Source organism: Achromobacter sp. EG18 (assembly GCF_059759395.1).
Genome location: NZ_CM186213.1, coordinates 1,455,423 through 1,680,839, shown reverse-complemented (window position 1 = coordinate 1,680,839; position 225,417 = coordinate 1,455,423). Strand labels below are relative to the sequence as shown.

Here is a 225,417-nt window from a genome sequence, read left to right as displayed (position 1 = left end):
GGTTCATCACCGGCGCCGCGCGCGGCATCGGGCTTTCCCTGGCGCGCCAATTGCTGGCGCGCGGCGACAACGTGGCGGCCACGTCGCGCACGCTGGCCAGCCTGCGCCAGGCGCTGGGCCAGGACAATCCGCGCCTGCTGGCGCTGGAGGTCGACCTGGTGTCCGAGGCCAGTGTCCAGGCCGCGATCGAGCGCGCCATCGCCACGTTCGGCCGCATCGACTGCGTGGTCAACAACGCCGGCTATGGCCAGCAGGGCACGCTCGAGGCGCTGGACGACGACGAGGTGCGGCGCAATGTCGAAGTGAATCTGTTCGCGCCCTTGCACGTGCTGCGCCACGCGCTGCCGCAACTGCGCAAACAGCGCGGCGGGCATGTCTTCAACGTCGCGTCCATCGCCGGATTCCAGGGCGGCTATGCGGGCTGGGGCAGCTACGTGGCGACCAAGTTCGCGCTGGCCGGCCTGACCGAAACCCTGGCCGCCGAGGGCGCGGAGGTGGGTATCAAGGCCACCGTGGTGTACCCGGGACCGGTGCGCACGGACTTCCTGAACGACAACAGCCTGGTCATCGCCCGGCGCAGCATCGCCGACTACACCGCGGCCCAGGCATCGCTGGACCTGCATCGGGACGGCATGAACGGCAAGCAGGCGGGCGACCCGGAACGGCTGGCCGCGCTGATCTTGCGGGTGGCCGGCATGGCCGAGCCGCCGTTGCATCTGTTTGTGGGCAGGATCGCCCACGATTTCGCGCAGCAGAAGCTGGCGCAGGTGCGCAGGGATATCGAGGCGTGGCGCGAGGCGGGCGAGGCGACGGACTTCGCGTGACCCCGCGTCAAGGGCGCGGCGGCGTCATCGCCGGCTTCATTTGGGGCGCGCGCCCGACGCCAGGACTTCGTCGGCAATCTCCGACAGCGGCATTTCCCTGAACGCCTGCAGCAAGGCCAGCTCCGCGGACGCCAGCGCGGCGCGAAGACGCCGGTTCACCGCCGCTTCCACGGGGCACGCCGCATTGTCCTGCGCCGGCCCCACGGCGAACAGCGTGGCGTGCGCGATGGCGTCGCATACATCGCCGACGGTCAGACGATCCAGTTCGCAGGCCAGCGTCCAGCCGCCGCCCGGACCGCCGGTGGAGGTGACGAAGCCGGCATCGCGCAACACACTCATCGTGCGGCGCGCGAAGACGGGGTTGGTGTGCAGCATCTGGCCGATGGTCTGCGACGTGGTGGCGCCGCCGCGCAAATGCATGTGGACCAGGACGTGCAGCAGGCGCGCCAGGCGGGTGTCTCGTTGCATGGAACCCCAGTTTGAAAATGTGAAACTTTTGATGTTACTCTTTTGGCCAGAGATTGTGTAATCCCTTGCCATCGAGAGCCCGCATGCTTGAACCCCGCCAACGTTTTATCGAGACCAATGGCATCCGCCTTCACGTGGTGGAGCAGGGCGCCGGCCCCTTGGTGATCCTGTGCCACGGTTTTCCCGAGACCGCGCATGCGTGGCGGCACCAGCTCGAAGCGCTGGCGCAGGCGGGCTATCGCGCCGTTGCGCCGGATTTGCGCGGCTATGGCGCCAGCGACTGCCCGGCTGACGCGGGGCAGTACGCGGCGCTGGACGTGATCGGCGATCTGGTCGGGTTGCTCGACGCCCTGGGGGAGCGGCAGGCCGTGCTGGTCGGCAACGACTGGGGCGCGTCGATCGCATGGCAGGCGGCGCAGGTCCGGCCCGACCGGTTCCGCGCGGTGGCGGCGCTGGGGGTGCCGATGATGGGACGCGCGCCCATGGCGCCCAGCCGGCTGTTTCCTCAGAACGAACAGGCGTGGTTCTACACGCACTATTTCTCGGCGCCGGGCGTGGCCGAAGCGGAGTTCGAGCGCGATATCCCGGCCACGTTGCGCAAGATCTACTTCTGCGCCTCCGGGGCGATGGGGCCGCGCGATGGTGGCACGCCCAATCCGTTCGGCATGGTGCCGCGGGGAGGCGGGCTGCTGGACTCGCTGACAGACCCGACGGCCTTGCCGCCCTGGCTCGGCGCGGCGGATCTGGAGCGATTTGTCCAGGCCTACACGCGGTCGGGGTTTCGGGGCGGCCTGAATTACTACCGCAACCTGGATGGCAACTGGCAAGCGCAAGCGGCCTTCGCGGGGTTGCGCATCGAGGTGCCGGCGCTGTATCTCGTCGGTGAATACGACACGGGTCTGGCGATTCCGGGAATGCGGCAGATCATCGACGCCATGCCCCTGCTGGCGCCGGACCTGCGTGGTTCGCAGGTGATTGCGCAGGCGGGGCACTGGCTGCAGCAGGAGGCGCCCGACGCCGTCAATGCGGCCCTGGTGGCATTCCTGCGGGCATTGTGACCTGACGGCCCCGGGGCGCGGGAACGCATTGCATCGCTTTTCGCTTCAGCCGGCCGGCCGCCGCTGCGCCATATACCTGCCCGGCGAGGTGCCCAGGGCCTTGCGGAACATCGTCACGAAGCCGCCAGCGCTTTCATAGCCAAGGTCGTCGGCCACCTGTTGCACCGACATGCCGGTGCTGAGCCATTTCACGGCCAGCATCAGGTGCAACTGCTGGCGCCAGCGGCCGAAGCTCATGCCGGTCTGCTGCATCAGCAGCCGTGCCAGCGTGCGTTCGCTCAGGCCGACGCGCCGCGCCCAGCCCTGCATGGTGCCGCGTTCGCGCGGCTCGGCCATGAGGGCGTCGACGATCTTGCGCAGGCGCCGGTCGGTGGGCATGGGCAGTTGCAGCGTGCCCAGGGGCGCGGCCGCCAGTTCGTCCAGCAGCAGGGTCACCAGATGCGCGGCGGGGCCGTCGTCCGGATACAGCAGGGGCAGGCTGGCCGAGCGGACCACCAGTTCGCGCAGCAGGGCCGTGGTGGTGACGGCGCAGCAGGCAGCGGGCAGCGCCGAGGCGGCGGCCGGTTCGATGAAGGCGACGTAGACCTCGATCGTGCCGGCCGCGGTGATCTTGTGCAGCAGGTCGCCCGGCACCCACAGGGCGCTCTGCGGCGGCACGATCCACAGGCTGCCGGCGATCTCGCAGGTCAGCACGCCGCGCAGCAACAGCAGCAGCTGGCCCTTGCGGTGGCGGTGGAAGTCCTTTTCGATCCGGTCCAGGCCGTGCTCGTCGAGGTCGGCCAGATCGATGCCGGCCGCGCCGACGGTCACGACCGGGCGCGGCACGAGGTCGGGGTCGAACCATTGGACGGGATCGACCAGGTTGGTCAGCACGGGCATGGCGGGGCGCCGGAGCCGAGGGCGCCGGCAGGTTGGCAGGATTATGGAATTTGATGGCGTAGTTTACCAATGCTGCCAGGTAAGAGGCTTCCTACCATGACGGTACGGTTGGCGCTGGGCCGCCGCACCCCAACAGGACGACTCATGAATGCACTCGATAGCGACCGCGTCGCGCAGACCCTGCGGCGCCTTTTCCAGGAGGCGGCCGAGGCCGACCGGGGCCTGATGGATCAGTTCGGCGCGAATCCGGACGAGGACGCCGGGCAGATGTACGCGCAAGCCATCGCCAGTACGCTGGCCGATGAGCGGCGCGACCTGCGCGCCGTGTATCGCGGCTATGCCGGCAATTTCCTCAACGTTTCGGCGGCCTATGGTCGCTTTCTCTACCAATGCGCGCGCAGTCGCCGCGCCACGCGCATCGTCGAGTTCGGCACCTCGATGGGCGTGTCGACGATCCATCTGGCCGCGGCGCTGCGCGACATGGGCGGCGGACAATTGATCGGCACCGAACTGGAGCCGGCCAAGGCGGAGCGGGCGCGGGCCAACCTGCTGGCGGCGGGGCTGACGGAAGGGGTCGAGATCCGCGTCGGCGATGCCCGCGAGACGCTGGCCGATGTCGGCGGCCCGATCGACCTGGTGTTGCTGGACGGCGCGATCAGCCTCTATCTGCCGGTGCTCAGGCTGCTCGAGCCGCGCTTGAAGCCGGGTACGCCGATCCTGGCCGAGAATGCGTGGGACCACGACAACGAGTACCTCGACTACGTGCGCGATCCGGCCAATGGATACGTGTCGCAACCGCTGGAGATCGACCCGGGCCGTGGCAACGAATTCACGGTGTATGCAGGATGACCGCCATGACCGATCCGAGGCCGGAGCCAGGCCGGGTCAGCCGCCTGCTGACCCGGCTATTCATGACGCGCGCGCGGGTGGCGCGGGCCGAGACGCCGGCGCTGGGCTTTCGCTTGATCACGCTGGAAAGCCCGGCGTTTCGTGAAGCGTCGTGGCGGCCGGGGCAGAAGGTGCAGATCGCGATGGGTTCGGCGTTCGTGGCCCGCACCTATTCGCCGATCGAATGGGATGCGGTGGCCGGGCGCACGCGGCTGCTGGTGTGCTGCCACGGCGGCGGACCGGGCAGCGCATGGGCGCGGCAGGTGACGCCGGGCGACGAATGCGACGTCTTCGGTCCGCGCGCCTCGCTCGATCCGGGCCGCGTGCAGGGACGTTGCGTGCTGCTTGGCGACGAGACTTCGCTTGGCCTGGCATACGCGATCAGCCGCCACTTTGCCGCCGACGCGCCGCATTGCCTGCTCGAAGTGGCGGCGCTGGCCGAGGCGCGGGCGGTGTCGAGACGGCTCGGGCTGGAGGCGGTCGAACTGTTCGAACGTTGCGGCGACGACGGGCAATTGGACGCGATCGCGCGCCGCCTGCCCGTGCTTGCCGGCGCCGACCGCGGCTACATCCTGACAGGCAGGGCGCCGTCGATCCAGCGGCTGCGCCGGACCTTGGCCGCGCAGGGCGTGCCGGGCGCGCGCATCATGGCCAAGGCCTATTGGGCGCCCGGCAAGCGCGGCCTGGACTGACTGGCGCGGCATGCCGGGCCCGCTCCGGGCGGGGGAAGGCGGCTGGCTGACACGGCGCCGGCGCGGGCCGGCACGTGGACGGTGTCGATGTCACTAGCGTTCAAGACGCCCGCGGACGCATGGCCAATACTCGATCTCCCATCAGGATCGAAGAGGCTTTTTCCATGATCGAGGTCATCCACGCCCATCCGGCGTCGCTTTCGCACGGGCGCCCGGCGCCGGCCGAGGCGCAGCCGGCCTTGCATCCGGACCGGATGCGGCTGCTTGCCCGGCAGTTCGCCGACGAGCCGGCCTATCGCCACGTCGGCCTGTGCCTGGAGGACCTGGCGCGCGGGCGCTGCCAGGCGTCGGCCAGGATCGTGCCCGCCCTGCTGCATCACCGCGGCGCGGTGCAGGGCGGCATCGTCGCCATGGTGGCGGATGCCACGGCGGGCTATGCGGCGCTGACGCTGATCGACGGCGGCGCCGGCCAGGAGGGCGACGATATGGCGACGCTGGAATTCAAGACTTCGTTCCTGCTGCCCGCCGCGGGCGATACGATCCGTTGCGTGGCGCAGGTGGTGTCGCACAGCAAGAGCATCGCGTTTTTCGACGCCCAGGTATACGTGGTGGAGCGCGGCGAAACCCGCCTGTGCGCCCAGGCCTCGCTGACCTTCAAGCGACTGCGCCCGCGCCGCTGAAGCGCGATGCAGGGCGGGCGGGGGCGCCGTCGGCCCCGGCGCTTTTTCACTTGTTTTCACATATCTCGTACAAAGCGCGGCGGAATGCCGCCGGTTTTGTGCGTAAGCTGCCGGTGCCCGCTCCCCGTCCAACGCCATGCTCAAATTCATCCTGCGTCTCTTTGTCGTGGCCGTCATCAGCCTGACGGCGGCTTTCCAGGTCGTCGACAAGGGACTCGTCACGCTGGTTTCGCCCAGGCTGGACGATCTGGCGGAACGCTCGATACGCGGCCAGGTGCATGCCCTGCACAAAGAGCTGGATCCAGTGGCGCCGCAGGCGCGCGAAGCCTTCCTGCGCGAGGAATTGCTGCCGCACTATGGCGCCGACCTGCGCCTGTTGCCCTGGGAGGCGGTGCGCCCGGACGAGCGCGAACGCCAGCAGATGGAGCAGGCCGGCTTCATCATGCGCGATGAATACAACACCTACCTGATCCCGCTGCCGGGCGCGCCGCGGCAATGGCTGGAACTGCGCCTGCCGGGCGACGGCATGCTGGACAAGCTGATGACGTGGGGCGCCTGGACCATGCTGACCCTGATCATGGCGACGGCGTTCCTGTTGCTGTGGGCGCTGCCGGTCTGGCGCGACCTGGACACCTTGCGCAATGCCGCGCTCGGCATGGGCCAGGGCGATCTCGGCAGGCGGGTGCGCCTGTCGCGGGTCTCGGGCATCCGCCACGTCGGCGAGAGTTTCAACCACATGGCCGAGCGCATTTCGGCGCTGATCGACAACCAGCGCAGCCTGACCAACGCGGTCTCGCACGAGTTGCGCACGCCGCTGGCGCGGCTGTCGTTCGAGCTCGACATCGTCGACCGCGGCAAGCTGCGTTCCCGCCACCGCCAGACTTTCCAGGACATGCGCGCCGACATCGCCGAGCTGGAAAGCATGGTGGGCGAACTGCTGATCTATGCGCGCCTGGAGCGGCCCAACGAAGAGGCCACCCAGCTGGACACGGTGGATGCGCGCGATTGGCTGGGCGAAGCGCTGGCCCAGATCGAGCACCAGGCCGAGGCGCGGCAGGTGCGTTGCAGCGTGCGCGATGGCCATCCGCCGCACGTGAGCCTGCACCCGCGCAACATGACGCGGGCGTTGTCGAACCTGGTGCAGAACGCCGTGCGCTATGCGCGCGAGCGGGTCGAGGTGGCGCTGTTGCCCACCTGTGACGGCGGATTCGAGTTGATCGTCGACGACGACGGCCCCGGCATCCCGCCCACGGACCGGGAGCGGGTATTCGAACCGTTCATCCGGCTGGACGAAAGCCGCGACCGGGGCACCGGCGGCGCCGGCCTGGGCCTGGCGATCGTGCAGCGCGTGGCGGCCAGCCACGGGGGCAGCATCCGTGTGTGCGACAGCCCGCTGGGCGGCGCCCGTTTCGTCCTGAGGTGGCCGGACACGGCGGGGGCGGGCGACACGGTGCGGACGCTGGCCTGCCACGCGTGAGCGAAGCCGGCTGCGGCGAACGAGGCGCCAGGCCTTCAAGCGCGGGCTGGCGCGGCCTGATGACGGTCGTGGACCGCTGACGCGCAGTCCGATTTTGCGACGCGCTTCCAGGGCGTCCCGCGCGGGTCAGGCGCGCCCCGCGCGCAGCCATCGTCCCAATGAAAACCGCGTGTCGTGGCCGCCCGCGCGAGCGGATCGGCGGTCGTTGCCCGTCCCCCGCGTGTTCTTGACATCGCCGGGTCGTTCCACATAATCAGGGCGATTCTCGTTGTTATTTGTGGATAGCCTTCGAATGCCAGAATTCATGGCCGCACGGGCGCGGACGTCTGCGGTGCAAGCGTCTTCGGCGCAGACATCTTCGGCGCAAACATCTTCGGCGCAAACATCTTCGGTGCCAACATCTTCGATCGTCCCGACGCCTCGGGCCAATTTGCGGGCAAGCCGCGGGCAGGCGGGAGGGGGGAGCTGTTCAACCCCGTTCCTCACTTTCCGGAGCTTTCCATGAAGAAGACCCTATCCCTGGCGATCGCGGCCCTGTGCCTGACCGCCACCGCGCAAGCCCATCAAGTCTGGATCGAGCAGCCCGGCGGCAAGTCCGCCATTGCGCGTTTCGGCGAGTTCGCCGAGAACCTGCGCGAGGCCTCGCCCGGCTACCTGGATGGCTTCGGCAAGATGTCGGCGAACCTGGTCTCGGCCAAGGGCGAATCGCCGTTGACGGTCACCAAGACCGCCGATGGCTTCGCGCTGTCGGGCAAGGCCAGCGGCAACGAGAGCCTGGTGCTGGAAAGCCCCATGGACACGCTGCGCAAGTTCAAGCATGGCGGTGAATCGATCAATGCCTGGTTCCACATGGGCGCGCGCTATGTCGCCAACCCGTCCGCCGCGGTGGCGCCCAAGCTGACGCTGGACATCGTGCCCACCGGCCAGGCCGGCGAATTCCAGGTGGTGCTGAAAGGCCAGCCCCTGCCCAAGGCCAAGCTGGTCGCGATGGTGGATTCCGGTTGGGAAAAGGCGGCCTACACCGATGCGCAAGGCAAGGCGCGCTTCGACCTGCCGTGGAAGGCGCAATACGTCCTGCGCGCCATGCATATCGACAAGACGCCGGGAGAACGGCAGGGCGCCAGCGGGCCCGAGCCTTACGATGCCATCGGCTACGTGGCGACCCTGACCTTCGTCAAGCCTGATGGCGTCACGCCGCTGCCGGCCGGCCCGGTCAGGCCACCCAACAAGTTGCCCGCGGCTGCCCCGGCATCCGCGGCCGCCAAGTAGGAGCGGCCGTCGGTCCGGCGCCGCCAGGCGCGGCCCGGACCGTATCGCGGCGGTCGCCCGCCGCGATCCCATTGATCGTTATCGAGAAGGACAAGGACATGAATATCGGGGAACTGGCCAAGCGTACCGGACTGACCCCGTCGCGTATCCGCTTCTATGAAAGCGCGGGCCTGCTGCAGACGGTGGCCCGCCGGCCCAATGGCTACCGCACGTTTTCTCCCGAGGCGATGCTGGCGCTGGAACTGATCACCACCGCGCAGCAGGTCGGTTTCAGCCTGGACGAGATCCGCGTGCTGCTGCCTGCGACGGGCGACGACTGGAATCATGACGCGCTGCTGGCCGCCCTGCGGCGCAAGGTGGGCGAGATCGAATCGCTGGAGGCGCGGCTGGCCCGTAGCAAGGCCCAACTGATGGGCTTGATGCGGGATGTCGAATCCAGGCCCGGAGATGCCGACAACCTGTCCGACGCCCGGCGCGTGCTGTCGCGCGTGCTGAGCAAGCTGGACTAGTGCGCTGTGCGAGGCGCTTTCAGCGCGCGCAGGCCTAGGCCACGGGACCGGCGACGTCCGGCGGCTGGCGCGGCCGGCCCGCCTCGATATCGAAATCGCGCGTCAACGCCGCGCCGGCATCGGCGAAGCGCGCCACCAGGAAGTCCAGCAACCGCCGCACCCGCGGCGCCATGTAGCGGGTGCCGTGGAATACGGCATGCACGCCATCCTCGCTTACCCGATAGTCGGGCAGCAGCACCTTCAGGCGCCCGGCGCGCAGGTCGTCGGCGGCATCCCAGATGGTCTTGCGCGCAATGCCATGGCCGGCGATGGCCCATTGGCGCGCCAGCGCGCCGTCGTTGGTTTCCCACGCGCGCTCCAGCGGCACGGTGAAGCTGGCCGCGGTTTCGTTCTTGATGAAATGGAACTGGTTGAGCGGACCGGCGGCGGTGACCAGCACGATGAAATCGTGCCGCGCCAGGTCTTCGGGCGTGCGCGGCGCGCCACGCCGGGCGATGTAGTCGGGCGAGGCGCACAGCACTCGCCAGTTGGGGGCGAGATGGCGCGCGACCAGGGCGCCATCCTGCGGCCGTCCGAAGCGGATCGCCAGGTCGATGTCGTCGTGCAGCAGGTTCGACAGCGAGTCCGACAGCGTCAGCGCGATCTTCAGGTCAGGGTGCGCCGCGCTGAATTCTTCCAGCCAGTCTTTCAGCAGGTTGCGGCCGAAGTCGGCCGACGCCGAAATCCGCAGCTTGCCGCGCACGGCCTGCTGGCCCGCCTGCAGCGCGGCCTCGGCATCGTCGATGGCGCGTAGCGCGATCTCGCAATGCGCCAGGTAGACACGGCCTTCCTCGGTCAGGCGCAACTGCCGGGTGCTGCGGTGAAACAGCCTGGCGCGCAGCGCGGATTCCAGCTTGATCAGCCGCGCGCTGGCCGCCGCGGCCGACAGCCCCAGCTTGCGGCCGGCCGCCGACAGGCTGCCTGCCGCCGCCGTTTCCACGAAAAGTCGCATGTCACCCAACCTGTCGGTCGCCATTTGAAATCCAGATTTGAAGATCATTCAAATTCTAGGCTAATTATCAAATTTTATGGTTAGCTCCAGACTGTCGCGTCTTTCATATGCAAGGAGCGCGACTCATGAGCGAGATGTCCGGATCGGCGGCGTTGGAAGGCAGCACCGCCAACCCCGCCACAGCCACCCCCACTACCGCGCGGTTGCCGCTGGCGGGCCTGTTGGCCCTGACGATGTGCAGCTTCATCGCGACCGCCAACGAAAGCGTGCCCGCCGGCCTGTTGCCGCAGATGGCGCGCGACTTCGGCGTGTCGCAGGGCTGGGCGGGGCAGTTGGCGACCCTGTGCGCGCTGGGTTCGGGCCTGGCGGCGATTCCGCTGACCATCGCCATGCGCGGCTGGCGGCGGCGCGCCGCCTTGCTGCTGGCGGTGGGCGGGTTCCTGCTGTGCAACGCCATTACCGCGTGGTCGCCGTACTACGCGCTGACACTGGGCGCGCGCTTCATGGCGGGCATTGCGACGGGGCTGGCGTGGAGCCTGCTGGCGGGCTATGCGCGGCGCATGGTGGCGCCGGCCTTGCAGGGGCGCGCGATGGCGGTGGCGATGGTGGGGATTCCATTGGCGCTGGCGCTGGGCGTGCCATTGAGCGCCTGGCTCGGCGCCCTGGCGGGATGGCGCGCGGTCTTTGGCGTGTTGTCGGGGATGAGCCTGGCGCTGATGTTGTGGGTGGCGCGGCGCGTGCCCGACTATCCCGGCCAGGCGGCGGCGCGGCGGATGCCGATGCGCCAGGTGTGGCGCACGCCGGGCGTGCGGCCGGTGCTGGCCGTGATCCTGGCGTGGATCCTGGCGCACTACACGCTGTACACCTATATCGCGCCGCTGATGGCCGCGTTCGGACTGGCGGCGCGGGTCGATGCGGTCTTGCTGGTGTTCGGGGTGGCGTCATTGGGCGGCATCTGGATGACCGGCATGCTGGTCGATCGCGGACTGCGTCCGCTGGTGCTGGCCAGCCTGGCGCTGTTTGCGCTGGTGGCGCTGGCCCTGGGGCACGGCGCAACGTCGACGGGCGCGGTGTTTGCCGCCATTGCATTGTGGGGGCTGAGCTTCGGCGGCGCGCCGACGCTGCTGCAGACTGCCCTGGCGGACGCCGCGGGCGACGGGGCCGACGTGGCGCAATCGATGTTGGTGACGGTGTTCAACCTGGCGTTCGCCGCCGGCGGCGCGATCGGCGGCGTGGTGCTGGAGACGGCCGGGGCGCCAGCCTTGCCGCGCACCATCGTGGTGTTGCTGGTGGTCGCGCTGGCCGTGGCCTGGCGAGCGCGCCACCATGGATTCGTGGCGGGCCGGCGGCGCGCGGCCTGACGCCGCCGGCCGTGTCAGGCCGCCGTGGCCGGCCGACCCAGCGCGGCGAAGGTGTCGCGCACGCAGTCGGCCATGCGCCGCGCCAGCGTGTTGACGGGGAAATGGTCGGAGGTGACGGCGTAGCTGTGGAATTCGACCTTTTCCGAAAAGCGGATTTCGCGCAGGTTGGCGATGCCCAGCGCGCGCGGCACCACCGGGTTGACGATGGAAACGCCCAGGCCCTTGGCGACCATGCCGCAGATGGTCGTGGCGTAGGGCGTTTCGATAGACAGCACGCGGGTGTCGTCGGGAAAGTGGCGGTCGATGGCGGCGCGGTTGAAGCTGCCGGCGGGCAGCGAGATGAAGTTCTCGTCGCGAAAGTCCGCGGGCGCCAATCGCCTCTTGCCTGCCAGCCTGTGGCCGCGCGGCACGATACCCACGCCATGGGCGGTGTTGATGCGCTCGTAGCGCAGGCCGGGCAGGTCGGTATGCAGCGAGCAGAAGCCGATGTCGCAGACGCCGGTGGCCAGCCATTTGGCGACCACGTCGGAGCCCCCGGTGTTGACCACCACGGGGATGTCCGAGAACTTCTGGCGGAACAGCACGATGGCGTCCGGCAGCACGCACTGCGTGATGGAGCCCACCGCGCCAACCCGCAACAGGCCGGTGCCGCGGCGGCGGATGGAGCTGGCGCTGTCGTTGAGCGATTCCAGGCCGATGAAGGCGCGTTCGACGTCGGCGTAGAAAGCCTCGGCCTCGGGCGTGGGAATGATGCGGGTGCCGACCCGTTGGAACAACACGAAGCCCAGCGCTTTTTCCAGTAGCGCGATCCAGCGGCTGACGTTCGGCTGCGAGGTGTGCAGCAGTCCGGCCGCGGTGGTCATGGAGCGCGTCATCATGACCGCGCGGAAGGCTTCGACTTGCTTGAAATTCATGATTCAAATCATATCAGTTTTGTATGATAAGTCGTAAATATCTGATTTGACGTATGAATTGGCCCGGCGGGAGACTACGGTTTTCAGCCCTTGCATCCCCCGGACCGATATGGAATCCAAAGTCAGCGCCCGCCTCAAGCAACCCCTGGCCAAAGAGGTGCTCCAGCATATTTTCCTGCCGCGATTGAACCGCGAGTTCTTCGCCAACTTCGAGATGCTCACCCAGGTCAACCTGGCGCACCTGTTGATGCTGCGCGAGCAGGGCATCCTCGATCACGACGCCGCGCAGCGCCTGGCGCGGGCGCTGCTCAAGATGCAGGCCGACGGTCCGCACGCGGTGGAACTGGACCCGGCGCGCGAGGAAGCGTATTTCAACTACGAGGCGCACCTGATCAAGGCCGTTGGCCAGGAACTGGGCGGCCGCCTGCACACCGCGCGCAGCCGCAATGACATCGGCGCCACCATCGACCGCATGCGGGCGCGCGATTTCGCCGCCCGCATCGGCGCGGCGCTGATCGGCGTGGCGCGCGCCGCGCTGGCCCGGGCCGAACGCTATGCCGACTGGGTCATGCCGGGCTACACCCACATGCAGGCGGCGCAGCCCATCACCTACGGCTATTACCTGTCGGCGCTGGTCGATGCCTGGTCGCGCGATATCGGCCGGCTGGCGCATGCGCTGGAAACGGCGGACGCCTCGCCGCTGGGGGCCTGCGCGCTGGCGGGCACGTCGTTTCCGATCGACCGCGCCGCCACCAGCGCCATGCTCGGTTTCAGCGCGCCGCTGGCCAATGCGCTGGACGGGGTGGCGTCGCGCGACTTCGCGCTGGAGCTGAGCGCGACGCTGTCGATCATGATGGTCACCTGCAGCCGCATGGTGCAGGATTTCTATATCTGGTCCACGCCCGAGTTCGGCTACCTGTCGTTTCCGGACAGCATCGCCAGCACCTCCAGCATCATGCCGCAGAAGAAGAACCCGGCGGTGCTGGAATACCTGCGCGGCAAGACCGGGCACCTGATCGGCCTGACCGGCGCGGCGCTGTCCACGGTCAAGTCCACGCATTTCACCCACTCCGGCGACAGCAGCCGCGAAAGCACCCGTACCTGCTGGGAAGCGTGCGAGGAGGCGCTCAAGGCGCTGGAACTGATGCAGCTGCTGGTGGAGCAGGTCGAGCCGGACCGCGCGCGCATGGCGGCGCGCGCGGCGGACGATTTCTCGACCGTGACTGATCTGGCGGACCTGCTGGTGCGCAAGGCCGGCATGTCGTTCCGCGACGCGCACCACGTCATCGGCGCGGTGGTGCGGCAGGCCCTGGAGCAGGGGCTGCCGGCGCGCGCCATCACGCCGCCGATGATCTCGGCCGCGGCGCGGGAACAACTGGGCCGGCCGGTGGCGCTGGCGGCCGACGACGTCGCCGCCTGCCTCGATCCGGTGCGCAACGTGGCCGCGCGCCTGTCGCTCGGCGGGCCGGCGCCGCAATCGGTGCGCACGCATCTGCGGGAGCAGCAGACCCTGCTGGACCTGCGCCAGGCCGCCATCGACGCCGCGCGCCAGCGTAGCGCCGCGGCGCACGCCGCGCTGCAGCGCCGCGTGGCGGCCCTGGTCGATACCGAAACCGGCGCGGCAGCCTGAGACGCCGCGCCCATCACGCCGTATAAATCAAACCAAGGGGAATACCGATATGTTCGAGGCAATGCCGAAATTCGCCGTGGCGCTGGCCGCGGCCCTGTTTGCCAGCCCGGGCGCGCAGGCCGCGCAGGACTATCCAGGCAAGCCGATCACGATGGTGGTGCCGTTCGCGCCGGGCGGCACCGTCAACCTGATGGGGCGCCTGCTGGCCAACCGCATGTCCGAGGCGCTGGGGCAGACGGTGATCGTCGAGAACAAGCCCGGGGGCGGTGGCAGCATCGGCGCCAACTTCGTGGCCAAGGCGGCGCCGGACGGCTACACGCTGCTGCTGGCGACGATGGGGCAGCAGTCGATCCTGCCGCTGATATCGAAGAACCTGCCGTACAACGCCGACAAGGACTTCGCGCCGGTGGCGCTGTTCTCGACGGTGCCCAATGTGCTGGCGGTGTCCAGGGACGCGCCGGCCAGGACCGTGGCCGAGCTGGTGGCCTATGGCAAGGCCAATCCCGGCAAGCTGAACATGGCGTCCGCCGGCATCGGTTCGGTCAACCACCTGACCGGCGAGCTGTTCATGTTCCGCTCGGGCGCGCGCTTCGAGCACGTGCCGTATCGCGGCGCCGGGCCGGCCACGTCGGACCTGCTGTCGGCACAGGTGCAGGTGCTGTTCGCCAACCTGCCCAATGTGCTGCCGTACGTGAAGTCGGGGCAGGTGCGGGTGCTGGCGGTGGCCAGCGACAAGCGCAGCGATGCCATCGCCGATATCCCGACCCTGGCCGAGGCCGGGGTCAAGGACGCGGTGGTGGAATCCTGGTACGGGGTGATGGCGCCGGCAGGCACCGATCCGCAGGTGCTGCGCAAGTTGCAGGACACGATACTGGCCATCGCCAACGACAAAACGCTGGTGGGGCAGCTGGCCGAGCAGGGCGCGGTGCCGTATCCGGGCACCAGCGAAGACCTGGCCAGGTTGTCGGCCGAGGAAACCCGGCGCTGGAAGCAGATCGTCGACAGCGCCAGGATCCAGCTGGATTGAGGCTTGGGCGGCCAAGGGAGCGGGCGCCGCCCCGGCCGCTACAGCGTCATCACCATTTCGTGCCAGGCCATGCCGCCATGGTCGGACGGCGACGGCCGCACGTAGCGGTAGCCGAGCTTGCGGTACAGCTCGACGTGGCGTTCCTTGCACATCAGGTGGATGGTCTGCTTGCCCTGGCGGCGGCAGTCGTCGATGAAGCGGTGCATCAAGCGCGCGGCATGGCCCTTGCCCTGGTGCGCCGGATCGACCACCACCGACATGATCACCACGTTGGGCGCGGCCGGGTCATGGCCGACCAATTCCTTGAAGGCCTCGTCCGACATGACCACGTCGTGGGCGCAGCCGCTGTTGATGAAGCCGACGATGGCGCCATCCTCCTCCAGCAGCAGGAAGCCCTGCGGATACTCGGCGATGCGGGTGGCGATCTTGGCGTGGGTGGCGGCCTCGTCGCCTTCGTAGGCGGTGCTTTCGATCGCGAAGCAGCGATCGGTGTCGGCCAGGGTGGGGGAACGGAAAGTCAGGGAAGGCATGGCGGAACGACAGCGGGGGATGACAGCGAAGCCGGTATGGTAGCTGTTCCGCGCGCGCCACACGGGTATTCCCGGAGACCGCGCCGGACCGGCCAGGCATCCCGGGAACCCCGGCGTGAAAAAAATGCGCATTCCCCGCGAAGGGGAATGCGCCAAGTCGCTGTGCGGCGCCGTGCCGGCCGGGCCGGCGCGGCGCCCCGCTTGCTTGCGGTACTTCGGCCCGAGTCCGCGTACGTCTTGCGGAATCTCCTGGCAAGCTTAGATACTGTTAGTCTCGTGGCTATACCGCGCGTCTCAGTTTTGCCGGAGTCTGCCGGTTATTTACTTTTTGTCATACTTGACGCGTCCTCGTCCGGGCCACTCGCGCGGCAACCTGCAAGCATGAACCCAAGTGCTTATCCGGCCGGCCAACCGCCGCGCATGCCTCCCGCCATCGCCCACCATCATTTCGATGTGGCGGCGCAGGCCCCCGAACGCCGCCTGCTGGCATGGCGCGACCAGGTCGGGCACGTGGTCGACGTGCTGCCCGACCGCGACGCGCTGCGCCAGCCTTTCAACGCGTCCATCGATCGCTATCGCATCGGCCGGCTGATGTTCACCGATTGCCGTTCCGACGCCCTGCGGCTGGAACGTTCGCTGGTGCGCATTTCACGCGACAACATCCGCGACTTCGCCTTCCATGTGTTCCTGGAAGGCGGGGTGGGCGATGTGACGCTGCGCAACGCGCCGCGCCCGCCGGATGCGCGTGGCGCGGCGCGGGTGCTGGCGGTGGACCTGGGCCAGCCGGTGCGGCTGTGGCGCCACGCCTGTCGCATGTTGACCTTTTTTGTGCCGGCGGAATTGGTGCAGGAGGTGTTTCCCGATCCGCAGGCGATCCACGGCCGCACGCTGCACGATGGCATGCCGCTGCTGTCGCTGGCGATCGGCCAGGTGGCGGCGCTGGGCCAAACGATGCGCGGCCTGGACGCGCGGCAAGCGCAGGCCGACATCATCACCTGCGTGCGGCTGCTGTTGGCCGCCTTCGGCAAGGACGCGCGCCTGGCTGGCAATGCGCGCGCGGCGGGGCGGGCGGCCATGGTCGCGGAGGTCCGGCGCTACGTGCAGGCCCATCTGCACCAGGCCGGGCTGACGCCGGAATCGGTGATCCAGGCGCTGCGCCTGCCGCGTCCCACGGTGTACCGCCTGTTCCAGCACGAAGGCGGGCTGGGGACTTACATCCGCCAGCTGCGCCTGCGCCTGGCCGCCGAGGAACTGGCGCGTTATCCGCACCTGACGGTGATGGAAATCGCCTATGGGCTCGGGTTCGGCAGCGCATCGGACTTTGCCCGCGCGTTCCGCCGCGCCTACGACATGCCGCCGCAGGAATTCCGCGAACAGTCATGGCGCTGGCCCGGGCGGGCCGTCCCGCGCGCCTAGCCGCGGCGCGGCGTCAGGCCGCGCACACCTGCCGCACGCACTCGCGCAGCCCGGCTTTTTTTGGGGTTCCTGAGCGTGTCATGCTGACAACCACCTGGTTGCGTGCCCTCGGTGCGATCTCAGTCCTCATTCGCGGACAAGTTGAAGCCTTCGTCCAGCCATCCTGTAATCCCTCCGATCATGATCTTCACCGGTCGCCCCAGTTGAGCGAGGCGCAAGGCCGCACGTGTCGCGCCGTTACAGTGCGGGCCGGCGCAATACGTGACGAAGAGGGCGTCGGCCGGATAGTCCACCAGCTTCGATTCGACAATCTTGCCGTGAGGCAGATTGATCGCGCCCGGCACATGGCCCTGCGAGAACAGGGCTGGACCCCGCACGTCGAGCAGGATAAAGCCGGGCGTGCCACTTGCGAGCGCGCTGGCGACGTCGGAGCAATCAGTTTCGAACTGAAGCGCAGCGCGGAAGTGGGAGAGTGCGGCGGCGGGGGCGGCGGCGGGGATGGCGGTGACAGCGTTGGTAGTCGACATTTTGATTAAGCCTGAGTGGATCGTCGGATGAAAATCGCCTGGGAAAAGGAATCCAGGAGACGCATTCTGGCGTCCACGGACCGTCCCGATAAGTGGCGCGATAGACAATATTCGGTAATATTGCGCCATGAAAAACCATCTCGTCGTTGCCCTCGCTTACGATCGGCTGTGCACTTTCGAGTTCGGGTGCGTGACTGAGCTGTTCGCGCTAGAACGCCCTGAGCTCGGTGTGGATTGGTACCGTTTTGCCGTTTGCGCGATCGAGCCTGGCCCGCTGCGGGCCGCGGGTGGAATCATGGTCGCCGCACCCTATTCGCTCAAAATGCTCGACATTGCGGACACGATCGTGGTGCCCGGGTGGCGCGATGCTGACGAATTGCCGCCCGAGCCGCTGCTGAAACGGCTTCGAAAGGCTCATCGGAGCGGGGCGCGGCTTTGCTCAATCTGTTCCGGCGTGTTCGTGCTGGCTGCCGCGGGTGTGCTGGACGGGAAGACGGTGACTACCCACTGGCGATATGCCGATATGCTGCGGCAGCGTTACCCGCAAGTGCGCGTCGAGCCAGATGCGCTATATGTCGACGAAGGCCAGGTCATTACCTCGGCCGGTTCCGCGGCCGGGCTGGATATGTTGCTTTATCTGGTGCGCAGGGATTATGGCGCGGCCGTGGCTAATCGGGTCGCGCAGCGACTTGTGGTGGCGCCGCATCGGGAGGGCGGACAGGCGCAGTTCGTGCCTCGCCCCGTGCCGCACGACGAGAGCGGGCGCCTGACAAAGTTGATGGACTGGATGCGTCAGCATTCCGCCTTGCCGCACACGTTGCGCTCGCTCGCGGAACGCGCGGCGATGAGTCCGCGCACACTGCAACGGCAATTCCACGACGCCACCGGCATGGCACCCTACGAATGGCTCGTGCGCGAGCGCGTGGCGGCAGCCCGTGAAATGCTGGAAGCGCAGACTCCCTTGCCAATCGGCCGCATTGCCGAATTGGCAGGTTTCGGCTCGGAAGAGTCGCTGCGCAGGCACTTCCGGCGTATCGCATTGACGAGTCCTACCGCCTACCGGGCAAAGTTCGGTCAGAGCGCGAGGTGATGCGCGCTCGTTCGTCTGGGGCCGTCTGCTGCTCAGCGTCCGACGAACACCGCATGCGCGTCGTGGCGCGTGGCGAGGGTGGGTAGATTGAGGGCGGCGATCCGCGAGCGCAGGGCCGCGGCGCGGCGTCAGGCCGCGCACACCTGCCGCACGCACTCGCGCAGCCAGCGGTGAGCGGGGTCGGCATCCATGCGCGGATGCCACAGCATCGAGACGGTGAGGGCCGGCACCTCGACCGGCAGCGCGAAGCTGTGCATCCCGGCCCGCAGGTTGCCGGTATGGCGCTCGGGCACGCTGGCGATCAGGTCGGAACCGCGCGCCAGCGACAGGGCGTCGGAAAACCCGGCCACGATCACGGCGATCTCGCGCGCCAGGCCGAGCGCGCGCAGCCCCTCGTCGATCGGGCCTTTGTCGAGCCCGCGGCGCGAGACCAGCACGTGTTGGCCGGCGGCGTAGCGCGCCGCCGTGACCTTGCCACGGGCCAGCGGATGGCCGGCGCGCACCACGCCGATGAAGCGGTCGCGAAACAGCGCCCGGGTGCGGATCTCGGGACTGCTGGCGGCGCCGATCACGCCCGTCTCCAGGTCCACGCTGCCATCGCGCAGCGGCGCGCTGTCCTTGTCGGATTTCTGCACGAAGCGCAGCCGCACGCCGGGCGCTTCGCGCTGCGCGAGCGCGATCAGCGCCGGGCCGAAATACTCCACGAAGCCATCGCTGGTGCGCAGCGTGAAGTGGCGCGACAGCCGCGACGGGTCGAGCAGTTCGGCCGGACGCAGCACGCCTTGCGCCTCCTGCACCAGCCGGCTCACCTGTTCGCGCAGTTCCTGGGCGCGCGGCGTCGGCACCAGGCCGCGGCCGGCGCGCACCAGCAGCGGGTCGCCGGTGGTGTCGCGCAGGCGCGCCAGCGCCCGGCTCATTGCCGACGGGCTCAGGTGCAGGCGGCGCGCGGCGCGGGCGACGTTGCACTCGGTCAGCAGGACGTCGAGCGTGAGCAGCAGGTTCAGGTCGGGACGGGACATGGCGCGAACATAGCACGGCGTTGCCGTGAGATGGCGTCTGGTGCATGGATAAAGTGCAAATGCTGCGCCTTCCGCCATGGTCGATGCCGGCATACGCTGGCGGCAATCGGAGCAGGATCGGGCCGCCGCTGCGCCCTGGGGCGCAGCGCGCCGACCGCGTCGCCCCGCATTTTTCTTTCACGGATCTCCATGTCTCAAGTTCTTTCGAATTCCGCGCCGGCCGCGGCCACCGGCCGGCGCGCCGCCTGGGGCCTGGCCGGCCTGGCGCTGTCGATGCTGCTGTCCTCGCTGGGTACCAGCAGTGCCAATGTCGCCCTGCCGACGCTGGCTCGCGCGTGGGACGCTCCGTTCGCGCAGGTGCAATGGATTGTGCTGGCCTATCTCCTGTCGATCACTTCCTGCGTGGTGGGCGCGGGCCGCCTGGGCGACATTGCGGGCCGGCGACGGCTGCTGCTGGGCGGGATCGTGGTGTTCGTGCTGGCATCGGCTGGCTGCGGCCTGGCCACCACGCTGGGCCAACTGGTGGCGGCGCGCGCAGCGCAGGGCGTGGGCGCGGCGCTCATGATGGCGTTGACCATGGCGTTCGTGAGCGACCTGACGCCCCGGAATCGAACAGGCAGCGCCATGGGACTGCTGGGCACGATGTCGGCGGTGGGCACGGCGCTGGGGCCGACGTTGGGCGGCGCCTTGATCGCCGGGCCCGGCTGGCGCGCGATTTTCCTGGTGAACGCGCCGCTCGGTCTGGCGGCGCTGGCGCTGGCCTATCGCTGCCTGCCGGCCGATCCGCCGCGCGGGGGCCGCGCCGCGCGCTTCGACGTCACCGGCACGGTGCTGCTGGCGATGGCGCTGGCTGCCTATGCGTTGGCCATGACGCCGGGACGGGGTCACTTCGGCGCGTTCAATGCCGGCCTGCTGCTGGCCGCCGCGCTGGGCGCATGGCTGTTCCTGCGGGTCGAGGCGCGCGCGGCGGCGCCGCTGCTGCGTCCGGCGTTGTTGCGCCAGCCTGGCCTGGCGGCGGGATTGGCGACGAACGCGCTGGTCTCCACGGTGATGATGGCCACCCTGGTGGTGGGGCCGTTCTACCTGGCGCGAGCGCTGGGACTGGATGCGGCCGCAACCGGGCTGGCGATGTCGGCCGGACCGCTGGTGAGCGCACTGAGCGGCGTGCCGGCGGGACGCCTGGTCGACCGTCGTGGCGCGGGACGCGTGGCGCGCGCGGGCCTGGCGGCGCTTGCGTTGGGCGCGGCGCTGCTGGCGGCGGCGCCCACCTCGTTGGGACTGGCGGGGTATATCGCGCCCATCGTCCTGCTGACCGCTGGCTATGCGCTGTTCCAGGCGGCCAACAATACCGCCATCATGGGCGCCATCGACGCCGGCCAACGCGGGTTGGTGGCGGGCATGCTGAACCTGTCGCGCAACCTGGGGCTGGTCACGGGGGCCTCGCTCATGGGAGCGGTGTTTGCCCTGGGCACGGGCGCGCCGGACCTGTCGACCGCCGCGCCGGCCGCGGTCGCACGGGGAATGGCGGTGGCGTTCGGCGTGGCGGCGCTGTTGGGGGCAGGCGCGTGGCTGATCGCCCAACGCCACCGCGCCCACTGAAGCGCGGGCGGCGTCAGGGGCTGTCGGCGCGTTCCGGCCTGGCAGATATCGCGGGCGCGCGTGGCGTCGACGCGGTCGTGGACGTGGCCATCAGTGCCTCTGGCAAGCGCCGCGCTAGGCCGCGCCCGTCACGCGCAGTATCCACCACGCCAGTCCCACCGCCAGGGCGACCAACACGATGCGGCGCAGCCCGCCAGCGCCGCGCGGCACCGCGCCGGGAGCGGGCGCATCCAAGGCGTGCGGGGCGGGCCCGTCGGCGGGCGCCGCGCTGCGCACATCCGGGATATCCGTTTCCATGATGAATGCCGGCTTGTCGGCCGGTCTTGGCGCCCCCGTTCCCGCCAAGCCGCCGATGTCCACGCCGGCATCCCGTAGCGCGTCCCACAGGCCGCTGTCGTTCAGCCCGGTGCGCAGGGCTTCGATGCGTTCCCGGTCGGCCTGTGGCACCGCGTCCAGACTGTCGTAGCGACGGCCGTTCAGCGTGACCACGCCGTCCTTGATTTCGACCCGGTAGGGGCCGTCGGCATCATCGCCGACGTAACTCCATTGCTCGCTGACTCGCGTCCGGGCGCCGTTGCCAGCGTGGCGCAATGCGTCCATGGCGTCGCCCGCGTCGGCCGACGTGCCGCCCGATATCGACCAGCTGTGGGTGGTGGTCGAGCTGCGCCAGGTTTTGCTCTTTTCCGTCATCGAATCGTTTCCATGAGTAACGTTTGTTATTGGACCGGGCGGGGCCCCCGTGGCCGCAGGTTGACTGCGCACTATACAGATGCAGGGCAGTCCTGAATTCGTCTGACAGTGTCCTTAATGCAAAAGTAAATCCCAAGTCAAGAAAATCGATCTGATACGGTCTTTGGAGCAGATCAGATGGGCTGAAAAGCGCATAATGAGGGCCCGTCCCTTTGTAGGACGGGTCTGCTTTTCTGTCACCAAGAAGAGCGCGTTGTCACCAGGGCGCGGCCCGGCAGTTCGTGTTTCCAGGGGTTCATGTTCGGCTGTGCCAGGACAACTTGGAATTCTCACGGAGATGTCTATGACACAAGACGCAAAGCCGCGCAGGCGGTTTCTGCAGGCGTTGGCCATCGTGCCGGCCTCGACACTGGCGGTGGGCGTGGCCGCCACGGGCTGTACCAACGCCGCCGACGGCGGCGCGGCGCGCGCGGCCAAGGCCTACGAGCCCACCTACTTCACCAAGCCCGAATGGGACTTCATCGTGGCCGCGGTCGATCACCTGATCCCCGCGGACCAGTACGGCCCCGGCGCGATCGAGGCCGGCGTGCCCGAGTTCATCGACCGCCAGATGGAGACGCCTTACGGCCACGGCAAGCTCTGGTACATGCAGGGGCCGTTCCATCCCGACGTGGCGCCGGAACTGGGCTACCAGCTGAACCAGAACCCGCGCGAGGTCTACCGCCACGGCATCGAGGCCTGTGACGCCTGGTGCACGAAGACCCACGGCAAGCGCTACGCCGAACTGGACAAGCCGGTGCAGGAACAGATCCTGAAGGACCTGCAGGCCGGCAAGATCGAGTTCGATACCGTTCCCGCCAGGACCTTCTTCAGCTTCCTGCTGGCCAACACCAAGGAAGGCTTCTTCGCCGACCCGATGTACGGCGGCAACAAGAACATGGTGGGCTGGAAGATGGTGGGTTTCCCGGGCGCGCGCGGCGACTACATGGACTGGGCCGACCAGCCCAACGTCAAGTATCCCTACGGGCCCGTGTCGATCTCCGGGGAAAAGGGGTAAGCGATGGCGATCAAGAAAGACAAAGTGGATGCGGTGCTGGTGGGCTTTGGCTGGACCGGCGCCATCATGGGCCAGGAACTGACCGAGGCCGGCCTGCACGTGCTGGCGCTGGAACGCGGCGCCATGCAGGACACGCCCAAGGAGGCGGAATATCCCAAGGTGCTCGACGAGCTGGCGTACTCCGTGCGCGGCAAGCTGTTCCAGGACCTGTCCAAGGAGACCGTGACGATACGGCATGGCGTCGACGACGTGGCCGTGCCGTACCGCCAGAATGGCTCGTTCCTCCTGGGCACCGGCGTGGGCGGCGCGGGCTTTCACTGGAACGGCATGCACTACCGCGTGCTGCCCGAGGAACTGGAACTGCGCACCCGCTACGAAACGCGCTACGGCAAGAGCTTCATCCCCGAGGGCATGACCATCCAGGACTTCGGCGTTACCTACGACGAGCTGGAACCGTACTTCACCAAGTTCGAATACGTCTGCGGCACCTCGGGCAAGGCCGGCAACCTCAACGGCCAGATCGTCGAGGGCGGCAACCCGCTGGAAGGCAAGCGCAGCAAGGAATTCCCGCTGCCGCCCTTGGCCACCACCTACGGCGCCCAGCTGTTCGACAAGGCCGCGCGCGAAGTGGGCTTCCATCCGTATCCGGCGCCCGCGGCCAACGCGTCGGGGCCCTACACCAACCCGTACGGCGTGCGCCTGGGCCCCTGTAATTTCTGCGGGTTCTGCGAGAACTACGGCTGCTACATGTATTCGAAGGCCTCGCCGCAGACGACCATCCTGCCGGTGCTGCTGAAAAAGCCCAATTTCGAACTGCGCACCCATTCGCACGTCATCAAGGTCAACCTCGATTCGACCGGCAAGAAGGCGGTCGGCGTGACCTACATCGACGCCCAGGGCCGCGAGGTCGAACAGCCCGCCGACCTGGTGATCCTGTCGGCCTACCAGATGCACAACGTGCGCCTGCTGCTGCTGTCCGGCATCGGCAAGCCCTACGATCCCAAGACCAACGAAGGCGTGGTCGGCAAGAACTACGCCTACCAGATGAACGGCGCGGTCAACGTGCTGCTGCCCAAGGGCACCCAGCTCAACCCGTTCGTGGGCACCGGCGCCGGCGGCGTCGGCATGGACGATCTGAACGGCGACCAGTTCGACCACGGCCCGCTCGGCTTTCTTGGCGGGGCCAGCATCCGCCACGTGCGCTACGGTGGCCGTCCCATCAAGATGACGCCCACCACGCCGGGCACGCCCACCTGGGGCACGGCCTGGAAGGCCGGCGTGCAGGACGCCTACCAGCGCTTCATGACCATCGGCATTTCCGGCTCGGTGATGTCGTACCGCGACGCCTACCTGTCGCTGGACCCGACCTACAAGGACAGCTTCGGCCAGCCGCTGCTGCGCATGACGTTCGACTGGCACGACAACGAATTCGACATGCTCGGCCACATGGGCAACAAGATGGAGGAAGTGGCCAAGGCCATGAAACCCGAGAAGCACTTCGTCGCCGTGCGCAAGAAGGGCGCGCGCTACGACACCCGCGTCTACCAGAGCACGCACAACACGGGCGGCGCCATCATGGGCTCCAACCCCAAGGAAAGCGTGGTCAACAAGTACCTGCAAAGCTGGGACGTGCCCAACGTGTTCGTGATGGGGGCCTGCGCCTTTCCGCAGAACATGGGCTACAACCCGACCGGCCTGGTGGGCGCCCTGGCGTTCTGGTCCGCGCAAGCGATCCGCGACCAGTACCTGAAGAATCCCGGTCCGCTGGTCCAGGCGTAAGGAGTCGACAATGATGAAGAAAGCCATTGTTGCCGCGCTCTCCGTCCTGGCCGCGGGCAGCGCCTGGGCCGCCGACGGCACCCCGGCCGCGGCCGATGCCCAGTTGATCAAGCAGGGCGAGTACCTGTCGCGCGCCGGCGACTGTATCGCCTGCCATACCGCCAAGGACGGCAAGCCCTTCGCCGGCGGCCTGGGCATCGAGTCGCCGCTGGGCACGATCTATTCCACCAACATCACGCCCGACAAGGACACGGGCATCGGCAACTACACGCTGGAGGACTTCGACCGCGCCGTGCGCCATGGCGTGGCCAAGGACGGCCACTCGCTGTATCCAGCGATGCCGTACACCGCCTACGCCAAGGTCACGCCGGATGACGTCAAGGCCCTGTACGCCTACTTCATGCACGGCGTCGAGCCGGTCAAGCAGGCCAACAAGGACACCGACATCACCTGGCCGCTGTCGATGCGCTGGCCGCTGGGCGTGTGGCGCTGGATGTTCGCGCCGGACGTCGCCACGGCCCCGGTCAGCGCCACGCCCGCCAACGACGCCGACAAGCAGGCGCTGCTGCGCGGCCAGTACCTGGTCGAAGGCCTGGGCCATTGCAGCACCTGCCACACGCCGCGCGGCTTCGCCCTGCAGGAAAAGGCCTTGACCGACGCCGACGGCTCGGCCTTCCTTTCCGGCGGCGTGGTCGAGGGCTGGCTCGCCAAGAGCCTGCGCGGCGACATGGCCGACGGGCTGGGCAGCTGGAGCAAGGAAGACATCGCCGCCTTCCTGAAATCCGGCCGCAACGGCCATTCGGCCGCGTTCGGCGGCATGGCGCAGGTGGTGCAGGACAGCACCCAGCACCTGAGCGACGCCGACGTCAACGCCATCGCGGTGTATCTCAAGAGCCTGCCGCCGGTGAACAAGGACGCCACCAGGCCGCTCGCGTACAACGACACCGTGGCGCAGGCCCTGCGCACCGGCAAGGACACCAGCGATGGCGCCATGACGTTCCTGAACAACTGCGCGGCCTGCCACCGCAGCACAGGCAAGGGCTACGCGGAGACCTTCCCGCAGCTGGCCCTGAGTTCGACCGTGAATTCGGCCGATCCCGCCTCGCTGATCCACATCGTGCTCAAGGGCGCGCAGATGCCGGGCACGACGGCGGCGCCGACCGCGTACGCGATGCCGGGCTTCGACTGGCGCCTGACGGACAAGGAAGTCGCCGACGTGGTGACCTTCGTGCGTGCCAGCTGGGGCAACCAGGGCGCGGTGGTCAGCGCGTCCGACGTGGCAAAGGTGCGCAAGGACGTGGGGGCGGCGAAGGCGCCGGTGAGGTAGCCGCTTTACCGGCAGGCGCATGCCTGCGCGGTTTCTGGATCCGCCCGCCTTGTCGGGCGGATTTTTTTTGCGGGCAGGGCGGCAAGGGGCGGAAAAAGCGGCGCGCGGCGGTTTGTTGCTTTGCAGCATCGTTCGCGGGGAAACCCTTGGGGGAAATAGGCCCGCAAAACGGGTTTGTCGGCGTGATCGGCATCGGCGGGGATGACCGTAGAATCTGACCAGTTCCAAAGGGCCAATATGACAACAGGACACCTATCGAGCCGGTACGGACTGCTTTTGATCCTTGCGCCGACAGTCGCCTTTGCCGTGTTTTTTGGGGCGATCGGCTATTCGTTCAAGGCGTCGCAAGTGGCTGATCTCATCAAGCACCACAATGTCCATGTGCTTGAGCGTTCGCTGGATATCGCAAATGAGCAGGCCGCCATCATCGGCGAACTCAGCGCCCCGGTCGCGGCCTGCTCGGCGGCTGATCTGGTTCAGATGCGGGAGCGGGTATTCCGGTCGAAATACGTCGGAGATATCGCCCGGATAACCGATGGGGTCTTGCAGTGTTCGGCGATATGGGGACGATGGGAGGAGCCCTATGCCCTGCCGGCGCAGCGGAAGGCCTTGCGCCAGGACATATATCTGTGGCGGCAGCTGAAGAACCCCATCCACCCGTCGTTCAGTGGCGACGTGGCTGCAAATGACCACGTGGCGGTGTTCAGCGGACCCAGCGCGTTCGTCGATGTGGAGGCCCACTCGGGCCACTTGTGGGGACGCACGTTTTCAAGGGATGGCGGCCTTATCCAGGAATTCGGCGCCCATCCGCCGACCGAGGCCGGGCCAGGCATGGCGGCCAGGCTCGCGAGCGCGTTCACGATCACGCGCACGGGCTCGGCCTGCTCGCCGCCCGGCGAGCCTGACGTCTGCGTCGCCTCGGTCGCGCAAGCGGACGCGCGCCTTCCGGTCCTGGTTACCGGCCTGTTGGGCGCTGGCGTGGGCGCGGCCTGTGGCGTGGCGCTGTTCCTCTGGTGGCGGGGAGCGAACGGTCTGCGGGTGAGCCTGGGCAAGGCCATACGGCGCGAGAAGATCCAGGTCCGGTATCAACCACTGTGCTCGCTCGCGACCGGCGAAATGGTGGGTGTCGAGGCGCTCGCCCGATGGACGCACGACGAGGTCGGCCCCATTCCTCCGGACACATTCATCCCCTGGATCGAGTCGATGGGACTGCGTCGTGTCTTCACGCGATACATCATCCGGCATGCGATAGAGGGAGTAAAGGACAGACTGGCGGGGGTAAAGCCCTTCTATCTCAGTGTCAACGTCTTTGCGGCGGATCTGGAAGACGAAACGTTTCTTGATTTTCTGGCGGGTTGTGTCAAAGACGGCGGGGTCCCGCCAGAGCGGATCGCGATTGAAGTGACCGAGTCGGCAAAGTTCTCGTCCGCGACCCCGGCAGAGCTGATCAGCCGCTTTCGCCGGGCGGGCTTCAAAGTCCTCCTGGACGATTTCGGCGTGGGGTATTCCAGCCTTGGAAGCGTCCTCCAATGGGACGTGAGCGGCATCAAGTTGGACCGCATCTTCGTCCAGTCGATCGTAGACGATTCGAACACCAACCCGGTGCTGGATCACGTCATCGAAATGGCGAAAAAACTCGATGTGCAGTTGATCGTGGAGGGCTTGGAAACGCGCGCGCAGGTCGAGTACGTCAGCGCGCGGGCGCCGCGCGCCGTGGGCCAGGGATGGTTTTTCGGACGTCCCATGTCCGTTGACGAATTGGATCGCGCGGCCATCGGGGGGGAGGCCGCCGCGCGCGGCGGCCCCGCGCGGATGACGAGTTCCGACGAAGTCAGTTGCGGTTGATCCAGTCCTGCGTATCCTGGATGAACCAGGGCAGATTCAACTTTTCCCCCTCGCCGGACTGGATGCTCAAGCGCTGGTCCGGCGAGCTGGTCGCGCCCCGCATGGAGGGGGAGGGGCGGCTGCGGTAGTCCAGATCGGTGGCCTGGCGCGGCGGGTTGTCGGCGCAGGCGGTGATCGACGCGCAAGCGAGCATGGCCAGGAGAGGGCGCAGCACTGATCGAGAAGTCTTCATGGTGTTCGGATTCCTGCTGGCGGCACACGGTGGCATGCCGGGGCAATCGGGATTTCTACCCTGTACCTTACTCCCGATCGCGGGCTTTCCGCGCTAGAGCGGCCGGACATAGCGCCGCGCCCGCGCCTCGATGCCGCCGATGCGGTCGATCTCGCTGCCGGTGTATTGCCAGCCCTGGCGTTCATAGAAGGCGATGGCGCGGGTATTGCCTTCCAGCGCGTAAAGGTACAGGCGCGCGGCGCCACGGGCGCGGGCCCAGGCCTCGGCGCGCGCCACCATCAGCTTGCCGGCGCCGGCGCCCTGGTAGGGCGGCAGGACGTGCAGATTGTCGAGCAGGACTTCGCCGGGATGGTCGTGTTCCTGCTGCACGCAGACGAAGCCGATCGGCTGCCCGTCCTGTTCGGCGATGAATACGGCCCGGGCGTCGAGGTTGGATTCCCGCATCCTGTCCTGCCAGTGCACCATGCGGTCGTCGGCCAGTCCGGCGTCGAGGAATCCGTCGGGCAGCAGGCCGCGGTAGGTGGCGGCCCAGCTGGCCGCATGCATGGCGGCGATGGCGTCGGCGTCCCGGGCGGTTGCCTGGCGCAGGGTGACGGGGTGGTCGGACATCGGGATTCCTTGGCGCGCCCGGCCGCGACGGCGCTGGCGCGGCAGCGGTCGGGGCGCGATCGGTTTGACAGGTCGGGCGGGCTCGCGCATGATCGACGCATGAACCGCCCGTCGCTTTCGTTCGCCCTGATTATTACCACCATTCGGAACATGGTGGGTTAGCGCGCGTCGGATCATCGCTGCATCAACCCGCCAAAGGCGGGTTTTTTGTTGGCTCGCCGCTGGTTTTCTCATAGGCAAGCCATGCAATCGAACCCGTCTTCCCTGTCGCCTTCCTCCACGCCGATGCTGCATTTTCTGTGCGGCAAGATCGGCGCCGGCAAATCCACCCTGGCGGCCCGCCTGGCGTCGCGGCCGGACACCCTGCTGATCAGCGAGGACGCGTGGTTGGCGGCCCTGTATCCGGGCGAAATCCTCAGCGTGGCCGACTATGGCCGCTGCGCCGGCCGCCTGCGCGACGCGATGGGCGGGCATATCGCCGCCGTGGTCGCGGCGGGGCTGTCGGTGGTGCTGGATTTCCCGGCCAATACGCGCGCAAGCCGCGCATGGCTGCGGCAGGTCGCGCAGGCCGCGGGCTGTCGCCATCAACTGCATTTTCTCGACCTTCCCGATGAGGTCTGCAAGGCACGGCTGCGCGCGCGCAACGCGGCGGGCACGCATCCATTCACCACCAGCGAAGCCCAGTACGACGCCATCACCGCGTATTTCGTGGCGCCGCAGGACGACGAGGGCTTCCATATCGTGCGCCACGGACAGGAATAAGGCCCGGCGGCGGGGCGGGCGGCCTGCTATGATTACTGGATAAATAGCCAGTTGTCTTTCCGGCCGATGCTGCCCCCGCACCGCTACTACTACCTGCACAATTTCCAGCGCGCGCTCGCGTGGGTCGGCGAGCGCTATGCGGATCTGCTGGACGAACGCGAACGCCTTTTCATGGCCGATTTCGCGGCCTTGCCACGGGCGTCGCAGGCCTTGCTGACGCGCATGCTGATGCGGCGCGGGCCCTGGTTCCGCGCCAGCCGCCTGGTGTACGAGGAAATCCCGAACACCCTGGACGCCGCCGCGCCGTTGCTGGCGCTGGGCTGGCTGGACGCGGACGCGCCGATGACGCTCGATGAGCTGTTCGGCCTGCATACGCGGCCCGAACTGGATCGTCTCTTTGCGGGTGTCGTGGGCCGGGGAGCGGCGCGCAAGGCGGACCTGCTGGAAGCGCTGCGCGCCTGCCAGCCCGACGCCCAGCCCTATGCCCGCTGGCGCGCCGGGACGCGCGCGCAGCCCGACCCGGCGGGCGCCGATGCGGCCTGGCGGGTCGCCATCGCCGATCTGTGCGAACGGTTCCGGCTGATGTTCTTCGGCAACCTGCACCAGGACTGGTCGGAGTTCGTGCTGGCCGACCTGGGCGTGTTCCAGTACGAGGTGGTGCCGTTCGAACCGTCATCGCGCGCGTTCCAGGCGCGCCAGGACGTCGACCGCTACCTGGCTTTGCAGGCGTGCCGACAGGCCTTGGACGAAGGCCTGGATGTGGACGCGCAGCTGCGCGCGGTGGCCGGCTGCGCCAGCGACAACCCCTGGCTGGAAAAGCGCCGCGCCAAGGTGTTGCTGCGATTGGGACAAGCGTGCGAACGCGCGCAGGACTGGGCGGCGGCCGAGCGGGTGTATGCCTTGTGCGCCTACCCCGGCGCGCGTCATCGCCGTATCCGCGTGTACGAGCGCATGGCGCGTTTCCAGGATGCCCTGGCGCTGGCCCTGCGCGCCGAGGCCGCGCCGGAAAGCGAGGAAGAATCGCAACGGCTGGCGCGCATGCTGCCGAGGCTGCGCCGCAAGCTGGGACAGCACGCGGCGCGGCGCGCGGCGGCGCCGGTGGCGCGGCTGGACCTCGAACTGGACCGGCCCGCGGCGCCGATGCCGGTGGAGTTCGCCGCGCGCGACCACCTGCACCGGGACGACGCGCCGGTGCACTACGTGGAAAACACGTTGATCAATTCCCTGTTCGGCCTGTTGTGCTGGCCGGCGGTGTTCGCGCCCTTGCCGGGGGCTTTTTTCCATCCCTTCCAGCGCGGGCCCGCCGACCTCGACGCGCCGGATTTCCACGCGCGGCGACAGGCCCTGTTCGCCGCCTGCCTGGCGCAGTTGGATACGGGCGAATATCGCGACACGATCCGCCGGCGCTATGCCGACAAGCAGGGCGTGCAGTCCCCCTTCGTGTTCTGGGGCGCGCTTGACGAATCGCTGTTGCAGCGGGCGCTGGATCACTTTCCGCCGGCCCACCTGAAGCTGTTCTTCACGCGGCTGCTGCGCGACGTCAAGGCCAACCGCTCGGGCCTGCCGGACCTGATCCGCTTCCAGGCCCAGGCGCCCGGCTACGAACTCATCGAGATCAAGGGGCCAGGCGACAAGCTGCAGGACAACCAGATCCGCTGGCTGGCGTATTGCGCCGAGCACGGCATGCCGGTGCGGGTCTGCCACGTCAGCTGGCGGGAGCCGCGGCCATGACCTACGCCGTGGCGGTGCGCGCGTTGTGCGAATTCACGGCTCGCGCGGGCGACCTGGACCTGCGTTTCACGCCGGCGCCCAGCGGCCTGGAAGGCATGGCGGGCCACACGGCGGTGACGAGCCGGCGCGGCCCCGGCTACGAGACCGAAGTGGCGCTGGCCGGCCAATACGAGAACCTGCTGGTGCGCGGACGCGCCGACGGCTATGACCCGGTGGCCAACCAGGTCGAAGAGATCAAGACCTACCGGGGGCGGCTCGACAGCGTGCGCGACAACCATCGCGCCGCGCATTGGGCCCAGGCCCGGGTCTACGCCCACCTGTTGTGCGTGGCGCGCGGCCTGGCGCAGGTCCGCGTGGCGCTGGTGTATTTCAACGTGGCGACCGAAGAAGAGACGGTGCTGTCCGAGAGCCGCGACGCGGCGTGGCTGGCGGCGTTTTTCCATGAGCAATGCGATCGCTTCCTGGCCTGGTCGCGTACCGAACTGGCCCATCGCCAGGCGCGCGACGCGGCGCTGGAACGGCTGGCGTTTCCCCATGGCGATTTCCGCAGTGGCCAGCGCGAGCTGGCGGTGTCGGTGTACCGCAGCGCGCGCGACGGCCGCTGCCTGATGGCGCAGGCGCCCACCGGTATCGGCAAGACGCTGGGCACGCTGTTTCCGTTGCTCAAGGCCGCGCCGGGCAGCGGGCTGGACAAGGTCTTCTTCCTGGCGGCCAAGGGCTCGGGGCGCGGGCTGGCGCTGGCGGCGCTGGACACCCTGAACGCCCAGCCCGCGCAACCGGCGCTGCGGGTGCTGGACCTGCAGGCGCGCGACAAGACCTGCGAGCATCCGGACAAGGCCTGCCATGGCGAATCCTGCCCGCTGGCGCAGGGCTTCTACGATCGCCTGCCGGCGGCGCGCGAGGCGGCGCTGGCGCAGGGGCGGCTGGACGCGCCGGCGGTGCGCACCGCCGCCCGCGCCCATCAGGTATGCCCGTACTACCTGTCGCAGGAACTGATCCGCTGGAGCGACGTGGTGGTGGGCGACTACAACTACTACTACGACGCCACCGCCATGCTGTACGCCTTGACGCAGGCCCACCAATGGAAGGTGGCGGTGCTGGTGGACGAGGCCCACAACCTGGTCGATCGCGCGCGCCGGATGTACACCGGGGAATTGAACCAGCTGGGACTGGCGGCGGCGCGGCAGGCCGCGCCCAAGGCGCTGAAAAAGCCGCTGGACGGGCTGCAGCGCTCCTGGACGGCGTTCAACAAGAAGCAGGCCGAGGCCTACCAGGCCTACGACGAGGCGCCGGCCGGCGTGCTGGCGGCGGTGCAGAAGGCGGTGGCGGCCATCACCGACTACCTCGGCGAGGCGCCGCTGGCCCAGGACGACCCGGTGCTGGCCTTTTACTTCGAGGCCTTGCATTTCATGCGCCTGGCCGAGCAGTTCGGGCCGCACGCGCTGTTCGACGTGACGCGGGCCGAAGGCGGCGCATGGGGCGCCAGGACGCCGCCGTCGACGCTGTGCGTGCGCAACGTGGTGCCCGCGCCGTACCTGGCCGCGCGGCATGCGGCGGCGCATGCCACGGTGCTGTTTTCGGGCACCCTGAGCCCACAGCAGTTCTACCGCGACACGCTGGGCCTGCCGCCCGAGGCGGCCTGGATCGACGTGGCCGCGCCGTTCCAGGCCGAGCAACTGGCGGTGAAGGTGGTGGGCAACGTATCCACCCGATATCGCGACCGCGAGCGTTCGCTGGCGCCGATCGCGGACCTGATCGCGGACCAGTATGCGCGCCGGCCCGGCAACTACCTGGGGTTCCTGAGCAGCTTCGACTACCTGCGGCAGGTGGCCGAGCTGATGCGGGTACGCCATCCGCAAGTGCCGATCTGGCTGCAGACGCCGGGCATGGACGAAAGCGGCCGCGCCGCCTTCCTGGCGCGATTCACCGAAAGCGGGCAGGGCGTGGGGTTCGCGGTGCTGGGCGGCGCCTTCTCCGAGGGCGTGGACCTGCCGGGCAAGCGCCTGATCGGCGCTTTCATCGCCACCCTCGGGCTGCCCCAGGTGAACGCCATCAACGAGAACATCAAGCGCGCCATGGAGCGCCGCTACGGCGAGGCGCAGGGCTACGACTACACCTATCTCTATCCGGGCATGCAGAAGGTGGTGCAGGCGGCCGGGCGCGTGATCCGCACCGAGCACGACGTGGGCACGGTGCACCTGATCGACGACCGCTATCGCCGCGCCAAGGTGCGCAACCTGCTGCCCAGCTGGTGGCGGGTGGACTGAGCGCGCGCCGATTTCCACCTGGACGCGGCGCGGGAGACGCCCCGCTGGCGGCGCCGTGGGGCCGTGGCTTCAGGCCGAACGCAATTCCGTCAGCGGCTGGTTCGGATCGCGGCTGAGCTGGTAGCCGTACCACAGGCTGCGCGCCATGCGCTTGGCCATTTCACCGGCGGCGTCGGCCAGCGCGCGGTTGGGCAGCGCCGCCAGGGTTTCGCCCCACAGCGCCAGCCAGCGCTCGAACAGTTCGGCGCTCAGGTGCGGCATTGCCACGTGCTTGGGCATGGGCATGCCGGTGAAGCGGCGCGTGCCCAGCAGCACCGCGGACCAGAAGTCCGACAGCGTCGCCAGGTGCTCGTCCCAATCGTGCACCTGGGATTCGAACACCGGCCCGAGCGCGGCGTCGGCGCGCGCCTTGGCGTAGAACGTATGCACCAGATCGCGGATCTCGGCTTCGGTGCAGATGTCGGGTTCGGACAAATGGGTCTCCTGGCGGCGTGAATCGGCAGCGCGAATAGTAGGGCGCGGCGGCGCAGGGGCGGATTGATCTGGCGCAAACCGCTGCCGGTCCGCGCGCGCCGGCATCCGGATCACGCGGCCGGCGTTCAATGCGGCTGGGGCCGCGCGGGCGCCATGGGCGCCACCTCGGGCCGGGCGAGCAAGGCGTAGACCAGCACGGCCAGCAACAGCGCGAATCCGGACAGGGCGTACAGCACCTGCCCGAAAGCCACGTCATAGGCCTGGTGCAGCAGGCCGCCCGCGCCGGGCAGCAACGCGCCGGCGACGTCCAGCTGGCCCAGCGCCGCGCGGTTGGCGGCCTGCAACAGCACCTGGGCGCCCGCGTCCGGCTGGTCGATGGCGACGCGGGCGTGGATCAGCGTGGCCAGCAAGGCGCTGATGACCGCGATGGCCACGCCGTCCGCCGATACCCGCACGGTGTTGAAGATGCCGGTCGCCATGCCGACGCGCTCGGGCGGCGCCACGCTGACCGCCATCGCGTCCATCAATCCCCAGGGCAGGCCGATGCCGATGCCGATCAGGCTCATCGGCAGCCATAGCTGGCCGGCGTCGCCGCCCAGGTCGCGGGCCAGCCAGGCCAGGCCGGCGGCGGCCAGCGCCAGGCCGATGCTGGACAAGATGGCGGGGCTGAAGCGGCGCGTCAGCAGCGCGGCCAGGCACGGCACCACCAGCAGCGGCGTGGCCAGGCCCATCATCAGCTGGCCGGCGCGCAACGCGCTGTGGCCGTCGATGCCGATGAAGCGACCGGGCAGGATGGCGATCAGGGCGATGAACAGAAACGCCGGCGAGGCGGCCAGGGCCTGCACGCCGACAAAGCGCGCGCCGCGAAACAGCGACAGGTCCAGCATCGGATGCGATGCGCGCATCTCGGTGGCGATGAAAGCGATGGCCAGCAGCGCGCTGGCCAGCAGCGAGCCGGCCACGGCCGCGTCGCGCCAGCCGTTCTCGGGCGCCAGCAGCATGCCGTAGGTGAACAACCCCAGCGCGCCGGTGAAGCTGAGCGCGCCGCGCCAGTCGAAACGTCCGCTGGCCGCGCCCGCCGTGGCGCGCACGCTGGCGGCCACCAGCGCCAGCCCGAGCAGGCCGACCAGGCCGGTGCCGTGGAAGACCCAGCGCCAGCCGGCCGTCTGCACCAGCCAGCCCGACACCAGGGGCCCGAACGACAGGCCGATGCCGAAGGTGGTGCCCAGCAGGCTGAAGGCGCGGGCCCGGGCCGCGCCGTGGAACAGCGGCGCCAGCGACGACATGGCGGCGGCGAAGGCCGCCGCGCCGCCCACGCCCTGCATCAGCCGCAGGAAATCGATCCAGCCGGCCGAAGGCGCCCAGGCGATCGGAAAGGTGAAGGCGCAGAACCACGCCAATCCGCCCAGCCAGACGCGGCGCGGCCCGTACAGGTCGGTCAGGCTGCCGGACACCATGATGACGCTGCCATAGGCCAGGATGTAGCCGTTGAGGATCCAGTTCAATTGCACCGGCGTGCCGCCGAGCGCATGGCTGATGGCGGGCAGCACCACGGCGGGGCCGGTGAAGCACAGGGGAATGAGCACCGCGGTGAGGCAGGCGGCCAGCAATTGCAGCCAGCGGTTGGTCATGCGGGAAGGAGGCAGGCGAGTCATGTCGATCACGTCAAACGAGGAGGGCGGCCGGGTCGGCCGGCAAACAGGGGGAAACGGCGTCGGCTCCCGACGGGCATGGCGCCGGGGAACACGATGCCGGCAGGATAGGCAGCCATGGATAAAAGAAAAATAGGCTAGGATTCCGGATATTCCGGACATTGAAGTCCGTACTGAAGGAATCCGGCCATGGACAGCCTGAGCGGTATCGGTGTTTTCGTGCTGGTGGCGGACACCCGCAGCTTCGCGGAGGCGGGGCGCACCCTGGGCGTGTCGCCGTCGGCGGTGGGCAAGAGCGTGGCGCGGATGGAGGCGCACCTGAAAGTGCGCCTGTTCCACCGCAGCACGCGCCACATCACCCTGACGCCCGAAGGCGAGAAGTTCCTGGAGCGGTGCCGCCGCATCCTGTGCGAAGTGGAGGCCGCCGAACTGGAGCTGTCCGAGGCCGCCGGCACGCCCAGCGGCCGCCTGCGCGTCAGCCTGCCGCGCTACAGCCGCCTGTTCGAGCCGGCCATCGCCACGTTCATGAAGCAGTATCCGCAGGTGCGGCTGGACCTGGATTTCACCGACCGGATGGTCGACGTGATCGGCGAGGGCTACGACGCCGTGGTGCGTTCCGGCGAGATGCAGGACTCGGGCCTGAAGCGCCGGCGCCTGGGGCAGTTCCGCCGCATCCTGGCGGCCTCGCCCGACTACCTGGCGCGCCACGGCACCCCGCGGCGCGCCAGCGACCTGCAGCGCCATTGCTGCCTGCATTACCGCTATCCCAGCACGGGCAAGCTGGAGCAATGGCCCTTGAAGACGGCGGCCGGCGCGCCTGCGCCCGAACTGCCGCTGACGCTGGTCTGCAACAGCGTGGAGACCCGCATCTTCCTGGCGCTGGGCGACCTGGGCATCGTCTGCCTGCCGGATTTCACCATCAGGCAAGAGCTGGCTTCGGGCCGGCTGGTGACCGTGATGGATGAACGCACGCGCGGCAACGCCACCATGTGGGCGCTGTGGCCGGCCAGCCGCCATCCCTCGCCCAAGCTGCGCGTGTTCGTCGACCATCTGGCGCGGCACCTGTTCGATTGAGACCCCGGCGGCGCGGCAATTCCCGCGCCCGGCGCGGGGCCGTTCAATGGCGCGGCCCGCTTTCGGGCAATAATGATACGTATTTCGTTTTCGACAACCTCAAACCGGGCGCAGGCCGCGCAGCGGCGCCAGCGCGCCGCGGGCGGCCTGCGCCCGGGGAACAACAAGATGCATTCCAGAAAAAACAATCTGTGGCGCGCCGGTTGGCTCGCGCTGGCGCTGGCGGCGGGGCCGGGCGCCGCGTCGGCCCAAAGCGCGCAAGGAGTGGTGGCTTCCGGCACGCCGGCGGATACGCCGCTGGCCCTGGCCAAGGGCGAATTCGTGGCCGGCCAGTGGGAGGCCGCGCCTGGCGTGACGCTGGACCTGCTGGACGCCGACGGTCGCCACCTGCGGCGCCTGAGCGATGCCGAGCGGCCCGCCGGCGGCCTGATGCTGGTGGCGCCCGCCGACGGCCGCTATACCGTGCGGGCCAGCGGGCAGGGCGCTTATCGCTGGACGTTGAACGAACGCGTGCCGCTGGCGGCGCAGCGCGCGCCGGCGCCCGCCATCGACAGCCCGCGCCTGGCGGCGCTGGCGCGCGAACTGGCGCGGGGCGGCAATACCGACGCGTTCTGGCGCGAGATCGCGGGGCAGGGCACGCCGCTGGTGGAGTCGGTCGACGCCGGGCGCGACCGGGTGACTTTCCTGTGGCGCGGCGCCGAGCGCAACGTGCGGCTGTTCGGCGGTCCCGGGCAGGACCACACCATGCTGACCCGCCTGGGCGCGTCCGATGTCTGGTACGCAAGCTTCGTGCTGCCGCGCTCGACGCGGCTTTCGTACAAGCTGGCGCCCGACGTGCCGGAACTGCCCGCATCGGACACGGCGCGGCGGCGCGCCATCCTGGCGACGGCGCAGGCCGACCCGCTCAATCCCAAGGCCTATCCGGCGCGCGGCATCGACGCCTTCCAGTACGCCTCGGTGCTGGAGCTGGCCGACGCCGCGCCCGAACCCTGGGTGGCGCCGCGCGCCGGCGTGGCGCCGGGCGAGGTGCAGACGCGGTCGATCACCAGCGCCATCCTCGGCAATACCCGCGATATCCAGCTGTATCGCCCGGCCGGCTGGCGTCCCGGCGCGGCGGACAATCACGTGCTGGTGCTGTTCGACGCCGGTCCGTACCTGAACCGCGTGCCCACGCCGACCATCCTCGACAACATGATCGCGGCCGGCGTGATCCCGCCGACGGCGGCGCTGCTGATCTCCAACCCCACCGCCGAATCCCGTGGCGTCGAACTGCCGCCGAATCCGGACTTCGCCGAGTTCCTGGCGCGCGAACTGATGCCCTGGGCCGCGCGCCAGGGCATCGCCGCGCCGGCCGCGCGCACGGTGATCGGCGGCTCCAGCTATGGCGGCCTGGCGTCCTCGTACGCCGCGCTGCGCCACCCGGAAGTGTTCGGCAACGTGCTGAGCCAGTCGGGCTCTTACTGGTGGGGCCAGCCTGGCGGCGAAGACCAGTGGCTGACGCGCCAATACGCGGCGGTGCGCAAGCTGCCGATCCGCTTCTACCTCGTGGCGGGCCGGTTCGAGACGGGCCGCGCCGGCCAGCCGGGCATCTTCGAGACCAATCGCCACCTGCGCGATGTGCTGCGGGCCAAGGGCTATGTCGTCACGCACCAGGAGGTGGCCGGCGGCCATGACTACCTGAGTTGGCGCGGCACGCTGTCGGACGGCCTGATCGACCTGATCGGCAAGGACGCGCCGGCGCGGTGAAGCGGCGGGCGGGGAAGGATGCTATATGATGATTGTCATATAAATACCCCCGCCCGCGGGTTTCCCATTCCCGGGCTTTCCCATTCCCTTTGCCGGAGCATTGCGCATGACCTCCGATTCGACCCGTGCGGACGCCACCGCCCGCGACGCGACCGCCTTTTCCCCGTCCACCGATGCCAACCGCGCCGCGCGGCGCGAACCCAGCCTGGTCGACCAGACCGGCGCCGGCCTGGACGGCCTGGCGCAATTGCGCGCGCTGCTGGCATCGGGGCGCAAGCCGGGCATCCTGGTGTCGCTGGATTTCGATTTCGTCGAAGCCGAGGAAGGGCTGGCGGTGTTCGCCGGCACGCCCGGCCCGCATGCCTACAACCCCATCGGCACGGTGCACGGCGGCTATGCCGCAACCTTGCTGGATTCGGCCTGCGGCTGCGCGGTGCATTCGCGCCTGTCGGCCGAGCAGGCCTACACCACCCTGGAACTGAAGGTGGCCTATCACAAGGCCATCACGCGCCACAGCGGCCGGTTGCGGGCCGAGGGCCGGGTGCTGTCGTTCGGCCAGCGCGTGGCCTACGCCGAAGCCAAGCTGACCGACGCCGAAGGCCGCCTGCTGGCTTCGGCCACGTCAACGCTGCTGGTGTTCGCCCGCCCGCCGGCCTGAAGGCGGCGAACACGGCGGGCACGAGGCCGGGACGGGGGCCTGGCCCGGCAGGCATCGGCCGCCCCGCGCGGCGACCACGGCATTGGCGTAGTATCGTCGGCCTGCCAAGAAAAAAAAGCGGAGACAACACCATGAATGCAGCCACGCCTGCGGCCGCCGGCCGCCTGAACGATATCGTCGCCATGCCCGCGCATGCGCTGTCGGACGCGATCCGGCAGCGCCGGGTATCCTGCCGCGAGGTCATGGCGGCCTACCTGGACCATATCGATGCGGTCAACCCCGCGCTCAATGCGCTGGTGGCGCGGCGCGAGCGCGCTGAACTGCTGCGCGAAGCCGACGAGCGCGACGCGCAACTGGCCGCGGGGCAGTGGCTGGGCTGGCTGCACGGCATGCCGCAGGCGCCCAAGGACCTGACCGCCGTGCGCGGCATGGTCACGTCGATGGGGTCGCTGGTCTACAAGGATCAGGTGAGCCAGCAGGATTCCATCCTGGTCGAACGGATGCGGGCGGCCGGCGCGATTTTCATCGGCCGCAGCAACGTGCCCGAGTTCGGCCTGGGTTCGCACACTTACAACCCCGTCTACGGCACCACCGTCAATCCCTACGATGCCAGCAAGAGCGCCGGCGGCAGCAGCGGCGGCGCGGCGGCGGCCCTGGCGGCGCGCATGCTGCCGGTGGCCGATGGCAGCGACTTCGGCGGCTCGCTGCGCAATCCGGCGGCATTCTGCAACGTCTACGGCATGCGGCCGTCGGCCGGCCGCGTGCCCAACGGGCCGTCCACTGAAGTGTTCCTCAAGCAACTGTCGTACGAGGGCCCGATGGGCCGCACGCCGCGCGACGTGGCCCGCATGCTGTCGGTGATCGCCGGCCACGACGCCCGCGCGCCGCTGTCGCTGGGCGACGATCCCGCCGTTTTCGCGCAGCCGCTGGACGCCGACCTGCGCGGCAAGCGCATCGGCTGGCTGGGCGACTGGGACGGCTATCTGCCCATGGAGCCGGGTATCCTGGACCTGTGCGCGCAGGCGCTGGCCGACCTGCAGGCGGCCGGCTGCCGGGTCGACGACTACCGCGTGCCGTTCGCCGGCGAGCGGCTGTGGCGCATCTGGCTGGCGCACCGACACCTGATGGTGGGCGGCCAGTACCACGACCTGGTGCGCAACCCCGAAACCCGCAAGCTGGTCAAGCCGGCGCTGATCTGGGAAGTCGAGGGGCTGGACGGCATGACGGCGCGGCAGGTCTACCAGGCCACCGAGGAGCGCAGCGCGTGGTACCAGACCGTGCTGCGGATGTTCGAGGACGTCGATTACCTGGCGGTGCCGTCGGCGCAGGTGTTCCCGTTCGACGCCAAGCTCGACTGGCCCAGGCAGATCGCGGGGCGGCCGATGGATACCTACCACCGCTGGATGGAAACCGTCACGCCCTGGACGCTGGCCGGCTGCCCGGTGATCAGCGTGCCGGTGGGATTCGGCGCGGCCGGCCTGCCGATGGGCATGCAGTTGATCGGGCCGCCGCGCGGCGACCTGGCGGTGCTGCAACTGGCCCACGCCCACGATCAACTGCGCGACTGGGTCGGGTCCCGTCCGCCGCAAGGCCTGTGGGGGTAGGAGAAAGGCCGCAGGCTTGCGCCATTTCGTACGCCCTGTCACACCAAAAGACAAGTCCCTTGTAAGCAGGCTTTGCTTTTTCCCGACGGAGCGCGGCGGGAATACGGGGTTTCCCCTGTTTTTCCGTAGCTGAGAGGCCGCGCCTTTGCAATAATTGCTGACTATTCCCACACTCCGTCAGAAACGGGTGGAAGGCGGGCCGAAACGGCCGCCGGAAAAACGTCGACGGCGCTGGCGCGGATGCTGGCGCCGACATTGCACAAGGGTCCCCGGTATGAAGAATCTGACACTCCGCGAGCGCATCATCGCCAGTTTCCTGGTGATCCTGGCCATCATGGCGCTGATGGTCGTGGTCGATTACCAGCGGCTGTTGCAGGTCGAGGCCGAGGCCAAGTCGATCAATACCGACGCGGTGCCTGGCATCTACTACAGCACGTCGATACGGGCGTCGTGGTTTGCCGGCTTCGTGGCGGTGCAGGACGCCTTCAACAGTGATACCGAACAGGAGCGCCAGGCCGGCCTGGCGGCGCTGCCCAAGAACGACCAGCACCTGAAGGACGACATCGAGCAATACCGCCGCACCGTGGTTCGCGGCGAGGACCAGCGCATGTTCGCCGATTTCGAGAAGGCGCTGCAGACGTACATGCGCATCCGCGCCGAAATCCTGGAGCCGGCCATGCTGGCCGATCCGGCGCGGGCCCAGGCCAAGATCAAGAGCGACCTGCGCCCCGCGTTCTACGCCGGCCGCGATGTGCTGGCCACGATGGTGGCGGCCAACAAGGAGCAGGCCGACGAGTCGGCGATCGACATCCAGAAGGCGGTCGAAAAGGCCGAAGTCGGCATGCTGGTGTCGTTCGGGCTGGCCATCGTGGCCGCCATCATCTGCGGCGTGTTGCTGCTGCGCGCCATCGTCAACCCCATGAGCGCCATCGTCAAGACGCTCGAGGCGACCGGCGGCGGCGACCTGACACGCCGCCTGACGTTGGCCCGCAAGGACGAGTTCAATGCCATCGAGAGCGGCTTCAATGGCATGGTGGACGAGCTGACCGGCCTGGTCGGCAAGACCCAGCGCTCGGCGGTGCAGGTGGCCACGTCGGTGACCGAAATCGCGGCCACGTCCAAGCAGCAGCAGGCCACCGCATCGGAAGTGGCGGCCACCACCACCGAGATCGGCGCGACCTCGCGCGAGATTTCCGCGACCTCGCGCGAACTGGTCCGCACCATGACTGAGGTCTCCAGCGCGGCGGAGCAGACGGCATCGCTGGCCGGCAGCGGCCAGGTGGGCCTGGCGCGCATGGAGGACACCATGCGCAACGTGGTCGGGGCGGCGGGCTCGGTCAACGCCAAGCTGGCCATCCTGAACGAAAAAGCGGGAAATATCACGCAAGTGGTCACCACCATCACCAAGGTGGCCGACCAGACCAACCTGCTGTCGCTGAACGCGGCCATCGAGGCCGAGAAGGCCGGCGAGTACGGCCGCGGCTTTGTCGTGGTGGCCACCGAGATCCGCCGGTTGGCGGACCAGACCGCCGTCGCCACCTACGACATCGAGCAGATGGTGCGCGAGATCCAGTCGTCGGTGTCGGCCGGCGTCATGGGCATGGACAAGTTCTCGGAGGAGGTGCGCCGCGGCATGGCCGACATGCAGCAGGTCGGCGACCAGTTGTCGCAGATCATCCAGCAGGTGCAGACGCTGGCGCCGCGCGTGCAGATGGTCAACGAAGGCATGCAGGCGCAGGCCACCGGCGCCGAGCAGATCAACCAGGCATTGCAGCAACTGAGCGATGCGGCCCAGCAGACGGTGGAATCGCTGCGCCAGTCGAGCCTGGCGATCGAGGAACTGACGCTGGTGGCCAACGACCTGCGCAGCGGCGTGTCGCGCTTCAAGGTCTGATTCCATGCCCGACCTCGCCCCGATCCCGTCCGCGGGGGCCGGCGCCGGCCGCCGGCTGTACCTGCTGTTCCGCATCGGCGCCGACCGCTATGCGCTGGACGCGGCCGACGTGGTCGAGGTGCTGGGCATGCGCCCGTTCAAGCAGGTGCCGGGCACGCCGGCCTGGGTGGCGGGCATGTTCGATTGCCACGGTGCGGCGGTGCCGGCCATCGATCTGAGCGCGCTGGCCGGAGCGGGCGCGGCGGCCAAGGTGACCAGCACGCGGCTGGCGCTGGTGCGCTATCGGCCCGCCGGCGAGCGCGACGCGCGCCTGCTGGGGCTGATCCTGGAGCGCGCCACGGAAACGGTCCACTATGACCCCGCCGCCTTCCAGCCGGTGGGCCTGGATATGCCGCAGGCCCGTTACCTGGGCCCGGTGCTGAGCGACGGCCATGGCATGGTGCAGGCGCTGCGGGTCGTCGACCTGTTGCCGGAGCCGGTGCGGGCGATGCTGTTCCCGGCCGGGGGAGCGCAGCCATGATGCTGGTGGACGACTTCAGCGCGGTGCTCAAGCGCAAGATGGGGCTGGACAGCGGTTCCATCGGCGCGGCCGCGGTCGAGCGCGCGGTGCGTCATCGGATGCAGTCGGTGGGTAGTGACGACGAGCACGACTACCTGATGCGCCTGCAGACTTCGCCGGCCGAAATGCAGCAGCTGATCGAAGCGGTGATCGTGCCGGAGACATGGTTCTTCCGGTATCCGGAATCCCAGGCGGCGATGGCGGCGCTGGCGCGCGAGCGCCTCTTCGCGCCGGGCGCCGAGACGCGCCAGTTGCGCGTGCTGAGCGTTCCCTGTTCCAGCGGCGAAGAACCGTACTCCATCGCCATGGCGTTGCTGGACGCGGGCGTGCCGGCGGAGCGCTTCCAGGTGGACGCCGTGGACATCAGCGAACGCATGGTGGCGTTTGCCCGACGCGCCTGCTACGGCCGCAATTCATTCCGCGGCGAATCGCTGTCGTACCGTGACCGCTATTTCACCGAAACCGCCGATGGCCATCAACTGACGGAGCATGTCACGGCGCGCGTGCGCTTGCTGGCCGGCAACCTGTTCGACCCGGCCCTGCTGCCGAACGCGGCGCCGTACGATTTCGTGTTCTGCCGCAATCTGTTGATCTATTTCGACGCGCCCACGCAGGAGCGCGCGGTGACGGTGCTCAGGCGTTTTGCCCGCCACGACGGCATCCTGTTCGTGGGGCCGGCCGAGACCAGCCTGATGACCGGCCGGCGCCTGCCGGCCGTGCCGCTGGCGCGGGCGTTCGCCTTTCGCGCCGAGCCCGCGCCGCCGACCGAGGCCGCGCCGGCCCGGACGGCGGGCGCGGCGAGCGGCCGTGCCACGCCGCCGCCCGTTGTGGCGCCGCGCGCGGCCCGGCCCTGGATGCCGGCCGTGCGTTCACCACAGTCCTACACGCCGGCCGCTCCGGCGCGGCCGCATGCGGCATCCCCGGCGCCGCACGGAACGCCCGCGCAAGCGGGCCAGGACACCGCGGCAGCCCTGCGCGAGATCGCGGCGCTGGCCGACCAGGGGCGGGTGCGGGACGCCCTGGCGCAATGCCGCGCCCATCTCGAACGGCACGGCGCCAGCGCCGAGGCTTTGTACCTGCTGGGCCTGCTGCAGGACGCCGACGGTGACACGCGCGCGGCCCAGGCTGCCTACCGCAAGGCGCTGTACCTGGACCCCGCGCACCGGGAGGCGTTGCTGCACCTGGCGGCGCTGATCGCGGCCGAAGGCGACCACGAAGGCGCCCGCCGCTTGCAGGCGCGCGCCGCGCGCCAGGAGGCCCGCCGTGAGTGATTTTCCGGATTCGCTGGATTCGCTGGCCAGGCTGGCGGAGGTGGACGACTGCTGGAACCGCATCGGCATCCGCGGCGACAAGCGCTGCGAGCGCCTGGCCGGCTACGTGCATTGCCGCAACTGCCCGGTGTACGCCGACGCCGCCAAGCGCATCCTCGACCGCCTGCCGCCGCAGGCCGAAGGCGCGGACGACGGCGCCGGCGCGGCCCAGGCCGGCCGGGGGCGGCTGTCATCGCTGCTGGTGTTCCGCCTGCAGGGGGAATGGCTGGGCCTGCCGACCAAGGCGCTGGACGAAGTGGCGGGCACGCGCCCGATCCTGACCCTGCCGCACCGGCGCGACCCTGCGGTGCTGGGGGTTACCAACATGCGCGGCACGCTGACGGTCTGTGTCTCGCTCGGCCGCCTGCTGGGCCTGGAGGGGGCGGCGGTCGACAGCGGCCGCGAGCGGCCGGCCGCGGCGCGCATGCTGATTTTCGGCGGCGCGGGCCGCGCCGTGGTGTTGCCGGTCGACGAGGTGGAGGGCATTCATGGCGTGGACCTGGAGGCGCTGGAAGCCTTGCCGGCGACCATCGAAGGCGCCAGCCTGAAGTACTCGCGCGGCGTGGTTCGCTGTGGCGCCCGCAGCGTCGGCGTGCTGGACGAGACCCTGTTGATGCAAGCCTTGGAACGGAGCCTGGCGTGAACCCGGACCAGATGCGCGATGCCTCGCTGCTGGAGCTGTTCCAGCTGGAAACCCGCAATCAGGTGCAGGTGCTGAACAACGGCCTGCTGGCGCTCGAGCACGACCCGACCTCGGCGCCGCAGCTGGAAGCCTGCATGCGCGCGGCGCATTCGCTCAAGGGCGCGGCGCGTATCGTCGACCTGTACCCGGCGGTGCGCATCGCGCACGCCATGGAGGACTGCCTGGTGGCCGCGCAGGAAGGCCGGCTGCGCCTGCAGGCCGCCGACATCGATGCGCTGCTGCTGGGCGCGGACCTGCTGCAGCGGGTTGCCACCCCGGGCGTCGAACTGGGCGAAGAGATCGACACGCTGGTGACGCGCCTGTCGAATGCGCCCAATGCGCCGCCGGCCGCGCCGGTGGTCGAGCGGCCGCCCAAGCCTTCGGATTTCCTGCCGCCCATCCACCAGCCCGATGATCCGCCGCCCGCGCCGCCGCCGGCGCGCCGCAGTTCGGACCAGACGCTGGGCGAGGGTGAGCGGGTGCTGCGGGTCACCGCCGATACGCTCAACAAACTGCTCGGCCTGTCCAGCGAAACCCTGGTCGAATCGCATTGGATCGCGCCGTTCAGCGCCTCCATGCTGCGGCTGCGGCGGCTGCAGTCCGGCGCCGGCCAGGCGCTGGACAGCCTGCGCGCCTCGCTGGCCGGCGTGCACATCGACGCCCGCAGCCAGGCGGCGCTGGATGACGCCCAGCGCATCGTCGAGGCCTGCCAGCAGGAACTGGCGCAGCGCGCCAGCGAGGTCGATGAGTTCGGCTGGCGCATGGGCCACCTGGCGCAGCGCCTGTACGACACCGCGCTGGCCTGCCGCATGCGGCCGTTCGGCGACGGCCTGGGCGGCATGGCGCGCATGGTGCGCGACCTGGGACGCTCGCTGGGCAAGCAGGTGCGGCTGGAGGTCGAGGGCGATTCGACCCAGGTCGACCGCGACATCCTGGACAAACTCGACGCCCCGTTGATGCACCTGCTGCGCAACGCGGTCGACCACGGTATCGAGATGCCGATGGATCGCCTGGAGGCCGGCAAGCCGGCCGAAGGGCTGATACGGCTGTCGGCGCGTCACGCGGCCGGCATGCTGCTGATTGAACTGAGCGATGACGGCGCCGGCATTTCGCTCGATCGCCTGCGGGTCGAAGTGGTGCAGCGCAAGCTGACCAATGCCGAGACCGCGGCCCGCCTGAGCGAGGCCGAGCTGCTGGAATTCCTGTTCCTGTCCGGCTTCAGCACGCGCGGGGAGGTCACCGAGATCTCGGGCCGCGGCGTCGGGCTGGACGTGGTGCAGACCATGGTGCGGCAACTGCGCGGCGCCGTGCGCATCCACCAGCAGACCGGGCAGGGCACGCGCTTCGTGCTGGAGATGCCGCTGTCGCTGTCGGTGGTGCGCAGCCTGCTGGTCGAAGTGCAGGGCGAGATCTACGCGTTTCCGCTGGCCTACGTCAGCCACGCGCTGCAGGTGCGGGCGCAGGACATCGAGCAGCTCGAAGGGCACCAGCATTTCCGCTTCATGGACCGCCAGATCGGCCTGGTGTCGGCGCGCCAGATCCTGCGCTCCGGCGCGCCGGCGCCGGCCGCCGAGACATTGCCGGTGGTGGTGGTCGGCGACCACGACAGGCTCTACGGCATCGCCGTCGACCGCTACGTCGGCGAGCGCACCCTGGTGGTGCAGCCGCTGGATCCGCGCCTGGGCAAGGTGCAGGACGTGATGGCCGGCTCACTGATGGACGACGGCACGCCGCTGCTGATCCTGGATGTCGAGGACATGCTGCTGTCGGTGCAGAAGCTGGTCGAAGGCGGCCGCCTGGCGCGGGTGGATGGCGGCGGTCCGGTGGCGCAGACGCGCCGCCGCAAGCGCGTGCTGGTGGTGGACGATTCCCTGACGGTGCGCGAACTGGAACGCAAGCTGCTGCTGAACCGCGGTTTCGATGTGGCGGTAGCGGTGGACGGCATGGACGGCTGGAACATGCTGCGCAGCGAGGCCTTCGACCTGGTGGTGACCGACGTGGACATGCCGCGCATGGACGGCATCGAACTGGTGTCGCGCATCAAGGCCGATCCCAAGTTGCAAAGCCTGCCGGTAATGGTAGTGTCCTACAAGGATCGAGAAGAGGATCGGCGGCGCGGGCTGGACGCGGGCGCCGACTATTACCTGGCCAAGGGCAGTTTCCACGACGACGCCTTGCTGGACGCCGTGGAAGACCTGATCGGAAAGGCGCGGACGTGAGAGTCGGAATCGTCAACGATATGCAGATGGCGGTGGAAACCCTCAGGCGCGTGATCGCGCTGGAACCAGGGCTGGAGGTCGCCTGGGTCGCGTCCAACGGCCTGGAGGCGGTGCAGCAATGCGCCCAGGACCGGCCCGACGTGGTGCTGATGGACCTCGTCATGCCCGTCATGGATGGCGTCGAGGCCACCCGCCGCATCATGGCCGAAACGCCTTGCGCCATCGTGGTGGTCACGGTGGACGTGGCACGCCATACCGCGCGCGTGTTCGACGCCATGGGCTACGGCGCGCTGGACGCCGCCGACACGCCGGTGGTGGGCGGCGGCGACCTGCGCAGCGCGGCCGCGCCGCTGCTGCGCAAGATCCGCAATATCGGCTGGCTGATCGGACGCTATGGCAATAACCGCACCGCGCTCACGCCGGTGGTCCGCGACGCGGCGCAAGCGGGGCCGTCGCAGGGCCTGCTGGTGATTGGCGCCTCCGCCGGCGGTCCGGCGACCCTGGCACAGTTGTTACGCGATATTCCGGTCACGTTCCCGGCCGGCATCGTGCTGGTGCAGCATGTGGACGCCTCGTTCGCCGCCGGCATGGCCGACTGGCTCAACGATCAGGTCGAATTGCCCGTGCGGCTGGTGCGCGAAGGCGAGCGGCCGACGCCAGGGCAGGTGCTGCTGGCCGGCACCGACGACCATCTGCACCTGGTGGCCGATGGTACGCTGCGTTACACCGAGAATCCGAAGGAAAGCCTGTACCGTCCCTCCATCGATGTATTTTTCCATAGCGTCGCGCAGCACTGGCGCGGGCTGGCCGTCGGCGTGCTGCTGACCGGCATGGGGCAGGACGGCGCCCGTGGCCTGAAGGCGCTGCGCGACCGCGGCTGCCTGACCATCGCCCAGGACCAGGCCACCAGCGCGGTCTATGGCATGCCCAAGGCGGCCGCCGCGATACAGGCCGCGGTCGAAATCCGGCCGCTGGACAGGATCGCACCCCGCTTGATCCAGGCTTTTGCCTGAGACGGCGGACATTGCTAGCAATCAAGGAAAGACACTATGCACCCTCCCATTGACAGCCCGGCTTCGGCCGACCTGAACTCGCACGCGGCCATGGTGCTGCTGGTCGATGATCAGGTCATGGTCGGCGAGGCGATCCGCAGAGCCCTGGCCACGGAGGGCAATATCGACTTCCATTACTGCTCCGATCCGTACAAGGCGCTGACGGTGGCGGTGCAGACCCGGCCCACCGTGATCCTGCAGGACCTGGTGCTGCCCGGGGTGGACGGCCTGAGCCTGGTGCAGGAGTACCGCAGCCATCCGGTCACGCGCGATATTCCCATCATCGTCCTGTCGACCAAGGAAGACCCCGCCATCAAGAGCGCCGCCTTCGCGGCCGGCGCCAACGACTACCTGGTGAAGCTGCCCGATTCGATCGAGCTGGTGGCGCGCATCCGCTACCATTCGCGCTCGTACTTGGCGCTGGTGCAGCGCGACGAGGCCTACCAGGCGCTGCGCCAGAGCCAGCAGCAATTGCTGGAAAGCAATATGGAACTGCGCCGCCTGACCAATTCCGATGGCCTGACCGGGCTGGGCAATCGCCGCTATTTCGACGAATACCTCAACGCCGAATGGCTGCGCGCGCGCCGCGACGGCCGCGAAATCAGCATGCTGATGATCGACGTGGACCATTTCAAGTCCTACAACGATACCTACGGCCATATCGCCGGCGACGAGGCGCTCAAGCGCGTGGCCAACACCATCTTCGCCAGCTGCGACCGTTCCACCGACTTGGCCGCGCGCTTTGGCGGCGAGGAATTCGCGCTGGTGCTGCCGGGCACACCGGCGGGCAGCGCGCGCCTGGCCGCCGAGAAACTGCGGCGCGCGGTCGAGGCCATGCAGATTCCGCAGAAGGACAACGGCGGTGGCCCCTGGCTGACGGTCAGTATCGGCACCGCCACCGCCGTGCCCGTGGTCGACCAGCCCTGCACGGATCTGATCCAGATCGCCGATCGCGGTCTTTACCAGGCCAAGCGCCAGGGCCGCAACCGCGTGGTGCAGGGGCCGCTGCCGTCGGCCGGGGACGCGCCGGATCCGGTCTGATGCGATGCCGGCGGGCGCCGGCCGCCGGACCCGCGCGATCGCTCAGGCGCGCCCGCCGCGCCGCAGCGACGTCGCCGCCAGCATCAGCGCCAGGCTGACGCCGACCGCCACCGCGGCCATCGCCATGCCTTCGCCCACCGAGCCCTGCTCGAACTGGCGCCACACGAACACCGACACCGTCTGCACGCCGGCGGGCGCCAGCAGCAACGACGTGACCAGTTCGCGCGAGGCCACGGCGAACACCATCAGCATGGCTGCCGCCAGGCCCGGCAGCACCAGCGGCAGCACGATGCGGCGCAGCGCCGTTGCCGCGCTGGCGCCATGCACCCGCGCCGCGGCTTCCAGGTTCGCGCCCAGCTGCGCCAGCGCGGCGCTGACGTAGCGCACCGGATACGGCAGCAGCAGGCAGGTGTAGGACAGCAGCAGGATGCCCCAGCCGCCGTACGGCGAAGCCGGCCAGAACGGCTGGTTCCAGGCCAGGATCAGGCCCACCCCCACCACCACGCCGGGTAGCGCCGCCGGCAGCAGCGCCAGCGCGTCGATGACGGCCGCGCCCGGCACGTGGCGGCCGGCCACGCACCAGGCCGCCAGCAGGCCCACCGCGCCCGCCGCCAGCGCGGTTCCGGTCGCCAGCAGCAGGCTGGTCGACAGCGCCTGCCAGGCCTCGCCGCGAGCCCGGAACAGCGCGGTGAAATTGGCCAGTGTCAGGTTGTCCGGCGCCAGGCCGGCCGAGACGTGGCGCGTCAGGGCCGCGGCCAGCATCGATGCCAGCGGCGCCGCCACCGCAATCAGCGCCACCGCCGCGAACAGGCCCAGCACCGGCCAGCGCCAGGCGCCGAGCCGGCCGCGCGCCAGCGGCGCGGGCTTGCCGGTGGTGGTCTCGAAGCCGCGTCCGGCGACCAGCGCGCGCTGCACCGCGTAAGCCGTCAGCGCCAGCGCCACCAGCACCAGCGACAGCAGCGCGGCGCCCGGCAGGTCGATGGGCCAGTCCGCCAGGCGCCGCTCGATGGCGGTGGTCATGACGGCCACGCCGGCCTGCGCGCCCAGCGCGGCGGGCACGCCGTATTCCTCGATCGCCAGCGTGAAGGCCAGCAGCAGGCTGGCGCCGATGGCCGGCAGGGCCAGCGGCAGGGTCACGCGCAGGAAGGCGCGCCAGGGGCCGGCGCCGAACACTCGCGCCACCTCGGCCAGCCGCGCGCCGCTGGCCGCCATGCTGCGCGAGACGGCGAAGTACACCACCGGGAAGATCGCCAGGCCCATCGCCAGCGTCACGCCAGCGGGCGAGAACAGCAGCGGCCCAAGGTTGAAGCCGGCCAGTTGTTCCAGGTAGCCGCGCGGCTGCAGCGCCATGGTCCACGACAGCGCCGCGATGTAGGGCGGCAGCAGGAACGGCACCAGGAACAACAGGTCCCACAGCCGCGCCAGCGGCACCTGGAACAGGCCGCGCAGGGCGCCCAGCGGAATGCCGATGAGCGCGCTGACGGCGGCCACGCCCAGCCCCAGCTTGAGCGTGCCGCCCAGCAGTGTCAGCGCGGCCGGCGTGGCCAGCGTGGCGGCCCAGGCGCCGAAAGGATCGCGCAGCGAACCTTCGGCCAGATGCGGGAAGACGGCCTGCAACGCGACGAAGGCCATCGGCAGGGCGACGAGCACGCCCAGGGCGGCCACGGTGATGGCCGCCAGGATGAAAGCACTTTTCATGGTCGGAGTGGGGATGTCGGGCGGGCCGGCATCCCGGCCTGTCAGTGTTGGCCGAACAGGCGCGCGAAACGCGCCAGCACCTCGGCGCGCGAGGCGCCGGGCGCGGTCTCGGGCAGCAGCGCTAGGTCCTTGAACAGCGGCCGCTTGCCGGCCACGTCCTGGCGCGCCGGCATCAGCCAGGCGTCGGCGACGGCGCGCTGGCCGTCCTCGGACAGCACATAGTCGATGAACTGGCGCGCCTGGTCGGGCGCCTTGGTGGTCTTCAGGATCATCATCGGGCGCGGCGCGATGGCGGTGCCGCTGGACGGAAAGATCACCTTGATCGATTCGCCTTTCTCGACGCTGGCGTACGACACGTAGTCGACGGCGCCGAACACCGCCGCCTTGGCGCCCTGCAGCACCGGCGTCAGCGCCTGGGCGTTGGGGCCGGAGATGGTCATGCCGTTGTCGCGCAGCGTCTCGAACAGCTTCCAGGCCGATTCGCCCTGGGCGCTCTGCAGGCCCAGCAGCAGGTCGAGCGAGGCGCCCGACAGGGCCGGGTCGGGGGTGGTGACCTTCTGCTTGAACTGCGGGCCGGTCAGGTCTGACCAGTCGCGCGGTTCGGGCGTGCCGCTGCGCGAATTCCAGACGATGCCCAGCGCCGAGATGCCCTGCGCCACGTAGGTCGGGGCCTTGAAGCGCGCCGGCACCTGGGCCGCGTTGGGGCTTTCATAGGCCAGCAGCCAGCCGCGCTGGTCCAGGTCCTGCGCGGTGTCCCAGGAGGCCGAGATCAGCACGTCGGCGCGCGGGTTGGCGGACTCGGCCTCGAGCCGGGCCATGACCTTGCCGGTGGTGGCCTGGAACACGTCGACCTTGATGCCGGTCTTCTCCTGGAAGCCGGCGGCCAGTTGCTTGATGAGGCCGCCTGGGCCCGCGGTGTAAACGGTCAGCGCCTTGGCCTGGCCGGCGGCCAATCCGAACGAAAGCGTCATAAAGAACGTGGCAAGTAGTTTGGAAAGGGGTGCGTGGGGCATTTTAGGCAGAGTCCTGGGGTTTGGACACGGCGAGGTCGGCGATGCGGCCGTGTTCCATGCGGGCGATGGTGTGCGCCAGGGCATGGGCTTCCTCGTGGTCGTGGGTGACGTAGACGGCGGTGGTGCCGAGCCGGCGCAGCAGGGCGCCGATCTCGACGCAGAGCGATTCGCGCAGGGCCCGGTCCAGGTTGGACAGCGGCTCGTCGAACAGCAGCACGCGCGGCCGCGCCACGATGGCGCGGGCCAGCGCGACGCGCTGCTGCTGGCCGCCCGATAGTTCCGACGGGCGGCGCGCGGCGTGCTCGTCCAGGCCGACCAGGGCCAGGGCTTCCCGCACCCGCGCCGGCCGCTCGCGCCGGGCGACGCCGCGCATTTCCAGCGGAAAGGCGACGTTGCCGGCCACGCTCATGTGCGGCCACAGCGCGTAGTCCTGGAACACCATGCCGAGGTCGCGGCGTTCGGGCGGTTCATGGCGCTGCGCGTCGCAGACGACGGCATCGCCGAAGGCGATGCTGCCGCCCTGCGGCCGCAGCAGGCCGGCCAGCGACTTGAGCAGGGTGCTCTTGCCGCAGCCCGACGGGCCCAGCAGCGCCAGGACGGCGCCCGCGGGCACGTCCAGGTCGACGCCGTCCAGCACGGTGTGGCCGTTGAAGGCGTGGCGCAGGCCGCGCACGGCGATCGCCGTGCCGCCCGCGGAGGGTCCGAGCGCGTTCAAAACCGGTGCCGCAGGCCGAGGTTCAGGCCGAACTGGTTCTTGCCCGGCTCGACGTTGGCGCCGTACTTGCCGCCGACCACGCTCTGCGCCGACTTGTCGTCGTTGACCGCGTAGGCCGCGACGGCGTAGACGGTGGTGCGCTTGGACAGGTCGTATTCGTTGCCCAGGACGAACATGGTGGACTTCTGGCCGGTGCCGGCGGCCTGCGCGGCCGGGCAGACGGCATTGTTCATGTCGTCGCAGACCGAGTCGTTCAGGTGGTACACGGCCAACGACAGGCGGTTGTTCTGCACCGGCAGGTAGGTCACGCCCAGCCAGGTCAGGTTGTTCTTGTAGGTGCGCTGCGTCAGCTTCTGTTCCAGCCAGCGGTAGCCGGCGTAGACCTTCACTCCCTCGAAGTCATACGACAGCCCGGCGACGATGCGGTCTTCGCGGTTGTCGCTGTTGGCGCCCTTGGCCGGCTTGTCGGCATGCTTGGAGTGGTACAGCAGGCCGGCGTCCAGGCCGCCCGACTGATAGCGCACGCCGCCGCCGAGCATGCGGCCCAGCGTCTTGTCGTCGAACGACTGCTCGTTGTTCCAGCCGAAGCTGTAGTAGCCGCCGACGGACACGGGGCCGAACTTGCCGACGTACATCACCGCGTTGTCGGTGCGGTCCGAGAAGGCCGCGTCGGGGCGCTTGATCGAGAAATTGGCGTTGTCGAACGGGTTGTACTTGCTCATCCAGTCGATCATGAGCGTGTTGTGGCGGCCCAGCGTCAGGCGGCCCAGGCTCTTGCTCGACAGCCCGACGTAGGCCTGGCGGCCGAACAGGCGGCCGCCCTGCATGGTGGTGCCGTTGCCGGAGTCGAAGCCGTTTTCCAGCACGAACACGGTCGACAGGCCGTCGCCCAGGTCTTCGGTGCCGCGCAGGCCCCAGCGCGAGCCGCTCAGGTTGCCCGTGCTCATGCCCGTCTTGCTGTTGCCGCTGGGGCCGTTGCTGAGGTATTGCAGGCCGGTGTCGATCAGGCCGTAGAGCTGGACCGAACTGGAGGTTGAGGTCGCCGCGAGGGCGGGGGAGAAGCTGAAGACGGACAGGCAGGCGCCAGCCGCCGCGATGCGGAGAGTCGATTTCATGACAGGAAGTCCTCTTTGGGATTCAATCGGAATCGACACTCTAGGCACGGGTCGCTACAGCTTCGTGACACTCCCTGGCATTTGGCGGGCAGGCGCCGGGCCGCGCTGGAACGGTCCGGGCGCCGGTCATTGCGGGTTCAAAGATGCAGCTTGGTCGACGACTTCACTTCGTGCATCGACAGCGTGCTGAGCAGTTCCTTGACGCCGGGCAGGGTGCGCAGCCGGTTGCGCACGAATTCGGAATAGGCGTCGAAGTCGCGCGCCACGATGTGCAGCAGGTAGTCGTGCTGGCCCGTGGTGTTGTGGCAGGCCAGCACTTCGGGCATGGCGGCCACCGCCGCCTCGAACGCGCGGCAGGTTTTTTCGGTGTGGTTTTCCAGCGAGATGCTGACGAACGCCACCACCCCCATGCCGAGCGCGCGGCGGTCCAGGATGGCCTGGTAGCCGCGGATGACGCCCGAGGTCTCCAGGCGCTTGAGGCGCTTCCAGCAGGGCGAGGCCGACAGCGACACGCGCTCGGCCAGTTCGGCGTTGGAGAGCCGGCCATCTTCTTGAAGGATTTTCATGATTTTCCAATCGATCGCGTCAAGTTGATGTAACAAGGCAGTCTCTTTCATGGTTTCGAAGGTATGAGAAACGATATTTCCCATTATCCGATCCAAAGAGTAGAAATGGAAAGAATATTGTGGCCGGACGCGCCCATACTCGCTGCATCCCCCGGCCGGCGGCGCTATCGTGTCCGAATCCGTGATATCGCCGTCAGGTAGGCCGCACTTCCCCCATTGAGAGGCACGCCATGAGTTATTCCAGCTATCACAAGAAAGACATTTCCGGCCGTCCGCTGCACGCCGAAACGCAGATGATGTCGTACGGCTTCGATCCCTTCCTGTCCGAAGGCGCGGTCAAGCCGCCGGTATTCCTCACGTCCACCTTCGCCTTCCGCTCGGCCGAGGACGGCGCCGAGTTCTTCGACCTGGTGTCGGGCCGCAAGCCGCTGCCGCAGGGCGAGTCGGCCGGGCTGGTGTACAGCCGCTTCAACCATCCCAACCTGGAGATCGTCGAGGATCGCCTGTCGCTGCTGGATGGCTCGGAGGACGCGGCGGTGACCTCCAGCGGCATGTCGGCCATCAGCGCTGTGTTCCTGGCGTTCCTGCGCCCGGGCGACCAGCTGGTGCAGTCGGTGCCGCTGTACGGCGGCACCGAGACCCTGATCGCCAAGATCTTCCCGGAATGGGGCATCGGCTCGCACCCGATCCACGACGGCCTGTCGGCGCAGAGCATGCGCGATGCGCTGGAAGCGGCCGCCGCCAAGGGGCCGGTCAAGCTGTTCTACGTGGAAACGCCGGCCAATCCCACCAACGCGCTGATCGACTTCCAGGCCATGAAGGCCGAGCTGGACGCGTTTGCCGCGCGCCACGGCTACCGCCCGATATCGGTGTGCGACAACACGCTGCTGGGCCCGATCTTCCAGAAGCCGGCCGAGCATGGCGTGGACCTGTGCGTGTATTCGCTGACCAAATACGTGGGCGGCCACAGCGACCTGGTGGCCGGCGCGGTCACCGGCTCGAAAGACCTGATCAAGAAGGTGCGCGCCATCCGCAGCGCCTTCGGCTCGCAGCTCGATCCGCACTCGTGCTGGATGATCACGCGCTCGATGGAGACCGTGGTGCTGCGCATGAAGCAGGCCGCCCGCAGCGCCACCCGCGTGGCGCAATGGCTGGCCGGCAATCCGCACGAGAAAGTGCGCATCTACCATCCCGAGACCATTGCCGACGAGGCCTACCAGGCGGTCTACAAGCGCCAGTGCACGGGGCCGGGCTCGACCTTCGCGTTCGTGCTGGACGGCGGCCGCGCCAAGGCGTTCCGCTTCATCAACGCGCTGCGCCTGTTCAAGTCGGCGGTGAGCCTGGGCGGCACCGAATCGCTGGTCTGCCATCCGGCCTCGACCACGCATTCCGGCGTGCCGGCGGCCGAACGCGACGCGGCCGGCGTGTCCGAAGGCCTGATCCGCATTTCCATCGGTCTGGAGCACGAGGAAGACCTGATCGCCGACATGGACCAGGCCATGCGCAGCGTGCTCTGAGCGACGGGCGCAATGCCGGTTTGGCGGCCTGCGCTACGCCGCGGACGGTGTTGCGCAGGCCGCGGCAGCGCGGTTCGCGAGGGCGGCGCGCACCGCTTCAGGCGTGAAGGGCGCCTGGTGGAAGCGGCATCCGGTGGCGTCGAACAGCGCATTGGCGATGGCCGCCGGCCCGGGAATCGACGCGGACTCGCCGGCGCCCATGGGCGCTTCGTCCTGGCGCGGCATCAGCAGCACGTCGATGGGCGGCAGGTCCTTGAAACCGATGATGGGATAGCCGCCCCATTCGCGGCTGGCCACGCCGGCCGCATCGAACCGCACGCGTTCCAGCAGGCAGCGGCTGAGGGTCTGGTTGACGTTGCCGTGGATCTGGTGGCGCACGCCGTCGGGGTTGACGACCATGCCGGTGTCCTGGCCGACCACCACCCGCGTGATGGCGATGCGTCCGCTGGCCGGGTCCACGCCCAGGTCGATGACCCACGCGGCCCAGGCGGCGCCAAAGCCCGGGAACTTGCTGTGCACATAGCGCGCGTAGGCCACGCCGCGTCCGCGCAGGATACCGTCGGCGCCGGGCGTGCCGCGGCTGCCGGGCGGCCGCTCGTGCCAGCCGGCGCGCGCCGCGGTCGCCTCCAGCAGCGCGGTGGCACGCGCATCGTCCAGGTGCGCCAGCCGGAACGCGACCGGGTCGGCGCCGGCCGCCTCGGCCAGTTCATCCACCATGCAGTCGTGCGCGAACGAGCTGGGCAGGGCCGAGACCCCGCGCAGCCACGAGGCGCGCACCAGCGGCGCGGTGTCGTGGCAGACGATGCGGCGGCTGGGATAGCGGTACGGCGGCACCGAGGTGCGGTCGCCCATTTCCAGCACGCGCGGCTCGCCGGACACGCCGCCGGTCAGCAGCAGCGCCAGCAGCGGCGCGTCGTTGGACGGATAGCGCACCTGGAAGTCGTAGGCCAGCAGCTTGCCCTCGGCGTCCAGCGCCGCGCCCACGTCCATCAGCTGGCCCGTGCCCTTGGGCTCCCACTGGTGTTCCTGGTCGCGCATCAGTTGCACCCGCACCGGCGCGCCGACGGCGGCCGACAGCAGCGCGGCGTCGGCGCAGACGTCGTCGGCGCAGTTGCGGCCATAACAGCCGGCGGCTTCCATGCGGATGATGTCGATGCGGTCCTCGCCCAGCTTGAGTAGGCGGTCCAGGTCTGCGCGCAGCATGTGCGGGTTTTGGGTGCCGGCCCAGACCGTGAGGCGGCCATCGCGATGATCCGCCACCGCGCACGAAGGCCCGATCGACGCGTGCATCTGGTAGGGCCAGACGTAGGTGCGGCGCAGGTGCACCGCTGCGCCGGCACAGGCGGCGTCGACGTCGCCTTCCTCCAGCAGCAGGCGGCGGCGCGCCGGGTTGGCGCGGATGGCGCTGGCCAGGTCGTCGAGCGCCGGCGCCGGCGGCACCGGCTTCCAGCGGACCTTGAGCGCGCGCATGGCGGCTTCGGCCTGTTCCTCGCGGTCCGCCACCACGCCGATGAAATCGCCTTGCACCACGACCTGGACGCGCCCGGGCAGGTGCGCGACCGAATCGGTGTCGACATCGAGCAGGCAGCGGCCGATGAAGTCGCCGGCATCGCGGCCGGGATGCGGCGGGCGCACCACGCGGCCGTGGCGCATGCCGGGCACGCGCACGTCGTGCACGAAGCTCAGTTCGCCGGTGGCCTTGGCGGGAATGTCGACGCGCGCGACGGCGCTGCCGACCAGGGTGTACTCGCCCGCCGGCTTGAGCCGCACCTGGGAATCATCGGCGGCCAGTTCCAGCCGGGTGTGCTGGCCCTGGACCAGTTGACCGTAGCGCAGGGCGCGTTCGTCGCGCTCATCGGCGGGGCGCACGATGCCGTCGCGCAAGCGCAGCGTGTCCGCCGCCACGCCCCATTGCCGCGCGGCCCGCGCCAGCAGCTGCTCGCGCGCCTGGGCCGCGGCGCGGCGCAAGGGCGCGGCCGAGATCTGGATGCTGGCGCTGGCGATGGTGGGGCCCTGGTTGGGGGTGGCGTTGGTGTGGCCCAGCACCATTTCGAGCCGCGCCATCGGCACATGCAATTCCTCGGCCACGATCTGCGCCAGCGCGGTGCGGATGCCGGTGCCCAGGTCGACGTGGCCATTGAAGGCCAGCGCGCGCCAGCCATCAGGCGCGGCATCATCGGCCAGCACCGCCACGAAGATCTCGGGCGTGTCCTGGACGTAATCCGAGACCACGCCCGGCTGCCCGGGCGCCGGGCGCGGCGGGGCGGTCGGCGCGCGCACGACCAGCAGCGCGCCGGGGTGGCTCAGCAGCGCGTCGTGCTGCGCGCGGGGATGGGGCAGGTTCATGGGCGAAGGCGATCCGGGCGGATTGGCTGATTATGCCGCTATCGCGCCGCGCCGGGCAGCGCGGCGATGTCGGCCAGCGCCTGCTCCAGCGGCATGACGGCCGCGTACTTCTGCGCCATGTCGAACAGGTTGGCCTCGTGCGGCCCCAGCGCGCGGTCGCCGCAGCAGTCGGACACCACCAGTGGCCGCAAGCCGGCCTGCATGGCGTCGACCACGCTGGCGCGCACGCAGCCGCTGGTGACGCAGCCGGCCACCACCAGCGTCTGCACGCCGCGCTGCGCCAGCCACGGCGCCAGCATGGTGCCGTAGAACGCCGACGGTGTGCTCTTGCGCACCACGTATTCACCCCGCGCGGGCGCCAGCTGCGGCACGATGGCGCTGTTGTGGCTGTCTTCCTTCAGGGTCAGCATGCCCGGCACCTTGAGGCAGAAGATGTTGCTGTCGGCATCGTCGTCCGAGAACACGATGCGGCTGTGCGCCACCGGCCACCCTTGTTCGCGCGCATGCGCCAGCAACGTCCGGGTGCGTTCGATGGCCGGCGGGATGTTGCCGCCGCCGAACACGGCGGGGTCGGCGAAGCCGTTGACGAAATCGATGATCAGCAGGCCGAACGGCGCCTTCAGCGGCAGCGGCGTGCCGAAGCCCTGGCGGGCATAGGCCGAGATATCCCCGGCGGGAACGGTGGTGGTCATGCCAGCTCCTTGCGGCGGGCGGCGCGCGCCAGCCCGGGTTCGTCCTGCACCACGCCGTCGATGACGACGGCGCGATCATCCAGCATCACCGTGCAATGGCGCATCGGGATGTCGATATGGCAGGCGGTGGTGCGTTGGCCGCCGGCCTCGTTGTTCGGTCCCATGGACCAGAGGAAGTTGCCCTCGAAGGCGCGGGCGTCCATGCCGATGTGGGTCTCCTTGCCGTAATGGCCCAGCATCGACCAGTGGGCGCGCGGTTGCAGGCCCCAGCCGATGTGCGAGACGGCGTAGGCCTCGGGGTCTTCATACGAGGCCATGTAGTCGCGCAGCACCTCGGCCTGCAGGCCGCCCTGGATGCGGGTGACGTAGCCGCGTTCCACGGTGAGGGTGATCGGGTCGGTGACGTAGTCCTTCATCGGCAGCAGGATGTCGCCGCGGTCCAGCACCACCTGGCCGTTGCTGTGGCCTTCGTCGGGCCAGGTCAGCACGAAGCCGCTGGGCCAGTGATCCCAGCGGCCGGGTTCGTCGACGAAGCCGTATTCCGAGATCGCCGGGAAGCTGCCCAGGCGGCATCGCAGGTCGGTGCCGGCCCGGGAAGTGATGCGCATCTGGCTTGCCTCGGCGATTTGCGCGGCGGCCGCGCGCACGCGGGCGCGGTCGGCCTCGGTGGGCACCAGGCGGCAGAGAATCTCGGGCGGCTCGACCGCCAGCAGGATCTTGGTGCCGCCCTGCAGGATCTCGTGCTGCTCGGGCGAGAACAGCAGCGTCATCAGGTCCAGCACCAGGTCGCTGGCCTTGAGCGCGGCGATGGCGGCGGGGTTGCCGGTCAGCGGCGTGGTGCCCAGGTAGGCCAGCGAGTCGCGGCTGAGGGATTTTTCGCCGTTGACGGGCGGCAGATCCAGGCGGTTGACCCGCGCGCCCATGTCACTGGCGGCGGCAATGGCGCAGCGCAGCGTCTGCGGATGGGTGTCGGCGCCGGTGAGCACGGTCACGGTCTGGCCGGCTTCGAGGCGGGAAAGCGTGAGCACCTGTTTCCAGGCGCGGATCAGGTCGATGTCGCTGACGGGCATGGCGGACTCCTGTCCGGTAAAGGGGGAAAAGGGGATTCAGCCGCGCGGTTCGAGAAAGTCGCCCAGCGCCTCGTGGAAGCCGGCCTCGTTGTCCCATGGAATCATGTGGCCGGCGGCGGGCACGCGCCGGTGCAGGGTGTCGGGCGCCAGGCCCTGCCATTCGGCCACGTCCTCGTCGCCGACCACGCCGCCGTTCTCGGCGGTCATCAGCAACTGCGGCACGCGCACCCGCGGCAGGTCGGCATGGATGTCGTCGCGGCCGAAGTCCTCGAAGCTGCGCACGATGGCGGGCTCGTGGCAGGTGTGCAGCCATTGCGCGCGCAGGCGCCGCTGTTCCTCGGTCCAGGTGGGGCAGAAGGCGCGCATGGCCTCGGCATCCATGCCGTGCGTGGCCTGGCGGATCGAGTCGACGTACCAGGCCAGCTTGGCTGGGTAGGGGCGGCGGCCCGGGCCGGAGACGGGCGGGTCGACGATGACCAGCCGCGTCAGGCCGGCCGGGTGGCTGCGGGCCGCGCGCACCGCGATGCGCCCGCCCATGGAATGGCCCATCAGCGCATAGCGCTTCAGGCCCAGCGCCTGCGCCAGCGCCAGCACGTCGGCGGCCTGCGCGTCCAGGCTGTAGTCCAGGCCGGGGTCGGCGCTGGACAGGCCGCGGCCGCGCACGTCCAGCACGTAGGTGTCGTAGCGCTGGCCCAGGCGCTCGGCCACGAACCCCCAGGTCACGGCCGGGCTGGTGATGCCGGGGATCAGGATGAGCGCGTCGCGTTCGGCGCGCGCGCCGTCCGCGCCGCCGTAGCGCAGGTAGTGCTGGCGGATGCCGTTGGCGTGGACGTTGGCGCCGTACAGGAAGGTGCTGGATGGTTGGCTCATGCCGTGCTCCGGGTGGGTCGATGCCAGGACGGGATCCGGCGGTCATTGCTTGCGCCGCGCAGGGCGCGGATCGAGCGTGATGACGTGAAGCGCGGATCCATCTTAGGGTTTTCGATAAATTAAAAAAACAGTGTAGACGCTCTATTCTTGCAAACAGCGAGGTGAATCGCAAAGCCGATGTTCATAGTGGTTTTTACCTATATGTGCATAAAAATGCACTGTTTTGGACGCAGGCGAACAGTTTCGGATCCACGATGGTGCGGTTTTCCATCTGGAAAAAATAGAGTGTATGCATAGAAAAGTAGGAGAGCCTCTTGTCTAAATCCCCCCGCATCGCCGTGATCGGCGCTGGCCTCGGTGGCGCCGCCACCGCCTCGCTCCTGCTGCAGGAAGGCTTCGACGTGCGCGTGTACGAACAGGCGCCGAGTTTTTCGCGGCTGGGCGCCGGTATCCACGTCGGCCCCAACGTCATGAAGATCCTGCGCCGCATCGGCATCGAGGACGCGCTCAACGCCCAAGGGTCGCACCCCGACTACTGGTACAGCCGCCACGGCCTGACCGGCGACGTGCTGGCGCAGATTCCGCTGGGCGACTACGCCGTCAAGACCTACGGCGCGTCGTACCTGACGGTGCACCGCGGCGACTTCCACGCCCTGCTGATCGAGGCGCTGCCCGAGCGTGTGATGGCGTATTCCAAGCACCTGGTCGGCGTCACCGACCGCGGCAACGACGTCGAGATGCGCTTTGCCGACGGCAGCGTCGAGCATGCCGACATCGTGATCGGCGCCGACGGCGTCAATTCCTGCATCCGCGAGGAACTGCTGGGGCCCGAGCCTCCCAAGTACGCCGGCTACCTGGCCCACCGCGCGGTGTTCCCCACGCCCGAAGTCAAGGCCGGCATGCTGCCGTTCGACGCCTGCGTGAAGTGGTGGACCGATGACCGCCACATGATGACGTACTTCGTCACCAGCAAGGCCGACGAGCTCTACTACGTGACCGGCGTGCCGGTCGAGCAATGGGACCTGAACGACCGCTGGCTGCCCAGCAGCAAGGACGAGATGCGCGAGGCGTTCCAGGGCTGGCATCCGACGGTGCAGGCGCTGATCGACGCCACCGTCGAGGTCACCAAGTGGTCGCTGCTGGAGCGCGACCCGCTGCCGCTGTGGAGCCGCGGCCGCCTGGTGCTGCTGGGCGACGCCTGCCACCCCATGAAACCGCACATGGCGCAGGGCGCGGCCATGGCCATCGAGGACGGCGCGATGCTGGTGCGTTGCTTCAAGGAAGTGGGGGCGCATAATCACGAACTGGCTTTCGCGCTGTACGAAGCCAACCGCGCCGAGCGCGCCAGCAAGGTGCAGCGCATTTCGCACGACAACACCTGGCTGCGGACCAATGAGGACCCCAGCTGGTGTTTCGGCTACGACGTGTTCAGCGAGCCGCTGGTCGAACCGAAGGCCAAGGCGGCGGCCTGACGCGCCTGCCGTCCCTCATCCACCAGACCTTCGCCACGCACACCATGGGACATCCCGCCAACACCCCGCCCGCCGCCGAGCCGATCGGCCTGAAGGTCAACGGCAGCGTCGCGCGCGTGGCGGCGCCGCCGGCGACCTCGCTGCTGCTGGTGTTGCGCAACGACCTGACCCTGAACGGACCGAAGTACGGCTGCGGCCTGGGCGAGTGCGGCGCCTGCACGGTGCTGATCGACGGCGTGGCGGCGCGGTCCTGTGTGATTCCGGTGAGGGCGGCGCAAGGGCGCGAGGTCACCACCCTCGAAGGCCTGGGTTCGCGCGAGCGGCCCGGGCCGACGCAGCGCGCCTTCATCGAATGCCAGGCGGCCCAGTGCGGCTATTGCCTGAACGGCATGATCATGACGGTCGAGGCATTGCTGCGCCGCGACCCGGCGCCGTCCGAGCAGGCGCTGCGCAGCGAGCTGCATCACAACCTGTGCCGCTGCGGCACGCATGTCGAGATCATGCAGGCGGCGCTGCGCGCGGTGCAATTGCGGGCCGAGGCGGCGCCGCGCGGGCCCGAAGGGGCTGGCGCATGAGCGCGTTGCTGCCCGAGGCCTCGGCGGGCGCCATCGCGCCGCCGTCCGATCTGCTGCATGGACTGGCCCTGTGCCCGCCCGCGGCCCGCTGGGACGGCACGCGCTATCGCGGCAGCGCGCTCGACAGCGTGAACCTGGAGCAAGCGCGGGCCCAGGCGGGCGTGGTGGCCGTGGTGCGGCGGGAGCACTTTGTCGGCGTGGTGGCGGTGACGCCGGCGCATGCGCGGCAGGCGCTGGCCTGCATGGCGCCCGTGTGGCGCGGCGATGGCCCGCCTGCGCGCGAGGCAACCGTGATCCGTTCGGAAGCCGATCCGGACGACCAGCGTGAGTATCTATGGCGATCCACTGAAACGGCGTCCGGCGCGCGTGTCGCGGCATGGTGCCTGGACGGCCGCCTGACGCTGTGGCTGCCGCCGCGGGCGGCCGCCTCGCAGGCCTGGCTGCGGCGCGAGCTGGCGGCGCTGATGGACTGTCCCGGGCACGCGGTGCGCCTGGCCGACTGGCCGCAGGGCGCGGCCGAGGCCGGCCTGCCGCCGCACGCGCTCGATCTGCTGGACGCCGCCGCCGACGCCGCGCTGCTGTCCGAGGCGGTGGGGCGGCCCGTGTGCGTGGCCTGCCGGCCGGCGGCCGCGACCACCCTGGCGTTGCGCGAAGCGGACCTGGCGGCGGGGCCGGCGCTGCGTTCGCGCCACCCCTGGGCCGTGCGTCCCAGCCTGGCGCGCCTGCTGGCGCGGCCCGGTCACGCCCAGGCCTGCGGCCAGGCCACGGTGCAGGGCGACAGCCCGGTGCTGGCGCCGGCGGCATCGCGGGATCTGCCGCACGCCAGCGTCGACGAATTGAACGCGGCCCAGGTGTTCGCCGGCGAAAGCCTGTGGCACGAGCGGGCGCTGGCGGCGGGCGAGGATCCGGTGGGCTGGCGGCTGCGGCACATGGCCGATGATCGCGGCCGCGAACTGGCGCGCCAGGTGGTGGAACAGGCGCGGGCGGCCACGGCGCAGGACGCCACGTCGGCCGCCGACGGCCTGCTGCGCGGCACCGGCCTGGCCACGGCGCAGGTCCGCTGCGAGGCCGAGGATGGTTCGGCGCAAATGGTCTGGAGCGCCTGGGTGGCCGACGTGGCGATCCAGCCCGCCACCGGGCGGATCGAGGTGACGCGCGTCGTCGCCGGCCACGACAGCCAGGACCTGCGCGCGGCGCAAGGCGCGACCACGCGGCTGGCCATCACGCGCCAGCAACCCGAGCGGCTGGCCGATGCCCGCCGTCTCATTGCCGGCCCGGCGGCGTTCGACGATTGGCGCGGCGCCGAACCGATGCCGTCGACCGCGGGCCTGGATGCGGTCGCCATCGCGGCGCCGGACGTGCCCGGCCCGTTGCGCGAAGGACGGCTGGACGTGGATGGCGTGCTGACGCTGCCCGCCGCCGCCGCCATCGCCAACGCCATCCAGGACGCCACCGGCGTGCGCCTGCGGCAGGCGCCGTTCGACGCCGGCCAACTGCGGCTGGCGCTGGCGGACCGGCGCGCGGCCGGCGCGAAAGGCGCATTGCGCCGGGGCTGGGGCTGGCTGGCGGCCGGCGCGGCCGGACTGGCGGCCATGGCCACCGCGTTGTGGCCACTGAAGCCGGCGCTGCCGCTGACGGCCGGGCCCGACGCTTCTTTGTATTCGGCGCAGGCAATCGAGCGCGGCCGGCTGGTGGCGGCGGCCGGCGACTGCGTGGCCTGCCACACCGCGCCGGGCGGCGCGCGCAACGCCGGCGGCCTGGCGCTGGAGACGCCGTTCGGCGTGATCTATTCCACCAACATCACTCCCGATGCGCAGACCGGCATCGGCCGCTGGTCATACGCGGCCTTCGAACGCGCCATGCGCCAGGGCATCCACCAGGACGGCCGCCAGTTGTATCCGGCGTTTCCGTACACGGCCTATGCCAAGCTCAGCGACGCCGACCTGCAGGCGCTGTACGGCTACCTGATGTCGCAGCCCGCGGTGGCCGCGACGCCGCCGCGCACCGAGCTGGGCTTTCCGTTCAACCTGCGGCCGCTGCTGGCCGGCTGGAACCTGCTGTTCCACGATCCCAAGCCATTCACGCCGGATCCCTCGCAGGACGCCGAATGGAATCGCGGCGCGTATCTGGTGGAAGGCGTGGGTCATTGCGCCGCCTGCCATTCGCCGCGCAACGCGCTGGGCGCGGAGAAGGGCGGCCTGGCCTACCTGGCCGGTGGCCAGGCCGAGGGCTGGAACGCGCCGGCGCTGAATCGCCTGGCTACGGGCGAGCGGGCCTGGTCGGGCGAGGAACTGTTCCAGTACCTGCGCACCGGCTATTCGCCGCGCCATGGCGTGGCTGCGGGCCCCATGGCGCCCGTGATCCATGGGCTGGCCGAACTGCCGGCCAGCGACCTGAAGGCCATCGTCACCTACCTGATGGCGGTGCCGGGGCGGACGCCGTCGGCGGCGCGCGCGACGGCCACGGCCACGGCTACGGCCACGGCTACGGCCACGGCTACGACCACGGCCACGGCAAGCGCCGCCACGTCGGCCAGCGTCGTTGCCGCCCCGGCGGCCACAACCGCAACCGCCGCCGCCGCCACCATCAACGCGGTCCCCGCGCCCGCGGCCGTCAGCGAGGCCATCACGCTGCGCCGCGCCAGCGGCGAACGCATCTACCAGAACGCCTGCGCCGTCTGCCATGAAGCCGGCAGCGGGCCGACCCTGTTCGGGGTCAAGCCCCTGCTGGGCCAGAACACCAATCTGCACGCCGCATCGCCGGACAACCTGATCCAGGTGATCCTCCACGGCATCCAGGCCCCGGCCGACGATGCCCTGGGCTACATGCCGGCGTTCGGCAACAGCCTGGACGACAGGCAGATCGGCGATTTGATCGACTATTTGCGCGCGCGGTTCGCGCCGGAGGAAGAGGCTTGGCCAGTTGACACGACGACCATAGGCAGGCTGCGCCAGCACGCGCAGCAGCAGTAAGGGGAAGACGGGGCAGCGGATCGGCCCATGGCGGGTCCGGCCGCGCCTCGCGACACAACATCGCGCGCATCGGTTTTCCATCGACGCTTGTCCGGCGCCGAGGGGCGTGGTCGACCTTCGCATCCGCGAAGCCGGCCATGCGCCGAACCGGGGCCCGACGCCTTTCCAGGCGCGGATCCCGCGCGCGGCACACAAAGGGAATCACGCATATGTCAGCTTCATTCATCACGGTGGAACAAGGCATCAAGACCGCCGGCGTCGGCAAGTTCCAGTACCGGCTGTTCATGATCTTCGGCCTGGTCTGGCTGGCCGACGCCATGCAGGTGCTGTCGATCGGCTTCAGCGCGCCTTCGATCGCCCGCACCTTCGGCATTCCGGTGCCCGAGGCCTTGCAGACCGGCACCGCGTTCTTCGTCGGCATGCTGATCGGCGCCTTCGCGTTTGGCCGGCTGGCCGACCGCATCGGCCGCCGCCCGGTGCTGATGATGGCCGTGGTCATCGACGCCTGCGCCGGCGTGGCCTCGGCCTTCGCGCCGGATTTCGCCTGGCTGCTGTTGCTGCGCTTTGTCACCGGCATCGGTGTCGGCGGCACGCTGCCGGTGGACTACACCATGATGGCCGAGTTCCTGCCCAGCGAGCGCCGCGGCCGCTGGCTGGTGCTGCTGGAATCGTTCTGGGCCCTGGGCACCATCTGCCTGGCGCTGCTGGCCCTGGCCGCGCTGTCGTGGGGCGACGATGCCTGGCGCGTGATCTTCTTCGTCACCGGCCTGCCGGCGCTGATCGGCGTGGTGCTGCGCTTCTACATCCCCGAGTCGCCGATGTACCTGAACCGCAACGGCAAGTCGGGGCAGGCGCGCAAGGTGCTCGAACGCGTGGCCCGCGTCAATGGCCGTCCGACCGACATCCCCGAGCTAAAGCCGGAACTGCATGAACGCAAGCCGCTGTCGGCGCTGTTCTCGAACGCGCTGCGCCGCCGCAGCATCGCGCTGTGCCTGGCCTGGGCGCTGATCTCCATCGCCTACTACGGCGTGTTCGTCTACCTGCCGATCAAGCTCAGCAGCCAGGGCTTCGCCTTCATGCGCGGCCAGGAATTCCTGGTGCTGCTGGCGCTGGTGCAGTTGCCCGGCTTCGCGCTGTCGGCCTACGGGGTGGAACGCTGGGGCCGCAAGCCCACGCTGGTCGGCTTCCTGATCCTGAGCGCGGTGGGTTGCATGCTGTACAGCCTGGGCACCTCCAGCTTCCTGGTGGTCGGCTCGACGCTGCTCATGAGCTTCGCGCTGCTGGGCACCTGGGGCGCGCTGTATGCGTTCACGCCCGAGGTCTATCCGACCGACCTGCGCGCCAGCGGCATGGGGCTGGCGGGCGCGGTGGCGCGTTTCGGCGGGCTGTTCGCGCCGGCCATCATCGCACCCATCATGGCCACCCACTTCACGCTGGCGCTGGCGGTGCTGGCGGCCATGCTGCTGGCCGCGGCGCTGTCGATCCGGGCGGTCGACGTCGAGTCGCGCAACCGCGCGCTGGACTGATCCGTCAGAAGGGCGGCGCGCATCCGGGAGGACGCGTGCCGCTCGCACGCCTGAAGCCCGGACGCCTGAAGCCCGGACGCCTGAAGCCCGGACGCCGGACGCCCGGACGCCTCATTCCCCGGCGTCGCCCTCGATCATCTTGCGCAGCAGGAATTCCAGCGCCACGCGCTCGGCGGGATTGAGCGTGCCATAGGTGCTTTCGGTGATCTGCAGGGCGAAGGGTTCCATTTTTCGCACCAGCTCCTGGCCCACCGGGGTCAGGTTGATCACCACCTTGCGGCGGTCGTGCGGGTCGTGGTCGACCCGCACCAGCTCGCGCTGCTTGAGCCGGTCCACCACGCCGCGCACCGTGGCCTGGTCGATGACCGTGGCCTTGACGATATCCGCCAGCGAACTGCCCTGGTTGTCACGCACCGAGCACAGCACGACGAACTGCGCCGCGGTCAACTGCGAGTCGGGGATGTACTGCTGGAACAGGGCGGTATGCCGTTGGTACACGCGCCGCAGCAGGTGTCCAATCTGGTCGGAGAACAAATAGCTGTCCTTGTCGGGGGCGGACTTGTTTTTCACATTTCGCATAAGCCTATCCGAAGCCATACCCTGGGTACGATGATCTATCTCAATGGGATGTCCGGAAGTTTACGGGGCTTGCCGCCTTTTTGCCGACAGGGATCAGGTTTTTCGCAGCGTCAGGGCGGTCGTCCGATCAACGTGCCGCGGCCTCGCGGGTGTTGCCGCGCCGGCGGTTCACCAGCACCAGCAACGCGGTGCCAAGCAGCAGCAAGGTGGCGGTGGCGATGACCGCCGCGTAGCCCGCGTCGAACGCATCGCGGGCCAGCTGCGAGAGCGAGGCGCCTAGGTCGCTGGACAGGCCCTCGGCCACCATCAGCGCTTCATCCAGGCTGTCGCGGGCCGCGCCGGCGCCGGCCGCGGGCAGGCCCGCCGGCACCTCCAGCGTGTGCGCGTACACGCCCGACAGGATCGAGCCCATCAGCGTCACGCCCAGCGCGCCGCCCAGTTCGTACGACACTTCCTCGATCGAGGCGGCCATGCCGGCGCGTTCCGGCGTGGCGCTCTGCATGATGGTGCTGGACGCGGCCGTCATGGTGGCGCCGATGCCCACGCCCAGCACGCACAGGCTGGCCATCTGCGCCGCCAGCGCGCCGTCGTAGCTGAACAGGTAGCCGCCCATGCCCAGGCCGGACGTCAGCAGCGCCACGAACAGCAGACGCGCGCTGCCCACCTTCGGCAGCAGCCAGCCGGCCAGCGGCCCGGCGATGAACGCGGCCAGCGGCAAAGGCAGGATGTAGAGCGCCGCCTGGATCGGCGACATGCCCAGCACCAGCTGCAGGCGCTGGCTGAACACCAGCTCCATGCCCAGCAGCGCCGCCGCCGCGAACAGCGCCGCGGCCACGGCCGAGCTGAAGCTGCGGTTGCGGAAGATGGCGAAGTCGATCAGCGGATGGGGCCGCGCGCGCTGGCGCCGGGCGAAGATGAACAGCATCGCGGCGCCGCCGGCGCAGGCCAGCGCGGCGTCCAGCCACGACGGCTGGGCGCGGCCCAGCTCCTTGAGCGCATAGGCGGTCAGGATCAGGCCGACCATCACCTGCAACGAACCGATCAGGTCCCAGGGGCGCTGGCGATCCGGCTGGCCGGCCGGGATGTAGCGGCGCGCCAGCGGCAGGGCCAGCAGCACGATGGGCAGGTTGATCAGGAACACCGACCCCCACCAGAAATGCTCCAGCAGGAACCCGCCGATGACCGGTCCGAGCGCCGCGCCGCCCGAGGCCACCGAGGCCCAGACGCCGATGGCGATGGCGCGCTCGCGCTCGTCGGCGAAGGTCAGGCGCAGGATCGACAGGGTCGCCGGCATCATCATGGCCGCGCCCACGGCCAGCACCGCGCGCGCCGCGATCAGCGCCGCGGGGTTGGGCGAATAGGCCGCCGCCAGCGAGGCCGCGCCGAACACGGCCAGGCCCATCATGAACAGGCGCTTGTGGCCCAGGCGGTCGCCCAGCGTGCCCATGCCCAGGAGCAGGCCCGACACCACCAGGGCGTAGATGTTGACGATCCAGAGCTTGGACGCGGCGGTCACGCCCAGGTCGTGCGTGAGCCGGGGCAGGGCGGTGTACAGCACGGTCATGTCGACCACGATCAGCAACAGGGCGCTGGAAACGATGGCCAGCACCAGCCAGCGACCCGGCGCGGGCGCGGCGACAGCGGGGAAGGGATTGCGCTGCGTCATGCATTTACTCCTGTAACGCCGGACATTTTCAATCTATGAAGCATGGATAAGAAGTTGGAATCCATCTATAAAATAGATTTATCACTGACGGCTCCGCCGCCCCGCGCGGCGACGGCCTTTTGAAGGCTTGCTTGGCCACGACTGGAGACAACCATGCACTGGACCCTGGAACAACTGCGGCATTTCGTGGCGGCGGCGGACGCCGGCTCGTTTTCGGCGGCGGCGCGCCACGTGGGCCGGGCGCAATCGGCCGTCAGCACCTCGCTGGGATTGCTGGAAGCGGACCTGGGGGTGGAATTGTTCGACCGCTCGCGCCGCAATGCCACGCTGACCCGGGCCGGTGAAGTGCTGTTGCAGGAGGCGCGCGAGCTGTTGCGCCAGGCGGCGGGACTGGAGCAGCGCGCGCTGTCATTCGCGGCCGGGCAGGACGCGCACCTCAGCCTGGCGCTGGACGAGGCCTTGCCCGATCGGATGCTGGGCGCGCTGGTGAAGGAGGTCTCGGCGCGCTTTCCCGCGCTGGAGCTGACCCAGTTGAACGGCACGGCCACCGAAGTGGCGGACTACGTCTCGCAGGGGCGCGCCAGCGTGGCGTTCCATTACGATCGCGGCGATCCGGGCGCGGCCTTCGCCCATCGCTACCTGGGCGACGTGGGGCAGGGCATCTTCGTGGCGCGCGACCATCCGCTGGCCGCGTTGCCCGAAGTCACGCGCAACGATCTGGCGCGCCATCGTCAACTGGTGATGCGGATGGAAGGGGTGGAGGATGTGGTGATGAGTCCGTCGGCCTGGCGTTCAGACAGTTTCTACAGCATTGCCGCCATGGCCGTGGATGGCTTGGGCTGGGCCATTCTGCCGCTGAACATCGCCGAGTACGAGGGCTACCGCGAGGACCTGGCCAATGTGCCGTGCGTCGGCCTGTCGCTGCCGCCGCTGTCGGTGCGCACGCTCTGGCTGCAGGGCCGGACGCCGACCGCCACCGAGCGCTGGATCCAGGATCGCATGGAGCAACTGCTGCATCCGGCGGCCTGAGCGGGCCGGGGCGGCCGGGCGGCCGGCGCTGGCCGCCTACGGGAGGCGACCGCGGCGGTTCGGGCCCGTGCGTGTCAGGCCTTCTTGCGGTACACCAGCACCGGCGTGGTGGAATGCGCCAGCACCTTCTGCGTCTGGCTGCCCAGCACCACGGCGGCCATGCCGCGGCGGCCGTGCGAGGCCATGGCGATCAGGTCGCAGTGGCGCTCGCGGGCCGCGTCGATGATGGCCTGGTACGGATCTTCGTGGGTGGCGCGCAGCGTTTCGCAAGGCACGCCGGCTTCGCGCGCCTGGGTGGCGGCCGCGCTCAGCAGGCGTTCGGCCTGGGCGCGGATCTGGTCCTGGTACTCGCCCAGGCTGTGGGCCACCTGCGCCGCGCCCATGGCGAAGACGTGGAAGGGTTCCTCGACCGTGAGGATGGTGGCCTTGGCGCCCAGCGACCTGGCCAGCTCGAGGCTTTCGACCAGGGCTTCCGAGGACAATTGCGAGCCGTCCGTGGGAATGAGAATGTGCTTGTACATGGTGTCTCCCGTGTTTGTGCAGCGGCCGCCGCGACTTGCGGCGGTTACGTAACACTGTATTGGTTGGGAGAGGGGCGCCTATTGCGCGGAATCAAACTTTGCGCGCGGTCAAACCGCCACGCGCGGTACCGCGTCAGCTCAACAGCGCCGCGACCAGGTCGCCGCCGGCGCGGTCGCCCTCGCTGAAGTCGAGCGCGGTCTGCACGTGTTCCAGGTGCTCGTCCATCAGCGCGCAGGCGCGGTCGACGTCGCCGGCGCGAGCGGCTTCGATGAAGGCGTGATGCTCGCGCGATGAGCAACTGGCGTCGTGCGAGCTCTGGTACAGCACGGTGATCACGGCGCTGCGCGCCGACAGCTCGCGCAGCATGCCGGTCAGCACCGAGTTGCCGACGGCCTCGGCCAGCAGGATGTGGAAGTCGCCCAGCAGGCGGTTGCGGGCCTGCACGTCGCCGCTTTCGACGGCCGCGCGTTCCTCGGCCAGGTGGGCGTCGATGCGGCGGTAGTCGGCCGCCGTGGCGCGGGTGACGAACTCGCGCGCCAGCGCGGCTTCGAGGATGCGGCGCACCGCGTAGACCTCGCGCGCCTCGTTGGCGTCGGGCTTGCTGACGAAGGCGCCCTTGTCGGGCACGATGTTGATCAGCTTGTCCTTGGACAGCATCAGCAGGGCGGCGCGGATCTTGGTGCGGCTGACCTTGTAGACGCGCGCCAGGGCCTCTTCGCGCAAGCGGGTGCCGGGCGGCAGGCGGTGCGCCACGATGGCGGCGGCGATGGCCTTGGCGATATCGTCGGCGCTGGGATCGGCGGGAACTTCCTGGGTCATGAAGCGCGGGGCGGAAAGACTGTATGGGCAGCCAGTCTATCAAAATCCCGGGCTGGCAACATTTATTGCATACGAAAATTGTTGGCGAACTTGTTGGCGAACCGGCCTTCTGCGCCCCTCGCGGGCGCGCCGGTCTGAGGCGATTCATGCCGGATTCCGCACAATCGCCCCGCCAAGAGTGATGAATCCCGCGGCGGTCCTGGCGTATCCTGCTGGCCATCCCCGCGTCACGCCCGGACCGGCAGCGGCATCCGGTTGCCGGCCGGCTTTCAACGTATCCAGGAATCCGCCCATGTCCATAGATTTGTCGTCCGCCCTGCAACGCTTTCCCCGTTACGCCCTGCTCGATGGCCCGACGCCGATCCAGCGCCTGGCCCGGCTGGAGGCGGCGCTGGGCGCGGCGGCCAACGGCGTGCGCCTGTACGCCAAGCGTGATGACCACATGGCGCTGGGCGGGGGCGGCAACAAGCTGCGCAAGCTGGAGTTCCTGCTGGGCGAGGCGCGCGGGCAGGGGGCCGACACGGTGGTGACCGTGGGCGGCCTGCAATCGAACCATGCGCGCCTGACCGCCGCGGCCGCGGCCCGCGCCGGCATGGCCTGCGAGCTGGTGCTGGGGCGGGTGGTGCCGCGCGCCGACGCCGATTACGAAGAAAACGGCAACATGCTGCTCAACCGGCTGCTCGGCGCCACCGTGCACGCCTTGCCGGTCGGCGCCGACGCCATGGCGGCGGCCCTGGAACGGGTGCGCGCGCTGGAACTGGTGGGACGCCGCGTCTACCTGGCGCCGCTGGGTGGCTCCACGCCGGTCGGCGCGCTGGGCTATGCGGCCTGCGCGCAGGAGATCCTGGAGCAGGAGCGCGCCCTGGGCGTGACGTTCGCGCGGGTGGTGGTGGCCAATGGCAGCGCCGGCACCCACGCCGGCCTGGCCGCCGGCATGGTCGCGGCGGGCCTGCCGGCAACCCGCGTGCAGTCGTTCACCACCCTGGCCGACACCGAGGTCGCGCAGGCGAAGACGCGCGACCTGACGGCCGCCACCCTGGCGCTGCTGGGCCGGGCGGATGGCGAACACGGCGCCGCCACGGGCGATGCGGCCGCGCCGGCGCCCAACGACATCCTGGTGGACGGCAGCCAGCGTGGTCCGGCCTACGGCGTGCCCACGCCCGCCATGCTCGAGGCCGTCAGCCTGCTGGCGCGCAGCGAAGGGTTGCTGCTCGACCCGGTGTATTCGGGCAAGGCCTTCGCGGGCCTCTTGGCCGACGTGCGCGCCGGCCGCCATGCACCCGGCAGCGACGTGCTGTTCGTGATGACGGGCGGCGCGCCGGGGCTGTACGCCTACAAGCCGGCGTTCCAATGAAAAGCGGGCCGGTCGCCGCAAGGCGTCCGGCCCGCCCGGGGCGAAGCAGGGGGCGTCAATCCTTGGCCATCAGCCCCAGGTATTCGATCAGGCCTTTTTCCTTGACGTAGGTGGCCTGGGCCCAGGCCTTGTAGTCGGTGCTGTCGCGGTAGGCCGGCTCCTGGTTCAGCTGCTTCATGACCTCCATGCTGGCCGGGTCGAACAAAGCCTTCTTGAAGGCGTCGTGCAGCGTCTTGACCACCGCCGGGTCCATGCCCTTGGGGCCGGCCAGGCCATAGGGCGAGGTCGATACGACCTTGTAGCCCAGCTCCTGCGCGGTCGGCACCTCGGGCCAGCGGGTGGTGCGCTTTTCGCCGAACGTCACCAGCAGCCGCATCTTGCCCGAGTCCACGAACTGGTCCCAGCCCGTGGCGTCGCTCTGCGCCATGACGTGGCCGCCGAGCAGCGCCTGCTGCATGTCGGCATTGCCCTTGTAGGGCACGTGGTTCAGCTTGACCTTGGCGTTGATGGCGATTTCCTCGATCAGCAGGTGCGGCGACGAGCCCACGCCGGTCGAGCCGTAGTCGACGCTGCCGGGGTTCTTGCGCGCCGCTTCGATGTACTCGTTGAAGGTCTTGTAGGGCGAGTCGGCGCGCACCGTGAAGCCGAAGGTGTAGCCCGACAGGCCAATGATGAAGGTGAAATCGTTGATCGGATCCCACGAGGTCTTCTGCATGTACGGCATGCGCAGCATGGCCAGCGTGTACAGCGCGACGGTGTAACCGTCGGGCTTGGCGGTGCGCGACATGGTGGCGGTGCCGAGGGTGCCGCCGGCGCCCGGACGGTTCTCGACGATGACGGGCTGGCCCAGGTACTTGGATGCGTCCTGCGCCACGATGCGCATGTGGCGATCGGTCGAGCCCCCCGCCGGGAACGGCACGATCAGGGTGATGGGTTTGTTGGGAAAGGCGTTTTGCGCCGACGCCGCGGGCGCCAGCGCGCCGCCGGCCAGCGCCAGCAGCAGGGCGCCCAGGCAGGCGCGGCGCAGGGGTTGGTGGGCCATGGGGCTTGTCTCCAATGTGATTATGGTTTTGTAGTCTTGTCGCTTCGGGGGCTGCTTTACGGCTGTGTTGCTTTGCAATGACGCCGGTCAGTCGCGTAGCGCGACCTTGACCGGCAATCGTTGCAACGCCTCGCGCAACTGCTCCTTCAGCGGCGCGGGGGCGGTGGCGTCGACCTCGACGGCGACGTCGGGCTGCGCGTCGGACAGCACGCGCAGCAGGGAACTGTCAGGCGGCAGGCCGGCCTGTGCGAGCACGCGCTCCACCACGGCGCGCGCGGACACCGCCGTGGCCAGGCGCCGCAGATCGGGCTTGTAGATCTTGCCGACATTGGTCATGGGCATCTGCTCGAGCACGATCACGCGCTTGGGCCGCGCCGGCGCTTCGTCGACGCGGGCAGCCGCATACGCGACCAGCTCGGCCTCGGAGACCTCGGCATCGTCGGCCAGGGTCACGAAGGCGATCGGCAGTTCGCCCGCGTACGGATCGGGCGCGCCCACCGCGGCGCAGATGCGCACCGCCGGGTGCGAGGCCAGCGCATCCTCGATGGTCTTGGGATCGATGTTGTGGCCGCCGCGGATGATCAGGTCCTTGGCGCGGCCCTGCAGATGCAGGCGGCCCTCGGTGTCCAGGTAGCCGACGTCGCCGCTGATGAGCCAGCCGTCCGCGGTGAAGGCACGGGCCGTATCTTCGGGGTCGAGAAAGCCGGGGATGACGTTGGGTGACTTGAACAGCAGCATGCCGGCCTGGCCGGGCGGCAGGTCGCGCGCCGGCTGCCCGGCGGGCGCGTCCAGGCCGACCACGCGCACCTGCACATAGGGCAGGGGAAAGCCCACGCAGTTGACCGGAAAGCGCGAGCCGGGCGGCGTGATCGAGGTGATGCCGGCCATTTCCGTCATGCCCAGACTTTCGTTCACGTGCAGGCCGAACAGGCGCTCAAAGCGCGCCGCCAGCTCCGCCGGCAACGGCGCGGCGCCGGTGCGGCAGTAGCGCAGCGACGAGATGTCGGCGCCGTCCAGCGGGATCTCGGCCAGCGCCGCCAGGATGGTCGGCACGCCCTGCAGCGAGGTGGCGCGGTGGCGCTCCACCAGCCGCCAATAATTGCGCAGCACCTCGCGGTTGCGCAGCAGCTGCGTGGTCGGGATCACGGTCTGCACGCCGGCCGACAGCGCCGCCAGCGAGGCCGGCAGCACGCCGGCCACGTGGAACAGCGGATAGCCGTTGATGACCACGTCGCCGGGCCCGGCGCCCTGCAACTGCACCGCCGCCCAGGCCGTGAAGACCTGGTTGGCGTGGGTATGGATGGCCAGCTTGGGCGCGCCGGTGGTGCCGCCGGTATGGAAGTAGGCGGCCACGTCGTCGGCGCGGATCACGCGGCCGCTGACCAGCCGGTCCGAGGGCTGGGCGGCGCGCGCGCTGTTGAAGTCGAGCGCGAAGCCGGGCAGCGCTGGGCGTTGCGACGGCGGCTCGTCGTGCGGCGCGACGCGCAGCAGCGTGCGCAGCGTCGGCACCCGCTCGCGCAGGCGCAGGGCCTTGGACCAGGATTCGCATTCGGTGTCCGAGCCGTAGGCGATCAGCACCTTGGCGCCAGCGGTGGTCAGCAGCGAGGCCAGCTTGTCCTCGGTCAGCAGCGGATTGAGCGGCTGCACGATGCCGGCGGCCTCGCCGCCCCACAGCGCCAGGTGGTATTCGAGGCAGCCCGGCAGCAGCACGCCGACGGCGTCCGTCGGGCCGAGCCCCAGGCTGTGCAGCAGGTTGGCCGTCTGGTGAATGCCGGCCAGCAGCTCGTCGTAGCGCCAACTGATGGCCGGCTCGTCGGGATCGGCGTTGCGCAGGAAGGTCAGCGCGGTGCGGTCGCCGAAGGCGGCGGCCGAGTTGCGGAAGATCTCGTAGGTGCTTTGCACCGTCAGCGTCTCGGCCAGCGGCCGGGCCGCCAGTCGGTGCACGTCGTCGATGGAACGCACCGGGAATGGCGCGGCGAAGGGCGGGGCGGTGGGGGAGGCTATGGGGGCCTGCGTCATGATGCCGTCCTCGCCGCTCACGCCCGCCCCAGCGCGATGTAGCGCCGCAGGTGGTGGTCCTCGTCGCCGAGCTGGTGGTCGATCATGACCAGCCGCTTGGCGTAGTGCGCCAGGGGCAGTTCCCAGGTCATGCCGATGCCGCCGTGCAGCTGGATGCTTTCTTCGGCCACCAGCGTGCCGATGCGGCCGATGGTGTACTTGGCGGCCGACAGCGCCCGTTCGCGCGTGGCGCGGTCGGGATGGTCGAGCGCGGCGGCGGCGTTGATGACCGCCGAGCGCGCCTGCTCGATCTCCAGCAGCACGTCGGCCATGCGGTGCTGCAGCGCCTGGAAGCTGCCGATCGGCACGCCGAACTGGCGCCGCGTGCGCAGGTATTCCAGCGTGGCGTCGCGGGCGCAGTCCATCGCGCCCACGGCCTCGGCGCACAGCGCCAGGATGCCGCGGCCGGTGGCGTGTTCCAGCAGCGCATGGCCGGCGCCGGCCTCGCCCAGCAGGCTGTCGGCGCCCAGCGCCACGTTCTCGAACGCGAGTTCCGCGGCGCGGCCGCCGTCGATCAGGTCGTAGCCGCGCGCCGTCACGCCCGGCGTGCCGGCGCTGACCAGGAACAGGCTGATGCCGGACTCGTCGTCGTCGGCGCCGGCGGTGCGCGCCGACACCAGGAACAGGTCGGCGTGCTCGCCGCCCGTCACGACCGCCTTGGCGCCGTTCAGCACCCAGCCGTCGCCGCTGCGCTCGGCGCGGGTGCGCAGGTCGTTAAGGGCGTAGCCCGACGTGGGTTCGGCCGCGGCCAGCGCGGCGGTGATGCCGCCCGCGATCAGGCCGTCCAGCGCCTCGCGTTGCGCCGGGCTGCCGGCGCGCGCGATGGCGCTGCCGACCATCAGCGCATCCAAAAAGGGTTCCAGCACCAGGCCGCGGCCCAGCGCCTCGAACACCACGCTGATGTCAAAGCCCGCGCCGCCCAGCCCGCCGTGTTCCTCGGCGAACAGCGCGCCGATGGCGCCCAGTTCGGCATAGCGACGCCAGAATTCGGGGTTGTAGCCCTGCGCCATCCTGGCGTGGCGTTCGCGCGTGGCGAAGTCGTATTGTTCGGCGACAAAGCGGCGCAGCATGTCGGACAGCATGCGCCGGTCTTCGGTGTGTTCAAAGTTCATGGCCGGCCTTTACAGTCCCAGGATCATCTTGGAGATGATGTTCTTCTGGATTTCGTTGGAGCCGCCGAAGATCGACAGCTTGCGGTTGTTGAAGTACTGCGCCGCGGCGCTGTCGGCGCCTTCCGGGCCGATGGGCGCGGCGCTGTAGCCGTCGTGCAGGGCCTCGGCCACGAACGGGCGGGCGTAGGGCCCCATGGCGCGGCGGTTCAGCGCGGTGATCTCCTGGCGGATCTGGGTGCCGCGGATCTTCAGCATCGAGCTTTCGGCGCCGGGCGCGCCGCCGCCGGCCACCGCCGCCACCACGCGCAGGTTGGTGGTGCGCATGTTGGCCAGCTCGATTTCGACCCGCGCCAGGCGCGCGGCGAAGTCGGGATCGTCGGCCAGCGGGCGGCCGTTCTTCTTCTGGCTGGCGGCCACTGCCTTCAGGCGTTCCAGCGCGGCGGTCGACTGGCCGACGCCGGCGATGTTGGTGCGCTCGTAGGTCAGCAGGTATTTTGCGCAGGTCCAGCCGCGGTTTTCCTCGCCCACCAGGTTCTCGACCGGCACCCGCACGTCCGAGAAGAACACCTCGTTGACTTCATGCTCGCCGTCCAGCGTGATGATGGGGCGCACCTGCACGCCCGGGCTGGCCATGTCGATCAGCAGGAAGCTGATGCCTTCCTGGCGGCGGCCCTCGTTCGAGGTGCGCACCAGGCAGAAGATCATGTTGGCGTACTGGCCCAGCGTGGTCCAGGTCTTCTGGCCGTTGACGACGTAGTGGTCGCCGTCGCGCACCGCGGTGGTCTTGACCGAGGCCAGGTCCGAGCCGGCGCCGGGTTCGGAATAGCCCTGGCACCACCAGTCCGAGCCGTCCAGGATGCGCGGCAGCCAGTGGCGCTTCTGCGCCTCGTTGCCGTACTTGATCAGTACCGGGCCCAGCATGCTCAGGCCGAACGGCACGATGCGCGGCGCGCCGGCCAGCGCGCATTCGTTGTCGAAGATGTACTTCTGCGTAGTGCTCCAGCCGGTGCCGCCGTACTCCACCGGCCAGTGGCTGGCCAGCCAGCCCTGGCGGTTGAGGATGGCGTGCCACTCGACCATGTCGGCGCGCGCCAGCAGTTTGCCCTGCGTGACCTTGGCCGACAGGCGCGCCGGCAGGTTGGCGGCCAGGAAGGCGCGGACCTCGTCGCGGAAGGCGTTTTCTTCGGGGGTGAATTCCAGATCCATCGGGCGATTCCTCAGTAGATTTCGAACAGGCCGGCCGCGCCCATGCCGCCGCCCACGCACATGGTGACGACGGCGTAGCGCGCGCCGCGGCGGCGGCCTTCCAGCAGCACGTGGCCGGCCAGGCGGGCGCCGGTGACGCCGAACGGGTGGCCCAGCGCGATCGAGCCGCCATTCACGTTCAGCCGCTCCATCGGGATGCCCAGGCGTTCCTGGCAGTACAGCGCCTGCGAGGCGAACGCCTCGTTCAGTTCCCACAGGTCGATGTCCTCGACCTTCAGGCCGTGGCGCGCCAGCAGCTTGGGCACGGCGTAGACCGGGCCGATGCCCATCTCGTCGGGCTCGCAGCCGGCGATCGCCAGGCCGCGGAACGCGCCCAGCGGGCGGATGCCGGCGCGCTGCGCCTCGGCCGCTTCCATCAGCACGCAGGCGGCGGCGCCGTCCGACAACTGCGAGGCGTTGCCGGCGGTCACGAACTGGTCCGGGCCGCGCACCGGCGCCAGCTTGGCCAGCGCCTCGTAGGTGGTGCCGGGCCGGTTGCAGGTGTCCTTGTCGACCGTGACCTCGCGTTCCGACACGGCACCGGTGGCGCGGTCGGTGACGGCCATGGTGGTGGTGACGGGGATGATCTCCTCGCGATAGCGGCCGGCGGCCTGGGCGGCCTCGGTGCGCGCCTGGCTCTGCGCGGCAAAGCGGTCCTGCGCCTCGCGGCTGATGCCGTAGCGCGCGGCGACGATGTCGGCGGTCTCGATCATGGGCAGGTACAGCTCGGGCTTGTTGGCCACGATCCACGGGTCCATGCCGCTGACGCCGTCGTCGCGGGTGCGGATCTGCGACACCAGCTCGACGCCGCCGGCGATGACGGCGGGCGCGCCGTCCATGACGATGCGCGCCGCGGCCGAGGCGATGGCCTGCAGGCCCGAGGCGCAATAGCGGTTGACGGTGGCGCCGCCGACGCTGACCGGCAGGCCGGCGCGGATCACCGCCTGGCGGCCGATGTTGCGGCCGGTGGCGCCCTCGGGGTAGCCGCAGCCGATGAAGGCGTCCTCGATCAGGGCGGGGTCGATGCCGCTGCGCTCGACCGCGGCGCGCACCGCGTGGGCGGCCAGGGTCGGCCCGGCGATCAGGTTGAATTCGCCGCGCTGCGCCTTGGTGATGGGCGTGCGGGCGGTGGAGACGATGACGGCTTCGCGCATGTCGGTTTCCGTTGGGTGAATGGGGTCAGGCGGCCTGGTTCAGGCTGGCGAAATCGCGGCCGGATTCGGCCAGTTCCACCAGCAGTGGCGACGGCTTCCAGAACGCGGGGTCTTCCTTGGCAAAGGCGCGGATGTCGGCCAGCACGTTGGCCAGCCCGACGCGGTCGGCGTAATGCATCGGCCCGCCGCGATACCGCGGAAAGCCATAGCCCGACAGGAAAACCATGTCGATGTCCGAGGGCCGCAGCGCGATGCCCTGGTGCAGCACGTTGGCGGCCTCGTTGATCATGGCCGCCAGGTAGCGGCGCTGGATGTCCTCGGCGCTGAACGGGCGCGGCGTGACGCCGGCGCGCTGGCGCTCGGCGTCGATGATCGCCAGCACTTCCGGATCGGGCGTGCCCTGGCGGGCGCCATCCGGATACAGGTAGAAGCCGCGGCCGGTCTTCTGGCCGAACCAGCCGCGCTCGCACAGGCGGTCGGGAATCTGCACGTAGCGCAGCGCCGGGTCGCGGGTGGCGGCGCGGCGCTTGCGCGTGGCCCAGCCGATGTCGCCGCCGGCCAGGTCCACCATCTGGTACGGACCCATGGGATAGCCGAAGTCGCGCACCGCCGCGTCGATCTCGTAGGGCGAGGCGCCGTCCTCCATCATCATGTCGGCCGCCTGGCGGTGCACCGCCAGGATGCGGTTGCCGATGAAGCCGTCGCAGACGCCGGCGCGCACCGGGATCTTGCGCAGGCGGCGCGCCAGCTCGAAGCCGGTGGCGACGGTGTCGGCGGCGGTCTGGCGGCCCACCACCACCTCCAGCAGCTTCATGATGTTGGCCGGCGAAAAGAAATGCAGCCCCAGCACGTCGGCGGGGCCGCGCGTGGCCTGGGCGATGCGGTCCACGTCCAGGTACGAGGTGTTGGTGGCCAGCACCGCGCCAGGCTTGGCGACGCGGTCAAGCTGCGCGAACACCGCCCGCTTGACGTCCATGTCCTCGAACACGGCCTCGATGATCAGGTCGGCCTCGCCCAGCGCGGCATAGTCGGTGGCGCCGATGAAGCGCGCCAGCCGGGCGGCGCGCTCGTCGGCCGTCATGCGGCCCTTGCCGACCAGCAGGTCGTAGACGTGTTCGACCCGCTGGCGGCCACGCGCCAGCGCGGCGTCGTCCTGTTCCACCATGACCACCGGCAGGCCAGCGTCCAGCACCGCCACGGCAATGCCCGCGCCCATGGTGCCGCCGCCGATCACGCCGACGCTGTCGAGCCGGCGCGGCTTGGCCTGCTTCAATTCAGGGATCTTGGCGGTCTCGCGTTCGGCGAAAAAGGCGTGGATCAGGCCGGCGCGCTGCGGGCTGTCCAGGCATTGCAGGAACAGCGCGCGCTCGGTGCGCAGGCCCTCGTCGAAAGGCTGTTCGACGGCGGCGCGCACCGCCTCCAGGATTTTCGCGGGCGAGAACAGGCCGCGCGTGCTGGCGGCGATGCGCTGGCCGGCGGCGTCGATCGCGGCCAGGGACGCGGCCTTGTCGGCCAGCGCCTGGCCGTCGCGGCTGCGGCGCGGCGGGGCGTTTTGCGCCAGCAGGCGGCGGGCGTAGTCCAGGCCGGCGGCCAGCGGATCCGTGCCGGCCGCCAGTTCATCGGCCAGTCCGGCCGCGACGGCGGCCTGCGCCGTCATCGGCTTGGCCGACAGCATCAGGTCCAGTGCCGCGGCGGCGCCGATCAGGCGCGGCGTGCGCTGCGTGCCGCCGGCGCCGGGCAGCAGGCCCAGCGTCACTTCGGGCAGGCCCAGCTTGGCGTTCGGCAAGGCCACGCGGTAATGCGCCGCCAGCGCCACTTCCAGGCCGCCGCCCAGCGCGGCGCCATGCAGCGCGGCCACTACCGGCTTGGCGCAGGCCTCGATCTGGTTGCAGACGTCGGGCAGGGCGGGCGGACGCGGCGGCTTGCCGAATTCGCGGATGTCGGCGCCGGCGATGAAGTTGTTGCCGGCGCCAGTGAGCAGCACGGCCCGCACCTGCGGGTCGCCGCCGGCCTGGTCGATGGCGCGCGCCAGGCCCGCGCGCACCTCGGCGCTCAGGGCATTGACGGGGGGATGATCGATGGTGACGACGAGTACGTCGCCGTCGCGGCGCGCGTGGACGGCGCCGGCGGGTGCGCTGGCTGTCATGGGACAGTGTCTCCGGTAGGGTCGCCGCCCGCGCCGGCCCTGGCCGGCACGGCGGCATCGCAGAGCGGGGCTCTGGCGAGGCCGGCGCGCCCGGGGCGGACGCGGCGCAGTCGCGGCGCCTGGCGGGCCAGGAACGGCCCGTCTTATAGCCGTCTATTCTTTCCCAGCAAAGAAGTCTTGACAATGCCATCAAGAATTGACATTGACGATAAAAAAAATTGACAATCGGCTGCGGGCGCCGCGTTGCAATGAAGGAATGCCGGCCGCCCCTGGAGACTCGACATGGACACGAAAGCGCTGACCCTGCTGGTGGAGATCCTGGACGCCGGCAACCTGAGCGAAGCCGCGCGCCGCCTGAAGATGACGCGGGCCAACGTCAGCTATCACCTGACCCAGCTGGAGCGCGCCGTCGGCATGCAGTTGCTGCGGCGCACCACGCGCCACGTCGAGCCCACCGAAATCGGACTCAAGCTGTACCAGCATGGCCGCAGCATCCAGGACGAGCTGGCGGCCGCGCGCGAAGCGGTCGAGACCCTGGGCAAGACGCCGCAGGGCAAGGTGCGGCTCAGCGTGCCCAGCGGCTATGGCCAGTTCGTGATGACGCCGTGGCTGCTGGAATTCAAGCGCGCCTATCCCGACATCGTGCTGGACGTGCTGTTCGAGAACAGCGTCGACGACCTGCTTCGCGACGAGGTCGACATCGCCGTGCGCATCATGTCCGAGCCGCCGCACAATCTGGTGGCGCGCGAACTGGGCCAGGTGCGTTACGTGGCCTGCGCCTCGCCCGCCTTCGTGCGCGAACGCGGCCTGCCTGACAAGCCGGCCGAGCTGGCGCGACTGCCCGTCATCAGCGCCGCCGTCATCGGCCGGCCGCTGCGGTTGTCGGCGTACTACGGCGGCCAGCCGCGCCAGCACGTGGTGCTGGAACCCACCATCATCTCGCGCAACTACGCCTTCCTGCGCGACGCCATGCTGGCCGGGCTGGGCATCGGCGTGGTGCCGGACTACGTGGTGCACGACGACATCGCGCGCGGCGATTTGATCGCCGCCTTGCCGCATTGGCGACTCAGCATCTTTGGCCGTGCGATGTACATGCTGTATATGCCCAACCGCCACCATCCCCGCGCCATCGCGATGATGATCGAGTTCATCCAGCAGCGTGCCCAGGCCGCGCATGAAGGGCGGCCCGGACTGCTGGGCGCGGCATAGGTCCGGCCCGCTGGCTATCATCGGCGTCCCCGTCCCAGGATGCCGCCATGTCGGACGCCGATTGGAGTTTTCTCGCGTCCGCCCGGCGCCATGGGGGGCATCACCCTCCGCGCGAAAGTTTGACAAAAAGAAACATAATGATAAAAATGCCGACCATTCCCGCGCGCCGTCCTGGCGGGAAGCCTCGGACCAGGGACGGGCGGCGTTGACCGCCGCCTGATCGCCACGCCGGGGCAGGCGTTGTTCCGATCCATTGCGGGCCTTTTCTTGCGGAGCAAGTATGGCTTTCGTGTTCATGCGCCGGCGTGGGGCCGGCCTGCGGCGGCGGCAACGCGCCGCCTTGCGGTGGGGCATGTTGGGACTGGCGGGCCTGTTGGCGGGATGCGCAGGGGGCGAGCCGCGCATCGGCGATGCCTACACCGTGCATACCCCGATCTACGCGGACAACCGCATCTTCTATCTCAAGCCCGGCAGCAACGAGCGCGCCCGCGTGCTGGAGCAGACCGGCGCGCCGGCCACCACGCAGGACGAGCGCCAGCTGGCGGTGCCGGCCAACGCACCGCTGTCGATCATGATGCGCTCGGTCGAGATCCCGGCGCTCAAGGACGCCGCCGGCAGGAAGACCGCCGGCGTCGACGGCCCGGCCGACTACGTGGTGATCCTGGACGTCGCGGCCCGCGACGACGGCAGCAACCAGTCCATCGTGGTCTGGTACCAGCGCGGCGTGCAGCCGGACCAGTCCCTGAACTTCTCGAACCTGCTGGTCTACTACGTGCAGCGCTGGGACGAGCGCGTGGCGCCGTCGTTCCGCCTGCGCGTGATGGACGTCACCACCGAGCGCAACGCCGAGACGCTGCGTGCCCTGCAACGCGCGCAGGGCGTGGCCAACGGCGCCGCCAGCCTGGCCAACAATCCGCTGGTGTCACCGTTGGTGGGCGTGGCCTTCACCGCCGCCGAACTGGTGCTGGCGAACCAGCGCAACCGCATGGTGCTGGACTACAGCGTGCAGCTCTATTCGCAGTCGGCGGTGAGCCAGGCGGCCGGATCCAACCTGGGGCTGCTCAAGCAGGGCACCTACGTGGTGGTGGGACGGCCCGAGGGCGACTCCCGCGCATTCTGGGACAAATCGCTGGTCTACAACACGCGCACCAACCAGGTGTTCGATGGGGCGACGCCGCTGAACGTGCCGACGGCGCTGGTGTCGGTCGGCACCTTCGAAAGCATCGTGCCCAAATCGGTGCTGGAGAAGTCGGTGGCCCTGACCTCGCTACTGGGCAAGGTCGGCACCAGCGCTTCGATCGAGCAGGTCAGCGACGCGCAAGAGCGGCTGCAGGCGGCGTTGACGGCGTACACGCTGGGCGAGCGGCTGGCGCGCTATCGGGATGAACAGACGCTGACCGAGATTTCCGAGAAACTGAATGACGAGGAGTTTCCCAAGGCGCTTGGCAGCGAGGAAGCGTTTCTGTTGCTGCGCGGCCTGAATGCCTGCTACCGGCTGCAACCGCCGCTGGCGGACCTGGACGCGTTCCTGACTCACTACGCCACCCCGGGGGGCAAGAAATGCGCCGCGCGATCCTAGCATTGCGACACACGGAGGGCGCCGGCATGCTGCGCTTGCTGCCTCGCTGGCTGTTGCCGGCGCTGGCCGCGGTGCTGTTCGGGGGCTGTGCGTCCTCTCCCGGTCCGGCCCGCAACCCGGCGGCGGCGCCCGCCGGCGGCTATGATGCCATGTCGATGCCGGCCCCGCCCCCCGCCGATCTGGCGGCGCCGTGGTCCTTTCCCGTCGCGTCCCTGCCGAGGCTGTTTTCGCACCGCGTGATGGTGCCGCCGCTGCAATTGACGCAGATCGACCTGGGCGCGAAGACGCCGACACTGCAGGCGGCCATGCGCCGCTTCGCCGAAGCCGCGCCGGCCGCGCTGGCGCAACGCGGCCTGTTCGATGCGCACAGCTACCTGGAACCGAACGAAGGCTGGCTGACCTTGATCGCCAGTTCGCAGGGCGTCGACTGGGTGTTCGGGGTGCAGTTCACGGTGGACGGCGGCGGCCGCACCCTGACGCTGCGTCTGCGCACCGCGGGCGCCGCCAATATCGGCAATCCCCAGGCGAAGAAAATGGACCAACACATCGGCACACTGGTGACCCTGGTGCCGGCCCTGTTCGCCGATTGACAGGCGCCACGCCGGGGCCTCTGGTATAAGGTCGAGGGTCCCGCCATCATGGCGGGACCCTCGACCCATCGAAAGGGAATCGCCCGTGCCGCATCCGCTGACCGCCCGACGCCTGCTAGCCCTGGCCGCGACGCAATTCACCCGGCAGGTTCCCGGCCTGTTCGCCGCCGCGCCGCTGGCTTTCGTGCTGTTCGCGCTGTCGCTGCCGGGGGCGCTGCTGCTGGGCCAGCTCGACGGCCGTCTCGATGGCTGGTTCATGCTGGCCGGCGCCATCAACCTGCTGGCGCTGGCCCGCCTGGCGCTGGCCTGGCAGCGCCGGCTGGCCCGGGCCTCCGACATCAAGCCGGCCGCCGCGTTGGGGCGCATCGATGGCGCGTATGTGCGGGTGCTGGCGCTGCTGGTGCTGGCCTGCTGCGCCATCGCGGCCCTGAAAGCGGTGAGCCTGACGCTGGGGCTGGCCCTTTACTTCAAGCTGCCGGGCGTCTCCAGCACCGTGTTCCTTGCCATCGCGCTGCTGGCATGGCTGGCGCTGTGGCTGCCGGTGATGTATTGGCTGGGGGCCTGGTCCCTGAGCCTGCCGCGGGCCGCGCTGACCGATCGGTATGGCCTGGCCCGCTCGCGCCAGGCGCTGCGTGGCCGGGTCTGGCCGTTCGCGGGGCTCCTGCTGTTGCTGACCGGCATCACCGAGGTGACGGGCGTGGCGCTGCGCAAATCGGTGCTGCTGCGTTGGCCGCAGGCGATTGCGACGGCGGGCGGCGGCCTGGTGATCACGCTGGTTCTGGTCCTGTTCTTCGCCATCCTGTGCGGCACGGCGTACCGCGAGCGCGCCGAGGCCTGAGCGGGCGCCAGGGCGCCGCCCGACAAGATCAACGCAACATCGGCAGGCTGCCCGTCAGGGCATTGACCCAGCGCCGCGGGCCGGCCAGGCCCACGCCCAGCAGGGGCTGGTCGCGATGCGAAGTCTGGCGATGCCGGGCCCAGTATTCGGCGGCCTCGTGGATCTCGCGCGCATAGGCCGGAAACAGCGTCATGCCGGCGTCGCCCGGCATGGGCAGGGACAGCCGCTCGCGCAGTTGCGCCATGCGCGCTTCGTCGGCCGTCAGCACGATGATGGGCAGGTGCGAGATCGCCGACGACAGCATGCCATCGGCATCGCGCAGGGCTTGGCCGGCCCAGTTGGGCTGCCGCGCCACCAGTCCGGCCGCCAGGCAGGCCGCGGCGTTGGCGGCCTGGCCGGCGCCCAGGCCCGCCGCCAGCACGATCACGACTTTTTCCGGCGCGGCGGCGGCAAGAGGGGCGGACGGTTCGGGCATGGCGGACTCCTGGACAAAAGGCGTTATCTTCCACCGTGCCGCGGACGCCGTCTTGAACGCCTGTGAACGCGGGCGACGACTCGCGCTACCGTTGCCGCGCCAGGGCGCTGGCGCCGGCGTACACCGCCGCCGCGCCCAGTTCGCGCTCGATGCGCAGCAGGCGGTTGTACTTGGCGGTGCGGTCGGCGCGCGACAGCGAGCCGGTCTTGATCATGCCGCAATTGGCCGCCACCGCCAGGTCGGCGATGCTGGTGTCCTCGGTTTCGCCGGAACGGTGCGACATGACCACGCCGTAGCCGGCGCGCCGCGCCAGCGCCAGCACCCGCCAGGTTTCGCTGAGCGTGCCGATCTGGTTGATCTTGACCAGGATGGCGTTGCCGATGCCCTGTTCGATGCCGGCCTGGAACAACCGCGGATTGGTGCAGAACACGTCGTCGCCCACCAACTGGCAGGCGCCGCCCAGCGTCGCGCCCAGCACCTTCCAGCCGACCGCGTCGTCTTCGGCCATGCCGTCCTCGATCGACACGATGGGGTAGTCGCGCGCCAGGCCGGCCAGGTATTGCACCTGCTGCTCGGCCGTGCGCAGCAGGTTCTCGCCCTGATAGCGGTAGCCGTCGGCGCCGTGGAATTCGCTGGCGGCCGGATCCAGCGCCAGCGCGACGTCGACGCCCGGACGCAGTCCGGCGCGTTCGATCGCCGCCATGATGAAGTCCAGCGCCTCGGGCGCGTTGCGCAGCGTCGGCGCGAAGCCGCCTTCGTCGCCGACGTTGACGCTGTGGCCCGCGGCCTTGAGCGCGTGGCGCAGGGTGTGGAACACCTCCGCGCCCATGCGCAGCGCTTCGCGGAAGCTGTCCGCGCCCACCGGCAGGATCATGAACTCCTGGAAGTCGAGCGGATTATCGGCATGCGCGCCGCCGTTGATGATGTTGATCATCGGCACCGGCAGTGTCTGGGCCTGCACCCCGCCCACATGGCGCCACAACGGCAGGCCCTGGCTGGCGGCCGCGGCGTGCGCCACCGCGAGCGATACGCCGAGTAGCGCGTTGGCGCCCAGCCGGCTTTTGTCGGGCGTGCCGTCCAGCTCGATCATGGCCTGGTCGATGCGGGCCTGCTGGTCGGCCGGCAGGCCCAGCAGCGCCGCGCGCAGTTCGCCGTTGACCGCGCCGACGGCTCCGAGCACGCCCTTGCCGAGGTAGCGGGCGCCGTCGCCGTCGCGCCGTTCCAGCGCCTCGCGCTTGCCGGTGGAGGCGCCCGAGGGCACCAGCGCCAGGCCGCGGGCGCCATCGTCCAGGCGGACCTCGACTTCGACGGTGGGATTGCCGCGGCTGTCCAGCGCTTCGTGGGCGGCGAGATGGGTGATGTGCATGGGAGGCTCCGGAATGTCAGGAAAATGGTCAGATGATTCAAGCAAGGGCCCGGCCAGGAGAGGCGCTGGGTCGCATCCGTCCGCCGTCTCATCGCGGACGACCAGGCCCGGAAAGCTACGGTGAATGTTCGATGACGACGCCGCCATGCTAAAAACGGAGCCACGATCCGACAATGCAGTTTTTCTGCGGATAGGTCAGTTTTCCTGACGAATGAATCTGATGCGCCAATTGCCACCCTTGTCCGCCGTCCGCGCCTTCGAAGCCGTCGCCCGCAGCGGCTCGGTCACGCGCGCCGCCGAGGAACTCTGCCGCAGCCACGGCGCCGTCAGCCGCCACTTGCGCCTGTTGCAGGAACACGCCGGCGCGGCGTTGTTCGAGAAGGACGGCACCGGCCTGCGCCTGACGCCCGCCGGCGCCACCTTCTACACGTCGGTGCGCGCCGCCTTCGACCAGCTGGAAAACGCCTACGAGCGGCTGGCGCGCGAAGCGCAGGCGCCGGGGCTGCACGTGGCCTGCAGCGCCACCTTCGCCATGCGTTGGCTGGTGCCGCAACTGGCCGTGTTCTACCGCAGGCATCCCGAGATCCGCATCCGCCTGTCGATGACCTCGGCGCGCGAGATGCGCAACGAGGGCGCCGACCTGATCCTGGCCTGGGACCTGTCCGGCTATGCCGAGGCCGACCGGGCCCGGGCGCTGGCGTTGGCGCCCGTGCATTTCGGCGCGGTCTGCACGCCGGCCTATGCGCGCCGCAAGCCCGCCACGCGCGCCCGCATCGCGCATGAATACACCGCCAGCGCCTGGAACCAATGGGAGGCCATCACCGGGCAACCGGCGGCGCGGGGCGACACGCTGGCGTTCCCGCACACCCACCTGTGCATCGAGGCGGCCTTGTCGGGCCTGGGCGTGGCGCTGGTCGAGCGGCGCCTGATCGCGCGTGAACTGCACGACGGCCTGCTGGTGGCGCCCCATGGCTTCGTGCCTTTCGAAGGCGGCCTGCGCGCGGTGCCGGCCGCCGGCCGCGCGCGCACCGCCCACGCCGATGCCTTCATCGCCTGGCTGCGCGGCGCGCTGGCCGAGGCCGGCGACTGAGGCAGCGACGCAACGGGCTTGGTATGCTGGACGCGCATTCCCGCCGGAGACCCCATGACCGATACGCCGCAGTCCGCCAGTCCGTCCGCCAAGGCGTTCGTCACGCGCTCGGCGCTGGCCTCGCAGGCGCGCCGCACGCAGCTGCGGCGCATGAAGATCGCCGCGCTGGCCCTGCTGGTGGCCATGATCAGCGGTTTCATCACCAGCCATCTGATGGGCGGGCAGGGCGCCTGGGCCTGGGTACGGGCTTTCTGCGAGGCCGCCACGGTTGGGGCGCTGGCGGACTGGTTCGCGGTGGTGGCGCTGTTTCGCCGGCCGATGGGGCTGCCCATTCCGCATACCGCCATCATCCCCAGCAACAAGGATCGCATCGGCGACAACCTGGCGGTGTTCGTGCGCGACCACTTCCTCGATCCGGACACCTTGATGGACAAGCTGCGCGGCTTCGACCCGGCCGCGCGCCTGTCGCGCTGGCTGGCGCGGCCGAAGCAGGCGCATGCGCTCAGCGACGGCGCGCGGCGGGTGGCGTTGCAGACACTGGACCTGTTGGACGACCACGCCGTGCGCGGCGTGATCCAGGAATTCGTGGTGAAGAACCTGCGGCGCTGGGACGCGGCCGGCACCGCTGGCGAGGTGCTGGGCCTGCTGACCCGCGACGGCCGCCACCAGGAATTGCTGGACGCCGCCATGGAGCGGCTGGGCGGCTACCTGGGCGACGAGGACGTCAAAGAGCGCGCTTCGGCGCTGCTGGTCAAGTTCGCGCGCAAGGAATGGCCGCGCATCATCAAGGCGGTGGACGTCATCGCCTCGGTCGAGGGCATCGCCGACAACCTGGCCGACCGGCTGGCGCGCGCGCTGGTGCAGGAACTGCGCGACGTGCTGTCGGAGCCCGACCATCCGGTGCGGCGCGACTACGAGGCCTGGGTGCTGGACTACATCGCGCGCCTGCGCACCGACCCGGCGCTGGCCGCCCAGGTGGAAGCCATGAAGCAGCGCGCCATCGACCACCCCAAGGTGCAGGAATACGTGCAGGGCCTGTGGGACGACATCCACGCCGCGCTGCGGCGCGACCTGAGCGACGAGCATTCGGCGCTGGCCGCGCACCTGGAAAGCGCCTTGCTGGCGCTGGCGCGCAAGCTGGGCGAAGACGCGGACCTGCGCGAGGCCGTCAACAGCCATGTGCTGGGCGCGGCGCGGCGCCTGACCGGACGGCTGCGCATCGGTGTCACCGAGCACATTTCGCGCACCGTCAAGCTGTGGGACGAGCGCCATCTGGTCGACGAACTGGAGCTGAGCGTGGGGCGCGACCTGCAATACATCCGCTTCAACGGCACGCTGGTGGGCGGCCTGATCGGCGTGCTGCTGCACGCGGCGGTGCTGCTGGCGACGGGCTAGTCATGCCGAGGCGGTCAAGCATCGCGGATTTGCGGACGTATCCGATGTATCAGGAACCAAGATTGCTGGCGAAGCGCCGTGGCGCGATGCTATTGTCTTTGGCAGTCTCCGGCCTGCCCTCGGGTTCCGGGGACGCCCGCCGCCCTTTCGGGCGGCCCGTATCACGCGCATCACTCCCAGGAGGCAAGTCCATGAAGAAATTCTCGATTCTCGTTGCAACGCTGGCGCTGGCCGGCGGCTCGGCTGTTGCCCAGGCCGAGAGCGTCACGATGTCATTCCTGAACGACGACGGCTCCGTGGGCAAGAGCGCCGGTACCGTCGCGCTGGAGCAGACCAAGGAAGGCCTGAAGTTCACGCCCGACCTCAAAGGGCTGCCGCCCGGCGAGCACGGCTTCCACGTGCATGAAAAAGGCTCGTGCGAATCGACCACCGTCGACGGCAAGGTGATGCCGGGCGGCGCCGCGGGCGGCCACCTCGATCCGCAAAACACCAAGGCCCACAAGGGCCCGCTGGCCACCGATGGCCATCTGGGCGACCTGCCGTTCATCACCGTGGCGGCCGACGGCTCCGCCAAGACCGCCGTGGTGGCGCCGCGCCTGAAGCTGGCCGACGTCAAGCAGCGCGCCCTGATGATCCACGTGGGCGCCGACAACTACAGCGATACCCCCAAGCCGCTGGGCGGCGGAGGCGGCCGCATGATCTGCGGCGTGATCAAGTAAGCGGCACGCCCCAGGCAAGGCGCGCGGCGGGCCGGGCAGGCCGGACCGCGCTACACGGTGCCGTTGCGGCCGTGCTCGCGGTAGCCCGGCCGCTCGGCCAACCGGTCGTAATAGGCGGCCACCGCCGGCAGGTCGGGTCGCAGCGCATCGTCCAGCGGCGTCTGGAACCACCGGTTCACCGACAGGCCGACGGCGACGTCGGCCAGCGTGAACGCCTCGCCGGCCACATAGGCGCCGGTTTCGCGCAGGCGCCGTTCCAGTATCCCCATGAAACGCCCCCACTCGCGGCTGGATGCCGCGATGGCGGCCGCGTCCTGGTGCGCGGGCGACTGCCGCGCCAGCGCCATGAAGGCATAGCTCCACGAACGGTTCAGGTCGCTCGCCTGCCAGTCCAGCCATTGGTCGACTCCGGCGCGGCGGCGCGCCTCGGCCGGATACAGGTCCGGATTGCGCGCGCCACCGTACTGGTTGGCCAGGTAGCGGATGATGCTGTTGGACTCCCACAGCACGAAATCGCCGTCTCGCAGCACCGGCACCATGGCGTTCGGATTCAACGCCAGGAAGGCGGGTTCGCTGGTGGCGCGAAAGCCCGAGCCCCAGTCCTCGCGCGCGAATGGCAGATCCAGTTCGACGCAGGTCCACAGCACTTTGCGGACGTTGATGGAAGTAGCTTTTCCGAGAATGTTCAGCATGGCGGAAGCGACGCGGACGTGGGCGTGGGGAAGCCGGGGCGGGCCCTCAGGCCCGCGCTTGGCGGCCCCCCAGTCTATCGGCCATCGCAGGCCGGCAACAGATACAGATCGGTCCTTGCGCGTGCGCAACAGATTGGTCGGACCGTCACGCGAGCCGCCACCGTCCCGCGTCAGCCCGTCACCGGCTCCGGCTGGCTTCGCAGCCGCGGCACCGGCGAGGCCGCCAGCACCACGAACTGCGCCGCGAAGCCGGCGCTCGACACCCACAGCCAGGCCTCCAGCCCCAGGCGCGAAGCCAAGGCCGCGCCGATCAGCGCGCCCACCGGCCGCGCGCCGAAGGTGGCGGTGAGGATCACGGCGGACACCCGCCCCAGCAACGCATTGGGCGTGATGGCCTGGCGCAGCGTGGTGGTGGCGATGGTCCACAATATCGGCCCGGCGCCGAACAGGAAGAAGCCCGCCGCGGCCCACAGGCCAGACGGCAGGGCCAGCGTCGACAGCAGGATCAGGCTGGCCGCCAGCGCGCACAGCGGGCCGGCCGCGATCAGGGCGCCGAACGACAGCCGTCCGGCCAGCCAGGGCGCCGCCAGCGCGCCGGCCAGCATGCCCGCGCCGTACACCCCCAGCGTGATGCCGACCCCGGCCGCGCCCAGTCCCAGCCGTTCCACCGCGTACACCACATAGACCGCCTGCAGCACGAACCAGGCGAGGTTGAAGAACACCGCCGTGACCAGCACCGGCCGCAGCAGCGGGTGGCCCGTCACGAAGGCCGCGCCATCGCGCAATTCATGCCACAGGTGGCGCCGCGCGGCGGCGCGCGGCGCTTGCGGCGGCAGGCCGGCCAGCAGGCCCGCGGCCAGCAGCGACAGCAGCGTCGCCAGGCCGTAGGCCGCGGCCGCGCCGATGCCGCCGACCAGCGCGCCGCCCAGCGCCGGCCCGGCGGAAAAGGCCGCACTGCGCGCCAGTTCCAGCCAGCGGTTGGCCTGGCCCAGGGCAGGGGCGGGCACCAGCGTCGGCACCAGCGCTGGCGCGGCGACGTTGTAGGCCACGGTGCCTACCGCGCCCAGGAAGCCCAGCGCCGCCAGCCAGCCCAGGTTCAGGCCGCCCAGCGCCAGCAACGCCAGCAGGGCCAGCAGGCTGGCGGCGCGCACGCATTCGGCGCTGGTCATCAGGGTGCGGCGCGGCAGGCGGTCGGCCAGCACGCCGGCGGGCAGCGACAGCAGCAGGAACGGCAGGGTCTGCGCCGTCTGCAGGTAGCCGGTCTGGGCGGCCGTGGCGCCCAGCGCCAGCACGGCCACCAGCGGCGCGGCGGCCAGGGCGATCTGTTCGGAGAATTGGGCGGCCAGGTTGGAACTGGCGAGCCGGCGGAAGGCCGGGGGCAGGGCGGACATGGGGCGACGGGCGGCGGGGCCGCAAGAACGGCAAGGGCCCGATCATGACCGGGCCCCGCGCGTGTCGCACTCCGTTAATTGCCGTCGCCGGCCTGGTGCGTCAGGGGATCGGCGGATAGTCGCCGAAGCCGTCCGGCCAGGACGTCAGGACCTCGTAGCCGGTGTCGGTGACGACCACCATGTGTTCCCACTGCGCCGACAGCGAACGGTCCTTGGTGACCACGGTCCAGCCATCGGGCAACTGCTTGGTCTGCGGCTTGCCGGCGTTGATCATGGGTTCGATGGTGAACATCATGCCCGGCTGCAGCACCAGGCCTTCGCCGGGACGGCCATAGTGCAGCACCTGCGGTTCGTCGTGGTAGATCTGGCCAATGCCGTGGCCACAGTATTCGCGCACGATGCTGAAGTGCTCGCGGTGCGCCACCGTCTGGATGGCATGGCCGATGTCGCCCAGCGTGGCGCCGGGCTTGACCGCCATGATGCCGGCGCGCATCGCTTCGTAGGTGGTGTTCACCAGGCGCCGCGCCAGCGGGCTGGGCTGGCCGACGTAGTACATGCGGCTGGTGTCGCCGTACCAGCCGTCCTTGATGACGGCCACGTCGATGTTGAGGATGTCGCCGTTCTTGAGCACCTTGGCCGACGGGATGCCGTGGCAGATGACATGATTGACCGAGGCGCAGACGGTCTTGGGAAAGCCGTGGTAGCCGACGTTGGCCGGAATCGCCTTCTGCACATTGACGATGTAGTCGTGGCAGATGCGGTCGAGTTCGTCGGTGGTGACGCCGGGGCGCACGTGCTCGGCGATCATGTGCAGTACCTCCGCCGCCAGGGCGCCGGCCTGGCGGGCCATGGCGATGTCGGCGGCGGACTTGATGGAGACCTTGCGCGCCATTTACGCGGCCTCCTGCTGGCCGGTGGACGCCTGTCCCTGGGACAGGGCGGCGATGCTGAACCCTTCCGCCTGCTCGATGCGGATCAGCAGCTGGCAGATGTCGGCGTGGCGCAGCTCGGGGTAGAGCTCGGACAGCATGCCGATGCGCATCCAGTGTTCGGCCTGCGAGTTGATCGAGCGGCTCAGCGCGCTGCTGGCCACGCGCAGGTTCTCGTGCATCTGCTCGGAAATCTTGACGATACCCATAGGGAGCGTTCCATATATGGTTTGTATATGGAACGTATGGTATCGCACCTGCGGGGACGGGTGCAACCCGTCACCCGCGCGGCAGGGTCATGCGGCCTGGGCGGCGGGGCTTTTCTCCAGCAGGTCCATCGCGTCCAGCTGCCGGTAACGGGCCGGGTAGATCGAGCGGGCGTAGTTCTCGCAAGGCGTGCCCTGGGTGGCGACGGCCATCACCACGAATTCGGCGAAATCCTCGGGTGGGCCGGCCTTGGCGTAGTCCGACGGGAAATTGCCGTCCGATTTGGCCGCGGCGCCCCAGGCCTTCATGTCGACACGGGCGTTGTTGGCGTAGCTGTGGGCCAGCTCGTGCAGCACGGCGTGGTCGATCACGGCCTGCTCGCCCGGCATGCTGTAGAGCGTGATGCGCGAGAACATCGTCTCGCCCACGGTGTGGACCTCGCGGGTGGGATCGGCCCAGGGCGGGCCTTTCACCCATTGCGCGTCGAGCCGCTTGACGCTGTCGTCCACCGACATGCCCTTGGCGATGGTGATCTGCAGGTCGCGCCCCTGCAGCAGCGCCTTGGGCGCCACGCCCAGGCTCTTGGCGACCTGCTCGGGCTGCGGCTGCGGTTCCTCGGTCAGGCGTTCGCTGATCTCGTGGGGCGAGCGCTGCAGCAGGTCGCCGGTCCACAGCGGCTTGCGCGGTTCCAGCACCACGGGCACGCGCTGGCCGGCCGGCCAGGCTTCATACATGACCAGTTTGTCATCGCCCGCGCGCGCCAGCGCGGCCGGCGGCTTGTAGGCCGACGGTCCGGTCAGCCTGACCGGGGCGCGCTTGGCGTCGAACATGGCTTCGGTGAGCTTGAGGGTGTCCTGGACCTGGGCGCATTGCTGCGGCGCCTCGTCGGCCGCCACCGGCACCACCGCGGCCAGTGCCGCCGGCGCGCCGGCCTGCAGCGCCTGCGGCGCATCGTTCACGCCGCCACCGGCGCCATCGCCGCCGCCGTGCTCCAACTGGTAGAACTGCTGGCTGGCGATGAGGGTGGCGCCGCAGGAGGTCTTCATGCCTTCCAGCGCGGTGCGGCGATCGGAACTGACGCTTTGCACGCCTTCGACGATGGTGTGCTGGCCGGCGCACTTGGGGCAGGTGACGCGGTCGCCGACGCGCGCCATGGGCTGGCCAAAGATCTGCACGGACTCGTCTCCGGTGACGACCACGCCGCCATGCGAGGTGCGGTCACCCTTGCGTATTACGGATCGCTGCGCCATGGCCGTCCGTTGCTCCCAAACGATGGTTATTTATGCTTACAGATAGGTGCCGTCCGGCGCCATGCGGGGCGTGCCCACGACGAAGCTGCCGTCGGGCGCCATGCGCACCGGGCCGCCGCCGCCCAGATAGCGGCCATCCGGCGCGCGCTGTGGGGTGCCCGCGACGTAGGTGCCGTCGGGCGCGCGGGTGATGGGCCCGCCGTCGCCGACATAGGTGCCGTCCGGGCAGCGCCGCGGCGCGCCATTGATGAAGCGGCCATTGGGCATCATGTGAAAGGACTTGTTCATCGCGACTCCCTGTTTTTGGAGAGCTTGCATGATAGCGATGGTCCCTGATGCGTTTTGTAATAGGGCGTGTCATGTTCCAACGTAACGCGGTTACAGATATGGGATCATCGCTGCTTTGCCGCCGGGCCGCGCGCCGCTTGCGCAAGGCCCGCCATCCGCAACGACCCAAGAAACTATGAGCGATATCGACGCACTGTTGCAGCCCATTGCGGGCGAGGCGCCTTGTGGCGCCGACATGGTCTTTTCGGCCGAATTCGACGCCATCCGCGAGGCCCGCCGCCACGATGACCCGCACCTGGACCAGGGCGACTGGGTCATCGACATCAAGGAGGCCGACTGGCCGCAGGTGATCCGCATCTGCACCGAGGTGCTGACCGAGCGCAGCAAGGACGTGCGCGTGGCCGCCTGGCTGGCCGAAGCCTGGGCCAAGACGCGCGGCTTCGCCGGCCTGCGCGACGGCTTCCTGCTGGTGGACGGCCTGTGTCGGCGCTATTGGGACGGCCTGCACCCGGTGCCGGACGAGGGCGACGTGCAGCAGCGCGTGGGCAACCTGGCGTGGCTGCTGTCGCGGTCGCAGCAGCTGGTGCGGGAACTGCCCTTGACGCAGTCCGAGGGCGGGCGTTTCGGCGCGGTGCTGTGGGACAGCGCCACGCAATTGGCCAACGCCATCAAGCGCGCGCCGCAGAACGCCGCCGACCTGACCCGCGGCAAGGTTACGCTCGACCAGTTCGACGCCGCGCGCCGCGATACGCCGCCGGCGTTCTATTCCGAACTCGAAAGCCAGTTGCAGGGCTGCTTTGGCGCGGTCGACGTGCTCGAGCGGACCTTGACCGAACGCCTGGGCGAGGAAGGCCCGGCTTTCACGCCGCTGCGCACCGCCCTGAAGGACGTGACCGAGCTGGCGCACCGCTTTGCCCGCGAGGCCGGCCTGCTGGTGCGGGCCGACTTGGCGCCGCCGGCCGCCCAGGCCACGCCGCCCGCCGGCGCGGCCGTCACCCGCATGGAGCCTACCTTGACCGCCGTCGACCTGCCTTCCACCGCGCCGCTGGCGGCCACGCGTGGCCCGCTGCAAACGCGCGACCAGGCCCTGGCGCAGTTGCGCGAAGTGGCCGAGTTCTTCCGCCGCACCGAGCCGCACAGCCCGGTGGCCTACCTGGCCGACAAGGCGGCCAGCTGGGGCGAGATGTCGCTGCACCTGTGGCTGCGCACGGTGCTCAAGAACAACGACGCCCTGTCCGGGCTGGAAGAGTTGCTGGGCGTTCCCAAGGCGCCCGAGAACAACGGCTGAAAGCGGGGCCCGGCGATGGCCGCAAGGGCCATCGCGGCCCGCGGCATTGGGCGCGCGACGGCGCGCGCCCAGCGGCAGCCGCGCGCCGGCTAGCGGCTGGCGCGGAATTCGATGCGGCGGTTCTTGGCGCGGCCCTCGGCGGTGGCGTTGGTGGCCACCGGCTGGTCCGGGCCCGCGCCCAGCGTCTCGAAACGTCCGGGCGGCAGGCCTTTGTCCACCAGATAGGCGCGGACCGCGTCGGCGCGCGCCTGGCTCAGCGCCAGGTTGGTGCTGCGGCTGCCGGAGCTGTCGGTGTGACCGATGATCTGCACCTTGTCGCTGTGCAGCTTCGGGATGACGTCGGCCACCTGGTCGAGCAGTTCGCGTCCGCGCGCCGTCAGCGTGGCGCTGCCGGTCTCGAATTCCACCACGCGGTTGGTCAGCACCTTGTCGAGCAGGCCTTGTTCGTCCTTGCCGGCGGCCACGCGCAGGCCGTTGACGATCTTGTAGGTCGGGTTGAGCGAGGTGGCGAAGGTGCTGGCGATCTGCTGGCGCGAGGCTTCGTTCTGCACTTCGCCGAGCAGGCGGATCTGGGTGCCGTCGACTTCCAGCTGGCCGCGATTGATCTGCTTGAGCGGCTGGCCGATCAGCTTGCCCACGTGTTCGGACCAGTTGGGCGGCGCCACCACGCCGCCGACCTCGATCTGGTCGATGACGTTGCCCACCCCGTAGACCTGTTGCAGCCGGGCCAGCACGTCGGCCTTGGTGGCCTCGTCTGGCACGGCGCCGCTGGCCACGACCTGGCCGGGCTGCGGAATGACGTTGGCGGGGACGACGGTGGCCGCGTCCTGCGCCGCCGCGGCGCATGAGAACAGCGCCGCCATGATCAGGAGAGAGACGCGCATGGTCAGGCTCCGGTGAAGACTTCGAGATAGGTGTCGAGCGCCATGCGCAGGGACAGCCGGGGTTGGTCCAGGTAGCTGGAAAGCTTGGCCAGGCCGTGGCTGGCCGACACGTGGTCGCGCACCCAGGGCGCGTCTTCCAGCACGATGTGCTGCTCGGCGAAGGCCTGCGGCGTGGACAGCAGGCTGGCCAGCGTCTGCGGCGAGGCGCCGCGAAAGCCCGCCACCAGGCGATGCTTGCCGCCGATGCGGCCGATGAACACGGTGATCTCGAAATCCGCGCGCGCCAGGAACGGCGCGATCAGCGTCATCCAGTACGAGGCCACCAGGTTGATATAGAGCGGATCGTCCGGCAGCGGCAGCGCCAGCCCGCGATCGAGCTGCGACGAGCCGCTGGACATGACCGGTTCGAGCAGGATGCCCAGCGCCAGGATGATGTCGTGGACGTTGGCCGCGTGGCCATTGCCGCGCAGCATGGTTTGCAGCCGCTCGACGCTTTGCAGGTCGACGAAGGCATCGAAACCGTCGTCGGCCTCGGTGCGGATCTCGCCTTCGAGTTCGTTCAGCGTCTGCAGCGCCGGGCCGGGGTCGGCGTCGGTCATCAGCAGCGCGGCGGCGCCGCTCATGCGGTTCCACAGCCGGCTGAAAGCCATCGGGCTGCGCGCGATGAAGGCCAGCGGCCGCTGCACTTCGACCGAGGTCGCCGACAGGAACGGAAAGCGCCGGCCCGACTGGTCGCGGCTGGGTTGCAGGTGGCCGGCGATGGCCAGCTTGCCGCGCGAGCCGAGAATGGCGAACGGCATCGGCTCGGCCTCGTCGTACAGCGTTTTCCAGTGCGGGTCCTGGGCCAGCAGCTCCATGGTGCTGGCGACCCAGCCGTCCAGCGTGCTCATCAGCTGCGGATGCGAGGTGTTCTTGACGAAGTCGCCGCGGGCCGGGATCTTGCCGAAGTAGGCCGTGCGGAACAGGGGGGACTGCAAGTTGCTCATTGCGGCGCTCCGGGTCGCGTCTGGGCGGAGGAGGATTCGGGGGATGCGCCCACCACGGAGGAGGGCAGGCGCAGGTTGCGCAGGCCCTGGCTGCCGCCGGGCTCGCTGCCGCCGGCGCCGGGCGCCTGGGCGTTGCTGATGATGCGCAGCTTGACCGGCACCGTCACGTTGGATTTGCCCCAGCTCATGTTGAAGCTGCCGTCGGCGTTGGCGGTGCGCTGGGCGGTCGCGATCAGGCGCTCCAGGCCGAAGCGTCCCGGTTCGTTGACGATCTCGACCACGCTGCCGTCGAAGGTGGTGGCGGTAATGCGCGCGCCGGGCGCGCCCTGGGCGTTGGGCCAGACGAAGTTGACCCACTGCGGCGGCGTGTTGCGGTAGCGCAGCTGCTGGCCGTCGATCTCGATGGTGTACTCGGTCACGCCCGAGGCCGGCTTGGGCTGGATCTGGAACAGCGTCTGCGGCTGGCTGGCCGAGCCTGCGCCCGCGCCGCCGGACAGCGGCGCCACCCACTGCGCGAAGTTGGCGGTGAAGGTCGGCTGCAGGCTGATGCCCATGTCGCCCCAGGTGCGCGCCGTCAGGATGTCGCCGCGGCGCACGGTCAGCGGGCCGAGGGTGTCGTTGACGTACTTGGCGATGCTGCCCTGCGGGCCGAACACCTGGCCGATCTCGTCGCTGCTGGCCTCGACGCTGGCGCGCGCGGCGAACGGATACTTTTCGGCCAGGGTCTGGTTGAAGGGCTGGTAGATCTGCGCGTTCCAGACCTTGTTCAACTCGCGTTCGGCCGGTTGCATGGCCACGGCGTAGGCCTGGATCAGCGGCCGCACCAGCAGCGGGCGCAGCGTCTCGCGTTGCGTCGCCGACAGGCCGGCCAGCATCTGCTCGTCGACCAGCTTGAGCGCGTCGGCCAGCTCCGAATCCTTGCCCTCCAGCGTCTGGCGCAGCAGCACCAGCGAGCCGGGGCCGGGGTCGCCCTGGTTGTTGAGCAGATTGAAGCGGGTGCGGATCTTGGACAGCGCGCCCATGTAGTTGCCCAGCAGCGACTGGTTCTCGCGCGTGACCACCAGGCGCGCCACGTCCGAGAACTCGCGGCCCACCGGACCCATCGGAATGGCTTCGCCGTTGGCGGTGGTGGCGGGCGTGGGCGCGGGCGGCGTCTGCCGCAGGATCACGCGCTTGAACCAGCCGACCACGCCGCTCTGCGCCTGCTGCAGGCCGGCGTTGACCAGCGACGGGTTGTCCCACGAGGTCTGTTCATAGGCCGTGTTGATGAGCTTGGCGATGGGCGAGGTCTGCGGGTCGCCCAGGCGGTTCATCGCGCCCACAGATTGCTCGAAGCTGGTGAAGGGCTTGATGGTCACGCCGCGCAGGAACTTCTGCCATTCCTGCGCGTACTCCGTCTTGTACATCGTCGCCAGGCTCTTCTGGATCTGTTCGGGGCTGCCGTCCAGGGTCAGGTCGTCGCGCGCGTTCACGCCCAGCACCCAGTCGCTGGTCTGCACTTCCTTCTTGGCGGCCTCGTTGATGGCGGGCTGGATGTACTGCTCCCAGGCCTCGCGGGTGAAGGTGCCGGGGATGGCGTAGCTGCCGGCCACCACGCCGGCGTCGTTCTCGCCGACGATGCGCGCCACCGTCATGGTCTGGAAGCGCGTGGCGGCGCGCGCCTTGAGCGTGGCGTAGGCGCGTTCGCGCGCCGGCATGCCCTGCATCACGGCGCGCAGGCTGGCGCGGGTCTTTTCCACCAGCGCCAGGTTGGTGTCGATCTGCGGCCAGCCGGCGTCGGGCGCGCGGCTGACGTAGAACGAGATCAGGCGTTCGGCGCTGCGGATCAGCTGGTCGCGCGGCATGGCGCCGCGGTTGGTCTCCAGCCAGCCGCGCCAGAAGCGCGTGATCTGGTCGGACAGGTGGGTGGGGTCGACGTGCTGGCGATTGGCCATCATCAGGTACGTCTTGAGCGCGTTGTAGGCGTCGTCGGCATTGGTCGGCGAGGCATCCTGGAACAGCGTGTCGCCGCCCGGGACGTGCGAGGCGCGCACCGCCTGCGGCGCCGGCTGCTGCGCGCCGCCGGCCGCCGCCGCGGCGCCGGACATGTCGACCTTGGCCAGGAAGTCCTCCAGGCTGGCCTTGACCGGGCTCAGCATGAACTGGCGCGCGCCGTTGTAGTACTCGGCCAGCAGGCGCTCCTTGAGCACGTCGCCCTGGTACAGGCCCAGGCCCAGCGACCACGGGCGGCTGGACGAATAGCGGTCCAGCTGCTCGATGCGGTCCTGCAGGATCTCCATGGCCTCCAGGCGGCTCTGCAGGTCGGTGCGCTCGCTTTGCAGGCGCACCACCTTGTCCAGGTCGGCCTGCACGTTCTGCGCCAGCTGGCGGTTGCCCAGGTATGACCAGCTCCAGCCGCCCAGCACCAGGCCCAGCGCCAGCACCAGGCCGAAGAAGGTCAGGTAGCGCATGCGGGTCTTGGCCGGGCTGGCGTGCTGGCGCACCAGTTTCTTGTCGGCGAAGATCACGCTGGAGAACAGGTCGCGCAGGAAGAAGCCGTTGTGCGAGGACACGTTGCGCGCCTGGCCGCGGGCGGCCGGGCGCAGGTCGAAGCGTTCGGCCAGCCGTTCGGTCGAGGTGCTTTGCGACACGCCTTCCTGCAGCGCGCTGGTGAAGTAGAAGCCGCGGAACACGGGCTTGTACTGGAACGGGTTGGTCTCGAACAGCGTCGACAGGAAGGTGCGCAGCGCCGGCTTGATGCCGGCGAATTCCAGCGGGAAGGTCAGCAGTCCCGGCGGCAGTTCGCGGTTGTTGCGCAGCGAGATCTGCGCCGTGCCCATTTCCTTGAGGCCTTCGTACAGTTCATCGAAGCGTTCGTCGAACAGGGCCAGCACGTCGCGGTTTTCTTCCGCGCCGTAGGGCAGGGTGGCGCCCCAGACGCGGTCGCGCTCGCGCTGGTCGCTGTCGGAGAAGAATTCGCTGAAGCCCGAGATCAGGTCGGCCTTGGTGAAGATGATGTAGACCGGCGCGAACACTTCCAGCCGGTCGGTCAGTTCCTGTACGCGCTGGCGCAGGTTCTTGGCCAGGTTGATGGCGAATTCCGGCCCGGCGCCGGTCAGCTCGTCGATGCTGGCGGCCACGATGATGCCGTTGATCGGCGCCTTGGGGCGATGGCGCTTGAGCAGGTCGAGAAAACCCATCCATTCGTTGCGGTCTTCCTCGTGCACCGAGTAGCGGCCGGCCGTGTCCAGCAGGATGCCTTCGGTGGTGAAGAACCAGTCGCAGTTGCGGGTGCCGCCCACGCCGCGCACCGCCGCGCCGTTCTTGTCGGCGAAGGGGAATTGCAGGCCGGAATTGATCACCGCGCTGCTCTTGCCCGCGGCGGGGTTGCCGATCACGATGTACCAGGGCAGTTCGTACAGCGCTTCGTTGCCCGACACCTGGCCGATCTTGGACGTCTTGATGGTGCGCACCGCCTGCACCAGGCGCGTGCGCAGCGCGTCCACGTCCCCGCGATTGGCGGCCGCGCTGCCCGTCTGCACCTGCTGCTCCAGCATGTCGCCCAGGTTCTTGTTGGCGCGGCGCGCGCGGCGCCGGCGCCACAGATAGGCGCACAGCCAGAGCAACAGGAATATTCCCAGCGCGATGCCGGCCCAGGCCAGGCCGATCTCGACGGTGTCGGCAAACAGGAACAGGAACACGACCAGGGCGATCAGGCCGATCGCCATGAACAGGCGCGGATTGCCGAGGGCGCGGGAGGTCCAATGGCGACCTTCGCTCAGGGCGCTGGAGATACCGGAAAAGAAACCTGAAGGGCTACGCATGATTCTGGCTTTTCTTATGGGGGTCAGGCGGAGGGGGAAGGGGACAGCAGCGCGAGCGTACGCAACATGGGGTCCTGGGTCATCACGGCGAGCACCGGCGCCTCGGCCTGGGCGCAGGCTTCAGCGGCGACCGACAACGTCAGCAGGTGCGCGGCGGCGCCGGTATAGCCGCAGGCGCCGCCGACCGCCAGGCAATCCTGGTTCGGGTCGAGGGTGGTGAACAGCGTGCTGGCCAGCCCCGCGGCTTCCAGCGGACGGCTGCCGCGATGGTCGGCGTCGCTGACCAGCGCGCGGATGTCCTGCGCGCGGCGTTCATGTTGCTCCAGGAAGCGGGTCGTCAGCTCGGCCAGCATCGGTTCGTTGGCGGCGCCGCGGTCATCGGCGCCGGTGGCGCGATGCGCCATGGGTGACAGCGTCAGCGCGAAGGCGCCCGCCGGCGGCGCGGCGGGCGCGCCATTGCCGGGCGTCGCGGGCGCGGCCAGGTTCAGGTCCAGCAGCAGGCCGGCGGCCGCTTCGCCGGGCACGCGCCCTTGCGGATTGCCGTTGCCGACCAGCAGGCCGCCGGCGTCCCATTCGCCCACCACGTGGCTGTCGATGAACGAATCGGCCGCGGCCACGATGCGCAGCGGCGCGCGGGCGGCCGTCGCTGGCTCCAGCGCCAGTTCGCGCAGCAGCCCGTCGCTGGCCAAGGCGTCGCGCGCCTCGTGCGGCCGCAGGCCCAGGCGCGCCGCGGGCCAGGCCGCGGCCTGCCGCGCCCGCGCCTGGGCGTGTTCGCGCGCGGCCGACGGCCATTGGGCCGGCAGCAGCAGTTCCAGCTGCAACAGGGGCCAGTCGTCGTCGCGCTCCGGCGTGCCGTGCTCCAGCACATGGGCGCGGGCATCGCGTGACAGAGTCTCGATCACTTCGCACAACAGGGCGGTGGCGCGCAGGCAGTCCTCGGTGCGCGCCGCCGCCGGCGTGTCGTCGGTTTCGGCGATCTCGCGCAGGGCATCGCTGTCCAGGTGCGCGGCACGGGCGCTGAAGACGGGATAGCCGCGCGCATTCTTGAGCGTTTCGTCCAGGTCCGGGCGCTGCTGTTTGGCCAGCGCGGCGTGGATGGCGGCGGGGTCGCTGCCGGGCGCGGCGCGCGCGGCGCCGGCCAGGGCCACCAGCCGGGTAATGGCGGGCGCCGCGGCGGACGTCGCGGCCGGTGCGTCGGCGGGGGCCGCGGCGGCGGCGGCACGGGCTTCGCGGCGCGCGCGCGCGATGCGCAGGCCGGCCCAGCCGGCCGCGATCAGCGCCAGCGGCAGCGCGAACAGGTACAGGCCGATGTCGAGCCCCGTGGGCAGCGTGCGCGATTCCTGCCACCAGATGATGACGGCCAGCCAGACCACACCGAAGACCAGGGCCAGCAGCAGGCCGGTTTTGAGAAAGCGGGTCATGTGGGTTCGTAGCGGTGGTCGGTTGTTCGAGTAAGCGTGAGGGGCAGGGTAGCGGCGCAAGATGATCGGATCATTGCGCGGCCCCCGTATCGCGGCGCATGACGCCCGGGCGGCGCAGCTCGGTGTGGCCGAAGTCCATCAGCTTCCAGCGTCCGCCCCAGGTCAGGCCGACGCGTTCGGCGGTTTCGCCGAACAGCTCGTAGCCGCGCATGGCCCACGGGTCCTTCTCGGAGACCACCACCTTGCCGTCGCGCAGGAACGCGCTGTCGGCGGCCAGCCCGTACTGGTGATAGCTCTGGTAGGCGCCGGCGTTGGTCACGTGCGAGCCTTTGCTCGCCAATTCCTCCTGGCGCTCGGGGCTGCGGTAGCCCTCGATCAACACCATTTCATAGCCATGTTCTTCGCGCATCACGCGGTAGGCCGCCAGCAGGCGCTGACGGTAGTCGGCGTCCAGCAGATTCCAGTCGCGGCTGGCGCCGCCCAGGTTGGGACGCACCAGTTCCACCTCGCGCGTGGTGAACACTTCGGGCGGCAGCGGTGGCGGCGGGACCAGCCGTTCGCCCGTCAACAGCGCCTGGATGCGCGGGTCCGGACCGGCCATCCGATCCTCGTAAATAAATGTGTGATTGTGTCGCATGACGAAAGCGAAAAGGGACGGAAGCAGCACCACCGCGAGCCCCGCGGCGATCTGCCAGCGGTACGCCGAAAACGTGTTGCCGGCCTTGCCGACGCCGGCGCGCACCACTTGCGCCGAGCCGCCCACCACGCCGCCCGCCTGCCCCGCGCCGCGCGCCACGCGGCGGCGTATTCCCTGTGCGAACGCGCGCGCGCCCCGCGCGGTCCCGGCCCTGAAAGACGGGAACACCAGCAGCGCGGAGACGCCGATCGCGAGCAGAAAATATAGGGGCAGTAGAAGTAGCAACGGTATCCCTCAATCACGAAGGCGTAATCTTTTGTTCTATTCGTGATTGAGGCAAGCGCCAGGGCGTTGCAGACAGCGTCGATGCTTTAGGAATCGTAACAAGATGCCGTGATCTAAAAGATGTCATCGGGTATTCTCGATCACCTTGGTTAATAGGGGCCGACCAAGCCCCTGCCGACACGGAACCTCGCATGGCAGAAGACGAAAAAAAATCGCGACCTCCGCCCGCCATTCCCAGCTTGCTGGCGGGGCGTTCATCCGCCGTGGATGAGCCGCAGTCGTCGCGCATTCTTGCCTCGCTCGAAGGCCGCGTGCCCGATGCCGAGGTCAAGCACCTGCCTGTCCGGCAACGTTCCAGGACGCCGCTGCTGGTGTTGCTGCTGCTGTTCCTGGGCGCCGCCGGCGCGGGACTGTGGGCGGTGTATGACACGGCGCAATTGCCGGTGGTGGTGGCGCGCGTGGATGGCGACGCGCCGCGCCCATCCCAGCCTCCGACCCAGACTCAGACCCAGGCGCCCGCCGCCAACGCGGGCGCTGCCGGTATGCCGGCAGCGCCGCGCGCGAGCATGCCCGCGAATGCCGATGCCGCGCCCTCGAATGCCGATGCCGCGCCCTCGAATGCCGCGGCCATCATCGACGATCATCCGTTGGCGCAACTGACCCGCCCGTCCGAGGCGGACGTGCCCAACCCGCTGGCCGCGCTGGCGGTGACGGCGGCCCCGCCCAAGCCTGCCTCCGCCACGCCGCGCGCGGCCACCGCCAAGGCCCCCGGCCCGGCCGCGGCGCCGCGCGGCGAGCGCGCGCGAGACGGCGCGCTGATCGCGGCGGCCACGCCGGCCGCCACTTCGAAGACCGCGCCGGCGCGCGGCAAGGCGGCGCCCCGCAACGACAGCGACGCCGCCCTGCTGGCGACCCTGATGTCGTATGGCCTGCCGCCCGCGTCGCCGCCGGGCACGAAGGTCTACAAGACCGACGGTATCTTCATCCGCGAGCTGCCGGGGTCGCCGCTGTCGGCGCGCCTGGCGGAATGCCGCAAGCTTGGCTTTCTTGAAAGCGAACAATGCCGCCTGCGCGTTTGCGCGGGCCACTGGGGCACTGCTCCGGAATGTCCCAATGCGCAAGCTCACATCGAGCCGTGAGCGCGCCTGACCTAGGTTTTCCCGCAATGGATCCGACCGCGAACACCGGCCTGTTCAATTCCGATGCCCGCCTTTACGGCCTGCAGGGCGAGGGCGCGCTCGCGTCGTTGCAGGTGGAAGGCTGGGTCGCGCGCGAAGCGCTCTCGGGCGTGGGGCAATGGCGCGTGGTGGCGCTGTCCGACAACGCCGGCCTGTCATTGCAGGACATGATCTCGCGGCCCGTCACGCTGTGGACCACCCGCGCCGACGGCAGCCGCGCCGGGCGCAGCGGCGTCGTCCGCGAAGCGGAATTGCTGTCCGGCGACGCCGGCCTGGCGCGCTACCGGCTGACGGTGGTGCCATGGCTGTGGCTGGCCACGCAGCGGCGCGCCAGCCGCGTGTTCGAGGCCAAGCCCGTGCTGGACATCGTGCGCCACGTGCTGGACGGCTACGAAGGGTATGTCTACCGCGTCGCCGGCGACGTGGAGGCGGCGCTGGCCGACCTGGCGCCGCGTCCCTACACCACGCAGTACCGCGAGACCGACTACGACTTCATTGCCCGCCTGCTGGCCGAGGCCGGCCTGGGCTGGACCGTGCTGGAAGACGCCGGCGTGCCGGCGCGCCACGTGGTGCAGTTGTTCGCCGACAGCCGCGGCCTGGCCGAAGACGCCGAGTCCGCCGGCGGCGGCATCCGCTTCCAGCGGGCCGCCGCGACCGAGTCGCGCGACACCGTGCAGATGCTGGCGCGCCAGCGCCGCCGCGTGCCCGACAGTATCACCGTGCTGGGCTGGCACGACAGCGGCAAGCGCGCGGTGGCGGCGCAGGCGCTGGTCAATCCGGCCAGCGGCCAGGACGACGCCGCGGGGCTGGATTGGTACGAGGTCGCCGGCCACGGCGGTTTCGCCGATGAAGCGCAGGCGCGGCGCCAGGCCAATCTGGCGACCGAAGCCCTGCGCGCCCGCGCCGAGACCTTCGTCGGCCTGGGGGTGGTGCGCACCTTCCGTTCCGGCACGCGTTTTACGTTGCGGGATCTGTCGCCGCTGGGGCCGGCCGGGGAAGGCGGCTTCGAACCGGAGTTCGCGCTCGATCGCGTCGAACACGCGGGCATCAACAACCTGCCGCCTGAAACGCGGGCCTCGCTGGCCCAGCGCCTGGGAGGGCTGGATGCGCACCTGGTGCTGGACGGCGACGCGCTGGCCGCGCCGGGCGCCGAACCGCATGAAGCCGTGTCGCTGCGCGTGGACCCGGCGGTGCTGGCCAAGGCGCGCGAGGTCGGCTACGCCAACCGCTTCGAGGCCGTGCGCTGCGACCGCCCCTGGCGGCCGCCGTTGCCAAGCGTCCGCGGCGCGCGGTTGGCGGGCGCGCCCTCGGTGCACGGCGTGCATACCGCCGTCGTGACGGATGCCGAAGGCGGCACCCAGCCGAAGGAGCAGGACGAGATCCTGCGCAACAAGCGCGGCGACGTGCGCATCCGCTTCCATTGGCAAGGGAGCGGCGCCGATGGCGAAGCCCGCAGCCGCTGGGTACGGGTGGCGCAGCGCCAGTCGGGCGCCGGCATGGGCATCAGTTTCGTGCCGCGCATCGGCCAGGAAGTGCTGGTGCGTTTCCTGGATGACGACATCGACCAGCCCATCGTCGTGGGCGCGTTGTACAACGGCCGCGGCGAAGGTGGCACGCCGGCCACGCCCGGCGGCCGCCAGGGCGCCAAGGCCGACACGCAGGTCTACGCCGCGGCCCGCGATGGCGCGCCCAGCGCGCAGGCCAACCTGGCGTCCGGCAATGCGCCGGCCTGGCATGGCGCGGCCGGCGGCGACGAGAACCACCGCAACGCGGCCGCGTTGAGCGGCTTCAAGAGCAAGGAATTCGGCGGCTCCGGCTACAACCAGATCGTGTTCGACGATACCGACGGCCAGCTGCGCATGCAGATCAAGAGCAGCGAGCAGGCCAGCGAACTGAACCTGGGCCACCTGATCCACCAGGCCGGCAACTATCGCGGCGGCCTGCGCGGCCTGGGCGCGGAATTGCGCACCGACGGCTATGGCGCGGTGCGCGGCGGCGCCGGCGTGCTGCTGAGCACCTATAGCGCCGCCGGCGCGAACGCCATCGGCGACGCGGCCGGGGTGCAGGCGCTGGCCGGCCAGACCGACCAGATGGCGCGTTCGCTCGATGGCGTGGTGGGCGCGCACCAGGGCCTGCGGCTGGCGACGGTGCAGGGCACGCGCGGCCCCGGCGCCAGCGTGCTCGATGGCGACAAGGCGCCGTTGGCGGCGATGCACCGCGCGGTCTCCGGCACCGTGGCGGGCGAGAGCCTGGGCGGGGCGCGCGGCGATGCATCGGCCAAGCACACCGCCGCGGCGCAGGGCAAGGTGCCGCATGCCACCGACCCGGTGGTGCTGATGGCGGCGCGCGCCGGCCTGGCGCAGGTCGCCGGCCAGCATTTGCAGTACACCGCCGGGGAGGCGGTGCACTGGTCCGCGGGCAAGGACCAGAACCTGGCGGTGATGGGCGCGCTGCGTCTGCATACCGGCCAGGGCCTGGGCATCGTGGCCGGCCTGCAGCAGGGCGGCGCGGAATCGGGCCTGGACCTGATCTCGGCCAAGGGCAACGTCGACATCCAGGCGCAGCACGACATCCTGCGCGTGCAGGCGCAGCAGGACCTGAAGATCGGCAGCGCCCAGAGCGCGGTGGAGTACGCCGCGCCCAAGCGCATCCGCATTGCCACGGCGGCGGGCGCCAGCATCGTGCTCGAAGGCGGCAACATCACCGTCACCGCGCCGGGCCGCATCGACGTCAAGACCGGCAACAAGCAGTTCGCCGGACCGGACCGGCTGCCTTACGCCTTCCCGCAATTCACCGTCTGCAAGCAGTGCGTGCTGGACGCGCAGGATGGCGTGCAGTCCATCACCGACAAGGCGTGAGGGGCGCGGCATGATGGATTGGGAATCCCGTCTCAACGACACGCTGGCGCAGGCCGGCGAACTAGCCGCCGGCGGCGGCGCCAGCTTGAACACCTACCTGCTGGTGGACTTGCGCGGCCACGCCGAACTGGCCGGCCCGATCCGGGCCAGCGCGGACCTCAGCTTTGGGTCGATCTGGGTCGGCACCGAGCTGGCGATCTACGAAGATATCGCGCCGTTGCTGATCGAGGTCGACGACCTGAGCCGCTTCGAATTGTGGCGCGGCCCGTCGCAGCCGCGGACCTCGGAACTGCTGCGGCTGCTCAAGCGGCTGCACCAGGCCGAGGGTGGCGCGTACGCGCTGACGCATCTCGTGTCGCCCTTGCCGCTGGCCGAACTGATGGCGCATTTCGCCTATCACGGCGAATACGGCTTGCCTGACGGCCGCGAGTATTACCTGCACCTGTACGACAGCCGCATCCTCGACCGCGCCTTCCAGGTCTGGACACCGTCCGAGCGCGCGCGCTTCCTGGCGCCGTTCAATCTGCTGCGCTACCCGCGCCGCGACGGCACCATGGCGCAGTGGACCGGCCCGGGCCAGCGACCGGCCGCCGATGCGCCGCGGCAGCAGCCGTTCACGCTGGCGCAGCACCAGGCGCTGCTGGACCTGGACTATCCGGACAAGCTGGCCGTGCAGATCCGCCGCATCTACCTGGGCGTGCTGGGCGGCGAACTGCGGCAGGACGAACTGGTGGCGCGCGTGGCCGAACAGATGGCGCGGGCGCGGGCCTACGGTATCGAGAGCGAGCGCGACATGCTGGACTACGTGGCGTGGGGCATCACCATTTCCCCGCGCTTTGACGAACACGAGGCGATCGCGCCGGCGCTGCGGGACTTCCAGGGCGAGGGGCTGTCGCAGGCGCTGGAACATGTGCCCGACGCGGTGTGGGATGCGCTGCTGCGGGCGGAACAGGAACGGGAAGCGGAACAGGGAGTTTTGCATGCGTAAGGGCTTGGTCGTCCTGCTGCTGTGGCTGGGGATGTTGGCGGGATGCAATGGCGAGCCCAGTTATCAGGGGCTGTCGTTCGTGGCGTACAACTACACGCCCTGGGACCTGGACCGCGTCCAGATCACCGATACCCACGGAAGCTCGGCCGCCACCGGTTCCATCGGCGCGGGAGGCGGCGAGGGCTCGGTAACCTGCTGCTACAGCCTCAAGGGCACCGATTTCAAGGTGGCATGGCGCGGCGCGGACGGCGAGGAAGCCCGCCAGCACATGTTCGACGGCAAGCTGGAACAGGTGATCTTCAACAAAGAGACGCCAGTGCATTTCCCGGCGGCCGAGATCCCGCCGGGCGACGGCCCGCTGTACCTGGAATTGCATATCTATCCCGACGAGCACATGGAGTTGGCGCTGAGCCGCAAGTTGCTGGGGCAGGTGCGCATTCCCATCGTGGAGGTCACGCGCTGGCTGTACGCCCAGCATCGCGATGCCCTGGGCGATTACCGCAGCAGCGCCGAAGTGCGTCGGGTGGTGGCCAAAGTGGCCAGGACGGCCTGGACCAAATACCGAATCGAAGACAGGCAGGACATGCAGCAATACATGTTCCTCTACTTCACGGTGGCATCGAATTTCGACGCCGATCCCGACATCGCGGCGCTGCTGGCCAGATCCGGCCGGCAAGCCGGGGACTTCGCCAAGGCCGTGCAGGCCCTGCCGGCTGAAAAGATCGCGCACCTGAAAGCCACGGGAACCGCGCCAGGAGACAAGAATGGCTGACAGCCTGCCGCCGGTGGATCGCACCCCCGCCAGCGTTCTGAAGAAAATGGCCGAAAGCGAGGCCGCCTATCCCAGGCAGGATTGCCAGGAGTGCGGCGCCGTGATCCGCATCGGGTTCTTTTTCGACGGCTTCGGCCGCAGCCGGGATGTGGACAGCCAGCACCCCACGTTCTATTCGAACGTCTGCCGGCTCTGGGAAGCGCACTATGCCCACGACGATGAAGACCGTCCCGTGAACCAGTATTGGTTCCGGTTCTACTATTCCGGCCTGGGCACCGAGCTCAACGAGGACGCCAAGAACGATGATCTCATCTACGGCGCGACCGTCGCCGGCCGGAAGATCCTCAGCGAGGCGGCCAGCAATGCCAAGAGCGCGGTCAAGAACATTACCCGTACCGACGAGATCCCCGAGACGGATGCCTTGAAGCGCCTGCGCAGCGCCACGCAGAAGATGATCAAGGAGGGGTCATTCCAGCCTATGGTCAAGGCGTACAAGGACGTGGTGAAAGACGTCAAGACCTTGCCCGACAAGGTCGTGCGAATCTGGAATGCCTGGGATCCGGAACGCCTGGCCAACCGCGCCAAGGGCACCGTGCGCGGGTTCTGGGCCGGCTTCAAGAAGAACCCGCTGAAGGTGGGCTGGACGGCGGCCAAGGAAGTGGCCAAGAGCACCGCGCTGGAAGGCGTGCCCGTCATCCGCGACAACGAGACCGTGGCCTACCTGATGGGCACCGGGGTCGACGTGCGGGTGGACGCCGCGCTGCGCCAGCTGCGCGCAACGCATGAAGCGGTCAGCGCCGAGATGAACAACGTGCGGCGGATCGAGATTTCAGTGTTCGGCGGCGACCGCGGCGGGGTCATGGCGCGCCAGTTCATCAACGACGTGGTCAAGAAGTACCGCCGGCGCCACGACAAGGACCTGGTGTTTCCGGGCAAGAACGGCGCGCGCGAGGCCGAGATCCGCATCCGCTTCCTGGGGCTGCTGGATTCGGTGTCCTCGATCATGGACGAGAACACGTTCCTGGGCTTTCTGCCCTTCACCGATCTGCTCAAGCAGACGCACAAGGATCGCACCCTGACGGTGCCGGGCGCGGTCGAAAAATGCGTGCATTTCGCCGCCGCCCAGGAGTTGCGCGCCAACCAGCGCCTGGACAGCCTGGAGAAGACCCGGGGCGAGCAGTATCTCTATCCGGGATCCAGCGGCGACGTCACCGGGGTCAGCCCCGAGGGGTCGCTGGGCTCGCGCGCGGAACTGTCGCGGGTGCCGCTGCGCGACATGCTGAACCTCGGCCTGTGCCATGGCGTGGGTTTCTACAGCATGGAGCAATTGTTCGACAAGCGCCCGCTGACGTACGCCAAGTTCAGCATGGGCATGTCCATCCAGGACGGTGGCCAGAGCTACCGCATCACCGAGCTGGTCGAGGCGTATCGCGGCGTGGTCAAGTACGAGCCGGGCGTGGACTTCATGCCGCACATGGAAGTGTTCCTGCGCTGGCTGGCCGTGCGCTACCAGGATCCGGTATTCAAGAGCGAGCTGTCCGATCCCGCCGAGAAGTGGATCCAGGACCGCGACTTCTATACGCCCGAGAAGGCCTATATCGAGGAGTACCGCCGCGTGCTGGGGCTGTCCAAGGAAGAGCAGGCCAAGCCGGAGAACACGGCCCGCCTGAAGGAACTGGAGGCGCTCAAGAACGAACGCTGGGATCGAGCCGTGGCCAGCCGTGGCGAGCTGCCGCCGCAGCGCTTCAAGCCGCTGTGGCAGCGCCTGGAGGAAGAGTACCGGGCGCTGGAGGACGCGGAGCGCCAGGACGCCGCCATGGAGCGCCACAAGGAAGAATTCCGCCGCAACAATCCGAATACGGTGCGGGCCATCGAGCGGATGGAGCAGGACCAGCTCGACATGCAGAACATGCGCAACGAGCTCATCACCCGCGGTGGCGGCACGCTCACCGAGGCAGACAAGCCCAAGGATCCGTTCGCCGACATGAAGGCCAGGCGCGCCACCGAGCAGCGGCTGCTGAACGTGTGGCGCGAGGCCAGCGCCGGCAAGAATCCGCTGCCGCCCAAAGTGATGGCGCTGTTCGACTTCCTGGTGCACGACGCCATGTTGAGCAGCTGGCCCGATCACCTGCTGGCCAGCACCACGCTGTACTTCCGCACGCGCGACAAGGACATCTTCGGCAAGACCGATTTCAAGGCCGAGGAGGCCAAGATGAAGACCGACACCGCCTCGGCGGCGCGCGTGGAGCAGATGCGGGCGAACCTGGACGGGTTGGCGCCGGTCCGGCCATGATTGGACGATACGCAAGTCGGGTGTTGGCAATCGCGCTGGTGACGGCATCGGCCGCTTGCGGCGGAGAGCCCGAGTATCGCGGGCTGAATATGATCGCCTACAACTACACGCCTTGGGATATCGATACCATCCGTATTTCCGACAAATCGGGGCGGACCGCCGGCAGCGGCGCCATGGGTGTCGGCGGCGGGGAGGGATCGGTGACGTGTTGCTATGCCTTGAAGGGCACGGAATTCAAGGTCCAATGGTCGGGCGTGGACGGCGAAGAGGCGATCAAGCATCTCTACGACGGCACGATGGACAGCCTGATGTTCCACAAGGAAACCACGGTGCATTTTGACCCGACGCCCATACCCGCTGGCGACGGGCCGTTGTACCTCGAACTGCACATCTATCCCGATGAACATATGGAGCTGGCCCTGAGCCGCAAGCTGCTCGGGCAGACGCGGTTCCCGCTGGTCGATACGACGGACTGGCTTTACCGGGAATACCGCGGCGCGTTCGAGGATTATCGGGATGGCCATGAGGTCCTGCGCGTGCTTGGCAAAGTCGCCAGGACGGCCTGGATCAAGTATCGCATCGTGCAGGAGCAGGACATGCGCCAATACATGCGCCTGTACTTCACCGTCGCCTCCGACTTCGACTCCGATCCGGAAATCGCCGCGTTGCTGTCGCAGCCCGGCCGCCAGCCGGGCGACTTCGCCAAAGCCGTTGCCGCGCTACCCGAGGCGAGCATCGCGCGCTTGAAAGCCCAAGGCACGCCGCCAGGCGACAAGCGCGGCTGATACCGGCGCGGTCTACCGCGCCGCCTGCACCTCGATCGTCACGGTGTTCGACCGCACGCCGTTGGATTCGATATACACCTCGTACTTCGCCGGCTCCTTCGGCAGCCCCACCTGCGCCGCCAGGTCGGTGCTGAACTGCGTGCCCACGCTGATGCCCGGGCTGATCGGGATGCCCTTGGGCGGGCGCGAGCTGGCGATCTCGTCGACCTCGACGCCCGGCGGCGGGCTGCGGCGCTTGTACTCGTAGGCCACGCCTTCGTAGGTCTTGCCGGTCAGCGTGTCGACCGCCACAAAGCGCGGCAGCTTCTGGTTTTGCGAAACCGGGATGATGCCTTGGGCGCAGACGGGAATCACCAAGGCGCCCGATGCCTGCGGCCGCACGCGGGCGGGCGCGGCGATGTTCAGTTGGTCGTCGCTGCCCTGGTTGGGCGGGATGCAGGCATGGTCGCGCACGGTGCCGATGGGCGCGGTGGCGAAGGCGGGCGGGTCGATCCAGTCGGTATTCATGGAAGCGGTCTGGGTAGCGGATTGGGAGGGAGCGCGCGGACCGCCCACGGTCCGCGCCGACGCGGGCGCGGCGGCCAGCGCGGCCGCGAGCAGCAGGGCCAGGGCCGGCGCCAGTCGGCGCCGGCCGTCAGAACGACGGCCAGCCATTGGACATGTCCACTTTACGCACGGCCTTGGCGCAATGGACGCAATAGCGGATGCTCTGGCAGTCGCCGCCGAACATGACGCAGGCGCCGGTGTGGCTGGGATCGGCCTGGCTGGCGGGCAGGCCGAAGTGGCAATGGTTGCCGAACTGGGAATAGAAGAACGGGCCCTTGTCGAGCCTGGACGAATCCATGTCGGCTTCGTCCGGATGGGCCTGGGCCCATTCCGGGCCGCTGGGAACCATGCCGATCAAGTGGCCGATCTCGTGCACCAGCGTTTCCTGCTGGTAGTTCATGGTGACCGGCTCGAAGGGCGACAGGGCCGCGACGCACAGCAGGTTGGTGTCGTAGAAGGCCGCGCCGGCGGCGGCGCTTTCCATGAGCCGCACGCGCAGGATCAACCTGCCGGTGGCCGGTATCGGCAGCAGTCCGGCCAGGCGGATGTTGACGGCATGGCAGGCCTTGGGCTCGGCCGGATCGTAGGGCAGCGGCGTCAAGCGGTCGCGCGCGACAGGCACGCGCCGCACCCCCGCGGCCGGGTCGGTGTATTCGAACAGGCATTCCAGGAACCAGTCCACATTCGGCTCGATGTTGTGCCAGAGGAAGCTGACGTTGCCGTCGGCGCTGACGAACTGGACTTCCTTGTCGGGCGCGCCGGGGCCGGCGCTGGCCTGCACGTAGATCGGCTGCACGGGCAGCATCGACGCCAGCCGGTCGACGTGGCAGACCACGATGGTGTAGGGCGCGTGCGAGGGGCCCTGCGAACGGGGATAGACCGAGCCGGCCAGTTGGCGCAGGCGCGCCTCGCCGTCTTCGGTGAAGACGTCGGAATTGGCATCGCCGGGAGTGCTCACCGGCGGCAATTGCAGCACGTCGACGCCATGGCGGGCGTACTCGGTGGCGGTCGGCTGGAAGCCGTGCGGACGCGGCAGCGCTTCCGGGCCGGGCAGCATGATTTCCTGCAGATACAGGCGCCGGACGGTTTCAACCACCTCGGTCGAGATGATCTGGTTCTTGTCGTTGATCACTTCGAACAGGTAGGTGTTCAGGCCGGCGGCCGGCAGCGCGATGTCGTCGACGGTCTTGGTGCCATCGGCGTCCGTGACGTAGTTGTACGTGCGCTGGGTGGGTTCGCGGTACAGGGGTTGGCGGCTCTGTTCGCGCGCCGAATACACGGCGTTGCCGGGGCGCGGGCTGACCTTTACGGTGAAGCGGTGCTGGCCGGCCTTGTTGAATTTCACATGGATCTTGGGCTTGTTGGTCTGGCGATCCAGGCTGTTGAGCGCCTGGCCGTCGTTCCAGCGTTCGGAAGGCTCCGTCAGGTTGACGTATTGCAGTTTGGCGCCGTTGCGGGCCCGGTAGGCCGACGGCGTGGCCGAGGTCGGGGCCGGGTCCGGCGTCGCGCCCGCGTCCTGGCCGGCCGGCCGCGCGGCGGTTCCCGGCAGGCTGATGCCCGCCGCTTCCATCACCCGCTTGGCCAGGCCCGGATAGGGCGAGTTGGCCACCGCCGGGATGTTCATGATGGTCTCGGCCACCTTGGGCAAGGTGACGCTGGAAATGCTGGGCGATTGCAGGATGGCGCCCACCACCGTGGGCACCGCCGAATCGGTCAGGCCGGGCGTGCCGAGGATGGCGCCGGCCACCGCCGGCAGGTTGCCCTGGTTGACGTCGGGCATCGACAGCAGGGTGTTCACCGCGGAACCCAGCGCGGCGCCGCGGTCGCCCAGGGCGCCCATGGCCTGCGTCATCACCGGCCCGATGGCCGCGCCGACACCGCCGCCGCCCGCGGCCGTCAGGCCCGAGGCCGCCGACAGCGCGGAGGCGGCCGAAGCATTGCCCATGGCGCCGGCGGCCTGCGCGGCCACGCCGGTGGCCGACGACGCCATGCCGGCCGCCTGCGCCGCCAAGCCCGGCGACGATGCCGCCGCGCCGGAGGCTGCGCCGGCCGTGCTCGCCGCGGCGCAAGCGCCCGCCGATGCGCTCGCGCCGGAAGCGCCGGACAGCATGCCGGCGGCCTTGCCGCTCAATGCGGCGGCTTGCGAGGCCATCGCGGTGGCCTGGTCCGCCATCGCGCCGGCCTGCGATACCGCGCCGGCCGCATCGGCCAATCCGGCGGGCATCGGCGCCGCGCTGGCAAGCGCGCCGCCCATCAACGAAGGCGTGGCGCCGCCCATCAATGAGGGCGTTGCCGATCCCAGCGCCGATTGCGCCATGCCGCCGGCCCTGGCGGCGGCGCCGGACACCAGGCCCGAGCCGGCCTCGGTCACCGAGCCCATGGCCTTGCCCGCCATCGCGCCCAGGTCCTGGACCGGCTTGAGCGCGGCGTTGGCCATGGATTTGGCCTTGTCCACCATGCCGGACGCGGTCTGCGTCGCGCTCTGCAATCCGCTGGAGACGGCCGTTGCGCCGCTGGCCAGGGTGGCGCCCAGGCCGCCCAGCATGGAGCCGCCGCCCGTCGCGGTGCCCGCCGCCGGGAGCGCGGCGCCCGCTGCCGCGGCATCGGCCGCGCCCGCGGCGTTGAGCGCCTGGCCGGAGCCATTCAGGGCTTGCAGCAGCGCGTTCGGCCGGTGCACCAGTTCCGCCGTCACCAGCATCGGATCACCCACCTGGCTCGAGGGCAGGGCCGGCAGGGCGGCCGCGTCGCTGGCCGGGCCGATCAGGTTGTGCGAGGCGCCTTTGACCGAGAACATGCCCGGCCCCTTGAAGACAATGTCGCCGCCGTCCATCACGATGGCGCCGCCGGCCGCCTGCAGGGTGATGCGCTGGTTGGCCAGGATCTCGATGCTGTCGGTGGTGGAGGTGATGGTGATGTCCTGCCCGGCCAGCATTTCGAGCATGTCGGTATGGGCCTGCAGCGACACCGGCGCGTTGGCGGCGATGGCGCGCAGGCCGCCATCCTGCACGAACAGGCTGGTCGAGCGGCCGGAAGCGCTGGCGAAGGTCTGGCGCGCGGCGATGTGGCCGTCGGCCTGGGCGGTGACGTGCAGGTTTTCGCTGGCGTGCAGCACGGCCGAGGCCGGTGTCGCCAGGTTCATCGACGAAGGCGCGTCGATCAGCATGCGGGCCCCGTCGATGCGCTCGACCGGATCGCTGCCGCCGCGTTCGCCGCCGGCGGCCTTGACCGCCTGCTGGCCGCCGACGCTGCCGGGATAGCGGCCGTCGGCCTTGGGATCGACCGCCTTGATCAGGGCATCGTATTGCTCGTTGGCCGCCAGCGGCCGCGCCTGGCGCTGGGTGGCGGCGTCGTTGATGCGGCCCGCCGCGTTGCGCGCGCCCCGCAGCAGCGCCAGGGCCTCCTGTGCATCGGCCTGGGTCGAGCGCGCGCCCTCGCGGGCGTTGGCCGACAGCAGCATGCCCTGGCCCGAGCGCACGACGGTCCAGGCGTCCGAGCGCAGCTCGAAACCGCTGCCGCGCCATTCGCCGCGCGATGCGTCATCGGCGGCCTGCTTGACCAGATAGCCCAATCCCAGCTGCGAGGCGGCGATGGAGCTCGACAGGCGCGTGCGCACCTGGCCGGCGGTGTCGTCGAACAGCCACTGGCTGTGGCCCTGGCCGTCCAGGCCCTGGCTATGCCAGCCGCTGAGCGTGCCGGGATGATTGGCCTGGCCATCCACGCCCGCGCTCCACGGCGGCAGGTCGCTGTCGTTGTAGAGCTGCGCCACCACCACGGGCTGGTCGATGTCGCCATCCAGGAATTCCACCACGACTTCGGTGCCCTGGCGCGGCAGGTGATGCGCGCCCCAGTTGGGGCCGGCCTGGGCGCCGGCAACGCGCAGCCAGGTGCCGGAGCGATCGTCGCCCGGCGCGTTGCCGGCGTCGTCGCCGTGGCTGCGGTGGCGCAGGCCGCCCGGCAGCGGCCGCTCGCCGCGCTGCCACGGGAATTGCACCTTGACGCGCAGGTCGCGCCCGGTCGTGATGCTGGCATCCTGCGCCGTCACCACCAGGGCGGTCACGCCTTCGGGCGCCGTCGGCCGGGCTCGCCAGGCGGGCAGCAGCGCCGCGGCGGCCGGCTGGGCAGTGAAGTCGTTGCGGTAGGCGCCATGCTCCAGGTCGGGGGCGGCCAGCGCCTGGGCGGCCTGGCTGCCCAGGTTGTTGGCGGCCTCGTGCTCGACCCACAGCAGCGTGTAGCGGTTGCCGCCCAGCTCGTCGCCCGCCGCGCCCGCACCTTGCGCGTAGCGGTCGTGCTGGGTCAGCGCGAAGACGTGGCCCGGCATCATCTGGCGGGCGCTGCCGCCGCCCTCGAAGCGCAGCGCGCGCGCCTCGTGCGCCTGCAGCCCGCGGTTGGCGAGCTGTTCGGCCGCGGCGTCGTCCGGGTGGCGGCCGTGTCCGTCGTAGTCGTAGTCTTCCAGCGGCGGCAGCGCGCCGGCGTCCAGCGCCGATTCGGCATGGGCGCCGTGCGCCAGCAGCGTCCGGTCGTTCCAGGCGACGCGGGTGACGGCGTTGGCGCGGACCTCGCGCGCCGCGCCGAAGCGCGTGACGCTGTCTTCGGATTCGGTGGCGTCGCTGCGATGAAAACGCAGCGAGGCGGCGGGGTTGGCCGGCTGCGCGGCGCGGGCATCGAACACCACCAGGCGGTGGCGCGCGCCGCCGCCGTCGGCCTTGCTGTCACCCTGCTGGTGGTCGAAGCGGAAGCTCAGGCCGGCCTCGGCCATCAGCCGCAGCACGAAGTCCAGGTCGGTTTCCCGGTACTGGGTGCGCACCGGGCGCGGCGCCAGCGGTTCGGCGATGTCGAAGGCGAACGCGGCCAGCGGGTAGTCCGCGAACACGTCGGACAGGATATCGGTGACCGACTTGTCCTGGAACACGAAGCTGTCGCGCCGCAGCCGCAGCGTGGCCAGCCAGGGCGCGGCGTGCAGGCGGTAACGCGCCAGCCCGCCGTCGGCGCCGAGCGCGTCCACGCCTTCCACCACCGCATGCCAGCGCCGCCGTCCGCCGTCGGCCAGCAGCAGGCTGACGCTGATCTCCTTGCCCAGCAGCGGTTCGACGTCCAGCTCGGCCGACGCGGACAGGCAGTCCAGGGTCAGCGCGAACAGTTCCGAAACGCCTTCGCGCAGGCGCAGGCGTTCGACGACGAGCGCTTCGCCCAAAGGCGTTTCGACTTGCAGCAGGCGGGCGTTCTGGGACAGCGCGGCGACATCCAGGCTGCTGTAGCCCGCGGGCGGGGAGGAACGATCGATCATGGTGCGTGGCGGTGTGCGTGTGCCGTCAGGGCAGCGAGATGGTCAGGTGGGCGGCGCGCGGGCCGAGCTTGACGATGTCGTGATACGGGGCCATGGCGGTCTGCATGTCGCCGTTCAGGAAATGCGCCATGCCCAGGTAGGCCAGCAGGCCCAGCAACGCGAACAGCGCGCCGATGCTCCACAGCGGCACGTCGCGCTTGAGCGTGTGGGCGATCTTGTCGGGCAGCGGCCAGTGCGGCGCGAAGCCGGCACGCTTGCCGCGCAGCAGCGCGATCTCGTCGCCCAGGCGCGCGGTCAGGTAGCCCAGCTTTTCCTGGCCCTCGATCATGTACTTGCCCTGGAAGCCCAGCAGCAGGCACATGTAGAACACCTCCAGCGATTGCAGCCGCGGCGCGCCCTGGGCGCGCAGGTCCTCCAGCCGCGAGAAAAAGTTCTCGCCGGCCAGTTGCTCGCCGAACAGCGTCAGTTGCAGCGGTTGCAGCATCCAGGCGTCGCGGATCGAGAAGCCCGAATTCAGCACGGTCTCGTCGACCGCCGCGCAGAACGCATACTTGGTGGCGTAGACGTCCTCGGCCGGTATGTCGAGCTTCTTGGCGCTGCGCTCGAAGTCCGCCAGGAACTGCTGCACCCGCGCCGAGAACGACGCGGCGCTCGCCGGTTCCTGCCCGCTCTTGAGCAGGAACAGCATCAGGAAGCCGTCGTACAGCAGGTCCAACAGTGACTTGGCGGGGCGCGATCCGTAGAAATCGGCGGCGCGCGGCGGGAGCGAGGCGGCGGGCATCAGAGAGGGCGCGGCGGTGTTCATGGCGGGCTCTGTCGGTGGATGTCGGGGTGGCGTCGGGAAGGGGCGGACAGGGCGCGCGTCAGCGGGTGACGGCGATCAGGTCCAGTTTCAGCTCGGGTATGCCGGACGGCGCGTAGATGGCAATGCTGCGCGCCTGCAGCATGCGGTCGTACAGCGAGCCGCGCGTCTGCAGGGTGAAATAGCAGGCGCCCGGCTTGACCGGCACGGCCGGCGGCACCTGTGGCGTGTAGGCCAGTTGCACGCCCGGCATGGCCGACAGCACCAGCTTCTCGACATCGTCCGGCGCGCCGACCTTGAAGCGCAGCGGCACCGTTTCGGCCAGCTCGCTGGCTGGCGTCGCCGCGGACACCGACAGGTACAGCGCGGTGGTCTCGTCGAGCTTGTCGGAATCGAGGCGGCCCACGTGGAACGAGGGGCGCAGCTCTTCCAGCACGATGGAGAAGTAGCGCGTCGAGATCACGGTGTCGAGCAGGTCGCGCAGGATCGTGTCGAGCTGCGCGAAGGCCGCGCCGGGTTGCTCGTGGCGATACACCGGCAGGTCGGCCAGCGTGTGCACCTTCGAGAACGTCATCAGCGCGCCGGCCAGCCGCAGCATCTCCTGGAACAGGCGTTCCGGATGCAGCTGCGGGTTGTGGAACAGGTGCGACAGCGCCGAATAGGCTTCGTTGGCGGTGTGCAGCAGCCAGAACGAGGCCACGTCGCCCGAGCGGAACTCGATGATGTTCTTGTTCGGCTCGCGATGGAAACCGTACAGCGCATTGACCTTGGCCTGCAGCGCGTCCAGCAGGCGGCGCAACTGCTCGAACAGCGCGCCGCAGGCCTGCACCGTGAGGCTGGGCGCGATGAAGCCGGTGTCCAGCTCGTAACCGGCGCTGGCCGTGCGGCGCACGCGCGCCACCGGGATCGTCAGCAGCGCATCGCGCGGCTCGTGTTCGGACAGCAGCCGCACGTTCTTGCGCAGGAACGCCAGCTCGGCGGTGCTGGCATTGGTGTAGAGGTCGGGAGCGGGGCTGTCCTGGTGCGCGTAGCGGGCATCGAATCCCTGCGCCTGCTGCGCGTCGCGGTAGTTGCCGCCGATGTCCTTCATCGGATGCAGGGCCAGGTAGAACACGGCCTCGCTGGCGCCGTCCAGCCCGTCCAGCGCCACGGCGGGCGGCAGGTCGTCGTTGTGCGGCGCGTTGTAGATTTCGCCGTCGGGGAAGATCGCCGACAGTTCGGTGGCGCGCAACATGCCGTTGGCGAGCGCGGCGGCGTCGAAACGCGCGGCGCGCAGGCCCCACGAATACGGGTGCAGCGCGCGGCTCATTTCCGCCAGGCGGGCCTCATGGTAGGCGTCCTGGCGCTGAAAATGCTGGGGCCGCAGGAACAGGCCCTCTCCCCACAGGATCTTCGCTGAATAACTCACGTTGGCGGGCTCTCGTTATTGACTATCTATATATATGAAGAGGACGTTGCGGTGAACGCGCGCGGCTCGCGCCGGAATCAGTTCGGGCATTGCAGGGAACCGAGCCGGGACGGATCGAACGCGGGCATGCCCGGCGGCAGCACGATCTTGCCGGTGGCGACCGTCATGGCGCAGGCATGCGCGCCCAGGACGATGCCGGTGTCTTCGACTTCCTTGACCTCGAACACGTATTTCCAGCGCTGCGGCGCGGGCGCGTAAAACAAGGCGGCAACGGCGATGTACGCGGCGCCTTTCGGCACCTTTTCGACGTTCTCGAAACGCTGGCCTGGCGTCAGGGTGATTTCGCGCGACGCGATGAGACTGTCGCCCAATGCCGCCTTTTCCTGCGCAGTATCAACCAATTGAGTGAGCGGCGCGCGCTGAAATGCCTCGGCATTCTTCAAATAGTATGCTTTCGTAACGACGGCGGTTGGCTGGCCGCTGCTCGCATTCAAATTTTCTCCGGCGTGTATCGCCAATTTCACATCGGTGGGCGCATTCGGGTCCTTTTTCAGGCCCGCCGCATCGAGCGCCGTGCCGGTGATTCCGGCGACCGCGCCAAGGGCGGAAACCGCCGCACAACCATTAATGACGGGCACTGCCGCGATGAGCATCGTGGCCGCCAAGCATCGCGATAAATTGAGATGTTTTGACATGGCTCTTTATACCGGATGATTGCGACAACATACAGATGACGGCACGTTGCACGACATTTCGACGCAAGTTACATGACGTAATCCTCTGTAGTGGTGTACTAACAAAAAGTTGTTGAAATACGCGGCCCTTGGTTACATCAGACACGTGCCCAAAAAATGCAACTTTCCCGGTATTTCCTCATAGGTGGCATGGTGGCGTTAATGGCCGGTTGTGCCACCACCAACAAGCCCCAGACGGACGCTGAATACAAGCAGTCGATCACCCAGGCCACCGAGACGCTGGCCAACAAGGGGGGCGACGAGGCCGTGGCCCAATTCCAGGAGATCGCGCAGCGCAATCCGTCGCGCGGCGAACCCTGGTCGTACATCGCCAAGATCCGCTTCGATGAGCAGAAATACGGGGAAGCGATCGTTGCCGCCGATGAGGCGCTGAATCGCGACTCGAACGACTTCACCGCCAAGACCGTGCGCGCCGTGGGCGGCCTGCGAGTCGCCATGCAATCGCTGGCCGACCTGCGCGCCGACGCGCTGCTGGCCGGCAACGCCCGCAGCGACGCGGTGGCGCTGGCCGCCGCCATGCGTGAAACGCTGGGCCAGGACGTGCTGTTCCCCGAGGGCCGCAAGCCGCCGCGCGGCGGCGGCACGCGCCCGCCGCCCAAGCCGCGCAACGACAGCGCGGCCGCCACGGGCACGCCCGCCGCGGGCACCCCCGCCGCCGGTACGGCCGTGACCCCTTCGGCCGGCACGCCGGCCGCCAACGCCGGCGCCGCGGCCAAGCCGGCTCAATCCGGCGGCGCCACGCCGCCGGCCCAGACCTCTGCCCCTCCCGCGGGCCGCGCGCCGGATCCGTTCGGCAATCTCCTCAAACCCTGATCGGCCCGCCGGACCCGGCTGGCCGGGGCCGCTTGCCTTCGTCAATACGCATCCGCTTGGAGCCCCCATGGCTAAGAAAGAAAGCGTTCAGAAAAGACTCCAGAAAGTACGCCCGCCGCGCGTCCAGTTGACCTATGACGTCGAGAAGGGCGACGCGATCGAGCAGAAGGAACTGCCCTTCGTCGTGGGTGTGGTGGGCGACTTCAGCGCGCAGTCGGAAGCCGAGCTGCCGCGCCTGAAGGACCGCAAGTTCGTCAATATCGACGTCGACAACTTCGACGACGTGATGCGCGGCCTCGAGCCGCGCGCCGCGTACCGCGTGAAGAACCGCCTGACCGACGAGGGCGGCACCTTCGGCGTCGACCTGAAGTTCCGCTCGATCGAGGACTTCCGCCCCGAGGCCGTGGTGCAGCAGATCGAACCGCTCAAGGAATTGCTGGAGATCCGCACCAAGCTGGCCGACCTGCGCAACAAGCTGGCCGGCAACGACAAGCTGGAGGACCTGCTGGGCGAAGTGCTCAGCAGCACGGAAAAACTGCAGCAACTGACCAGCGAAGCCGGCAAGGACGGCAAGGGAGGCATCAATGAGTAATTCCGCCGCCGCGCAGAACGCATCCGCCCCGGCCGCCGCCGACTCGGGCCTGCTCGACCAGATCGTCGAGCAAAGCCGGGTGGCCAAATCCACCGCCGAGCACGATCGCGCCAAGGACCTGATCGGCGAACTGGCGCGCGAAGTCATGAAGGGCACCGTGGTGGTGTCGGACAACCTGTCTGCCATGCTCGACGCCCGCGTGGCCGAGCTGGACCGCCTGATCTCGGCCCAGCTCAGCGAAGTCATGCACGGCGCCGAGTTCCAGAAGCTCGAAAGCACCTGGCGCGGCCTGCATTACCTGTGCCAGGAAAGCAATACCGGGCCGATGCTCAAGATCAAGGTGCTCAACGTCACCAAGCGCGACCTGGTGCGCGACTTCCAGACCGCCATCGACTTCGACCAGAGCCTGATGTTCAAGAAGGTCTACGAGGAAGAATTCGGCACCTTCGGCGGCTCGCCCTTTGGCGCGCTGCTGGGCAACTTCGAGATCACCCGCCAGCCCGAGGACATGTACTTCATCGAGCAGATGTCGCACGTGGCCGCGGCCTCGCACGCGCCGTTCATCGCCTCGGCCTCGCCCGAGCTGCTGGGCCTGGACAGCTTCGCCGACCTGGGCCGCCCGCGCGACCTGGCCAAGGTGTTCGACACGGTCGAATACACCAAGTGGCGCAGCTTCCGCGACTCCGAGGACTCGCGCTATGTCGGCCTGACCATGCCGCGCTTCCTGGGCCGCCTGCCGTACGACCCGAAAGAGGGCACCTCGGTGGAAGGCTTCAATTTCGTCGAGGACGTCGACGGCACCGACCATGCCAAGTACCTGTGGTGCAACGCCGCCTGGGCCTTCGGCGCGCGCCTGACCGCGGCCTTTGCCGACTTCGGCTGGTGCGCGGCGATCCGCGGCGTTGAAGGCGGCGGTCTGGTCGAGAACCTGCCGACCCACACCTTCAAGACCGACGATGGCGAGATCGCGCTCAAGTGTCCCACCGAAATCGCCATCACCGACCGGCGCGAGAAGGAACTGAGCGACCTGGGCCTGATCCCGCTGGTGCACTGCAAGAACTCCGACTACGCGGCGTTCTTCGGCGCGCAATCGGTGCAGAAGGCCAAGAAGTACAACACCGACAGCGCCAATGCCAACGCGGTGCTGTCGGCGCAGTTGCAGTACATCTTTTCGGTGTCGCGCGTGGCCCATTACCTGAAGGCCATGATGCGCGACAAGATCGGCAGTTTTGCGTCCGCGCAATCGGTCGAGAGTTTCCTGAACCGCTGGGTCTCGCAGTACGTGCTGCTGGACGACAACGCGAACCAGGAGCAGAAAGCGCAATTCCCCCTGCGGGAAGCATCGGTGCAGGTTGCCGAAGTGCCGGGTCGTCCTGGCGTGTTCCGGGCCGTGGCGTTCCTGCGGCCGCATTTCCAACTCGACGAGCTGTCGATTTCCCTGCGTCTGGTGGCGGAACTGCCCGCCCAGGCCCAGAAATCGTGATGACCGTCTGATCCAAAGCTATTAACCGGAGAGTACTTTAATGAAGGACATCTACGTCAAATTCGGCAATCCCGCGCTCAAGGGCGAGTCCCAGGACAAGGATCACCCGGACTGGATCGAAGTGGGCTCGTGGCGCCACGAGATCATCCAGCCGCGGTCGGCCACCGCCTCGACCTCGGGCGGCCACACCGCCGAGCGCACCGAGCATGGCGAAATGGTCTTCACCAAGGACCTGGACGTGGTCAGCCCGCTGCTCTACCAGCACGCTTCGGGCGGCACGACCTTTGACGAAGTGACCATCGACTTCCTGCGCGCCGACGGCGAAGGCAACCGCGTCAAGTACCTGGAAATCAAGCTCAAGTACGTGATCATCTCGCGCGTCGCGCCGGAAGTGGTCAGCGAAGGCCTGCCGCACGAATCGTTCTCGCTGAAGTACGCCGCGGTCCAGTGGAAGTACACGCAGCAGAAGGTCGGCGGCAACCAGGGCGGCAATTCCCAGGGCGCCTGGAGCCTGACCAAGAACGACAAGACCTACTCGGTCTGATCCCGACCGCGCGGCAAGGCGAAGGCCGCGGCTCGTCCCCGGGCCGCGGTTTTCCTGAAAGAGGTCCGTGATGAAGGGATTCGAACCCAGCCTGTTCGACAAGCTGTTCGACGGGGACGGCCCGGCGCCGCACGCGCTGCGGCGCCTGTCCGTCGAGGAAATCAAGGAAACCGTCGCGCGCGACATCGAGGCCCTGCTCAATACCCGCATGGTCTTCACCGAGGAGTCGCTCAAGCGCTATCCGAACTGCCAGCGGTCGATCCTGACCTACGGGCTGTCGGATTTCTCCGGGCTCAGCCTGGCCAGCCACTACGACCGGGAATTCATCTGCCGGTCGCTGGAGCAGGCCATCGCCCGCCACGAGCCGCGCTTGACGCACGTGCGCGTGGTGCTCCAGGTCGACAGCCGCGCCACCTCGGTGCTGTATTTCGCGATCACCGCGATGCTGGACGTCGGCCCGGCCCATGAGCCGGTGACGTTCGACGCGACCTTGCAGCCGTCGACGCTGCAGTATTCGGTCAGCAAGGGCTGGGCCAAGGCCGCGGCGGCCGCCTGACAACATAAACGCACGCGGGCGCCGGCGGCCAGTCGCCGGCGAGGAAGGGAAAGATGGAAGAACTGCTGCCGTATTACGAACGCGAGCTGGGGTTCCTGCGCGGCTCGTCGCGGGATTTCGCCCAGCGCTATCCGAAGATCGCCGCGCGCCTGGGGCTGTCGGGAGAGACCTGCGAGGATCCGCACGTCGAGCGGATGATCGAATCGTTCGCCCTGCTGGGCGCGCGCATCAACAAGAAGCTGGACGACGACTATCCGGAATTCACGGAAGCGTTGTTCGAAGTGATGTATCCGCATTACCTGCGGCCGTTTCCGGCGTGTTCGGTCGCGCAGTTCGACATGGGCGGGGTGGCGGCCCAACTGACCGCGCCGGTGCGCGTGGCGCGGGGCACCGAATTGAAATCGCACGCCGTGCGCGGCGTGGCCTGCCGCTTCCGCACGGCCTACGACGTGACGCTGGCGCCGGTGGCCATCCGCCAGGCCACGTTCGCTTCGACCGCCAACGCGCCATCGGCCACGCAACTGCCGCCGGGAGTGACCGGCCGCCTGTCGCTGACGCTGGCCTGCCTGGCCGAAACGCAGAGCTTTGCCACTTTGGCCGTGGACCGCCTGCGGGTCTATCTGCACGGCGAACCGTCGTTCGTGGCGGCGCTGCGCGACTGCCTGTTCCTGCGCACCGCGGCGGCCTACATCGAGACCCAACCCGGCCGCTGGAACCGGCTGCCGGACGTGCCGCTGGCCCAGGTGGGACTGGCCGAGGACGACGCGCTGATCGATTTTCCGGCCAGCTCGCATCCGGCCTACCGGCTGCTGGCCGAGTACTTCGTCTTTTCCGAAAAATTCAACTTCGTCGACATCGACCTGGCGGCGCTGCGGCGCGCGGTCGGGCCGCTGCGCGAATTCACGCTGCACCTGCCGGTCAAGGGGCTGCGCGCCGATTCGAATACCGCGCGCCTGCTGGAATCGGCCTCGGCCGACAACTTCCGGCTGGGCTGCACGCCGGTGATCAACCTGTTCGAGCAGCGCGCCGATCCCATCCGCGTCACGCATGCGGCGGCCTCCTATCCGGTGGTGGCCGATGCGCGCCGGGCCTACGGCTACGAGGTCTATTCCATCGACCGCGTGCGGCTGGTGCGGCAGAACGCGCAGGGCGATTCGGTGGTGGAGTTCCGGCCGTTCTATTCGCTGCACCACGGCGAGACGCCCGAGGGCGCCAGCCATTACTGGACCGCGCGGCGCGATTCGATGGTGGCCGAGCGCAGCCCGGGCTACGAAATGGAGATGTCCATCGTCGACATCGACTTCAATCCGGCCCTGCCGCAGACCGAAACGCTGAGCCTGGAGCTGACCTGCACCAATCGCGACCTGCCGTCGCACCTGGCGGTGGGCCAGCCCGGCGGCGACCTGTTCCTGGAAGGCGGCTCGGTAGCGCGCGAGATCCGCATGCTGCGCCGCCCGACCCATACGCACCGCTTCCAGCAGGGCCGCGCGGCGCACTGGCGCCTGATCTCGCACCTGGCGCTGAACCACCTGTCACTGGTGCACAGCGGCCTGCCGGCGCTGAAGGAGACGCTGCGCCTGTACGACCTGTCGCACGCGGCGGTGGCCGCGCGCCAGATCGAAGGGCTGGTGGGGCTGGACTACAAGCCCGCCACCCACTGGATGCCGGGCGAGCCGTTCGCGACCTTCGTGCGCGGCATCGAGATCCGGCTGACGATCAATGAAGAAAACTTCGTGGGCACCAGCCTGCATGCCTTCGTGGCGGTGCTCAACCGCTTCTTCGGCCTTTACGTGCACGCCAACAGCTTCGTGCAGTTGGTGGTGCTGTCGCGCCGCGGCGCGGAGGAAATCCTACGGTGTCCCCCATGCAACGGCGACGCGATCCTAGCGTAATCGAATCGCTGCTGGCCGAGCCGCAGCGCTTCAAGTTCTTCCAGGCCGTGCGGGTGCTGGAACTGTGGTTCGCGCGCCAGGAAGGCACGCGCGCCAGGAATGCCGTGCCGGCGCACCTGCGCTTCGTCAACTCGTCGTCGCTGGGCTTTCCGGCCAGCGAGATCGCGGGGCTGACGGCCTTCGACAAGAACGGCCAGGCCCTGCACGACGCCGACGCGCGACTGGCGGCGCTGGCCGCCGGCACGCTGGGACGGGTGGAGATCGAGCCGGCCTTCTTCGGTCTGCTGGGCGGGCAGGGGGCCTTGCCGCTGCATTACTCCGAGATTCTCAGCCACCGCGAAAGCGCCACGCGCGACCGTGGCGCCCGCGCCTTCTTCGACATCTTCTCGAACCGGGCCGCGGCGCTGTTCTACGCGGCCTGGAAGAAGTACCGCATGCCGCTGCGGCACGAAACCGAACAGGACCATCACTACCTGCCGCTGCTGCTGGCGCTGGGCGGGGTAGGGCATCCGGCGCTGCGCGACCGCCTGCATGCCGGCGAGGGCCGCGTGTTCGACGAATCGCTGGCGCACTACGCGGCGGCGGCGCGGCAGCGGCCGGTGTCGGCCGCGTACCTGCAGCGGGTGCTGGCCGACTATTTCCAGGTCAGCTTGCGGGTCGAACAGTTCGTCGGCCGCTGGTACCACGTGCCGCCCGAAAACCGCACCCAGTTGGGCCGTCCCGGCGCGGTGCTGGGCGTTTCCGCCATGGCGGGCGAGCGCATCTGGCAGCGCGACCTGCGCATCCGGCTGTGGATCGGCCCGCTGTCCAGGTCGGCGTTCGCCGATTTCCTGCCCGGCGGCGCCCGCGCCCAGGCGCTGGAGAAACTGCTGACGATGTTCGGCGGGCTCAGCTTCGAATACGAGGTGCGGCTGGTGATGGCCAAGGAGGACGTCGCCGGCAGCGCGCTGGGCGGCGACGCCGAGGGCGGCGGCGCGCGCCTGGGCTGGAATTCCTTTCTTTGCACCGAACCGTCGGCGTCGGACCGCGACGACGCCAGCTACGAACTGCACACCATCCACTGAGAACAAGACAACCCAGAACATGGCCACTCCCCTGAAAACCCTGATCGGGAAACTGAACCAGACCTGCCGCCAGGCCGCCGAGCGCGCCGCCAGCCTGTGCATGGCGCAAGGCCACTACGAGGTGGATCTGGAACACCTGTTCCTGGCGCTGCTGGAAAAGCCCGCCAGCGATTTCAGCATCGTGGCGCGCCGCAGCGGCATCGAGGCCTCGGTGCTGGAGGCCGACCTGAACGCCGAGATCCGCGGCTTCAAGAACGGCAATACCCGCACCCCGGTGTTTTCGCCGCACCTGCCGCGCCTGTTCGAGCATGCCTGGCTGATCGCCTCGTTGGACACGCAGACGACCCGCATCCGCTCCGGCCATCTGCTGCTGGCGCTGCTCACCGAGCCCGATCTGGCGGCGCTGGCGCGGCGCGGCTCGCGCCTGTTCGAGTCATTCCGGCTGGAAGAGCTGAAGCACGATTTCGCGGCCCTGACGGCCGGCTCGGAAGAGGCCGGCCAATCGGTGGCGCTGGGCGACGACGCCGTTCAGGGCGAGGCCGCAACGCCCGCGGCCGGGCTGTCCAAGACGCCGGCGCTGGACCAGTACACCACCAACCTGACCGAGCGCGCCCGCGAAGGCAGGATCGACCCGGTGATCGGCCGCGATGCCGAGATCCGCCAGATGATCGACATCCTGACGCGGCGGCGCCAGAACAACCCCATCCTGACCGGCGAGGCCGGCGTCGGCAAGACCGCGGTGGTCGAAGGCCTGGCGCTGCGCATCGTGGCCGGCGACGTGCCGCCGGCGCTGGCCGGCGTGGCGCTGCGCACGCTGGACATGGGCCTGCTGCAGGCCGGCGCCAGCGTCAAGGGCGAGTTCGAGAACCGCCTGAAAAGCGTGATCGACGAGGTCAAGCAAAGCCCCACGCCCATCATCCTGTTCATCGACGAAGCCCACACCATGATCGGCGCGGGCGGGCAGGCCGGCCAGAACGATGCCGCCAACCTGCTCAAGCCGGCGCTGGCGCGCGGCGAACTGCGCACCATCGCCGCCACCACCTGGAGCGAATACAAGAAGTACTTCGAGAAGGACGCCGCGCTGGCGCGGCGCTTCCAGGTGGTCAAGGTGGAAGAACCCAGCGAGACGCTGGCCGCCAGCATGCTGCGCGGCATGGCGCCATTGATGGAAAGCCATTTCGGCGTGCGCATCCTGGACGAAGCCATCGTCGCCGCCGCCCGCCTGTCGCACCGCTACATCAGTGGCCGCCAGCTGCCGGACAAGGCCGTCGGCGTGCTGGACACCGCCTGCGCCCGGGTGGCGCTGGGCCGCAGCGCCACGCCGGCCCTGATCGACGACGCCCGCCACCGCCTGGCGCGCCAGGAAACCGAGCGCGCCGCCCTGCGCCGCGAGGCCGCCGCCGGCGCCGCGCAATCGGCGCGCCTGCGCGAACTGGACGAGGAGATGGCCGCCACCCGCCAGCAGCTGGCCGACGCCGAGGCGCGCCTGGCCCAGGAAAGCGAGCTGGTGCGGCAGATCCACGCGCTGCGCGAAGAGCTGGAAGCCGCAGGCCAGGAACCCGAGCCCGAAACCACCGGCAAGCGCCGCGCCGGCAAGGCCGCCGAGCCGACGCCCGCCCAGGCGCAACTGGCCGAGCTTCAGCAGCAACTGCGCGCCCTGCAGGGCGAAGCGCCGCTGGTGCCGGCCTATGTGGATGCGCAGGTGATCGCCGAGATCGTCTCGGCCTGGACCGGCATCCCGCTGGGCCGCATGGTCAACGACGAAATCCGCACCGTGCTGGAACTGCAGCCGCTGCTGGCCGAACGCGTGATCGGCCAGGACCACGCGTTGCACGCCATCGCCCAGCGCGTGCGCACCGCGCGCGCCGGCCTGGAAGACCCGAACAAGCCCAAGGGCGTGTTCCTGTTCGTCGGCCCCTCCGGCGTGGGCAAGACCGAGACCGCGCTGGCGGTGGCCGACATCCTGTACGGCGGCGAGCGCAAGCTGGTCACCATCAACATGAGCGAATACCAGGAGGCCCACAGCGTCTCGGGCCTGAAAGGCTCGCCGCCCGGCTACGTCGGCTACGGCGAAGGCGGCGTGCTGACCGAAGCCGTGCGGCGCCAGCCCTACAGCGTGGTGCTGCTGGACGAGATCGAGAAGGCCCATCCCGACGTGCTGGAATTGTTCTTCCAGGTGTTCGACAAGGGCGTGATGGACGATGCCGAAGGGCGCGAGATCGACTTCCGCAACACGCTCATCATCCTGACCTCCAATGTCGGCTCGTCGACCATCATGCAGGCCTGCCTGAACAAGTCCGCCGAGGAACGGCCGGATCCGGACGCCTTGCAGGAACTGCTGGCGCCGCAGCTGTACAAGGCTTTCAAGCCCGCCTTCCTGGGCCGCATGAAGACCATCGCCTACTACCCGGTGGATGACGACGCCCTGGCGCGCATCATTGGCCTGAAGCTGGCCCGCATCGCCGAGCGGGTGCAGGCCAACCACCGCGCCGTGTTCGATTGGGACGACGCGCTGGTCGAGGCCGTGCTGGCGCGCTGCACCGAGGTGGACACGGGCGCGCGCAACGTCGACCACATCCTGAACGGCACGCTGCTGCCGCAGATCGCCGAACAGGTGCTGGGCCGCATGGCGCAGGGCGAGGCGATCGCGCGCATCCGCGTCACGGCCGGCAAGAACGGCGACTTCCGCTACCGCCTGACCTGAGCCAGGAGCCGCGATCATGCCCCAGGATTCTTCCGGACTGTCCCGCCTGTCGACCGCCGGCATCGCGCAGGCCAACCGCCTGCTGGACCTGCGCACGCCGCTGGGCGAGAACCGCCTGGTGGCCGAGACCCTGTCGGCCACCGAACAATTGAGCGGCGGCGCCTATCGCCTGGAGATCACCGCGCTGTCCGACGACGCGCATATCCCGCTGAAGGCCCTGATGGGCCAGCCCGTCACCCTGCGCCTGCAGACCGCGCTGGACCGCGAGCAGCCGCGCCTGTGGCACGGCCACGCCACGGCGGTGCGTTTCCTGGGCGCCAATGGCGGCCTGGCGCGCTATGGGCTGACCGTGGAGCCGTGGCTGGCGTTCCTGCGGGCGCGGCGCGACAGCTTCGCCTACCAGGACAAGACGGTGATCGACATCGTCGACAGCATCTTCGGCGACTACAAGGGCCAGGGGGCGCTGGCGCCGCAATGGCGCTGGGAAGTGAAGGATCGCGCCGCCTACGCCAAGCGCAGCCTGGCCATCCAGTACCGCGAAACCGACTACGCCTTCGTCGAGCGCCTGCTGGCCGAAGAGGGCCTGTTCTACTGGGTCGAGCACGCCGACGACGGCCATACCCTGGTCATCGCCGACCACAACGGCGCCTTCAAGCCCGGCCCGCAGGCCAGCGTGCGTTTCGCGCGCGCCGACGTCACCGAAACCGAAGACAGCATCCAGCGCTGGAGTCCGCGCCAGCGCTGGCAGACCAACGCCGTGCGCATGGCCAGCTGGGACTACCGCAGCGCCCAGGCGCGGCCGGTCTCGGCGCAGGCGGACGCCGGCAAGCTGGCCAACGCGATCGAGCTGGTCAGCGACGACTATCCCGGCCAGTACGCCTACGAGGACAGCGCCCAGGGCGAGCGGCTGGCGCACAATGCGCTGGCCGCGTTGCGCGTGCGCCAGCAGAGCATCGAAGGCGCGGGCACCGTGCGCACGCTGGCGCCGGGGCAGCGTTTCGAGCTGACCGGCCACTACCAGCAGGGCGGCGCGTCCGCCTTCGTGGTGATCGCCATCACGCACCAGGCCCGCAACAACTTCGACGCCGACCTCGGCCGTGCCGTGAGCGAGGCGTTGGGGGGCGGCGACAGCGACGACGCCGATTTCTATCGCAACGCCTTCACCTGCATCGGCAGCGACACCGAATTCCGCCCCGCGACGCAGGATGGCCATGGCGTGCGCCTGCACCCCCGTCCCACTGTGTTCGGCGCGCAGACCGCCCTGGTGATCGGCGCCGAGGAACCGGTGCACACCGACCGCGATCACCGCATCAAGGTGCAGTTCCATTGGCAGCGCGGCAAGGCCTCCAGCAGCCGGATGGCGCATCCTTCGGGGGAAGAGAACGCGCCCGCCAAGGATGAACTGGGCACCTGGGTGCGCGTGGCCGAGCCCGTCGCCGGCGGCGACTGGGGCGGCCATTTCGTGCCGCGCGTGGGCCAGGAGGTGCTGGTGGAATTCCTGCATGGCGACATCGACCGGCCGGTGGTGGTGGGCGCGCTCTACAACGGCGAGGGCGCCGAGGATGCCTCGCACAACAAGGTGCAGGCGGGCGGCGCCAACGCCACTGGCAATGCGCCGGCCTGGTTCGCCGGCGCCAACGAGGGCCACGCCCACAACGCGGTGATGTCCGGCTTCAAGACCCAGGCCCTGGCCAGCAGCGGCGCCGGCACCGGCGGCTACAACCAGCTGGTGCAGGACGACACGCCGGGCCAGTCGCGCCTGACCGCCTCGACCACCCAGGCCGATGCGCGCCTGAACCTGGGCCACGTCAAGCAGCAGCGCGACAACGAGCGGCTGCAGGACCTGGGCCATGGCGCCGAGCTGTCGACCAAGGAGGCCGTGGCGCTGCGCGGCGGCTCGGGGCTGCTGCTGAGCGCCGACCTGCGCGAGAACGCCGAAGGGCCGCTGCTCGACAGTGCCGAGGCATCCAAGCAGATCGAGGCCGCGCTGGAAGCGGCCAGGGAACTGGCCGACGTCGCGGTCAGGCAGAAGGCCATCCTGGACGGCGACCCGCAAGCGCTGCCGGCGCAAGAGGGCCTGCAACACATCCTGGAAGTGGTCGAGGCCACCCAGGACGATCCCAATCCCCAGGGCGCCGCCGTCAAGGTGGCGGCCTACAGCGAACCGCACATACAGGTCAGCGCGCCCAGCGGCATCGGCCAGTACACGCCGGCCAATGCCTTCCTGGTGGCCGGCGCCACCTTCGCGCAGATCGCGCCGGACGTGAACTGGGCCAGCAGCGCGCACCTGGCGGTGGGCGTGGCGGGCGGCGCCTTGCTGTTCACGGCCGGCCACGCGGCCGGCGGCGGCCGGCCGGTCAAGGACGCGGGCCTGCGCCTGCATGCGGCCGGGGGCAAGCTGCGCCTGCACAGCCAGGACGCCAGGATGACCCTGAGCGCCGAAAAAGCCGTGACCTTCGCCTCCGCCGGCGCCAACGTGCTGGTCGAGGGCAAGCAGCGCGTGCTGGCCACGGCCGCCGGCGCCTATCTGCGGCTGGAGGGCGGCGGCATCCAGCTGCATGCGCCGGGCAAGGTCGAGTTGAAGGCCGGCGCGCACAGCTGGGTAGGGCCGCAGACGGCCAGCGGCAACCTGGCCCCGCCCTCGGGTGAATTCAAGGATTGCCCGAGCAAGGTCAACAGCGCCGCGGCGGGAGGGTCGGCCTTTGTTTGACGGCGACTTTCCGCGCGACGCGGACCGGGCCGCCGTCTCGCGGCTCTACCAACAACTGCTGGCTGCTGCCTCGGGCCTGCCGCAAGACCGGCTGTACGTTCTGGTCGACCCCACCATCGAGGATCCGCTGGCCCATGCCAGGCGCCGGGGGCAGGCCGTCGCGTTGCCCCTGGATCGCAGCCGCTTCCTGGCCGAACATTGCCCCTACCTGCTCGAACTGGGCGAGTTCGGCCGCGACGACGCGATCGAACTGGCCGTCGAAGCGGCGTGCGCGGCCGCCGGCCCCGGCCGGACGCAGCGGCCGATCTGCGGCTGGATCGCCAGCCCCGTGGCGCCCGCCGCGCTGGCCCGGCATCTGGCGCGCATGGCGCGCTGCCTGGTGCCGGACCGCGCCGACCCCGTGACGCTGCGTCATTGGGACCCGCGCGTGGCCGAGGTATTGGCCGAAGTGCTGTCCGAAGACCAGATGGCCCAATGGCTGGCGCCGGTCCGGGCCTGCTGGCGGCCGGGCCGCGCCGCCGGCGAGCTGGCGCTCCAGTATGAACGGTCGGCGGCCGCTGGCGCGCCGCAGGCCGGTCCGGCGGCGCCGCTGGTGCTCGATCGCGCGCAATGCGCCGTGCTCGAACGCGCCGGCTGGGTCAACCAGGCGCTCGACGCCCTGGCCGAGGCCGGCCACGACATGGGCGGGTCCCGCCTGCGCGCGCGCGCCGACCGGCTGGTGGCGCGCGCCCAGGCGCGCTGGGGGCTGGAGACGGACACCGACATCGTCGACTACGCCTTGCACGGCCTGCTGGTGCACCCGCATTTCGACCAGCACCCCGACATCCGCCACGCCATGGCGACCATGCAGGCCAATGGCATCGCGGCGGTGGCGGCCTTGAACGACATCACGCAAGAACAATGGAACCGCGTGCGGCAATGGACCGGCGCGGCATCCGAATCGGAGCAGACAGAGGTGAGGGATGGCCGAGCTTTCTAACGCGCGCCGCGCCGCCGCGGCGAATACCTGCGGCGAAACCAAGGGCAAGTGCATCAACTGCGACAAGCAGGGCGGCGTGGCGATCATGCCGCTGGTGCCGGCGCCGTTGCCGCGCCCCATGGTGCGCGAAGCCTGGGCCAATAGCGAGCATGGCGGCGCCAGCAATACGCAATGGGAGATTCCCGCCCATCGCATGTACAGCACCTGGCTGGAAAAAAAGCTGAACGCGCACGCCAAGGTGCGGCTGTTCGATCCGCGCTTCGACCCCGCCGGGCTGCCGGTGGAAACCTATTTCGTGCGCGTGCCCGCCGCCGGCTACCTGTACGTGCTCAAGCAGGACAAGACCTGGGACGGCTACCTGCTCGACAAGAAGGGCTACTACCGCAAGATCCCGGTCGCCAAGATGCCGGAAGACGCCGAGACCACCAAGCCGCTGTCCGAGGCCTGCTCGTCGGAGGGGCACAACAACACCGCCACGCAGTTCATCACCATCGATCACGTGCGCAGCCCCAAGGTCTGGATCGCCTACAGCCGCTACGTCTGGGACAGGGAGACCCGCAAGGATTACGAAGACGACAAGGACGGCTGCCGCACGGCCCGCATGACCGAACTGAACGTCAAGGACATTGCCGACGGCAAGGTGGGGCCGGGCAGCACCGCGCCCAACACCTGCAAGCTGACCATGCCCGACATCACGGAGATCGTCGCCGACTACGCGCCGGCGGACGTGCAGCGCTGCCTGAACGCGGGGCTGCACAACCCGCTGCAGCTGCGCGCCGAGCCGGAACCGCAGTTGCTGACCGCATCCATGTGGGGGGTGAATTCGAAGCTGCCAGCGTTGCAGTGGGGGGTGGGACTGGTGCTGCCCGATCCGGTGGGGATCGTGCAGGAACTGAATCTGCGGCGCAATATCGCGGCCGCGCGGGCGTCGGTGCTTGAAGGAGCGCTCGATCCGGAGCGCGCCCGCAAACGTGTCATCGCCGATATCATCCAAGGCATGTGCCTGAGCGCGAAGGCCAATCCAGGGCCGTTCTGGGCGGCCAATTATGGGCCGGAGCGCTACGAACGGAACATAGACACCGGGGCATGGAAGGCGGCGCTTGCGGACAGTGAAGGCAAGACGTCCTTGATGTCGCAGATCGAGAACTTGAGCTCGCTATTCACGACCTGGATCAAATGCCAGGGCTGGAAACAACAGCAGCGCTCCGATTTCTGTGACCGGGATGATGCGGCTGGGGTGCGGCGCGAACATATGGCGGCGTCTTGCGTTGCCGGCTCGGGCCAGACCGAAAGGGAACGCGTGGAGGTCTGGGCGGAACTCTGGAAGCTGTCGGTCGATGATCCGGACAACTGGTTCTATCGAAGCTTGTCCGCGGGCAATTCGGATCTCTACAAGCTGCTGGCGGACACGGGTTCGGTCGACGAAGCCGGTTCGATCATCAGGGCTGCCTATGCGATGGTGACTCCGTATATGGAAGGCGGCGCATTGAAGATCGATAATCTGCGCGAAGCCTTGAGAGCCAAGCGGCGCTATAACGAGGCCACCGCCACGCTGGTGGATACCGTGACGGGGCAGTTGGTCAAGCTGATGATCAATGATCCCAAGACGTACAACCGGCTCATGCGCGGCATCGCGATGACGCTGGTCACGCGTGACGACTTGCTGGTCTCACCGGCGGTGCTGAAGGGGCCGTTGGCGGAGATCAAGAATCTGCTGGAAGAAGCCGCGACCAAGCCGATAGAAGGTCGCGCGCCGATACGTGTGGGCGGCGCCTTGCCCGCTGGCAGAAGCTATCTGGCGCAGGAAGGCAACCTGGGCCAGCGCGGCCTGAGCCTGTCGGAAACAATGGGGCGCGGCGTGTATCTGGATTTGCCCGAGGACAGAATGACGATCTCTGCCGTGGTCGCATTCACCTTCAAGAAGCTTGCCCAGGGGGAAAAGCTCAGCCGCTCCCTTGCGGGAGGCACGCCCCTGCAGGAAATCGAATTACCGTTGCGGGAACAGGCCCGGGTGAACCCCTATCTGAACGGCCGTGTTGCATTGACGGGGAACCTTGCGTCCACCGCCCTGGGCTCGGGGATCATGTTCTTCCAGGCGCAAGGCGCCATCAACGCGTTGGCGGCGACGCTCAAGGAAGGCGCCTCGATAGAGGACAGAATGACGAGCGGCGCGGGCGCGACGGCAAACATCGTTGCCACGGTCAGCATCGGTTTCGATTTGGCTTCCTCTATCGGCGCGCTGGTTTCCAAGGAGGTTTCGCTGAAACTGATGCGGCAGGGCGCCAAGCTCGGTTTGGCGGCCGGCATTCTGGATGGCTTGGCGACCGCCTATGGGGCATACCGCAAGCGTCAAGCGGGCAACAATACGTCGGCGTATTGGAGTACGGCCTCGGCGCTGGCGACCGTGATATCGGGGGCGGCAGGCTATGGGGCGACGATGGCGGTGGCTGGCGGAGGTTCCGCCTTTGCGGTCCTGGGGCTGTCGCTGGGACCGGTCGGCTGGACCTTGCTGACGATCGCTGCGCTGGGAGTCGCTATATGGACCGCGGTGAACGCGGCGGGAACCGACGATACCAGTCGTTTGCCCGTGGAGTATTGGCTTGATAATGGCGTGTTCGGCAAGCGTGCGCAGCTTGGCAACACCGACAACAACCCCTTCGCCACCAAGGCAAGCGCCGGCAAGCGCGGGGCGCCGGCCATTCCGTTCGCCAATCTGAATGACGAACTTCAGGCGCTGGAACGCATTATCCTGGTGGCCAGTGGTTACTTGATGAAGGGCGCGGTGGGGAACGGGTATTTCCACGCCCATTACAACGTTACGGTCCCGCTATATTCTGATGACACGCGGGTCACGATCGAATTCTATAGGAACGATCGGGACGGAAAGAAGGTCTTCCGCACCATGAGCGCCGGGAAGAACGCGACGTTGCCTGCGGTACAAAGCGGATCCTCTCTTGTTCCTGCCCCGGGGTTCAGGAACGAGCAAATGACCATTGACCCAATCAGCAAAAGCGCCAAATTGACAGGCTCTTTTCAGGTGTTTCTGGGCTTGCGTGGATTCTATTGCATGAAGGTCCATTATTGGCCGAATGAAACCCAGCGGCCCGGAATGGAGACGGGGTTTGAGTCGGGGGTCTACGTTGACAACTACTAGGAAAAAAAAACAAAAAAGAGATCTGGAGGCATTGCCGGAGCGCAGCGGCGCTTGGGGATGGCTGTTGTCGGAACGGTCAGGCGCACAGCCGGCGGCTGACGGCATGGTTACCGAATTGACGCCTGCCTGTTTGCGCTTGACGGGACCTTTCGAGGCCTCGCGCGGCTACGTGGCATGCGTTTCGTTGGCGGCCGCGGTTGGCCTGACTTTGCTGTTCCTCACCGCGCTCGTCGATCTCTACAGGGGCAGGACCACCCTGGAAACGGGGCTGGCCGTCATGATGACGGGTTATCTCGTGTGTGCCCTGGTCGGCTGGGTCTGCGCTTACCGATCCATTTTTTCGCCCATCCAGGAGACCACCCTGGTCAGCCGGCCGTTACGCCGCTTGTATGCATGGGAAAAGCGGACCGGCTGGACGACGGTCGACTTTGATCGCGCGCGGGCCTACGTGGGCAACTATCACGTGGTCACCACCACCGGGGCGGGCGCGGCTTATCCATTGCGTGTCGTCGAGATCGCGCCCGATTCGCGCCGCATCCTCAAGGGCGTGGCGCTTACCGCGCCCTTTGATCGTCCGGAAGCCGCGGCGCAGCTTTGGGAGTTCATCCGCTTGTACATGGATGCCGAACCCGCGGCATTGCCACCGGTCGCGTTGGTGCCGGATCATCGCGTCAACGCGTATGCATGGATGGACAGAGAACTGTTTCCCTATGCGATCGATCGTCACCACAGATTGGTGCGGCCGTTCGCGTTCTGGTTCTTCAGCGGCGCCTATTACCTGCCGAATTGGATGGAGTGCTGGATTCGCCGATTCGGACGCCGCCCCGCGCTGCCGGCGGAATTGGCGGCAGTGGCGGGCTGGCAAGGCGACAACCCGTATCGGATCGTCCCGCCGACGCAGGAAGAACTGCTGGCGCGGGCCGGGAATCTGCCGTCCATGAAAAGGCGCTGGCGGCTGGCGAGTATTTTCGGCTTGGCGCTCTGGGTTGCCCTGCCGCTGTTCTTCGCGGGCGTCGTGGTGTCCAACTGGTAGGCGGGTATTGACGGACGTCGGTTCCACGCCGGCGGCATGCATTCGATGAGCACAGAGCAATCGACGGGATATTCGGAATCGGTGGCAATGACGGCTGAGCGGCATGACAAGGTCAGCAAGCTGGCCGGCAAGATCGCGGGGCTGCGCCGCGTCAGGCGCTCGCGCGATTTCGTGATGGATCAATTAGGCGGTGGCGTTGGCGCGTCGGCGGTGTCGGCGGGTCTGGCGGGTCTGGCGGGAATGGGCGGCGCGGCCATTGCGATCGCTACCCTCGACAGCACGGAGAAGGCGGACTTCGTCGAATTCACGCTCGACGGGGAGTCCGTTCGAGGCTGGTTCTGGCGCTTTCCTTTTGACGAGGGCGATGACATCGAACTGGTGGCCGAGCACGATGGGCAGGTTTGGACGGCGTACGGCGCCCGCCGGCCGGCCGATGCGCTGGTGGCGGTGTATCCGCACTGTTTCGAGGGACGCCGGGCACACTACGCTTCCACGTTTTGCTTCTGGGGCATCGTGGTGGCGGCGGTGTTTCTGTTCATGATGTGCCTGGACGCGATTTTCGCAATGTTCAAGGGCACATTCAGCCTGACCGGCCAGTTGTCGGCGTACGCGATCTACCTGGCCTATGGGTTGCCGGCGTTGTTGCTGGTTTTTGGATTCCTGGCCTGGCGGGGCGGTCGCAAGACGGAGGGGTTTGCGCGAATGGCGGAGCTTATTTTTACCGGCTTTGGCTGGAAGAACGCCAGCGACATCAATTTGCGCAAGACGTCCAGGGCGCTGCGTCGCGACGGTGATGGACGCGATTACGGCACGCTTTATTTTCGCTATGGATAAAGCAAATGTGCCGGTAACACGCCTGCAGCGCCCGCTTGAGCGTGGGGCATCTGATCGATGAGGAAAACCAGAGGCAGGGCGGGCATCACCATGGTCCCGGAGAAGAGCGGGGCATGGGGATGGCTGTTGCCTGCCGGCTCGCAGCGCGCGCGCAGCCCGGAGGACTCCTCCGTGCTGTACAACGTGGTCGAAATCAATCCCGCCTGCCTGCGCCTGGTTGGTCCGACCGAGAACCTGCGGGGTCTTGGCATCGTCATGACGATCATGTTCAGCCTGATGCTGCTGCTGATCGCAACCCAGTTCATCCTGTTCTACGACACGGCGACGCGCGGCTACGGCGAGTATCTGGCGTTCGCCGGAGGCGGCACGCTGCTGGGCGTGTTCGGGCTGTGGCGCGCCTACCGCGCTGCGTTTGCGCCCATGCAGTACACCGCCATCATCAGCCGACGGCTGCGGCGCATCTACGCCTGGAGCAGAAAGGGCGGCTGGATATCGGTGGACTACGACCGGGCCGTGCCATACATCTGCAGATTCAGGCTGGTGGCGCCCACGGGCGCGTCCGCGCCGGTCTTTCCCTTGCGGCTGGCCGAGCTTGAGCCGGACTCGCGCCGCATCGCGCGCTTCATTGCGCCGATTCGGACTTTTTCGTCGCGCGAAGCCAGCGCTGGCGCCTGGCAGTTCATCCGGCGCTACATGGACGAGGATCCCAGCGCCGTTCCTCCCGTGGTCCTGGTGCCGGATCATCGCATCAATGCCTTTGCGTGGATGGATCGGGAACTGTTCACGGACGAGATCGACCGGCAGCATCACCCGGCCGGCCTGTTCGACGGCTTCACGTTCTGGATCATGGCGGGGACGTACTACTTGCCAAACTGGATGGAATATTGGACGCGCCGCTACGGCAGACGGCCGCCGCTGCCCCCCGAGTTGGCCGCCGCCCTGCAGTGGGAAGGCGAGAACCCGTACCGCATCGTGCCGCCCACGCCGGAAGAGACGCTGGCCATGCAAGGCAAACTTCCCCACATGAAAAAGCGCTGGCTGCATGCCAGCATCCTGGGGGTTCTGATGTGGGGCGTGCTGCCGTTGTCATTCGTGTTCGGGACGGTGTGGACATGGATATCATCATTAAATTAAATCCGGGTAATATTGACGAATAATTTAATCCGGGTAAAAATTGCGTCCTTCTCCAACCCGAAGGATGCAAGGCATGACCCGATTCGACCTGAACACCGGCGCCACCGCGCCGCTTGCCGATGAAATCGACCTGACCGACCTGCCGGTGACGGGCACGTTGCCGCCCGAGCTGGACGGCGCGCTGGTGCGCAACGGTCCCAACCCCCTGCGCGGCCGTTTCGAGGGCAACGACGTGCTGTCCTGGTGGCCGCAGCCGGCGATGCTGCACGCCATCACCTTGCGCGACGGCCGCGCCACGGGCTACCGCAACCGCTGGGCCCGCACCCGCCTGTGGGCGCGCGAATACGCGCCCGCGCTGGCCGCCGACCTGCCCGACACCAATCCCAACGTCAACGTGCTGCGCCATGCCGGCGAAACCCTGGCGTTGGCCGAAGGCGGCGCGCCGCTGGCGATGACGGCGGGGCTGGATTTCCTGGGCGCCAGCGGCCGCCATCCCGGCCTGGCGGGCGGCATGACCGCGCACCCCAAGATCGATCCCGCGACCGGCGAGTTGATGAGCTTTCGCGCCCGCTGGGAGCGGCCCTGGCTGCGCTATGGCGTGGCGGATGCCCACGGCCGGCCGCTGCTGGACCAGCTGATCGAGGTGCCCGGGCCGTCGATGATGCACGACATGGCCATCACCGCCCGCCACAGCATCCTACTGGACCTGAACGTGGCCTACGACTTCTCGATGCTGTCACGCGGCTACCGCATGCCGCTGCGCTGGCACGACGAGCGGCGATCGCGGCTGGGCGTGATCCCGCGCCATGGCGGGCCGGTACGCTGGTTCGAGGTGGCGCCGTGTTTCATCCAGCACGTGGTCAACGCCTACGAGGCCGATGACGCCACGCTGGTGCTGGACGTGGTGCGCTATCCGGAGTACCTGCGGCTGTCGCGTGACGGCGCGGGCTTCGAGGACAGCCCGTTGGGGGTGCTGTGGCGCTACGTCGTCGACCTGGCCGGCGGCGGCGTCAGCGAGCGCCAGCTGGACGACGCCGGCATCGAACTGCCGCGCATCAACGATGGCCGCACCGGCCACGCCTACCGCTATGCCTACGCCGTGCATCAACCCAACAATCGCGAGATGCGCGGGGTGGTGCGCTACGACCTGGAGACCGGCGCGCGGCAGCGGTACGAGGTGCCGCCGGGCGACCAGAACAGCGAACCCGTGTTCGTGCCGCGCCCCGGCGCGCAGTCGGAGGACGACGGCTGGGTGCTGGTGTGCGTCTATCGACAGGAGGGCGACCGTAGCGACGTGGTGGTGCTCGATGCCCGCGACCTGACGGCCGGACCGCTGGCCACGGTGCGCCTGCCGCGGCGGATACCGGCGGGTTTCCATGGCGCCTGGCTGCCACGCGAGGCGGGCTGAAGGCGAGGGCGGCGCGGGGGCGGTCCGCGCCGGGAGGCCGCTTGAAGGCGCGCGCCGGCGGGGCATTGGGCCGGCATGGCCAGCGTTGCCTGTCGCGGTTGCGGGCGGGAGGTGTCCTAGCGGCCCTTGGCGCGCGCGCCTTTCCTGGCGGGCGCGCGCGACGTCTCCTTGGCCGGCGGCGCGGCGGCCGCCGTTACCTGTTCCATCCAGGCCAGCGCCTCGGTGTAGGTCACGAACTGCTGCAGATAGCCCGGCGACAGCTCGCGCATCAGCGACAGGGCGCGGTGCACCAGTTGATTGGAATTGAGCGGGCCGGCGTTCTTGTGCACCTGCTCCTGCGACTGGCGCACTTGGCGGTCGGCGCTCAGGCCGGACCAGATCTCGCGCAGCCCGTCCAGCACCGGCATGTCCGGATAAGCGTCGCGGCGCGCCTGCGCGGCGATGGCGTCGGGATCTTCGCCGGGGGCGCCAGGGTAGGCGAGATACGCCGCCAGCTCGGCCAGCGGTCCGCGCGCGGGCTTGGGAACCGCCATGGCCGGCGCGGGGCTGGCGTCGGGCGTAGCGGCATCGTCCAGCCCTTCGGCGGCGGTGTTGGCCGCGCTGGCCGCGGCGATGCGCGCCGCATACGCCTGCAGCAACTGCGCCAGTCGCTCGTCCAGCCGGGCGCGGGCGGCGCCGGCGTGGGCGGCCGCGCGCCGGGCCAGCGCCTCGATGAAGTGGAAACCGACCGGATCGAGCCGGTCGTCGCCGCGCTCGCGCCAGGCCTGCAAGATGGCGGACGTGGCCTCGGCGGACGTGGCGTCGGGCGCGGCATCCGCGCCGGCCGTCAGCGCCAGGCCCAGGCCGCCATCACTGGCCACGCGCGGCCTCCGTGCCGTTGGACGGCTTGGGAAGGGGCATGATCTCGACCCGGCGATTCTTCGCGCGGCCTTCTTCGTCGGCGTTCGAGGCCACCGGCTGCTCGGCGCCGAAGGCGGCGGCGAACACCAGGGACGACGGCACGCCTTCGTCGATCAGGGCGCGGGTGACGGTCAGCGCGCGCTGCGCCGACAGGTCCCAGTTGTCGGCAAAGCGCCGGTTGCCTTCGCGCACCTGCTGGTCGTCGGTGAAACCGCTGACCATCAGGATCTCGTCATTGGCCTTCAGGTAGGCCGACAGCGGTTCGATCAGGCTTTTCAGCACCTCGCGGCCTTCCGGCTGCAACTGGTCGGAATTGAGCGCGAACAGCACGCTGCCGCTGATGCCGATGCGGCCGTTGATGAGCGTCACGCGGCCGGCCGCCAGCGGCGCGGCCAGGGCATGCTCCAGCGTCTGGCGGCGCTGGGTCTCTTCCTGGCGCTGCTTGACCTCCTGTTCCAGCTGGGTCGACAGCTCCAGCTGCACGGCCACCACGCTCACCAGGATCAGCACGAAGGCGCCCAGCAGCACCGACATCAGGTCGCCGAAGACGGCCCAGGCCGGCACCGCGGGTTCCACGCCGCCGTCGATGTCCTCGCCCGCGCTCATGCCGCCTGCGCTCCGGCGGTGGCGGCGCGCTGGCTGGCCAGCTCGCGCAGGTTCTCGACGATCTGCTTCTGCGACATGGTGCTCAGGTCGACCACTTCACGCGCCTGCGCCACGTAGTAGGCCAGCTGTTCGTCGCCACGGGCGATGGACTTGTCCAGCGCCGCCTCGATGCGTTCCAGGTGCGCCACCAGCTTGTCGTTGGACTCGCCGAACAGGCGCACCGCGGCGCCGAAGGCTTCGCCCAGGCTGGCCACTTCGGCCGCGCCGCTGGTCACTTGCGCGGCCACGTCGTCCAGGCGGGCGGTCTCGGATTCGACCTGCTCAGTGAATTGCGCGCCGACCCGGTCCAGCAGGTCCGACGACGACGACACCAGCGCATCGACCGCGCTGCGCTGTTCGCTGGAGGCGTGGTTGACCGCGTCCAGCAGCGTCGCCAGCGTGTCCAGCAGGCGGTTGCGTTCTTCCAGCATGGCGTTGTCGTAGGCCAGGCTGTCCGACAGTTTCTGGCGCAGTTCGCCAATGACTTCGGCGGCCGCGCGCGGCGCTTCGGAGGCGGCCTGCACCAGCTGGCCGATCTCGGCGATGGTGCCGCTGGCGTGGGCTTCGGTCTGGGTGGCGATGTCCTGCGCGGTCCGGGCCAGGGTGGCGCAGATCTCCTGCTGCAGGGCGGCGCTGCGGGCGCCGGCCTGTTCCCATTCCTGGCGCAGCGCCTCGGCCATGCGGCCCAGCTCGCCGGTCCAGGCGGCCAGGCGTTCCTGGTCGCGCGCGGCCAGTTCGGCCTGCAGGCCGGCCTGCGACTGGCCCAGGGTCTGCAGCAGCGATGCCGAATGCTGCTCGAAGGCGGACGCCGCCGTGGTCAGGGCCTGCTGGTTGTCGCTGGCCAGTTTCTCGTTGGCCAGTTCCTGGCGCACCTGCGCCTCGGTCCAGGCCTGGGTCACGCCGCCGGCCGCCGTTTCCAGGCGGGTCGACAGGTTCTCCAAGAGCGCGGCCTGCGCCTGGGTCTGGGCGGTCAGGTCGTGCGCGGTGCGGGCCAGCAACTGTTCCAGTTCCTGGTGGCGGGCGGCGGTCTGCTCGCCGGCCTGGCGCCATTGGCGGCCCAGTTCGGCGGCCATGTCGCCCAGCGAGGCGTGCCAGGCGGCCAGGCGCGCTTCGTCGCGCGAGGCCAGGGCGGCCTGCAGGTCGGCATGCGACTGGTCCAGCGTGCGCAGCAGCGACGCGGAATGCTGTTCGAAGGCGGCGGCGGCGGTGGCCAGGGCCTGTTGCGTGTCGCCGGCCAGCTTCTCGCTGGTCAGCTCCTGGCGCACCTGCGCCTCGGTCCAGGCCTGGGTCACGCCGGTGGCGGCCGATTCGATGCGGGCGGCCACGGTGTCCAGCAGCGCGGCCTGCGCTTCAGAGCGGCTCGCCAGGTCCTGCGCGGTCCGCGCCAGCGTCTGGCTGACTTCCTGCTGGCGGGCGGCGGCTTGCGCGCCGGCCTGTTCCCACTCGCGGCCGAGCTTGTCGGTCAGGGCGCCGAGGGTGCCGGCCCAGGCGGCCAGGCGCTGCTCGTCGCGCGAGGCCAGGGCGGCCTGCAGGTCGGCGTGCGACTGGTCCAGCGTGCGCAGCAGCGTCGAGGCGTGCTGCTCGAAGGTGGCGGCGGCGGCGGCCAGGGCTTCGCGGTTGTCGCCGGCCAGCTTGTCGCTGACCTGCGACTGGCGCTCCAGCGCCTCATGCCATTGGGCCGAGACGTTGCCGGCGGCGCTTTCCAGGCGCGCCGAGACGTTCTCCAGCAGGCCGGCCTGGGTCTGCGCGTGTTCGGTCAGCTCCTGCGCGCTGCGGGCCAGGGCCTGGTTGATTTCCAGCTGGCGCTCGGCGGCCTGCGCGCCGGCCTGCTGCCATTCCTGGCGCAGCGTGGCCGACAGGGCGCCCAGGGTTTCGGTCCACGCGGCCAGGCGTTGCTGGTCGCGCGAGGCCAGTTCGGATTGCAGGGCGGTGTGCGACTGGTTCAGGGTGCGCAGCAGCGACGCCGAATGCTGCTCGAAGCTGGCGGCGGCGGCCGTCAGCGCCTGCAGGTTGTCGCCGGCCAGTTTCTCGCTGGCGCGCTCCTGGCGGCTCAGCGCCACGTTCCAGGCCTCGGACACGCTGTCCAGCAGGGCGGCCGAGCGCTGTTCGAAGGTCTGGGCGAAGCGGTCCAGCGAATCGCGCAGGTCCTGCGCCAGGGTTTCGCTGGCGCGCTGCTGCCCGGCCAGCGCCTGGTTCCAGATGCCGGCCACGTTGCTGGTGGCGGCCTGCAGGCCGGCGGTCATGCCGTCCAGCTGCCGTTGCACCGCCTGGGTCACGCTTTCGTGCAGCGAGGCGGTTTCGCGCGACAGGCCGGCCATGGTGGCCTCGACCGCGGGCTGCAGCGCCGCGCCGGCCGAGCGGGCGCTTTCGGCCACGCTTTCCTTCATCGATTGTTCCATCACGGCGGCCAGGCGCGCGTAGGCCGCCTCGGCCTTGCCCTGGAATGCGTCCTGGCTGGCGAGTTGGCGCTCGTTCAGCGTGTGGTTCTGCTGTTCCAGGTTGCGCATCATGGCGTCCAGGCGGTCGACCAGCGCCGGCATGGCCTCGGCCTGCCGTTGCAGCACTTCGGCCTGGCGTTGCAGCAGCTTGAAGCTCTCTTCGCGCTGGTGGCCCTGGGTGTACAGACGCAGCGTGGTCGCGGCCTTGGCGTCGAGCAGTTGCGCCGCCTGGATGCGGTCGCGCCGGCACAGCGCGGCCAGCAGGCCCAGCATGGCGGACGTGGCGACGCCGGCGATCGAGGTGCCGAAGGCGAAGCCCAGGCCCTTGACCGGCGCGGCCAGCGAGGCGCGGATGGCGGCCAGGTCGGTGGCGCTTTCCAGGGCGGTGCCGGTGCCGCGCAGCGTCACCACCATGCCCAGGAAGGTGCCCAGCATGCCCAGCAGCACCAGCAGGCCGACCAGGTAGGGCGCCAGCGCCGGGCCGGGCAGGCCCACGCGCTCGCCCTCGACGCGCAGCCGCACCGCGTTGCGCAGCCCGGCCGGCAGTTGCTCGAGCCAGCCGCCCAGGCTGGCGGGGGCTTCCGACAGGTTGCCGACCGCGCGTCTCAAGGACGAGGTGGCCTGTTGGTAGCGCAGCAATTCAAGCGCCCCGGCCAGGTAGCAGGCGCAGATCAGCAGGGTGACGGCCAGCGCCAGCGGGTTGGTGCCCGCATAGCCCGCGCCGATCCAGCCGGCCACGGCCAGGCCGCTGAGGAAAACAACGATATTGATCAGATACTTGGACATAGTGTCCCGGTTAGCTGGCGCGAAGGGCGGCAAGCAGCCCCTCCACCGGTTGTAAACGAATATCCAGTTCGGCCAGCAGCACGCTACGCATATCCTTGCGGAACGTCTCCAGCCACGCGCCCGGCGTGGGCGCGGGTAAAGCGGGTTGCGGCGCCGCCACCGCGGCCTGCGCGGGCGCGGCGGCGCCGGTGGGGGCGTCATCAGGCGCGCTGTCCCCCGGCGCGGCTTGCGCCGCGGCATCGGCCCGCGGCTCGTCCCCGCTTCCGGCCTGGGCCTCGGCGTGCGCCTGCGCCTCGGCTTGCGCTTGCGCCGCCGCCTCCAGCGCGGCTTGTTCGGCCTGCCGCAGCCGGTCGAAATGTCCTTGCAACAGTTTCGGAATCGCGCCCAGCAGCGTCCGCTCGCGCGGCAGCAGGGCGCGGTCCATGATGGCGTCCACCACCGCCAGCCGCGTCATCTCGGGCGTCTTGGCCGCGACCATGCCGCGCAGGCGGCTGCGCAGGTTGCCGATGCTGGTCTCCATCGTGTGCTGCAACGACAGATAGCGCTGACGAAAATTCGAGTAATCGGCGTCGTCGGCCTGCAGCGCCGCCACCTTGGCGGGCACCTGCCCCGGCAGCAGCCGCTTGGCGGCCGTGGCCGCGGTGTCGCTGGCGATGGCATCGGCCAGCGTAGTGCGCACGCGCTCGCACTCGCGCTCCTCGGCGCTGCCGAACGCGCGCGCGCCGGGCGCGATCGCCGGCGGGCGGTTGTTCAGGGCGGCGGACAGGGCAATCGCGTCCGTCCAGCCGAGCCATTGGCTCAGATGATCCGACAACGGTTGCCGCGATTGCGGCACGTCGACATCCGTCAGGCGAGTCAGCAAGCGAATGAGCGTCGGGCCGCTTAAACCTGTGCGCTGTGGGGCTTGCAACATACCACCAGAGTCAAAAAGGGGGGAGTTTACACGCTGGCGGGGGCTCGCTGGGTCGGAAAGCGGCCGCCGCGCTAGCGCCTGCAACAATTTGTCAGAACGGCCCGGGGGCAGGGTTCGCGGGAAACCCGCTGCGCTGGCGCCGTGATCTCGGAAGTGGACGATAAGCGCGGCAAGGAAGAACGCCCGCCGGGGATGCCGGCGGGCGTCGCGGAGTGGCGAAGATCAGGCGCCGACGCGTGGCCGGCGCACCGCGCGCACCCGGCTGCTGTTGGAGCCGCCGCCGCAATAGAGCACATCGCCGCCGTCCGATTCCAGGCCGGACACGTAGGCGCCGGGCGGCATCGCCAAGCGTTCCAGCACCTCGCCGTTGGCGGGGTCCAGCCGCCGCAGCTCGCTGGCGTCATCCTCCCAGGTGCCGTGCCACAGGCTGCCATCGACCCAGGTGACGCCGGTGACGTAGCGGTCGGACTCGATGGTGCGCAGGATGGCGCCGGTGGCGGGATCGACCTGGTGGATCTTGCGGTCCTTGTAGCGGGCGATCCAGAGCATGCCTTCGGCCCAGGTCATGCCCGAATTGCCGCCGCCTTCCGGGGCCGGCACGGTGGCCAGCACGCGCCCCGATGCCGGGTCGATTTTCTGGATGATGCTGTCGGCCAGCTGGTAGAGGTGCTTGCCATCGAAGGCGGTCCCGGCGCGGGCGATGACGTCGATCGTGCGAACCACGTCGCCGCTGGCCGGGTCCAGGGCGTGCAGCTTGTCGCCGACCGCGATCCAGATGCGGCTGCCGTCGTACGAGACGCCGTGCACGTCGGTGACGCCGGGGAACGGGCCGTATTCACGGAGGATTTCTGCGGGCTTGGTTTTCATGACGGTGTCCTCGTTCGGGGGGAATGACACTTCCATGCTAGGCATTCGGCAGCGGAGCCGGGAGTAACAATGTCGTCGCGAAACCGGGCAGGGGCGGCGTGATCCAGCGCCGCGCCCGGCCGCGGCCGAGCGAATGCGCCTGGCCGGAGGCCGCCAGCGCATCCAGGGCGCGCTGCACCTGGCGTTGGCTGGCGCCGCTGGCCAGCGCCAGCGCCGAACTGGACCACGCTTGGCCGTCGGCCAGCAGCGCCAGCACGGCGGCGTGGCGGTCCTGCACCGGGGGCGTCAGCACGGCGACGGCGCCCGCCCCGGGCGTCAATGCGAAGCCTTGCCGTGTCGCCCGGATCTCGGCCAAGGGCGTCAGGACCGCCCGCAAACGGCCGATTTCCACCCTCAGCCGCGCGCGGTGCGAGTCGTCCGGATGGCGGGTGCGGAAAGCCAACGCAATCAATGCGTCGCGCGGCGCGTCGCCCGGCCACGCCCGGCCCAGCGCCTGCGCCAGGGTGAAGAGCACGGGCCGGCTGGCCAGGGCCAGGGTGCGGCCCGCGCCATGCACGGCATAGCGGCAGGCGTCGATCACCAGTGTGTCGGACGCGAGCAGCGCTTGCACCTGCTCCAGGCGCAGCACCTGCGTGTCGCCGGCGCGGTGCAGGTGCGCGGCCGGCGCCTTCAGCACGAGCGACGCCTGGCGCACCTCGGCCCGCAGGGCCGGGATGCCGGCCGCGCGCGCGGCCCACGCGGCCCGGGCCAGCGCGGCGCGCGCCGCCGTGGCTTGCACGCGCCGCAGCGCGATGCCTGCGAGGGCCAGCTCGTGCACCGCCCGCAAGGCGGGCGAAAAGGGGGCAGGATCCAGGTCCGACAGCACCTGTTCGGCCTGCTCCAGGCGTCCCATCAGGATCAGGCGGCGGCCGGCCAGGTAGCCGGCATAGGCCGCATTGCGCCGGTCGCCATGGCGCTCGAGCGTGGCGCGGGCGGCATCGAGCGCCGCCGCGGGCCAGCCCAGGTCGCGCGAGGCCAGCGCGATCTCGGCCTCGGCCACCACGCAGCGGGCCCGCGCCACCGGTTCCCGGGCGCCGAACGCGCGGGCGGCGCGCCGCACCAGGACGCGGGCGCGGTCGAAATCGCCCAACTGCGCCAGCGCGATGCCGCGCAGCGCCAGGCCCGGCGCGTCGTCGCGCAACGCCACCCGGGCCAGCGCGCCCAGCGGGTCGCCGCTGGCCAGCGCCCGCGCCGCGGCCATGATCAGCCCGTCCATGACGATCCCGCCATCGTTGCCGCTCCCCCTTGCCACGTCCATTCGTGGATGCCGCCAATCTACCACCGCGCTGCGGGCGCGGGGAGTTGGTCCGCTATTGCGGCCGGCGGCCGGATAGCGAGGTCTATCGCGCGGCTTCTCGGACCCGTTCCTATCGTCGGCCGCGGAGGCGTTCGATAAGTTGGGCGGGCAATCACTTATTGCGAAATCCGCATGCCCGCGCGTCGTTCCGCCAATCGCGCATCGCCGCGGCGCAGGCCGGTGGCCGGGGAAAACCAGGAAATATCGAAGGTGTATCAAACCCATGCATGTCTTGAAAGTCTTTCGCTGGAAAACCCCCCAGGCGTGCCTGCGGTTCCGCCAGTTGCAGCCCGCCTATGGCAAGACGCCCGCCTCGAAAGGCAAGGGCAAGCCGGATGCGTTGAGCGCCGACCAAGCGTGCGACGCGGCCGAGGCAGCCGACTACGCCTGGCCGGCACAGATCATTCTGGATTGCCCGGGAACGACCCACCGCGGCGACGGCTAGCCGAATGGTGCTGGTCTGGCGCGGAGTCCGTCAGCCGCGGCAGTATCCCCGCGGCAGCCCCGAGTAGAATCCGATACGCCATATCCATGAAGCATCCAAGATGAGCGAGCATTTTTCCGACGACGAAATCCAGTCGCTTCGACAACACGGCATCGCCCTGTTCGCCGACCGTGTCCTGATCGCGGTCCAACCGCCCATGAGCGAGGCGCGCATCGATGAGATCGAAGCGATGTGCGCCGGCCCCTTGCCCGATGCGCTGCGCGAATTGTGGCGCCTGACCGCCGGCGGTGAATTGGCCTATGACCTGCATGCGCGGATGGACGGCAACGAAGAGGCGCTTAGTTGGTCCGAACTGTTCTATGACGGCAGCGACCACTACCGCGACCTGGCGGGCTGGATCGAGCACGAGCAGGAATGCGCCGAAGAGGCCGCCGGGGAAAGCGGCGAGGCCTGGGACGGCAGGCTGCGTTATCTGCCCATCGGCGGTTTCGAATATTGCGACCGCATTTATGTGTGCCTGGAGCCGGGCGCGCAGGCCGGCGGCATCGTGGCCTGGAAGCAGGGGCTGCCGGGCTGGACGCACGCGCTGCAACAGGATGGCGTTGCGACGATCGCGGCCGATCTGCGTGGCGCGTTTGCCGAGCTGTGCCTGGAGGAAGATCCCGAGGACCCCGACAGCACGGGGATACGCCTGCTGGAGTATCTGGACGAGCGCGTGGCGGATCACGGCATGCCGCAGGCTTTGGCGGACAAGCTGACGGCGTTCTACCGGCGCGCCTTGGTGGACTGGCGCGGACCGTTGGCGGCCGGGACGCTGGGGCAGTCGCCGCGGCTGGCCAACCTGGCATTGAGGCACGCGCTGGCCAACGATGACGGCGCGCTGGTCGGCCAGTTGGCGGCGCAGGGCATGCGCTTCGATCAGCCGTTGCGTGGCAGCGCGACGGCGCTGGATGTGGCATTGATGCAGCATGCCCACGCGGCGGCGCAGGCGCTGTTGCGGGCCGACGCGCCGGTCAGCGCGGATGCGTTGCATCGCTTCGATCGCCAGCCGCCCGCAGAGTTGGTGGCGCAGTTGCTGGCGCGCGGGGCGCGGGCCGACGGCCTGGGCGCGGCGCGTTGCGTGGCATGCGGCGCGCCCGATGCCGCGCGCCTCATCGTTGCCGCCGGTGGCGAGGGGATGGGCGCCGCGTATGCCGAGGCGCGCGACGCCATGCTGACACGCTACGAGGAAGACCTGCGCCGCGTGCGCGCCGGCAAGCTGGGGCACTACCTGGGCGCGGACGGCCTGGCCGAGCGCATCGCGAACCTGCGCGCGTTTTCGATCTGAGGCTGTGCGCGGACGCCGCGCATCTTGCGCGCATCCCGCGCATCCCACGTATCCCTATCGCGCCGCGTCCCGCCAGGCCGCTTCGGATGAGCCCAGCGCGCTCGCCGGGTAATCCCACGACTCGGGCGTGCCTTCGATCCGCATGGGCGGCTTGACGCGCCGGGCCGGGCCCCATGACGTTTCCTCGATCGCCGCGGACCAGTCCGCTTCGCTTTCCGGGGCCAGCGCCGGCCCGCCTTCCAGCATGCCGCCATGCGTGATCAGCAACTGCGCGCTGCGGGCCAACGACGCGCGCGCGCTGCCGCCGGCGCCCGTCGCAAGCCGTTCGGTCAGCCCGCGGATCGCCGCGGCCGCCATCAGATAGCCGGTGGCGTGGTCGAGCGCCTGGCACGGCAGCGGCACCGGACGGTCGGCGCCTTTGGCGCGCATGCCGGCCTCGGCGATGCCGGTGCTCATCTGCACCAGGCTGTCGAAGCCGCGGCGCGCCTGCCAGGTGCCGCTCCAGCCATAGGCGTCGAGCGACACGTCCACCAGCGTCGGGTTCAGCTGGCGGCGGCGCTCGGCGTCCAGGCCCAGGCGCGCCAGAGCGTCGGCGCGGTAGCCGTGGATCAGCACGTCGGCGCCGCCCAGCAGGCGTTCCAGCGTGGCCAGGCCCTCGGCGGACTTGAGGTCCAGGCGCGCGCAACGCTTGCCCAGCACGACTTCGGGCACGGTGCCGGGCTCTTCCCAGCCGGGCGGATCGATGCGCAGCACGTCGGCGCCATAGCCGGCGAGGAAGCGGGTGGCGACGGGGCCGGCCAGGATGCGGGTCAGGTCCAGCACGCGCAGGCCTTGCAGGGGCCGTTGCCGGCGGACGCGCCATTGCGGCCTGGCCGCGGCGGGACCGGCGTCGCGGTGCAGGAGCGGCTCCTCGGCCACGCCGCGGCCTTGCGGGTGCTGGCGCCAGGCGTCGATGCCGCGCATGGCCGCGGCGCAGCCGTTGCGGGCGACCACGGCCGCTTCCAGTTCGTCGGCGCGCCAGCGCGACACGGCCTGGGCCACGGCGTCGCGGTCGGCGGCCACGCCCAGCACCGCCAGGGCGGCGTCGCGGTGATGAGGCGCGTTGGTATGCAGCCGGATCCAGCCGTCCGCGGCGCGGTAGTCGCCCGCCACGGCGTCCCACAGCGGCGGCGCGCTCCAGCCGACCGGACGCAAGGTGGTGCCGAACCAGATCGAGGCCAGGCGGCGGTCGACCGTGACCTGGCCGATGGCGCCAGGACCGGTCGAATCCGGGCCGGTCGCGCCGGCCGCCGCGAATTCAGCCATGGCCAGCCCGGCCGCGCCAATGGCGGCGGTGGCGAATTCGGTGACGGCGAAGACGGATGGCAAGGCGCCTTCGCCGGTGATGGCCACGCGCGCCAGGTGCGCGGGGTCGCCGCCGGCCGCCAGCCAGAACTGGCGCAGATAGTCGGCAATGGCGGGCGAGGGCGGGAGGGCGTTGGCGGACATGAGGCTTCCTGGTCGTTGGAGAATGCCGTCAGGATTATTCTTCTCGTATTAATTGTCAATATTGATTAATCTAATCAACTTATTGGTCCAGCCTCACGGCATGGCGGTCGCCATGCCGTGTCCGGGCCTCGTTTCCCCTTCGTTTTCCCCTTAGCTGAACGCCGTCCGCCACCGTCCGCCCTCATGCCCGATTACCTGACTTCCGCCGCCGCGGCCGCCCGTCTGGGCGTGTCGCGCCAGACCCTGTATGCCTATGTGAGCCGCGGGCTGCTGCACGCCGAGTCCGGCGCCACCCCGCGTGAAAGCCGCTACCTGGCCGAGGATGTGGACCGGCTGGCGGCGCAGCGCACGCGCGGGCGCAAGCCCAGGGAGGTGGCCAAGGCCACGCTGAATTGGGGGCTGCCGGTGCTGGAGTCCGCCATCACGCTGATCGATGACGGGCAGCTGTTCTATCGCGGGGAAAGTGCCGTGGCGTTGGCCGGTTCGCGTTCGGTGGAGGCGGTGGCGGCGCATCTTTGGCAGTGCGACCAAGCCATGGCGTTCGGCGCGCCCGCGCCGGTGTTGCCGGGCGACCTGGCGGCGTTGTTCGCGCGGCATCGCGGCCAGCGCGCCGAGGCCGCGTTGTTGCCGTTATTCACGGCGGCCAGCGATGACGACGCCACCGCGTTGTGGCAGCGCTCGCCCGAGCGCCAGGCGCAGGGCTGCGGCGCGCTGGTGCGCACGCTGGCGGCCTGCCTGTTGCAGACCGCGCCAGACGACGCGCCGATCCACGCGCAATGCGCCCGCGCCTGGGGCGTGGACGAGGCGGGCGCGGACTTGATCCGCATGGCCCTGGTGCTGTGCGCCGACCACGAATTGAACGCCTCCAGTTTCACCGCGCGCTGCATCGCGTCCACCGGCGCCAGCCTGCGCGCCGGCATCGTGGGCGGGCTGGCGGCGCTGACGGGCGGCCGCCACGGCGGCACCACGGCGCGCGCCGAGGCGATGTGGGATGAACTGGAACGCGGCGATGCCGGCGCGGACGCCGGCCAGCGGCTGGCGCGTGGCTTGCGCGAACGGTTGGCGCGGGGCGAGGATCTGCCGGGTTTCGGGCATCACCTGTATCCGGCCGGCGATCCGCGCGCCAGCGCCTTGCTGGCGCGGATACTGCCGCGGCGTCCCGACTGGCAGGCGCTGATCGAACAGGCGTTCCAGCTGGCCGGGCAGCGGCCGTCGGTGGACTTCGCGCTGGTGGCGGTGCGGCGCCACCTGGGGCTGCCGCCGGGCGCGGCCTTCGGCTTGTTCGCGCTGGGGCGCTCCATCGGCTGGCTGGCGCACGGGCTGGAGCAGCGCGGCAGCCAGGATGTGATCCGGCCGCGCGCGGCCTATACCGGCGCGCATCCCGACGCGGCTTGAACGCGGCGTCCGGCGCTGACACGGCATGCCGTGTCGGCGCCGTGGGGCGCGGTACGGTGCGCGCCGCGGCGTCAGGCCTTGGACAGCGTGACCTGGCCGAACGTCATCCAGACGTGCGCGGTGTCCGAGGCCTGCGCGCGGTAGGAACCGCTGGCCTCGCCCAGCCGCATGGCGACGGCGGTGAATTCCCAGGCCAGGGCGTCGTCGCAGGGCACCTTGCGGTGGGTGTACGCCTCCAGGCCATGGGCCTTGCCGAAGGCCAGCGCCAGCTGGGCGTGTTCGGCCAGTTCGGCTGGCACGGAGGGATGATCCCAGCCCCACAGGAAGCTGCCGTCCTCGCTGTTGGAGGTGCCGACGATCTGCACCGGCGCTTGCGCGGTGATGCCGCCGGGCAGCTGGAACACGATCAGGCCGCTGTCCATGTCCACGGACCATTGCCCGGCCTCGTCCAGGTGCCAGGTGGCGCAGTGCGCCGAGGTGGCGGCGCGCATGCCTTCCAGGCTCTGGGCGATGTAGGCGGAAACGTCGAAGGGCTGCGTGGTGTCGGACATGCGGGGCTTTGCGGGTGATGGAAAACCGATAGGGTACCCGTAAAGGCATGCTGCCGTGACGGTAGTGGCGATGGCCCTGCGGCGGTCCCTGCCTAGTTCCGGGGACGCGCCAGCGCGTAGACGCGGGTAGCGCGTCCGTAATGCGTTTCGACGGCGCGGAAGGTGAAGCCCAGTTTCTGCAGCACGCGCTGCGATCCCAGGTTGTCGGGCCAGGTGACGGCCAGCAGCTCCGCGCAGTCGAGCACGCGCCAGGCGTAATCGCACAGCTGGCGCGCCGCCCCGGTGGCATAGCCGCGTCCCCAGGCCGACCGTTGCAGGCGGTAGGCCAGCTGCAACGCGCCAGTGTCTTCCAGCCGTGTCAGGCTGATCCAGCCCACCGCCACGCCGTCAGGATCGACGACCGCCCAGTGGCCGATCGCGTCGGGCGGCGTCTTCAGCCAATCCAGCAGTTCCTGGCGGCGCGCCTGGGTGGCGGGCTTGACGCCGGTGCTGTGGCGCATGACCTCGGGGTCGGATTCCAGGGTCAGGATCATGGGCACGTCGTTTTCGCGCAGGCGGCGCAGCGTGACGGTCGGGGTGGGCGGCATTATGGCGGCGCTCAATACGTCAGCGGCGCGCCGGTCACGACTTCGTACAGGAACCGGTCCAGCCGCTCGGTCTGGCCATCGGGCCGGTCGAAGAAGGGGGCTTTTTCCAAAGCCGGCAGCGTGGTTTCCAGGTAGGCGTGGATCAACGGGAAGCGCGGGCCGTGCTCGGCCTCGCCGGCCTGCATCTTGATGGCCAGCAGCGCGTTGATCTCGTCGCGCAGCGCGGGATCGGTGACCATGGCATCGGCCAGGTCGGCAAAGCGCATCGGCGGGATGCCGCGGCCGCTGTCGATCCATTGCGCGGCCAGCACCGGACGCAGCACGTACAGGTATTTCTTGAGCCGCACCGTGTCGCCCTGCAGCGATTCGCGGAAATTGCGGCCGGCCATGGACACGTAATGCCAGCGGCCCTTCATGTGCGAGAAATACCCGCTGCGAAAGTGCCGCAGCCAGGCGCTGGTGGCCTCATCCTGGCGGTACAGCACGGGCGAATCCAGCCACTCGAACAGGGTGGGGTTGGAGCCGCGCAGCAGTTGCAGCGCCTTGCGCAATTCCCAGCCGGACACGTCCAGCTCGTCGTCGATGGGCAGTTCGATCACGTCGCGCTGGGGCGCCACGCGCAGGTACCAGTCCAGCTTGTGCACGTACAGGAAGCGCACGTCGTAGTCGCTGTCGGGCGAGGCGAAGCCCCAGCCGCGGCTGCCGGATTCGCAGGCGAGCAGGACGCGCACGTCGTGACGCTGTTCGATGTGTTCCAGCGTGGCCATGACGCGTTCGCGGACGGCCGGATCGATGGGATGGGCATGCAGGATCGAGGTCATGCGTCCAATGCTAGCACTTCGTCCCGCGGGCGCGATGCGCGTGGCGAGCGGCGGCGCGTTGCGGTCCCGCGCGCGTTTGCCATTCAATGATTAGGTGGCTTATCATATGCCTCCATATCAATTTTCCAAAAGCACATGCCAGCCGTTCATCCCGCCATGTTGGAACCCAAGCACCATGCCTTGCTCGACGAGGCCGCCCGTCGCGGGCTGCCTTCGTCCGACGGTATCCGGCTGTGCTTCCAGGTGCTGGCCCTGGCCGGCGCCATCGACCGCGACTGCGCCGCACGCCTGGCGCCACGGCAGTTGTCCGAAGGCAAGTTCGTGCTGTTGTTCCTGCTGCATGGCCAGGCCGGCGGCCTGTCGCCGCACGAGCTGGCGGCGCGCGCGGGCGTGACCCGCGCCACCGTCACGGGCCTGCTCGACGGCTTGGAACGCGATGGCTTCGTGTTGCGCCAGCCGGGCCTGGACGACCGGCGCCGCGTCACCGTGACGCTGACGCCCAAGGGCAGGGCGGCGGCGGCGCGCCTGTTCAAGGAGCACGCGCAATGGATCGGCTCGCTCTTCGACGGCCTGTCGCAAGCCGAGCGGCGCCAGCTTGGCGACCTGTTGGCCAAGGTCTGGCGCGGCACCGACAGCGGGCGCGCGGCGCCGGCCGGAGCCGCGCCATGAGCGCCGCGAAACCCGCCGGCCGCGGCGTCAAGGACATCGGCGCCGATCGCCTCGCGCAACTGAACGCCGGCGCGCCGGCCACGCACCTGACCGAATGCCTGGCGGTGGACTTCGCCCGCCTGATGCAGGCGCTGGTGCCCGAGGTCGGCGCCGCAGGCATCGCGCGCATGCGGGCCGCGGCGGCGCTGGGAATTTCCCGGCGCATGGCGCGGGCGGCGCGGATCCTGGGGGAAAGCCTGGGCGAACCCGGCATGGCGCGCATGGCGGCGCAGGCGTCGGATACCGCGCGCGGCTGGGCCTGCTTCATGGTCGGCGCCGCGCCGGGCCTGTCGCTGGCGCAGCGCCTGGCGCGGATCCGGCCGCTGGCCGACGACGCGCATTTCGGCGTGCGCGAATGGGCCTGGCTGGCGGTGCGGCCGGCGCTGGCGGCGGACCTGGACGCGGCCATCGCGCAACTGCAGGCGTGGACGGCATTGCCGTCCGAGCGCCTGCGCCGCTTTGCCAGCGAAGCGTTGCGGCCGCGCGGCGTCTGGTGCGCGCACATCGCCGCGCTCAAGGCGGATCCGGGGCAGGCGCTGCCGCTACTGGAGCCGCTGCGCGCCGATCCGGCGGTCTATGTGCAGGATTCGGTGGCGAACTGGCTGAACGATGCCAGCAAGGACCAGCCGGACTGGGTCCGGCGGGTGTGCGCGCGCTGGCTGACGCACAGCCCGGTCGCGGCGACGCAACGCATCTGCCAGCGGGCGCTGCGCACCATCGGGGCGTAGCGCGCCGCGGGCCGCGCAGGCCACGCGGCTATCGATCGCCATTGCGAACCGGCCGCGAGCTGTTCAAGCGTGTGCTTCGGCCGCCAGCGCGGCCTGCACGGCGGGGCGCGATTCGATGCGGCGCTGGAAATGCACCAGGTCCGGCCAGCGCGCCAGGTCCACGCCGAGTTGGGGCGCCCAACGCAGCACCGCGTACAGGTAGATGTCGGCCACGCCGTAGCGGTCCTGCACCAGGGCCTGCCGCGCGTGCAGCGCGGCGGCGACGTAGTCCAGGCGCTTTTCCAGGCGCGCCTGCCACCACGCGCGCGCCGCCTCGGGCAGATCGCGGTTGAACAGCGGGCCGAAGCCGCCGTGGATTTCCGCCGAGATGAAATTCAACCATTCCTGCAACTGGCTGCGGCCCCAACTGCCCGCGGGCGGCGCCAGGCCGGCTTCGGGCCGCAGGTCGGCCAGGTATTGGCTGATGGCCGGGCCTTCGGTCAGCACCCGGCCGTCGTCCAGCCGCAGCGCGGCCACATAGCCCTTGGGGTTGATGGTCAGGAAATCGCGGCCGTCGGCGGTGCGCTTGGCGTGGTTGTCGACACGGACCAGGTCGAACGGCAGGTCCAGTTCACGCAGCAGTATGTGGGGCGACAGCGAGCAGGTATCGGGGGCGTAGTAGAGCTTCATGGGATCGTTCGGGAGTGTCCCGATCAGGGAAAGGAAGCCCAGGATCGCCCGGTACGGAATATTCGTAAAATTACTTCTTCAGCAACAAGAAATAAGTATTACTGATTGCTGAAGGGCTACCCGCAATCGCGCTAGCCATCCACTGCCGGGGCAGCGATGGACCATTGGCGAGGCCCGAAATGGGTATCGAAACGCGACAGGAACGATTGGCCCAGCAAGCCGTCGATACCGGGACCGAACGCGGATTCCGTGCCGGCCTGCACCACGACCGAGACCTGAGTGGCGGCAACGTGGCGAAGCTGGATGCGTTTTGCCATGCCGGTATGCACCTCGGCGTTGCCATTGGCCGTTTGCACGGCGATCTTTCGGCCGCTGCGATAGTCGATGCCTGCGCGCTCGGCGAAGGCCCGGGTCAGGGCGACCACGCTGGCGCCGGTATCGACGACGAACGTGCCTTTCTTGCTGTTGATCTCGACGGACGCCAGGATGACCTGGTCGGGTTTGCGGGGGAACGCGTCCTTGCCCGAGGCATAGGAGGCGGGGCAATCGCGCTGGCGTTCGTACTCGGCGACGAGCCGCTTGCCTTGCGGGTTTTGCGTGCGGGTGGGGTCGAGCGACATCCACATGCGTACGGTGCTCGCGGCTTCGCAATAGCGCCCGAGCTTCGCCTGCGCCTGAGCGGTGTCGGTGAACACGCCCGAGGCCAGCCGCTGGGGGTTGGACGACAGTGCGATGACCTCCAGGTAATCAGCCAGCGCCTGCTCGTATTGCTGCGTCTGGCTGTAGGCCTGCGCCCGCGTGTATCGCATGCGCATGTCGGTGGGGTGGGCAGCGACCAGCCGGTTGGAAACGGCAATGGCTTGCGGATAGTCGCGGATCATCAGCAGATCGCCCACGGCGGACAGCAGGAAACCGTCGGCATTGCCGCATTCGTCGGCGAACGTGATCAATGCCTGGGCAGCCTCCTTGCGGTAGCCCATGGCCTTGAGTTGCGGCGCCAGCGTGCCCATGGCCTGACTGTTGCAGGGCACGGTGGCCAACTGTTGCAGGGCTCGCTGGATCTCGGCTTTGGCCAAGTCGCCGCGGGCGATGCCCAGCATGCCCAGCCGGGCTAGCGGTGCTCGCAGCGGGTCAGGCACATTCGCGGCTGGCGCCGCCGGGGCAACGGGCGTTGATGAATCACAACCCGAGGCGAGAACGCCCATGGCGATGAGAGCGAAGCGCGCCACCAGGCGGGAGGCAGGCCGGTCGAACCGCATTTCCAGTATTCCGTTGACGATTGCGTGAGCCTGGAAAGTATATGAAAACGTTATAACGTTTTGATGACGCCATGCGAATGGCCGCAAAAAGACAGACCAGGGGCGCCGCTGCCCCGGGGCGCTGTCTACTTGACTCATCCTGCGGCGGGCGTGGGTAGAATTTCCGGTCTCGAGACGATCCGTTATCTTTTCCATGCCATGATGAACCTGATCCATTGGCGGCTACTGCTGGCGGTGGTGGACGCCGGCAACATCACCCATGCCGCGCGGCAGGTGGGCATGACGCAGTCGGGCGCCAGCCAGGCCATTGCCCAGCTTGAACACCATCTGGGCGCGCCGCTGTTCACGCGCGAACGGCGCCAGAGTGTGCCGACCTCGCTCGGGCTGCGGGTGGCGCACGAGGCCCGCGCTATGCTGGCCTCGCTGGGCCGCATCCAGTCGCTGGCCCGCGAAAACGCCGGCCTGGCCGGCGGCGTCCTGCGGCTGGCCAGTTTCCCGATGGTGTTTTCGATCATCCTGCCGCCGGTGTTGCGGCGCTTCCGGCAGCTGCATCCCGCCGTCGAGGTGGTGCCGCTGGAAGCCAGCGACAGCGAGATCGAGACCTTGTTGGCGGCCGGCACCGTGGACGTGGGGGTGGTGCTCAATCCGCCCGCGCGGCGCGGCGTCTGTCCGCTGGGCGAGGACGACTGGGTGGCGGTGCTGCCGGCCTCGCATCCGCTGGCGCGCGGCGCGTCGGTGGAACTGGCGCAACTGGCGGCGCAGCCGTTCGTGCTGGCCACGGGCGGTTGCAGCGTGCACGCGGCCAGCGTCGCGGCGGACGCTGGCCTGGCGCTGGCCGACGTGCGCGCCACGGTCATGGAGTGGTCCAGCGCCTATGCGTTGGTGCGCGACAACGTCGGCGTGGCCCTGGTACCCGAACTGACGCTGCCGGAGAATCGCCGGGGCCTGCGGGTGCTGCCCCTGGCGGCGCCGGTGCGGCGGCGTTTCGCGCTGGCGGCGTCACCACAGGCCGCCGGCTCGGCCGCCGTGCAGGCCCTGTTCGCAATGTTGCGCCAGGATGACCGCCGCGCCTGACGCGGCGGGGCGCGGCGCCGCGCGCGGTCATCGCGGCGACATCGTGGCCGCCTACCATCAGCGCTTTTGCCCGAGGCCCTATGATCATCCGCAATGCGCAAGCCGGCGACAGCGCCGACATCGTTGAACTGCTGGCCCAGCTGGGCTATCCCGGCACCGCGGGTTTCGTGCCGGAGAAGATCGAGCGCCTGCTGGGGCACCGCGACGCCGAACTGCTGGTGGCCGAGGACGGCGGCCGGCTGCTGGGGTTCATCGGCCTGCATTTCATGGTGCAGCTGGCGCTGCCGGGGGACTTCTGCCGCATCACTTATTTCTGCGTCAGCGACGCGGCCCGCGGCAGCGGCGTGGGGCGGGCCCTGGAAGAGGCGGCCGAAGCGCTGGCGCGCGCCCGCGGCTGCGACCGCATCGAGGTGCATTGCCACGAGCGCCGCGTCGACGCCCACCGCTTCTACTATCGCCAGGGCTACGCGGAATCGCCCAAGTACCTGATGAAGTCCTGCCGCCGCTGAGCGGCGGCGGGGGCGGACAGGTTGGCCTGCCGGCCTTGCTCTCGTGTAGTCTTGCCCGTACCAACGACAAGTCCAAAGGACGGGCATGGAAGAGACAACCCAACAGACAAATCAAGAGGCCACCCCAGGCCAGCCGCTCGACTGGGCGGCGCTGGTCGACGACCTGAACCGCCTGCTGCGGCTCAAGACCACGGTCATCGGCATGAAGCTCTACGAGGACGAAGCGGCGCTGGCCGGCGTGAAGGGACTGCGGCGGCCCAAGGCCACCCACACCACCGACCAGATCGTCGGCATGGCGGCGCGGCTGGGCTGGACCGTCGGCATCACCGGCGATGACCTGGTCGGGGCGCAGTGCCGCGCGGTGATCGGCCTGGGGCCGCAGGACGAGGCCTGGCGCAGCGGCAAGGAATACGTCGGCGTCTGGCACGCCACCGAGGCCGACGCGCGCGCCCGCCAGGAAGCCCTGTCCTGTGTGCGGGCGGGCAGGTATCGGGCCATGGTGGTGTCGCCGCTGGCCTCGGGCCGGCTCGATCCGCCCGACATCTGCCTGGTGTACGCCACGCCCGGGCAGATGATCATTCTGATCAACGGCCTGCAATGGAAGAACTACCGGCGCTTCGACTGGAGCGTGGTGGGCGAGACCGCCTGCGCCGATTCCTGGGGGCGGGCGCTGGCCACCGGCGAGCCCAGCCTGTCCTTGCCCTGTTATGCCGAGCGCCGCTACGGCGGCGTGCCGGACGAGGAAATGCTGATGGCGCTGCCGCCGCGCTACCTGCCCATGGCGATCGAGGGAATGAAGGCCTTGTCGGCCAATGGCCTGCGCTATCCGATTCCGCCGTATGGCATCCAGAACGACGTGCGCGCCGGCATGGGCGTGAGCTACGCGCAGCCGCCGCGCGCCTGAGGCGAAGCCGCCAGCCACGGGCGCCGCGCCTGGCCCGAATTGGCCCCGGACCGGGCCGTGGCCCTGGCCGTCAGGCGCCCGCCAGCGCCGCCGCCAGCGTGCGCGCGGCCGGCCCCAGCGGCTGGTCGATGCGGTGCGCCAGGTAGACCTCGGTGGCCACCTGGCTGCCGCGCCCCAGGCTGCCGGTGGGCAGGCGCAGCAGCCGGCCCTCGGCCAGGTCGCGTTCGACCAGCCACTGCGGCAGCCGGCCCCAGCCGACGCCGGCCAGGATCAGCGCATGCTTGGTGTCCTGCCCGCTGACCCGGCAGGTCTGCGGCGACAGCACCGCGAAGTCGCGGCCGGCGCTGAGGGTGGATGGGTCGATCTGCACCACCTGCAGGTGGTCGGCCAGTTCGGGCGTGGCCAGCGGCGCGCCGTCGGCCACGCGCGCCGCCAGGGGATGGCTGGCGCCGACCACGGCGACCATCTGCACCGAGGACAAGGCCTGCATGGCGATGCGCGGATGGCGGAAATGCTCGCCGGCGATGATGCCCAGTTGATGGCTGCCGTCCAGCAGCGCGGCGATGGGGCCGCCCAGCGGCAGCACCGCGACGCGCGTGGCCACGGACGGATAGGCGGCGCGCAGGCGGTTCAGCGCGGCGCCAACCTGGGCAATGGGGTACAGGGTGTCCACCACCAGCGACAGTTCCAGCTCCACCCCTTCGCCCAGCCCCTGGGCGCGGGCGCGCATGGCGTCCACCCGCAGCAGGATGTCGCGCGCGTTGGCCAGCAGCGCCTGGCCTTCCGGTGTCATGACGGGCCGGTGGCCGCCGCGGTCGAACAGCTTCACGCCCAGCTGCGTTTCCATATTGGCGATGGCGTGGCTGACGGCCGACTGCACTCGCGCCAGCTGCTTGGCCGCGGCGCGGAAACTGCCGGTGTCGGCCACGGCGGCGAACACGCGTAGCTGGTCCAGGGTGAGGGCGTCTATCATCGTGCGTCCTGATCTATTTTCAAGATCGGTTCCATCAAAAGATTATCACTTATCAGAATCGGTTCCGGCCGGCATGCTGGCGGCATTGCAAGCGAGGAGAGGAAAGGATGGACAAGGTGGAAGGCGCGGCGCGGGCCGGCCAGCCGGCGGCGACCCGTTGGGGGGCGGTGCTGGCGATCGTGGGCGCCGGGGTGGTGGCGTCTTTGCAGGTGGGCAAGGTGATCATCGCGGCGCCGCTGCTGCGCCGTGACCTGGGACTGGACCTGGCGTCGATCGGCACGCTGACGGCGGTGTTCTCCATCCTGGGGATGGTCGGCGGCATCGCCGCCGGCGGCATCATTGCGCGCTTTGGCGCGCGCCGCATGCTGCTGTGGGGCCTGGCCACGGTCGCGGCGGGCACGGCGGCGGGCGCGCTGGCGCCGGGTTATGGCGTGCTGCTGGCCTCGCGCGTGGTCGAGGGCCTGGGCTTCCTGCTGATCACGGTGGCCGGGCCGGCGGCCTTGCAGCGCCTGGTGCTGCCGTCCAGCCGCGACCTGGCGTTCGCGCTCTGGAGCTGCTACATGCCGGCGGGCATGGCGATCGCCATGCTGGCCTCGCAGGCGTTTGGCGACTGGCACGCCTATTGGTGGTGCGCCGGCGCCGCCGCGGTGATCGCGCTGGGCTGTATCGCCGCGCTGGCGCCGCCGGTGCCGGGCGGCGCGGCCCTGTCCTGGAACGGTTTGCGCCGCGACACCACGGACACCCTGGGCGCGGCCGGGCCGATGCTGCTGGCGGCCTCGTTCACGCTCTACAGCCTGATGTTCTTCGCGCTGTTCACCTTCCTGCCGGTGTTGCTGATGGACAAGCTGGGCCTGCCGCTGGCCACCGCCGGCCTCTACAGCGCGGTCGCCAGCGCCGCCAACATCATCGGCAACCTGGGCGCCGGCGTGCTGCTGTCGCGCGGCTGGCGCCGTTCGACCCTGATTGCCTGCGCCAGCGTGGCGATGGGCGTGGTGGCGCTGCTGATCTTCCGATCGGTGTTCGCGGCGATGCCGACGTTCCTGCTGTGCGTGCTGTTCTCGGCCGTGGGCGGCCTGATCCCGGCGACGCTGCTGGGCACGGCGCCACTGGTGGCGCCACGGCCGGCGCTCACGGCGGCGACGGTCGGGCTGGTGATGATGGGCAGCAACCTGGGGCAGGTGATCGGGCCGGTGACGGTGGGCGGGGTGATCGACCGCTATGGCTGGGCGCAGGCATCGCTGATCGTGGCGGCCGCGGCGCTGGGCGGCGTGGCCATCGCCTGGCGCCTGCGGCGCTTGAACGGCGCGCAACTGTAGCCGGCACCCGGGGGGGCTGCGCCGACTGTCATGCGGACGGCCTATCATGGGGCTTCGTCTTCCGTGGAGTCCGTATGCCTACGCCTGCCCCGCGCCTGGTCATCTTCGATTGCGACGGCGTCCTGATCGACAGCGAAATCATTGCCGCGCGCGCCCAGTCCAGCGCGCTGGCCGAACACGGCATCGCCATCACGCCGCGGGAAGCGGCGCGGCGCTTTGCCGGCATCCCCGATGCCGACATGTGGCAGACCCTGCAGGAAGAGAACGCGCGGCCGTTGCCGCCGGATTTCCCGCGCCAGTACGCCGACCGCCTGCAGGACACCTTCCGCCAGGAATTGCGCGCGTTGCCCGGCGTGCACGAAACCCTGGCGGCGTTGCGCCAGCGCGGCATCGAGTATTGCGTGGCCTCCAGCAGCACGCCGCCCAAGCTGGAGGCGGCGCTCAAGCTGGTGGGGCTGTGGGAGGAGTTCGCGCCCAATGTATTCAGCACCGCGCAGGTGGCGCATGGCAAGCCGGCGCCGGATGTGTTCCTGTTCGCCGCGCGCCAGATGCGCACGGCGATCCTGGAATGCGTGGTGGTCGAGGACAGCGTGCCCGGCGTGCGCGCCGCCCGCGCCGCGCGTATGCGGGCGGTGGGCTACATTGGCGCCTCGCACAACGGGCCGGACCAGCGCAAGCGCCTGCTGGACGAAGGCGCGTTCGAGGTCATCAGCGACCTGCAGTGCCTGTCGGAGATCATCTAGGGCCGCCACGCGCCCGGGCCGCCTGGCATGGGCGCGGTGGCGACGCGCCCGTCAACGGCTTTTGGCGATCACGCCCGTCATGTATTCGTGCAGATCCCGGAAATCCTTGACCGTCCAGGCATGCGGCGGCACCTTCACGCCATTCTCGCGCAATGTCCTGGGAATGAGGTCGCCGTTGGGGCGGAGGATGACCGAGGACACGATGACACCCGGATAGTCGATCAGCCGCTTCTTGAACGCCGCGGTGGTGAGGTCCGGGGTAGGCGGATTGCTTTTCCTGGCCAATGGCCCGGTACCCTTGATGTCCGCGCCGTGGCACATGACGCATCGCTGCTGGAAGAGATTCCTGCCGTTGATGTTCTCGGCCAGGGCCGACGGCGTTTGAATGAGCGCGGAGAATCCCAGCGCGGCGATGCATGCTGCTTTTGTTTTCATGTCGTTGTGTCGTCGTGTCGTATCGATCGGGCCGCAGGGGCGGGCGCCCGGCATTCTAGCCCCTTGCCGCCGCGGTCGCCGGACGCCGATGCCAGGGCCTGTTCACACTGGCTCCGTTCAGTGTGAACAGGCCCTAGGCGGGCATCGGTTCAGGCTTGACCCGCACCGCGCGCAGCACGCCGATCATCAGCAGCGCGATGCCGGCCAGCGTCAACGGCTGCGGCAGGCTGCCTCGCAGGATGAAGGCATAGGCCAGCGCGGCCAGCGTTTCGAACACGATCAGTTGCCCGGCCAGCGCGGTCGGCAGGCGCTGGCTGGCTTCGTTCCAGCACAGCGTGCCCAGCCACGAGGCGAACAGGCCGATGATGATCATGAGACCCAGGAACACGTCGGGACGCGGCCCCAGCGGCATGTCGAAGCCACTGCCGGTGGCGGCCATGCCGCCCCACAACAGGCCATAGCCGGCCAGCGCCAGCGGCAGGGTGGCCACGCCCTGGGCGGTGGCCCAGGTGCGCGGACTGCGGCCGGGATGGTCGCGCAGCCAGTCGGCGTTGCGCAGCGGATACCAGGTCCAGCACGCCACCGCGCCCAGCGCCAGCACGGCGCCGATCGCGTAGCGCGACAGGTCGGCATCGGCCTCCTGGCGCAGGGCTTGCAGTTCCACCTGGTTGACGCAGGCGATGCCCAGCGCGATCAGCGCCAGCGAGGGCGCCAGCCGCTTCCAGGGCAGCCGGCCGTCGCGGCGCGCGTTGCGCAGGTTGGCGCAGATGGCGATCACCACCGGCAGCGTGCCGATGATCATGGTCGGCACCGGGCCGCCGGCGCGCTGGATGGCGCTGGCCAGGCACAGGTAGTACAGCAGGTTGCCGATGGCGGCCAGCTTCAGCGCCTCAAGCCAGTCGGCGCGGCTGAGCTGGCGCAGCGCCTTGCGGTCCAGCCAGGCCAGCGGGATGGCGATCAGGCCGAAGGCCAGGTAGCGCGCCACCGATTGCAGGGCGGCGGGGTATTCCGGCAGCAGCAGCGGGCCGACGAAAACCAGCCCCCACATCAGTCCGGCCGCCAGGGCGTACAGGGTTCCTGCCCACATGAAAATTCCCTACGTGTATGCGATAGACGGGGCAGTCTAGCGGCGGCTGGCGAGGCCGGTCTTGTACCAGATTGCTGCGCGCCGCGACCCTGGCGCGGCTGCCGGGCGGCTCAGGCCCGCACCTGCTTCTGGTAGCGGGCGGGCGTGACGCCGTAGCGGCGGGTGAAGGCGCGGGTCAGGTGGGCCTGGTCGGTCAGGCCGGCGGCCAGGGCGGTCTGGGCCGGCGTTTCGCCGGCGGCCAGCAGGCGCTTGGCCTCGAACAGGCGCAGCGCCATCAGCGTCTGCTGCGGCGTGGCGTGGTAGTGCGCCTGGAAGCTGCGCAGGAAGTGGAACGGACTGAGGCCGGCGACGGCGGCCAGTTCCTCCAGCGTCAGGCGGCGCGCCAGGTTGGCGCGCAGGTAGTCGATGACCGGCGCGAAACGCGGCGCGCCTTGCGCGCGCGGCGGTCGCGGCACGCGGGCGTGGCGGCGGAATTCGGCCAGCAGCGCGAACAAGGCGCTATCGAACGCCAGCGGCTCGCGCGCGCGCCACAGGGTGTCCAGCAGGGCGGTGACGCGTTGGGCGCCGGCGGGGTCATGGCCCACCGCGCAATCGAACCACCAGGCGGCCTCGCCCGTCACCTGCTCGACCACGTCGGGGTCGATGTACGCCATGCGGTAGCGCCAGCCCCCCGGGGTTTCGGCGCGGCCGGTGTGCAGTTCGTCGGGATTCATCAGCACCACCGAGCCCGAGGGCGCCAGGTGCTCGGCGCCGCGGTAGCGAAAACGCTCCACGCCGGCTTCGATGGCGCCCAGGCCGAAGGCCTCGTGGGTATGCGGTTCGAAGGCGTGGCGGATGATGTGGGCGCGGTACAGCTCGATGCCGGGCCGCTGCGCCAGGCGCCGGAATTCGGCGCGGTCATCGGCATGGTCGAAGGCCTGCGGCACGCCCGCGAGCGGCGGTTCGGCGTGCGTGTCAGGCGCGGCGCGGAGGCCGCCGGCGGCGGGATGGGATGATGCCATGGCGGGATTTAAGCACGTCCGCCCGGGATCGGCATGCGCCATCGCGGGCGCCCACCGGCGGCCGGGCCGCGACGATCCGGCGCGGCGGGCGCATCAAGGCGCGCGCATGGCCCGCGCCCGCGCCAGCAGCATTTCGCGCTCGCGGGCGTTGCGCGTCATGCCGGCGGCGCGCTCGAATTCGGCCAGCGCTTCGGCATGGCGCCCGAGCTTGGCCAGCAGGTCGCCGCGCACGCTCGGCAGCCAGTGGTAGTTGGCCAGCGCCGGGTCGCGCGCCAGCTCGTCGGCCAGGTCCAGCCCGGCCTGCGGGCCGAAGGCCATGCCCACCGCCACCGCGCGATTCAGTTCCACCACCGGCGACGGCATGGCCTGCGCCAGCGCGTCGTACAGCGCCACGATGCGCGCCCAGTCGGTGTCCTGCGGCTGGCGCGCGCGGGCGTGGCAGGCCGCCAGGCCGGCCTGCAGCGCGTACGGGCCGCTGGCGCCGCCCAGGCTTTCGGCGCGCTCCAGCGCGGCCAGGCCGCGCCGGATCAGCAGCGTGTCCCAGCGACCGCGATCCTGTTCCAGCAGCAGCACCGGCCGGCCTTCGGCGTCGCTGCGCGCATGCAGGCGCGAGGCCTGCAGTTCCATCAGCGCCACCAGCCCGTGCACCTCGCTCTCGTCGGGCGTCAGCTGCGCCAGGATGCGGCCCAGCCGCAGCGCTTCGTCGCACAGCGCCGGGCGCATCCAGTCTTCGCCGGCGGTGGCGGCATAGCCTTCGTTGAAGATCAGGTAGATCACTTCCAGCACCGAGGCCAGCCGCGCCGCGCGTTCCCGCGGCCCGGGCACCTCGAACGGCACGCGCGCCGCCGTCAGGCTGCGCTTGGCCCGCACGATGCGCTGGGCGATGGTCGACTCCGAGGCCAGGAAAGCGCGCGCGATCTCGGCGGTGGACAGCCCGCCCAGCAGGCGCAGCGTCAGCGCCACACGCGCCTCGGTCGAAAGCAGCGGGTGGCAGGCGGTGAACACCAGGCGCAGCAGGTCGTCGCCGATGTCGTCCTGGCGCGCGGCGTCCAGCGCCTCGACGAAATCGGGTTCGACGTCGGCCTGCAGCGCCTCCAGTTCGTGGCCGATCTGCTCGTGCTTGCGGCGATGGATGGCGTCCAGCCGCAAGCGGTCGCGGGCGCGGTTCTTCGCGGTGGTCATGAGCCAGGCTCCCGGGTTGTCCGGCACGCCGGTGGCCGGCCAGCGCTCCAGCGCGGCCACCAGCGCGTCCTGGGCCAGTTCCTCGGCCAGGCCGACATCGCGCACCAGGCGCGCGACGCCGGCGATGACGCTGGCGGCCTCGATGCGCCAGACGGCTTCGATGGCGCGGTGGGTTGCCGCCGATCCGGCCGTCGTGGTCATGCCTGCGGCGTCGCGCCGGGTTCCATGTAGAACACTTCCCAGATGTGGCCGTCCAGGTCGTCGAAGCCGTGCCCGTACATGAAGCCATGGTCCTGCGGCGGGCGCGGCGCCGTGCCGCCGGCCGCCTTGGCGCGCGCGACCAGGTCGTCGACCTCGGCGCGGCTTTCGCACGAAAGCGCGATCAGGGATTCGGTGGCGCCCTTGGCATCGACGACGGGTTTGTTGGTGAAACCCTGGAAGAAATCCTTCACCAGCAGCATGACGTAGATGTTGTCGCTGACGACCATGCAGGCGCCCTGGTCATTGGTGAACTGCGGATTGAAGCTGAAGCCCAGGCTCTTGAAGAAGGCCTGCGATTTCGCCATGTCGGCGATGGGGAGATTGACGAAGATCTGCTTGTGCATGATGGGTCTCGTGGCGGGGGGCGTTGAAGGGGCGGCGCGGCTCACTGGCCGTTGCCGGGCAGTTCGCGGAAGCGGTCGATTTCCTTGCCGGGGCCGAAATCGTCCAGTTCATACAGCTGGCGCACCTCGATTTCGCAGGGCTGGCCGGGGAAGGGGTCGGGAAAACGCAGCGTCCATTGCAGGGCTTCCTCGCGCGAACGCACCTGGATCATGGTGTAGCCGGCCACCAGCTCCTTGGTGTCGGCGAACGGCCCGTCGATGACCTGGCGCTGGCCGCGCTCGTCGTAGCGCACCCGCCAGCCCTTGGACGAAGGCTGCAGGCCGCTGGCGTCGAGCAGCACGCCGGCCTTGGCCAGGCCTTCGTGGTAGGTCGCCATGGCGTCGAGCAGGCTGGCCTCGGGCAGCTTGCCGGCCTCGCTGTCGGCGTTGGCGCGGACGATGATCATGAATCGCATCGGGGATCTCCTGGTATCGATGGGCCCGGCCACAAGGCGCGGCAGGGTCGGTACTGGCACGACGCATGAGGCGGGCGCGAATCGACAGGGAGACGTACGGATCAGGGTAAACACCTAGTCCGGTCGCCACGCCAGCCCGCGCGGCAGCGACCCGGCGTTACATGAAACAGGGCCCCAGCTCGCGCACCTCCACCGTGGCCCAGCGCGCCGCCGGGCATTCGGCAGCCAGCGCCAGCGCCTGTTCGCGATCCTCGCAGTTGAGCAGGAAGAAGCCGCCGATCATCTCCTTGGCCTCGGCGAAGGGGCCGTCGACCAGCGTGCGCTGGCCGTCGCGCACGCGCAGCCGCACGCCGTCGGCGTCGGACTTGAGGGATTCGGCGCGCGCCAGCAGGCCGCGCGCCTGCAATCCTTCGGCGTAGCGCACCATCTGGGCGTAGACGTCGCGCCCTTGCTCGGGGGTGCGCTCGGCGCGCTGGCCGGCGGGCTCGACGATGAGAAGCATGTACGGCATGGACGGTTCCTGGTGGGCAAGGTCGGCGTAAGCGCCGGGCGCGAGCGCGCGTCGCGCCCGGCCGGCAGCCGCCAGATTACGCTGTTTGCGGCGCGCCGGACAGGTTCGCGTCAGCCTTTCCGAAGTGTCGACCGGTCAGGTGGGCGCGCGCGGTCGCTTCAGGACCTGTCCGCGGCGCCAGCCTTGGCCGTTGCGGCCTTGCCGGCGGCGGCGGTCGGCTTGGCCGCGTCCCCCTTGGCCTCGGCCTGCACCGGCTTGGCCGGCGCGGTGATGTCCATGATCAGTTCCACGCGCCGGTTGGCGGCGCGGCCGGCCGGGGTGTCGTTGGACTCGATCGGGCGGGTCTCGGCGTAGCCCACCGCGCGCAGGCGGCTGCCGGCCACGCCGTCGCGCACCAGTTCGCGCAGCACGCTGGTGGCGCGGCTGCTGGACAGTTCCCAGTTGGAGGCGAACTGCCGCGTCTGGATCGGCACCGGATCGCTGTGGCCTTCGACCGAGACCTGGTAGTCGTTCTTGTTGAGGATGGCGGCCAGCCGCTTGATCACGTCCAGGCCCGACGGGCTGAGGGTGGCCTGGCCCGAGGGGAACAGCAGCTCGTTGCTGATGCGGAAGCTGACCGATTGTTCGTTGATGATGACGTCGACCGAATTGCCCAGGTCGGCCAGCCCCAGCGATTCCTTGGACGGCGCCTTCAGGGGTGGGGCGGCTTGCGCCACCACCTCGCCATCGCTGTCCGCGGCATCGGCGGCGCTGGCCGTCGCGGCTGGCGCCGTGGGTTCGGCCCAGCTGGCGGGGATGGCCGGCATGTCGAATTCGGCGTATTCGCCGTCGTAGGCGGGCAGGCCCTTGGCCGCCAGGCTGCCGACGATGTCGACCTGCGTTTCGCCTGGCTCCGGAAAGCCGCCGTGCAGGCGCGCCACGGCCAGCATCACCACCAGCATGGCCAGCAGCAGGGTGATCAGGTCCAGGTAGCTGAGCAGCCAGTTCTCGGCATCGCTTTCGACGGTTTCATCGACGTGCCAGCGGGCGTAGCGATCCTTGCGGTCGCTCTTGCTGGGGCGCCAGCCGCTGTTGGCGGCCGCCTTCTGCGCGCGCAACTGGGCCTGGCGGGCCTGCTCGATCCGCTGCGCCAGGGAGGGGGAAATCAGGCTCATTGGCGCGCGGCGGCGGGGCGGGTGATGGACACGGGCTTGTTGGCGGCGGCGGACACCTGGCCCTCGGCCTTGGCGCGCGGCGCGGCGGCGCCGCCGTCGTAGATTTCGTCCTCGACGTGCATGACGAACGAGTTCAGGGTTTCGCGCACCACGGCCGGGCCGCGCTTCTCGCACATCATGGAGATGCCCTGCAGCACCATGTTCATGGACTCGACGCGGCGCGCGGTGCGGCGTTCGAGCTTGACGGCGATGGGCTTGCACACCAGGTTGGCCAGCAGGATGCCGTAGAAGGTGGTCATCAGGCCGATGGCCAGCTGCTGGCCGATGGTGGTCATGCTGCCGTCGCCCAGCACCGACATCAGGTTGATCAGGCCGACCAGCGTGCCCAGCATGCCGAAGGCCGGCGCGAAGGTGGCCATCACGCGGAACATCTGCGCTTCGGCCATTTCGCGGGCCTTGAGCCGCGCCACGCGCCATTGCAGCAGTTCGATGATCTGGTCTTCGGGGGTGTTGTCGATGATCAGCTGCACGCCGGTGCGCAGGAACGGATTGCTGACCTTCTTGAGTTCCTGTTCGACCTTGTGGACGTCGGTGTTCATCCACAGCTGCGCCATGTTGACCAGTTCCTCGATGTCGCGCTGCTGGTCGTGCTGGTCGCTGCGGAACACCGTGACCACCAGCTTGAACACCCGCATCACTTCGGACAGCGGGTAGGCGATGAACAGCGCGGCGCAGGTGCCGCCCAGCACGATGGCCAGGCCCGGCAGGTTGAAGTACATGCCGGGGTTGGTGGCGGCCAGCGCGATGACGATGACCAGGGTGAGCAGGCCGACAACGGCGCCGATGACGGTAGACGGATTCATGGATCTTGCCTGATAGCTAGCGCATCCGGTTCACGGAATGCGGGATGGTGGCAAATTCTAGCCACGGGCGGGTCGCGCCAATCCGTCGGAAAACGGGGCGAAAGGGGCGGTAAGCGCCGGCTTGAACCGGCGTCCGGGCGCGGGGCCCCAGGAGAATAATCGGGGCCGGATTTGGTTTCAGACGGCCGGCGGATGCCGGGCGCGCCATTCGTCGCGCGTGATCTCCCAGATCTCGGCCAGCTGGCGGCCAGAGACGAAACCGCGTTCCTCGGTCGCCACCAGCCGCATCCCGGTCCGCTCCGACAGCCGGCGCGAGCCCTCGTTGGCCGCCGCCTTGGGCGCCCGCAGCACCGGCTGCCCGAGCACGTCGAACCAATAGGCGGTGACCGCCTCGCTGGCCTCGGTCATGTAGCCCTGGCCGCGGTATTCCGGGTCGAGCCAGAAACCGCGGTTGTTGCCCGGTTCGTCGCGCATCAGGCTGATGATGCCGATCAGGCGTTGCGGCTCGGCGCGCGGGCGCAGCGACCAATGCCACTGCATGCCGCGCCGCATCGCCGGCAGCGCCACCTGTTCCACGTAGGTACGGGCGCCGTCCTCGGGATAGGGCCAGGGCACCTGGTCCGCCAGGTAGCGCACCACTTCCCATTGCGGAAAGATGCGCTGGATGGCGGGCGCATCGTCCAGGCTCAAGGGGCGCAGCAGCAGGCGTCGGGTGTCCAGGGCGGGCAGGTCGGGCACGGCGGGCATGGCGGTCCGGGTGGGGAGGAGGGACGGGAATGTATATCATGGTCGGCCTGGACACAGCCAATCGGCGGCCAATCGTCCCCCGGGCCTACTGGCCCGGGGCGGCCGCGGCAACGGAGAAAAACACATGAATGCAGCCAACGAAAACGTCAGCATGGCGCTTTTTTGCGACTTCGAGAACGTGGCGCTTGGCGTGCGCGACACCAAGTATCAGAAGTTCGACATCCGGCCGGTGCTGGAACGCCTGCTGCTCAAGGGCAGCATCGTGGTCAAGAAGGCCTATTGCGACTGGGAGCGCTACAAGGAATTCAAGGCGCCGATGCACGAGGCCAATTTCGAGCTGATCGAAATCCCGCACGTGCGCCAGTCGGGCAAGAATTCCGCCGACATCCGGCTGGTGGTGGATGCGCTGGACTTCTGCTACACCAAGTCGCACGTCAACACCTTCGTCATCATCAGCGGCGATTCCGACTTCTCGCCGCTGGTGTCCAAGCTGCGCGAGAACGACAAGAAGGTGATCGGGGTGGGCGTCAAGCAGTCCACCTCCGACCTCTTGATCGCCAACTGCGACGAATTCATTTTCTATGACGACCTGGCCCGCGAAGGCCAGCGCGCCGCCGACGCGCGCCGCGACAATCGCGGCGGCGGCAACGCCGGCCAGCGCCGCTCGCCCGACGAGGAGCGCCGCCGCAAGGAAGAACTGGAGGCCCGCAAGACCCAGGCGGTCGACATGGTGGTCGAGACCTTCGAGGCGCTGATGGCCGAGCGCGGCGACAGCGGCAAGATCTGGGCCTCGGCCCTGAAGGACGCGCTCAAGCGCCGCCGGCCGGACTTCAACGAGTCGTACTACGGCTTTCGCGCCTTCGGCAACCTGCTGGACGAGGCGCAGTCGCGCGGCTTCCTGGAGGTCGGGCGCGAGGAAAAATCCGGCACCTACGTGTATCGCGACAGCGCCGGCGGCGCGGCCGCGCGCGCGGGCGGCCGGCCCGCCGCGCGGGTCCAGGCGGTCGAGGCGCATGACGCCGCCGACGCGCAGCCGGCCTGTTCCATGGCCGATACCACCGAGGCCCGGCCGGCGCGCGGCACGCGCGGCGGCCGCAAGAACGCGGGCGCCAACAGCCGGGGCGGCCGCCAGGAGGGCGCGCGGCCGGATGGCCAGCGCGGCGCGTCCGTGGATGAATCGCAATCCCACGACGCCGGCCAGGCATGGCAGGGCGGACCGGGGCGGCCGGAGGTGGCAACGGCGCAGGCGCCGCTGTTCGACGTTTCGCCGGCGGCCCCCGCGTTGCCCGACGCGCCGCCGCTGGAAGCGGTGGTCGACGCGATAGGCGCACCGGAGCGAGCCGACGTGCAGGTGCCAGACGAACCGGTCGAGCCGACCGACGCGGCCCCGGCCAAGGGCCGTCGCGGCGCCCGTGGCGGCCGCGGCGCGACGCGCTCGGCACGCGCGAAGGGCGCGGAGGCCGACAGCGCGGCCCAAGCCGGGGCGGCGGAAGATCGCGTCGCCGCGCCAGCCGCCCCGGCCGAAGCGGGCGCCGAGGCCGTCGAGGCCGCGCCCGCCAAACCCGCTCGCAAAATCGCCCGCAAGACGGCCACCGGCGCCCGCCGGCCCCGCAAGACGGCCGCAAGCAAGAGCGCCGATCCCGAATAAGCCGCCCGCGCGGCAGGCGTGGCCGGCATGGCGATGTGTCCTCGCCGGCCACGCCTGCCCCCGGGGCGGGTCAGCGGCCGGGACGCCGCTGCCGCCAAGCCCGGTATCCGGGTTCGCGGCAATCGCCGCGATCGGGCGCCGCGTTCATTCGGACTGCGGCGCTTGCTCCGCATAACGACCCGGCGTGACGCCATGTTCGCGCTTGAACATGGCGATGAAGGCGCTGACGTTGTCGTAGCCTGCTTCCAGCGCGGCCGCCGTCACGCCACGGCCGGCCGCCAGCATCTGCTGCGCCCGCATCAAGCGGGCGCGCTGGCGCCAGGCGCCCGGCGTCAGGCCGGTCTCGGCCTGGAAGCGCCGCGCCAGCGTGCGCGGCGCCATGCCGATCCAGTCCGCCCATGCCGCCAGCGGGCGCGTGTCGGCAGGCGCGTCCGACAGCGCCCGCGCCAGCCGCTGCAGCCGCGGATCGCGTGGCAGCGTCAGGCCGTCGCCGGCGCGCGGCAGGGTGCGGATCTCGTCGCGGATCAGCTCGACGATGCGCAGGCGCGCCGCATCCCACGCTTCGTCGCGCCAAGCGGCGGCGCGCTCGACCGCCGCCAGCAGCAGCGCGGAGGCCTGCAAGGCGCACGGCGCATCGGGCAGGCCCGCGCACGCCGCCGCGCTCAGGTAGACGCTGTAGCCGGCATAGGGGCCATGCGAGCGCAACCCATGCGGGCAATCGGGCGGCACCCACAGCGCGTGCGCGGCCGGCGCGACCCATTGGCGGTCGCCGGCCTGCACCGTCAGCAAGCCCTGGTAGGCGCCGAACAATTGCCCGCGCGCATGCCGGTGCAAGGCGGTCTGGCGCACCGCCTTGTCCTGGCGGCGCACCGCCAGCAGGCGCGGCCCGCCGCCAGCGGCGGCCAGCCCGGGGGCGACCAGGGGCGAGGCGGGATCGTCGGGACGTGTCATGCGAAAGGGCGGCGGGGCAGGGACGGCATGGATGAATGGCAAAAAAACGGTATGGATTGACCAAAATACCGCAGATTTGCCGGCCGTGCGCGACTAAGCTGGTTTCCGTACCCACCCACTGGAGAAAACCATGAAAGCTCAGGATGTGTTGCCCGACGACCGCGACAGCGCGGAGTTCCAGGGCGTGACCGTGCGCAAGGGCACGGTGGGCGCGTTCCTGGCGAACGCGCGCCTGTGGTGCGACGCCGCCACCGCGCCGCCGGCCCGAGAGCGCGCCGCCGCCGATCTGCGCGAGGCGCTGCCGGCCTTGCGCGCGCTGGGATTGTTCGAGGTGCTGCAGGTGCGCGACCCGGCGCTGCGGCAATGGCTGGAGACGGCCCGGGAGTGAGCCCGCGCGGGCCGGCATCCGGCGATCAGCCGTGCCGGGCACGGCGCCGGGCTGTTCTATGATGACGCCTGCCATGGGCGCATATCCGAATGCGCCCGCCTAGTCAGCCGGAAATCCCCATGCAATACGTTCTTGTCAGTGCCTGCCTGCTCGGCCATCCCGTGCGTTACGACGGCCGCTCGGTGCCCGGCGGCCACGACGTGCTGGCCCGCTGGCTCGATGCCGGCCGGGTGGTGTCGGTCTGTCCCGAGGTGGCCGGCGGCCTGCCGATCCCGCGTCCGCCGGCCGAGATCGAACCCGGCGCCGACGCGACCGCGGTTCTGTCCGGGCGCGCTCGGGTGATGACGGTGTCCGGCGAGGACGCGACCCGGCCCTTCGTCGACGGCGCGCAACAGGCGCTGGAGGCGGCGCGGCGACGCGGCATCCGCATCGCCGTGCTCAAGGAGGGCAGCCCTTCCTGTGGCAGCGGTTACGTCTACGACGGCAGCTTCTCCGGCCAGCGGCAGGCGGGCGTCGGCGTCACCGCGCGGCTGTTGGCGGACGCGGGCCTGCGGGTATTCAGCGAACACCAATGGGCCGAGGCCGACGCCTGTCTGGCATGGCTGGAGGCCGCCGATGGGCGTTAACGTCGGCGACTGGCTGGTGCTGGTGGCGGTGGCGGCCGGTGCGCTGTCGGCCTGGCGGCTGCTCGCGGGACTTGGCCGCGGGCGCCTGCTGGCGCGGGTCGGCGCGGTGGTGTCGCTGTCGTGCGCGGCCTTTTTCGGCTGGCTCTGGTATCAGCAATACCTGAAATGGGACTTCAACGAACTGGGCCGCTATTACGACCCGGTCGACCAGGTGGTCTACACCGACAGCGGTTTCGTCTGGATCCTGCCGGCCGCGCTGGCCCTGGCGGCCGGTCTGTTCTTCGCCTGGCGCGGCTGGGGCGGCCGGCGGCCCTGAGGCCCGCGGCCGTTCGCTGTGCCGCCCGCGGCCGTTCGCCGTGCCGCCGCGTCCGCGCCAATTGCCACGAGCGCCCCGCGGGGCGCTCGTCGTGTCCGGGCAAGGCCAGCCTCAGTTGGCGCGGTAGCCGCGGCTGTTCATGCAGGAATCCATGGCGTGGTTGTAGCTGTCCACCATGACCTGGGTGGTCCATTGCGAGATGGTCGCCGGGTCGTAGCCGCTCTGGTTCATGGCCCAGCGCTGGCAATCGGTCGAGGCGCTGGCCTGCGCCGTGTTGGCGGGCGGCGCCGCCTCGTATTGCACCGGCGCGTATTGCGCCGGCTCCTGGTAGACCGGGGGCGCGCTGTACACCGGCGGCGTCTCATAGACGGGCGCCGCGTACACCGGCGGACTGGTGTAGGACACGCCCGGCGCATAGACGCCGGTCTGCGCGTAAGAGGGGCCGGAATTGGCCGCCAGGATCAGCCCGGTGGCCGCCAGCGCGAAGGCGCCGCCAATCCACCAGCCGCTGCCGCCGCCACCGCCGTGATGATGGTGGTAGCCCCCATGGTGGCCACCGCGATACCCGCCCGCCAGGGCGGGGGAACTTGCCAAGGCCAGGGCCAGCGCAACGCCGACCATGCGACCCGTGAACCGCTTCATGATCTTGCTCCTGAGCCGCCAGGCGTGCGCGTGCTGCGCAGGCTGGCGATACCGTAATGTACCGCCGCCGCCACGCGGCAGGTGTGTCAAGATTTATGAAGATTTCAAGTGATTTCAGGGGCTTGGCGACGGGCCGGCGCTGCCGCCTGCCGTTTCCCGAGCGGGCGCGGCCTGGGCCGGCCTGGGCGCCGCCGGTTGGTCGCGCATGAAGGGCGATCCCCGCGGATTGTCGCAAGTCGTCGATTCCCCCGCCCGCAGGCGGACCACCGGGCGCGGGTCGAAGGCCTCGGCGTTGCGGTCATGGGTGGCGTGGGTGACGTAACCCGGCTTCTCGACGCACCAGTTCCAGAAGAACACTTCCGCGCCATGGATCGCCAGCATTTCGACACGCCACTCATGGCGGGCCTCGAAGCTGGCGCGGCCCTCGGCGTCGGTGCGCTGCTCGTTGCGGAACCGGTCATAGCCATAGGGATAGGCGGCGGCGATCAGCACCACCCGCGCGTCGGCCACCGGCCGTCCGGCTTCGTCCTGGACAGTGATGGCGGACTGCGGCTGCAGAGTCTTGTGGGCCGGGTAGGGTATGCAGCCAGACAGGGCCAGCGTGAACGCGGCGGCGCAACCAAGGCGAAGCAGGCGCGGCAATCGGATCATCAGGGTTTCTATGTATGCAGGAATGTATGGCTAAAAGGGCGGAAGGATAGTATTTTCACGCGATGACGACGGCACTACCCCCCTCTGTACCGCAAGAAAAGCGTTTGACGAAAGGTGAGCGCACCCGGTTGCAACTTCTGGAAGTCGCGGCGGCGGAGTTCGCCGAGCGCGGGTTCCAGCACACCCGGATCAGCGACATTGTCGCCCGGGCGGGCGTGACGCAACCGGTGTTTTATCAGTATTTCGCCGGCAAGCAGGCGGCCTACGATGAACTCGTGGGCATGTTCGCCCAGCGCCTGCGGCAGGAAGTCTGCCAGGCGCGCCTCTATGAGGATCAGCAGAATCTGCCCGTCGAGGAACGCGTGCGCCGGGGCGTGACCAACTGGCTGGACATCCTGGGCGAGGACCCCAACCTGACGCGCATCGGCTTTTTCCAGGTCGATGCGGCCGAGTCGCTCAAGGACGAGCTGGTCGAGATGATTGCCGAGAACATCCGCATCGACCAGCGCGCCGGCGTGTTTCGCAAGGACATCCCGCCGGCATGGCTGTCGCACGCCTTCATGGGCGTGATAGAGCGCTTTGCGCGCCGCGGTCCCGACGCCGAGGAGCGCGAGGCGCTGGCCGAATTCATCACCAACATGTTCCTGGAAGGCGTGCGCCAGCGCTGACAGGCGGGCCCGGCCGCCGCCCGGGTCCAGGCCGCCTGTGCCGGCCGCGTCGCTTGACGCCGTGGCCGGCCCGTGGCCCGCCGCCTATTCCACCCGCGCGCCCGAGGCCACCACCAGCTTGCCGGCCGCGTCCCAATCCGCTTTCAGCAGTTCCTGGAACTGCGCCGGGGACCTGGCTTCGGCCTCCACGCCCAGCGCCGCCAGCCGCGCCTGCACCTTGGGATCGGCCAGCACGCTGTTGACGGCGGCGTTGAGCTTGTCGCGCTCGGCCGGCGCGATGCCGGCGGGGGCCAGCAGGCCCAGCCACGAATCGAAGGCGTAGCCGGGCAGGCCGCTCTCGGCCACGGTTGGCAGGTCGGGCGCGAAGCGCGAGCGCTGCTTGCCGGTGTAGGCCAGGAACGTCACGCGTGGATCGTTGCGGTAGCCGGTCACGCCGATGGTGGCGGCGGTCACGGCCTGCACGCGGCCGGCCAGCAGCTCGGTCACGGCGTCGCCGGTGGACTTCATGGGGATGTGCTGCATCTGCGCGCCGGCGGCGCTCAGGAACGACGCCATGCCCAGGTGCGAGGCGCTGCCGTTGCCGGCGGAGGCGTAATCGTAGGCGCCCGGTTTTGCCTTTACCGCCTGGATGAACTCGGCCGTGTTGGCCACCTTCAGCCCGGCCGACGCGAGGATGACGTAGCCGGTGTTGCCCAGGTAGGCCACGCCGGTGAAATCCTTGTAGGGGTCATAGCTCAGGTTCTTGTACAGATAACCGGCGATGTGGTGGCTGGCGGCGGCCAGCACCAGCGTATTGCCGTCGGGCGCGGCGCGCGCCACCTGGGCGGTGCCCACGGTGCCGCCGGCGCCCGCGCGGTTCTCGATCACGATCGACGCGTCCAGGGCCCGGCCCAGCTCGTCTCCGATGGCGCGGGCGATGGTGTCCTGCACCGCGCCCGTGCCATACGGCACCACGATGCGGATGACGCGTTGTTCGGCATGGGCGGCGCCGGCACAGGTGGCGGCGATGGCCAGGAGCAGGGCGGAAAGACGGGAAGGCACGCGGGCGGCAAGGGACATGGAATTGGCAATGGGTTCGATGATGCGGGGCGTTGGACTCTACCGGCCGCGCGCCGCCGCGCCAACGATTGATTCACGCCTTGCTTATTGCCGCAGGCGATATCGCGCGGCGGGCGGATGGATATACTCCCAGGGCCACTGGCCTACGACAAGACAAGGGAAATCAATGAACGCGCTCATGCTGCAGGCGATCGAGTTCGCCAACGACCACGAAACCGCCTGGGACCGCAGCGTCGATGGCGTCTTCGGCGTGCACCAGAACGATCCGCCGCCCTGGAACCGCCTGCTGGGGCCGATCCACGACCGTGGCCCGGTCTCGGGCGTGGTGCTGCGCGAGGGCCGCGAGATCGCATCGTGGGGCGAGCCCGACCGCGCCGACCTGACCTTCAGCGTGGCCAAGCTGTACCTGGCGATCCTGGCCGGACTGGCGCACGACCGCGGCCTGTTGCCGGATGTCGATGAACCGGTCGGCAAGCGCGTGCCCGGCATCGGCTTCGACCACGGCCGCAATGCGCGGATCACCTGGCGTCATCTGCTGCAGCAGACCAGCGAATGGGAAGGCGAGCGCTTCGGCGTCTCCGACCAGGCCGACCGCTATCGCGCCGTCACCTTCGGCGTGCCGCCCGACGGCAAAAAGGGCGAGGCCCGTCCCTTGCAGGCGCCGGGCACGTACTGGGAATACAACGACGTGCGCATCAACCAGCTGTCGTATGCGCTGCTGCACTTGTTCCGCAGGCCCTTGCCCGAGGTGTTCCGCGAGGCCGTCACGCGGCCGCTGGGCGCCAGCGAAAACTGGCAATGGGTGGGCTACGACAATGCCTGGGTCGAGATCGACGGCCAGCGCATGCCGTCGGTGCCGGGCGGCTCGCACTGGGGCGGCGGCATGTCGATCAGCGCCCGCGACCAGGCATTGATCGGCCAGATGCTGCTGGACCAGGGCCGCGCCGCCGATGGCCGCCAGGTGCTGTCGAGCGACTGGATCGCGCAGATGCGCCAGCCGTGCGCGATCGCGCCGTACTACGGCTACCTGATCTGGCTCAACCACGAAGGCCGCGTGTTCCCCAGCGTGCCGGCCTCCAGCTTCTTCGGCGTGGGGGCGGGCAGTTCGTTCACCTGGGTCGAGCCCGAGCGCAGGCTGGTGGCGATCGTGCGCTGGCTCGATTCGGCGCACGCCGACGCGCTGTTCGGTCGAATTCTGGCGGCGGTGGACGCGCAGCCGGCCTGAGCGGCCGCCGCGCATGGCGGTCGGTGTCCCTGCCCGGCGCAGGGATTTTCAGCGGCCTGCCGGCATTCTTCTGGCAACATGCCCCTTTGTCCGCCGGGCCGCCGGCGGGCGCGCCATCGTTTTTCGCCGACCAAGGATTTCGCCATGAACTACCGCCGTCTCGGATCCAGCAACCTTCGCGTATCGCCCCTGTGCCTGGGCACCATGATGTTCGGCGAGCAGACGCCCGATGACGAGGCCGCGCGCATCGTCGCCTCCGCGCGCGACCACGGCCTGAACTTCATCGACACCGCCGACGTCTACAACGACGGCCGTTCCGAGCAAGTGGTGGGCAAGTTGCTGCAAGGGCAGCGCCACGACTGGGTGCTGGCCAGCAAGATCGGCAACGTGGTGGGCAAGGGCCCGAACCAGTCGCACTATTCGCGCCAGTGGCTGATCCGCGGCGTCGAGCAGAGCCTGGCGCGCCTGGGCACCGATTTCCTCGACATCCTCTACCTGCACCGCGACTACCACGAGGAAAACCTGGAAGAAGCGCTGTGGGCGCTGGGCGACCTGATCCGCGCCGGCAAGCTGCGCAGCTTCGGCTTGTCGAACTTCCGCGGCTGGCGCATCGCCGAAACCCTGCGCCTGTGCGAAAAGCTGGGCGTGCCGCAGCCGGTGGTGTGCCAGCCGTACTACAACATGCTCAATCGCGGCCCCGAGGTCGAGATCCTGCCGGCCTGCCAGCACTACGGCCTGGGCGTGGTGCCGTACAGCCCGATCGCGCGCGGCGTGCTCACCGGCAAGTACCAGCCGGGCCAGGCGCCCGCCGCCGACACCCGCGCCGGGCGCGGCGACCGCCGCATCCTGGCCACCGAGTTCCGCGAGGAATCGTTGCGCATCGCGCAGCAGCTGGTACAGCACAGCGCCGCCCGCGGCGTGCAGCCGGGCCATTTCGCCACCGCCTGGGTGCTGGCCAATCCGATCGTCACCGGCGTCATCGCCGGCCCGCGCACGCTGGCGCAGATGGACGATTACTACGCCGCGCTGGACGTGACCATCACGCCCGAGGACGAGGCCCTGGTGGACAGCTGGGTCACGCCCGGCCACGCCTCGACCCACGGCTACAACGATCCCAACTATCCGTTCCACGGCCGCCCGGTGACGGTGGCCTGACGGCAGGCAGGGGGCGGCGCGTGGCGCCGCCCGCGCGCCGGTTAGGCCTTGCGCAGGGTCGCGCTGGCCGGCGGGGCCAGCCCGTCCTGCGCCGCGGTGCGCCCGCCGCGCCCGATCAGCCAGGCGCACAGCGCCGACACCACGCCCGAGAACAGCACGTACAGGCAGATCAGCCAGGGCTGGCCGTTGCCGGTCTTGAGCAGCGCGGTGGCGATGATGGGCGTGATGCCCGAGGCGAAGATACCCGAGAACTGGTAGACGAACGAGATGCCGGTGTAGCGCACCTTGGCGTCGAACAGCTCGCAGAACAGGGCGGCCTCCGGTCCGTAGACGGCGGCGTAGAAGATGCCGAACGGAATGATGATGGCCAGCCACACCAGCATCACGCTGCCCTGGCTGTTGAGCATCAGCCAGAAGCCGGGAAAGGCCGCCACCGCCGTGATCAGCGAGCCCCAGAAATACACCCGCGTGCGCCCGATGCGGTCGGACAGCCGCCCGAAGTAGGGGATGGTGAAGCACATCACCAGCGCGGCCGCCATCACCCCGGTCAGCGCCTCGGTGCGCGTGATCTGCAGCGTCTGGGTCAGGTAGGAGATCGAGAACACGCCGAACACGTTGAAGAACACGCCGTCGATGTAACGCGCGCCCATGCCCTTGGCGACGTTGCCCGGGTAGCGGCGGATCATGTCCATGAACGGGATGCGGCTTTCGGCGTTGTCGCGCTTGACCGCGGCGAACTCGGGCGTTTCCTTGATGTTCAGGCGGATGTACATGCCGACCCCGACCATCGCCGCCGACGCCAGGAACGCCAGGCGCCAGCCCCAGGCCATGAACTGCGCGTCGGTCAGCAGCGTCGACAGCAGCGCCACCGTGCCGGACGCCAGGCACAGGCCGATGGCCAGCCCGATCTGTGGCAGCGAGGCGTAGTAGCCCTTTTTGCCCGGCGGCGCGTACTCATACGCCATCAGCACCGCGCCGCCCCATTCGCCGCCCAGGCCGATGCCCTGGAACACGCGCAGGAGCAGCAGCAGGATCGGCGCCCACAGGCCGATGCTGTCGTAGGTGGGCACCAGGCCGATCAGGAAGGTGGACACGCCCATGATCATCAGCGTCATCACCAGCATGCTCTTTCTGCCGATGCGGTCGCCGAAGTGGCCGAACACCAGCCCGCCCAGCGGCCGCGTGATGAAGCCCACCGCGAAGGTGGTGTAGGCCAGCATGGTCGAGATGAGCGGGTCGCCCGTGGGAAAGTACAGCTTGTTGAACACGATGCCGGCGACCACGCCGTACAGGAAAAAGTCGTACCACTCGATGGTGGCGCCGATCAGCGACGCGGCGACGACTTTTCTCACCGCGGTTTCGTTCTGCTTGGCCATGCCTGTCTCCTTTGGGGGAAGCGGGCGGCGCTCTGCGGCGCCGCTCCGCGGGTTGCGGTCAGCTCATGTCATGCCGCCTGCTGCAATACCGGTTGCGCCTGCGCGCGCGGCCGCGCCGCGTGCAGGTCCTGCAGGATGAAATCGGCCGCGCGCTCGGCCAGCATCACCACCGGCACGTTGGTGTTGCCCGACACCAGCGTTGGCATGATGGAGCAATCCACCACCCGCAGCCCGCTCACGCCGTGCACCCGCAGGCGCTCGTCGACCACGGCCATGGGGTCCTCGCGCGGGCCCATTTTCGCGGTGCCTGAGGGGTGGAAGATGGTGGCGCCGTACTCACGGCAGAAATGCAGGATCTCGTCGTCGCTCTGCACGTCCGGCCCGGGCCGGAACTCGCGCTTCATCAATCCGGCCAGCGGTTCGGTGGCGGCCAGCCGGCGCGCGTACTTGACCGCCGCCACCGTCATGCGGCGGTCCAGCTCGGTGGACAGGTAGTTGGGCTGCATGGCCGGGGCCTCGAACGGGTCGGCGCTGCGCAGCCGCACCGTGCCGCGCGACGAGGGCCGCAACTGGCACACCGAATAGGTGCAGCCCGAGAACGGATGCACCTTGCCGCCGGCCATGTCGGCCGACAGCGTGGCGAAATGGAACTGGGTGTCGGGCGTGGCACTGGCCGGATCGACGCGGCAGAACAGGCCGCCCTGGTTGATGCCCACCGCCAGGGGCCCGCCGCGGAACAGCAGCCATTGCAGCCCCATCGCGGCGCGTCCGTGCAGCGTGCGCAGCTGGTCGTTGGTGGTGATGGGGCGGCGCGTCTCGTAGATGAGGCGGATCTGCAGGTGGTCCTGCAGGTTCTCGCCCACGCCGGGCAGGTCGCGCACCACGCCGATACCGAAGCGCCGCAGCAGCGCGGCCGGGCCCACGCCCGACAATTGCAGCAGTTGCGGCGATTGCAGCGCGCCGGCGCACAGGACCACCTCGCGGCGGGCCCGCAGCGTGCGCACCTGGCCGTCCTGCCGATAGCGCACGCCGCAGGCGCGGCTGCCCTCGAACAGCACCGCCATCGTGTGCGCGCCGGTCTCGACACGCAGGTTGGCGCGGCCGCGCGCCGGCCGCAGGTAGGCCACCGCGGTGGAGCAGCGGCGGCCATTGCGGGTGGTGAGCTGGTAGTAGCCCACTCCTTCCTGGTCGCCGCTGTTGAAGTCGGTCACGTGTGGCAGGCCGAGCGCGCGCGCCGCGCCGATCAGGCCTTCGACCAGCGGATGCGGCGTCTTGATCGAGGTGGCGTTCAGGGGGCCTTCGGTGCCGCGCGTGGCGCCCGGGCCGAGGTCGTTGTTCTCGAGCTTGCGGAAGTAGGGCAGGCATTCCTCCCAGCTCCAGCCCGGGTTGCCGGCGGCGACCCAGGCATCGTAGTCCTGGCGCTGGCCGCGGATGTAGATCAGGCCGTTGATGGCGCTGGAGCCGCCCAGCGTGCGGCCGCGCGGCCAGTAGATGCGGCGGTCCAGCATGTTGGGGTCGGGTTCGGTGTAGTAGCCCCAGTTCAGCACCTTGTGGAACATGGTCTTGCCGTAGCCGATGGGGATGTGGATCCAGGGCGAGCGGTCCGGCGGCCCCGCCTCCAGCAGGCACACGCTGTGCTGGCCGTTGGCGCTCAGGCGGTTCGCCAGCACGCAGCCGGCGGAACCGGCCCCCACCACGATGTAGTCCACGGCATCGGACATGTCTGTTTCCTCCTTGGCCTGGCCGTGCCGTGACGCGGGGAGTCCCTCGTCCGGACGGCGCGTTTACCCTGCTTGCCGCGCCGCCGCGCACTTATATACTGGCCTGATGCGAGGGGGGCGCGGCGACGCGCAAAGGTTCCGTATCTGTGGCGATTCTAGGAAGCCGCCACGGGAAAGAAAGCGCGACAAGCGCGGGAACGGCGAAATGGCACAGAACATGGATCTTCGGTTTCAAAATCGCAGTGCAGCATCGGCGCGTGCGCCCGACGCCGACGAGCCGCGGGATGGCTCGCGTTCGCTGCGCGCGCTGCTGGTGCTGGACTACCTGGCCCGCGCCCAGCACCCGCCCACGCTAGCGCAACTGGCGCAGCGCCTGGACATGCCCAAGTCCACCCTGATGCGCCTGCTGGCGTCGATGCAGCGCGCCGGCTTCGTCGCCGCCACGCCCACCGAGAACGGCTACGTGCCGGGGCCGCAGGCCACCGCGCTGGCGCTGGCCACGCTGCGCGCCTCGGCCTTCACGCGCGCCTGCCGCGCGGTGCTGGCGCAGCTGGTCGGCACGCTGGGTGAAACCTGCAATCTCACCGCGCCCGACGGCGACCAGGTGATCTACATGGAGCGCGTCGAAACCGCCGAACCGCTACGACTGTTCTTCGCGGTGGGCAGCCACGTGCCGATGCACTGCACCGCCAGCGGCAAGCTGTTCCTGGCGTCGATGAACCGGCTCGAACGCGGCCGGGTGCTGGCGCGCCTGCCGCTCACGCGCAACACGCCGCGCACGCTGACCGACCCGGCGCGGCTGGAAGACGAACTGGAACGCCTGGCCGCGCGCGGCATCGGCATCGACAACGAGGAGTTCGTGCGCGGCATGAGCGCGGTGGCGGTGCCGGTGCGCGACGCGCAGGACCGGGTGGTGGCGGCGGTGGCGTGCCATGCGCCCACCGCGCGGCTGATGCTCGATGACCTGTTGCGCGCGGTGCCGGTGCTGCAGGGCGCGGCGCAGTCGATGAGCGCGGTGCTGGCCGAGCACCGGCCGGGCGGTTGAGGGCGTCGGGCCGCGAACCCCTAGCCCGGCAGCGCGGCCGCCCGGCGCCAAGCCAGCGCCAGCACGGCCGCCGCGCCCGCCGTCAACGTCGCCAGCATCGCGACCGGACCGGCCGCGTCGAGCAGAATCCCGGCCGCCAGCGGCGCGGCGATGCGCGTCAGCGCGAAAACGCTGGACTGGATGCCGTAGTCCAGCGCCTGCAGGCCCGGCCGGGCATGCGACATCATCAGGCCGAACGCCAGGGCGGCGGTGGCGCCCATGGCCGCCGCCACCATCATGGCGCAGGCCGCCAGCACGGCCGGGGCCGCGTCCAGGCCGACCGCCAGCGTCAATGCCAGCAACGTGGCGGCTCCGGCGCCCGCATGCAGCCGCACCGCGCGGCCCGCGCCCAGGCGCTTGAGCAGCCGCGCGCCCGCGATGCTGGCCACGGCGCCGACCGCGCCGCCCGCGACACCGACCAGCCACGCCACGCGTTGCGGCGCCAGGCCCTGGTCCAGCAGCAGCGGTTTCAGGTAGAACCAGCCTGCGCCGATGAAGGGGAACAGCAGCGCCAGCAGCGGCAGCCAGCGGCGGCTGGCGGGCAGGCGCAGGTACGCGATGGCCTGGCGGGTGGTCGAGGTGGTGTCTGTGGTTTGCAGGGGCGCGCCGGGTTGCCCCTTTGTGTCATCCAGTGTCGCCGCGTCGTTCGTGTCGAGGTGTCCATCGCGCGAGGTAATCGCGCGGTCGTCGGCTCGCCCGGCATCCATGCTCTCCCGCAGCAGCAAGGTCAGCGCCGCGCCCAGCGCCAGCGCGGCGGCCATGATCAGGAAGGGCGCCTGCCAACCCCAGCGCGCCTGCGCCAGCAGCATCAGGCCGCCGCCGGCGATCGCGCCCAGGCACAGCGCCATCGAGCGGATGCCGCCCGCCGAGGCGCGGCCGGCCACAGGCAGCACGCGGATCGCCAGCGCGTTGACGGGCACGTCGGCCCAGGTGCCGGCCAGGGCGGCGGCGGCCGCCAGCGCGAACAGCGTAACGCCATCATTCGGCAGGTCGCGCCAGCCCAGCGCCAGCAGCACGGCGGCGTAGGCCAGCAGCAGCGCCGCGGTCCAGCGCCGGTAGCCGCCATGGCGCGCGCCGCGCCGGTCCAGCGGCATCGCCAGCAGGAACTTGAACACGGTCGGCAGGCTGGCCAGCTGGAACAGGCCCAGGGCGGTGCCGGACCAGCCGTGCTGGCGCAGCACCAGCGGCAGCCCCAGCCACAGATAGACGCCCGGCGCGGTCAGTGCCAGGTTGAGCCAGCCGAACAGGGCCTGGGCCAGGCCGTGGCGCAGGCGCGGCGTCATGGCGCGGTCCGCCGCGCCGACAGCACATGCAGCGGCGCCAGCGGAAAGCGGTCGGAATCGAAGCCGCGCACTTCGGCGAAGCCGGCGGCGCGCAGCGCTTGCGCCAACTGGCCCTGGCGTGTCACGCGCCGCCCCAGCAGCAGCATCGGCAGGTAATAGCGCAGCACGCGCGCGGCGGCGTCGGCGTCGTCCGGGACCTCGGCATGCGCCATCACCAGCAGCCCGCCCGGTGCAAGGGCGTCGTGCATCTTGCGGATCGCGGCGGCGGCGTCGGGCACGAAATGCAGCACCGACGAGCACCAGATGAGGTCGTAGCCGGCGCCGATATCCGCCGTGGCCAGGTCGCCGCCCACCGCCACCATGCGCTCGGCCAGCCCGGCGGCGGCGATGTTCTCGCGCGCCACGGCGGCGGTCTCGGGCCAGTCGAACACCACGCCGCTGGCCTGCGGGCGGTCCTGCACCAGCGCGATGCCGATGAGGCCCGGACCGCCGCCCAGGTCGAGGATGCGGCGGGCCGCGTCGGCGCCGGGCACGCAGGCGACCGCCTCGCGCGCCGCCGCCACGGCCAGGGCGCGTTGCTCCTGGCCGATCTGCACGCGCGCCGCGTTGGCCCATGCGCCGGCCTCGGACGGGGCGGCGGGTGTTGCGGCGGGATCCTGGCGCAACCGTTGCATCAACTGCTCGCCGGACTGCGCCAGCGCGCGGCGCCGGTAGCGCCAGGCGTCGCCGCAGTAGTGGGGCCGTCCCGCCACGAAGTGGTCGCGCGCGGTGACCCCGCAGCGGTAGAGCGGCGGCTCGCCGGCGATGCGGTGCAGCAGGCGCAGGCTCCACAGCAGGTCCAGCAGGTGCTCGGCGGCGGCGGGGCGCAGCGCCAGCGCCTGCGCGACGTGCGCGGCGCTGGCCGGCGCGACCAGGTGCGCGAACAGGTCCAGTTCCAGGGCGGCGTCGAGCGCGGCGGTTTCGACCGGCGCGGCGGCCAGGTCCCAATAGCGTTGCAGGGGCAGGGGGGAAGTCGGCATGGCGGGTTCCTTGTGTTGACGATCAAAGGCGCCAGGTCAGGCGCAGGCCAACTTCGCGTGGCGGGCTGTAGACGGTGACGATGCCGTTCTGGTAGCCCACCGCGTCGTAGCGGCGGTTGGCGAGGTTGTTGACGTAGGCGGCGATTTCCACCTGTCGAACGGTGACGCCGGCGGCCAGGTTGACCAGCGCGTAGCCGTTGCGGCGGTAGCGGTTGGCGGCGTCCAGGTAGACCGGGCCGGTGCCGCTGAGCGAGGCCTGCGCGTACCAGCCGGCGGGGGCGTCGTAGCGCGCGGTCAGGTGGCCGTTCAGGCGCGGCGCGAACGGGTTCAGGTTGCCGCTGTAGTCGTTGGCGCCGTCGCGGAAGTGGCTGAAGCGGGTGCGGTTCAGGCCCAATCCGGTCTGCAAGGACCAGCCCTGGCCCAGCAGGTATTCGAGCTCGAATTCCGCCCCGATCGAACGCGCCGACGCGGCGTTGGTGACGTACACCAGGCCCGGCAGCGGCATCTGCTGCACCTGCATGTTGTCGACCGTCATCACGTAGAACGCGGCGGCGTAGCGCAGACGGTTGCCGGGCAGCCAGCCCTTGGCGCCGATCTCGTAGGCGCGCAGCGTTTCTGGCTGGTAGGCGGCGTAGTCCGCCGCTGGCGAAAACACGTTGTAGCCGCCGGCGCGAAAGCCATCCGCGACCGAGGCATAGACCTGCTGGCGCGGCGCGAAGGCGTATTGCAGCGCCAGCTTGGGCGTGACGCGGGTCCAGTCGGCGCGGCGCGCGCTGTCGCCTTGCGGCGTGAAGCGCACGGCGTCGCGCTCGACGCGGGCGCCGGCCTCCAGGGTCCAGCGCTCGGCCAGCGGCACGCTCCAGTGGGTGAAGGCGGCGCCGGACTGGCCGCGCAGCCGCACCACGCTTTCGGTCAGGCCGCGCGGCATCTTCTGGGTGTTGCGCAGGTCATGGTCGTCGCCGTCGGCGTACAGCCCCACGAGCCAGTGGGCGCGGCCCAGCGCGCCCTCCAGCCGCAGCTCCTGCGACAGATTGCGGAAATGGTGGTCGCGGGCGATGTGCAGCAGGTCGGCGGGCTGGAAATCGGTGTCCTGCTGCACGCGGTCGCGCAGATCGTTCCAGGCCGTCACCGACGTCAGGCGCAGGCCGTCGCCCAGGTCGTGGCGCAGCGACAGCGACGCGCTGCGGCCGATGGACCGGTTCCAGCTCGGCGTGCCGGACGCCACGGTGGCGCGCGAGGCCGTGGGCGAGCCCCACAGCGCGGCGCCGTCGCGGTAGTTGATCTGCACATAGCGCAAGGTGGCGTCGGTGCGCGCCGACGGCGTCCAGCGCAGCGCCAGCTTGCCGTTGCGCAGTTCGCGGTCGTCCTCGCGCCGGCCCGTGTAGGTGTTGTCGATGAAGCCGTCCTGGCCGCGCCAGGCGCCGGCCACGCTGGCGTAGAGCGTGTCGTCGACGATCGGCCCGCTCAGGTCGAAGCGCAGCATGCGCAGGTCGCGGCTGCCCACGGTGGTGGAGACGCTGCCGCGCAGGCTGTCGCCCGGCTGGCGGGTATGGACGTTGATGACGCCGGCTTCCGCGTTGCGGCCATAGAGCGCCGATTGCGGGCCGCGCAGCACTTCGACGCGGTCGATGTCCAGTAGCTGATCGTCGAAGCCCTGCGCCATCAGCGTGGGCACGCCGTCCACCACCAGCAGGGTCGAGGTCGAGAACGAAAAGAAGTTGGCCGACAGGCCGCGCATCACGGCCGCATTGACGCCGGCCTGGCCGAACGGCTGGAACGTCAGCCCGGGCGTGATGCGCTGCAGGCCCTCCAGGTCGACGACGCCCTGGCTGTCGAGCATGTCGCCGTCGAACACCGACAAGCTGCCGGGCAAGGATTCGAGCGAGCGTTCCTGCTTGTCGGCGGTGACGGTGACGGCAGGCAGTTGCACGGCGGGCGCGGGGGAAACCGGCGTTAATGCGGTGGAAGACGCGGGAGAATGCGGGGAGACGGGTGCGGCCGGTTGCGCCAGCGCGGCGGGCGTGGCGCAAAGCCACAGCAGAACGCAGGTGGCGCGTGGGTAGGGAAGAGGGCGGTTCATCGGGATTCCTGTGCAGGCAGTCACGGCGGCCGAACGCGCGGCGCCGTCCCGAAGATGGTATTTAATTATGCGAACGCCTATCATTAGCATTCATATGCGAACCGGATGGATTCGTATGCATGCCGGCGCAGCCGCGCCTGAGCCGATTTCAGGCACCCGTCCCGGTGCCATCCCGGTCCCGTCCCGCCACCCGTCACCTCCCGTCGAAACCATGTCCCTGCGCATCTCCGCCACGCTCGCCCAACCCGGTCCGGCCGCCCGTCCCGGCTGGTCGCGGCTGGCGCTGCCGGCGGATGTGGGCGAGTGCGTGGCCGACCGTCTGGACCTGGGCGAGGGCCTGGCCCTGGTGCATTCGCAATACACCCCCGTGCGCGACCTGATCGAGGAGAACGCCGCCGCGCATGGCGGGCGCACGCTGGTCATCACGCTGGCCCTGCGCGGCGCGTCGGCCTATCGCGGCGCGGACGGCGCGGAGCTGGATTTCCGCGGCGGCCAGACCACGGTGACCGCCTTCCGCCGCCACCTGGGCGAGCGCCGCTACCTGGGCGGCTGCACCGTCTCGCAACTGCGCCTGCTGGTGGGCGAGGCGGCGCTGCGCCGCTACGCTGGCGAGGCCCGGGCCGAGGCGCTGTTCGGCGCCGGCGGCCTGCGGCGGCTGGCGCAGGGCCGCACCAGCGCCGACCTGGCCGCCGTCGCAGCCGAACTGGCGCGGGCCAGCGACCCGCTGGACATCCACATCAAGGCATTGACGCTGCTGTCACGCCAGTTGCGCGCGCTGGCGCCGGCGCCAGTGGCGGGTCGGTTCAGCCAGGCCGACATTGCCCGGCTGGAGCGGGCCCATGCGCTGATGCGCGAACAGATGGATCGCGAACTGACGGTGCAGTACCTGTGCCTGGCGACCGGGTTGAATGAATTCAAGCTCAAGCAGGGCTTTCGGGCGCTATACGGCAACAGCCCGATGCGGCTGCTGACCGAGATGCGCATGCGCCGCGCCTGGGAGTTGCTGGAGACCGGCTGCCAGGTGGCGCAGGCGGCTTACCGGGTCGGTTACTGCCACCCGGCCAATTTCAGCGCTGCGTTTACCCGCTTCCATGGCCGCGCGCCCAAGTCGGTGTTTGGCAAGCGGCGTTGATGCGGCGCGCAACGATGCCGTTGGCCCCTGACCGCCCTAGTGCGCCGCCCGCATCCGCCGCCGCGACACGCTTTCCCACCCGGCCACCAGCATCATGATCAACGTCGTCAGCCCGCCCACCATCAGGTTGTCGGTGACGAACGAGATCGGCGCCAGGATGGCCAGCAGCGCGAGGCCCACCACATGTGACAGAGGGAAGCGGCCATACACCACCGTCTTGTAGATGCCGTTGCCCAGCAGGTACAAGGCCGGGCCGCCGAGCAGCGCGGCGGCTGCCGCCGTGACGATGCGGCCGTCCGGGTGCAGGATGACCAGTTCGTTGGCCACCGCCGAGACGATCACGCCCGCGATCAGGATCACATGCACGTAGTGGAAGTAGGCGCCGACCCGGCCCGGATCGGCGTGGTGCGCGATGGCTTCGCTGCCGTCCTTGCTGCTGGTGTCGAAATACACCCACCACATCGCCGCCGTGCCCAGGAATGCGGCCAGCAGCGCGATCAGGGTGGGGATGTCCCAGTGCGGATGCTCGCCCAGCGTGGCGCCGGTGATCAGCAGCGTCTCGCCCAGCGCCACGATCACGAACAGCTGGCAGCGCTCGGCCAGGTGGCCGCCCTCAATGGTCCATTCGCGGGTGCTGGAGCGGCCCAGGCCCGGCAGCCAGAAGCCGGCCATGGGCGAAAAATACTCGCAGGCCACCGCCACGATCCACAACGCCAGCCGCGTATCGCCCGAGGCCAATCCGCCGGCGATCCAGAACACCGCCGAGATGCACAGCCAGCCCAGCATGCGGCGGAAATTCGGCGCCAGCGGATGCGACGGCCCCAGGTGCAGCACCACGAACAGCGTGCGGCCCACCTGGATCAGCACATAGCAGACCGCGAAGATCAGCCCGTTCTCGCCGAAGGCGCCGGGCAGCACGGCGGCGGCCACCAGCCCCACCAGCATCACGCCGAACAGCATCAGCCGCATCGGCAGCGCGTCGGGATCGAACCAGTTGGTGACCCAGCAGGTGTACTGCCAACCCAGCCATACGGCGAACCACAGCACCAGCGTGTGCACCGCGCCCATCAGGGTCAGGTCGTGCAGCAGGCTGTGGGACAGCTGGGTGACCGCGAAGACGTAGACCAGGTCGAAGAACAGCTCGACGAAGGTGACGCGGGCTTCATGGCCGTCGCGGTGGCGCAGCAGATTGGCGCTGGCAAGGAATGTCATGGCGGCGCTTCCTATCCGGTAGGGGGCGTCGCCAGATTACTCCCGGCCTTGCCGGCCAATCGTAAAGAATTCAAAAGACGTGGCGCGGCCGCGACGCCTCAATGGCCGGTCGGCGTTTCGCCGTGGCCGCCCAGCTCGCGGTTGCGCGAGCGCACCAGCGCGGCGGCCAGCGCCGCCGCCACGGCCGCGATCACCGCGCCCGCCAGGAAGGTCATGCGGTAGCCGCCCGCCAACGCCGCGACCGGGGCCGCGCCGGCGCCGGCCAGCGCGGCCGTGCGCGCCGCGGCCAGGCTGGCCAGCACCGCCAGCCCCAGCGCGCCGCCCATCATGAAGGCGGTGTTGACCACGCCGGACGCCAGGCCCGACTGGCCCGGCTCGACGTCGCTCATGGCGGCCAGCAGCATCGGGTTGAAGGCGATGCCCGCGCCCAGGCCCAGCAGCAGCATGCCGGGCAGCACGTCCGCCGCGAAGTGGCCGTCGACCGGGGCGCGCGCGAACAGCGCCAGCCCCAGCGCCGCCATCAACAGCCCGGTGGCCAGCGGCCCGCGGATGCCGAAGCGCATCACCAGCTTGGCCGACAGCCCCAGCGAGAACGCCGCCATGATCAGATTGGCCGGCAGGAATGCCAGCCCCACCTGCATGGCGTCGTAGCCCAGCACCAACTGCATGTACAAGGCCGAGACGAAGAACCAGGCGAACATGCCCGCGGCCCACAGCACGCCGACCACGTTGGCGGTGGCGACGTTGCGCAGGCGGAAAAGCGCCAGCGGCATCAGCGGTTCGGCCACGCGCGCCTCGATCGCCAGGAACAGCGCCATCAGCAGCGCGGCCGCGCCCAGCAGGCCGAGCGACTGCGCCGAGGTCCAGCCGGCCTCGTTGCCGTTGACCACGGCGTACACCGCCAGCATCAGCGACGCGGTGACCGTCAGCGCGCCGGCCACGTCCAGCTTGCCGCCACCGGCCGCGCCGCGCGCCGCCGGCAGCAGCCGCAGGCACAGCGCGTAGACGGCCACGCCGATCGGAATGTTGACCAGGAAGATCCAGTGCCACGACAGCTTGCTGGTCAGCAGCCCGCCCAGCAGCACGCCCAGGCTGCCGCCGCCCGCACAGACGAAGCCGTACACGCCCATGGCGCGGGCGCGCTCGCCGGCCTCGGTGAACAGGTTCATGATGAGCGACAGCGACACCGCCGACACCACCGCGCCGCCCAGTCCCTGCGCGGCGCGCGCGGCAATCAGCAGCCCCTGGCCCCGCGCCAGTCCACAGGCCAGCGAGGCCACCGTGAACAGCACCAGGCCGGCCAGGAACATGCGCCGGTGGCCGAGCAGGTCGCCCAGCCGTCCGCCCAGCAGCAGGAAGCCGCCGAAGGTCAGCATGTAGGCGTTCACCACCCACACCAGTGAGGTCTCGGTGAAATGCAGGTCTTCGCGGATCGAGGGCAGGGCAACATTGACGATGGTGGTGTCCAGCACGATCATCAACACGCCCAGGCACAGCACCATCAGTGCCCACCAGCGTTGCCTGCCCTGTATGCCATGCGTCATGGATGTCTCGCTCCATCCGCTTGTGGCGGATTCGGTTGTCAGTGGGGTTGTCAGTGGCTGAGCCGCCCGCCGCTGATCATCCACCGCGTGTCGTAGCGGTCGATCAGCGCGCCGTAGGCTTCGGCCCAGAAGGTTTTCTGGAGCGGCATGGTAACGCTGCCGCCGTCGGCCAGCATATCGAACACGCGTTGCGCGTCCGAGACAGTGGGATAGGCCAGCGACAGCGCCATGCCCTGCTTGCCGGGATAGGGATGGCCGGCGGTGGCGTCGCTGGCCATCAGCACCTGTTCGTCCAGCGCCAGACGGGCGTACATGATGCGTTCGGATTCTTCGGTCGACAGCGCCGGCATGGCGGCATCGGCGGGCGCGTCCGCGTAGCGCAACATGGCCTCGACGCGGCCGCCCAGCACGCGTTCGTAGAAACGCATGGCCTCGGCGCAGTTGCCGTCGAAACTGAGGTAGGCGGAAAGTTGGGGCATGAGGGTTCCTCCTTGTGGCCGATCCCGATTCTCGCATCCGCGGCGCTGTCCGGGAAACCTCTTATTGCCGCCGGTCCGCGCGCATCCCTATGATTCGCCACAGGATCAGGACTGATCCGCACGCGCCGGCACGGCTTGGCGCGGCAGTGCCCCGCAGCAATGATTGCTGCCCGAACCTTCGTCTGGCTATAGAAGCCCCCGACTCACACGCAATGCGTGGTCGGGGGCTTTTTTGTTTTCCAAAACGTTGCAGGGAGATCGCATGCAAGTATCACCGCCGCCGGACGCCGCCGCGTCCGCGATCCACGTGGCCAGTGTGCAGACGGCCCCCGTCATGGGCGAGGTCGCCGCCAACGTGGCCCGTTCCATCGAACTGGTCGAGCAGGCCGCCGCGCAGGGCGCGCGGCTGGTGGTGCTGCCCGAGCTGGCCAACACCGGCTACGTGTTCGCCAGCCGCCAGGAGGCCCACGCCCTGGCCGAAAGCGTGCCCGACGGCCCCAGCTCGCGGGCCTGGATCGCGCTGGCGCAACGCCTGGGCATCTACCTGGTGGCCGGCATCGCCGAGCGCAGCGGCGGCCGGCTGTACAACGCCGCCATCATCGCCGGCCCCGACGGCTACCTGGGCACCTACCGCAAGCTGCACCTGTGGGGCGACGAGAACCTGTTCTTCGAGCCGGGCGACCTGGGCCTGCCGGTGTTCCATACCGAATTCGGCCGGCTGGGCGTGGCGATCTGCTACGACGGCTGGTTCCCCGAGGTCTACCGCCTGCTGGCGCTGCGCGGCGCCGACATCGTGGCGGTGCCGACCAACTGGGTGCCGATGCCGGGACAGACGCCCGACGGCCCGGCCATGGCGCACGCGCTGGCGGCGGCCGGGGCCCACAGCAACGGCCTGACGCTGGTGTGCGCCGACCGGGTCGGCGTCGAGCGCGGCCAGCCCTTCGTCGGCCGCAGCCTGATCGTCGGCTCTCAGGGCTGGACCGTGGCCGGCCCCGCCAGCCACGACCGCGAAGAGGTGCTGGTGGCGCCGGTGGATCTGGCCGCCTCGCGCCGCGCGCGGCAACTGAACGACTTCAACCATGTGCTGCGCGATCGGCGCCGCGATCTTTACGACGAACTGCTGGGCGCCGCCGACGCGCCGCGGCAGCGTTGAATACAACGGCGGACAGCCGGCCCCCAAGGAGAAATCCCCATGAAAAAACCCACTTGCAGCTTCCTCATCCGACTTTCCTTCATCGCCGCGCTGACCGGCGCGGCGGGCGCGCACGCGGCCGACCCTTTGCGCATCGGCGTGCCGGTCGGCCTGTCCGGCGCCAACAGCGTGGTCGCGCCCGGCGTGGTGCAGGCCTCGCAGCTGGCCGCCGATGAAATCAACGCCGCCGGCGGCATCCTTGGCCGCCAGGTGGTGCTGGAGATCGCCGACGACGCCTCGGGCGCGGTCGGCGCGCAGAAGGCCTACGACACGCTGGTATTCCAGAAGAAGGTGGACGCCATCATCGCCATGGAAACCAGCGCGGCGCGCAACGCCGCGCTGCCCATCGTCTCGCGCGGCAAGGTGCCGTACATCTACACCTCGTTCTACGAAGGCCGCTCGTGCAACCGCTGGATGCACGTCAACGGCTGGGTGCCCGAGCAGCAGGTGGCGCCGGTGGTGGACCACTTCATGAAGGAGCGCGGCGCCAAGACCTTCTTCCTGGTCGGCAGCGACTATGCATTCGGCCGCGGCATGCTCAAGTTCACCCGCGAATACATCGAGAAGCAGGGCGGGCGCGTGGTGGGCGAGGAATACCTGCCCATCGACGGCTCCGACTGGACCCCGGTGGTGTCGAAGATCCGCTCGGCCAACCCGGACGCGCTGATCAGCTCCACCGCCGGCGGCGGCCCCAACGTCAGCCTGGCCAAGCAGGTCAAGGCGGCCGGCCTGACCATGCCCTACGGCAACCTGGCGATCGACGAAGCCACCGCCAAGACCATGGGCGACACGGCGGTCGGCATGTACCTGTCGGCCTCGTACCTGACCAGCATCGATACGCCGCAGAACCGCAAGTTCCTCGACGGCCTGAAGGCCAAGTTCGGCGCCGACGCCAAGACCGCCAACGAGTTCTCGGGCCCGCAGTACGAAGCCTTCTTCCTCTACAAGGCGGCGGTCGAGAAAGCTGGCAGCACCGATTCGCAGAAGGTGGTCAAGGCGCTGAGCGAAGTGTCGTTCGACGGCCCGCGCGGCCCGGTCAGGATGGACCGCCAGCGCCACGCCGCGCTGACCATGCGGCTGGGCCAGGTGCAGCCGGACGGCTCCATCAAGATCCTGCAGACCTTCGACCAGGTCGATCCGGGCGCGCAATGCCCCGACCTGAAGTGACGCGGTAAGCCGCACCCTGCGCGCCGCCGGTCCGCCGGCGGCGCTGGAGAACACAATGGGTTTGATGCTGGACATCCTGAGCACGGCCGCCATGCTGTTCATCGTGACGGCCGGGCTGATGATCATCTTTGGCGTGATGAAGATCGTCAATTTCGCCCACGGCGCCATCATCACGCTGGGCAGCTACGCCGCCCTGGTGGTGACGCGCCTGGGGCTGGACCCGTGGCTGGCGCTGCCGTGCGCGCTGGCGGCGGGGGTGCTGGTGGGCATGCTGGTCGAGCGCCTGATCGTGCAGCCGCTGTACAAGCGGCCGCTGGACGCCATCCTGGCCACCTGGGGCCTGGGCATCGTCATCGGCCAGCTCATCACCATGGCCTTCGGCCGCGAGGTGCAGTTCGCCGACGCGCCGATCCAGGGCGCGGTCGCGTTCCTGGGCACCGAGTATTCGGCCTACCGGCTGTTCCTGGTGCCGGGCGCGCTGCTGCTGTACGTGGCGCTGACGCTGCTGCTGAACGGCACGCGCTTTGGTGTGCGCACCCGCGCCGTCATCATGAACGAGGACCTGGCGCGCGGCCTGGGCATCAACGCCGAACGAATCCGCTTTACGACCTTCGCGCTGGGCGCCGGGCTGGGCGCGCTGGCCGGCGCGCTGATCACGCCGCTGTCCAGCGTCGACCCGAACATGGGGCTGCCGTGGCTGGTCAGCGCCTTCATGCTGGTGATGGTGTCGGGCAACTCGATCACCGCGCTGCTCCTGACCTGCCTGGTCTACGGCGCCTGCCAGGTGCTGGTGGGCGTGTACATCAGCCCGATCCTGGGCGGCGTCACCATCGCGGTGCTGGCGGCCCTGACCCTGCGCCTGCGTCCCAAAGGATTCGCCCATGACTGATTCCTCCCTCGCGCAACCGGCGCTGGCCACCCGCGCCGACCCGCGCCGCGCCGCCCGCGGCCGAGACCTGCTGTGGCTGGCCATCGCCTGCCTGGCGTTGACCGTGGCCGGTCCCTGGCTGTTCGACACCTACCTGCTGAACGTGCTGATCAAGGCGCTGTTCTTCGCCGTGGCGGCGGTCACGGTGGACATCCTGTGGGGCTACACCGGCTACCTGACCTTCGGCCAATCGGCCTTCTTCGGCGTCGGCGCCTACGCGGCCGGGCTGGCCTTCACCCATTACGGCTTCTCGCCCGGCATCGCGCTCGCGGCCGCGCTGGTGGCGGTGGGCGCGGCGGCGCTGCTGGCGCTGGCCACCGGCTGGCTGTCGTTCTATCGCGGCGCCTCGCCGTTCTTCGCCACCGTGATCTCGCTGGTATTGCCCATCGTGCTGACCCAGGTGGCGCTGTCCGGAGGCACCTACACCGGTTCGTCGTCCGGCCTGACCGGCTACGACACCTTCGACCTGTCGCTGGAGGCCTGGTACGTCATCGCCGCCGGCGGCCTGTCGATCGTGGCGCTGCTGGCCTGGGTCGCGGTGCGCAGCGACGGCGGCCGCATCCTGGCCGCGCTGCGCGACAACGAGGGCCGTTGCAGCTACCTGGGGCTGAACACCGCGCACTGGCGCATCGCGCTGCTGGTGGTGTGCGGCGCGGTCGCCAGCCTGGCGGGCTTCGGCTACGGCGCCTTCAGCGGCGTGGTGGCGCCGGAACTGACCGGCTTCGTGTTCGGCACCGAACTCATCATCTGGGTGGCGCTGGGCGGACGCGGCACGGTCTGGGGGCCGGTGCTGGGCGCCGTGCTGATCAACGTGGCCGGCTCGTACCTCAGCGGCAACATGCCGTTCCTGTACCAGTTGGTGCTGGGCGTCACCTTCATCCTGGTGATCCTGCTGTTGCCGCGCGGGCTGCTGCCCCTGGTGCTGGCGCCATGGCGCCGGCGGCGTCCGGCGCCGGTGCCGGAACTGGCGGTGCGCGCGCCGGCCAGCGCATCGGGGCAGGGCGGCGCAGCGGGACAAGGCGGCACGCCAGGGCAGGGCGCCGCCGAAGGCGGCCTGGTCTTGGCCGGCGTGGCCAAGCGCTTCGGCAGCCTCAAGGTGCTGGAAGGCATAGACCTGCGCGCGCGCGGCGGCGAACTGCTGGGCCTGATCGGCCCCAACGGCGCCGGCAAGACCACGCTGATGCGCTGCATCGCCGACGGCGCCGAGCGCAGCGACGGCACGGTCGAACTGTGCGGCCACGCCGTCAAGCGCGACGGGCCGGAGCAGTGCGTGCGTTACGGCCTGGGCCGCAAGTTCCAGAATGCCAACATCTTCGACACGCTGACCGTGGCCGAAAGCCTGCGCATCGCCACCACCCTGCGCGAGCGGCCGTCGTGGCGCCGCCGGTCGCCCCGACTGGCGCTGCCGGCCTATGCGCTGGAGGTGCTGCGCATGACCGGCCTGGACCAGCAACTGGACCGCGTGGCGCGCGACCTGTCGCATGGCCAGCAGCAGGCGCTGGAACTGGCCATGGTGCTGGCGCTGGAGCCGCGCGTGGTGCTGCTGGACGAACCCACCGCGGGCCTCAGCAAGGACGAACGCGCCCGCATCGGCCAGGTGCTGTCGGCCCTGGCCCATACCCACGGCCTGTGCTGCCTGCTGGTCGAGCACGACCTGGACTTCGTGGCCGAGGTGGCCACGCGCATCATCGTGCTGCACCAGGGCCGCATCGTCATGGACGGCAGCTTCCGCGAAGTGGCCGAATCGGAACTGGTGCGCACCATCTACGCCGGCAACGCGCCGGCCGCGAACAAGACCACGCAAGCCACCCAGCAAGCGAGTCAGCAAGCCACTGAGCAAGCCGCGCGGCAAGGCGCCCATCCCGCAACCCCGTCCATCCCGCCCGAAGGAGCCCAACCATGAACGCCGCCCCGGCCTTGCGCCTGGAAAACGTCGCCAGCGGCTACAAGGGCGCCGTGGTGCTCAACGACATCTCGCTGTCGGTGGCCGGCGGCGCCTGCGTGGCGCTGCTGGGCAAGAACGGCATGGGCAAGAGCACGCTGCTCAAGACCGTCATGGGCTATCTGCCCAAGCTGCGCGGCAACGTCAGCCTGGGCGGCGTTGACGCCACTCGCCTGCGGCCGCACGAGGTCGCCCGCCGCGGCGTCGCCTACGCCGCCCAGGACCAGCCGCTGTTTCCCGACCTGAACATCCGCGACAACCTGCGCCTGGGCCTGGCCAACGACCGCCTGTTCGACGAACGCTTCGGCGAAATCGCCGACCTGTTCCCGGTGTTCGCCAGCCGCCTGCGGCAGTACGCCGGCACCCTGTCCGGCGGCGAGCAGAAGATGCTGTTGGTGGCGCGCGGCCTGATGCAGCGGCCGGCCCTGCTGCTGCTGGACGAGATCACCGAAGGCCTGCAGCCCTCGGTGATCGAGCGGCTGGGCCGGGCGCTCAACTGGGAACGCGAGCGGCGCGGCACGTCCATGTTCATCGTCGAACAGAACGTGGCTTTCGCGCTGGACGTGGCCGACCGCTACCTGGTGCTCAAGCAGGGCGCCATCGTCGACCAGGGCGAGGCTGGCGCGCCGGGGGCCGCCGGCCATATCATGGACCACCTCAAGGTATGAGTCTTGTTTCGTAGAAGGATGCGCTTATGACTGCCCGCACTGACAGGGACGCCGCCACGCCGGGATGGCGCATCGGCGTGCTGTACTCCCGCAGCGGCGTGACCGGCACCACCGAATCGCAGCATTTCTTCGGCACCGTGCTGGCGGTCGAGGAAATCAACGCGCTCGGCGGCGTGCTGGGCCGGCCGCTGGAACCGGTGGTCTACGACCCGCGCAGCGACGCCGAGGAATACCGCCGCCTGGCCGCGCGCCTGTTGCTGGACGACGAGGTCAACGTGATCTTCGGCGGCTGCACCTCGCACTGCCGCAAGGCCATGCTGCCGGTGATCGAGCGCAACAACGCGCTGCTCTGGTATGCCTCGGTCTACGAAGGCTTCGAGTATTCGCCCAACATCATCTACACCGGCGCCGCGCCCAACCAGGGCAGCATGCAGCTGGCCGCCTACCTGATCCAGCACTGCGGCAAGCGCATCTTCCTGGTCGGCGCCGACTACATCTACCCGCGCGAAACCAACCGCATCATGCGCGACACCGTCGAGGAACACGGCGGCGAGATCCTGGACGAAACCTACCTGCCGCTGGGCTGCGACGAAAGCGATATCATCGACGTGGTGCGCGACATCCGCCGCATCAAGCCCGACGTGGTGTTCTCGACCCTGATCGGCGACGACGCCCAGCGCTTCTACCGCCGCTACCACGCCGCCTGCGAGGCCGACCCGGGCGCGCCGCACATCCCCATCGCCAGCCTCACCATGGCCGAATCCGAGGTGGCCGAAATCGGCGCCGGCCTGTGCGCCGGCCACATCACCGCCGCCACCTACTTCAACACCGTCGACTCGCCCGCCAACGCCCACTTCCTGGAACGCTGGCGCGCCCGCTTCGGCGAGCGGCCCGCCAGCGTCTACGCCGAGGCCTGCTACAGCCAGGTGCACCTGTTCGCGCGCGCCCTGCAGCGCGCCGGCAGCCTGGACACGCGCAAGCTGATGCAGGCGCTGCACCAGGTGGGCTTTGACGCGCCGGCCGGGCGCCTGACCATCCTGGCCGAGAACAATCACAGCGTCCTGACCCCGCGCATCGGCGTCTGCCGCCCCGACGGCCGCTTCGACATCGTCTGGGCCAGCGGCGAACCGGTCAAGCCGGACCCCTACCTGACGGCCTTCGGCCTGGACGAATTCTGGCTGGTGTGAGCATGGACCATAGCCTCCGCCGCCTTTACGAAGACCTGCGCAGCGTGGCCGTCGCCGTGGCCTATCCGCCCGGCGAAGACCGCGACCTGCTGGTCGAGCAGCTCAAGCGCATCGGCTGCCGCATCCACCTGGTGTGGCCGTTCCCCGACAAGCCGCCCGCCGGCGCCGACGTGGTGTTCTTCCAGGTCTCGCAATGCGGCCAGAACCCGTTCGCCTGGTCCGCCAGCGAGGTCGACGCCACCCTCATCGCGCTGTCCGAATACGAAACCCCCACCACCTTGAAGCAACTGCTCAAGACCAACGCCCACGGCGTGCTGACGCGGCCGTTCCGCTCGGCCGGCATTCTCAGCACCCTGGTGCTGGCGCGCTCGGCCAAGCAGTTCCAGAACCGCCAGCAGAACAAGATCGACAAGCTGGAAAGCACCATCAAGGCGCGCCGCGTGATCGAAAAGGCGATCCGCGTGCTGATGGACCACCAGCGCCTGGACGAACGCGCCGCCTATGAACATATGCGAACCCGCGCCACCGGCCTGCGGGCCAGCGTGGCCGAGGTCGCCGCCATGATCGTCGAGGCCAGCGAAGCCATGGAAAAACTGGGCCTGGGCGGCGCGCGCCCCGACCCGCAGAACAACAGCAACAACGGAGGCAAGGCATGAAAGTCATGATCGCCCGCATGAACCACGAGACCAACACCTTTTCGCCGGTGCCCACGCCACTGTCCGCCTTCGGCAACGACGGCCCGACCTACGACCGCGCCGCCTACGACGAGAACCACGGCAAGCGCACCGCCATGTCGGCATTCATCGACCTGGCCGAGGCGCGGGGCGCCACGCTGGTCACGCCCGTGTCCGCCACCGCGTACCCCAGCGGCCGCGTCGACGGCCAGGCCTATCGTGAACTGTGCGACCGCATCGTCGCCGCCGCCGCCGGCTGCGACGCGCTGCTGCTGGACCTGCACGGCGCCATGGCCGTCGAAACCACCGACGACGGCGAAGGCGACCTGCTCGAACGCCTGCGCCAGCAGGCCCCCGGCGTGCCGATCGCCGTCGCCCTGGACCTGCACGGCAACGTCACGCAAAAAATGATCGACAACGCCGACGTCATCGTCAGCTTCAAGACCTACCCGCACGTCGACATGTACGAAACCGGCGAACACGCCGGCCGCATCCTGTTCGACTGGCTGGCCGGCGGCCCGCGCCCGCGCATGGCTTGGCGCCGCCTGCCGCTCATGACCCACACCCTGCGCAGCAACACCGCCGAAGGCGCCATGCGCCGCGCCGTCCAGGCCGCGCGCGGCGCCGAGGCCGGCGGCATGCTGGGCGTGTCGGTGCTGGCCGGCTTCGCCCTGGCCGACATCCCCGACCCGTGCCTGAGCGTCATCGTGGTCGCCGCCGGCGACGCCGACGCCGCCGACCGCGTCGCCGCAGGCCTGGCCGCCGCCATCTGGGACGACCGCGACGGCTTCGTCTACGAAGCCGAACCGCTGGCCGCTTCGCTCGACCGCGCCGTCGCCCTGGCGCGCGGCGCCGACCGCCCCGTGCTGCTGCTGGACCACGGCGACAACTGCATGTCCGGCGGCACCTGCGACACCATGGACGTGCTGGTGGCCGCCGTCGGCGCCGGCCTGACCGGCATCGTCGCCGGCCTGTACTGCGACCCCGAAGCCGTCGCCGCCATGATCGCGGCCGGGCAGGGCGCCCAGGTGGAACTCCCCGTGGGCAACAAACGGCCCATCCCCGCCATCGGCCGCCCCGCCGCGCCGGTCACGCTGACGGGCACCGTGCGCGCCATCACCGACGGCAGCTACGTCATCACCGGCCCCACCTACACCGGCCAGACCGCCTGCATGGGCCGCAGCGCCGTGCTCGACATCGGCGCCGCGCAACTGGTCATCACCGAACGCACCCACGAACCCTGGGACCTGGGCGTCTTCGAAAGCCTGGGCATCGACCCGCGCGAGGCCCGCTTCATCCTGGTCAAATCGCGCATGTACTGCCGCCCGGTGTTCGTGCCGATCTCGTGCGCCCTGGTCGAATGCGACAGCCCGGGCGTCACCAGTTCGGACTTTTCGCTGTTCCCGTACCAGCGGCGCAACCGGCCGCGCTATCCGCTGGAACCGTTCAAGCCGGCGCATATGTCGCCGTGAGGGCCGGGCCGATGTCGCGGCAAGGGCGGGCATGGATGTCGCCGGAAGACCGGCGCAGGCGATGCCATGAGGTGGACGCGGGGACATTCCAGGCGCGTTGCGGCGATCGGCCCGCGCCTTGAACCGCGCCGGGCTTTCCAGTTCAATGGGACATTGCGCGGGCGGCACGCCGCCGCCCGACCTTACCTGTTGGAGCGGCATATGGCTACGGTGCATCTGTTGTCGGATGAAGAAGCGCGCAAGATCCCCGAGGCGTGGGCGGTGTTCGAGGACATCCGCGCCACCCGCAAATCCGATTTCGTCAATAACTTCTGGCGCGCCCTGGCCAACGACCCGCCGCAGCTCAAGCGCGTCTGGGAACAGCTCAAACAGGTCATGATGGCCGATGGAGAAATCCCGCCCCTGGTGCGCGAGATGATCTACATCGCGGTGTCCACCGCCAACGGTTGCAGCTACTGCATCCATTCCCACACCGCCGCCGCTCGCGCCAAGGGCATGACCGACGGCCAGCACGCTGAACTGCTCGCCGTCATCGGCATGGCCGCCCAGACCAACGCGCTGGTCACCGCCATGCAGGTGCCCGTCGACGACGCCTTCACCGTGAAATAGGGTGCCGCCATGGCGACCATTCCGCTGTTCCCGCTGTCCAACGCGCTGTTCCCCGCCGGCGTGCTGCACCTGCGCATCTTCGAAGTGCGTTACCTGGACATGATCCGCCGCTGCATTGCCGACGGCACCGAGTTCGGCGTGGTCGCGCTGCTGGCCGGCAACGAGGTCCGCTCGCCCGAAGGCCAGGAGGTCCTGGCCGACGTCGGCACGCTGGCCCGCATCGACGCCTGGGACGCGCCCATGCCCGCCTTGCTGCAATTGCGCTGCGTGGGCACGAGCCGCTTCCGCCTGGTTTCCAGCCAACTGGCAAAATACGGTCTTTGGATGGGCGAAATCGACCCCATCCCCGACGACCCGCCGCTGCCCGTGCCGGCGCCGCTGCAGCCCTGCGCCGACGCGCTGGGCAGGCTGGTGGCGCAATGGCAGCAGGAAGGCGTGCCCGCCGACCGCATGCCGGTGGCGCCGCCGTACCGCCTGGATGAATGCGCCTGGGTGGCCGACCGCTGGTGCGAACTGCTGCCGCTGCCGGCGGCCGACAAGGTCCGGTTGCTGGCGCTGACGGACCCGCGCGCTCGTCTGGAAGCCGTGCGCATTGCGCTGGAAGGGCCGCAGGCCTAGCCAGCCACAGGCGGCGCTGCTTTGGCGGAGCAGGGCAACGCGAGTCGGGCTTGAATTTTTTTGGACACCATGGATATCAGGATTGACGAAGGCCTGCGTGCCTATATTGACCCCTTGACCGACGACGAGCGCGAGGCGCTCGAACGCAGCCTGCTGGCCGAAGGCTGCCGCGACGCGCTGGTGCTGTGGGGCGACCTGCTGATCGACGGCCACAACCGCTACGCGCTGTGCATGAAGCACGGCATTCCGTTCGAAACGCGCCAGAACACCTCGTTCAAGTCGATGGACGACGTGCATCTGTGGATGATCGAAAACCACCTGGGCCGGCGCAGCGTGTCGGATTTCCAGCGCGGGGTGCTGGCGCTGCGCAAGAAGGAAATCCTGCAATCGCGCAGCGTGCCGCCATGGGAAGACGACGGCACCACGCCGCCGCCCGAACCGCCGCCCATCCCGCCCGCGGCTGCGTTGAGCCGTCAGGCGCTGGCGCGCGAGGCGCGCATCAGCAGCAATACGCTGGGGCAGATCGAGAAAATCCAGAAAGCCGCCGCGCCGGAACTGGTGCGGGCGGTGAAGGACGGCGCGATCTCCATCAACGCCGCGGCGGCGGTCGCGACCTTGCCGCCCGAGCGGCAGGCCGCGGCGGTGGCGGGCGGCAGAAAGGAATTGCAGCAGGCGGCGCGCGAAGTGCGCCAGGCCAAGGCGCCGCCGCCGAAAGAGGCGGTGCCGGATATTCCGATCGAGAATATCGCGGATTTGCCGGCGGAGGTGGCGCGGCTACGGGAGTTGCTGGCGCGGTTGACGGATGAAAGGGATCAGTTGAAGAAGAAGGTGATGCATCTGACGGTGGCGCTGGCCGAGGCCAGGAATGCATCGGCGGGGGCAGGGGACGACTGACGGGATTTGCTGGTTCCCTGCAACTCGCAGCGCTGGTTGCAAAGGCTGGCGATTTTGCGGGATGGCATCAAGATCGACTCGTAAACCAATCCCCCTCGGCGAGGGCGTTCAGGCCGTCAGGAAGCGGATGACTTCGGCCCAATCGTTGGTCGACAGGGCGACGTCCTCGTAGTCGCCGGCTTCCTCGTCGTAGCGCGAGACACAGAAGCGCTGGCTTCTGCCGGATTCGCGATCGGCATACTCGGCGTAGTCGACATACACCTTCAAGCCACGTTCCTCGTTCTCGAATGAAGGAGCGGCATCGATGTAGCTCGACGCATCGACATACCCTTCGGGCAGCGTCGGCAGGGTGGCGATGTCGTAGTCGGGGAATTCGCGGCGCAGTCGGTCAAGGTTCATAGGGAAAGCAAGTGGGGAAGCAAGTTGAGGCAGGAGGCCTGGCATTTTACGTTGCTCCGTGCCAGTCGCCACGATCAGCTTAAGAACGTCGCCCCGCCAGGGCAGGCGCGGGCGGTGTGGAATGGGGCGTTGGGAAAAAAACGGCAAGTCGCTTGACTTCCTCAGGGGGTAACGAGGCCGCTGCCAGCCACAAAAAATTTCCCCCTGCCATGCGAAATCGCAAACTTCAATTACAATATCGTTGCAATATATGTCATGGTTTTTACACTGGGGTTTTCCCTTTGTCGTAATACAAATCCATGCGCTCGCGTTTCACTCTTGGCAACCTGTTTGGCAACCTTTCCATTGGCACCCGGCTGACGCTGGGCTTCGGCACCGTACTCGCGCTATTACTGGCGCTTACCGGCCTGTCGCAATACGAACTGACCCACATCGGCGGCATCAACCGAGCGATCACCGAACAGACCTGGGCCAAAGCGAATGCCATCAACATTATCGACGTGACGACGCGCGCCAATGCGCGCGCCAATCTCGAACTGATCGTCAACACCGATCCCCGCACCGCCGAAACGCTGTTCGCTCGCATCGACACCAATCGGAAAACGATCGACCAGGCGCTGGAGACCTTGCGGCCATTGTTCAGCACCGAAGACGAACGTCAGCGACTGCGGTTATTGGAAGACGTGCGCGGCCGCTACGTGAAGTCATTTCAGGGCGTGGGCGCGCTTCTCAAGCGTGGCGAGCGCGACGCCGCCCGCCAACGTTTGCTGGAAGAGACCCTTCCGCTCCTGGACAGCCTGCAGGACCACATCATCGAGATCTCCCGGATTCAATCCGCCGAGATGGTTGACGCCAGCGCCGACAGCCAGCGGGTGATCGACAACGCGGGCATGTTGAACCTGATCCTGTCGAGCCTGGCCATCGTGCTGGGCGGCCTGTTCGCGTGGCGGGTGTCCAAGTCGATCACGGCGCCGCTTGCCCAGGCTGTGTCGGTGGCGGAAACCGTGGCGCGTGGCGACCTGGGGCAGCCCATCCAAGCGGCCACCCGCGATGAAACCGGCCGGCTGCTGCGCGCGCTGCACGATATGCAGGACAAGCTGGCCGGCGCCGTCCGCACCATTCGCGCCGGGTCCGAAACCATCTCCAGTGCGGCGGGGCAGATCGCGGCCGGCAACACGGACTTGTCCAGCCGGACCGAAGAGCAGGCCGCATCGCTGGAAGAAACCGCCGCATCGATGGAAGAACTGGCGTCGACCGTCAAGCAGAATGCCGACAACGCGCGCCAGGCCAATCAACTGGCGGCAAGCGCATCCGAAGTCGCCCAGCGCGGCGGCGCCGTTGTGTCGGCGGTGGTCAGCACGATGGGCGATATTTCCGCCAGCTCGCGCAAGATTTCCGAGATTGTCTCGGTCATCGACGGGATCGCATTCCAGACCAACATCCTGGCGCTGAACGCCGCCGTGGAAGCGGCCCGGGCGGGCGAGCAGGGCAAGGGCTTCGCGGTGGTCGCGGGCGAGGTGCGGTCGCTGGCGCAACGCAGCGCGCAGGCCGCGCGCGAGGTCAAGACGCTGATCGAAGCGTCCGTCAGCAAGGTGGCCGAGGGCGCGGGCCAGGCGGAAAACGCAGGCACCACGATGCAAGAAGTGGTCGCCTCGGTCAAGCGCGTGACGGACATCATGGGCGAGATCGCCGCGGCCTCGCAGGAACAGGCCTCCGGCATCGAGCAGGTCAACCGCGCGGTGTCGCAGATGGACGAAGTGACCCAGCAGAACGCCGCGCTGGTCGAAGAAGCCGCGGCCGCGGCGGGCTCGATGCAGGACCAGGCGCATGCATTGGTGAGAGCGGTTGGGGTGTTCCGCTTGAGCGAGGATGCCGCGCGACGCGAGGCCGTGGTCGCCCACCCAGGCGAGCGTGGCGTGCTGAGGTTGGCCTGATCAGTACGTCTCATTACGGGCCGGGCCATCGGCGGGGCGCGATGCCCCGCCAATCCACGTTCATCAACCGTTCAGGTTTCAATACTTATGCTCCAGCCCGAACGCCGCAAGGCTAGATTGCAAGAACGGGAGCATGAACCATGACCGCCTTTCCGCCTCCGCTGGAAGACCCGGAGGACGATGAACACAGCCCGGCCGAACGCGCGGCCACCGCCGCCCGCAGCACCTGGGTGAGCGTGGGCGTCAACGTGGTGCTCGCCACCGCCCAGATTGTCATCGGTATTTTCTCGAAGTCCCAGGCTTGATTGCGGACGGTATTCATTCTTCTTCCGATCTGATCGCCGACTTCATCGTGCTGCTGGCCAACCGGCATGGCCAGAAAGCAGCCGACGCGGACCACCACTACGGCCATTGCCATTATCCGGAATTACATTATCCGGAATTACTTTCGGGCCAACAAAGACGCTACCGCCGGACCCGGCGCCGATACCACCACGTCAGCCCCGCCCACACCAGTGCCCAAATACCCAGGATCGCGGCGATGAAGGGCCAAAAAATGAATGTGGAGACATCGCTCCAGCCGGGCGCGGTACGCTTGAGGCCGATAGGTGCGCTGATTTCCAGTTCGATCTGCTCGCCCTGAAGCGTCGGCCCGACCTCTTCCACCGTGAAGGTAAGCGGCGAAGTCCCCTTTGCCAGCTTCGGAAAGGGCGGGGTGGTCTCCGGCAGCGTGCCATCTATATGACTTTCAGGCCAGAGCTTGCGGTAGAAATGCGTCGCGCTGGCGCTGCTACGCGGAGCCGCAACCATCACTACGTCCAGGTCGCCGCCATCGCGCACACGAATCCGCACCGGCTCTCCTGGGTCGGCGACCGCGCCCGGCGCGCCCAAACGCGTCGTGTGTTCTCCCAATTCGGGCCGCTTTTTGCCCATCGGGCCGCCGAAACGCGCCTCCATCCATAGTGGCGCTTCGCGGATGCGGTAGATCTCGGCGCGCGCCGTCTGCCCCGGCGTAAGGGTGATCGGCGTCAGCGTCGCGTCCGCGGACGGCACATACCGCAGCATGCCCGCCGTGAACCACGCCATGGCAGCCAACCAAAGCGCCCAACCCACCACCAGCGACACCTTGCAGAACTTTTGCCACATATCGTGCAGTCCAGAATTTTCCAGCATCAAAGCGTACCCGATTTCGCGTGGGCGATTGGAAGCAATGCAGGTTCTTCCACGCATCGCTGTTTTCAGAGCGCCATGCCTCGGCAAGGAGGATGGCCGTACAAGCCAAGAACGCTACGCCTTCATCTCGCCGATGCGATAATTCCGTCCTCGGCGCAGCGATAATGGACGAATCGTTCGCTCGTCTTTGAATAAACTCCAACAGCTAGACAGGAAACATCGACTTGCCGCACTCTTTTCGATTTCCCTCGGCGCCGGCCTTGCGCCTCGCATTATCCGCGTTGACGCTGCTGGCCGCTGGCTGTGGCGGGCCAGGCCACGCCGATACCCCGTCCAAGGTTGCCGCCACCTCCACGGCGCCCAAGCCAGCGCTGCGCAAGCTGAACCCCGCCCCGGCGCAGGTCTATGAAATACGGCTGACCCTTGCCAATGTATCGGATCTCGCAAGCGCCGCAGACGGCAAATCGGCGTTTACCGTGGTGGAGGGTACCGTGCAGTTCGACGCCAGCAACGCCGCACGCTGTGGGAAATCCAACGCCCTGTCCGGTCACGTGCCGACGATGTCCAGCCACGAATCGTTCCGCCTTTCCCGTATATCGGCCACCGAGTACGTGGGTATCGTATATGCCGACATGCTGCTCGACGAAGACTATTATGGACGCGGGGTATGCCATTGGACATTGACCGAAGCACGGGTCGCAATGCGCGCGCGGGAGGATGCCGCCGACACGCGCTTCGTGGCCGAACTGTCGGCTCAAAAAGTGTTCGATGGCGGCACACAGGCGCGCTATTTCTGGAAAGGGTATTACCCCCGCTTCGAGCGGGGGCAACATACCGATTTTGGAAGTGACCGATTGGACCGTGTGTCGGACGATAAGCGTGGCGAGTTCTTTACCGTGACAATGACGGCCAGGAAGACCGCGAGCGATGCGCCAGGCAGGTGAATGGCGGGCCAACAGCAGGCGTGGCCGCCGTCAGCCATGAAAATGTGTCCTGTCGGGCGGCTAGGTTTCTGATACATTGACGCCTTGAAAATCAAGCCTTCAACCCTGAATACTCGACCTTTGTGGTATTGCTCACAATGAAAAAACTGGCTCTGCTTATTGTCCTGCCATCGTTGCTCGCGGGATGCACGTCGGCACAGATGAACATGCTGACCGGCAAGCGGAATAAAACCTACAACGACGTCAATGCGCCTTGGGTCGGCAGCACAGAAGAACAATTGATCTCCAAGTGGGGACCGCCCAAAAAGAGCTATACGCTTGAAAGCGGGGCAAAGATCATTTCGTACGAAGATATGTGGGGTCCCATTTCCGCCTATCACGTGTGCGTGGAGAAGTTCATGATCGAAAAGGGCATCGTGACCAAGTGGGGGATCTCGAATTGCCCGGCGCGCATTAAGGGCTCATTGCCGAAAGACACGCCGATTCCGCAGCCAACCCTGTAGAGGTAAAGGCGCGCGGCGCGGACGCAGAATTCAGCGTGGCCTGCTCCACGCGCAGTCGACATATTGGCCAGGGTAGCGGGACGGGGCGCGTCAAAGCACACCGCCCACTTCCAACCAACGCGACTTGGGATAGTGCTGCCCCGCAGGCGCTGGTGCAGCCGATGCAGACTTTGGGCGTTTTCCACAAAGCCGCTGGGTTTGTTCGACAACGTCGCGCCGCGGCCGCGGTAGTCGTGCTGTATCGTCTGTTTCGCCCGGCTTTTCGGCCCCGTCTCGACCATCCAATCGATTCGCAAATCTCCGGTCTGTCCACATGCGTTCCCCACTTTCCCCACGCGGTGCCGTACTTCTGCTGATCGACTTGCAGTGCGCGATTGATCATCCCAGTTGGGGCGAGCGAAATAACCCCGATGCGGAGCGCCAGGTCGGTCGGCTCCTCGCCTGTTGGCGCGCCCAGGGGTGGCCGGTCTGGCATGTCCGGCATGATTCCACAGATCCCACGTCTTACTACCGCCCAGGCCAGCCCCGGCATGAATTCAAGCCGGAGACCGCGCCCATAGGGGGAGAACCGGTCATTCCGAAGCAGACGAACAGTGCGTTTATCGGCACCGATCTGGAACAGAAGCTTCGCAACAATGGCCTCGACGCATTGGTCGTGGCGGGAGTCATAACGAACAATTCAGTCGAGGCAACTGTCCGCATGGCCGGCAACCTTGGCTTTCAGGTGTGGCTCGTGGCTGACGGTTGCTTCACATTCGCTCGGACAGACTGGAATGGGTCAGCGCGAAGCGCCGAAGATGTTCACGCCATGTCGCTCGCCAACCTGGACGGCGAATACTGCACCGTCGTCACCGCAGATGCGCTGTTAAGCGCGCTTGGCTGAAGCGAACTTGCATTTGCAAGGTTGATCGGCTGATCTGCACTTGCCCCGTGAGCGGGCGCAACGCTCCTCTCACGGATTTTCTTCCGCTCTCCATCAGGTATCGGTAGCCGCCAAGCCACGTGGCCAGGTGCGGTCACTGCATCACGCTTGGCTTCTCGAGTTCAGCATTTCCACGTTCATCATTCGTTCAGGTTTCGGTGCTTATGCTCCAGCCCGAACGCCGCAAGGCTAGATTGCAATAACGGGAGCCCGAACCATGACAGCCTTTCCGCCTCCGCCCGAAGACCCGGAGGACGATGAACACAGCCCGGCCGAGCGCGCGGCCGCCGCCGCCCGCAGCACCTGGGTGAGCGTGGGCGTGAACGTGGTGCTCGCCACCGCCCAGATCATCATCGGCATTTTCTCCAAGTCCCAAGGCCTGATCGCGGACGGTATTCATTCTTCTTCAGATCTGATCGCCGACTTCATCGTGCTGCTGGCCAACCGGCATGGCCAGAAAGCAGCCGACGCGGACCACCACTACGGCCATTACCGCTACGAGACCGCGGCGTCCCTGGCGCTGGGCGTCTTGCTGCTGCTGGTCGGCGGCGGCATGCTGTGGTCCGCCGTGACCAAGCTGGAGCAGCCCGACGCGATCCCGCAGGTCCACCTCGTCGCGCTGTGGGTGGCCTGTGGCGCCCTGGTCATCAAAGAGGCCCTGTTCCGCTACATGGTCGCCGTGGCCAAGCGCGTGAAGTCCAGCATGCTGGTGGCCAACGCCTGGCATGCGCGCTCCGATGCGGCGTCGTCGCTGGTGGTGGGCCTGGGCATCATCGGCAACCTGCTGGGCTACCCGATACTGGACCCGATCGCCGCGGCCATCGTGGGCTTCATGGTGGCCCGAATGGGTTGGAGCTTCGGCTGGGACGCCTTGCACGACCTGCTGGACCGCGCCATTGACGAAGGCGAAGCCGCCGCGATCCAGCGCACCCTGCTGGACACCCCGGGTATTCAAGGCGTGCACGATCTACGCACCCGAAAAATGGGGGATATGATCGTCGTTGACGCTCACCTGGAAATCGACGCCGGACTGACCGTCGAGGAAGGCCACAAGATCGCCGTGCAAGCGCGCCAACGCGTCATGCAGCGGCATCGTGTATTGAACGTGATGACCCATGTTGATCCCTGGAGACCTCCCGACGCGCCCACGCAGGGCGCCGAGGGCAGGGCGAATCTCGAACCAGACTGTCCGTAGCGCGTTTTGGCGACAAGGAAGAAACATGAAAATCAAGAACTCCGATACTCAGTACGCAGGCCTGGTGATCACCATGCACTGGCTCATGCTCGTGGTCCTGGCATTGGTCTACGCCTGTATGGAATTGCGCGGGCTGGCCACCAAAGGCACCGATCTGTACAACAACATCAAGGCGCTGCATTTCTCGCTGGGGCTGTGTGTGATCGGGTTGGTGGTTTTGCGGGTGGCTATCCGGGTGGCTTCGGGCCCGGCGCCTGGCGTGCGTCCGCCGATGCCGAGGTGGCAGGATGTGCTTTCACGGGTGATGCATTACGCGTTGTATGCGTTCATGATTGCTACGCCGATTTTGGGATGGCTGACGCTTAGCGCGGGAGGGAAGGTGATTCCGTTGTTTGGGTTGGAGGTTCCGGCGCTGGTGGGGCCGGATAAGGCCTTGGCGGATCAGGTCAAGGAGCTGCATGAGACCTTGGCTACGGTGGGGTATTTCCTGGTGGGGCTGCATGCTGCTGCGGCGTTGTTGCATCACTATGTGTTTCGGGATAACACGTTGGTGCGGATGTTGCCGGGAAGGCGTTGAGCTTTCTTGGGGCGGGAGCGCGGGGCGGGCGTGATCCACGGCAGAAGCGCCTCACCCGCGAGGCAGGGCTCAGACTGAAAATCGCTTGAGAACCAATGACGCATTGACGCCACCGAAGCCAAATCCGTTGAGCATGGCATGATCCATGGCATGAGCGCGCGCACTCCCAGCGATCAGGTCCAGGCCGTCTGCCAACGGATCTGGATGTTCCAGGTTGAGCACGTGTGGCGCAATCTGGTCACGCAGGGCCAATATAGTGAAAATCGCGGCGACCGCTCCAGCGGCTCCCAGCATGTGGCCCATGGCGGATTTCGTGGCCGTAATGGAGGGGCCAGAGCCTGCTCCAAACACTTGGCGAATGGCCGCCAGCTCTCCTCGGTCACCGACCAGCGTGGATGTCGCGTGAGCATTCAGGTGTTGAATGTCATGGGGTTGCAACCGCGCCTGCCGCAACGCCGCGCGCATCGATCGGGCGGCGCCGGAACCATCTTCCGGCCCGGAAGTGACATGATAGGCATCGGCGGAAGTGCCATAGCCTACGACTTCCGCCAGTGGCTTGGCACCGCGAGCCAACGCATGATCCAGCGCCTCCAGCACCAATAGCCCCGCGCCTTCGGCCATGACAAAGCCGTCCCGGGCCAGGTCAAACGGGCGGGAAGCCTTCGCGGGCTCGCTGTCGCAATGGGTCTTCACCGCCTTAGCCGCCGCAAAGCTGCCTAGCGCCACTTTGTCGATGGTGGCTTCGCTACCGCCGCAGAGCGCCATGTCGGCTTCGTCATTCCGAATCAGGCGCGCCGCATCGCCAATGGCCTGGATGCTGGCGGCACAGGCTGTCACCGGCGCTCCCAACGGACCCTTTAGCTGGTGCCTGATCGACACTTGTCCCGCCGCCAGATTGGCCAGGAAAGCCGGCACGGTGAAAGGCGACAAGCGCTGCGGCCCCTCGCCATCCGTGGTTCGCACAGCTTCGACAATGGTGCTGAAACCGCCCACGCCAGAGCCGATGATGGTTGCCGCGCGCTCCTGCTGCTCGGCGGTTGGATGGCGCCACTGTGCGTGTGCCAGGGCCTGATCCGCCGCGCCCAATGCAAATGCGATGAAGCGGTCCATGCGGCGTAGCTCTTTCGCTGGGATGACGGCTTCGGCGCGCCATCCGGCTTGCGGATCCTCCTCCTGGCTTGGCACCCGGCCAGCGATGGAAACGCCGGTGCCTTCGCCAACCGCCGCATCCAAGGCGCGTACTCCGGACTGGCCCGCCCGCAAGCGTTGCCAGGCCAGCTCCACATTGCATCCGAGAGGGGACACCAAGCCCAAACCGGTGATGACTACCCGACGTTCCATGCCGCACCTTCCGCAATTGAACCCAGCCCTTGCGACGAGCCGAGTGGGGTTTTATTGATGATGATCATAATCATAAATCAATTTTGATGAGAGGTATCATCTAACCTATGAAAGTCAGCAAAGCACAGGCCGCCAAGAACCGCGAAGGAATCGTGGACGCCGCCGCGCGCCTCTATCGAGAAAAGGGCCTGGATGGCGTGGGCCTGGCCGAGATCACCCGCGATGCGGGGTTGACCCATGGCGGGCTGTACCGGCACTTCGAGTCCCGGGATGCCCTCGCTCGCGAGGCATGCACGCGCGCGTTTGAGTGGACGATTTCGCCGCAAGAGGGGGCGGAGTCTACAGAGGCAGATGGCGCATCTGCCGGCGGACTCCGCGCACTGGTGTACGGCTATCTTTCCACGTTCCACCGCGATCACCCCGGAGAGGGCTGCCCTGTTGCCGCATTGGCGGCAGACGTTGCCAGGGCAGGGCCGGAGATGTCAGAGGTCTTTGCGCAGGGCGTGGAACGCAACTTCCAACGCTTCATGAGTGAGCTCCAGGGGGATGACCCGGCCAAGCGCACGCAGGCCATCGTGACCCTCAGCAGCATGGTTGGTGCATTGACCCTCGCCCGCGCCACGGCGGCGGGCAACCCGGCGCTTTCCGCAGAAATCCTGGCAACCGTGCGGGAGCAGTTGGCTGGATAGCTTTATTCTGGCGGCGCGGCTCAACCGCGAGTGCCCGAGCCAGGCCCATCCTCCCGGTCGGCGTCGAGATCCATCGACCCCGCACCTGCGTGATCAACGATGAATGCGCCCTCCATGAGCGGCTCGGTCAGCGCATTGTCGGAACGCTATCCTCTCGATCTCTCCCATACCGAGAGTACAAGTCCTTATCGCCAATACCCGACGCGAACGTAGTTCACGCCCAATGCGTCTGTGATGGCAGCGTGAACAACCTGGTTCGTTTCAATAATGGCGCCGCGACGGGCATCCGCGTCGCAATCTGCCGAGGCAAGGTTTCTGGAACGTCATCAGCACAATCCAAGCACAAGCGTGTGCATGCATTGTCAATTAATGCAAAGTTTTGCGTGACGGCATCATAAATATGCTAGCGTCGCGCGCTGATAATCGATCCAAGTTCATGGCGCGTTCTGATGAAATTAAGATTCGTCTGAAACAAATCTGTAGTAATGGACTTTAAAATTTCCTGAATTGGCAATGTCTGGAGCGTCTGCTCCGTTTGCCCGCACGCATCCGTCCATAGCGCGCATCGCGCGCCGATTATCAGAACTCATGTCGCCGTTGAATATACTCATCGTAGATGATCACGCTTTTCAGCGTGAATACATGGCGCACTTGGCGCGCGATATGCGGGGGGATTTTGTTGATACCGCGGCAAATGGCTGGGACGCGTTGCGAAAGCTCCGCTTGCGTCGCTTCGACCTGGTGATCACTGATTTGATGATGGACGGCGTCGACGGGGTCCAATTGATCCAGAGCCTCGCGGAATTTCGGCATCCGCCAGCGGTCGCTCTGGTCAGCGCATCTCCCAAAAGGCTTCTCGCGAGCGCCTGCCTTGTGGCCAAATTGCTGGGATTGCGTGTTATCGCTCACGCCTGTAAGCCGCTGGCAGCTGGCGATATCGAGCATATGCTGAGGCAGCTTCAATATCCCCATGATTCCCGGCCACAAACACATGCGGTTTCTCGATTTAATAAATACACGCTGCTGCATGCGCTGGAGAGTGGGCAAATTAAAGCTTGGTTTCAACCGAAATTGGCTTTGATAGATAATTCAATTTGTGGGGTTGAAGCCTTGGCCAGATGGGTTCAGAACGATGGCTCCGTGCTCTTGCCCAGGGACTTTCTGCCTTGGCTGAGCTTGCATGGACTTGATGAAAATCTCTTGGAGCGGATTATCAAGGTGGTTGTGGAGGCGCAGAATGGCTGGTTGAAACTGGGCTGCATGGTCCCGGTCTCGATAAACCTGCCTACGCATTTGCTTGATGATAGGTCTCTACCGGATCGTCTTTTGAATATAGTTACCCTGGCGGGCGGCAGTCCGCACAGGATCTGCTTTGAATTGACTGAAGGAACAACCGCCAGTCATTTGAGCGATTTTCATGCGAGCGCCTGTCGCTTGCGAATGATGGGATTCAAGCTGGCCCAGGACGATTTTGGTCAAGGCTATAGCTCAATATATAACCTTCTATCCGTGCCGTTCACTGAATTGAAGATTGATCGCTCCTTGATCCAGGATTGCACCAGTGACGACAAGGCCTGTGCCATCCTGGAAAGTGCCATTGCGCTGGGCCGAAGACTGGGAGTCATCGTGGTGGCCGAAGGCGTGGAGAATGCCGACCAGCTAGCGTTGCTGCGGCGTTTGGATTGCACTGCCGTGCAGGGTACGTACGTCGCCGAGGCGATGGACTATGAACTGATGTGTCGCAGTTTGCTAGGGAGCTTCCAAACAGGGCAACAAAGGAGTACGTTTGCGCACAAGCGGTTGCCGACCTCGCCTCTGTCACGCCAAGTGGCCCTGAGGCAGAACAGGTAAGCCACCCTCGCGCGCAATTTCAGGTACTTCTTGACACATTGGGAGATGCACCGTCACTCGCAAGGGGGACGGTGAGTTTCGATAGCTCATGCCTACCTTTATGAACCGCTGGGTGCAGGGCCTGGTGCTGCTCGCTGCCTGTCTTTTCGCGACGACGGTGGCACTTTTCTATTGGACCATGAATAGAGAAGTGGAGTTGGAGCAGGAGGAAATGTGGAAGCACTTTCAACATGTCGTGACGGACATTACGGCCCTGCAGGAGGCGCTCCTCTGGGCCGCCGATATCGAGGAATTCAATAAGCTTCCCCCTGCCCCTTCTCCTGTCAGGCTGGAGCGCTTTCACCACGCGATTGATCCCAGCCTGGAAGCGTACCTTGTCACACACATTGTGACGGGGTTGACGCATCAACTGACATTTCCGTCTCGTGGCGACGATCTGAGCAATCGGAAAGAGGCGGAGGCGATCTCTACCTTTACCAGATTGATTCTGGCCCGTTTCCTGACTCGCCTAGGCAGATTCGAGATGGGTGCGGTGCCCATAAATCTGTTCGACTTGAACAATGTGAGGCGCGTCGCCTTTGGCTGCGCCCTGCCGATCCTGGATGAAGTGCCATCTTCTCAGCAATCGTGTGACTACACAGACGAACAACTCTCGAGATTGATGCGATCGAGAAAGAAAAATGTGAATCGCGTGGTTTTCTGGAGTGGCCTTCGAGGCGAGAGTGGAAAAAACGGGCTAGTGGCGTTTGCAAGAATCAACGAGCCGAGCCTCTTCCTGCAAGGCGATTGGTGGGCCGCCATATCGCTCACATTCCGCGATATGCCACAGTTTCCTCATGTGGTGGGCGGGCATGGGCATTTTCCGGCATCGTACGAGATCCATTCTCCGGAAGGGGAGCTGCTGACAGCCGCGATTCAGGCGCCTCAGCCGCTGATTCCGGGGCTGGGATTTTTGCGCGACGCGTCTGTTGTCGAGTTTTCGAACAATGATGGCTGGAAAATAAGGTACAGGCTGTCCTATGTGGATGTATTCCGCGAGTTGTACCCCCAGCTAGTCGCGCTCGGACTCTTTCTCCTCGTCGGCTGCCTGGTGGCGTTTCTTTTTTCCCGTTGGTACTTCAAGCGCCATTACCTGCCCGCTGTGGAACAGCGGCGACGCACCATCGAAAGCGAAGAGTTTGCTCGTGGAGTGATCGAGGTTGCGCAAGTCGCCATGTGCGTGGTGGATCGCCATACCTGCGAACCGCTTAAGGTGAATACGCTCGCCAGACAGTGGCTAGGCGATGATGAGGAGCTGCGTAGCCTCGCCCGAGACTGGGTGACTCTCTATGCCGCGAACGGGACCGAGATGCGGACCGTCTCGTTGACGATAAAGAACCGTCATTTTTCTGGCTGTTTTGCGCATGCCAGATACGAAGATCATGACGCGCTCCTATGCACGTTGTCGGATATTAGCGCGCATGTCCAGGAGCAGGAATCGTTGGCGTGGGCCAAGCGGGTGGCCGACCAATCGAGCGCGGCGAAATCCGCGTTCCTGGCAATGATGAGTCACGAGATCCGCACACCGCTTTACGGGGTTTTGGGGACTTTGGAGTTGCTTTCGGAGACAGGCCTGTCAGCCGAGCAGAAAAGCTACCTGAAAACTACCCAGAGCTCGGCCGCAATTCTGCTGCGCATCATCGGTGATGTGCTGGATATGTCAAAGATCGAATCCGGCGTCATCGAACTGAACCAGGCCGCGTTCTCACCGGCGATTTTGACCGAGACGATCGCGCAAGCTTACGCCGCCGCGGCGGTGAACAAGGCGCTCTCGTTTCACTGTGTGATCAGCCCCGCCGTGCCAAAGGAAGTACTGGGAGACGAAGATCGGGTGCGGCAGGTCCTGAGCAATCTGGTCAGTAATGCCATCAAATTCACGGAGATCGGTCGTATCAGGCTCAGCCTGGAGGCTAGATCCGCACGCGGTGGCCACACGGAGTTGATCTGGTGCGTGTCCGATAGCGGAATCGGGATCTCGAGCGCGGATCAGTCACGGCTCTTCGAACCTTTTTTCCAAGTGCGTTCCGAGCCGGGAATGGCTAGCGGCACCGGCTTGGGGTTGGCGATCTGCAAGAGCCTGGTCGATCTGATGGGCGGCGCCATGGACGTGGCGAGCAAGGTGGGCGATGGCAGCACCTTTTCGGTTTTCCTGGAGCTTCCTCTGGTCAATGGCGATATCGCAGTGTTGCCGGCGCGTCCCTTGCCAACGATGGATGTGTTGGTCCGGGCCCCTACTGTGGAACTCAGGCGCCATTATCGACAGTGGTTGGAACGTTGGGGTGTGCGGTGCGACAGCGAGGAGTTCGCAAGCCCGGCAACCCAGGACAGGGTGTTGCTGAACGTATCGCCCGAACTCATGGCTCCATTGCGTTGGCCTGGCAGGCAGATTGTCGCGACAGAGCGCGGTCCGTTGCAACCTCAATGGTTGTCCGGGGCAGTGTGTGTGAGCAGTCATTCCCTTGCGGCGCTTGCCGAGGCTTTGGCCCTGGTGCTGGACGGGCCCCAGGGGGAGCGCGGCCAGTCGGAATGCGCGGTGGCGGGCCCGGGGCCGCGGGCCATGTTGGATATGTCGCCATTGGACGTCCGGTTTCCCAGGACGTTGGGTTTGAGGGTGCTGCTGGCGGAGGATAGCGCTATCAATCAAGAGGTGCTGGAACGTCAACTTAAAGTCCTGGGTTGTTCCGTTGTTGTTCGAGGGGACGGTGCCGGCGCGCTCAAGGCCTGGAGCGAGGGCGAGTTTGACGTGCTTCTGACGGACATCAACATGCCCGGGATAGGAGGGCCGGAACTGATCCGCCGTCTTCGTCATGCGGGGATGGACAAGCCGATCATCTGTGTCACCGCCAACGCCCAGGTGCATCTGAGGTCGGCAGCCGAGTATTCGGAGGTCGACGCCTGGATCGTCAAGCCGATAACGCTGCGAACGCTGCAGGATTGCCTGCAGCGTACGGTCGCGAACCGGTATCGAGGCGACGCAGGAGGCGTTCGCGTGGTCCGCCAGGACGATAGCGGCGCTGATCACATCGATGGCGAAATTCCCAGCTTTTTGCATGGAATCTTTCAAGCCTCCATGGCTGCGGACGTGGCAATTATTCATCGGTGCCTGGAAGAGGGTGACGAGGCTGGGCTGAAAGCCGCGATTCATCGCGTGCATGGCGGTTTGGTGATGGCCGGGCTGGAAAGAATGGCGCAGCAATGGCAGGCCGAGGAAGAAAGAATGGAAACAGGAATGCCTCTTGAGGATGATGATGTTGGGCGCGTCCACGCCATCGTCAACGCGCTGGAGATGTTGCTGAACCGATTGCGGGTCAAGGCACCGTGATTGAAAGACCGTGATATCCAAGGGATGCTAATGAAAAGTGCAACCATTGTTCTTGCCGATGACCATCCGATCGCGACTGCCGGTGTCCGTTATGCGCTTTCGCGTTTTCCAAACTACAGGATCCTGGGCGAAGCGCGCTCGTCGGACGAATTGATTGACCTGATATCGGCCTTGCGGCCGGATGTGGTGATCACCGACTACAACATGCCCGGATCCGCTCGATTGTCGGACGGCTTGAGAATGATCGCCTATCTGAGAAGAACGTTCCCCGACGTGGGCGTCGTCGTTCTCACGGTGATGTCCTCGGCGTCCGTGACGGCAAGCCTATATAAGTTGGGGGTCGCCGCGGTCCTTGTGAAGACCGGGAGCCTTGAAGACTTAAGCAATTCGATAGACAGGACGCTGCAAGCCGTGCAGCGGTCATCGCCGGATGGGGGCATCCAAGTGTCACGCCAGCAGGCGAGTGTCGACATCCTGAGCAAGCTGACAAGAAAGGAACTTGAAGTGCTCCGTGAGCTCTTCTCGGGTTTGAGCGTAAGTCAGATTGCCAAGAAGCAGCAACGAAGCATCAAAACGATCAGCGCGCAAAAGGTGTCCGCGATGCGCAAGCTCGGAACCTCCAATGACCACGAGCTGATCATGTTCCTGGCGGCACACCATTTGTTCACCTAGGCGTTGCCAAGGGGGGCTGCTGTGAGCCGCGCATCCAACCCTTTCACGCAGTTGTCTGAAAAAGTACGTCCGCGCGGCAGACCTCGCTTACTGCTTTGCCCCTCTGGGACATTTCTCTAAATCGGATTACGTATGATTAACTCTTGCCTCGCAGTCGTCACTGAAATCACCGGTCGGGCGTGGATACGCAATAGCGACGGCTCGTTGACCGAGCTGCGCCAGGGCAGCAATGTGCCCGCCGGCAGCGACATCGTTACGGCCTCGGGCGCCAGCGTGGCGCTGCAGGTGGGGAACGGCATGCCGATCGTGATTGGCGAAGACCGGGATGTGGCCGTTACCGAAGACATGACCGGTCCTCTGGCCGATCCCACCGAAGCCGCGGTGGAGCAGCCCGAGGGCGCCGATTCCGACCGCCTGTTGGCGGCTCTCAAGAACGGGCGAGACCCGTTCGAAGGTCAGGCGCCTGCCGCCGCCACCTTGACCGGGAGCGGTGACGGTGACGGCGGCGGCAGCTTCGTTCGCCTGGCCCGAATCCTGGAAACCACCACCCCATTGGACCTGGCCTACCCGAACCCGGCCCGCCGCGCGGACACGATCGATCGCGCCGCCAGCGGCATCGGTGGCGACCGCGGCGCGGCGGGAGACAACAACAACGCGCCCCTGGCCGCCAATGATCTGGTCCGCACCGACGAAAGGCGAGTCGTGCGGGGCAACCTGCTGGTCAACGACAGCGACCCTGACGGCGATCCCGTGACCCTTGTGCTGGTCAACGGCAGCCCCATGAACGCCGCTGGTGTCGACGTCGCCGGTTCCAACGGCGGCACTTTTACTGTGCTGCCGGACGGCAGCTTCACCTTCGCTCCTGGTGACCGCTTCCAACGCCTTCCCGAAGGCCAGACCGCCACGACCACGATCACCTACGTCGTTGCCGACCCGAGCGGCGTGACT

196 protein-coding genes and 1 pseudogene (2 of these 197 running past the window's edge) are annotated in these 225,417 nt (G+C 68.9%); 110 read left to right on the top strand and 87 right to left on the bottom strand.

Annotated features, from left to right (window positions below; genetic code table 11):
* Positions 1-824: the 3' portion of an SDR family oxidoreductase gene (locus tag AC6CR5_RS07745; RefSeq protein WP_026382894.1), read on the top strand. The gene continues 40 nt to the left of window position 1, outside the view; 824 of the gene's 864 nt are visible here — the last part of the coding sequence; its start codon lies off the left edge, out of view; the stop codon is at positions 822-824.
* A gap of 36 nt (positions 825-860) precedes the next feature.
* Here AC6CR5_RS07745 and AC6CR5_RS07740 read toward each other — a convergent pair whose 3' ends face one another.
* On the bottom strand, positions 861-1,292 hold the full coding sequence (locus AC6CR5_RS07740) for an RrF2 family transcriptional regulator (protein WP_058664666.1): 432 nt from the start codon (positions 1,290-1,292) through the stop codon (positions 861-863).
* 83 nt (positions 1,293-1,375) lie between these two features.
* Between AC6CR5_RS07740 and AC6CR5_RS07735 the strand changes: the two genes are divergently transcribed.
* A complete protein-coding gene (locus tag AC6CR5_RS07735; protein WP_498085445.1) occupies positions 1,376-2,350 on the top strand; it encodes an alpha/beta fold hydrolase in 975 nt (324 codons plus the stop codon).
* 45 nt (positions 2,351-2,395) lie between these two features.
* Here AC6CR5_RS07735 and AC6CR5_RS07730 read toward each other — a convergent pair whose 3' ends face one another.
* Positions 2,396-3,229 carry an AraC family transcriptional regulator gene (locus tag AC6CR5_RS07730; protein ID WP_024069186.1) on the bottom strand — a complete coding sequence of 278 codons (834 nt, stop codon included), beginning with the start codon at positions 3,227-3,229 and terminating at the stop codon, positions 2,396-2,398.
* Between the two features lie 144 nt (positions 3,230-3,373).
* Between AC6CR5_RS07730 and AC6CR5_RS07725 the strand changes: the two genes are divergently transcribed.
* From AC6CR5_RS07725 to AC6CR5_RS07700, 6 genes are all read left to right on the top strand, one after another.
* Positions 3,374-4,078: an O-methyltransferase gene (locus tag AC6CR5_RS07725; RefSeq protein ID WP_498085444.1), complete on the top strand. Its 705-nt coding sequence runs from the start codon at positions 3,374-3,376 to the stop codon at positions 4,076-4,078.
* A 5-nt stretch (positions 4,079-4,083) separates the two neighbouring features.
* Positions 4,084-4,809, top strand: a complete 726-nt coding sequence (locus AC6CR5_RS07720) for a siderophore-interacting protein (RefSeq protein ID WP_187378336.1) — start codon at positions 4,084-4,086, stop codon at positions 4,807-4,809.
* 164 nt (positions 4,810-4,973) lie between these two features.
* On the top strand, positions 4,974-5,489 hold the full coding sequence (locus AC6CR5_RS07715; protein ID WP_006387115.1) for a PaaI family thioesterase: 516 nt from the start codon (positions 4,974-4,976) through the stop codon (positions 5,487-5,489).
* Between the two features lie 136 nt (positions 5,490-5,625).
* Positions 5,626-6,966, top strand: coding sequence for an ATP-binding protein (locus tag AC6CR5_RS07710; RefSeq protein ID WP_498085443.1), 1,341 nt, complete (start codon positions 5,626-5,628; stop codon positions 6,964-6,966).
* Between the two features lie 501 nt (positions 6,967-7,467).
* Entirely contained in the window at positions 7,468-8,235 is a 768-nt protein-coding gene (locus tag AC6CR5_RS07705; protein ID WP_049050881.1) for a DUF4198 domain-containing protein, read from the top strand.
* 98 nt (positions 8,236-8,333) lie between these two features.
* Positions 8,334-8,744, top strand: coding sequence for a MerR family transcriptional regulator (locus AC6CR5_RS07700; protein WP_049052543.1), 411 nt, complete (start codon positions 8,334-8,336; stop codon positions 8,742-8,744).
* 34 nt (positions 8,745-8,778) lie between these two features.
* On the opposite strand, the gene AC6CR5_RS07695 is transcribed toward AC6CR5_RS07700, so the two are convergent.
* On the bottom strand, positions 8,779-9,759 hold the full coding sequence (locus tag AC6CR5_RS07695) for a LysR family transcriptional regulator (protein WP_049052541.1): 981 nt from the start codon (positions 9,757-9,759) through the stop codon (positions 8,779-8,781).
* Between the two features lie 110 nt (positions 9,760-9,869).
* Here AC6CR5_RS07695 and AC6CR5_RS07690 point away from each other — a divergent pair, with 110 nt between their 5' ends.
* On the top strand, positions 9,870-11,096 hold the full coding sequence (locus AC6CR5_RS07690; RefSeq protein WP_110134605.1) for an MFS transporter: 1,227 nt from the start codon (positions 9,870-9,872) through the stop codon (positions 11,094-11,096).
* Positions 11,097-11,110: 14 nt separating this feature from the next.
* Here AC6CR5_RS07690 and AC6CR5_RS07685 read toward each other — a convergent pair whose 3' ends face one another.
* Positions 11,111-12,010 (bottom strand): LysR substrate-binding domain-containing protein, encoded by a 900-nt coding sequence (locus tag AC6CR5_RS07685; RefSeq protein ID WP_024069179.1) that lies wholly within the window; start codon positions 12,008-12,010, stop codon positions 11,111-11,113.
* 109 nt (positions 12,011-12,119) lie between these two features.
* On the opposite strand from AC6CR5_RS07685, the gene argH reads away from it, so the two are divergent.
* The gene (gene argH / locus AC6CR5_RS07680) at positions 12,120-13,640 is read left to right on the top strand and encodes an argininosuccinate lyase (protein ID WP_024069178.1); all 1,521 of its coding nucleotides are present in this window, start codon (positions 12,120-12,122) and stop codon (positions 13,638-13,640) included.
* Between the two features lie 49 nt (positions 13,641-13,689).
* The gene (locus tag AC6CR5_RS07675) at positions 13,690-14,667 is read left to right on the top strand and encodes a Bug family tripartite tricarboxylate transporter substrate binding protein (protein ID WP_240294690.1); all 978 of its coding nucleotides are present in this window, start codon (positions 13,690-13,692) and stop codon (positions 14,665-14,667) included.
* A gap of 38 nt (positions 14,668-14,705) precedes the next feature.
* Here the strand turns inward: AC6CR5_RS07675 and AC6CR5_RS07670 are convergent, their stop codons facing one another.
* Positions 14,706-15,197, bottom strand: coding sequence for a GNAT family N-acetyltransferase (locus AC6CR5_RS07670; protein WP_026382883.1), 492 nt, complete (start codon positions 15,195-15,197; stop codon positions 14,706-14,708).
* A gap of 381 nt (positions 15,198-15,578) precedes the next feature.
* On the opposite strand from AC6CR5_RS07670, the gene AC6CR5_RS07665 reads away from it, so the two are divergent.
* Positions 15,579-16,613, top strand: a complete 1,035-nt coding sequence (locus AC6CR5_RS07665; RefSeq protein ID WP_498085442.1) for a helix-turn-helix transcriptional regulator — start codon at positions 15,579-15,581, stop codon at positions 16,611-16,613.
* Between the two features lie 119 nt (positions 16,614-16,732).
* Here the strand turns inward: AC6CR5_RS07665 and AC6CR5_RS07660 are convergent, their stop codons facing one another.
* The gene (locus tag AC6CR5_RS07660; protein WP_150100587.1) at positions 16,733-17,140 is read right to left on the bottom strand and encodes a rhodanese-like domain-containing protein; all 408 of its coding nucleotides are present in this window, start codon (positions 17,138-17,140) and stop codon (positions 16,733-16,735) included.
* Positions 17,141-17,267: 127 nt separating this feature from the next.
* Between AC6CR5_RS07660 and ftrA the strand changes: the two genes are divergently transcribed.
* On the top strand, positions 17,268-18,230 hold the full coding sequence (gene ftrA, locus AC6CR5_RS07655) for a transcriptional regulator FtrA (protein WP_006387130.1): 963 nt from the start codon (positions 17,268-17,270) through the stop codon (positions 18,228-18,230).
* 128 nt (positions 18,231-18,358) lie between these two features.
* On the opposite strand, the gene AC6CR5_RS07650 is transcribed toward ftrA, so the two are convergent.
* Complete coding sequence (locus tag AC6CR5_RS07650; protein ID WP_020928117.1) at positions 18,359-19,249, bottom strand: LysR family transcriptional regulator; 891 nt, start codon at positions 19,247-19,249, stop codon at positions 18,359-18,361.
* Between the two features lie 189 nt (positions 19,250-19,438).
* Here AC6CR5_RS07650 and AC6CR5_RS07645 point away from each other — a divergent pair, with 189 nt between their 5' ends.
* Positions 19,439-20,848, top strand: coding sequence for an MFS transporter (locus AC6CR5_RS07645; RefSeq protein WP_172999473.1), 1,410 nt, complete (start codon positions 19,439-19,441; stop codon positions 20,846-20,848).
* A gap of 114 nt (positions 20,849-20,962) precedes the next feature.
* On the opposite strand, the gene AC6CR5_RS07640 is transcribed toward AC6CR5_RS07645, so the two are convergent.
* Positions 20,963-21,538 (bottom strand): hypothetical protein, encoded by a 576-nt coding sequence (locus AC6CR5_RS07640; RefSeq protein WP_172999472.1) that lies wholly within the window; start codon positions 21,536-21,538, stop codon positions 20,963-20,965.
* A 343-nt stretch (positions 21,539-21,881) separates the two neighbouring features.
* Here AC6CR5_RS07640 and AC6CR5_RS07635 point away from each other — a divergent pair, with 343 nt between their 5' ends.
* The 4 genes from AC6CR5_RS07635 to AC6CR5_RS07620 all read left to right on the top strand — a co-directional run bounded on the left by AC6CR5_RS07635 (position 21,882) and on the right by AC6CR5_RS07620 (position 27,546).
* Entirely contained in the window at positions 21,882-22,595 is a 714-nt protein-coding gene (locus AC6CR5_RS07635; protein ID WP_026382872.1) for a gluconate 2-dehydrogenase subunit 3 family protein, read from the top strand.
* A 3-nt stretch (positions 22,596-22,598) separates the two neighbouring features.
* Positions 22,599-24,374, top strand: a complete 1,776-nt coding sequence (locus AC6CR5_RS07630) for a GMC family oxidoreductase (protein ID WP_020928105.1) — start codon at positions 22,599-22,601, stop codon at positions 24,372-24,374.
* Positions 24,375-24,384: 10 nt separating this feature from the next.
* Positions 24,385-25,701 (top strand): c-type cytochrome, encoded by a 1,317-nt coding sequence (locus AC6CR5_RS07625; RefSeq protein WP_498085441.1) that lies wholly within the window; start codon positions 24,385-24,387, stop codon positions 25,699-25,701.
* Positions 25,702-25,902: 201 nt separating this feature from the next.
* Positions 25,903-27,546 (top strand): EAL domain-containing protein, encoded by a 1,644-nt coding sequence (locus AC6CR5_RS07620; RefSeq protein WP_150100583.1) that lies wholly within the window; start codon positions 25,903-25,905, stop codon positions 27,544-27,546.
* Here the strand turns inward: AC6CR5_RS07620 and AC6CR5_RS07615 are convergent.
* Complete coding sequence (locus AC6CR5_RS07615; RefSeq protein WP_006384442.1) at positions 27,533-27,778, bottom strand: hypothetical protein; 246 nt, start codon at positions 27,776-27,778, stop codon at positions 27,533-27,535. The two genes, AC6CR5_RS07620 and AC6CR5_RS07615, sit on opposite strands and share 14 nt — an antisense overlap.
* Before the next feature lie 93 nt (positions 27,779-27,871).
* Positions 27,872-28,387, bottom strand: a complete 516-nt coding sequence (locus tag AC6CR5_RS07610) for a GNAT family N-acetyltransferase (RefSeq protein ID WP_498085440.1) — start codon at positions 28,385-28,387, stop codon at positions 27,872-27,874.
* Between the two features lie 243 nt (positions 28,388-28,630).
* Between AC6CR5_RS07610 and AC6CR5_RS07605 the strand changes: the two genes are divergently transcribed.
* The 3 genes from AC6CR5_RS07605 (at position 28,631) to AC6CR5_RS07595 (ending at position 33,147) form a co-directional block, all read left to right on the top strand.
* The gene (locus AC6CR5_RS07605; RefSeq protein WP_241131776.1) at positions 28,631-29,149 is read left to right on the top strand and encodes a P-loop nucleotide/nucleoside kinase family protein; all 519 of its coding nucleotides are present in this window, start codon (positions 28,631-28,633) and stop codon (positions 29,147-29,149) included.
* Between the two features lie 66 nt (positions 29,150-29,215).
* Positions 29,216-30,880, top strand: coding sequence for a VRR-NUC domain-containing protein (locus AC6CR5_RS07600; protein ID WP_054506322.1), 1,665 nt, complete (start codon positions 29,216-29,218; stop codon positions 30,878-30,880).
* Positions 30,877-33,147 carry a helicase C-terminal domain-containing protein gene (locus AC6CR5_RS07595; RefSeq protein WP_020928097.1) on the top strand — a complete coding sequence of 757 codons (2,271 nt, stop codon included), beginning with the start codon at positions 30,877-30,879 and terminating at the stop codon, positions 33,145-33,147. Before AC6CR5_RS07600 ends, AC6CR5_RS07595 begins: the two co-directional genes overlap by 4 nt.
* A 69-nt stretch (positions 33,148-33,216) precedes the next feature.
* Here the strand turns inward: AC6CR5_RS07595 and AC6CR5_RS07590 are convergent, their stop codons facing one another.
* Both AC6CR5_RS07590 and AC6CR5_RS07585 read right to left on the bottom strand, forming a co-directional pair.
* The gene (locus AC6CR5_RS07590; protein WP_006384516.1) at positions 33,217-33,621 is read right to left on the bottom strand and encodes a group III truncated hemoglobin; all 405 of its coding nucleotides are present in this window, start codon (positions 33,619-33,621) and stop codon (positions 33,217-33,219) included.
* A 125-nt stretch (positions 33,622-33,746) separates the two neighbouring features.
* Positions 33,747-35,276, bottom strand: coding sequence for an MFS transporter (locus AC6CR5_RS07585; RefSeq protein ID WP_498085439.1), 1,530 nt, complete (start codon positions 35,274-35,276; stop codon positions 33,747-33,749).
* A 186-nt stretch (positions 35,277-35,462) separates the two neighbouring features.
* On the opposite strand from AC6CR5_RS07585, the gene AC6CR5_RS07580 reads away from it, so the two are divergent.
* From AC6CR5_RS07580 to AC6CR5_RS07530, 11 genes are all read left to right on the top strand, one after another.
* Positions 35,463-36,347: a LysR family transcriptional regulator gene (locus tag AC6CR5_RS07580; RefSeq protein ID WP_020928095.1), complete on the top strand. Its 885-nt coding sequence runs from the start codon at positions 35,463-35,465 to the stop codon at positions 36,345-36,347.
* A 168-nt stretch (positions 36,348-36,515) separates the two neighbouring features.
* Complete coding sequence (locus AC6CR5_RS07575; RefSeq protein WP_498085438.1) at positions 36,516-38,093, top strand: enterochelin esterase domain-containing protein; 1,578 nt, start codon at positions 36,516-36,518, stop codon at positions 38,091-38,093.
* Positions 38,094-38,199: 106 nt separating this feature from the next.
* Positions 38,200-38,751: a PaaI family thioesterase gene (locus tag AC6CR5_RS07570; protein WP_498085437.1), complete on the top strand. Its 552-nt coding sequence runs from the start codon at positions 38,200-38,202 to the stop codon at positions 38,749-38,751.
* 131 nt (positions 38,752-38,882) lie between these two features.
* The gene (locus AC6CR5_RS07565; protein ID WP_498085436.1) at positions 38,883-40,355 is read left to right on the top strand and encodes an amidase; all 1,473 of its coding nucleotides are present in this window, start codon (positions 38,883-38,885) and stop codon (positions 40,353-40,355) included.
* Positions 40,356-40,629: 274 nt separating this feature from the next.
* A complete protein-coding gene (locus tag AC6CR5_RS07560; protein WP_498085435.1) occupies positions 40,630-42,249 on the top strand; it encodes a methyl-accepting chemotaxis protein in 1,620 nt (539 codons plus the stop codon).
* A gap of 4 nt (positions 42,250-42,253) precedes the next feature.
* The gene (locus tag AC6CR5_RS07555) at positions 42,254-42,769 is read left to right on the top strand and encodes a chemotaxis protein CheW (RefSeq protein WP_006385137.1); all 516 of its coding nucleotides are present in this window, start codon (positions 42,254-42,256) and stop codon (positions 42,767-42,769) included.
* Entirely contained in the window at positions 42,766-44,079 is a 1,314-nt protein-coding gene (locus tag AC6CR5_RS07550; protein WP_047991034.1) for a CheR family methyltransferase, read from the top strand. Before AC6CR5_RS07555 ends, AC6CR5_RS07550 begins: the two co-directional genes overlap by 4 nt.
* Entirely contained in the window at positions 44,072-44,761 is a 690-nt protein-coding gene (locus AC6CR5_RS07545; protein ID WP_047991033.1) for a chemotaxis protein CheW, read from the top strand. The genes AC6CR5_RS07550 and AC6CR5_RS07545 overlap by 8 nt, the downstream gene beginning before the upstream one ends.
* Positions 44,758-47,019: a hybrid sensor histidine kinase/response regulator gene (locus AC6CR5_RS07540; protein WP_498085434.1), complete on the top strand. Its 2,262-nt coding sequence runs from the start codon at positions 44,758-44,760 to the stop codon at positions 47,017-47,019. Before AC6CR5_RS07545 ends, AC6CR5_RS07540 begins: the two co-directional genes overlap by 4 nt.
* Positions 47,016-48,032, top strand: a complete 1,017-nt coding sequence (locus AC6CR5_RS07535; RefSeq protein WP_006385141.1) for a chemotaxis response regulator protein-glutamate methylesterase — start codon at positions 47,016-47,018, stop codon at positions 48,030-48,032. The genes AC6CR5_RS07540 and AC6CR5_RS07535 overlap by 4 nt, the downstream gene beginning before the upstream one ends.
* A gap of 36 nt (positions 48,033-48,068) precedes the next feature.
* Positions 48,069-49,112, top strand: coding sequence for a response regulator (locus AC6CR5_RS07530; RefSeq protein ID WP_054498553.1), 1,044 nt, complete (start codon positions 48,069-48,071; stop codon positions 49,110-49,112).
* 42 nt (positions 49,113-49,154) lie between these two features.
* Here AC6CR5_RS07530 and AC6CR5_RS07525 read toward each other — a convergent pair whose 3' ends face one another.
* From AC6CR5_RS07525 to AC6CR5_RS07505, 5 genes are all read right to left on the bottom strand, one after another.
* Positions 49,155-50,810 (bottom strand): ABC transporter permease, encoded by a 1,656-nt coding sequence (locus tag AC6CR5_RS07525; protein WP_047991031.1) that lies wholly within the window; start codon positions 50,808-50,810, stop codon positions 49,155-49,157.
* Between the two features lie 41 nt (positions 50,811-50,851).
* The gene (locus AC6CR5_RS07520; protein WP_199234253.1) at positions 50,852-51,781 is read right to left on the bottom strand and encodes an ABC transporter substrate-binding protein; all 930 of its coding nucleotides are present in this window, start codon (positions 51,779-51,781) and stop codon (positions 50,852-50,854) included.
* A gap of 43 nt (positions 51,782-51,824) precedes the next feature.
* Positions 51,825-52,538, bottom strand: coding sequence for an ABC transporter ATP-binding protein (locus tag AC6CR5_RS07515; RefSeq protein WP_047991029.1), 714 nt, complete (start codon positions 52,536-52,538; stop codon positions 51,825-51,827).
* Entirely contained in the window at positions 52,535-53,653 is a 1,119-nt protein-coding gene (locus AC6CR5_RS07510) for a porin (RefSeq protein ID WP_047991028.1), read from the bottom strand. Before AC6CR5_RS07510 ends, AC6CR5_RS07515 begins: the two co-directional genes overlap by 4 nt.
* A 137-nt stretch (positions 53,654-53,790) precedes the next feature.
* On the bottom strand, positions 53,791-54,270 hold the full coding sequence (locus AC6CR5_RS07505) for an Lrp/AsnC family transcriptional regulator (protein WP_026385073.1): 480 nt from the start codon (positions 54,268-54,270) through the stop codon (positions 53,791-53,793).
* A gap of 179 nt (positions 54,271-54,449) precedes the next feature.
* On the opposite strand from AC6CR5_RS07505, the gene AC6CR5_RS07500 reads away from it, so the two are divergent.
* Complete coding sequence (locus AC6CR5_RS07500) at positions 54,450-55,736, top strand: cystathionine gamma-synthase family protein (protein ID WP_024069149.1); 1,287 nt, start codon at positions 54,450-54,452, stop codon at positions 55,734-55,736.
* Between the two features lie 33 nt (positions 55,737-55,769).
* On the opposite strand, the gene AC6CR5_RS07495 is transcribed toward AC6CR5_RS07500, so the two are convergent.
* Genes AC6CR5_RS07495 through AC6CR5_RS07480 form a run of 4 tightly spaced genes read right to left on the bottom strand, consistent with a single transcriptional unit; the run spans position 55,770 to position 60,714 of the window.
* The gene (locus tag AC6CR5_RS07495; RefSeq protein WP_395500908.1) at positions 55,770-58,082 is read right to left on the bottom strand and encodes a xanthine dehydrogenase family protein molybdopterin-binding subunit; all 2,313 of its coding nucleotides are present in this window, start codon (positions 58,080-58,082) and stop codon (positions 55,770-55,772) included.
* Between the two features lie 38 nt (positions 58,083-58,120).
* Positions 58,121-58,774, bottom strand: coding sequence for an isochorismatase family protein (locus AC6CR5_RS07490; protein WP_020928078.1), 654 nt, complete (start codon positions 58,772-58,774; stop codon positions 58,121-58,123).
* A complete protein-coding gene (locus AC6CR5_RS07485; RefSeq protein WP_327762772.1) occupies positions 58,771-59,844 on the bottom strand; it encodes a 2,5-dihydroxypyridine 5,6-dioxygenase NicX family protein in 1,074 nt (357 codons plus the stop codon). Before AC6CR5_RS07485 ends, AC6CR5_RS07490 begins: the two co-directional genes overlap by 4 nt.
* 36 nt (positions 59,845-59,880) lie before the next feature.
* Entirely contained in the window at positions 59,881-60,714 is an 834-nt protein-coding gene (locus AC6CR5_RS07480) for an alpha/beta fold hydrolase (RefSeq protein ID WP_020928076.1), read from the bottom strand.
* 314 nt (positions 60,715-61,028) lie between these two features.
* On the opposite strand from AC6CR5_RS07480, the gene AC6CR5_RS07475 reads away from it, so the two are divergent.
* The 4 genes from AC6CR5_RS07475 (at position 61,029) to AC6CR5_RS07460 (ending at position 67,259) form a co-directional block, all read left to right on the top strand.
* Positions 61,029-62,186 (top strand): FAD-dependent monooxygenase, encoded by a 1,158-nt coding sequence (locus AC6CR5_RS07475; RefSeq protein ID WP_020928074.1) that lies wholly within the window; start codon positions 61,029-61,031, stop codon positions 62,184-62,186.
* 44 nt (positions 62,187-62,230) lie between these two features.
* Entirely contained in the window at positions 62,231-62,761 is a 531-nt protein-coding gene (locus tag AC6CR5_RS07470) for a (2Fe-2S)-binding protein (protein WP_047991022.1), read from the top strand.
* On the top strand, positions 62,758-65,733 hold the full coding sequence (locus AC6CR5_RS07465) for a c-type cytochrome (protein ID WP_269878418.1): 2,976 nt from the start codon (positions 62,758-62,760) through the stop codon (positions 65,731-65,733). Before AC6CR5_RS07470 ends, AC6CR5_RS07465 begins: the two co-directional genes overlap by 4 nt.
* Positions 65,734-65,942: 209 nt before the next feature.
* Positions 65,943-67,259: an MFS transporter gene (locus tag AC6CR5_RS07460; protein ID WP_006385090.1), complete on the top strand. Its 1,317-nt coding sequence runs from the start codon at positions 65,943-65,945 to the stop codon at positions 67,257-67,259.
* A 111-nt stretch (positions 67,260-67,370) separates the two neighbouring features.
* On the opposite strand, the gene AC6CR5_RS07455 is transcribed toward AC6CR5_RS07460, so the two are convergent.
* Together AC6CR5_RS07455 and AC6CR5_RS07450 are read right to left on the bottom strand one after the other, a co-directional pair.
* Positions 67,371-67,838, bottom strand: a complete 468-nt coding sequence (locus AC6CR5_RS07455) for a MarR family winged helix-turn-helix transcriptional regulator (protein ID WP_026384857.1) — start codon at positions 67,836-67,838, stop codon at positions 67,371-67,373.
* A gap of 127 nt (positions 67,839-67,965) precedes the next feature.
* Positions 67,966-69,504 carry an MFS transporter gene (locus AC6CR5_RS07450; RefSeq protein ID WP_498085433.1) on the bottom strand — a complete coding sequence of 513 codons (1,539 nt, stop codon included), beginning with the start codon at positions 69,502-69,504 and terminating at the stop codon, positions 67,966-67,968.
* A 153-nt stretch (positions 69,505-69,657) separates the two neighbouring features.
* Here AC6CR5_RS07450 and AC6CR5_RS07445 point away from each other — a divergent pair, with 153 nt between their 5' ends.
* Positions 69,658-70,533 carry a LysR family transcriptional regulator gene (locus tag AC6CR5_RS07445; protein WP_498085432.1) on the top strand — a complete coding sequence of 292 codons (876 nt, stop codon included), beginning with the start codon at positions 69,658-69,660 and terminating at the stop codon, positions 70,531-70,533.
* A gap of 74 nt (positions 70,534-70,607) precedes the next feature.
* Here AC6CR5_RS07445 and AC6CR5_RS07440 read toward each other — a convergent pair whose 3' ends face one another.
* Positions 70,608-71,054 carry a universal stress protein gene (locus AC6CR5_RS07440; RefSeq protein ID WP_006385086.1) on the bottom strand — a complete coding sequence of 149 codons (447 nt, stop codon included), beginning with the start codon at positions 71,052-71,054 and terminating at the stop codon, positions 70,608-70,610.
* A gap of 133 nt (positions 71,055-71,187) precedes the next feature.
* Entirely contained in the window at positions 71,188-71,874 is a 687-nt protein-coding gene (locus AC6CR5_RS07435) for a GntR family transcriptional regulator (RefSeq protein ID WP_148318689.1), read from the bottom strand.
* A gap of 292 nt (positions 71,875-72,166) precedes the next feature.
* On the opposite strand from AC6CR5_RS07435, the gene AC6CR5_RS07430 reads away from it, so the two are divergent.
* The gene (locus tag AC6CR5_RS07430; RefSeq protein WP_498085431.1) at positions 72,167-73,228 is read left to right on the top strand and encodes a D-cysteine desulfhydrase family protein; all 1,062 of its coding nucleotides are present in this window, start codon (positions 72,167-72,169) and stop codon (positions 73,226-73,228) included.
* Positions 73,229-73,283: 55 nt separating this feature from the next.
* Here the strand turns inward: AC6CR5_RS07430 and AC6CR5_RS07425 are convergent, their stop codons facing one another.
* From AC6CR5_RS07425 to AC6CR5_RS07400, 6 genes are all read right to left on the bottom strand, one after another.
* Positions 73,284-74,270: a tripartite tricarboxylate transporter substrate binding protein gene (locus tag AC6CR5_RS07425; protein ID WP_498085430.1), complete on the bottom strand. Its 987-nt coding sequence runs from the start codon at positions 74,268-74,270 to the stop codon at positions 73,284-73,286.
* Positions 74,271-74,357: 87 nt separating this feature from the next.
* Positions 74,358-76,289: an acyl-CoA synthetase gene (locus AC6CR5_RS07420; protein ID WP_437257593.1), complete on the bottom strand. Its 1,932-nt coding sequence runs from the start codon at positions 76,287-76,289 to the stop codon at positions 74,358-74,360.
* Positions 76,290-76,306: 17 nt separating this feature from the next.
* Positions 76,307-77,440 (bottom strand): acyl-CoA dehydrogenase family protein, encoded by a 1,134-nt coding sequence (locus AC6CR5_RS07415; RefSeq protein ID WP_498085429.1) that lies wholly within the window; start codon positions 77,438-77,440, stop codon positions 76,307-76,309.
* A gap of 9 nt (positions 77,441-77,449) precedes the next feature.
* Positions 77,450-78,646 carry an acyl-CoA dehydrogenase family protein gene (locus tag AC6CR5_RS07410; RefSeq protein WP_076468580.1) on the bottom strand — a complete coding sequence of 399 codons (1,197 nt, stop codon included), beginning with the start codon at positions 78,644-78,646 and terminating at the stop codon, positions 77,450-77,452.
* An 11-nt stretch (positions 78,647-78,657) separates the two neighbouring features.
* Entirely contained in the window at positions 78,658-79,839 is a 1,182-nt protein-coding gene (locus AC6CR5_RS07405; protein ID WP_104412993.1) for an acetyl-CoA C-acyltransferase, read from the bottom strand.
* 25 nt (positions 79,840-79,864) lie between these two features.
* Positions 79,865-81,985 (bottom strand): 3-hydroxyacyl-CoA dehydrogenase NAD-binding domain-containing protein, encoded by a 2,121-nt coding sequence (locus tag AC6CR5_RS07400; protein ID WP_241059354.1) that lies wholly within the window; start codon positions 81,983-81,985, stop codon positions 79,865-79,867.
* A gap of 282 nt (positions 81,986-82,267) precedes the next feature.
* On the opposite strand from AC6CR5_RS07400, the gene AC6CR5_RS07395 reads away from it, so the two are divergent.
* The 4 genes from AC6CR5_RS07395 to AC6CR5_RS07380 all read left to right on the top strand — a co-directional run bounded on the left by AC6CR5_RS07395 (position 82,268) and on the right by AC6CR5_RS07380 (position 86,201).
* Positions 82,268-83,194 (top strand): LysR family transcriptional regulator, encoded by a 927-nt coding sequence (locus AC6CR5_RS07395; RefSeq protein ID WP_020928059.1) that lies wholly within the window; start codon positions 82,268-82,270, stop codon positions 83,192-83,194.
* A gap of 280 nt (positions 83,195-83,474) precedes the next feature.
* The gene (locus AC6CR5_RS07390) at positions 83,475-84,773 is read left to right on the top strand and encodes a hypothetical protein (RefSeq protein WP_026384849.1); all 1,299 of its coding nucleotides are present in this window, start codon (positions 83,475-83,477) and stop codon (positions 84,771-84,773) included.
* 26 nt (positions 84,774-84,799) lie between these two features.
* Positions 84,800-85,363 carry a hypothetical protein gene (locus AC6CR5_RS07385; RefSeq protein ID WP_498085428.1) on the top strand — a complete coding sequence of 188 codons (564 nt, stop codon included), beginning with the start codon at positions 84,800-84,802 and terminating at the stop codon, positions 85,361-85,363.
* 85 nt (positions 85,364-85,448) lie between these two features.
* Complete coding sequence (locus tag AC6CR5_RS07380; RefSeq protein ID WP_020928056.1) at positions 85,449-86,201, top strand: hypothetical protein; 753 nt, start codon at positions 85,449-85,451, stop codon at positions 86,199-86,201.
* A gap of 28 nt (positions 86,202-86,229) precedes the next feature.
* Here the strand turns inward: AC6CR5_RS07380 and AC6CR5_RS07375 are convergent, their stop codons facing one another.
* Positions 86,230-86,676, bottom strand: coding sequence for a DUF2000 family protein (locus tag AC6CR5_RS07375; protein WP_200221413.1), 447 nt, complete (start codon positions 86,674-86,676; stop codon positions 86,230-86,232).
* An 85-nt stretch (positions 86,677-86,761) separates the two neighbouring features.
* Positions 86,762-88,042, bottom strand: coding sequence for a phosphopyruvate hydratase (gene eno, locus AC6CR5_RS07370; protein WP_020928054.1), 1,281 nt, complete (start codon positions 88,040-88,042; stop codon positions 86,762-86,764).
* Positions 88,043-88,262: 220 nt separating this feature from the next.
* On the opposite strand from eno, the gene AC6CR5_RS07365 reads away from it, so the two are divergent.
* From AC6CR5_RS07365 to sodC, 3 genes are all read left to right on the top strand, one after another.
* Entirely contained in the window at positions 88,263-89,132 is an 870-nt protein-coding gene (locus tag AC6CR5_RS07365; RefSeq protein WP_047991631.1) for a LysR substrate-binding domain-containing protein, read from the top strand.
* A gap of 150 nt (positions 89,133-89,282) precedes the next feature.
* Complete coding sequence (locus tag AC6CR5_RS07360) at positions 89,283-90,527, top strand: DUF445 domain-containing protein (protein WP_109433421.1); 1,245 nt, start codon at positions 89,283-89,285, stop codon at positions 90,525-90,527.
* A 191-nt stretch (positions 90,528-90,718) separates the two neighbouring features.
* On the top strand, positions 90,719-91,246 hold the full coding sequence (gene sodC / locus AC6CR5_RS07355) for a superoxide dismutase family protein (RefSeq protein WP_049055431.1): 528 nt from the start codon (positions 90,719-90,721) through the stop codon (positions 91,244-91,246).
* A gap of 50 nt (positions 91,247-91,296) precedes the next feature.
* On the opposite strand, the gene AC6CR5_RS07350 is transcribed toward sodC, so the two are convergent.
* The 6 genes from AC6CR5_RS07350 to AC6CR5_RS07325 all read right to left on the bottom strand — a co-directional run bounded on the left by AC6CR5_RS07350 (position 91,297) and on the right by AC6CR5_RS07325 (position 96,003).
* Entirely contained in the window at positions 91,297-91,938 is a 642-nt protein-coding gene (locus AC6CR5_RS07350; RefSeq protein WP_047991010.1) for a glutathione S-transferase family protein, read from the bottom strand.
* A 170-nt stretch (positions 91,939-92,108) separates the two neighbouring features.
* The gene (locus AC6CR5_RS07345; protein WP_498085427.1) at positions 92,109-93,329 is read right to left on the bottom strand and encodes an MFS transporter; all 1,221 of its coding nucleotides are present in this window, start codon (positions 93,327-93,329) and stop codon (positions 92,109-92,111) included.
* 100 nt (positions 93,330-93,429) lie between these two features.
* On the bottom strand, positions 93,430-94,221 hold the full coding sequence (gene map, locus AC6CR5_RS07340; protein ID WP_006385162.1) for a type I methionyl aminopeptidase: 792 nt from the start codon (positions 94,219-94,221) through the stop codon (positions 93,430-93,432).
* The gene (locus tag AC6CR5_RS07335; RefSeq protein WP_006385163.1) at positions 94,222-94,467 is read right to left on the bottom strand and encodes a ParD-like family protein; all 246 of its coding nucleotides are present in this window, start codon (positions 94,465-94,467) and stop codon (positions 94,222-94,224) included.
* 87 nt (positions 94,468-94,554) lie between these two features.
* Positions 94,555-95,715 carry a PAAR domain-containing protein gene (locus AC6CR5_RS07330; protein WP_223203189.1) on the bottom strand — a complete coding sequence of 387 codons (1,161 nt, stop codon included), beginning with the start codon at positions 95,713-95,715 and terminating at the stop codon, positions 94,555-94,557.
* Positions 95,716-95,751: 36 nt separating this feature from the next.
* A complete protein-coding gene (locus AC6CR5_RS07325; RefSeq protein WP_020928047.1) occupies positions 95,752-96,003 on the bottom strand; it encodes a hypothetical protein in 252 nt (83 codons plus the stop codon).
* 175 nt (positions 96,004-96,178) lie between these two features.
* Between AC6CR5_RS07325 and tssA the strand changes: the two genes are divergently transcribed.
* On the top strand, positions 96,179-97,291 hold the full coding sequence (gene tssA / locus AC6CR5_RS07320; protein ID WP_024069126.1) for a type VI secretion system protein TssA: 1,113 nt from the start codon (positions 96,179-96,181) through the stop codon (positions 97,289-97,291).
* A gap of 89 nt (positions 97,292-97,380) precedes the next feature.
* Here tssA and AC6CR5_RS07315 read toward each other — a convergent pair whose 3' ends face one another.
* From AC6CR5_RS07315 to AC6CR5_RS07295, 5 genes are all read right to left on the bottom strand, one after another.
* The gene (locus AC6CR5_RS07315; protein WP_020928045.1) at positions 97,381-98,175 is read right to left on the bottom strand and encodes an OmpA family protein; all 795 of its coding nucleotides are present in this window, start codon (positions 98,173-98,175) and stop codon (positions 97,381-97,383) included.
* Between the two features lie 2 nt (positions 98,176-98,177).
* Positions 98,178-99,161 (bottom strand): type VI secretion system-associated protein TagF, encoded by a 984-nt coding sequence (tagF, locus tag AC6CR5_RS07310; RefSeq protein WP_006385166.1) that lies wholly within the window; start codon positions 99,159-99,161, stop codon positions 98,178-98,180.
* Positions 99,158-102,868 carry a type VI secretion system membrane subunit TssM gene (gene tssM, locus AC6CR5_RS07305; RefSeq protein ID WP_045953190.1) on the bottom strand — a complete coding sequence of 1,237 codons (3,711 nt, stop codon included), beginning with the start codon at positions 102,866-102,868 and terminating at the stop codon, positions 99,158-99,160. The genes tagF and tssM overlap by 4 nt, the downstream gene beginning before the upstream one ends.
* Positions 102,869-102,987: 119 nt before the next feature.
* The gene (locus AC6CR5_RS07300; RefSeq protein WP_070668538.1) at positions 102,988-104,385 is read right to left on the bottom strand and encodes a hypothetical protein; all 1,398 of its coding nucleotides are present in this window, start codon (positions 104,383-104,385) and stop codon (positions 102,988-102,990) included.
* A gap of 70 nt (positions 104,386-104,455) precedes the next feature.
* The gene (locus AC6CR5_RS07295; protein WP_026382340.1) at positions 104,456-105,307 is read right to left on the bottom strand and encodes a M15 family metallopeptidase; all 852 of its coding nucleotides are present in this window, start codon (positions 105,305-105,307) and stop codon (positions 104,456-104,458) included.
* A 191-nt stretch (positions 105,308-105,498) separates the two neighbouring features.
* Here AC6CR5_RS07295 and AC6CR5_RS07290 point away from each other — a divergent pair, with 191 nt between their 5' ends.
* From AC6CR5_RS07290 to AC6CR5_RS07265, 6 genes are read left to right on the top strand one after another with little or no spacing between them, the layout of a single operon-like run.
* On the top strand, positions 105,499-106,446 hold the full coding sequence (locus AC6CR5_RS07290) for a hypothetical protein (RefSeq protein ID WP_498085426.1): 948 nt from the start codon (positions 105,499-105,501) through the stop codon (positions 106,444-106,446).
* A 26-nt stretch (positions 106,447-106,472) separates the two neighbouring features.
* The gene (locus tag AC6CR5_RS07285) at positions 106,473-109,343 is read left to right on the top strand and encodes a type VI secretion system Vgr family protein (RefSeq protein WP_498085425.1); all 2,871 of its coding nucleotides are present in this window, start codon (positions 106,473-106,475) and stop codon (positions 109,341-109,343) included.
* A gap of 10 nt (positions 109,344-109,353) precedes the next feature.
* A complete protein-coding gene (locus AC6CR5_RS07280; RefSeq protein WP_498085424.1) occupies positions 109,354-110,331 on the top strand; it encodes a DUF4123 domain-containing protein in 978 nt (325 codons plus the stop codon).
* Positions 110,324-111,103 carry a DUF3304 domain-containing protein gene (locus AC6CR5_RS07275; RefSeq protein ID WP_026382005.1) on the top strand — a complete coding sequence of 260 codons (780 nt, stop codon included), beginning with the start codon at positions 110,324-110,326 and terminating at the stop codon, positions 111,101-111,103. The genes AC6CR5_RS07280 and AC6CR5_RS07275 overlap by 8 nt, the downstream gene beginning before the upstream one ends.
* On the top strand, positions 111,096-113,396 hold the full coding sequence (locus AC6CR5_RS07270) for a T6SS phospholipase effector Tle1-like catalytic domain-containing protein (RefSeq protein ID WP_238879096.1): 2,301 nt from the start codon (positions 111,096-111,098) through the stop codon (positions 113,394-113,396). The genes AC6CR5_RS07275 and AC6CR5_RS07270 overlap by 8 nt, the downstream gene beginning before the upstream one ends.
* A gap of 20 nt (positions 113,397-113,416) precedes the next feature.
* On the top strand, positions 113,417-114,181 hold the full coding sequence (locus AC6CR5_RS07265; protein WP_083325134.1) for a DUF3304 domain-containing protein: 765 nt from the start codon (positions 113,417-113,419) through the stop codon (positions 114,179-114,181).
* 12 nt (positions 114,182-114,193) lie between these two features.
* Here AC6CR5_RS07265 and AC6CR5_RS07260 read toward each other — a convergent pair whose 3' ends face one another.
* The 5 genes from AC6CR5_RS07260 to tssJ all read right to left on the bottom strand — a co-directional run bounded on the left by AC6CR5_RS07260 (position 114,194) and on the right by tssJ (position 122,916).
* Entirely contained in the window at positions 114,194-114,835 is a 642-nt protein-coding gene (locus AC6CR5_RS07260) for a hypothetical protein (RefSeq protein ID WP_026382007.1), read from the bottom strand.
* Complete coding sequence (locus AC6CR5_RS07255; RefSeq protein WP_498085423.1) at positions 114,816-120,011, bottom strand: type VI secretion system Vgr family protein; 5,196 nt, start codon at positions 120,009-120,011, stop codon at positions 114,816-114,818. Before AC6CR5_RS07255 ends, AC6CR5_RS07260 begins: the two co-directional genes overlap by 20 nt.
* A 25-nt stretch (positions 120,012-120,036) precedes the next feature.
* On the bottom strand, positions 120,037-120,816 hold the full coding sequence (gene icmH, locus AC6CR5_RS07250) for a type IVB secretion system protein IcmH/DotU (RefSeq protein ID WP_024069116.1): 780 nt from the start codon (positions 120,814-120,816) through the stop codon (positions 120,037-120,039).
* 58 nt (positions 120,817-120,874) lie between these two features.
* On the bottom strand, positions 120,875-122,221 hold the full coding sequence (gene tssK / locus AC6CR5_RS07245) for a type VI secretion system baseplate subunit TssK (RefSeq protein WP_026381994.1): 1,347 nt from the start codon (positions 122,219-122,221) through the stop codon (positions 120,875-120,877).
* Positions 122,222-122,298: 77 nt separating this feature from the next.
* A complete protein-coding gene (gene tssJ, locus AC6CR5_RS07240) occupies positions 122,299-122,916 on the bottom strand; it encodes a type VI secretion system lipoprotein TssJ (protein ID WP_223308493.1) in 618 nt (205 codons plus the stop codon).
* Between the two features lie 156 nt (positions 122,917-123,072).
* Here tssJ and AC6CR5_RS07235 point away from each other — a divergent pair, with 156 nt between their 5' ends.
* The 15 genes from AC6CR5_RS07235 (at position 123,073) to AC6CR5_RS07165 (ending at position 143,876) form a co-directional block, all read left to right on the top strand.
* On the top strand, positions 123,073-123,789 hold the full coding sequence (locus AC6CR5_RS07235) for an outer membrane protein assembly factor BamD (RefSeq protein WP_238873931.1): 717 nt from the start codon (positions 123,073-123,075) through the stop codon (positions 123,787-123,789).
* Between the two features lie 67 nt (positions 123,790-123,856).
* Positions 123,857-124,381, top strand: a complete 525-nt coding sequence (gene tssB, locus AC6CR5_RS07230; protein ID WP_498085422.1) for a type VI secretion system contractile sheath small subunit — start codon at positions 123,857-123,859, stop codon at positions 124,379-124,381.
* Positions 124,374-125,864, top strand: coding sequence for a type VI secretion system contractile sheath large subunit (gene tssC / locus AC6CR5_RS07225; RefSeq protein WP_006384073.1), 1,491 nt, complete (start codon positions 124,374-124,376; stop codon positions 125,862-125,864). The genes tssB and tssC overlap by 8 nt, the downstream gene beginning before the upstream one ends.
* 40 nt (positions 125,865-125,904) lie before the next feature.
* Positions 125,905-126,408, top strand: coding sequence for an Hcp family type VI secretion system effector (locus AC6CR5_RS07220; protein WP_006384074.1), 504 nt, complete (start codon positions 125,905-125,907; stop codon positions 126,406-126,408).
* Between the two features lie 70 nt (positions 126,409-126,478).
* On the top strand, positions 126,479-126,964 hold the full coding sequence (tssE, locus tag AC6CR5_RS07215) for a type VI secretion system baseplate subunit TssE (protein WP_006384075.1): 486 nt from the start codon (positions 126,479-126,481) through the stop codon (positions 126,962-126,964).
* A 53-nt stretch (positions 126,965-127,017) separates the two neighbouring features.
* Complete coding sequence (tssF, locus tag AC6CR5_RS07210; protein ID WP_498085421.1) at positions 127,018-128,856, top strand: type VI secretion system baseplate subunit TssF; 1,839 nt, start codon at positions 127,018-127,020, stop codon at positions 128,854-128,856.
* The gene (gene tssG / locus AC6CR5_RS07205; protein ID WP_172561409.1) at positions 128,820-129,920 is read left to right on the top strand and encodes a type VI secretion system baseplate subunit TssG; all 1,101 of its coding nucleotides are present in this window, start codon (positions 128,820-128,822) and stop codon (positions 129,918-129,920) included. The genes tssF and tssG overlap by 37 nt, the downstream gene beginning before the upstream one ends.
* Positions 129,921-129,939: 19 nt before the next feature.
* The gene (gene tssH / locus AC6CR5_RS07200; RefSeq protein ID WP_498085420.1) at positions 129,940-132,624 is read left to right on the top strand and encodes a type VI secretion system ATPase TssH; all 2,685 of its coding nucleotides are present in this window, start codon (positions 129,940-129,942) and stop codon (positions 132,622-132,624) included.
* 16 nt (positions 132,625-132,640) lie between these two features.
* Complete coding sequence (locus AC6CR5_RS07195; RefSeq protein ID WP_155873210.1) at positions 132,641-135,334, top strand: type VI secretion system Vgr family protein; 2,694 nt, start codon at positions 132,641-132,643, stop codon at positions 135,332-135,334.
* On the top strand, positions 135,327-136,313 hold the full coding sequence (locus tag AC6CR5_RS07190) for a DUF4123 domain-containing protein (protein ID WP_047990995.1): 987 nt from the start codon (positions 135,327-135,329) through the stop codon (positions 136,311-136,313). Before AC6CR5_RS07195 ends, AC6CR5_RS07190 begins: the two co-directional genes overlap by 8 nt.
* A complete protein-coding gene (locus AC6CR5_RS07185) occupies positions 136,297-139,467 on the top strand; it encodes a toxin VasX (RefSeq protein WP_316310721.1) in 3,171 nt (1,056 codons plus the stop codon). Before AC6CR5_RS07190 ends, AC6CR5_RS07185 begins: the two co-directional genes overlap by 17 nt.
* Positions 139,468-139,570: 103 nt before the next feature.
* On the top strand, positions 139,571-140,500 hold the full coding sequence (locus AC6CR5_RS07180; protein WP_150100546.1) for a hypothetical protein: 930 nt from the start codon (positions 139,571-139,573) through the stop codon (positions 140,498-140,500).
* A gap of 45 nt (positions 140,501-140,545) precedes the next feature.
* The gene (locus tag AC6CR5_RS07175; protein ID WP_172999447.1) at positions 140,546-141,334 is read left to right on the top strand and encodes a putative type VI secretion system effector; all 789 of its coding nucleotides are present in this window, start codon (positions 140,546-140,548) and stop codon (positions 141,332-141,334) included.
* A gap of 90 nt (positions 141,335-141,424) precedes the next feature.
* Positions 141,425-142,468, top strand: a complete 1,044-nt coding sequence (locus tag AC6CR5_RS07170) for a hypothetical protein (RefSeq protein ID WP_227739941.1) — start codon at positions 141,425-141,427, stop codon at positions 142,466-142,468.
* Between the two features lie 73 nt (positions 142,469-142,541).
* On the top strand, positions 142,542-143,876 hold the full coding sequence (locus AC6CR5_RS07165; RefSeq protein ID WP_498085419.1) for a carotenoid oxygenase family protein: 1,335 nt from the start codon (positions 142,542-142,544) through the stop codon (positions 143,874-143,876).
* Positions 143,877-143,992: 116 nt separating this feature from the next.
* On the opposite strand, the gene AC6CR5_RS07160 is transcribed toward AC6CR5_RS07165, so the two are convergent.
* From AC6CR5_RS07160 to AC6CR5_RS07135, 6 genes are all read right to left on the bottom strand, one after another.
* Positions 143,993-144,736, bottom strand: coding sequence for a DUF2894 domain-containing protein (locus tag AC6CR5_RS07160; RefSeq protein WP_498085418.1), 744 nt, complete (start codon positions 144,734-144,736; stop codon positions 143,993-143,995).
* Positions 144,726-145,382 carry an OmpA family protein gene (locus tag AC6CR5_RS07155; RefSeq protein ID WP_006384512.1) on the bottom strand — a complete coding sequence of 219 codons (657 nt, stop codon included), beginning with the start codon at positions 145,380-145,382 and terminating at the stop codon, positions 144,726-144,728. Before AC6CR5_RS07155 ends, AC6CR5_RS07160 begins: the two co-directional genes overlap by 11 nt.
* Positions 145,379-148,645, bottom strand: a complete 3,267-nt coding sequence (locus AC6CR5_RS07150) for a DUF802 domain-containing protein (RefSeq protein ID WP_498085417.1) — start codon at positions 148,643-148,645, stop codon at positions 145,379-145,381. The genes AC6CR5_RS07155 and AC6CR5_RS07150 overlap by 4 nt, the downstream gene beginning before the upstream one ends.
* Before the next feature lie 10 nt (positions 148,646-148,655).
* Positions 148,656-149,558 carry a DUF3348 domain-containing protein gene (locus AC6CR5_RS07145; RefSeq protein WP_045953184.1) on the bottom strand — a complete coding sequence of 301 codons (903 nt, stop codon included), beginning with the start codon at positions 149,556-149,558 and terminating at the stop codon, positions 148,656-148,658.
* Between the two features lie 222 nt (positions 149,559-149,780).
* A complete protein-coding gene (locus AC6CR5_RS07140; protein ID WP_498085416.1) occupies positions 149,781-150,425 on the bottom strand; it encodes a Vgb family protein in 645 nt (214 codons plus the stop codon).
* A 37-nt stretch (positions 150,426-150,462) separates the two neighbouring features.
* The gene (locus AC6CR5_RS07135) at positions 150,463-151,680 is read right to left on the bottom strand and encodes a helix-turn-helix domain-containing protein (RefSeq protein WP_498085415.1); all 1,218 of its coding nucleotides are present in this window, start codon (positions 151,678-151,680) and stop codon (positions 150,463-150,465) included.
* A gap of 304 nt (positions 151,681-151,984) precedes the next feature.
* Between AC6CR5_RS07135 and AC6CR5_RS07130 the strand changes: the two genes are divergently transcribed.
* Both AC6CR5_RS07130 and AC6CR5_RS07125 read left to right on the top strand, forming a co-directional pair.
* On the top strand, positions 151,985-152,206 hold the full coding sequence (locus AC6CR5_RS07130) for a hypothetical protein (protein WP_006384952.1): 222 nt from the start codon (positions 151,985-151,987) through the stop codon (positions 152,204-152,206).
* A 100-nt stretch (positions 152,207-152,306) separates the two neighbouring features.
* Positions 152,307-153,533: an SMI1/KNR4 family protein gene (locus AC6CR5_RS07125; RefSeq protein WP_498085414.1), complete on the top strand. Its 1,227-nt coding sequence runs from the start codon at positions 152,307-152,309 to the stop codon at positions 153,531-153,533.
* A 54-nt stretch (positions 153,534-153,587) separates the two neighbouring features.
* Here AC6CR5_RS07125 and AC6CR5_RS07120 read toward each other — a convergent pair whose 3' ends face one another.
* Positions 153,588-155,021: a CoA transferase gene (locus AC6CR5_RS07120; RefSeq protein WP_498085413.1), complete on the bottom strand. Its 1,434-nt coding sequence runs from the start codon at positions 155,019-155,021 to the stop codon at positions 153,588-153,590.
* 183 nt (positions 155,022-155,204) lie between these two features.
* On the opposite strand from AC6CR5_RS07120, the gene AC6CR5_RS07115 reads away from it, so the two are divergent.
* Positions 155,205-156,416 (top strand): citrate synthase family protein, encoded by a 1,212-nt coding sequence (locus tag AC6CR5_RS07115; RefSeq protein ID WP_047990986.1) that lies wholly within the window; start codon positions 155,205-155,207, stop codon positions 156,414-156,416.
* Positions 156,417-156,487: 71 nt separating this feature from the next.
* On the opposite strand, the gene AC6CR5_RS07110 is transcribed toward AC6CR5_RS07115, so the two are convergent.
* From AC6CR5_RS07110 to AC6CR5_RS07100, 3 genes are all read right to left on the bottom strand, one after another.
* Positions 156,488-156,967 carry a DUF6882 domain-containing protein gene (locus AC6CR5_RS07110; RefSeq protein ID WP_020928004.1) on the bottom strand — a complete coding sequence of 160 codons (480 nt, stop codon included), beginning with the start codon at positions 156,965-156,967 and terminating at the stop codon, positions 156,488-156,490.
* Positions 156,968-157,059: 92 nt separating this feature from the next.
* Positions 157,060-157,554 carry a GNAT family N-acetyltransferase gene (locus tag AC6CR5_RS07105; protein ID WP_498085412.1) on the bottom strand — a complete coding sequence of 165 codons (495 nt, stop codon included), beginning with the start codon at positions 157,552-157,554 and terminating at the stop codon, positions 157,060-157,062.
* An 11-nt stretch (positions 157,555-157,565) separates the two neighbouring features.
* A complete protein-coding gene (locus tag AC6CR5_RS07100) occupies positions 157,566-158,375 on the bottom strand; it encodes a nucleotidyltransferase domain-containing protein (protein ID WP_006384534.1) in 810 nt (269 codons plus the stop codon).
* A 135-nt stretch (positions 158,376-158,510) separates the two neighbouring features.
* Between AC6CR5_RS07100 and AC6CR5_RS07095 the strand changes: the two genes are divergently transcribed.
* Together AC6CR5_RS07095 and AC6CR5_RS07090 are read left to right on the top strand one after the other, a co-directional pair.
* The gene (locus AC6CR5_RS07095; RefSeq protein WP_081089545.1) at positions 158,511-159,044 is read left to right on the top strand and encodes a MarR family winged helix-turn-helix transcriptional regulator; all 534 of its coding nucleotides are present in this window, start codon (positions 158,511-158,513) and stop codon (positions 159,042-159,044) included.
* On the top strand, positions 159,041-159,811 hold the full coding sequence (locus AC6CR5_RS07090) for a DNA alkylation repair protein (RefSeq protein ID WP_498085411.1): 771 nt from the start codon (positions 159,041-159,043) through the stop codon (positions 159,809-159,811). The genes AC6CR5_RS07095 and AC6CR5_RS07090 overlap by 4 nt, the downstream gene beginning before the upstream one ends.
* A 63-nt stretch (positions 159,812-159,874) precedes the next feature.
* Here AC6CR5_RS07090 and gstA read toward each other — a convergent pair whose 3' ends face one another.
* Complete coding sequence (gene gstA, locus AC6CR5_RS07085; protein ID WP_427200989.1) at positions 159,875-160,480, bottom strand: glutathione transferase GstA; 606 nt, start codon at positions 160,478-160,480, stop codon at positions 159,875-159,877.
* Positions 160,481-160,611: 131 nt separating this feature from the next.
* Positions 160,612-161,739 (bottom strand): retroviral-like aspartic protease family protein, encoded by a 1,128-nt coding sequence (locus AC6CR5_RS07080; protein WP_498085410.1) that lies wholly within the window; start codon positions 161,737-161,739, stop codon positions 160,612-160,614.
* Positions 161,740-161,937: 198 nt separating this feature from the next.
* Between AC6CR5_RS07080 and AC6CR5_RS07075 the strand changes: the two genes are divergently transcribed.
* The 3 genes from AC6CR5_RS07075 (at position 161,938) to AC6CR5_RS07065 (ending at position 164,226) form a co-directional block, all read left to right on the top strand.
* Entirely contained in the window at positions 161,938-162,813 is an 876-nt protein-coding gene (locus AC6CR5_RS07075) for a LysR family transcriptional regulator (RefSeq protein ID WP_498085409.1), read from the top strand.
* 80 nt (positions 162,814-162,893) lie between these two features.
* Positions 162,894-163,322: a GNAT family N-acetyltransferase gene (locus tag AC6CR5_RS07070; protein WP_054447125.1), complete on the top strand. Its 429-nt coding sequence runs from the start codon at positions 162,894-162,896 to the stop codon at positions 163,320-163,322.
* 85 nt (positions 163,323-163,407) lie between these two features.
* Positions 163,408-164,226: a DUF169 domain-containing protein gene (locus tag AC6CR5_RS07065; RefSeq protein WP_498085408.1), complete on the top strand. Its 819-nt coding sequence runs from the start codon at positions 163,408-163,410 to the stop codon at positions 164,224-164,226.
* 70 nt (positions 164,227-164,296) lie between these two features.
* Here AC6CR5_RS07065 and AC6CR5_RS07060 read toward each other — a convergent pair whose 3' ends face one another.
* Positions 164,297-165,199 carry a LysR family transcriptional regulator gene (locus AC6CR5_RS07060; protein ID WP_498085407.1) on the bottom strand — a complete coding sequence of 301 codons (903 nt, stop codon included), beginning with the start codon at positions 165,197-165,199 and terminating at the stop codon, positions 164,297-164,299.
* Between the two features lie 107 nt (positions 165,200-165,306).
* On the opposite strand from AC6CR5_RS07060, the gene AC6CR5_RS07055 reads away from it, so the two are divergent.
* Positions 165,307-166,515, top strand: coding sequence for an MFS transporter (locus AC6CR5_RS07055; protein ID WP_070541383.1), 1,209 nt, complete (start codon positions 165,307-165,309; stop codon positions 166,513-166,515).
* 74 nt (positions 166,516-166,589) lie between these two features.
* Entirely contained in the window at positions 166,590-167,258 is a 669-nt protein-coding gene (locus tag AC6CR5_RS07050; RefSeq protein WP_498085406.1) for an HAD family hydrolase, read from the top strand.
* Between the two features lie 51 nt (positions 167,259-167,309).
* On the opposite strand, the gene AC6CR5_RS07045 is transcribed toward AC6CR5_RS07050, so the two are convergent.
* The 10 genes from AC6CR5_RS07045 to AC6CR5_RS07000 form a co-directional block, all read right to left on the bottom strand.
* Positions 167,310-167,693, bottom strand: coding sequence for a c-type cytochrome (locus tag AC6CR5_RS07045; protein ID WP_498085405.1), 384 nt, complete (start codon positions 167,691-167,693; stop codon positions 167,310-167,312).
* 133 nt (positions 167,694-167,826) lie between these two features.
* On the bottom strand, positions 167,827-168,780 hold the full coding sequence (locus AC6CR5_RS07040; protein ID WP_241059324.1) for a DMT family transporter: 954 nt from the start codon (positions 168,778-168,780) through the stop codon (positions 167,827-167,829).
* Between the two features lie 110 nt (positions 168,781-168,890).
* The gene (locus AC6CR5_RS07035; protein ID WP_429927258.1) at positions 168,891-169,781 is read right to left on the bottom strand and encodes an AraC family transcriptional regulator; all 891 of its coding nucleotides are present in this window, start codon (positions 169,779-169,781) and stop codon (positions 168,891-168,893) included.
* 93 nt (positions 169,782-169,874) lie between these two features.
* On the bottom strand, positions 169,875-171,164 hold the full coding sequence (locus tag AC6CR5_RS07030) for an RNA polymerase sigma factor (protein ID WP_107315573.1): 1,290 nt from the start codon (positions 171,162-171,164) through the stop codon (positions 169,875-169,877).
* Positions 171,161-171,568 (bottom strand): VOC family protein, encoded by a 408-nt coding sequence (locus AC6CR5_RS07025; RefSeq protein ID WP_006384318.1) that lies wholly within the window; start codon positions 171,566-171,568, stop codon positions 171,161-171,163. Before AC6CR5_RS07025 ends, AC6CR5_RS07030 begins: the two co-directional genes overlap by 4 nt.
* 41 nt (positions 171,569-171,609) lie before the next feature.
* Complete coding sequence (locus AC6CR5_RS07020) at positions 171,610-172,023, bottom strand: YciI family protein (RefSeq protein WP_020927989.1); 414 nt, start codon at positions 172,021-172,023, stop codon at positions 171,610-171,612.
* A gap of 157 nt (positions 172,024-172,180) precedes the next feature.
* Entirely contained in the window at positions 172,181-172,534 is a 354-nt protein-coding gene (locus AC6CR5_RS07015) for a YciI family protein (protein ID WP_006384316.1), read from the bottom strand.
* A 158-nt stretch (positions 172,535-172,692) separates the two neighbouring features.
* Positions 172,693-173,688 carry an OmpA/MotB family protein gene (locus tag AC6CR5_RS07010; RefSeq protein WP_498085404.1) on the bottom strand — a complete coding sequence of 332 codons (996 nt, stop codon included), beginning with the start codon at positions 173,686-173,688 and terminating at the stop codon, positions 172,693-172,695.
* A complete protein-coding gene (locus tag AC6CR5_RS07005) occupies positions 173,685-174,551 on the bottom strand; it encodes a motility protein A (protein ID WP_006384312.1) in 867 nt (288 codons plus the stop codon). Before AC6CR5_RS07005 ends, AC6CR5_RS07010 begins: the two co-directional genes overlap by 4 nt.
* A gap of 177 nt (positions 174,552-174,728) precedes the next feature.
* A complete protein-coding gene (locus tag AC6CR5_RS07000) occupies positions 174,729-175,298 on the bottom strand; it encodes a GNAT family N-acetyltransferase (RefSeq protein ID WP_054471378.1) in 570 nt (189 codons plus the stop codon).
* A gap of 124 nt (positions 175,299-175,422) precedes the next feature.
* Between AC6CR5_RS07000 and AC6CR5_RS06995 the strand changes: the two genes are divergently transcribed.
* Positions 175,423-176,946, top strand: a complete 1,524-nt coding sequence (locus tag AC6CR5_RS06995) for an NYN domain-containing protein (protein ID WP_498085403.1) — start codon at positions 175,423-175,425, stop codon at positions 176,944-176,946.
* Between the two features lie 144 nt (positions 176,947-177,090).
* Here the strand turns inward: AC6CR5_RS06995 and AC6CR5_RS06990 are convergent, their stop codons facing one another.
* Positions 177,091-177,897 (bottom strand): AraC family transcriptional regulator, encoded by an 807-nt coding sequence (locus AC6CR5_RS06990; RefSeq protein ID WP_020927984.1) that lies wholly within the window; start codon positions 177,895-177,897, stop codon positions 177,091-177,093.
* 130 nt (positions 177,898-178,027) lie between these two features.
* On the opposite strand from AC6CR5_RS06990, the gene AC6CR5_RS06985 reads away from it, so the two are divergent.
* From AC6CR5_RS06985 to AC6CR5_RS06975, 3 genes are all read left to right on the top strand, one after another.
* Positions 178,028-178,285, top strand: coding sequence for a hypothetical protein (locus AC6CR5_RS06985; RefSeq protein WP_006384621.1), 258 nt, complete (start codon positions 178,028-178,030; stop codon positions 178,283-178,285).
* 119 nt (positions 178,286-178,404) lie between these two features.
* Positions 178,405-178,911, top strand: a complete 507-nt coding sequence (locus AC6CR5_RS06980) for a 2-thiouracil desulfurase family protein (RefSeq protein WP_238873910.1) — start codon at positions 178,405-178,407, stop codon at positions 178,909-178,911.
* A complete protein-coding gene (locus tag AC6CR5_RS06975; RefSeq protein ID WP_498085402.1) occupies positions 178,901-179,227 on the top strand; it encodes a hypothetical protein in 327 nt (108 codons plus the stop codon). Before AC6CR5_RS06980 ends, AC6CR5_RS06975 begins: the two co-directional genes overlap by 11 nt.
* Positions 179,228-179,338: 111 nt before the next feature.
* Here AC6CR5_RS06975 and AC6CR5_RS06970 read toward each other — a convergent pair whose 3' ends face one another.
* Positions 179,339-179,869 (bottom strand): hypothetical protein, encoded by a 531-nt coding sequence (locus AC6CR5_RS06970; RefSeq protein ID WP_058664602.1) that lies wholly within the window; start codon positions 179,867-179,869, stop codon positions 179,339-179,341.
* A gap of 114 nt (positions 179,870-179,983) precedes the next feature.
* Entirely contained in the window at positions 179,984-180,520 is a 537-nt protein-coding gene (locus AC6CR5_RS06965; RefSeq protein WP_006384564.1) for a carboxypeptidase-like regulatory domain-containing protein, read from the bottom strand.
* Positions 180,521-180,624: 104 nt separating this feature from the next.
* Here AC6CR5_RS06965 and AC6CR5_RS06960 point away from each other — a divergent pair, with 104 nt between their 5' ends.
* Positions 180,625-181,188, top strand: a complete 564-nt coding sequence (locus AC6CR5_RS06960) for a TetR/AcrR family transcriptional regulator (RefSeq protein WP_223821418.1) — start codon at positions 180,625-180,627, stop codon at positions 181,186-181,188.
* A gap of 84 nt (positions 181,189-181,272) precedes the next feature.
* Here the strand turns inward: AC6CR5_RS06960 and AC6CR5_RS06955 are convergent, their stop codons facing one another.
* Positions 181,273-182,247, bottom strand: a complete 975-nt coding sequence (locus tag AC6CR5_RS06955) for a tripartite tricarboxylate transporter substrate-binding protein (RefSeq protein WP_498085401.1) — start codon at positions 182,245-182,247, stop codon at positions 181,273-181,275.
* Positions 182,248-182,413: 166 nt separating this feature from the next.
* On the opposite strand from AC6CR5_RS06955, the gene AC6CR5_RS06950 reads away from it, so the two are divergent.
* Both AC6CR5_RS06950 and AC6CR5_RS06945 read left to right on the top strand, forming a co-directional pair.
* A complete protein-coding gene (locus AC6CR5_RS06950) occupies positions 182,414-183,472 on the top strand; it encodes a serine hydrolase domain-containing protein (RefSeq protein ID WP_498085400.1) in 1,059 nt (352 codons plus the stop codon).
* 144 nt (positions 183,473-183,616) lie between these two features.
* Positions 183,617-184,627, top strand: a complete 1,011-nt coding sequence (locus AC6CR5_RS06945; protein ID WP_006385067.1) for an aldo/keto reductase — start codon at positions 183,617-183,619, stop codon at positions 184,625-184,627.
* A gap of 41 nt (positions 184,628-184,668) precedes the next feature.
* On the opposite strand, the gene AC6CR5_RS06940 is transcribed toward AC6CR5_RS06945, so the two are convergent.
* Together AC6CR5_RS06940 and AC6CR5_RS06935 are read right to left on the bottom strand one after the other, a co-directional pair.
* On the bottom strand, positions 184,669-186,003 hold the full coding sequence (locus AC6CR5_RS06940) for an MFS transporter (protein WP_020927975.1): 1,335 nt from the start codon (positions 186,001-186,003) through the stop codon (positions 184,669-184,671).
* A gap of 68 nt (positions 186,004-186,071) precedes the next feature.
* Entirely contained in the window at positions 186,072-187,724 is a 1,653-nt protein-coding gene (locus AC6CR5_RS06935) for a GMC family oxidoreductase (protein WP_498085399.1), read from the bottom strand.
* A 205-nt stretch (positions 187,725-187,929) separates the two neighbouring features.
* Between AC6CR5_RS06935 and AC6CR5_RS06930 the strand changes: the two genes are divergently transcribed.
* Positions 187,930-188,769: an IclR family transcriptional regulator gene (locus AC6CR5_RS06930; protein WP_238926091.1), complete on the top strand. Its 840-nt coding sequence runs from the start codon at positions 187,930-187,932 to the stop codon at positions 188,767-188,769.
* Positions 188,770-188,789: 20 nt separating this feature from the next.
* On the opposite strand, the gene AC6CR5_RS06925 is transcribed toward AC6CR5_RS06930, so the two are convergent.
* Genes AC6CR5_RS06925 through AC6CR5_RS06915 form a run of 3 tightly spaced genes read right to left on the bottom strand, consistent with a single transcriptional unit; the run spans position 188,790 to position 193,190 of the window.
* Positions 188,790-190,091 carry an MFS transporter gene (locus AC6CR5_RS06925; protein ID WP_498085398.1) on the bottom strand — a complete coding sequence of 434 codons (1,302 nt, stop codon included), beginning with the start codon at positions 190,089-190,091 and terminating at the stop codon, positions 188,790-188,792.
* Positions 190,088-191,110: a class I SAM-dependent methyltransferase gene (locus tag AC6CR5_RS06920; RefSeq protein WP_155866038.1), complete on the bottom strand. Its 1,023-nt coding sequence runs from the start codon at positions 191,108-191,110 to the stop codon at positions 190,088-190,090. The genes AC6CR5_RS06925 and AC6CR5_RS06920 overlap by 4 nt, the downstream gene beginning before the upstream one ends.
* 22 nt (positions 191,111-191,132) lie before the next feature.
* A complete protein-coding gene (locus tag AC6CR5_RS06915; protein ID WP_155873175.1) occupies positions 191,133-193,190 on the bottom strand; it encodes a TonB-dependent receptor in 2,058 nt (685 codons plus the stop codon).
* A 211-nt stretch (positions 193,191-193,401) separates the two neighbouring features.
* Here AC6CR5_RS06915 and AC6CR5_RS06910 point away from each other — a divergent pair, with 211 nt between their 5' ends.
* The gene (locus AC6CR5_RS06910; RefSeq protein ID WP_498085397.1) at positions 193,402-194,322 is read left to right on the top strand and encodes a helix-turn-helix domain-containing protein; all 921 of its coding nucleotides are present in this window, start codon (positions 193,402-193,404) and stop codon (positions 194,320-194,322) included.
* A gap of 36 nt (positions 194,323-194,358) precedes the next feature.
* Here AC6CR5_RS06910 and AC6CR5_RS06905 read toward each other — a convergent pair whose 3' ends face one another.
* The 3 genes from AC6CR5_RS06905 to AC6CR5_RS06895 form a co-directional block, all read right to left on the bottom strand.
* Positions 194,359-195,534, bottom strand: a complete 1,176-nt coding sequence (locus AC6CR5_RS06905; protein WP_272558105.1) for a low temperature requirement protein A — start codon at positions 195,532-195,534, stop codon at positions 194,359-194,361.
* A 98-nt stretch (positions 195,535-195,632) separates the two neighbouring features.
* Positions 195,633-197,078 carry an MFS transporter gene (locus AC6CR5_RS06900; protein ID WP_498085396.1) on the bottom strand — a complete coding sequence of 482 codons (1,446 nt, stop codon included), beginning with the start codon at positions 197,076-197,078 and terminating at the stop codon, positions 195,633-195,635.
* A gap of 50 nt (positions 197,079-197,128) precedes the next feature.
* Positions 197,129-197,557: a VOC family protein gene (locus AC6CR5_RS06895; protein WP_006386255.1), complete on the bottom strand. Its 429-nt coding sequence runs from the start codon at positions 197,555-197,557 to the stop codon at positions 197,129-197,131.
* Between the two features lie 262 nt (positions 197,558-197,819).
* Here AC6CR5_RS06895 and AC6CR5_RS06890 point away from each other — a divergent pair, with 262 nt between their 5' ends.
* From AC6CR5_RS06890 to AC6CR5_RS06840, 11 genes are all read left to right on the top strand, one after another.
* Positions 197,820-198,710: a nitrilase family protein gene (locus AC6CR5_RS06890; protein ID WP_498085395.1), complete on the top strand. Its 891-nt coding sequence runs from the start codon at positions 197,820-197,822 to the stop codon at positions 198,708-198,710.
* Positions 198,711-198,749: 39 nt separating this feature from the next.
* Positions 198,750-199,916 (top strand): substrate-binding protein, encoded by a 1,167-nt coding sequence (locus AC6CR5_RS06885; protein WP_047990953.1) that lies wholly within the window; start codon positions 198,750-198,752, stop codon positions 199,914-199,916.
* Between the two features lie 55 nt (positions 199,917-199,971).
* Positions 199,972-200,805: a branched-chain amino acid ABC transporter permease gene (locus AC6CR5_RS06880; protein WP_020927965.1), complete on the top strand. Its 834-nt coding sequence runs from the start codon at positions 199,972-199,974 to the stop codon at positions 200,803-200,805.
* Complete coding sequence (locus tag AC6CR5_RS06875; protein ID WP_498085394.1) at positions 200,798-202,747, top strand: branched-chain amino acid ABC transporter ATP-binding protein/permease; 1,950 nt, start codon at positions 200,798-200,800, stop codon at positions 202,745-202,747. The genes AC6CR5_RS06880 and AC6CR5_RS06875 overlap by 8 nt, the downstream gene beginning before the upstream one ends.
* Positions 202,744-203,454, top strand: a complete 711-nt coding sequence (locus tag AC6CR5_RS06870; RefSeq protein ID WP_498085393.1) for an ABC transporter ATP-binding protein — start codon at positions 202,744-202,746, stop codon at positions 203,452-203,454. The genes AC6CR5_RS06875 and AC6CR5_RS06870 overlap by 4 nt, the downstream gene beginning before the upstream one ends.
* Positions 203,455-203,480: 26 nt before the next feature.
* On the top strand, positions 203,481-204,641 hold the full coding sequence (locus AC6CR5_RS06865; RefSeq protein WP_054506385.1) for a transporter substrate-binding domain-containing protein: 1,161 nt from the start codon (positions 203,481-203,483) through the stop codon (positions 204,639-204,641).
* 2 nt (positions 204,642-204,643) lie between these two features.
* Positions 204,644-205,297 (top strand): ANTAR domain-containing response regulator, encoded by a 654-nt coding sequence (locus AC6CR5_RS06860; RefSeq protein ID WP_498085392.1) that lies wholly within the window; start codon positions 204,644-204,646, stop codon positions 205,295-205,297.
* Complete coding sequence (locus AC6CR5_RS06855) at positions 205,294-206,787, top strand: M81 family metallopeptidase (protein WP_346507340.1); 1,494 nt, start codon at positions 205,294-205,296, stop codon at positions 206,785-206,787. Before AC6CR5_RS06860 ends, AC6CR5_RS06855 begins: the two co-directional genes overlap by 4 nt.
* 201 nt (positions 206,788-206,988) lie before the next feature.
* Positions 206,989-207,396: a carboxymuconolactone decarboxylase family protein gene (locus AC6CR5_RS06850; protein WP_020927960.1), complete on the top strand. Its 408-nt coding sequence runs from the start codon at positions 206,989-206,991 to the stop codon at positions 207,394-207,396.
* A gap of 9 nt (positions 207,397-207,405) precedes the next feature.
* Positions 207,406-208,014: an LON peptidase substrate-binding domain-containing protein gene (locus tag AC6CR5_RS06845; RefSeq protein ID WP_047990950.1), complete on the top strand. Its 609-nt coding sequence runs from the start codon at positions 207,406-207,408 to the stop codon at positions 208,012-208,014.
* A 69-nt stretch (positions 208,015-208,083) separates the two neighbouring features.
* On the top strand, positions 208,084-208,908 hold the full coding sequence (locus AC6CR5_RS06840) for a ParB N-terminal domain-containing protein (RefSeq protein ID WP_054472387.1): 825 nt from the start codon (positions 208,084-208,086) through the stop codon (positions 208,906-208,908).
* A 108-nt stretch (positions 208,909-209,016) separates the two neighbouring features.
* Here the strand turns inward: AC6CR5_RS06840 and AC6CR5_RS06835 are convergent, their stop codons facing one another.
* Positions 209,017-209,307 (bottom strand): hypothetical protein, encoded by a 291-nt coding sequence (locus AC6CR5_RS06835; protein WP_020927956.1) that lies wholly within the window; start codon positions 209,305-209,307, stop codon positions 209,017-209,019.
* Between the two features lie 299 nt (positions 209,308-209,606).
* Between AC6CR5_RS06835 and AC6CR5_RS06830 the strand changes: the two genes are divergently transcribed.
* The gene (locus AC6CR5_RS06830) at positions 209,607-211,241 is read left to right on the top strand and encodes a methyl-accepting chemotaxis protein (RefSeq protein WP_498085391.1); all 1,635 of its coding nucleotides are present in this window, start codon (positions 209,607-209,609) and stop codon (positions 211,239-211,241) included.
* Positions 211,242-211,381: 140 nt separating this feature from the next.
* Positions 211,382-211,653, top strand: a pseudogene (locus tag AC6CR5_RS06825) (cation diffusion facilitator family transporter); the annotation flags it as partial.
* A 53-nt stretch (positions 211,654-211,706) separates the two neighbouring features.
* Here the strand turns inward: AC6CR5_RS06825 and AC6CR5_RS06820 are convergent.
* Positions 211,707-212,414, bottom strand: a complete 708-nt coding sequence (locus AC6CR5_RS06820) for a hypothetical protein (protein ID WP_058664586.1) — start codon at positions 212,412-212,414, stop codon at positions 211,707-211,709.
* A 224-nt stretch (positions 212,415-212,638) separates the two neighbouring features.
* Here AC6CR5_RS06820 and AC6CR5_RS06815 point away from each other — a divergent pair, with 224 nt between their 5' ends.
* From AC6CR5_RS06815 to AC6CR5_RS06795, 5 genes are all read left to right on the top strand, one after another.
* Positions 212,639-213,358, top strand: a complete 720-nt coding sequence (locus tag AC6CR5_RS06815; RefSeq protein ID WP_498085390.1) for a hypothetical protein — start codon at positions 212,639-212,641, stop codon at positions 213,356-213,358.
* A 137-nt stretch (positions 213,359-213,495) separates the two neighbouring features.
* Positions 213,496-213,861 carry a hypothetical protein gene (locus AC6CR5_RS06810; protein ID WP_026384357.1) on the top strand — a complete coding sequence of 122 codons (366 nt, stop codon included), beginning with the start codon at positions 213,496-213,498 and terminating at the stop codon, positions 213,859-213,861.
* A gap of 313 nt (positions 213,862-214,174) precedes the next feature.
* A complete protein-coding gene (locus tag AC6CR5_RS06805; protein WP_498085389.1) occupies positions 214,175-214,744 on the top strand; it encodes a cysteine hydrolase family protein in 570 nt (189 codons plus the stop codon).
* Between the two features lie 256 nt (positions 214,745-215,000).
* The gene (locus tag AC6CR5_RS06800) at positions 215,001-215,978 is read left to right on the top strand and encodes a cation diffusion facilitator family transporter (RefSeq protein ID WP_498085388.1); all 978 of its coding nucleotides are present in this window, start codon (positions 215,001-215,003) and stop codon (positions 215,976-215,978) included.
* A 25-nt stretch (positions 215,979-216,003) separates the two neighbouring features.
* Positions 216,004-216,555: a cytochrome b gene (locus tag AC6CR5_RS06795; RefSeq protein ID WP_498085387.1), complete on the top strand. Its 552-nt coding sequence runs from the start codon at positions 216,004-216,006 to the stop codon at positions 216,553-216,555.
* A 69-nt stretch (positions 216,556-216,624) separates the two neighbouring features.
* Here AC6CR5_RS06795 and fabF read toward each other — a convergent pair whose 3' ends face one another.
* On the bottom strand, positions 216,625-217,896 hold the full coding sequence (gene fabF, locus AC6CR5_RS06790) for a beta-ketoacyl-ACP synthase II (protein WP_457953516.1): 1,272 nt from the start codon (positions 217,894-217,896) through the stop codon (positions 216,625-216,627).
* A gap of 107 nt (positions 217,897-218,003) precedes the next feature.
* Here fabF and AC6CR5_RS06785 point away from each other — a divergent pair, with 107 nt between their 5' ends.
* The 5 genes from AC6CR5_RS06785 to AC6CR5_RS06765 form a co-directional block, all read left to right on the top strand.
* Complete coding sequence (locus AC6CR5_RS06785) at positions 218,004-218,585, top strand: TetR/AcrR family transcriptional regulator (protein ID WP_457953514.1); 582 nt, start codon at positions 218,004-218,006, stop codon at positions 218,583-218,585.
* Positions 218,586-219,098: 513 nt separating this feature from the next.
* Positions 219,099-220,436, top strand: coding sequence for an EAL domain-containing response regulator (locus AC6CR5_RS06780; RefSeq protein WP_200903968.1), 1,338 nt, complete (start codon positions 219,099-219,101; stop codon positions 220,434-220,436).
* An 88-nt stretch (positions 220,437-220,524) separates the two neighbouring features.
* On the top strand, positions 220,525-223,797 hold the full coding sequence (locus AC6CR5_RS06775; RefSeq protein ID WP_498085386.1) for a hybrid sensor histidine kinase/response regulator: 3,273 nt from the start codon (positions 220,525-220,527) through the stop codon (positions 223,795-223,797).
* A complete protein-coding gene (locus AC6CR5_RS06770) occupies positions 223,798-224,469 on the top strand; it encodes a response regulator (RefSeq protein WP_153228219.1) in 672 nt (223 codons plus the stop codon).
* A gap of 132 nt (positions 224,470-224,601) precedes the next feature.
* Positions 224,602-225,417: the beginning of a retention module-containing protein gene (locus tag AC6CR5_RS06765; protein WP_498085385.1), read on the top strand. 7,776 nt of this gene lie beyond the right edge of the window; the window shows 816 of its 8,592 coding nt (coding positions 1-816); the start codon lies at positions 224,602-224,604; its stop codon lies beyond the right edge, outside the window.

What these genes read in the sequence shown, in the direction of transcription:
- tagF (WP_006385166.1), bottom strand. Translation starts at nt 99,161, where the DNA reads ATGAGCAACTTGCAGTCCCCCCTGTTCCGCACGGCCTACTTCGGCAAG.
- AC6CR5_RS07315 (WP_020928045.1), bottom strand. Translation starts at nt 98,175, where the DNA reads ATGCGCGTCTCTCTCCTGATCATGGCGGCGCTGTTCTCATGCGCCGCG.
- AC6CR5_RS07420 (WP_437257593.1), bottom strand. Translation starts at nt 76,289, where the DNA reads ATGACGCAGGCCCCCATAGCCTCCCCCACCGCCCCGCCCTTCGCCGCG.
- ftrA (WP_006387130.1), top strand. Translation starts at nt 17,268, where the DNA reads ATGAAAAACCATCTCGTCGTTGCCCTCGCTTACGATCGGCTGTGCACT.
- AC6CR5_RS07000 (WP_054471378.1), bottom strand. Translation starts at nt 175,298, where the DNA reads ATGCCCGCCGTGCCCGACCTGCCCGCCCTGGACACCCGACGCCTGCTG.
- AC6CR5_RS07290 (WP_498085426.1), top strand. Translation starts at nt 105,499, where the DNA reads ATGGCAGAAGACGAAAAAAAATCGCGACCTCCGCCCGCCATTCCCAGC.
- AC6CR5_RS06970 (WP_058664602.1), bottom strand. Translation starts at nt 179,869, where the DNA reads ATGAAGCGGTTCACGGGTCGCATGGTCGGCGTTGCGCTGGCCCTGGCC.
- AC6CR5_RS06890 (WP_498085395.1), top strand. Translation starts at nt 197,820, where the DNA reads ATGCAAGTATCACCGCCGCCGGACGCCGCCGCGTCCGCGATCCACGTG.
- AC6CR5_RS07220 (WP_006384074.1), top strand. Translation starts at nt 125,905, where the DNA reads ATGAAGGACATCTACGTCAAATTCGGCAATCCCGCGCTCAAGGGCGAG.
- AC6CR5_RS07455 (WP_026384857.1), bottom strand. Translation starts at nt 67,838, where the DNA reads ATGCGAAATGTGAAAAACAAGTCCGCCCCCGACAAGGACAGCTATTTG.
- AC6CR5_RS06880 (WP_020927965.1), top strand. Translation starts at nt 199,972, where the DNA reads ATGGGTTTGATGCTGGACATCCTGAGCACGGCCGCCATGCTGTTCATC.
- AC6CR5_RS07195 (WP_155873210.1), top strand. Translation starts at nt 132,641, where the DNA reads ATGCCCCAGGATTCTTCCGGACTGTCCCGCCTGTCGACCGCCGGCATC.
- AC6CR5_RS07525 (WP_047991031.1), bottom strand. Translation starts at nt 50,810, where the DNA reads ATGAAAAGTGCTTTCATCCTGGCGGCCATCACCGTGGCCGCCCTGGGC.
- AC6CR5_RS06795 (WP_498085387.1), top strand. Translation starts at nt 216,004, where the DNA reads ATGAAAATCAAGAACTCCGATACTCAGTACGCAGGCCTGGTGATCACC.
- AC6CR5_RS07070 (WP_054447125.1), top strand. Translation starts at nt 162,894, where the DNA reads ATGATCATCCGCAATGCGCAAGCCGGCGACAGCGCCGACATCGTTGAA.
- tssC (WP_006384073.1), top strand. Translation starts at nt 124,374, where the DNA reads ATGAGTAATTCCGCCGCCGCGCAGAACGCATCCGCCCCGGCCGCCGCC.
- AC6CR5_RS07470 (WP_047991022.1), top strand. Translation starts at nt 62,231, where the DNA reads ATGGGACATCCCGCCAACACCCCGCCCGCCGCCGAGCCGATCGGCCTG.
- AC6CR5_RS07025 (WP_006384318.1), bottom strand. Translation starts at nt 171,568, where the DNA reads ATGCACAAGCAGATCTTCGTCAATCTCCCCATCGCCGACATGGCGAAA.
- AC6CR5_RS07495 (WP_395500908.1), bottom strand. Translation starts at nt 58,082, where the DNA reads ATGAACCTGCCCCATCCCCGCGCGCAGCACGACGCGCTGCTGAGCCAC.
- AC6CR5_RS07345 (WP_498085427.1), bottom strand. Translation starts at nt 93,329, where the DNA reads ATGTCCGCCCTGCCCCCGGCCTTCCGCCGGCTCGCCAGTTCCAACCTG.
- AC6CR5_RS07715 (WP_006387115.1), top strand. Translation starts at nt 4,974, where the DNA reads ATGATCGAGGTCATCCACGCCCATCCGGCGTCGCTTTCGCACGGGCGC.
- AC6CR5_RS06885 (WP_047990953.1), top strand. Translation starts at nt 198,750, where the DNA reads ATGAAAAAACCCACTTGCAGCTTCCTCATCCGACTTTCCTTCATCGCC.
- AC6CR5_RS06845 (WP_047990950.1), top strand. Translation starts at nt 207,406, where the DNA reads ATGGCGACCATTCCGCTGTTCCCGCTGTCCAACGCGCTGTTCCCCGCC.
- AC6CR5_RS07635 (WP_026382872.1), top strand. Translation starts at nt 21,882, where the DNA reads ATGACACAAGACGCAAAGCCGCGCAGGCGGTTTCTGCAGGCGTTGGCC.
- AC6CR5_RS07670 (WP_026382883.1), bottom strand. Translation starts at nt 15,197, where the DNA reads ATGCCTTCCCTGACTTTCCGTTCCCCCACCCTGGCCGACACCGATCGC.
- AC6CR5_RS06965 (WP_006384564.1), bottom strand. Translation starts at nt 180,520, where the DNA reads ATGATCCGATTGCCGCGCCTGCTTCGCCTTGGTTGCGCCGCCGCGTTC.
- AC6CR5_RS06875 (WP_498085394.1), top strand. Translation starts at nt 200,798, where the DNA reads ATGACTGATTCCTCCCTCGCGCAACCGGCGCTGGCCACCCGCGCCGAC.
- AC6CR5_RS07700 (WP_049052543.1), top strand. Translation starts at nt 8,334, where the DNA reads ATGAATATCGGGGAACTGGCCAAGCGTACCGGACTGACCCCGTCGCGT.
- AC6CR5_RS07660 (WP_150100587.1), bottom strand. Translation starts at nt 17,140, where the DNA reads ATGTCGACTACCAACGCTGTCACCGCCATCCCCGCCGCCGCCCCCGCC.
- AC6CR5_RS07360 (WP_109433421.1), top strand. Translation starts at nt 89,283, where the DNA reads ATGAAGATCGCCGCGCTGGCCCTGCTGGTGGCCATGATCAGCGGTTTC.
- AC6CR5_RS07045 (WP_498085405.1), bottom strand. Translation starts at nt 167,693, where the DNA reads ATGAAAACAAAAGCAGCATGCATCGCCGCGCTGGGATTCTCCGCGCTC.
- tssJ (WP_223308493.1), bottom strand. Translation starts at nt 122,916, where the DNA reads ATGTCAAAACATCTCAATTTATCGCGATGCTTGGCGGCCACGATGCTC.
- AC6CR5_RS07135 (WP_498085415.1), bottom strand. Translation starts at nt 151,680, where the DNA reads ATGGACGGGCTGATCATGGCCGCGGCGCGGGCGCTGGCCAGCGGCGAC.
- AC6CR5_RS07080 (WP_498085410.1), bottom strand. Translation starts at nt 161,739, where the DNA reads ATGCGGTTCGACCGGCCTGCCTCCCGCCTGGTGGCGCGCTTCGCTCTC.
- AC6CR5_RS07415 (WP_498085429.1), bottom strand. Translation starts at nt 77,440, where the DNA reads ATGAACTTTGAACACACCGAAGACCGGCGCATGCTGTCCGACATGCTG.
- AC6CR5_RS06860 (WP_498085392.1), top strand. Translation starts at nt 204,644, where the DNA reads ATGGACCATAGCCTCCGCCGCCTTTACGAAGACCTGCGCAGCGTGGCC.
- AC6CR5_RS07585 (WP_498085439.1), bottom strand. Translation starts at nt 35,276, where the DNA reads ATGACTCGCCTGCCTCCTTCCCGCATGACCAACCGCTGGCTGCAATTG.
- tssF (WP_498085421.1), top strand. Translation starts at nt 127,018, where the DNA reads ATGGAAGAACTGCTGCCGTATTACGAACGCGAGCTGGGGTTCCTGCGC.
- AC6CR5_RS07115 (WP_047990986.1), top strand. Translation starts at nt 155,205, where the DNA reads ATGCCCGATTACCTGACTTCCGCCGCCGCGGCCGCCCGTCTGGGCGTG.
- AC6CR5_RS07510 (WP_047991028.1), bottom strand. Translation starts at nt 53,653, where the DNA reads ATGAAATCGACTCTCCGCATCGCGGCGGCTGGCGCCTGCCTGTCCGTC.
- AC6CR5_RS06840 (WP_054472387.1), top strand. Translation starts at nt 208,084, where the DNA reads ATGGATATCAGGATTGACGAAGGCCTGCGTGCCTATATTGACCCCTTG.
- AC6CR5_RS07520 (WP_199234253.1), bottom strand. Translation starts at nt 51,781, where the DNA reads ATGACGCTTTCGTTCGGATTGGCCGCCGGCCAGGCCAAGGCGCTGACC.
- AC6CR5_RS07350 (WP_047991010.1), bottom strand. Translation starts at nt 91,938, where the DNA reads ATGCTGAACATTCTCGGAAAAGCTACTTCCATCAACGTCCGCAAAGTG.
- AC6CR5_RS07665 (WP_498085442.1), top strand. Translation starts at nt 15,579, where the DNA reads ATGAACCCAAGTGCTTATCCGGCCGGCCAACCGCCGCGCATGCCTCCC.
- AC6CR5_RS07150 (WP_498085417.1), bottom strand. Translation starts at nt 148,645, where the DNA reads ATGTCCAAGTATCTGATCAATATCGTTGTTTTCCTCAGCGGCCTGGCC.
- AC6CR5_RS07530 (WP_054498553.1), top strand. Translation starts at nt 48,069, where the DNA reads ATGCACCCTCCCATTGACAGCCCGGCTTCGGCCGACCTGAACTCGCAC.
- AC6CR5_RS07170 (WP_227739941.1), top strand. Translation starts at nt 141,425, where the DNA reads ATGGTCCCGGAGAAGAGCGGGGCATGGGGATGGCTGTTGCCTGCCGGC.
- AC6CR5_RS06915 (WP_155873175.1), bottom strand. Translation starts at nt 193,190, where the DNA reads ATGAACCGCCCTCTTCCCTACCCACGCGCCACCTGCGTTCTGCTGTGG.
- AC6CR5_RS07570 (WP_498085437.1), top strand. Translation starts at nt 38,200, where the DNA reads ATGACCTCCGATTCGACCCGTGCGGACGCCACCGCCCGCGACGCGACC.
- AC6CR5_RS07110 (WP_020928004.1), bottom strand. Translation starts at nt 156,967, where the DNA reads ATGTCCGACACCACGCAGCCCTTCGACGTTTCCGCCTACATCGCCCAG.
- AC6CR5_RS06980 (WP_238873910.1), top strand. Translation starts at nt 178,405, where the DNA reads ATGCAATACGTTCTTGTCAGTGCCTGCCTGCTCGGCCATCCCGTGCGT.
- AC6CR5_RS07555 (WP_006385137.1), top strand. Translation starts at nt 42,254, where the DNA reads ATGCCCGACCTCGCCCCGATCCCGTCCGCGGGGGCCGGCGCCGGCCGC.
- tssB (WP_498085422.1), top strand. Translation starts at nt 123,857, where the DNA reads ATGGCTAAGAAAGAAAGCGTTCAGAAAAGACTCCAGAAAGTACGCCCG.
- AC6CR5_RS07435 (WP_148318689.1), bottom strand. Translation starts at nt 71,874, where the DNA reads ATGACCCAGGAAGTTCCCGCCGATCCCAGCGCCGACGATATCGCCAAG.
- AC6CR5_RS07675 (WP_240294690.1), top strand. Translation starts at nt 13,690, where the DNA reads ATGTTCGAGGCAATGCCGAAATTCGCCGTGGCGCTGGCCGCGGCCCTG.
- AC6CR5_RS07040 (WP_241059324.1), bottom strand. Translation starts at nt 168,780, where the DNA reads ATGTGGGCAGGAACCCTGTACGCCCTGGCGGCCGGACTGATGTGGGGG.
- AC6CR5_RS07500 (WP_024069149.1), top strand. Translation starts at nt 54,450, where the DNA reads ATGAGTTATTCCAGCTATCACAAGAAAGACATTTCCGGCCGTCCGCTG.
- AC6CR5_RS07145 (WP_045953184.1), bottom strand. Translation starts at nt 149,558, where the DNA reads ATGTTGCAAGCCCCACAGCGCACAGGTTTAAGCGGCCCGACGCTCATT.
- AC6CR5_RS07075 (WP_498085409.1), top strand. Translation starts at nt 161,938, where the DNA reads ATGATGAACCTGATCCATTGGCGGCTACTGCTGGCGGTGGTGGACGCC.
- AC6CR5_RS07105 (WP_498085412.1), bottom strand. Translation starts at nt 157,554, where the DNA reads ATGCCGCCCACCCCGACCGTCACGCTGCGCCGCCTGCGCGAAAACGAC.
- AC6CR5_RS07625 (WP_498085441.1), top strand. Translation starts at nt 24,385, where the DNA reads ATGATGAAGAAAGCCATTGTTGCCGCGCTCTCCGTCCTGGCCGCGGGC.
- AC6CR5_RS07710 (WP_498085443.1), top strand. Translation starts at nt 5,626, where the DNA reads ATGCTCAAATTCATCCTGCGTCTCTTTGTCGTGGCCGTCATCAGCCTG.
- AC6CR5_RS06910 (WP_498085397.1), top strand. Translation starts at nt 193,402, where the DNA reads ATGTCCCTGCGCATCTCCGCCACGCTCGCCCAACCCGGTCCGGCCGCC.
- AC6CR5_RS07440 (WP_006385086.1), bottom strand. Translation starts at nt 71,054, where the DNA reads ATGTACAAGCACATTCTCATTCCCACGGACGGCTCGCAATTGTCCTCG.
- AC6CR5_RS06925 (WP_498085398.1), bottom strand. Translation starts at nt 190,091, where the DNA reads ATGACGCCGCGCCTGCGCCACGGCCTGGCCCAGGCCCTGTTCGGCTGG.
- tssA (WP_024069126.1), top strand. Translation starts at nt 96,179, where the DNA reads ATGAGCGATATCGACGCACTGTTGCAGCCCATTGCGGGCGAGGCGCCT.
- AC6CR5_RS07100 (WP_006384534.1), bottom strand. Translation starts at nt 158,375, where the DNA reads ATGACCTCGATCCTGCATGCCCATCCCATCGATCCGGCCGTCCGCGAA.
- AC6CR5_RS07580 (WP_020928095.1), top strand. Translation starts at nt 35,463, where the DNA reads ATGGACAGCCTGAGCGGTATCGGTGTTTTCGTGCTGGTGGCGGACACC.
- AC6CR5_RS07450 (WP_498085433.1), bottom strand. Translation starts at nt 69,504, where the DNA reads ATGACGCAGCGCAATCCCTTCCCCGCTGTCGCCGCGCCCGCGCCGGGT.
- tssM (WP_045953190.1), bottom strand. Translation starts at nt 102,868, where the DNA reads ATGGCGATCGGCCTGATCGCCCTGGTCGTGTTCCTGTTCCTGTTTGCC.
- AC6CR5_RS07285 (WP_498085425.1), top strand. Translation starts at nt 106,473, where the DNA reads ATGGATCCGACCGCGAACACCGGCCTGTTCAATTCCGATGCCCGCCTT.
- AC6CR5_RS07620 (WP_150100583.1), top strand. Translation starts at nt 25,903, where the DNA reads ATGACCGTAGAATCTGACCAGTTCCAAAGGGCCAATATGACAACAGGA.
- AC6CR5_RS07575 (WP_498085438.1), top strand. Translation starts at nt 36,516, where the DNA reads ATGCATTCCAGAAAAAACAATCTGTGGCGCGCCGGTTGGCTCGCGCTG.
- AC6CR5_RS07120 (WP_498085413.1), bottom strand. Translation starts at nt 155,021, where the DNA reads ATGTCCGCCAACGCCCTCCCGCCCTCGCCCGCCATTGCCGACTATCTG.
- AC6CR5_RS07330 (WP_223203189.1), bottom strand. Translation starts at nt 95,715, where the DNA reads ATGGCGCAGCGATCCGTAATACGCAAGGGTGACCGCACCTCGCATGGC.
- AC6CR5_RS07385 (WP_498085428.1), top strand. Translation starts at nt 84,800, where the DNA reads ATGCTGCGCTTGCTGCCTCGCTGGCTGTTGCCGGCGCTGGCCGCGGTG.
- AC6CR5_RS06820 (WP_058664586.1), bottom strand. Translation starts at nt 212,414, where the DNA reads ATGCTGGAAAATTCTGGACTGCACGATATGTGGCAAAAGTTCTGCAAG.
- AC6CR5_RS06835 (WP_020927956.1), bottom strand. Translation starts at nt 209,307, where the DNA reads ATGAACCTTGACCGACTGCGCCGCGAATTCCCCGACTACGACATCGCC.
- AC6CR5_RS07095 (WP_081089545.1), top strand. Translation starts at nt 158,511, where the DNA reads ATGCCAGCCGTTCATCCCGCCATGTTGGAACCCAAGCACCATGCCTTG.
- fabF (WP_457953516.1), bottom strand. Translation starts at nt 217,896, where the DNA reads ATGGAACGTCGGGTAGTCATCACCGGTTTGGGCTTGGTGTCCCCTCTC.
- AC6CR5_RS07130 (WP_006384952.1), top strand. Translation starts at nt 151,985, where the DNA reads ATGCATGTCTTGAAAGTCTTTCGCTGGAAAACCCCCCAGGCGTGCCTG.
- AC6CR5_RS07695 (WP_049052541.1), bottom strand. Translation starts at nt 9,759, where the DNA reads ATGGCGACCGACAGGTTGGGTGACATGCGACTTTTCGTGGAAACGGCG.
- AC6CR5_RS06920 (WP_155866038.1), bottom strand. Translation starts at nt 191,110, where the DNA reads ATGCCGACTTCCCCCCTGCCCCTGCAACGCTATTGGGACCTGGCCGCC.
- AC6CR5_RS07035 (WP_429927258.1), bottom strand. Translation starts at nt 169,781, where the DNA reads ATGGCATCATCCCATCCCGCCGCCGGCGGCCTCCGCGCCGCGCCTGAC.
- AC6CR5_RS07610 (WP_498085440.1), bottom strand. Translation starts at nt 28,387, where the DNA reads ATGTCCGACCACCCCGTCACCCTGCGCCAGGCAACCGCCCGGGACGCC.
- AC6CR5_RS07690 (WP_110134605.1), top strand. Translation starts at nt 9,870, where the DNA reads ATGTCCGGATCGGCGGCGTTGGAAGGCAGCACCGCCAACCCCGCCACA.
- AC6CR5_RS07050 (WP_498085406.1), top strand. Translation starts at nt 166,590, where the DNA reads ATGCCTACGCCTGCCCCGCGCCTGGTCATCTTCGATTGCGACGGCGTC.
- AC6CR5_RS07020 (WP_020927989.1), bottom strand. Translation starts at nt 172,023, where the DNA reads ATGCGATTCATGATCATCGTCCGCGCCAACGCCGACAGCGAGGCCGGC.
- AC6CR5_RS07125 (WP_498085414.1), top strand. Translation starts at nt 152,307, where the DNA reads ATGAGCGAGCATTTTTCCGACGACGAAATCCAGTCGCTTCGACAACAC.
- AC6CR5_RS07430 (WP_498085431.1), top strand. Translation starts at nt 72,167, where the DNA reads ATGTCCATAGATTTGTCGTCCGCCCTGCAACGCTTTCCCCGTTACGCC.
- AC6CR5_RS06930 (WP_238926091.1), top strand. Translation starts at nt 187,930, where the DNA reads ATGGCACAGAACATGGATCTTCGGTTTCAAAATCGCAGTGCAGCATCG.
- AC6CR5_RS07485 (WP_327762772.1), bottom strand. Translation starts at nt 59,844, where the DNA reads ATGCCCGTCAGCGACATCGACCTGATCCGCGCCTGGAAACAGGTGCTC.
- AC6CR5_RS06865 (WP_054506385.1), top strand. Translation starts at nt 203,481, where the DNA reads ATGACTGCCCGCACTGACAGGGACGCCGCCACGCCGGGATGGCGCATC.
- AC6CR5_RS06805 (WP_498085389.1), top strand. Translation starts at nt 214,175, where the DNA reads ATGCGTTCCCCACTTTCCCCACGCGGTGCCGTACTTCTGCTGATCGAC.
- AC6CR5_RS07140 (WP_498085416.1), bottom strand. Translation starts at nt 150,425, where the DNA reads ATGAAAACCAAGCCCGCAGAAATCCTCCGTGAATACGGCCCGTTCCCC.
- AC6CR5_RS07645 (WP_172999473.1), top strand. Translation starts at nt 19,439, where the DNA reads ATGTCTCAAGTTCTTTCGAATTCCGCGCCGGCCGCGGCCACCGGCCGG.
- AC6CR5_RS06940 (WP_020927975.1), bottom strand. Translation starts at nt 186,003, where the DNA reads ATGGCCAAGCAGAACGAAACCGCGGTGAGAAAAGTCGTCGCCGCGTCG.
- AC6CR5_RS07275 (WP_026382005.1), top strand. Translation starts at nt 110,324, where the DNA reads ATGCGTAAGGGCTTGGTCGTCCTGCTGCTGTGGCTGGGGATGTTGGCG.
- AC6CR5_RS07740 (WP_058664666.1), bottom strand. Translation starts at nt 1,292, where the DNA reads ATGCAACGAGACACCCGCCTGGCGCGCCTGCTGCACGTCCTGGTCCAC.
- AC6CR5_RS07405 (WP_104412993.1), bottom strand. Translation starts at nt 79,839, where the DNA reads ATGCGCGAAGCCGTCATCGTCTCCACCGCCCGCACGCCCATCACCAAG.
- AC6CR5_RS06785 (WP_457953514.1), top strand. Translation starts at nt 218,004, where the DNA reads ATGAAAGTCAGCAAAGCACAGGCCGCCAAGAACCGCGAAGGAATCGTG.
- AC6CR5_RS07410 (WP_076468580.1), bottom strand. Translation starts at nt 78,646, where the DNA reads ATGGATCTGGAATTCACCCCCGAAGAAAACGCCTTCCGCGACGAGGTC.
- AC6CR5_RS07600 (WP_054506322.1), top strand. Translation starts at nt 29,216, where the DNA reads ATGCTGCCCCCGCACCGCTACTACTACCTGCACAATTTCCAGCGCGCG.
- AC6CR5_RS07725 (WP_498085444.1), top strand. Translation starts at nt 3,374, where the DNA reads ATGAATGCACTCGATAGCGACCGCGTCGCGCAGACCCTGCGGCGCCTT.
- tssH (WP_498085420.1), top strand. Translation starts at nt 129,940, where the DNA reads ATGGCCACTCCCCTGAAAACCCTGATCGGGAAACTGAACCAGACCTGC.
- AC6CR5_RS07720 (WP_187378336.1), top strand. Translation starts at nt 4,084, where the DNA reads ATGACCGATCCGAGGCCGGAGCCAGGCCGGGTCAGCCGCCTGCTGACC.
- AC6CR5_RS06975 (WP_498085402.1), top strand. Translation starts at nt 178,901, where the DNA reads ATGGGCGTTAACGTCGGCGACTGGCTGGTGCTGGTGGCGGTGGCGGCC.
- AC6CR5_RS07445 (WP_498085432.1), top strand. Translation starts at nt 69,658, where the DNA reads ATGCACTGGACCCTGGAACAACTGCGGCATTTCGTGGCGGCGGCGGAC.
- argH (WP_024069178.1), top strand. Translation starts at nt 12,120, where the DNA reads ATGGAATCCAAAGTCAGCGCCCGCCTCAAGCAACCCCTGGCCAAAGAG.
- AC6CR5_RS07465 (WP_269878418.1), top strand. Translation starts at nt 62,758, where the DNA reads ATGAGCGCGTTGCTGCCCGAGGCCTCGGCGGGCGCCATCGCGCCGCCG.
- AC6CR5_RS07595 (WP_020928097.1), top strand. Translation starts at nt 30,877, where the DNA reads ATGACCTACGCCGTGGCGGTGCGCGCGTTGTGCGAATTCACGGCTCGC.
- AC6CR5_RS07650 (WP_020928117.1), bottom strand. Translation starts at nt 19,249, where the DNA reads ATGTCCCGTCCCGACCTGAACCTGCTGCTCACGCTCGACGTCCTGCTG.
- sodC (WP_049055431.1), top strand. Translation starts at nt 90,719, where the DNA reads ATGAAGAAATTCTCGATTCTCGTTGCAACGCTGGCGCTGGCCGGCGGC.
- AC6CR5_RS06895 (WP_006386255.1), bottom strand. Translation starts at nt 197,557, where the DNA reads ATGCCCCAACTTTCCGCCTACCTCAGTTTCGACGGCAACTGCGCCGAG.
- AC6CR5_RS07175 (WP_172999447.1), top strand. Translation starts at nt 140,546, where the DNA reads ATGAGCACAGAGCAATCGACGGGATATTCGGAATCGGTGGCAATGACG.
- AC6CR5_RS07300 (WP_070668538.1), bottom strand. Translation starts at nt 104,385, where the DNA reads ATGACCCGCTTTCTCAAAACCGGCCTGCTGCTGGCCCTGGTCTTCGGT.
- AC6CR5_RS07280 (WP_498085424.1), top strand. Translation starts at nt 109,354, where the DNA reads ATGATGGATTGGGAATCCCGTCTCAACGACACGCTGGCGCAGGCCGGC.
- AC6CR5_RS06800 (WP_498085388.1), top strand. Translation starts at nt 215,001, where the DNA reads ATGACAGCCTTTCCGCCTCCGCCCGAAGACCCGGAGGACGATGAACAC.
- AC6CR5_RS07505 (WP_026385073.1), bottom strand. Translation starts at nt 54,270, where the DNA reads ATGAAAGAGACTGCCTTGTTACATCAACTTGACGCGATCGATTGGAAA.
- AC6CR5_RS07090 (WP_498085411.1), top strand. Translation starts at nt 159,041, where the DNA reads ATGAGCGCCGCGAAACCCGCCGGCCGCGGCGTCAAGGACATCGGCGCC.
- map (WP_006385162.1), bottom strand. Translation starts at nt 94,221, where the DNA reads ATGGCGCGCAAGGTCTCCATCAAGTCCGCCGCCGACATCGCCATGGCC.
- AC6CR5_RS07630 (WP_020928105.1), top strand. Translation starts at nt 22,599, where the DNA reads ATGGCGATCAAGAAAGACAAAGTGGATGCGGTGCTGGTGGGCTTTGGC.
- icmH (WP_024069116.1), bottom strand. Translation starts at nt 120,816, where the DNA reads ATGAACACCGCCGCGCCCTCTCTGATGCCCGCCGCCTCGCTCCCGCCG.
- AC6CR5_RS06850 (WP_020927960.1), top strand. Translation starts at nt 206,989, where the DNA reads ATGGCTACGGTGCATCTGTTGTCGGATGAAGAAGCGCGCAAGATCCCC.
- AC6CR5_RS07615 (WP_006384442.1), bottom strand. Translation starts at nt 27,778, where the DNA reads ATGAAGACTTCTCGATCAGTGCTGCGCCCTCTCCTGGCCATGCTCGCT.
- AC6CR5_RS07375 (WP_200221413.1), bottom strand. Translation starts at nt 86,676, where the DNA reads ATGCCCGAACCGTCCGCCCCTCTTGCCGCCGCCGCGCCGGAAAAAGTC.
- AC6CR5_RS06955 (WP_498085401.1), bottom strand. Translation starts at nt 182,247, where the DNA reads ATGTCCCTTGCCGCCCGCGTGCCTTCCCGTCTTTCCGCCCTGCTCCTG.
- AC6CR5_RS07565 (WP_498085436.1), top strand. Translation starts at nt 38,883, where the DNA reads ATGAATGCAGCCACGCCTGCGGCCGCCGGCCGCCTGAACGATATCGTC.
- AC6CR5_RS07730 (WP_024069186.1), bottom strand. Translation starts at nt 3,229, where the DNA reads ATGCCCGTGCTGACCAACCTGGTCGATCCCGTCCAATGGTTCGACCCC.
- AC6CR5_RS06870 (WP_498085393.1), top strand. Translation starts at nt 202,744, where the DNA reads ATGAACGCCGCCCCGGCCTTGCGCCTGGAAAACGTCGCCAGCGGCTAC.
- AC6CR5_RS07065 (WP_498085408.1), top strand. Translation starts at nt 163,408, where the DNA reads ATGGAAGAGACAACCCAACAGACAAATCAAGAGGCCACCCCAGGCCAG.
- AC6CR5_RS07335 (WP_006385163.1), bottom strand. Translation starts at nt 94,467, where the DNA reads ATGGGTATCGTCAAGATTTCCGAGCAGATGCACGAGAACCTGCGCGTG.
- AC6CR5_RS07270 (WP_238879096.1), top strand. Translation starts at nt 111,096, where the DNA reads ATGGCTGACAGCCTGCCGCCGGTGGATCGCACCCCCGCCAGCGTTCTG.
- tssE (WP_006384075.1), top strand. Translation starts at nt 126,479, where the DNA reads ATGAAGGGATTCGAACCCAGCCTGTTCGACAAGCTGTTCGACGGGGAC.
- AC6CR5_RS07685 (WP_024069179.1), bottom strand. Translation starts at nt 12,010, where the DNA reads ATGAATTTCAAGCAAGTCGAAGCCTTCCGCGCGGTCATGATGACGCGC.
- AC6CR5_RS06780 (WP_200903968.1), top strand. Translation starts at nt 219,099, where the DNA reads ATGTCTGGAGCGTCTGCTCCGTTTGCCCGCACGCATCCGTCCATAGCG.
- AC6CR5_RS07560 (WP_498085435.1), top strand. Translation starts at nt 40,630, where the DNA reads ATGAAGAATCTGACACTCCGCGAGCGCATCATCGCCAGTTTCCTGGTG.
- AC6CR5_RS07400 (WP_241059354.1), bottom strand. Translation starts at nt 81,985, where the DNA reads ATGACAGCCAGCGCACCCGCCGGCGCCGTCCACGCGCGCCGCGACGGC.
- AC6CR5_RS07010 (WP_498085404.1), bottom strand. Translation starts at nt 173,688, where the DNA reads ATGAGCCTGATTTCCCCCTCCCTGGCGCAGCGGATCGAGCAGGCCCGC.
- AC6CR5_RS07605 (WP_241131776.1), top strand. Translation starts at nt 28,631, where the DNA reads ATGCAATCGAACCCGTCTTCCCTGTCGCCTTCCTCCACGCCGATGCTG.
- AC6CR5_RS07055 (WP_070541383.1), top strand. Translation starts at nt 165,307, where the DNA reads ATGGACAAGGTGGAAGGCGCGGCGCGGGCCGGCCAGCCGGCGGCGACC.
- AC6CR5_RS07640 (WP_172999472.1), bottom strand. Translation starts at nt 21,538, where the DNA reads ATGACGGAAAAGAGCAAAACCTGGCGCAGCTCGACCACCACCCACAGC.
- AC6CR5_RS07185 (WP_316310721.1), top strand. Translation starts at nt 136,297, where the DNA reads ATGGCCGAGCTTTCTAACGCGCGCCGCGCCGCCGCGGCGAATACCTGC.
- AC6CR5_RS06905 (WP_272558105.1), bottom strand. Translation starts at nt 195,534, where the DNA reads ATGACATTCCTTGCCAGCGCCAATCTGCTGCGCCACCGCGACGGCCAT.
- AC6CR5_RS07235 (WP_238873931.1), top strand. Translation starts at nt 123,073, where the DNA reads ATGCAACTTTCCCGGTATTTCCTCATAGGTGGCATGGTGGCGTTAATG.
- AC6CR5_RS07255 (WP_498085423.1), bottom strand. Translation starts at nt 120,011, where the DNA reads ATGATCGATCGTTCCTCCCCGCCCGCGGGCTACAGCAGCCTGGATGTC.
- AC6CR5_RS06775 (WP_498085386.1), top strand. Translation starts at nt 220,525, where the DNA reads ATGCCTACCTTTATGAACCGCTGGGTGCAGGGCCTGGTGCTGCTCGCT.
- AC6CR5_RS07425 (WP_498085430.1), bottom strand. Translation starts at nt 74,270, where the DNA reads ATGGCCCACCAACCCCTGCGCCGCGCCTGCCTGGGCGCCCTGCTGCTG.
- AC6CR5_RS07705 (WP_049050881.1), top strand. Translation starts at nt 7,468, where the DNA reads ATGAAGAAGACCCTATCCCTGGCGATCGCGGCCCTGTGCCTGACCGCC.
- AC6CR5_RS07180 (WP_150100546.1), top strand. Translation starts at nt 139,571, where the DNA reads ATGGTTACCGAATTGACGCCTGCCTGTTTGCGCTTGACGGGACCTTTC.
- AC6CR5_RS07325 (WP_020928047.1), bottom strand. Translation starts at nt 96,003, where the DNA reads ATGAACAAGTCCTTTCACATGATGCCCAATGGCCGCTTCATCAATGGC.
- AC6CR5_RS07395 (WP_020928059.1), top strand. Translation starts at nt 82,268, where the DNA reads ATGGACACGAAAGCGCTGACCCTGCTGGTGGAGATCCTGGACGCCGGC.
- AC6CR5_RS06855 (WP_346507340.1), top strand. Translation starts at nt 205,294, where the DNA reads ATGAAAGTCATGATCGCCCGCATGAACCACGAGACCAACACCTTTTCG.
- gstA (WP_427200989.1), bottom strand. Translation starts at nt 160,480, where the DNA reads ATGAAGCTCTACTACGCCCCCGATACCTGCTCGCTGTCGCCCCACATA.
- AC6CR5_RS06950 (WP_498085400.1), top strand. Translation starts at nt 182,414, where the DNA reads ATGAACGCGCTCATGCTGCAGGCGATCGAGTTCGCCAACGACCACGAA.
- AC6CR5_RS07260 (WP_026382007.1), bottom strand. Translation starts at nt 114,835, where the DNA reads ATGGCTGGCCGTCGTTCTGACGGCCGGCGCCGACTGGCGCCGGCCCTG.
- eno (WP_020928054.1), bottom strand. Translation starts at nt 88,042, where the DNA reads ATGCACATCACCCATCTCGCCGCCCACGAAGCGCTGGACAGCCGCGGC.
- AC6CR5_RS06830 (WP_498085391.1), top strand. Translation starts at nt 209,607, where the DNA reads ATGCGCTCGCGTTTCACTCTTGGCAACCTGTTTGGCAACCTTTCCATT.
- AC6CR5_RS07460 (WP_006385090.1), top strand. Translation starts at nt 65,943, where the DNA reads ATGTCAGCTTCATTCATCACGGTGGAACAAGGCATCAAGACCGCCGGC.
- AC6CR5_RS06995 (WP_498085403.1), top strand. Translation starts at nt 175,423, where the DNA reads ATGAATGCAGCCAACGAAAACGTCAGCATGGCGCTTTTTTGCGACTTC.
- AC6CR5_RS06900 (WP_498085396.1), bottom strand. Translation starts at nt 197,078, where the DNA reads ATGACGCATGGCATACAGGGCAGGCAACGCTGGTGGGCACTGATGGTG.
- AC6CR5_RS07060 (WP_498085407.1), bottom strand. Translation starts at nt 165,199, where the DNA reads ATGATAGACGCCCTCACCCTGGACCAGCTACGCGTGTTCGCCGCCGTG.
- AC6CR5_RS07490 (WP_020928078.1), bottom strand. Translation starts at nt 58,774, where the DNA reads ATGACCACCACCGTTCCCGCCGGGGATATCTCGGCCTATGCCCGCCAG.
- AC6CR5_RS07480 (WP_020928076.1), bottom strand. Translation starts at nt 60,714, where the DNA reads ATGAGCCAACCATCCAGCACCTTCCTGTACGGCGCCAACGTCCACGCC.
- AC6CR5_RS07015 (WP_006384316.1), bottom strand. Translation starts at nt 172,534, where the DNA reads ATGCCGTACATGCTTCTCATCGTCGAGCCCGCCGGCCAGCGCGCCGAG.
- AC6CR5_RS06810 (WP_026384357.1), top strand. Translation starts at nt 213,496, where the DNA reads ATGAAAAAACTGGCTCTGCTTATTGTCCTGCCATCGTTGCTCGCGGGA.
- AC6CR5_RS07390 (WP_026384849.1), top strand. Translation starts at nt 83,475, where the DNA reads ATGGCTTTCGTGTTCATGCGCCGGCGTGGGGCCGGCCTGCGGCGGCGG.
- AC6CR5_RS07155 (WP_006384512.1), bottom strand. Translation starts at nt 145,382, where the DNA reads ATGAGCGCGGGCGAGGACATCGACGGCGGCGTGGAACCCGCGGTGCCG.
- AC6CR5_RS06990 (WP_020927984.1), bottom strand. Translation starts at nt 177,897, where the DNA reads ATGACACGTCCCGACGATCCCGCCTCGCCCCTGGTCGCCCCCGGGCTG.
- AC6CR5_RS06935 (WP_498085399.1), bottom strand. Translation starts at nt 187,724, where the DNA reads ATGTCCGATGCCGTGGACTACATCGTGGTGGGGGCCGGTTCCGCCGGC.
- AC6CR5_RS06945 (WP_006385067.1), top strand. Translation starts at nt 183,617, where the DNA reads ATGAACTACCGCCGTCTCGGATCCAGCAACCTTCGCGTATCGCCCCTG.
- AC6CR5_RS07550 (WP_047991034.1), top strand. Translation starts at nt 42,766, where the DNA reads ATGATGCTGGTGGACGACTTCAGCGCGGTGCTCAAGCGCAAGATGGGG.
- AC6CR5_RS07365 (WP_047991631.1), top strand. Translation starts at nt 88,263, where the DNA reads ATGCGCCAATTGCCACCCTTGTCCGCCGTCCGCGCCTTCGAAGCCGTC.
- AC6CR5_RS07030 (WP_107315573.1), bottom strand. Translation starts at nt 171,164, where the DNA reads ATGACCACGACGGCCGGATCGGCGGCAACCCACCGCGCCATCGAAGCC.
- AC6CR5_RS06985 (WP_006384621.1), top strand. Translation starts at nt 178,028, where the DNA reads ATGAAAGCTCAGGATGTGTTGCCCGACGACCGCGACAGCGCGGAGTTC.
- AC6CR5_RS07735 (WP_498085445.1), top strand. Translation starts at nt 1,376, where the DNA reads ATGCTTGAACCCCGCCAACGTTTTATCGAGACCAATGGCATCCGCCTT.
- AC6CR5_RS07005 (WP_006384312.1), bottom strand. Translation starts at nt 174,551, where the DNA reads ATGAATCCGTCTACCGTCATCGGCGCCGTTGTCGGCCTGCTCACCCTG.
- AC6CR5_RS07165 (WP_498085419.1), top strand. Translation starts at nt 142,542, where the DNA reads ATGACCCGATTCGACCTGAACACCGGCGCCACCGCGCCGCTTGCCGAT.